This window comes from Caballeronia sp. LjRoot31 (genome assembly GCF_964253885.1).
Classification (GTDB): Bacteria; Pseudomonadota; Gammaproteobacteria; order Burkholderiales; family Burkholderiaceae; genus Caballeronia.
In genome coordinates this window covers 802,576-1,033,261 of record NZ_CAXURX020000003.1, presented here as the reverse complement: position 1 = coordinate 1,033,261, position 230,686 = coordinate 802,576, and the positions used below count along the sequence as shown (strand labels likewise).

Annotated in this window: 190 protein-coding genes, 8 pseudogenes and 2 riboswitches (1 of these 200 cut by a window edge); of the genes and pseudogenes, 88 read left to right on the top strand and 110 right to left on the bottom strand. The window is 59.3% G+C overall.

Annotated elements, in window-relative coordinates; genetic code table 11:
• Window positions 1-235, top strand: partial view of a 2Fe-2S iron-sulfur cluster-binding protein gene (locus ACSQ8V_RS33360; protein ID WP_436208664.1) — the final stretch only. The gene continues 1,865 nt to the left of window position 1, outside the view; 235 of the gene's 2,100 nt are visible here — the last part of the coding sequence; its start codon lies beyond the left edge, outside the window; it ends in the stop codon at window positions 233-235.
• A gap of 24 nt (window positions 236-259) precedes the next feature.
• Here ACSQ8V_RS33360 and ACSQ8V_RS33355 read toward each other — a convergent pair whose 3' ends face one another.
• Together ACSQ8V_RS33355 and ACSQ8V_RS33350 are read right to left on the bottom strand one after the other, a co-directional pair.
• Window positions 260-451, bottom strand: coding sequence for a hypothetical protein (locus ACSQ8V_RS33355; RefSeq protein WP_436208663.1), 192 nt, complete (start codon window positions 449-451; stop codon window positions 260-262).
• Window positions 452-1,345: an NAD(P)H-binding protein gene (locus ACSQ8V_RS33350; protein ID WP_436208662.1), complete on the bottom strand. Its 894-nt coding sequence runs from the start codon at window positions 1,343-1,345 to the stop codon at window positions 452-454.
• Between the two features lie 213 nt (window positions 1,346-1,558).
• Between ACSQ8V_RS33350 and ACSQ8V_RS33345 the strand changes: the two genes are divergently transcribed.
• A complete protein-coding gene (locus tag ACSQ8V_RS33345; RefSeq protein ID WP_436208661.1) occupies window positions 1,559-2,506 on the top strand; it encodes a helix-turn-helix domain-containing protein in 948 nt (315 codons plus the stop codon).
• Between the two features lie 160 nt (window positions 2,507-2,666).
• Here ACSQ8V_RS33345 and ACSQ8V_RS33340 read toward each other — a convergent pair whose 3' ends face one another.
• Complete coding sequence (locus tag ACSQ8V_RS33340) at window positions 2,667-3,872, bottom strand: MFS transporter (RefSeq protein ID WP_436208660.1); 1,206 nt, start codon at window positions 3,870-3,872, stop codon at window positions 2,667-2,669.
• A 129-nt stretch (window positions 3,873-4,001) separates the two neighbouring features.
• On the opposite strand from ACSQ8V_RS33340, the gene ACSQ8V_RS33335 reads away from it, so the two are divergent.
• Complete coding sequence (locus ACSQ8V_RS33335) at window positions 4,002-4,574, top strand: TetR/AcrR family transcriptional regulator C-terminal ligand-binding domain-containing protein (protein WP_436208659.1); 573 nt, start codon at window positions 4,002-4,004, stop codon at window positions 4,572-4,574.
• Between the two features lie 227 nt (window positions 4,575-4,801).
• Entirely contained in the window at window positions 4,802-6,112 is a 1,311-nt protein-coding gene (locus ACSQ8V_RS33330; RefSeq protein WP_436208658.1) for a UDP-N-acetylglucosamine 1-carboxyvinyltransferase, read from the top strand.
• A 248-nt stretch (window positions 6,113-6,360) separates the two neighbouring features.
• Here ACSQ8V_RS33330 and ACSQ8V_RS33325 read toward each other — a convergent pair whose 3' ends face one another.
• Window positions 6,361-7,083: a GNAT family N-acetyltransferase gene (locus tag ACSQ8V_RS33325; RefSeq protein ID WP_436208657.1), complete on the bottom strand. Its 723-nt coding sequence runs from the start codon at window positions 7,081-7,083 to the stop codon at window positions 6,361-6,363.
• Window positions 7,084-7,255: 172 nt separating this feature from the next.
• On the opposite strand from ACSQ8V_RS33325, the gene ACSQ8V_RS33320 reads away from it, so the two are divergent.
• Window positions 7,256-8,731, top strand: a complete 1,476-nt coding sequence (locus ACSQ8V_RS33320; protein WP_436209234.1) for a PLP-dependent aminotransferase family protein — start codon at window positions 7,256-7,258, stop codon at window positions 8,729-8,731.
• Window positions 8,732-9,838: 1,107 nt separating this feature from the next.
• Here ACSQ8V_RS33320 and ACSQ8V_RS33315 read toward each other — a convergent pair.
• The 9 genes from ACSQ8V_RS33315 to ACSQ8V_RS33275 form a co-directional block, all read right to left on the bottom strand.
• Window positions 9,839-10,894, bottom strand: coding sequence for an ABC transporter substrate-binding protein (locus ACSQ8V_RS33315; RefSeq protein WP_436186017.1), 1,056 nt, complete (start codon window positions 10,892-10,894; stop codon window positions 9,839-9,841).
• Between the two features lie 74 nt (window positions 10,895-10,968).
• Window positions 10,969-11,838, bottom strand: coding sequence for an ABC transporter ATP-binding protein (locus tag ACSQ8V_RS33310; RefSeq protein ID WP_436208656.1), 870 nt, complete (start codon window positions 11,836-11,838; stop codon window positions 10,969-10,971).
• Entirely contained in the window at window positions 11,832-12,923 is a 1,092-nt protein-coding gene (locus ACSQ8V_RS33305) for an ABC transporter permease (protein ID WP_436208655.1), read from the bottom strand. The genes ACSQ8V_RS33310 and ACSQ8V_RS33305 overlap by 7 nt, the downstream gene beginning before the upstream one ends.
• A 173-nt stretch (window positions 12,924-13,096) precedes the next feature.
• Window positions 13,097-14,542, bottom strand: coding sequence for an NAD(P)-binding domain-containing protein (locus ACSQ8V_RS33300; protein WP_436208654.1), 1,446 nt, complete (start codon window positions 14,540-14,542; stop codon window positions 13,097-13,099).
• Between the two features lie 209 nt (window positions 14,543-14,751).
• Window positions 14,752-15,573, bottom strand: a complete 822-nt coding sequence (locus tag ACSQ8V_RS33295) for a transporter substrate-binding domain-containing protein (RefSeq protein ID WP_436208653.1) — start codon at window positions 15,571-15,573, stop codon at window positions 14,752-14,754.
• The gene (locus tag ACSQ8V_RS33290; RefSeq protein WP_436208652.1) at window positions 15,570-17,192 is read right to left on the bottom strand and encodes a rhodanese-like domain-containing protein; all 1,623 of its coding nucleotides are present in this window, start codon (window positions 17,190-17,192) and stop codon (window positions 15,570-15,572) included. The genes ACSQ8V_RS33295 and ACSQ8V_RS33290 overlap by 4 nt, the downstream gene beginning before the upstream one ends.
• A gap of 33 nt (window positions 17,193-17,225) precedes the next feature.
• Window positions 17,226-18,413 (bottom strand): trans-sulfuration enzyme family protein, encoded by a 1,188-nt coding sequence (locus ACSQ8V_RS33285; protein ID WP_436208651.1) that lies wholly within the window; start codon window positions 18,411-18,413, stop codon window positions 17,226-17,228.
• Window positions 18,413-19,039, bottom strand: a complete 627-nt coding sequence (locus tag ACSQ8V_RS33280; protein ID WP_436186010.1) for a cysteine dioxygenase — start codon at window positions 19,037-19,039, stop codon at window positions 18,413-18,415. The genes ACSQ8V_RS33285 and ACSQ8V_RS33280 overlap by 1 nt, the downstream gene beginning before the upstream one ends.
• 32 nt (window positions 19,040-19,071) lie before the next feature.
• Window positions 19,072-19,965, bottom strand: a complete 894-nt coding sequence (locus ACSQ8V_RS33275; RefSeq protein ID WP_436186009.1) for an amino acid ABC transporter ATP-binding protein — start codon at window positions 19,963-19,965, stop codon at window positions 19,072-19,074.
• A gap of 384 nt (window positions 19,966-20,349) precedes the next feature.
• Here ACSQ8V_RS33275 and ACSQ8V_RS33270 point away from each other — a divergent pair, with 384 nt between their 5' ends.
• From ACSQ8V_RS33270 to ACSQ8V_RS33215, 12 genes are all read left to right on the top strand, one after another.
• Window positions 20,350-21,132, top strand: coding sequence for a transporter substrate-binding domain-containing protein (locus tag ACSQ8V_RS33270; RefSeq protein WP_436186008.1), 783 nt, complete (start codon window positions 20,350-20,352; stop codon window positions 21,130-21,132).
• Window position 21,133: 1 nt separating this feature from the next.
• Window positions 21,134-21,877, top strand: a complete 744-nt coding sequence (locus ACSQ8V_RS33265; protein ID WP_436186007.1) for an ABC transporter permease subunit — start codon at window positions 21,134-21,136, stop codon at window positions 21,875-21,877.
• Complete coding sequence (locus ACSQ8V_RS33260; protein WP_436208650.1) at window positions 21,867-22,673, top strand: amino acid ABC transporter permease; 807 nt, start codon at window positions 21,867-21,869, stop codon at window positions 22,671-22,673. Before ACSQ8V_RS33265 ends, ACSQ8V_RS33260 begins: the two co-directional genes overlap by 11 nt.
• A 145-nt stretch (window positions 22,674-22,818) precedes the next feature.
• Window positions 22,819-23,838, top strand: coding sequence for a taurine ABC transporter substrate-binding protein (gene tauA, locus ACSQ8V_RS33255; protein ID WP_436208649.1), 1,020 nt, complete (start codon window positions 22,819-22,821; stop codon window positions 23,836-23,838).
• Window positions 23,835-24,626, top strand: a complete 792-nt coding sequence (locus tag ACSQ8V_RS33250; RefSeq protein ID WP_213765916.1) for a taurine ABC transporter ATP-binding protein — start codon at window positions 23,835-23,837, stop codon at window positions 24,624-24,626. Before tauA ends, ACSQ8V_RS33250 begins: the two co-directional genes overlap by 4 nt.
• A gap of 35 nt (window positions 24,627-24,661) precedes the next feature.
• Complete coding sequence (locus ACSQ8V_RS33245) at window positions 24,662-25,477, top strand: ABC transporter permease subunit (protein WP_436209233.1); 816 nt, start codon at window positions 24,662-24,664, stop codon at window positions 25,475-25,477.
• Window positions 25,478-26,639: 1,162 nt separating this feature from the next.
• A riboswitch (FMN riboswitch) is annotated at window positions 26,640-26,813 on the top strand.
• Between the two features lie 84 nt (window positions 26,814-26,897).
• Window positions 26,898-27,404 carry a 6,7-dimethyl-8-ribityllumazine synthase gene (locus ACSQ8V_RS33240; protein WP_436186003.1) on the top strand — a complete coding sequence of 169 codons (507 nt, stop codon included), beginning with the start codon at window positions 26,898-26,900 and terminating at the stop codon, window positions 27,402-27,404.
• Between the two features lie 186 nt (window positions 27,405-27,590).
• Window positions 27,591-27,869, top strand: a complete 279-nt coding sequence (locus ACSQ8V_RS33235; RefSeq protein ID WP_213765913.1) for a YlcI/YnfO family protein — start codon at window positions 27,591-27,593, stop codon at window positions 27,867-27,869.
• Window positions 27,866-28,174, top strand: coding sequence for a type II toxin-antitoxin system RelE/ParE family toxin (locus ACSQ8V_RS33230; RefSeq protein ID WP_436208648.1), 309 nt, complete (start codon window positions 27,866-27,868; stop codon window positions 28,172-28,174). Before ACSQ8V_RS33235 ends, ACSQ8V_RS33230 begins: the two co-directional genes overlap by 4 nt.
• A 111-nt stretch (window positions 28,175-28,285) precedes the next feature.
• Window positions 28,286-29,527 (top strand): MFS transporter, encoded by a 1,242-nt coding sequence (locus ACSQ8V_RS33225; RefSeq protein ID WP_436208647.1) that lies wholly within the window; start codon window positions 28,286-28,288, stop codon window positions 29,525-29,527.
• A 263-nt stretch (window positions 29,528-29,790) separates the two neighbouring features.
• Window positions 29,791-30,288 carry a low affinity iron permease family protein gene (locus tag ACSQ8V_RS33220; RefSeq protein ID WP_436208646.1) on the top strand — a complete coding sequence of 166 codons (498 nt, stop codon included), beginning with the start codon at window positions 29,791-29,793 and terminating at the stop codon, window positions 30,286-30,288.
• A 95-nt stretch (window positions 30,289-30,383) separates the two neighbouring features.
• Window positions 30,384-31,007 (top strand): hypothetical protein, encoded by a 624-nt coding sequence (locus ACSQ8V_RS33215; protein WP_436208645.1) that lies wholly within the window; start codon window positions 30,384-30,386, stop codon window positions 31,005-31,007.
• Window positions 31,008-31,179: 172 nt separating this feature from the next.
• Here the strand turns inward: ACSQ8V_RS33215 and ACSQ8V_RS33210 are convergent, their stop codons facing one another.
• Window positions 31,180-31,350: a hypothetical protein gene (locus ACSQ8V_RS33210; protein WP_436208644.1), complete on the bottom strand. Its 171-nt coding sequence runs from the start codon at window positions 31,348-31,350 to the stop codon at window positions 31,180-31,182.
• Between the two features lie 388 nt (window positions 31,351-31,738).
• Between ACSQ8V_RS33210 and ACSQ8V_RS33205 the strand changes: the two genes are divergently transcribed.
• Entirely contained in the window at window positions 31,739-32,026 is a 288-nt protein-coding gene (locus ACSQ8V_RS33205; RefSeq protein WP_436185998.1) for a DUF6723 family protein, read from the top strand.
• Between the two features lie 55 nt (window positions 32,027-32,081).
• Here the strand turns inward: ACSQ8V_RS33205 and ACSQ8V_RS33200 are convergent, their stop codons facing one another.
• The gene (locus tag ACSQ8V_RS33200) at window positions 32,082-32,855 is read right to left on the bottom strand and encodes a YkgJ family cysteine cluster protein (protein WP_436208643.1); all 774 of its coding nucleotides are present in this window, start codon (window positions 32,853-32,855) and stop codon (window positions 32,082-32,084) included.
• 668 nt (window positions 32,856-33,523) lie between these two features.
• On the opposite strand from ACSQ8V_RS33200, the gene ACSQ8V_RS33195 reads away from it, so the two are divergent.
• Window positions 33,524-34,639, top strand: coding sequence for a porin (locus ACSQ8V_RS33195; protein WP_436208642.1), 1,116 nt, complete (start codon window positions 33,524-33,526; stop codon window positions 34,637-34,639).
• A 216-nt stretch (window positions 34,640-34,855) separates the two neighbouring features.
• The gene (locus ACSQ8V_RS33190; protein WP_436208641.1) at window positions 34,856-35,656 is read left to right on the top strand and encodes a hypothetical protein; all 801 of its coding nucleotides are present in this window, start codon (window positions 34,856-34,858) and stop codon (window positions 35,654-35,656) included.
• A 33-nt stretch (window positions 35,657-35,689) separates the two neighbouring features.
• On the opposite strand, the gene ACSQ8V_RS33185 is transcribed toward ACSQ8V_RS33190, so the two are convergent.
• The gene (locus ACSQ8V_RS33185; RefSeq protein ID WP_436208640.1) at window positions 35,690-36,439 is read right to left on the bottom strand and encodes an SDR family NAD(P)-dependent oxidoreductase; all 750 of its coding nucleotides are present in this window, start codon (window positions 36,437-36,439) and stop codon (window positions 35,690-35,692) included.
• A 115-nt stretch (window positions 36,440-36,554) separates the two neighbouring features.
• On the opposite strand from ACSQ8V_RS33185, the gene ACSQ8V_RS33180 reads away from it, so the two are divergent.
• Window positions 36,555-37,142 carry a TetR family transcriptional regulator gene (locus tag ACSQ8V_RS33180; protein WP_436208639.1) on the top strand — a complete coding sequence of 196 codons (588 nt, stop codon included), beginning with the start codon at window positions 36,555-36,557 and terminating at the stop codon, window positions 37,140-37,142.
• Window positions 37,143-37,335: 193 nt separating this feature from the next.
• On the opposite strand, the gene ACSQ8V_RS33175 is transcribed toward ACSQ8V_RS33180, so the two are convergent.
• The 4 genes from ACSQ8V_RS33175 to ACSQ8V_RS33160 form a co-directional block, all read right to left on the bottom strand.
• A complete protein-coding gene (locus tag ACSQ8V_RS33175; RefSeq protein ID WP_436208638.1) occupies window positions 37,336-39,597 on the bottom strand; it encodes a hypothetical protein in 2,262 nt (753 codons plus the stop codon).
• Between the two features lie 1,250 nt (window positions 39,598-40,847).
• Window positions 40,848-41,450 carry a GNAT family N-acetyltransferase gene (locus tag ACSQ8V_RS33170; RefSeq protein ID WP_436208637.1) on the bottom strand — a complete coding sequence of 201 codons (603 nt, stop codon included), beginning with the start codon at window positions 41,448-41,450 and terminating at the stop codon, window positions 40,848-40,850.
• 154 nt (window positions 41,451-41,604) lie between these two features.
• Window positions 41,605-42,477: an alpha/beta hydrolase gene (locus tag ACSQ8V_RS33165; protein ID WP_436208636.1), complete on the bottom strand. Its 873-nt coding sequence runs from the start codon at window positions 42,475-42,477 to the stop codon at window positions 41,605-41,607.
• A gap of 345 nt (window positions 42,478-42,822) precedes the next feature.
• Window positions 42,823-44,283, bottom strand: a complete 1,461-nt coding sequence (locus tag ACSQ8V_RS33160) for a CBM96 family carbohydrate-binding protein (protein WP_436208635.1) — start codon at window positions 44,281-44,283, stop codon at window positions 42,823-42,825.
• Between the two features lie 824 nt (window positions 44,284-45,107).
• On the opposite strand from ACSQ8V_RS33160, the pseudogene ACSQ8V_RS33155 reads away from it, so the two are divergent.
• A pseudogene (locus ACSQ8V_RS33155) lies at window positions 45,108-45,397 on the top strand (VOC family protein).
• Between the two features lie 49 nt (window positions 45,398-45,446).
• Here the strand turns inward: ACSQ8V_RS33155 and ACSQ8V_RS33150 are convergent.
• A complete protein-coding gene (locus ACSQ8V_RS33150; RefSeq protein ID WP_436208634.1) occupies window positions 45,447-45,887 on the bottom strand; it encodes a TIGR02594 family protein in 441 nt (146 codons plus the stop codon).
• Window positions 45,888-45,967: 80 nt separating this feature from the next.
• Window positions 45,968-47,422 (bottom strand): MFS transporter, encoded by a 1,455-nt coding sequence (locus ACSQ8V_RS33145; protein WP_436208633.1) that lies wholly within the window; start codon window positions 47,420-47,422, stop codon window positions 45,968-45,970.
• Window positions 47,423-47,810: 388 nt separating this feature from the next.
• Between ACSQ8V_RS33145 and ACSQ8V_RS33140 the strand changes: the two genes are divergently transcribed.
• The 5 genes from ACSQ8V_RS33140 (at window position 47,811) to ACSQ8V_RS33120 (ending at window position 51,808) form a co-directional block, all read left to right on the top strand.
• On the top strand, window positions 47,811-48,338 hold the full coding sequence (locus tag ACSQ8V_RS33140; protein ID WP_213766283.1) for a 2,4'-dihydroxyacetophenone dioxygenase family protein: 528 nt from the start codon (window positions 47,811-47,813) through the stop codon (window positions 48,336-48,338).
• 68 nt (window positions 48,339-48,406) lie between these two features.
• A complete protein-coding gene (locus ACSQ8V_RS33135; protein WP_436208632.1) occupies window positions 48,407-49,717 on the top strand; it encodes an MFS transporter in 1,311 nt (436 codons plus the stop codon).
• 6 nt (window positions 49,718-49,723) lie between these two features.
• On the top strand, window positions 49,724-50,452 hold the full coding sequence (locus ACSQ8V_RS33130) for an SDR family NAD(P)-dependent oxidoreductase (protein WP_436208631.1): 729 nt from the start codon (window positions 49,724-49,726) through the stop codon (window positions 50,450-50,452).
• 79 nt (window positions 50,453-50,531) lie between these two features.
• Entirely contained in the window at window positions 50,532-51,359 is an 828-nt protein-coding gene (locus ACSQ8V_RS33125; protein WP_213766280.1) for an IclR family transcriptional regulator, read from the top strand.
• 143 nt (window positions 51,360-51,502) lie between these two features.
• Complete coding sequence (locus ACSQ8V_RS33120) at window positions 51,503-51,808, top strand: NIPSNAP family protein (protein ID WP_213766279.1); 306 nt, start codon at window positions 51,503-51,505, stop codon at window positions 51,806-51,808.
• A 132-nt stretch (window positions 51,809-51,940) separates the two neighbouring features.
• Here ACSQ8V_RS33120 and ACSQ8V_RS33115 read toward each other — a convergent pair whose 3' ends face one another.
• Window positions 51,941-53,077, bottom strand: a complete 1,137-nt coding sequence (locus ACSQ8V_RS33115; protein WP_436185985.1) for a porin — start codon at window positions 53,075-53,077, stop codon at window positions 51,941-51,943.
• A 1,205-nt stretch (window positions 53,078-54,282) separates the two neighbouring features.
• Between ACSQ8V_RS33115 and ACSQ8V_RS33110 the strand changes: the two genes are divergently transcribed.
• From ACSQ8V_RS33110 to ACSQ8V_RS33100, 3 genes and pseudogenes are all read left to right on the top strand, one after another.
• On the top strand, window positions 54,283-54,741 hold the full coding sequence (locus ACSQ8V_RS33110; RefSeq protein ID WP_213766277.1) for a hypothetical protein: 459 nt from the start codon (window positions 54,283-54,285) through the stop codon (window positions 54,739-54,741).
• Between the two features lie 236 nt (window positions 54,742-54,977).
• Window positions 54,978-57,194: pseudogene (bamA, locus tag ACSQ8V_RS33105) on the top strand (outer membrane protein assembly factor BamA); the annotation flags it as partial.
• 75 nt (window positions 57,195-57,269) lie between these two features.
• Window positions 57,270-59,543 (top strand): LPS-assembly protein LptD, encoded by a 2,274-nt coding sequence (locus ACSQ8V_RS33100; protein ID WP_436208630.1) that lies wholly within the window; start codon window positions 57,270-57,272, stop codon window positions 59,541-59,543.
• 46 nt (window positions 59,544-59,589) lie between these two features.
• Here ACSQ8V_RS33100 and ACSQ8V_RS33095 read toward each other — a convergent pair whose 3' ends face one another.
• Entirely contained in the window at window positions 59,590-60,744 is a 1,155-nt protein-coding gene (locus ACSQ8V_RS33095) for a porin (RefSeq protein ID WP_436209232.1), read from the bottom strand.
• Between the two features lie 342 nt (window positions 60,745-61,086).
• Here ACSQ8V_RS33095 and ACSQ8V_RS33090 point away from each other — a divergent pair, with 342 nt between their 5' ends.
• From ACSQ8V_RS33090 to ACSQ8V_RS33070, 5 genes are all read left to right on the top strand, one after another.
• The gene (locus ACSQ8V_RS33090) at window positions 61,087-62,484 is read left to right on the top strand and encodes an ATP-binding protein (RefSeq protein ID WP_436208629.1); all 1,398 of its coding nucleotides are present in this window, start codon (window positions 61,087-61,089) and stop codon (window positions 62,482-62,484) included.
• A 199-nt stretch (window positions 62,485-62,683) separates the two neighbouring features.
• On the top strand, window positions 62,684-63,463 hold the full coding sequence (locus ACSQ8V_RS33085; protein WP_436209231.1) for a class I SAM-dependent methyltransferase: 780 nt from the start codon (window positions 62,684-62,686) through the stop codon (window positions 63,461-63,463).
• A gap of 110 nt (window positions 63,464-63,573) precedes the next feature.
• On the top strand, window positions 63,574-64,281 hold the full coding sequence (locus ACSQ8V_RS33080) for an ABC transporter ATP-binding protein (protein ID WP_436208628.1): 708 nt from the start codon (window positions 63,574-63,576) through the stop codon (window positions 64,279-64,281).
• Window positions 64,278-66,848: an FtsX-like permease family protein gene (locus tag ACSQ8V_RS33075; protein ID WP_436208627.1), complete on the top strand. Its 2,571-nt coding sequence runs from the start codon at window positions 64,278-64,280 to the stop codon at window positions 66,846-66,848. Before ACSQ8V_RS33080 ends, ACSQ8V_RS33075 begins: the two co-directional genes overlap by 4 nt.
• On the top strand, window positions 66,848-67,954 hold the full coding sequence (locus ACSQ8V_RS33070; RefSeq protein ID WP_436208626.1) for a lipocalin-like domain-containing protein: 1,107 nt from the start codon (window positions 66,848-66,850) through the stop codon (window positions 67,952-67,954). The genes ACSQ8V_RS33075 and ACSQ8V_RS33070 overlap by 1 nt, the downstream gene beginning before the upstream one ends.
• Before the next feature lie 160 nt (window positions 67,955-68,114).
• Here ACSQ8V_RS33070 and ACSQ8V_RS33065 read toward each other — a convergent pair whose 3' ends face one another.
• Complete coding sequence (locus ACSQ8V_RS33065; RefSeq protein WP_213766271.1) at window positions 68,115-68,516, bottom strand: DUF3597 domain-containing protein; 402 nt, start codon at window positions 68,514-68,516, stop codon at window positions 68,115-68,117.
• A 345-nt stretch (window positions 68,517-68,861) separates the two neighbouring features.
• Here ACSQ8V_RS33065 and ACSQ8V_RS33060 point away from each other — a divergent pair, with 345 nt between their 5' ends.
• The 3 genes and pseudogenes from ACSQ8V_RS33060 (at window position 68,862) to maiA (ending at window position 71,731) form a co-directional block, all read left to right on the top strand.
• Entirely contained in the window at window positions 68,862-70,331 is a 1,470-nt protein-coding gene (locus ACSQ8V_RS33060; protein ID WP_436208625.1) for an MATE family efflux transporter, read from the top strand.
• Window positions 70,332-70,613: 282 nt separating this feature from the next.
• A pseudogene (locus ACSQ8V_RS33055) lies at window positions 70,614-70,889 on the top strand (hypothetical protein).
• Between the two features lie 179 nt (window positions 70,890-71,068).
• Entirely contained in the window at window positions 71,069-71,731 is a 663-nt protein-coding gene (maiA, locus tag ACSQ8V_RS33050; RefSeq protein WP_436185975.1) for a maleylacetoacetate isomerase, read from the top strand.
• A gap of 57 nt (window positions 71,732-71,788) precedes the next feature.
• Here the strand turns inward: maiA and ACSQ8V_RS33045 are convergent, their stop codons facing one another.
• From ACSQ8V_RS33045 to ACSQ8V_RS33035, 3 genes are all read right to left on the bottom strand, one after another.
• Window positions 71,789-72,883, bottom strand: coding sequence for a threonine aldolase family protein (locus ACSQ8V_RS33045; protein ID WP_436208624.1), 1,095 nt, complete (start codon window positions 72,881-72,883; stop codon window positions 71,789-71,791).
• A gap of 81 nt (window positions 72,884-72,964) precedes the next feature.
• Window positions 72,965-73,831, bottom strand: coding sequence for an AraC family ligand binding domain-containing protein (locus ACSQ8V_RS33040; protein WP_436208623.1), 867 nt, complete (start codon window positions 73,829-73,831; stop codon window positions 72,965-72,967).
• Between the two features lie 219 nt (window positions 73,832-74,050).
• Window positions 74,051-74,968, bottom strand: a complete 918-nt coding sequence (locus ACSQ8V_RS33035; RefSeq protein WP_213766262.1) for a LysR substrate-binding domain-containing protein — start codon at window positions 74,966-74,968, stop codon at window positions 74,051-74,053.
• A gap of 137 nt (window positions 74,969-75,105) precedes the next feature.
• On the opposite strand from ACSQ8V_RS33035, the gene ACSQ8V_RS33030 reads away from it, so the two are divergent.
• The 7 genes from ACSQ8V_RS33030 to ACSQ8V_RS33000 all read left to right on the top strand — a co-directional run bounded on the left by ACSQ8V_RS33030 (window position 75,106) and on the right by ACSQ8V_RS33000 (window position 82,565).
• Complete coding sequence (locus tag ACSQ8V_RS33030) at window positions 75,106-76,428, top strand: NAD(P)/FAD-dependent oxidoreductase (protein ID WP_436208622.1); 1,323 nt, start codon at window positions 75,106-75,108, stop codon at window positions 76,426-76,428.
• Between the two features lie 68 nt (window positions 76,429-76,496).
• On the top strand, window positions 76,497-77,315 hold the full coding sequence (locus ACSQ8V_RS33025; RefSeq protein ID WP_213766260.1) for a substrate-binding periplasmic protein: 819 nt from the start codon (window positions 76,497-76,499) through the stop codon (window positions 77,313-77,315).
• Between the two features lie 30 nt (window positions 77,316-77,345).
• Window positions 77,346-78,137, top strand: a complete 792-nt coding sequence (locus tag ACSQ8V_RS33020) for an amino acid ABC transporter permease (RefSeq protein ID WP_213766259.1) — start codon at window positions 77,346-77,348, stop codon at window positions 78,135-78,137.
• Between the two features lie 21 nt (window positions 78,138-78,158).
• Window positions 78,159-79,499, top strand: coding sequence for an NAD(P)/FAD-dependent oxidoreductase (locus ACSQ8V_RS33015; RefSeq protein ID WP_436208621.1), 1,341 nt, complete (start codon window positions 78,159-78,161; stop codon window positions 79,497-79,499).
• Window positions 79,500-79,514: 15 nt separating this feature from the next.
• On the top strand, window positions 79,515-80,198 hold the full coding sequence (locus ACSQ8V_RS33010; protein WP_436208620.1) for an SDR family NAD(P)-dependent oxidoreductase: 684 nt from the start codon (window positions 79,515-79,517) through the stop codon (window positions 80,196-80,198).
• A 119-nt stretch (window positions 80,199-80,317) separates the two neighbouring features.
• On the top strand, window positions 80,318-81,121 hold the full coding sequence (locus ACSQ8V_RS33005; RefSeq protein ID WP_436208619.1) for a lipid II flippase Amj family protein: 804 nt from the start codon (window positions 80,318-80,320) through the stop codon (window positions 81,119-81,121).
• A gap of 13 nt (window positions 81,122-81,134) precedes the next feature.
• Complete coding sequence (locus ACSQ8V_RS33000; protein WP_436208618.1) at window positions 81,135-82,565, top strand: serine hydrolase domain-containing protein; 1,431 nt, start codon at window positions 81,135-81,137, stop codon at window positions 82,563-82,565.
• 327 nt (window positions 82,566-82,892) lie between these two features.
• Here the strand turns inward: ACSQ8V_RS33000 and ACSQ8V_RS32995 are convergent, their stop codons facing one another.
• Complete coding sequence (locus ACSQ8V_RS32995) at window positions 82,893-83,417, bottom strand: hypothetical protein (RefSeq protein WP_436208617.1); 525 nt, start codon at window positions 83,415-83,417, stop codon at window positions 82,893-82,895.
• Window positions 83,418-83,650: 233 nt separating this feature from the next.
• The gene (locus ACSQ8V_RS32990; RefSeq protein ID WP_436209230.1) at window positions 83,651-84,100 is read right to left on the bottom strand and encodes an ester cyclase; all 450 of its coding nucleotides are present in this window, start codon (window positions 84,098-84,100) and stop codon (window positions 83,651-83,653) included.
• A 366-nt stretch (window positions 84,101-84,466) separates the two neighbouring features.
• Here ACSQ8V_RS32990 and ACSQ8V_RS32985 point away from each other — a divergent pair, with 366 nt between their 5' ends.
• Together ACSQ8V_RS32985 and ACSQ8V_RS32980 are read left to right on the top strand one after the other, a co-directional pair.
• The gene (locus tag ACSQ8V_RS32985) at window positions 84,467-85,042 is read left to right on the top strand and encodes a hypothetical protein (protein ID WP_436208616.1); all 576 of its coding nucleotides are present in this window, start codon (window positions 84,467-84,469) and stop codon (window positions 85,040-85,042) included.
• Window positions 85,042-85,215 (top strand): annotated as a pseudogene (locus ACSQ8V_RS32980) (2OG-Fe(II) oxygenase); the annotation flags it as partial. The gene ACSQ8V_RS32985 and the pseudogene ACSQ8V_RS32980, both read left to right, overlap by 1 nt.
• Before the next feature lie 166 nt (window positions 85,216-85,381).
• Here the strand turns inward: ACSQ8V_RS32980 and ACSQ8V_RS32975 are convergent.
• The 4 genes from ACSQ8V_RS32975 to ACSQ8V_RS32960 form a co-directional block, all read right to left on the bottom strand.
• On the bottom strand, window positions 85,382-86,164 hold the full coding sequence (locus ACSQ8V_RS32975) for a TMEM175 family protein (protein WP_436208615.1): 783 nt from the start codon (window positions 86,162-86,164) through the stop codon (window positions 85,382-85,384).
• Between the two features lie 695 nt (window positions 86,165-86,859).
• A complete protein-coding gene (locus ACSQ8V_RS32970) occupies window positions 86,860-87,441 on the bottom strand; it encodes a histidine phosphatase family protein (RefSeq protein ID WP_436185963.1) in 582 nt (193 codons plus the stop codon).
• 193 nt (window positions 87,442-87,634) lie between these two features.
• On the bottom strand, window positions 87,635-88,885 hold the full coding sequence (locus tag ACSQ8V_RS32965; RefSeq protein WP_436208614.1) for an NAD(P)/FAD-dependent oxidoreductase: 1,251 nt from the start codon (window positions 88,883-88,885) through the stop codon (window positions 87,635-87,637).
• Window positions 88,886-89,207: 322 nt separating this feature from the next.
• Window positions 89,208-89,984, bottom strand: a complete 777-nt coding sequence (locus ACSQ8V_RS32960; RefSeq protein WP_436208613.1) for an SDR family NAD(P)-dependent oxidoreductase — start codon at window positions 89,982-89,984, stop codon at window positions 89,208-89,210.
• 140 nt (window positions 89,985-90,124) lie between these two features.
• Between ACSQ8V_RS32960 and ACSQ8V_RS32955 the strand changes: the two genes are divergently transcribed.
• Window positions 90,125-90,781 (top strand): TetR/AcrR family transcriptional regulator, encoded by a 657-nt coding sequence (locus ACSQ8V_RS32955; RefSeq protein WP_436208612.1) that lies wholly within the window; start codon window positions 90,125-90,127, stop codon window positions 90,779-90,781.
• A 35-nt stretch (window positions 90,782-90,816) separates the two neighbouring features.
• On the opposite strand, the gene ACSQ8V_RS32950 is transcribed toward ACSQ8V_RS32955, so the two are convergent.
• Complete coding sequence (locus ACSQ8V_RS32950) at window positions 90,817-91,038, bottom strand: hypothetical protein (RefSeq protein WP_213766245.1); 222 nt, start codon at window positions 91,036-91,038, stop codon at window positions 90,817-90,819.
• Between the two features lie 267 nt (window positions 91,039-91,305).
• The gene (locus tag ACSQ8V_RS32945) at window positions 91,306-92,643 is read right to left on the bottom strand and encodes an MFS transporter (protein WP_213766244.1); all 1,338 of its coding nucleotides are present in this window, start codon (window positions 92,641-92,643) and stop codon (window positions 91,306-91,308) included.
• A gap of 357 nt (window positions 92,644-93,000) precedes the next feature.
• Here ACSQ8V_RS32945 and ACSQ8V_RS32940 point away from each other — a divergent pair, with 357 nt between their 5' ends.
• Window positions 93,001-93,732, top strand: coding sequence for a class II aldolase/adducin family protein (locus ACSQ8V_RS32940; RefSeq protein WP_436186461.1), 732 nt, complete (start codon window positions 93,001-93,003; stop codon window positions 93,730-93,732).
• A 1,083-nt stretch (window positions 93,733-94,815) separates the two neighbouring features.
• A complete protein-coding gene (locus tag ACSQ8V_RS32935) occupies window positions 94,816-95,742 on the top strand; it encodes a 2-hydroxyacid dehydrogenase (RefSeq protein WP_255631537.1) in 927 nt (308 codons plus the stop codon).
• Between the two features lie 29 nt (window positions 95,743-95,771).
• Here the strand turns inward: ACSQ8V_RS32935 and ACSQ8V_RS32930 are convergent, their stop codons facing one another.
• Entirely contained in the window at window positions 95,772-96,734 is a 963-nt protein-coding gene (locus ACSQ8V_RS32930) for a LysR family transcriptional regulator (protein ID WP_436185957.1), read from the bottom strand.
• Window positions 96,735-96,940: 206 nt separating this feature from the next.
• Here ACSQ8V_RS32930 and ACSQ8V_RS32925 point away from each other — a divergent pair, with 206 nt between their 5' ends.
• The 4 genes from ACSQ8V_RS32925 to ACSQ8V_RS32910 all read left to right on the top strand — a co-directional run bounded on the left by ACSQ8V_RS32925 (window position 96,941) and on the right by ACSQ8V_RS32910 (window position 101,199).
• Window positions 96,941-97,750 (top strand): transporter substrate-binding domain-containing protein, encoded by an 810-nt coding sequence (locus ACSQ8V_RS32925; RefSeq protein ID WP_436208611.1) that lies wholly within the window; start codon window positions 96,941-96,943, stop codon window positions 97,748-97,750.
• Between the two features lie 54 nt (window positions 97,751-97,804).
• Window positions 97,805-98,689, top strand: coding sequence for an HpcH/HpaI aldolase/citrate lyase family protein (locus tag ACSQ8V_RS32920; RefSeq protein ID WP_436208610.1), 885 nt, complete (start codon window positions 97,805-97,807; stop codon window positions 98,687-98,689).
• 217 nt (window positions 98,690-98,906) lie between these two features.
• Window positions 98,907-100,493, top strand: coding sequence for a Na+/H+ antiporter (locus ACSQ8V_RS32915; RefSeq protein WP_436208609.1), 1,587 nt, complete (start codon window positions 98,907-98,909; stop codon window positions 100,491-100,493).
• 76 nt (window positions 100,494-100,569) lie between these two features.
• Entirely contained in the window at window positions 100,570-101,199 is a 630-nt protein-coding gene (locus ACSQ8V_RS32910; RefSeq protein WP_436208608.1) for a histidine phosphatase family protein, read from the top strand.
• Window positions 101,200-101,214: 15 nt separating this feature from the next.
• On the opposite strand, the gene ACSQ8V_RS32905 is transcribed toward ACSQ8V_RS32910, so the two are convergent.
• From ACSQ8V_RS32905 to ACSQ8V_RS32885, 5 genes are all read right to left on the bottom strand, one after another.
• The gene (locus ACSQ8V_RS32905) at window positions 101,215-102,036 is read right to left on the bottom strand and encodes a MipA/OmpV family protein (RefSeq protein WP_436208607.1); all 822 of its coding nucleotides are present in this window, start codon (window positions 102,034-102,036) and stop codon (window positions 101,215-101,217) included.
• A gap of 45 nt (window positions 102,037-102,081) precedes the next feature.
• The gene (locus ACSQ8V_RS32900; RefSeq protein ID WP_436208606.1) at window positions 102,082-103,182 is read right to left on the bottom strand and encodes a BamA/TamA family outer membrane protein; all 1,101 of its coding nucleotides are present in this window, start codon (window positions 103,180-103,182) and stop codon (window positions 102,082-102,084) included.
• A 449-nt stretch (window positions 103,183-103,631) separates the two neighbouring features.
• Window positions 103,632-107,801 (bottom strand): CheR family methyltransferase, encoded by a 4,170-nt coding sequence (locus ACSQ8V_RS32895; protein ID WP_436208605.1) that lies wholly within the window; start codon window positions 107,799-107,801, stop codon window positions 103,632-103,634.
• A 180-nt stretch (window positions 107,802-107,981) separates the two neighbouring features.
• Entirely contained in the window at window positions 107,982-108,854 is an 873-nt protein-coding gene (locus tag ACSQ8V_RS32890; RefSeq protein WP_213766235.1) for a DUF72 domain-containing protein, read from the bottom strand.
• A gap of 114 nt (window positions 108,855-108,968) precedes the next feature.
• Entirely contained in the window at window positions 108,969-109,982 is a 1,014-nt protein-coding gene (locus tag ACSQ8V_RS32885; protein ID WP_436208604.1) for an SDR family oxidoreductase, read from the bottom strand.
• A gap of 311 nt (window positions 109,983-110,293) precedes the next feature.
• Here ACSQ8V_RS32885 and ACSQ8V_RS32880 point away from each other — a divergent pair, with 311 nt between their 5' ends.
• The 4 genes from ACSQ8V_RS32880 to ACSQ8V_RS32865 all read left to right on the top strand — a co-directional run bounded on the left by ACSQ8V_RS32880 (window position 110,294) and on the right by ACSQ8V_RS32865 (window position 113,987).
• A complete protein-coding gene (locus ACSQ8V_RS32880; RefSeq protein ID WP_213766233.1) occupies window positions 110,294-110,539 on the top strand; it encodes a hypothetical protein in 246 nt (81 codons plus the stop codon).
• A gap of 392 nt (window positions 110,540-110,931) precedes the next feature.
• Window positions 110,932-112,728 carry a thiamine pyrophosphate-requiring protein gene (locus ACSQ8V_RS32875; protein WP_436208603.1) on the top strand — a complete coding sequence of 599 codons (1,797 nt, stop codon included), beginning with the start codon at window positions 110,932-110,934 and terminating at the stop codon, window positions 112,726-112,728.
• Between the two features lie 197 nt (window positions 112,729-112,925).
• Entirely contained in the window at window positions 112,926-113,633 is a 708-nt protein-coding gene (locus ACSQ8V_RS32870; RefSeq protein WP_436208602.1) for an MgtC/SapB family protein, read from the top strand.
• A 93-nt stretch (window positions 113,634-113,726) separates the two neighbouring features.
• Window positions 113,727-113,987 (top strand): hypothetical protein, encoded by a 261-nt coding sequence (locus ACSQ8V_RS32865; RefSeq protein ID WP_436208601.1) that lies wholly within the window; start codon window positions 113,727-113,729, stop codon window positions 113,985-113,987.
• A gap of 145 nt (window positions 113,988-114,132) precedes the next feature.
• On the opposite strand, the gene ACSQ8V_RS32860 is transcribed toward ACSQ8V_RS32865, so the two are convergent.
• A complete protein-coding gene (locus ACSQ8V_RS32860; RefSeq protein WP_436208600.1) occupies window positions 114,133-115,383 on the bottom strand; it encodes a phosphatidylserine decarboxylase family protein in 1,251 nt (416 codons plus the stop codon).
• Window positions 115,384-115,603: 220 nt separating this feature from the next.
• Here ACSQ8V_RS32860 and ACSQ8V_RS32855 point away from each other — a divergent pair, with 220 nt between their 5' ends.
• Window positions 115,604-116,554 carry a pirin family protein gene (locus tag ACSQ8V_RS32855; protein ID WP_436208599.1) on the top strand — a complete coding sequence of 317 codons (951 nt, stop codon included), beginning with the start codon at window positions 115,604-115,606 and terminating at the stop codon, window positions 116,552-116,554.
• Between the two features lie 104 nt (window positions 116,555-116,658).
• Here the strand turns inward: ACSQ8V_RS32855 and ACSQ8V_RS32850 are convergent, their stop codons facing one another.
• Genes ACSQ8V_RS32850 through ACSQ8V_RS32840 form a run of 3 tightly spaced genes read right to left on the bottom strand, consistent with a single transcriptional unit; the run spans window position 116,659 to window position 120,772 of the window.
• Window positions 116,659-118,158 (bottom strand): efflux transporter outer membrane subunit, encoded by a 1,500-nt coding sequence (locus ACSQ8V_RS32850; RefSeq protein WP_436208598.1) that lies wholly within the window; start codon window positions 118,156-118,158, stop codon window positions 116,659-116,661.
• A gap of 4 nt (window positions 118,159-118,162) precedes the next feature.
• A complete protein-coding gene (locus ACSQ8V_RS32845; RefSeq protein WP_436208597.1) occupies window positions 118,163-119,206 on the bottom strand; it encodes an HlyD family secretion protein in 1,044 nt (347 codons plus the stop codon).
• A gap of 9 nt (window positions 119,207-119,215) precedes the next feature.
• Window positions 119,216-120,772: an MFS transporter gene (locus ACSQ8V_RS32840; RefSeq protein ID WP_436208596.1), complete on the bottom strand. Its 1,557-nt coding sequence runs from the start codon at window positions 120,770-120,772 to the stop codon at window positions 119,216-119,218.
• Between the two features lie 199 nt (window positions 120,773-120,971).
• Between ACSQ8V_RS32840 and ACSQ8V_RS32835 the strand changes: the two genes are divergently transcribed.
• Window positions 120,972-121,757: an IclR family transcriptional regulator gene (locus tag ACSQ8V_RS32835; protein ID WP_436185943.1), complete on the top strand. Its 786-nt coding sequence runs from the start codon at window positions 120,972-120,974 to the stop codon at window positions 121,755-121,757.
• Between the two features lie 76 nt (window positions 121,758-121,833).
• On the opposite strand, the gene ACSQ8V_RS32830 is transcribed toward ACSQ8V_RS32835, so the two are convergent.
• From ACSQ8V_RS32830 to ACSQ8V_RS32815, 4 genes are all read right to left on the bottom strand, one after another.
• Window positions 121,834-122,730, bottom strand: coding sequence for a SphA family protein (locus ACSQ8V_RS32830; protein ID WP_213766223.1), 897 nt, complete (start codon window positions 122,728-122,730; stop codon window positions 121,834-121,836).
• A gap of 171 nt (window positions 122,731-122,901) precedes the next feature.
• Window positions 122,902-123,306, bottom strand: a complete 405-nt coding sequence (locus ACSQ8V_RS32825; protein WP_436208595.1) for a carboxymuconolactone decarboxylase family protein — start codon at window positions 123,304-123,306, stop codon at window positions 122,902-122,904.
• A 35-nt stretch (window positions 123,307-123,341) separates the two neighbouring features.
• On the bottom strand, window positions 123,342-123,821 hold the full coding sequence (locus ACSQ8V_RS32820) for a DMT family transporter (protein WP_436185940.1): 480 nt from the start codon (window positions 123,819-123,821) through the stop codon (window positions 123,342-123,344).
• Between the two features lie 22 nt (window positions 123,822-123,843).
• The gene (locus tag ACSQ8V_RS32815) at window positions 123,844-125,262 is read right to left on the bottom strand and encodes an amidohydrolase family protein (protein ID WP_436208594.1); all 1,419 of its coding nucleotides are present in this window, start codon (window positions 125,260-125,262) and stop codon (window positions 123,844-123,846) included.
• Between the two features lie 244 nt (window positions 125,263-125,506).
• Between ACSQ8V_RS32815 and ACSQ8V_RS32810 the strand changes: the two genes are divergently transcribed.
• Both ACSQ8V_RS32810 and ACSQ8V_RS32805 read left to right on the top strand, forming a co-directional pair.
• Entirely contained in the window at window positions 125,507-126,484 is a 978-nt protein-coding gene (locus tag ACSQ8V_RS32810; protein WP_436208593.1) for a LysR substrate-binding domain-containing protein, read from the top strand.
• Between the two features lie 132 nt (window positions 126,485-126,616).
• Window positions 126,617-128,302 carry an MOSC domain-containing protein gene (locus ACSQ8V_RS32805; RefSeq protein WP_436208592.1) on the top strand — a complete coding sequence of 562 codons (1,686 nt, stop codon included), beginning with the start codon at window positions 126,617-126,619 and terminating at the stop codon, window positions 128,300-128,302.
• Between the two features lie 22 nt (window positions 128,303-128,324).
• Here the strand turns inward: ACSQ8V_RS32805 and ACSQ8V_RS32800 are convergent, their stop codons facing one another.
• On the bottom strand, window positions 128,325-129,131 hold the full coding sequence (locus ACSQ8V_RS32800; RefSeq protein WP_436208591.1) for an AraC family transcriptional regulator: 807 nt from the start codon (window positions 129,129-129,131) through the stop codon (window positions 128,325-128,327).
• A gap of 356 nt (window positions 129,132-129,487) precedes the next feature.
• Here ACSQ8V_RS32800 and ACSQ8V_RS32795 point away from each other — a divergent pair, with 356 nt between their 5' ends.
• Window positions 129,488-130,837 (top strand): solute carrier family 23 protein, encoded by a 1,350-nt coding sequence (locus ACSQ8V_RS32795; protein ID WP_436208590.1) that lies wholly within the window; start codon window positions 129,488-129,490, stop codon window positions 130,835-130,837.
• A gap of 145 nt (window positions 130,838-130,982) precedes the next feature.
• Here the strand turns inward: ACSQ8V_RS32795 and glmS are convergent, their stop codons facing one another.
• Window positions 130,983-132,812, bottom strand: a complete 1,830-nt coding sequence (gene glmS / locus ACSQ8V_RS32790) for a glutamine--fructose-6-phosphate transaminase (isomerizing) (protein ID WP_436208589.1) — start codon at window positions 132,810-132,812, stop codon at window positions 130,983-130,985.
• Between the two features lie 186 nt (window positions 132,813-132,998).
• Between glmS and ACSQ8V_RS32785 the strand changes: the two genes are divergently transcribed.
• Window positions 132,999-133,490 carry an Lrp/AsnC family transcriptional regulator gene (locus ACSQ8V_RS32785; protein WP_436208588.1) on the top strand — a complete coding sequence of 164 codons (492 nt, stop codon included), beginning with the start codon at window positions 132,999-133,001 and terminating at the stop codon, window positions 133,488-133,490.
• Between the two features lie 108 nt (window positions 133,491-133,598).
• Here ACSQ8V_RS32785 and ACSQ8V_RS32780 read toward each other — a convergent pair whose 3' ends face one another.
• From ACSQ8V_RS32780 to ACSQ8V_RS32765, 4 genes are all read right to left on the bottom strand, one after another.
• Window positions 133,599-135,152 carry a methyl-accepting chemotaxis protein gene (locus ACSQ8V_RS32780; protein ID WP_436208587.1) on the bottom strand — a complete coding sequence of 518 codons (1,554 nt, stop codon included), beginning with the start codon at window positions 135,150-135,152 and terminating at the stop codon, window positions 133,599-133,601.
• Between the two features lie 191 nt (window positions 135,153-135,343).
• Window positions 135,344-135,859: a GNAT family N-acetyltransferase gene (locus ACSQ8V_RS32775; protein WP_436208586.1), complete on the bottom strand. Its 516-nt coding sequence runs from the start codon at window positions 135,857-135,859 to the stop codon at window positions 135,344-135,346.
• Complete coding sequence (locus tag ACSQ8V_RS32770) at window positions 135,856-137,046, bottom strand: amidohydrolase family protein (protein ID WP_436208585.1); 1,191 nt, start codon at window positions 137,044-137,046, stop codon at window positions 135,856-135,858. Before ACSQ8V_RS32770 ends, ACSQ8V_RS32775 begins: the two co-directional genes overlap by 4 nt.
• Window positions 137,047-137,073: 27 nt before the next feature.
• On the bottom strand, window positions 137,074-137,565 hold the full coding sequence (locus ACSQ8V_RS32765; protein WP_436208584.1) for a RidA family protein: 492 nt from the start codon (window positions 137,563-137,565) through the stop codon (window positions 137,074-137,076).
• A gap of 134 nt (window positions 137,566-137,699) precedes the next feature.
• Here ACSQ8V_RS32765 and ACSQ8V_RS32760 point away from each other — a divergent pair, with 134 nt between their 5' ends.
• Both ACSQ8V_RS32760 and ACSQ8V_RS32755 read left to right on the top strand, forming a co-directional pair.
• Window positions 137,700-139,409, top strand: a complete 1,710-nt coding sequence (locus ACSQ8V_RS32760; protein ID WP_436209229.1) for an MDR family MFS transporter — start codon at window positions 137,700-137,702, stop codon at window positions 139,407-139,409.
• A 266-nt stretch (window positions 139,410-139,675) separates the two neighbouring features.
• On the top strand, window positions 139,676-140,920 hold the full coding sequence (locus ACSQ8V_RS32755) for a PepSY-associated TM helix domain-containing protein (RefSeq protein WP_436208583.1): 1,245 nt from the start codon (window positions 139,676-139,678) through the stop codon (window positions 140,918-140,920).
• Between the two features lie 57 nt (window positions 140,921-140,977).
• Here the strand turns inward: ACSQ8V_RS32755 and ACSQ8V_RS32750 are convergent, their stop codons facing one another.
• From ACSQ8V_RS32750 to ACSQ8V_RS32735, 4 genes are all read right to left on the bottom strand, one after another.
• Window positions 140,978-141,295, bottom strand: coding sequence for an AzlD domain-containing protein (locus tag ACSQ8V_RS32750; RefSeq protein WP_213766208.1), 318 nt, complete (start codon window positions 141,293-141,295; stop codon window positions 140,978-140,980).
• Window positions 141,292-141,993, bottom strand: coding sequence for an AzlC family ABC transporter permease (locus ACSQ8V_RS32745; protein WP_436209228.1), 702 nt, complete (start codon window positions 141,991-141,993; stop codon window positions 141,292-141,294). The genes ACSQ8V_RS32750 and ACSQ8V_RS32745 overlap by 4 nt, the downstream gene beginning before the upstream one ends.
• Before the next feature lie 191 nt (window positions 141,994-142,184).
• On the bottom strand, window positions 142,185-143,006 hold the full coding sequence (locus ACSQ8V_RS32740; RefSeq protein WP_436208582.1) for an AraC family transcriptional regulator: 822 nt from the start codon (window positions 143,004-143,006) through the stop codon (window positions 142,185-142,187).
• A 104-nt stretch (window positions 143,007-143,110) separates the two neighbouring features.
• Window positions 143,111-144,184, bottom strand: a complete 1,074-nt coding sequence (locus tag ACSQ8V_RS32735) for an acyltransferase family protein (protein WP_436208581.1) — start codon at window positions 144,182-144,184, stop codon at window positions 143,111-143,113.
• A gap of 435 nt (window positions 144,185-144,619) precedes the next feature.
• On the opposite strand from ACSQ8V_RS32735, the gene ACSQ8V_RS32730 reads away from it, so the two are divergent.
• Window positions 144,620-145,432 carry a transporter substrate-binding domain-containing protein gene (locus ACSQ8V_RS32730; protein WP_436208580.1) on the top strand — a complete coding sequence of 271 codons (813 nt, stop codon included), beginning with the start codon at window positions 144,620-144,622 and terminating at the stop codon, window positions 145,430-145,432.
• Window positions 145,433-146,447: 1,015 nt separating this feature from the next.
• On the opposite strand, the gene ACSQ8V_RS32725 is transcribed toward ACSQ8V_RS32730, so the two are convergent.
• The 4 genes from ACSQ8V_RS32725 to ACSQ8V_RS32710 form a co-directional block, all read right to left on the bottom strand.
• Entirely contained in the window at window positions 146,448-148,049 is a 1,602-nt protein-coding gene (locus ACSQ8V_RS32725) for a peptide chain release factor 3 (RefSeq protein WP_089163638.1), read from the bottom strand.
• A gap of 217 nt (window positions 148,050-148,266) precedes the next feature.
• Complete coding sequence (locus ACSQ8V_RS32720) at window positions 148,267-148,476, bottom strand: hypothetical protein (protein ID WP_213766204.1); 210 nt, start codon at window positions 148,474-148,476, stop codon at window positions 148,267-148,269.
• 266 nt (window positions 148,477-148,742) lie between these two features.
• On the bottom strand, window positions 148,743-149,993 hold the full coding sequence (locus ACSQ8V_RS32715; protein WP_436208579.1) for a multidrug effflux MFS transporter: 1,251 nt from the start codon (window positions 149,991-149,993) through the stop codon (window positions 148,743-148,745).
• Between the two features lie 4 nt (window positions 149,994-149,997).
• The gene (locus tag ACSQ8V_RS32710) at window positions 149,998-150,963 is read right to left on the bottom strand and encodes a quinone oxidoreductase family protein (RefSeq protein ID WP_436208578.1); all 966 of its coding nucleotides are present in this window, start codon (window positions 150,961-150,963) and stop codon (window positions 149,998-150,000) included.
• Window positions 150,964-151,084: 121 nt separating this feature from the next.
• Between ACSQ8V_RS32710 and ACSQ8V_RS32705 the strand changes: the two genes are divergently transcribed.
• Complete coding sequence (locus ACSQ8V_RS32705) at window positions 151,085-151,987, top strand: LysR family transcriptional regulator (protein ID WP_436208577.1); 903 nt, start codon at window positions 151,085-151,087, stop codon at window positions 151,985-151,987.
• A 59-nt stretch (window positions 151,988-152,046) separates the two neighbouring features.
• Here the strand turns inward: ACSQ8V_RS32705 and ACSQ8V_RS32700 are convergent, their stop codons facing one another.
• Window positions 152,047-152,250 (bottom strand): hypothetical protein, encoded by a 204-nt coding sequence (locus ACSQ8V_RS32700; RefSeq protein ID WP_213766200.1) that lies wholly within the window; start codon window positions 152,248-152,250, stop codon window positions 152,047-152,049.
• Between the two features lie 230 nt (window positions 152,251-152,480).
• Here ACSQ8V_RS32700 and ACSQ8V_RS32695 point away from each other — a divergent pair, with 230 nt between their 5' ends.
• Window positions 152,481-153,071, top strand: a complete 591-nt coding sequence (locus ACSQ8V_RS32695; protein ID WP_436208576.1) for a GNAT family N-acetyltransferase — start codon at window positions 152,481-152,483, stop codon at window positions 153,069-153,071.
• A gap of 33 nt (window positions 153,072-153,104) precedes the next feature.
• Here ACSQ8V_RS32695 and ACSQ8V_RS32690 read toward each other — a convergent pair whose 3' ends face one another.
• The 11 genes from ACSQ8V_RS32690 to ACSQ8V_RS32640 all read right to left on the bottom strand — a co-directional run bounded on the left by ACSQ8V_RS32690 (window position 153,105) and on the right by ACSQ8V_RS32640 (window position 166,194).
• Window positions 153,105-153,506 carry a type II toxin-antitoxin system VapC family toxin gene (locus ACSQ8V_RS32690; RefSeq protein WP_436208575.1) on the bottom strand — a complete coding sequence of 134 codons (402 nt, stop codon included), beginning with the start codon at window positions 153,504-153,506 and terminating at the stop codon, window positions 153,105-153,107.
• Entirely contained in the window at window positions 153,506-153,742 is a 237-nt protein-coding gene (locus tag ACSQ8V_RS32685; protein WP_436208574.1) for an antitoxin, read from the bottom strand. Before ACSQ8V_RS32685 ends, ACSQ8V_RS32690 begins: the two co-directional genes overlap by 1 nt.
• Before the next feature lie 115 nt (window positions 153,743-153,857).
• Entirely contained in the window at window positions 153,858-154,901 is a 1,044-nt protein-coding gene (locus ACSQ8V_RS32680) for an NADP-dependent oxidoreductase (protein WP_436208573.1), read from the bottom strand.
• A 100-nt stretch (window positions 154,902-155,001) separates the two neighbouring features.
• On the bottom strand, window positions 155,002-155,949 hold the full coding sequence (locus tag ACSQ8V_RS32675; protein WP_436208572.1) for a PfkB family carbohydrate kinase: 948 nt from the start codon (window positions 155,947-155,949) through the stop codon (window positions 155,002-155,004).
• Window positions 155,946-157,385: a purine-cytosine permease family protein gene (locus ACSQ8V_RS32670; protein ID WP_436208571.1), complete on the bottom strand. Its 1,440-nt coding sequence runs from the start codon at window positions 157,383-157,385 to the stop codon at window positions 155,946-155,948. The genes ACSQ8V_RS32675 and ACSQ8V_RS32670 overlap by 4 nt, the downstream gene beginning before the upstream one ends.
• Window positions 157,386-157,457: 72 nt before the next feature.
• Window positions 157,458-158,495 carry an ADP-ribosylglycohydrolase family protein gene (locus tag ACSQ8V_RS32665; RefSeq protein WP_436185819.1) on the bottom strand — a complete coding sequence of 346 codons (1,038 nt, stop codon included), beginning with the start codon at window positions 158,493-158,495 and terminating at the stop codon, window positions 157,458-157,460.
• Entirely contained in the window at window positions 158,495-159,229 is a 735-nt protein-coding gene (locus ACSQ8V_RS32660) for a GntR family transcriptional regulator (protein WP_213766194.1), read from the bottom strand. The genes ACSQ8V_RS32665 and ACSQ8V_RS32660 overlap by 1 nt, the downstream gene beginning before the upstream one ends.
• A gap of 310 nt (window positions 159,230-159,539) precedes the next feature.
• Window positions 159,540-160,763 carry a threonine--tRNA ligase gene (gene thrS, locus ACSQ8V_RS32655; RefSeq protein ID WP_436208570.1) on the bottom strand — a complete coding sequence of 408 codons (1,224 nt, stop codon included), beginning with the start codon at window positions 160,761-160,763 and terminating at the stop codon, window positions 159,540-159,542.
• A 773-nt stretch (window positions 160,764-161,536) separates the two neighbouring features.
• Window positions 161,537-162,667 (bottom strand): IS110 family transposase, encoded by a 1,131-nt coding sequence (locus ACSQ8V_RS32650; RefSeq protein WP_436208569.1) that lies wholly within the window; start codon window positions 162,665-162,667, stop codon window positions 161,537-161,539.
• Window positions 162,668-163,689: 1,022 nt separating this feature from the next.
• Window positions 163,690-165,822 carry a phosphocholine-specific phospholipase C gene (locus ACSQ8V_RS32645; protein ID WP_436208568.1) on the bottom strand — a complete coding sequence of 711 codons (2,133 nt, stop codon included), beginning with the start codon at window positions 165,820-165,822 and terminating at the stop codon, window positions 163,690-163,692.
• Window positions 165,823-165,927: 105 nt separating this feature from the next.
• Complete coding sequence (locus ACSQ8V_RS32640) at window positions 165,928-166,194, bottom strand: hypothetical protein (protein WP_436208567.1); 267 nt, start codon at window positions 166,192-166,194, stop codon at window positions 165,928-165,930.
• 210 nt (window positions 166,195-166,404) lie between these two features.
• Between ACSQ8V_RS32640 and ACSQ8V_RS32635 the strand changes: the two genes are divergently transcribed.
• From ACSQ8V_RS32635 to ACSQ8V_RS32625, 3 genes and pseudogenes are all read left to right on the top strand, one after another.
• The gene (locus tag ACSQ8V_RS32635) at window positions 166,405-166,821 is read left to right on the top strand and encodes a MarR family winged helix-turn-helix transcriptional regulator (protein WP_436208566.1); all 417 of its coding nucleotides are present in this window, start codon (window positions 166,405-166,407) and stop codon (window positions 166,819-166,821) included.
• Window positions 166,822-166,867: 46 nt separating this feature from the next.
• A complete protein-coding gene (locus tag ACSQ8V_RS32630) occupies window positions 166,868-167,257 on the top strand; it encodes a tautomerase family protein (protein ID WP_436208565.1) in 390 nt (129 codons plus the stop codon).
• Window positions 167,230-167,427, top strand: a pseudogene (locus tag ACSQ8V_RS32625) (sensor histidine kinase); the annotation flags it as partial. The gene ACSQ8V_RS32630 and the pseudogene ACSQ8V_RS32625, both read left to right, overlap by 28 nt.
• Window positions 167,428-168,096: 669 nt before the next feature.
• Window positions 168,097-168,200, top strand: a riboswitch (glycine riboswitch).
• A 994-nt stretch (window positions 168,201-169,194) separates the two neighbouring features.
• Here ACSQ8V_RS32625 and ACSQ8V_RS32620 read toward each other — a convergent pair.
• Window positions 169,195-170,127 carry a LysR family transcriptional regulator gene (locus tag ACSQ8V_RS32620; protein WP_436208564.1) on the bottom strand — a complete coding sequence of 311 codons (933 nt, stop codon included), beginning with the start codon at window positions 170,125-170,127 and terminating at the stop codon, window positions 169,195-169,197.
• A 110-nt stretch (window positions 170,128-170,237) separates the two neighbouring features.
• Between ACSQ8V_RS32620 and ACSQ8V_RS32615 the strand changes: the two genes are divergently transcribed.
• Entirely contained in the window at window positions 170,238-171,524 is a 1,287-nt protein-coding gene (locus ACSQ8V_RS32615; protein WP_436208563.1) for an MFS transporter, read from the top strand.
• A gap of 146 nt (window positions 171,525-171,670) precedes the next feature.
• Here ACSQ8V_RS32615 and ACSQ8V_RS32610 read toward each other — a convergent pair whose 3' ends face one another.
• A complete protein-coding gene (locus tag ACSQ8V_RS32610) occupies window positions 171,671-172,888 on the bottom strand; it encodes an aminotransferase class I/II-fold pyridoxal phosphate-dependent enzyme (protein ID WP_436208562.1) in 1,218 nt (405 codons plus the stop codon).
• Window positions 172,889-173,004: 116 nt separating this feature from the next.
• On the opposite strand from ACSQ8V_RS32610, the gene ACSQ8V_RS32605 reads away from it, so the two are divergent.
• Window positions 173,005-173,871, top strand: coding sequence for a LysR substrate-binding domain-containing protein (locus ACSQ8V_RS32605; protein WP_436185810.1), 867 nt, complete (start codon window positions 173,005-173,007; stop codon window positions 173,869-173,871).
• Between the two features lie 21 nt (window positions 173,872-173,892).
• Here the strand turns inward: ACSQ8V_RS32605 and ACSQ8V_RS32600 are convergent, their stop codons facing one another.
• The 4 genes from ACSQ8V_RS32600 to metE (ACSQ8V_RS32585) all read right to left on the bottom strand — a co-directional run bounded on the left by ACSQ8V_RS32600 (window position 173,893) and on the right by metE (ACSQ8V_RS32585) (window position 181,570).
• Window positions 173,893-177,009: a bifunctional diguanylate cyclase/phosphodiesterase gene (locus ACSQ8V_RS32600; RefSeq protein WP_436208561.1), complete on the bottom strand. Its 3,117-nt coding sequence runs from the start codon at window positions 177,007-177,009 to the stop codon at window positions 173,893-173,895.
• On the bottom strand, window positions 177,006-177,800 hold the full coding sequence (locus ACSQ8V_RS32595; RefSeq protein WP_213766182.1) for a substrate-binding periplasmic protein: 795 nt from the start codon (window positions 177,798-177,800) through the stop codon (window positions 177,006-177,008). The genes ACSQ8V_RS32600 and ACSQ8V_RS32595 overlap by 4 nt, the downstream gene beginning before the upstream one ends.
• A 687-nt stretch (window positions 177,801-178,487) precedes the next feature.
• Complete coding sequence (locus tag ACSQ8V_RS32590; protein WP_213766181.1) at window positions 178,488-178,892, bottom strand: FKBP-type peptidyl-prolyl cis-trans isomerase; 405 nt, start codon at window positions 178,890-178,892, stop codon at window positions 178,488-178,490.
• Window positions 178,893-179,275: 383 nt separating this feature from the next.
• Window positions 179,276-181,570, bottom strand: a complete 2,295-nt coding sequence (gene metE / locus ACSQ8V_RS32585; RefSeq protein WP_436208560.1) for a 5-methyltetrahydropteroyltriglutamate--homocysteine S-methyltransferase — start codon at window positions 181,568-181,570, stop codon at window positions 179,276-179,278.
• An 89-nt stretch (window positions 181,571-181,659) separates the two neighbouring features.
• Between metE (ACSQ8V_RS32585) and ACSQ8V_RS32580 the strand changes: the two genes are divergently transcribed.
• The gene (locus tag ACSQ8V_RS32580) at window positions 181,660-181,833 is read left to right on the top strand and encodes a DUF3717 domain-containing protein (protein ID WP_436208559.1); all 174 of its coding nucleotides are present in this window, start codon (window positions 181,660-181,662) and stop codon (window positions 181,831-181,833) included.
• A gap of 66 nt (window positions 181,834-181,899) precedes the next feature.
• Here ACSQ8V_RS32580 and ACSQ8V_RS32575 read toward each other — a convergent pair whose 3' ends face one another.
• The 10 genes from ACSQ8V_RS32575 to metE (ACSQ8V_RS32530) form a co-directional block, all read right to left on the bottom strand.
• Window positions 181,900-182,955, bottom strand: a complete 1,056-nt coding sequence (locus ACSQ8V_RS32575; RefSeq protein ID WP_436185806.1) for a HoxN/HupN/NixA family nickel/cobalt transporter — start codon at window positions 182,953-182,955, stop codon at window positions 181,900-181,902.
• Between the two features lie 216 nt (window positions 182,956-183,171).
• Window positions 183,172-183,864, bottom strand: coding sequence for an urea ABC transporter ATP-binding subunit UrtE (gene urtE / locus ACSQ8V_RS32570; RefSeq protein ID WP_436208558.1), 693 nt, complete (start codon window positions 183,862-183,864; stop codon window positions 183,172-183,174).
• Window positions 183,865-183,875: 11 nt separating this feature from the next.
• Window positions 183,876-184,703, bottom strand: coding sequence for an urea ABC transporter ATP-binding protein UrtD (urtD, locus tag ACSQ8V_RS32565; protein WP_436206660.1), 828 nt, complete (start codon window positions 184,701-184,703; stop codon window positions 183,876-183,878).
• A 44-nt stretch (window positions 184,704-184,747) separates the two neighbouring features.
• On the bottom strand, window positions 184,748-185,938 hold the full coding sequence (gene urtC, locus ACSQ8V_RS32560) for an urea ABC transporter permease subunit UrtC (protein ID WP_436206070.1): 1,191 nt from the start codon (window positions 185,936-185,938) through the stop codon (window positions 184,748-184,750).
• Window position 185,939: 1 nt separating this feature from the next.
• Complete coding sequence (gene urtB / locus ACSQ8V_RS32555; protein WP_436185805.1) at window positions 185,940-187,559, bottom strand: urea ABC transporter permease subunit UrtB; 1,620 nt, start codon at window positions 187,557-187,559, stop codon at window positions 185,940-185,942.
• A 235-nt stretch (window positions 187,560-187,794) separates the two neighbouring features.
• The gene (gene urtA / locus ACSQ8V_RS32550; protein WP_436185804.1) at window positions 187,795-189,093 is read right to left on the bottom strand and encodes an urea ABC transporter substrate-binding protein; all 1,299 of its coding nucleotides are present in this window, start codon (window positions 189,091-189,093) and stop codon (window positions 187,795-187,797) included.
• Window positions 189,094-189,296: 203 nt separating this feature from the next.
• Window positions 189,297-190,013 carry a GntR family transcriptional regulator gene (locus ACSQ8V_RS32545; RefSeq protein ID WP_436208557.1) on the bottom strand — a complete coding sequence of 239 codons (717 nt, stop codon included), beginning with the start codon at window positions 190,011-190,013 and terminating at the stop codon, window positions 189,297-189,299.
• Between the two features lie 26 nt (window positions 190,014-190,039).
• Complete coding sequence (gene uca, locus ACSQ8V_RS32540; protein WP_436208556.1) at window positions 190,040-193,651, bottom strand: urea carboxylase; 3,612 nt, start codon at window positions 193,649-193,651, stop codon at window positions 190,040-190,042.
• Between the two features lie 12 nt (window positions 193,652-193,663).
• On the bottom strand, window positions 193,664-195,493 hold the full coding sequence (gene atzF, locus ACSQ8V_RS32535) for an allophanate hydrolase (RefSeq protein ID WP_436208555.1): 1,830 nt from the start codon (window positions 195,491-195,493) through the stop codon (window positions 193,664-193,666).
• 292 nt (window positions 195,494-195,785) lie between these two features.
• Entirely contained in the window at window positions 195,786-198,065 is a 2,280-nt protein-coding gene (gene metE, locus ACSQ8V_RS32530; protein WP_436208554.1) for a 5-methyltetrahydropteroyltriglutamate--homocysteine S-methyltransferase, read from the bottom strand.
• Window positions 198,066-198,169: 104 nt separating this feature from the next.
• Between metE (ACSQ8V_RS32530) and ACSQ8V_RS32525 the strand changes: the two genes are divergently transcribed.
• Complete coding sequence (locus ACSQ8V_RS32525) at window positions 198,170-199,084, top strand: LysR family transcriptional regulator (RefSeq protein WP_436208553.1); 915 nt, start codon at window positions 198,170-198,172, stop codon at window positions 199,082-199,084.
• 22 nt (window positions 199,085-199,106) lie between these two features.
• On the opposite strand, the gene ACSQ8V_RS32520 is transcribed toward ACSQ8V_RS32525, so the two are convergent.
• Window positions 199,107-200,033 (bottom strand): LysR family transcriptional regulator, encoded by a 927-nt coding sequence (locus ACSQ8V_RS32520; protein WP_255631814.1) that lies wholly within the window; start codon window positions 200,031-200,033, stop codon window positions 199,107-199,109.
• 75 nt (window positions 200,034-200,108) lie between these two features.
• Here ACSQ8V_RS32520 and ACSQ8V_RS32515 point away from each other — a divergent pair, with 75 nt between their 5' ends.
• Entirely contained in the window at window positions 200,109-200,849 is a 741-nt protein-coding gene (locus tag ACSQ8V_RS32515) for an SDR family NAD(P)-dependent oxidoreductase (protein ID WP_436208552.1), read from the top strand.
• 168 nt (window positions 200,850-201,017) lie between these two features.
• Here the strand turns inward: ACSQ8V_RS32515 and ACSQ8V_RS32510 are convergent.
• The 4 genes and pseudogenes from ACSQ8V_RS32510 to ACSQ8V_RS32495 all read right to left on the bottom strand — a co-directional run.
• Window positions 201,018-201,206, bottom strand: a pseudogene (locus ACSQ8V_RS32510) (ATP-binding protein); the annotation flags it as partial.
• Window positions 201,113-201,373, bottom strand: coding sequence for a hypothetical protein (locus ACSQ8V_RS32505; protein ID WP_436208551.1), 261 nt, complete (start codon window positions 201,371-201,373; stop codon window positions 201,113-201,115). The gene ACSQ8V_RS32505 and the pseudogene ACSQ8V_RS32510, both read right to left, overlap by 94 nt.
• A gap of 68 nt (window positions 201,374-201,441) precedes the next feature.
• The gene (locus ACSQ8V_RS32500) at window positions 201,442-201,792 is read right to left on the bottom strand and encodes a DUF4148 domain-containing protein (RefSeq protein WP_436208550.1); all 351 of its coding nucleotides are present in this window, start codon (window positions 201,790-201,792) and stop codon (window positions 201,442-201,444) included.
• Window positions 201,793-202,498: 706 nt separating this feature from the next.
• A complete protein-coding gene (locus ACSQ8V_RS32495; protein WP_436208549.1) occupies window positions 202,499-203,419 on the bottom strand; it encodes a DUF72 domain-containing protein in 921 nt (306 codons plus the stop codon).
• A gap of 140 nt (window positions 203,420-203,559) precedes the next feature.
• Between ACSQ8V_RS32495 and imuA the strand changes: the two genes are divergently transcribed.
• From imuA to ACSQ8V_RS32475, 4 genes are all read left to right on the top strand, one after another.
• Window positions 203,560-204,267, top strand: a complete 708-nt coding sequence (gene imuA, locus ACSQ8V_RS32490) for a translesion DNA synthesis-associated protein ImuA (RefSeq protein ID WP_213768820.1) — start codon at window positions 203,560-203,562, stop codon at window positions 204,265-204,267.
• Window positions 204,197-205,690 (top strand): DNA polymerase Y family protein, encoded by a 1,494-nt coding sequence (locus tag ACSQ8V_RS32485; RefSeq protein WP_436208548.1) that lies wholly within the window; start codon window positions 204,197-204,199, stop codon window positions 205,688-205,690. The genes imuA and ACSQ8V_RS32485 overlap by 71 nt, the downstream gene beginning before the upstream one ends.
• A gap of 6 nt (window positions 205,691-205,696) precedes the next feature.
• Window positions 205,697-208,867, top strand: coding sequence for an error-prone DNA polymerase (locus ACSQ8V_RS32480; protein WP_436208547.1), 3,171 nt, complete (start codon window positions 205,697-205,699; stop codon window positions 208,865-208,867).
• A 134-nt stretch (window positions 208,868-209,001) separates the two neighbouring features.
• Window positions 209,002-209,475, top strand: a complete 474-nt coding sequence (locus tag ACSQ8V_RS32475; RefSeq protein WP_213768818.1) for a DUF2501 domain-containing protein — start codon at window positions 209,002-209,004, stop codon at window positions 209,473-209,475.
• 253 nt (window positions 209,476-209,728) lie between these two features.
• Here the strand turns inward: ACSQ8V_RS32475 and ACSQ8V_RS32470 are convergent, their stop codons facing one another.
• From ACSQ8V_RS32470 to ACSQ8V_RS32425, 10 genes are all read right to left on the bottom strand, one after another.
• A complete protein-coding gene (locus ACSQ8V_RS32470; protein WP_436208546.1) occupies window positions 209,729-210,118 on the bottom strand; it encodes a hypothetical protein in 390 nt (129 codons plus the stop codon).
• A 109-nt stretch (window positions 210,119-210,227) separates the two neighbouring features.
• Window positions 210,228-210,629 (bottom strand): VOC family protein, encoded by a 402-nt coding sequence (locus ACSQ8V_RS32465; RefSeq protein WP_436208545.1) that lies wholly within the window; start codon window positions 210,627-210,629, stop codon window positions 210,228-210,230.
• Window positions 210,630-210,954: 325 nt separating this feature from the next.
• On the bottom strand, window positions 210,955-211,596 hold the full coding sequence (locus ACSQ8V_RS32460; protein WP_436208544.1) for a TetR/AcrR family transcriptional regulator: 642 nt from the start codon (window positions 211,594-211,596) through the stop codon (window positions 210,955-210,957).
• Between the two features lie 327 nt (window positions 211,597-211,923).
• Window positions 211,924-212,937: an SGNH/GDSL hydrolase family protein gene (locus tag ACSQ8V_RS32455; protein WP_436208543.1), complete on the bottom strand. Its 1,014-nt coding sequence runs from the start codon at window positions 212,935-212,937 to the stop codon at window positions 211,924-211,926.
• A 344-nt stretch (window positions 212,938-213,281) separates the two neighbouring features.
• On the bottom strand, window positions 213,282-214,076 hold the full coding sequence (locus ACSQ8V_RS32450) for a DUF899 domain-containing protein (protein WP_436208542.1): 795 nt from the start codon (window positions 214,074-214,076) through the stop codon (window positions 213,282-213,284).
• A gap of 398 nt (window positions 214,077-214,474) precedes the next feature.
• The gene (locus ACSQ8V_RS32445) at window positions 214,475-214,726 is read right to left on the bottom strand and encodes an alpha/beta fold hydrolase (RefSeq protein ID WP_436208541.1); all 252 of its coding nucleotides are present in this window, start codon (window positions 214,724-214,726) and stop codon (window positions 214,475-214,477) included.
• A 41-nt stretch (window positions 214,727-214,767) separates the two neighbouring features.
• Entirely contained in the window at window positions 214,768-215,154 is a 387-nt protein-coding gene (locus ACSQ8V_RS32440) for a hypothetical protein (RefSeq protein ID WP_436208540.1), read from the bottom strand.
• A 258-nt stretch (window positions 215,155-215,412) separates the two neighbouring features.
• Window positions 215,413-215,838: a hypothetical protein gene (locus ACSQ8V_RS32435; RefSeq protein WP_436208539.1), complete on the bottom strand. Its 426-nt coding sequence runs from the start codon at window positions 215,836-215,838 to the stop codon at window positions 215,413-215,415.
• Between the two features lie 250 nt (window positions 215,839-216,088).
• The gene (locus ACSQ8V_RS32430; protein ID WP_436208538.1) at window positions 216,089-216,604 is read right to left on the bottom strand and encodes a redoxin domain-containing protein; all 516 of its coding nucleotides are present in this window, start codon (window positions 216,602-216,604) and stop codon (window positions 216,089-216,091) included.
• A gap of 12 nt (window positions 216,605-216,616) precedes the next feature.
• Window positions 216,617-217,333, bottom strand: coding sequence for a DUF4410 domain-containing protein (locus ACSQ8V_RS32425; RefSeq protein ID WP_436208537.1), 717 nt, complete (start codon window positions 217,331-217,333; stop codon window positions 216,617-216,619).
• A gap of 86 nt (window positions 217,334-217,419) precedes the next feature.
• Between ACSQ8V_RS32425 and ACSQ8V_RS32420 the strand changes: the two are divergent.
• The 6 genes and pseudogenes from ACSQ8V_RS32420 to ACSQ8V_RS32395 form a co-directional block, all read left to right on the top strand.
• Window positions 217,420-217,671, top strand: a pseudogene (locus tag ACSQ8V_RS32420) (AraC family ligand binding domain-containing protein); the annotation flags it as partial.
• Window positions 217,672-217,812: 141 nt separating this feature from the next.
• Window positions 217,813-218,238: a helix-turn-helix domain-containing protein gene (locus tag ACSQ8V_RS32415; RefSeq protein ID WP_436207966.1), complete on the top strand. Its 426-nt coding sequence runs from the start codon at window positions 217,813-217,815 to the stop codon at window positions 218,236-218,238.
• Window positions 218,239-218,769: 531 nt separating this feature from the next.
• Window positions 218,770-220,281, top strand: coding sequence for a sugar ABC transporter ATP-binding protein (locus ACSQ8V_RS32410; RefSeq protein WP_436208536.1), 1,512 nt, complete (start codon window positions 218,770-218,772; stop codon window positions 220,279-220,281).
• Window positions 220,282-220,306: 25 nt separating this feature from the next.
• Window positions 220,307-221,332 carry an ABC transporter permease gene (locus ACSQ8V_RS32405; RefSeq protein ID WP_436208535.1) on the top strand — a complete coding sequence of 342 codons (1,026 nt, stop codon included), beginning with the start codon at window positions 220,307-220,309 and terminating at the stop codon, window positions 221,330-221,332.
• 97 nt (window positions 221,333-221,429) lie between these two features.
• On the top strand, window positions 221,430-222,371 hold the full coding sequence (locus ACSQ8V_RS32400) for an ABC transporter substrate-binding protein (RefSeq protein ID WP_436208534.1): 942 nt from the start codon (window positions 221,430-221,432) through the stop codon (window positions 222,369-222,371).
• Between the two features lie 95 nt (window positions 222,372-222,466).
• Window positions 222,467-223,765 carry an L-fuconate dehydratase gene (locus tag ACSQ8V_RS32395; protein WP_436208533.1) on the top strand — a complete coding sequence of 433 codons (1,299 nt, stop codon included), beginning with the start codon at window positions 222,467-222,469 and terminating at the stop codon, window positions 223,763-223,765.
• Window positions 223,766-224,145: 380 nt separating this feature from the next.
• On the opposite strand, the pseudogene ACSQ8V_RS32390 reads toward ACSQ8V_RS32395, so the two are convergent.
• The 3 genes and pseudogenes from ACSQ8V_RS32390 to ACSQ8V_RS32380 all read right to left on the bottom strand — a co-directional run bounded on the left by ACSQ8V_RS32390 (window position 224,146) and on the right by ACSQ8V_RS32380 (window position 228,620).
• Window positions 224,146-225,335: pseudogene (locus tag ACSQ8V_RS32390) on the bottom strand (porin).
• Window positions 225,336-226,628: 1,293 nt separating this feature from the next.
• Window positions 226,629-227,486 carry an oxidoreductase gene (locus ACSQ8V_RS32385; protein ID WP_213768807.1) on the bottom strand — a complete coding sequence of 286 codons (858 nt, stop codon included), beginning with the start codon at window positions 227,484-227,486 and terminating at the stop codon, window positions 226,629-226,631.
• 243 nt (window positions 227,487-227,729) lie between these two features.
• Window positions 227,730-228,620: a LysR family transcriptional regulator gene (locus tag ACSQ8V_RS32380; protein WP_213768806.1), complete on the bottom strand. Its 891-nt coding sequence runs from the start codon at window positions 228,618-228,620 to the stop codon at window positions 227,730-227,732.
• A gap of 155 nt (window positions 228,621-228,775) precedes the next feature.
• Here ACSQ8V_RS32380 and dld point away from each other — a divergent pair, with 155 nt between their 5' ends.
• A complete protein-coding gene (dld, locus tag ACSQ8V_RS32375; protein ID WP_436208532.1) occupies window positions 228,776-230,515 on the top strand; it encodes a D-lactate dehydrogenase in 1,740 nt (579 codons plus the stop codon).
• The last annotated feature ends 171 nt before the right edge of the window (window positions 230,516-230,686 follow it).

Here is a 230,686-nt window from a genome sequence, read left to right as displayed (position 1 = left end):
ATGGTCGCCGGAAGACGGAAGCCTGCTGGATTTTGCAGAGGCGAACGGAATAACGGTTGCGTCGAATTGCCGGTCCGGAGTATGTGGCACATGTGCGACGCGGGTGTTGTCGGGAGACGTGACATATCCCGTGCCGTGCGAGGGGGAGATCCCGGCGGGACATGCGTTGATTTGCAGCGCCATACCCGCGAGGATGGGTTCGGGTGAAGAGTCAGCCGTCGTACTGGACCTGTGAGGGTGGCGTACTGGCCCCGGACGATCAGAAGAAAATGAAGTCGTCGTTGCTGTCGGGTAGAGCGCTTAACATGCGTTGAAACTGATAGCCGCCAATCACGCCTGCAAGACCGATGATGATCGCAAGCCACGTACGCTTAATGCGGCGTGCACGAATGGCGGATACCGCCGGCGAATGCGCGGAGTGCGTCACTTTCTTCTGTGTCGGGCGGCGCATTCAGCTAGCCACCGCTGCGGCGTCAGGCAGCATCGAAGCCAGCACCTCGGTAAATTCGGTCGTCCCGAAACGCTGCTCGCCTATTCCCTCTTCCACATCGATGCGGCCCGCGTTGTGCGTTTCGTAGAGGTCGATAATGAGCTGCGCATGGTCCGTGCCAAGGCCGGCGCGCTGCAGCATGGCCGGCCATTCGTTGCGCGGCACTTCATATGCGCTGATTTCACGCCTGCTTGCATCGCTCAGTGCGCGGGCGACATCGAGCGCACAGACTCGCCGCGGACCTTCAATGCTGACCACACGCGACCCACTCCCGCGCGACTCGTCCAGCAGCAGTTCTGCCGCTAACAGGCCCACGTCCTGTGCCGCCACCATTGGAAAGCGCTTGCTCGACGGATGATGCAGGCTCGGCAACTTACTGGTCGCCAGCGCCACAGGTATCACGCGCGCCCAGTTCTGCATATGTTCCGCCGCGCGCAACGATGTCAGGTTTTGAACCGCTGTTTGCAACTGCTTTTCAAGGGCATGAAAGAGCAAGGTGATGCCCGTGCCGTGGTCCAGTTCCGCGCCATAGTCGGACAGCGCGAGTACATGCCGTGGCGGATTGGCGCGCAAGGCATCGGATGCCACGTCAATCACGCGACGCATCGTGCTGCCGGGATGTGCGTCACCCACTGGGACCGGACACAGGATCTGTACTGCGTCCGCGCCCTCTATTGCTCTTGCGACCGATGCCGGGTTCATCAAATCGGCAAGCACGATCTCGCAGCCCATCCGCGCAAGATGCTCGCCCTGAGATTCGTTTCGTACCACGGCCCTGACCGCATGACCCGCATTGCGAAGCGATGCAGCGCTCACGCGCCCTACTTTGCCTGATGCTCCGAATATCACGAACACATTCGACTCCTTGTTGGCCTGGATGTCGTCATCGTAGGGAGGTTGAACATTCCAGGCGCGCAGGGAAGGATCGACATGCGCAGATACGGATGATTGTTTTGTGGCACTGCTGCGAGGCGGCCGGGCTCGCGCCATAACGCTTGCGACGGCATCGAGCAAATTGGCGCAAAACCCAGCACAATAGTCGCTTGCCGACCTCTGCGAGGACCTGCCATGAATGCCGTGACACCATTGCCCATGACGCTTTCAGGCTCCCGCGTTAATTTGCGTTCCAGCAGCGGTCGGGGCTGGAACGGCTTCGGTGCGGCGCTGCTCGGAATTTCGGCGGGCATGCACAGGATTCCGGCCATGCCGCATCACCGGGTCGGGGTGCATGTCGGGCCGCCAGTAATGGCGCGTTGCATGTGCGAGCAACGTCGCTACGCACGCGTTCAGGCGCATGGTGACGCCGACGTGATCCCCGCAGGACTCGAAGGCCAATGGGCCGACGAGTCGGACTGTACGATCCTCAGCATCTGGATCAGCGAGTCGTTCACGCGCAAGACGCTTGAGCAGCTCGAACTGAAATCAGGCATTGCCGGGATTCGTCCGCAACTCCAGATGCGCGATCCGCGTTTTCAGCATCTGGCGTGGGCGCTGCAGGCCGAACTCGAAGCCGGTGACGTGTCCGATCCGCTCTTTGCAGAAAGCCTTTGCACAGCGATGGTAGTCCGGCTGGCCGACACCGGCGGCGGCATCGCCACACTCGAAGGCCGTAGGCGGACGTTGGCACCGCGAACGGCTACAAGCGTGATCGACTTCATCGAAAGCAATCTGGATCAACGCCTGACGCTTGACGAACTCGCCGCGTTGGCCCAGCTTAGCGTGCCGCATTTCAAGGTGCTGTTTCGCGAGACGCTCGGCATGCCGGTGCATCGATACGTCGTGCAGCGACGCGTCGAACGCGCGAAGGCATTACTGTTGCAAGGCAAGCTTAGTACCAGCCAGGTGGCGCTGGAAACGGGTTTTTCTCATCAGAGTCATATGGCGCACTGGATGAACCGGCTGCTTGGCCTTACGCCGCGCGAGATCGCAAAAGACGCTAGGCAGACGCTCCAACTCGCTGGTCCAACTCCGGCGAGTACAGCGAATGCAACGCATAAGGAACCGCTTTCACGTTGAATCGATGACCAGCATTTCAGGAACTTCGCTGGGCCTCCACGTCCGGGCGATCAACCGATTACGGTTTGTGGGCGCTGACGTTCAGCTATGTATGTACCAAGCCAGTTTTTCCGTAGCTATGTGGCATGGGGATCCTTAATCACGGTCCATGCCATGGTCCTCACCCGCCAACCATCCGCCGTCCCCTTCCCCACCCGCTGGCAACAACGGTCATCCCCGCCAGCGCCACTAGCGTCATGCCGTACACATCGGTGGTCAGACGCAACCCGACGACATGGGCCATCGTCCCTGCAACAATCGCCGGCACGCTGAACGCCAGATAACTCAGCACGTAGAACGCTGCCATCAGCCCCGCGCGTTCGTGCGGTTCAGCCAGCGGCAAGACCGAGCGCAATGCGCCTTGAAACGCCGAGCCAAAGCCCATTCCGGCCATGACAGTGCCGGCAAAAAAGATCCACGCATTGTCTGCATGCACTCCCGCCAGCGTCACCAGCAATCCGGCTGCAAGCACCACGGCGCCCGTCATCAGCAACCGGGGCGTGCTCAACGCGCGCAACAGCAGCACGGCGGCCAGACCGCCACCCGTTAATGCAAACACAACCCAACCGCCCGTCATGACGTCGTCGTTGCCTGTCACAGCGCGGGCAAGCGTTGGCCCTAGCGACAGATAGAACCCGCCCAACGCCCATAGCGCGACGTTGACCGGTGCGATGCGCAACATCGCCGCCCGCGCCGCACGGGGCACGCGCACGCGCGGCAGCAGCGAAGCCAGCGTACCCGGGCTGCGGCTCACCGTCTCCGGCAGCATCCACACACCCACCGCCTGAAGCACGAACGCCGCGATCAGCAAGAGGTAGACACTCTGCATGGGCGCGGGCGCATAGTCGATCAGCAAGCTCGTGCCAAGCGCGCCCACCCCCATGCCAAGCATCGGCGAAAGCGTGTTGACCAGCGAACCGCGCGTACGGCTGGCATCGAGAATCGCAGCGCCCAGCGCGCTCGTGGCCGTACCGGTTGCAAAGCCCTGAAGGACACGCGCCAGGATCAGCATCTGGACGTTGTGGGCGCCGGCGAAAATCAGCATTGCCACGACCTCAAGCACTACCCCGCCGATAATCGCCGGACGCCGGCCGATGTGATCGGATAGCGACCCGGTCGTCAGCAGCGCAACCAGCAGGCTGAATGCGTAGACGCCGAATACCAGTGTCAGCGTCGCCGAAGAGAACCCCCATGCCTCCTGATACAGGCGATAAAGCGGCGTCGGCGCACTCGACGCGGCAAAGAACATTGCCGCGGTGAACCCGTAAAGGGGCAGCGCGTAACGTGTCCTGTCGTGAGTAAAACGCGGGGCATTATCGATGGCCATTGCACACTCCGGAAAATAAACGCAAAATAATTGCTTTAGCGGATTGTGCGCGTTATTTTTCGCTAATGCAATTTTTTAGCTTTAACGGGTTTCATCGATACAAGCGAACACGGTGGAGAGGGACAAGCAATGGCAGCAAGAGAAGGGTTGCGACCCGGTGGACGTAGCGCGCGGGTGCAGGAGTCCGTGCACCACGCAGTCAAGACGTTGCTGGACGAAATACCGCGCGAGGAACTGACGGTGCCGCAGGTCGCGGCGCGCGCCGGGGTGACGCCGTCCACGATCTACCGTCGTTGGGGCGACCTGCCGACCCTGCTCGCCGATGTCGCCCTGCAGCGTTTTCATCCGGATAACGGCCCGGCCGACATGGGCTCGCTGCGCAGCGATCTGGAAACGTGGGCGCAGGGGTACCAGGAGGAGATGTCGTCGGCGCCCGGCCGCGCCATGACGCGCGATGTACTGGCAAGCAACGACGCCCGCAGCCCCGCCTGCCAGTGCGCGGCCATCACGCGCTCGCAGATCCGGATGATTCTGGACAGAGCAGTGGAACGAGGCGAAATACCGCCCGATATCAACAACGTAATGGATAACGTCGTCGCTCCGCTCATCTATCGTCTACTCTTCGACGATGCCCCGATCGACCCGGCATTCGCCCGAACCCGTATGGCAATGTTGCTGGCCCCGAAACGCAAAGCGCCTTGAATCACAAGCTATGAAGCAAGCCGGCATGTGCATTTTCAGGAGCCCTTTGCATTTCGATGCATGACGCGTCAGACCTGTGTTCGAAGCGGATGGCAAGTCGATGAGGGTCTCAGCAATCACGGTACAAGGCTGGTACCGGCGTTATGCAAATTAGCAACACCATCGCCCGTGGGCATCACACGGTGGCATCATTATTCCCTCGCTTCTTCCACGAGCCTCTTGCGAACATGTCGAATCTGATCGTCCATGGCGGCGTCCCCCTACGCGGGGAAATCACTCCGTCCGCCAATAAAAACGCTGTCCTTCCTATCCTTTGCGCCACGCTGCTGACCGATCAGCCGCTGCGTCTCATCGGCGTACCTGAAATCACCGACGTCAAGAAGATCCTCGATATTTTCCGTACGCTCGGCAGCAACGTATCGATGGACTTTTCCACCGGCATCCTCAACCTGCATCATCACGCAACGACCTTCGATCCCGTCGCGCATCATTTGCCCGAGGAGATGCGCTCGTCCATCATGCTGGTGCCGCCTTTGCTCGCGCGTTTCGGCGTGGCGCGACTGGAAAACGACGTCAAGGGCTGCACGCTTGGGGTTCGCGAAATCGATCCGCATGTCGAGGTATTCGAACGCTTTGGCGCACAGATCGAACGCACGACCGACTCGCTCATTGTGCGGACCGCTTCAACCGCCAAGCAGATGACCGCGAATCATCACTGGCTGGACTATGCCTCGGTCACGACCACCGAAAACTTCGCGCTCTGTGCGGCAGCGGCGGACGGTACGTCGACGCTGGTCAACGCGGCATCGGAACCGCACGTGCAGGAGTTTTGCCGTTTCCTCGCGCTGCTCGGTGTGCCAATCGATGGCATCGGCACGTCACGTTTGAGCGTCACGGGCGGCCGCAAGTTGAGCGGTGGCGAGTTCCGTTTCAGCGAGGACTTCCACGAAATAGCGACCTTCCTCGCGCTCGGTGCGATCACCGGCGGCGATATCGCGGTGAGGAATACGGCACCCGACCAGTTTCCGCTGATCGATCGGACCTTCGCGAAGTTCGGTGTGACCGTGGAGCATCGGGACGGCTGGTCGCGCGCGTTCCAGGACGGTCCATTGCGCGTGCGCCGGCCGTTCACGCAGAACATTCTCACGAAGGTGGAAGCCGCGCCCTGGCCGTATCTGCCGGTTGACCTGCTGCCCATCTTCATCGCGCTCGGCGTGAAAGCCGAAGGCAGCGCCATGTTCTGGAACAAGGTCTACGACGGCGCGATGGGATGGTCGGTTGAACTATCGAAGTTCGGCGCGCATGTGTTCCTGTCCGACCCGCATCGGCTGATCACGTTCGGCGGCCTGCCCTTGAGTCCTGCGAAAGTGGAGAGCCCGTACATCATTCGCGTGGCGATTGCGTTGCTGATGGTCGCGGCGAGCATCAAGGGGCGTTCGGAAATCATCAATGCATTGCCGATCCGCCGTGCGCATCCGCGCTTCGTGGAAAACCTGCGCTCGGTCGGCGCGGACGTGGAGTGGACCAGCAGCGAATGAAGTCAGAGGTGAATACGCGTCGCGGGTGGTAGCCGCGGCGCGAGAAAGCGCAAGAAAACCCGAACCGTGCCGGCAGCAATCAAACATCCGTCGGCACGGCTTTGCGTGCATCATGCGTGCTTCAATAACCGAGCAATAAAAGAGCGCGCTTGGGCAGTGCCCAGATCATCCGGGAGGCCAGCACCGCGCTCAATACCCACAAAGATTACAAACGGAAACTCGCAAAAGCCGCAGTAGAAAAACTTGGCTTAGGCTGCCTTGGATAGCTGAGCGCGCAGGTCCGCCAGCGACTTGCGCTGCTGCCCTTCTGCATCGAAGTTCTCCGGCGCGAGCCATTGTTCGAATGCGGCACGCACCGTGGGCCATTCGCTGTCGACGATTGAGAACCACGCAGTATCCCGTGTCCGTCCCTTGTAGAGCACGGCCTGCCGGAAGATGCCCTCGAACTGGAAACCCAGCCGCGCCGCCGCTTGCCGCGATGGCGCGTTCAACGCGTCGCACTTCCATTCGTAGCGGCGGTAGCCGAGTTCATCGAACGCATGTTTCATCAACAGGTACTGGGCTTCCGTCGAGATCGGCGTGCGTTTGAGCAGCGGCGAGAACGCCACGTTGCCGACTTCGATAACCCCATTGGCCCGGTCAATCCGCATCAGCGACAACGTACCGATCGCGGTTTCCCTCTTCAGGTCGATGACCGCATAGTGCTGGGGATCGGGACTGACCGCGGCCCGTTCGACATACTCGCGATAGCTCGCTGCATCGTCGAACGGGCCTACCGGCATGTAGGTCCAGTCACGGCCATCCGGGGCCTGGCTAAAGGCGGTGAAGAGGTCGGTCGCGTGGTGCGGTTCGAGCGGCTCAAGCCGGCAATACTGTCCCTCGATAGGATTGCGCGGTGGATGCACACGCGCGGTCCAGTGGGGCACGAACTCGCCAACGGGTTGCTGATACTGATTCAAGGTGCTGGGCATAACGGTTCCTTGCGGCTTGGGACGATCGTAGAGCAGGAGCTTACGCAAAACGTGGGTGAAGCATGTGCTAACGTACGCGCATCATGGAACCTTAGAAAGTGCCACATTCTGTATTTTTCATGGCTCCACGCTCATGGCTCCGCCTGCTGGCGTGCACTTCTCCATTGCGCTTATGACAACCGCTGCTTCGTCGCCTGTGCCGCAAACCCTGCTTGAGGCTCCGCTCGCCAAAGGTCCCGGCGCGGCGCCCATGCAGCGGCAGTTGCACCATCGATTCAAGGAAGCCATCCTCGGCGGCCACATTGCGCCGGGAAGCCGCCTGCCGGGCTCGCGCTCGCTGGCTGAGGCGCTGGCGATTTCCCGCAACACGGTGACCGCCGCGTACGACCTGCTGGCGGCAGAGGGGTATGTGCAGCCTGACCGGCAGGGCACGCGGGTAGCGGCGTTGTCGCGTCCGGCGCCGCCGCAAGGCAGGCGCAATGCACCGGCTGCGCCGGCCACCTCGCAGCGGCTGACGCGCATTCAGGCCACCGCGCCGCCGGCCGAGGGGAACGCTGCATTGCGTCCGGGTGTTCCCGCCTTGTCTCATTTCCCGCTGGCTGCGTGGCGCCGTGCAATCGACCGTGCCATTCGAAACGCGGGGTCATCGGCTCTTGGTTACGGGGACCCTCCGGGTGAACCGGCGTTGGGTGCGTCGATTGCGCGGCATCTGGGTATCGCCCGGGGGGTGCGATGCGAACCCGCTCAGGTCGTCATTACCGAGGGGGCGCAAGAAGCGCTTTCGCTATGCGTGCGCTTGCTGACCAATGCCGGCGATACCGCGTGGATTGAAGACCCGGGTTATCGGGGAGCTAAGGCGGCGATGCGCGCGGGCGACCTGCGCATGGTGCCGATGCGCGTTGACGCCGATGGTCTCATCGCCGATGAAAGCGACTGGAAGTCGCGGCCGCCACGGCTGATCTACACGACGCCTTCGCATCAATATCCCGCAGGCGCGGTGCTGACCGTCGCGCGCCGGCTTGAGCTGATTGCGCAGGCTCAGCGTCATGGTGCGTGGATCATCGAGGACGACTACGACAGTGAATTCCGACACGCGGGTGAGCCTATTGGTGCCATGCAGGGATTGGTGACGCAGGCGCCCGTGCTGTACGTGGGCACGTTCAGCAAGACGATGTTTCCGTCGTTGCGCCTGGGGTTTCTGGTCTTGCCCGAGACCCTGGTGGCGCAGATGCGTGCGCCGCTGGACGACATGCTGCGAGGCGGTCACCGTTATGAACAGCTTGCGTTGGCCGAGTTCATCGAAAGCGGTCAGTTCAGCCGGCATTTGGGCCGCATGCGGCGGTTGTATCGCGACCGGCAGCATGCGTTGAGAGAAGCGTTGACCCGGCACTTGCCTATGACGCATGTCATTGAGGGTGGGTATTGTGGCTTGCACTTAACGGTACGATTGCCGGCGTGCTATCCCGACCGCGAGATTGCCGATGCGGCACGGCGGCACGGCATGGCGCCCGGGCCGTTATCCGGTTTTGCGCTGCAGCCCATGCCCGAGGATAATGGGCTCGTGCTGGGGTATGGGAATACATCGGCGGAGTTGTTTGAGCCTTTGGTCAGGCTTCTGGCTAGGCTGGTTCTTGAGGTGAAGGTCTAGGGTTTTTCGCTCGCGCCGGTGGACGGTTTTTTTGGGGGGGCGGCGGTTGGGGTTGGTCCGGGTTCCATGGTTAGTGGTCGGGGTTGATGTTGGGGTGGTCGGTTCTGGCGTTAGTGGTCGGGGTCAATGCCGGGTTGCTGCTTTCGGCGGTAGTGGTCTGCGAGAGTCGGATTTTCTCTTTATCACTATTAGCCACTGTGCGTGGCGGCACGTCATTTCTTTGTCCAAAGCGACAAAGAAACGAAGCAAAGAAAACGCTTTCAACCACGCTACCCTAAGTGTCCACAGCGTGCAGTTTTCATTCATGGGTGCCCCAAAAGCACGGTGCTCGCCAGAGCCACGGATGTGTGAAACCCTCCGTCTCCGAACACCGATACCCACACGCTTCGCCACCAGTGATTGAACCTGCCCAAGGAGCACCCCGCGCTATCCGCGGACAACCTCCCTCCAAATATGTACGCGCCTCGAACCACGTTGCCAACCCTGCTGAAAACGAGGTCGCGAAGATGCGGGCGGCCGTAACCGACGAAAATAGCCGTACAGAACGCGCAGCCAATTCACAAAAACTGAAGCAGTAAACACAAAACGCATCAAGCTGTGGCCAATGAATACGGTCGCACAACCAGGTAGCTAACCTGTTAAAAAATCGCGGCCGTAAATATCCGTAAGGCCGTGCGGGTTCCTTAGCAAGCGTGCTTGCCCGAGAGCGTACGGGGCGAAGCGTGTTCGTGTCAGGATTCGCGAGAAGGAGGGGTTCACACATCCTTCGCTCTGGCGAGCACCGTGCTTTTGGGGCACCTATGAATCAAAACTGCACGCTGTGGACACTTAGGGTAGCGTGTTTGAAAGCGCTTTCTTTGCTTCGTTTCTTTGTCGCTTTGGACAAAGAAATGACGTGCCGCCACGCACAGTGGCTAACAGTGATAAAGAGAAAATCCGACTCTCGCAGACCACTAACGCCGAAAGCACCAACCCGGCATTGACCCCCGACCACTAACCCCAGAACCGACCACCCCAGCATAGACCCCGACCACTAACCCTGAAACCCGGACCAACCCCAACCGCCCCCCAAAAAACCGTCCACCGGCGCGAGCGAAAAACCACACTCTAAACCAACACATCCGAGAACACCCGATTAGCAAAGTGGCTCGAATCCGTGCTGCCATTCAACACACCCACGGTCTTCAAGTCGTCCGCGTACAGCGCAATCTCCTTCTTGAACGCATCCCCCGTCGGATGATGATGATCCGTGTGACTCTTGAGCATGGCGGTCAGCTGCGCCACGTCAGCTTGCGGCGCGTACTGCGCAAAGATAGTCGCCGCTTCCGCAGGATGGTTCGCCGTCCATTCAGTTGCGTCGAGCAAAGCCTGCGTCAATGCCTGCGCCGTCGCACGATCTTTCCTTACCAGCGTCCCACGCACGCCGAGCACGCAGCACACGCGCGTCTGATACTCACCGCACAGGTTGTTCGACACCTCGTAGAGATGGTCCGATTCCCGCAGCATCCAGATGGTCGGATCGCCGTCCGCTATCGCGTGGATCTCGCCCTTCTTCAATGCCTCGCCCAGCAAGTTGGCGGGATACTGACGCCACTGAACTTCGTTATCCGGATCAATGCCGATCTTCTTCAGCGTGATAGCAAAGAAGTTCTTGGCCGGACTCGCCATGTCGCTCACGCCCACTATCTTGCCGCGCAAGCCGGGCAGATCGACAATTCCCGAACTGCGCGTCGCGAGCAAGCGCATGCAGCCACCGTGAATGCCGGCAGTAAGCTTGACGTCGAAACCCTGTTCCAGCGGCTTGATCCAGCGCAACGCCATGCCAACGCCCGCATCCGACTTGCCGGTTGCAATGGCTTCGAGCAACTGGTCCGTGGACCCAGCGAAGTTGATCAGCTCAACGTCCAGGCCACGCTTGGCAAAGAAGCCCTGCTTGACCGCCACCGGTACCGGCGCCGTACAAATCGCACCGGCATTCCACGATAACTTCAACTGTTTCAACCGGCTGTCGTCGGCACGGGCAGGCAATCCTGCAAGACCAAACGATGCCCCGCCAAGTGCCGCCGCACCAGCAGTCCATGCGGTCTTGCGCAGCCACGCGCGGCGCGAAATATTCTCCGGCACGACGGCTTTTTCGCCATCATCGGCATCAGGACGATTCATCAAACATTCTCCACGGGTCGTTCGTTATTGATATTTTGTCTGGGTGATTTTGATCAGGAAACTCACTTGCCAACTCAAGCAACCAGACCAAGTAACGCAAGCACTTCACGCCGAAGTTCAACCAGCTTGGGATCGTCTCGATGCCGCGGATACGGCGCGTCATTGCGCACCTCCGCAGTCACCCGTGCAGGACGCTCACTGAAAACAATCACCCGGTTTGCAAGGAACAACGCCTCTTCCACATCGTGTGTCACAAGCAGCACGGAGAAGCGCGCGTCCAGCCACAACTTCACCAGCTCGCCTTGCATCCGCAGCCGGGTGAGAGAGTCCAGCTTGCCGAACGGCTCGTCGAGCACAAGCAACTCGGGATCGTTGACAAGCGCCCGCGCCAGCGCAACACGCTGCGCCATGCCGCCGGACAACTGATGCGGGTAGGCGGCCGCGAAGTCGGTCAGACCGACCAGTTGCAACGCGGCGTCTATACGCTGTTCCGCCGAACGCTCGCCATCGGGAAGAGCCTCGACCGAGCGAGCCCGGCTCCACGGAAACCGCCGCCGTCTGCGCTGCGCCTCGGGTCCAAGGCCAACATTGGCGCGTACCGTGCGCCACGGATACAAGGTCGGATCCTGGAACACCACGACCCGCGACGGGTCCGGACCGCGTATAGCCACCCCGTTCGACGACACCGTGCCAACCGCAGGGGCATCGAGTCCGGCCACGAGCCTGAGCAAGGTCGACTTGCCACAACCGCTGGGCCCGAGCAATGCGACGAACTCACCCGGTGCAACCGAGAAGCTGACATCGTCGAGAACCGGCAGCGCCGCGCCGTGCAGCGAGAACCGATGACTCACGTCGCTGACGTCGATACGCGCGCCGGTTGCCGTGGCCTTGAATGCCGGCTGCGCGGCTTGCGCCGATTGCGCAACACCTTGCGTGCTTACCATTTCAACAACCCCTTCTGCCAGGCAAGTAACCGGTCTCTAAAGCGGAACAGCAATGTGATCAGGCCTGAGCACATGAGCGCCATGACCAGCAACGCCGCGTACATGTTCGAGTAAGCCGCCCATCCCTGCGCCCATTGCAAATACCAGCCGAGCCCGGCTTTCACACCCATCATCTCCGCCACGATCAGCACGGAAAACGACGCCCCCAGTCCCATGAAAAGTCCGACGAATACGGACGGCAACGCGGCCGGTATCGCAACCTTCAGGATCAGAAAACCGGGCCGTGCGCCAAGCGTACGGGCGATGTCGTAGAACGCGCTGTTGACGCCGGCCACGCCCGACCATGTAAGCACCGCCACGGGAAAGCCGGTGGCGAGCGCAATCAGGAACACGCTGGCGCTAAAGCTCGACGGAAAGAAAAAGAACGCCAGCGGTAACCAGGCGGTAGCCGGCAACGGACCGATCAGCCGCAATACCGGATGCAGCCAGTACCCCACTGCTCGCGACCAGCCGATCCCGACTCCTGTCACAAAGCCCACTATCGCTCCGATCACATAACCATAAGCAAGCAATCCGAAAGAATGGGCGACGCTTGATCCGAGGCGGGGGAAGTCATCGAAATAAACGGCGATCAGTGCTTGAGGGGGAGCGAAAAACGGCCGAGGCAGCCATTCGAGTTTCGCGGTGAGTACTTCCCACGCCGTCACGGCCACCGCGAGCGCAACCAGCCAGGGCATGGCCGCAAGCCAGCGTTCAGCGCGTGATTGAGGCGCATCGGCCTGGCGCGCCAGGAGGCTTCTGCGCGCTGCCACACCTATCAGCAGCGCCGTCACCGCGAGCACCAGCTTGAGGACCAGCAGATGACCGGTGTAGGGCCACTCGTCCGCGTCAGGCCACCAGCGCGTCAAGCCGGCGCTGGCGAGCCATGCCAGTGCTGCCAGCCATGCGGGCAACAGGCTCCTGCCCGCCTCGCTCGAAGACGCCGCGCTCACGCGGGCCGGTTGCGTCCGGGTGCTCGCCGCATGCGGCTGGAACCCGACGCTGGGGTGTCCGGAGGCTGGATCGAAATGAGGAGTGCCGGACATGATGGGGAAGGCCCTCGTTACGTTGAAAAACCTGTGCACACGCACTGGAGCCGAATTTTCGAAAACGCGCTATCTCGCTACAAACGCTAAGACTAGCGACGCTTCGACCGCTTAACAATTATTCGTTTGCGATATGTTTATGAGGCCACGTGCTTTATCGATTGCATGATCGTTCAGACGATATCGGCCTTCTCTCCTTGCCACACACTATGCGCATAGAGCGTCTCGTTGAAGTCGGGAGGCACCTCGCCATTCAGGCGTTCCTCGTGGCGATCGAGATCGGCGAGAAACAGATCGCGGCTGATCCGGCTCACCACTGCCGGGATATCGCGCTTCATGCTCGGCACGTCGCCTACCGGCACACCGGAGCTGACGAGGCCCGCAGGGTTGTAGACGTGAAGGTTCGCGAGATAAGGCGCCGTTCCGGGGATTTTCTCCAGATACTCGAGCGCTGCACCAAGGTAGGGATGAGCGCCGAGGTAATCATCACGCTCGTTATCCGCGGGGACATATCGGTCGCGCCACAGCAGGATGTCTTTCGATAATGCTGAAAGCTCAGGACGCACAGCCGGGTCGACAAGATAGCCGGTACCCGCGATCGCAAAGTCGAACCGGAAGTGCTCGTTGCCTACCTGCGCCGCAATATGCCCGCCCTCCGCGCTTGCGTGATTCCAAGCCGCGCCAAGATGCAGATGAAAGTTCGGATGCTTCGTCACGCGTTCCACGGCGTCGAACGGAGGCGTTGAACCTGCCTGGCGGAAGCGCAATGCCTGACGCCAGCGCAAGGCGTCCGGTAACTGCGGGTAGTTGTCGTACGCACCGGGGTACGCTCGGGTACGCGTGATAGGCACGGCGGGAATCGCGGGGCGGCGCACAAAGAGATGCACCTGCCCGGCGCCCGCTTCGAGTGCCGTAGCAGCGGCGTCGAAAGCGGACGCCGCACCACCGATCACCGCCACCACTTTGCCGCGGAGCGCAGTGAAATCGATAGGCTCGGAGGTATGTGCGTAGAGCGAGCGCGGCAGGTTCTCGTACAGTACGGCCGGTATCTGTGCGGCGCCATTACCCGCTACGCCGTTGCACAGGATGACCTTGCGTGCCGTCTCAACATGCTCGTCACCCTCTGCGTTCAGCAGGCGCAACCGGAAGTGCGAGTCCACCGGTTCAATCCGCGTGAGACGCGTGGCATAACGAATCGGAATCTTCAGGAAGTGTCGATACCACCCAAGATATTCGGCCCAGCGCACGCGAGGAATCCGGTCGATATCCGCATAGGCCGCCGCGCCCCAACGCGCTTCGAACCATGCCTGGAAGCTCAATCCCGCCACGCTGAGTTCCGGCCCCGTCAGCGTCTTCGGCGTACGCAATTTGTTCATGCGCGCCCGGTCGAGCCAGACGCCCGCACTCGCTTCGTCGGCCGCCGCATCGATCACCGACACCTTGCCGATACCCGCGCGCCGCAGCGCGAACGCAAACGCGACGCCGGTCTGTCCGCCGCCAACGATCACGACGTTGTGGTCGATACCCGCGCGGTCCGGCACCCAGTTATCAGGGTCGGGGCCTAGCAGGCGCAGCGCGTCGAGCGCGTTTGCATCGGGATTGGCGGCTGTGGTTGTCATTGCGCGGATTGATCAGGAAATGGAGGGATGGTCGAGATATTGAAAAGGGACGCGCGCGCTGGCAACCAAGCAATTCAACTTTGCTTAGACGCTTTTTACGGAAGGGCCGGGAAGGTGTGCTTGCCGTTGAGCCCGGACTATGCGTTCTCCAAGCGGACCGGGTTATATCTGTCAGATGCATGCACGTTTGTGCCTGGTGCTGCTTTATTTCACTTGGACGAATATTCCCGATGCCACGCGAGCAATTGCTTTGAGGGAGGCATGTGCCACTTATTGCCTTCATCGATGAGAAAACCGCTTCGGTGCCACTCCTTCACGATCTTGTCCAGCGCCGCCACGGTGTCCGTCTCACCCTTGCGCACCCAGATCACCGACGGTGAAGGAATCAGTTGGTCAGGCATCGGTGACTCATAGTCCTGCCACTCGCCAGAGGTGCTGGCGAGCCGGGCCTGGATACCGGGCGTCACATGGACCGACGCCACGCAAGTCCCGCCGCGCAACGCCAGCAATGCTTCGGGCATGCCCTTGAAACCCTTGACCTGTGCCCCGTATTGTTCAATCAGCGGACGCGTGTAGTTGCTGCCTTGCGAAACACAGACAGGCTTCCCACGCAGATCGTTCCAGTCGTGAATACCCGACCCCTTGTGAACCATGGCCGAGCCACCGATCTCCTCGAACGGCGTAGGCACGTAACTCAGTATCTCGTCGCGCTCTTTCGTGTACTGCATGCTCGCGATCAGCGCATCGACCTTGCCCTGCTGAAGGAATTGCACGCGGTTCGGAGGCGTGACTTCCACCACTTCAAATTTCACGCCGAGTCGTCTGGCAAGGTCCTGCGCAAGTTCGACGTTGTAGCCGACAGGCTCGCGAGTCTGCGGGTCGAGTGAACCGTAGGTGCCGTCGAGCACGACTCCGACGGTGAGCGTGCCGCGTGACTTGATCCGGTCGAGGGTGGCATCGGCGTGAACGGCTTGCGAGAGTGCAAGCGCGGTCAAGGTAAAGCTTAAGAAGGCGGCGAAGCGAAATCTCATTGGCTGGGACTTTCCGTGGCGGGTGCATCGATACGAAAAACAGCGAGTTCATCAGGTGCGCATTGCGCGATCAGACCGGTCTCCCAGTCGAGATACTGGCGAGCAGCGTCGAGGTTGCCATCGTGACGATCGTGGACAAAGAACAGATAGTCGATACGCGTGGCATCGGCGGGAACATCGGGCGTCGATGCCAGCGGCAAGCCCGCTTTCTTCCAGGTATGGATTCCATTGGCGGCGAGATAAAGCGACGTGAAACCCAACTCGCGCAAGTCGGTTGCTGCAATGTCCGCTATCGCAGGTTCGTCCGCGAATAGCAGCAGCGTGTCGCCCGGTGCCGCCTTGAGCGCGGCGAGCGTTTTCGCGAGTTGCGGACGAATCGACCAGTGCGCACCAGCAGCATGTTCCCGCCGGTAGGCCGCGCTCGATCGCAAATCCAGCAACAACACATGGCCCGTTGCGACTTCGCGCAACGCGGCTGTGTCGAGCAGCGGCAAGGACGATTGCGCCGATGCAATCTGCCTGACGCGTTGCAGCGTATTTGCATTGGGGGCATCGATCAACGCGGCCTCGAAGCCCAACTGCACGAGCCATGTAGCAATCACAGGAGCGCGCACGCCGTCGTAATCAACCAGCAGCACGCGGGCACGCCGCACGCCAATGGTCTGGTCAGTTGCCTGTACTAATTGCCCTCCCGGCGCGTGGACGGCACTCGGCAGGCCGTCCTGCGCGAACTCTTCCGGCGTACGGACATCGATCAGGAAGGTCGTCCGGTGCGGATCGGCAAGCCATTCTTGTGCGGCCGAAGCATCAAGCCTTGCAACCTGGAAGCGCGCAGCAAGCTTGGACGCGCGCGTTTGCGCGTCAGCAACCGCCGCTTCGTTCAAACCCTCCGGATAGCGGCGCTCACTGCCATGTTCGAGCTTGAGTCCCGCGAGCGCCCAGCCTTGCGTGCCATTCTCCAGCGCGATCACCGGATTCGGCACGCCAAGGTTGCGCAAGGTCTGAGCACCGATAATGCTGCGCGTGCGCCCTGCACAATGAATCACGATCGGTGTGGCGGGGTCGGCTACAAGCGTTCCGATCCGATACGCCAACTCGCCGTTCGGCACGGGAATAGCGCCTGGGATCGTCATCTTTCGATGCTCATCGAGCGTCCGTCCGTCGAACAACGCATGAGCTCGTCCTTCTTCGATCAGAACCGCAAGCTCTTCAGGCGATAGATGCGGTGTGCCATACGCGTGTTCAACGAGTTCGCCAAAGGTCTTCGATGGCAGATTTACGCCTTTAAATAACGTATAACCCGCCGCCAGCCAGCCGCTGGCGCCGTCACGCAGTACGGAGACTTTCGTGTAACCGAGCGCTCCCAGGCGACGGGCAGCGAGTGCCGCGATACCTTCGCCGTCGTCGAGCAAGACGATTCGCGTGTCGGGTCTCGGCACCATCCGGGGCGCATCAATTTCCAGCCGGCTATAAGGCAACGGGATCGCGAAGAACGGATGCCCTTCACCGAACTGCCCGGCTTCGCGGACATCGAGCAAGGCGATTTCGGCTTTATCGTTGAGCCATGCGCGGACAATGGATGCATCGACGAAAGCCACATCGTTTCGGATTGAGGTCATTGGATAAGAGCCGGAAGAAGAGGTGGACAGCGTTCAGGACAGCACGCTGCGAAACGCTTGTGCAAGGTCGAGGATGAGATCGTCCGCATCCTCCAGCCCAATGTGCAACCGGATCACGGCTTCCTGCCCCTGCCAATAACTATGGAAACGCAAACGCCGTGGCGGTGCGATCAGCGCAAGGCTTTCATAGCCGCCCCATGACGCGCCAATGCTGAATAGGTGCAACTGGTCGACGAAAGCAGCCGCTTGGCTGGTATCAGCGTCACGCAAGGCGAACGAGACAAGCCCGTTCGCGCCGTGGAAATCACGCGACCACAATGCGTGTCCGGGATCGGTAGCCAGCGCCGGATGGAAGATGCGCGGGACCTGGCGTACGCGTTGCAGATACGACGCGACTGCAAACGCACCGCGTGCGTGTTGTGCAAGGCGTACGGGGAGCGTACGGATGCCGCGCAATGCGAGATAGGCGTCGTCGGCGCTGACGCTTAAGCCCAACGCGTCGTGGGCCTCTCTTAAGCGCTGCCCGATGCCTGCATCCGCGGTTGATACCGCGCCTTGCATCAAGTCCGAGTGTCCGCCGAGATACTTGGTGACAGCCTGGATGGAGACATCCGCGCCCAGCGCCAGCGGTTGATAGAGCAAGCCCGCGCCCCACGTGTTGTCCGCGGCGAGCAGGACCCCTTGCTCGTGAGCAAAATCCGCAAGCGCGGGGAGATCGATGATCTCGTATAGAAACGAACTCGGCGACTCTGCGTAAATCAGTCGCGTATTGGCTTGAAGCAACTTATGCGGCAAGCCGTCGGCTGCGCTGAAATAGCTGAATGCAACACCCAGCCGCGTAAGCAGCGGTTCGATTCGTTCGCGCAAGGGGCCATAGACACCGTCGTGAACCAGCACGTGATCCCCCGGCGACAACAAGCCGATGAACACCAGTGAGATTGCCGACAAACCTGAAGGGGCAAGCAGCACGTCACGCGCCCCTTCCAGTTCCCCGATAGCCGCTTCCAGCGCCCGGTGTGTCTGCGTGCCATGCCGTCCATACGTGCTGACGGCCTCACCGGCCTCGCGCCGCTTATGGAGCGCCGCGTGGCTCGACGTGTTCTCGAAACGAACCGTGCTCGTGCGTTCGACCGATACATTGACCGGTGCGGCGCCATCGATGAACGCAGGCGCACCGGCACGCATCAGGCGCGTCGCTTTACGCAGCAGGGGCGGACTCATCAGCCAACCGCCTGCGTGCCACTGTGCAGATGGGTCGTGTTGTAGCGCACTACACGCCCGGTATCGAGTTCATATCCGAGGCGGCCAGAGAGGGTTTCCAGCGGCCGCCCATAGAGATGAAAATGCAAGGTGGGTGTTGCACCCGTCACGTGGATGCTATGAATGTCTTCAGGCAGGAACGCGATCGAGGTACCCGGACGCACCACGACTTCCCGCTCGAGATCGAGCGTGGCGCGTTCGGGGTCCGTACCGTCGTCGGTACGCTTATAGACACGATTCAGTTCCTCGCCATCGAGCGCCGCGATGACTGCCCACGTATCGTGGTTATGCGGAATAGTAGTCTTGCCGGGCAGCAGCGAGTTGAGATAAAGCGCGAACCCGTCCTCGCCGGGATTCAGCCTGTATCGCGTCGACGTATCGCCGCTGCCTGCTTGCGGCGGCGGGAAATCCCCTGCAGTGAACAACTCGGCGTGATGCGCGGCGAGCGCCTGCAGGCGCTCGCTGATAGCATCGAGCGCAGCGCGGGTCACGCCCTGCTTCGCCACAATATGACGTACATGGTCCAGCAATGCGGCAACAGCGGCCTGGCGTTCGCCAATCTGATCGGGTGCGGAGGTTGCGGTCATGTCGGGATAGGGTCGTAAAAGTTTTGCAGGAGTCAGGTGCCGGCCAAAGCGAGAGCGGCACCGCTTCGCGAGCGTTTGCGCAATGCGCGCCGGTCCTCGCCGCGTGCGCGTTGAAGAAACAGGCGTGTGCGTTCGTTCTCCGGTGCGGCGAAGATTTGCGACGGTGCGCCGTGCTCGACAATCAAGCCACCCTCCGTGAAAAACACTTCATCGCTGACATCTTCGGCGAAACGCATTTCATGCGTGACCAGCACACAGGTCTGGCCGTCGTCGACGAGTTCGCCAATCACCGTGAGCACTTCGCCCACTGTTTCCGGATCCAGCGCAGACGTCACTTCATCGAAGAGGATCAGGTCGGGGCGCATGGCAAGTGTCCGAGCAATAGCGACACGCTGCTGCTGTCCTCCGGACAGCTCGCCCGGATATGCATTGGCCTTGTCAGCCAGGCGCACCTTCGCCAGCAGGGCGTGTGCGTCGTGCTCGGCTTCGGCGCGACTGCGTCCGAGCACGCTCATGGGCGCGATGGTCAGGTTGGCGAGCACGTTCAAGTGCGGGAACAGGTTGTATTGCTGGAACACAAACCCAATGCGCTTGCGCAGCGCTATTTTCTGCGCGTCGGTGCGCTGCGCGCGGACATCGATTCCGTCAACATGCACGTCGCCCTGCTGCGGCGAGATAAGGCCGTTGATCACACGCAAGAGCGTCGACTTACCTGAGCCGGACGGCCCGATGATGGAGACGGCCTCGCCTCGCCGCACGCGCAGATCGATACCTTTGAGCACCGGCACTGCGCCGTAAGAGAGGTGGACATCGCGCAATGAAACCAGCACTGGATCAGCGCTCCCGTCGACGCCCGATCGTGCCGGCGCAAGGCCAAGCGATGAAGCTTCCTGAAGCGGATCGAGCGCAAGCGCCAGCAGACTCATGCGACCTCCACAGAAGTTTTTACAAGGGCCCTGACGGCGCGTTTCGAAAGAATCAACTGTGTCATCGCGGGGTTCCTTCTCAAGCGCACGAAAGCATGCTGGAGCGAAGATTCTAAGAACCATGCCGCTTTTCGATAACCAAGCATTCGTCGAATCGATAGCAGCCTCCTTGCTAAAGATGCTAGAGATGCCCCCGAATGCAACTACTCCCTGCGTACTTTTCTAAGTCCTTAATCCACCGGTCTTATGATTTGCTTAGCAGTTTCGCTTCCTTGGCGACGCGCGGGCGCTTACCTATTCTATTGGGCTCTTCTGCCGCTATTCACCGCTATGATCCTGACGAACTTCCGCTGCCTGCTTAGATCCGTCGTGCTGGCATCGGCCATGGCCTTTTCCCTGACTGCACACGCGGACGCGACCCTGGACAAAATCAACTCCCGCCATGAACTCACCGTGGGTGTGTTGATCGGCGGCAGTCCGTTCGGTTCACTCGATCCCGCGACGCAACAGCCGCGTGGTTTTAATGTTGACCTGGCTAACGAACTCGGTAAAAGGTTGGGCGTGAAGGTGCAGTTGGTGTCCGTGTTGCCCTCCACACGGGTTCAGTTTCTTCAGCAGGGCAAGGTCGACATCCTGATCGCAAACATGGAGTACAACGCCCAGCGCGGCGAGATGCTGGACCATGTGCCCACGCCCTACTATCGCGTTGGCGGAACGGCAATCACGCTTAAAACAAGCGGTATTACGCGCTGGGAAGATCTGCGCGGCAAGCCGGTTTGCATTTCGCAGGGCAGCAGTTACATCCGCCCGATAGTGGAACGCTACGGCGCGATCCCGCGCGCCTTTCCGGGCGCCTCCCAGTCGCTGCTGGCGCTGCGCGGCGGTAGTTGCATCGCAGCCGTCCATGACGCTGCGCCACTGCTTTATCCGCTGCTGCAGAGTGACCCCGAGTGGCATGACTATCGCGTCCTGCAGCCTGAGCTGGAACCCGCACCGTCGGTGATCTGGGTGCGTCAGGGCGAACACGATACCGCCGCCAAACTCGATACATTCGTGCGCGACCTGCATCGCAACGGCTGGCTTATTGCAACCGAGGCGAAGAACGGGCTCAACCCGCCGTCGCCCGCACTGGCTGAATGGCATCGGCAATTGCCCGTGGAGAACTAGCATGGACACGCTGCTGCACGGCTTCGTCACGGCAACAGCGCGTCTTGGGCTCGACTACCGCTTCCTGCTCGACGACTACGAGCGCGTGCCGTTCGTGCAGGGTCTGGGCGTGAGCATCGAGATCATTGTTTCGACCATGACGGCCAGCGCCGTTGCAGGGCTCGTGTTGCTGCTCGCACTGCGCGGCCGCAACCGGCTGGTTTCCGGACTGGCGCGCGGTTTCATCGAAATCACCCGCAATACACCCACGCTCGTACAGCTCTACTGCGCGTTTCTCGTGCTGAACATGCTGATCACGCAATGGCTGCATGCACGCGGTATCGATAACCCGTTCAAGCCGTTCTTCTGGGTCGTACTTGTACTGTCGCTGCATAAAGCCGCATTTCACGCCGAAGCGTTGCGCGCCGGCTTCGACGCACTGCCCTCTCAAACGCTTGAAGGTGCGGCCTCGCTCGGTTTCAGCCGTGCCGCGCGTTTCTGGCGCATCGAGCTGCCGCTCGCGTTACGCGCGGCGCTGCCTGCGCTCGTCAACAACATGGTGGAACTGGTGAAAGCGTCGGCGGTGGCATCGGCTATCGCCGTGGGCGATGTCACCTACCAGTCCATCATGATCTGGACCCAGCGCGACAATGTGCTCGCTTTGATGCTGCTGATTCTCGCGTTCTTCGGCGTGCTCACCTGGCTGGTCACGCTGGCCGGCCGCTGGCTTGAACGTCGTTACAGGATTCCGGGTTATGGCTACTGATTCTGCGTCAGCCACGGGCAAGCTCGCTGGCACGCGCTTGCCGCCCGGCATCTATGCCGTGCTTGGCATTGTCGCGGTGGGCGCCACTTTGTGGTCACTCGCGCCCGAAGCAGGCTCGCGCGGCGAGACGCTGGCACGTCTCGTAGAATGGGCTCCGGCGCTGGCCCACGGCTTTGCGATGAACGTGCTTATCAGTATCGGCGCGATTTTTATAGGGACATTGATCGGCCTGCTTGCGGGTGCCCTGGCGATGTCTAAATCCTTCGCCGGGCGGTTGGCAAGACTGTGGATTGTCGCGTTTCGCAACGCCCCATGGCTCGTGCTGATCTACTTCACAACCTACGTGTTCCCCTTCGAGATCCGCGTTTTCGGCGCTACCGTACCGTTCCCGGACTGGCTAAAGGTGATGCTCGGACTTGCTCTGCCAGCCAGCGCGAACATAGCGGAAGTGTTTCGCGGCGCGGTTGCTTCCATTCCTTCAGCACAGTGGGAAGCGGCGGCCTCGCTTGCGTTTTCCCGTTCGCAAATCCTGCTGAAAATAGTCGTGCCGCAATGCGTTCGCCGCATGTTGCCACCATGGATGAACGTGTACGCCATCATCACCATGGGCACCGCGTTGTCGTCGCTGGTAGGCATTCATGACCTGCTCGACACCGCGCAGATCGCCAGCAGCACGGTCGCACGCAGCAGCTTTACGGTGCTGACCTACGTCGCGACGCTCGTGATCTTCTTCGCCTACTGCTATCCAATTTCGTGGCTCACGCGCACGTTCGAAAAACGGCTGAGGACCGCGTAAAGCGCGGGCCCGATACTTCCAGCACAACGTGCAAAGCAACGCTTGAACGACGTCATTTGCAACGCACGAATGCTTCTAACCGCTTGCGCGCGGATTGCTTATAGTCGAAAGCCTCTCATGAGACACACTTGAACCGGGGCTTCCGATGAAACGCTTTCTCTCCTCCCTGCGCGCGTGCGCCGGTGTTGCACTCTTCGCCGTGGCCGCGAGTGCCGCTCACGCGCAGTCGCGTGAAGTCGTGATTGGTTACCAGGACATGGTCGTACCGTGGCGTTACGCTCAAGTGAGCGGCGCAGTGGAAAAAGCGACCGGCTATAAGGTGACGTATCGCAAGCTTGGCAGCGGCGCCGATGTGATCCGCGCGTTAGCATCCGGTTCCATTCAACTGGGGGAAGCCGGTTCCAGCCCGATCGCGGCCGGCCTCTCGCAAGGGGTGGACATCTCTCTGTTCTGGATCCTCGACAACATCAACGACGCCGAAGCGCTCGTTGCCCGTGACGGCTCCGGCGTGACCAAGATAAGCGATCTCAAGGGCAAGAAAATCGGTCTGCCGTTCGTCTCCACCTCTCACTTCCACGCACTTGTCGCGTTGCAAAATGCCGGTGTCGATCCGTCTACGGTGAAGATCCTGAACCTGCGGCCACCCGAAGTGGCTGCGGCGTGGGAACGCGGTGACATTGACGCCACTTATATCTGGGACCCGGTGCTGGCGAAGGTCAAGAAGAACGGCAAGGTGCTGATTACATCGGGTGAAGTCGCGAAGGAAACCGGCAAGGCGACCTTCGACGGTTTCGCTGTCAGCCGCAAGTTTGCGCAGGATAACGATGCATTCGTGACGGGTCTGGTCAAGGTGCTCGCCGCCACCGACGCCCAGTATCGCGATCACAAATCTGCCTGGACAGCCGGGTCGAAGGAAGTCGAAGATGTGGCGAAGGAATCGGGCGCGACCGCTGCTGACGTGCCTGCCAGTCTTGCGCTTTACGCCTTCCCGACACTCACCGAACAGGCTTCACTGGCCTGGCTTGGCGGTGGTGCTCAGTCGGGTGCCGCGAAGTCGTTGGCAGCCACCGCGGCATTCCTGAAGGCGCAGGGCACGATCCAGAACCTGCTGCCTGACTATTCGGTCGGCGTTGACCCACGTTTCGTACAGCAAGCATCGCGATGAGCACGCTGGACATTCGCGGCCTCGGCGTGACCTATGAGGGCGCGGCGACGGCCGCTCTGGAGGGCGTCGATCTGCAGATCGACAGTGGCGAGTTCGTGGTTGCGCTTGGCGCCTCCGGATGCGGCAAGACAACGCTGCTGAATTGCCTCGCCGGTTTCATCGATCCGACTGCGGGCGAGGCGCGGCTGAACGGTGAACCGATCGTCGGGCCCGGTGCCGAACGCGGTGTCGTGTTTCAGAAATATGCGTTGATGCCGTGGCTCGATGTGATCGACAACGTCGCGCTCGGACTTCGTTTTCAGGGTGTGGGCCGCACGCGGCGTCGTGAGATAGCGCGTGAAACGCTGGCCCTCGTCGGTCTGGAAAAACATGCGGATGCGCGAGTCTATGCGCTCTCGGGCGGCATGCAGCAACGCGTGGGTATTGCGCGCGCGCTTGCCAGCGATCCGCAGGTGTTGCTGATGGATGAACCGATGGGCGCGCTTGACGCACTTACGCGCGAGACCATGCAGGAGCTCGTGCTCGATGTATGGGGCCGCACCCGCAAGACCATTTTCTTCATCACGCATAGCGTGGAAGAAGCGTTGTTCCTGGCGACGCGGCTGGTTCTGATGACACCGGGTCCTGGCCGGATCGCCGAGAGCCACGCGTTGCCGTTCGCGCGGCAGTTTCTCGAATCGCGCGATGCACGCGCAGTGAAGTCATCGCCTGCGTTCATCGAATGGCGCGAGCGGCTGGTTCGGCGACTGCATGGCGGGTCTCACGCCGCGCTGCAGGAGGTGATTTGATGAGTTCGATCGACTCGCTACCGTCTGCTGCCGCCATGTCGCAAGCCAAGCGCAGACGCAAGCCACGGCGTGGTCTTCCCGGCGAGGGCCCGACCGCGGTCCTGAGTGCGGTGTCGGTCGCCGCTATTGCCGTGCTGTGGTGGGCGGCCACGGCTTTTCATTGGGTGCCGCCGCTTTTCCTGCCCTCGCCGCAGGCGGTGTGGAGTGCGTTCATTGACGCGTGGAATGGCCGTATTCAAGGCGGCCTGCCACTGTCCGAGCATTTGCTGTGGAGCGCTATTCGTGTGTTCGGCGCGTTCGCGCTGGCGAGCGTGACGGCCGTGCCTGTCGGCATCCTCATGGGGGTGAGCCGCATCGCGCGGGGCCTGCTCGATCCGCCGCTGGAGTTTTATCGGCCGCTGCCGCCGCTCGCGTATTTACCGTTGGTCGTGATCTGGTTCGGTATCGATGAAACCGCGAAGCTGATCGTGATCTATCTTGCCTGCTTCGCGCCGATCGCGATGGCTGCACGGGCAGGTGCGCGGAGCGCTACCGCTGAGCAGGTGAACGCAGCGTATTCACTTGGCGGGAGCTTTGCACAGGTCGTGCGGTTTGTCGTGCTGCCGGCTGCGTTGCCCGAGATCCTGACGGGATTGCGGATCGCTATCGGGTTTGGCTGGACGACGCTGGTTGCGGCCGAGATGGTGGCGGCAACGGCTGGGCTTGGGCAGATGGTGCTCAACGCATCGAGCTTTCTCAGAACCGATGTGGTGGTGATGGGGATTGTGTTGATCGGATTGATTGCATGGACCTTTGATCTCGGCATGCGGGCGCTGGAGCGACGGTTAGTGCCCTGGAGGGGGAAGGCTTGACGAGGGGTGGTTTGCTCGCGCCGGTGACCGGGGTTTTGGCGGGTTTGGGGGCGGCGGTCGGGGTGGGGTCGGTGCTGGGTTTCAGGGTTAGTGGTCGGGGGTCTATGCCGGGGGGGTCGGTTCTGGGGTTAGTGGTCGGGGGTCTATGCCGGGGGGGTCGGTTCTGGGGTTAGCGGTCGGGGTTGGTGCCGGGTTGCTGCTTTCAGTGTTAGCGGTCTGCTTGAGTCGGATATTCTCTTTATCACTATTAGCCACTGTGCGTGGCGGCACGTCATTTCTTTGTCCAAAGCGACAAAGAAACGAAGCAAAGAAAGCGCTTTTAAAACACGCTACCCTAAGTGTCCACAGCGTGCAGTTCCCATTCATAGGTGCCCCAAAAGCACGGTGCTCGCCAGAGCGCCGGATGTGTGAACCCCTCCTTCTCGCGAATCCTGACACGAACACGCTTCGCCCCGTACGCTCTCGGGCAAGCACCATTGCCAAGGAACCCGCACGGCCTCACGCGTATCTGCTTCTGCAGTTCTTCGTATGTCGGCTGCTTATTCTGCGCCGTTCTCTTGGTGGGCTACACGACCGGGCGCATACTTGCGTCGTTTTTCGTAGGTTGATTGAGTGGCCTGCGCATTATTTTGTCGGTTATGGCCGCTCGCATTTTCGCGACCTGGTTTCTCGGTGGGTTAGCGACGTGGTTCGAGTTGCGCACATAGTTGGTGGTTGGCGTCCGCGGATAACGCGGGGTGCTCCTTGGGCAGGTTCAATCACTGGTGGCGAAGCGTGTGGGTATCGGTGTTCGGAGAAGGAGGGGTTCACACATCCGTGGCTCTGGCGAGCACCGTGCTTTTGGGGCACCCATGAATGAAAACTGCACGCTGTGGACACTTAGGGTAGCGTGGTTGAAAGCGTTTTCTTTGCTTCGTTTCTTTGTCGCTTTGGACAAAGAAATGACGTGCCGCCACGCACAGTGGCTAATAGTGATAAAGAGAAAATCCGACTCAAGCAGACCACTAACGCTGAAAGCACCAACCCGGCACCGACCCCGACCACTAACCCTAAAACCTAGCACCGCCCCACCCCACCCCCCGTCCACCGGCGCGAGCAAAACCCAATCGTGTATTCGGCACATTTTTAAAAATCATGATAATTTACGTTCCGTTCACTAAGAACAAGTTCTCGGGGCGGGGCGAAACTCCCCACCGGCGGTAATCGCGTACAGCGTGTGCGCGTAGCCCGCGAGCGCTTTGTGTGTTGCCCTGAAAAACACGGCAAAACACAAAGGTCAGCAGACCCGGTTTGATCCCGGGGCCGACGGTCATAGTCCGGATGAAAGAGAACGGGACGGCGTGCGTCCCTCTGCGCGAAAGCATGTGCGTTGAGGAACCATGCCGTCCTTCGCCCTGTTCACACAAACAGGCTTAAATTTATGACGCTCTCCACTACTCTCGAAAGTAATCCCGCCGTTAGCACGGCAGCAAAACCCCGTGCCCGCATCGCATTCATTCAAGCGTGCTGGCATCGCGATATTGTCGACCAATGCAAAGCGTCCTTCCTCGACGCCATCCAGGCACAAGGATTCAGCCGCGACGACATCGATCTCTATGAAGTCGCCGGTGCCTTCGAAATCCCCCTGCACGCGAAGCTGCTCGCTCAACGCGGCGACTACGCGGCTATCGTTGCAGCCGGGCTCGTGGTAGACGGCGGCATCTATCGGCATGAATTCGTGGCGCAGGCCGTCATCACCGGCTTGATGCAAGTGCAACTGGAAACCGGCACGCCGGTCTTGTCCGCTGTGTTGACACCACATCACTTCCACTCGGGCGAAGAACACACGAAGTTCTTTCGCGAGCACTTCGTCGTGAAGGGCGTTGAAGCGGCAACTGCTTGCGCCGATACGATCCGCAAGATCACAGCGCTAGCGAACGCTCGATAACGTCCGGCAATGCAAAAGGCAAAAGCGTCACGTGGTCATTTCAGCCCATGTGGCGCTTTTTGCAACGACAGCACACTCAGGATGTGAAAGCCGCTTGATCAAGCACGACCATTGACTGGATTCCCTTGCGTTTAATCCAAAAAAATGCGATATTGCATCGCAATTGCGATGCATGGAGCGTGAATCATGAAAACAGCGACATTCCCGTCGGTACGGGTCGAACCAGAATTGCGCGAGGCTGCCGAAAGCGTCCTGCAGGAAGGCGAAAGTCTCTCCGGTTTTGTCGAACAGGCGATTCGCGAGAATATCCTGCGTCGACAGCATCATAGCGAGTTCGTTGCTCGCGGACTTGCGTCTCGTGACGATGCGAAGCGTAGCGGCGACTATATTTCGGCCGAGGAAGTACTTTCTCGCTTGAGTCAGCGGCTAGATGCAGCGAAAACGCGGAGCAAGACGCGCCGATGACGTTCGAAATACGCTTTACCGGTAGTGCCGCAGAAGATCTCGAACGACTTTACGACTTCATCCTCACACGCGATGCGCTGGACGTATCGCTCGCCGAGCGTGCTCTTCTCGCAGTCTACGAGGGTGTCGCCACACTTCGTGCTTCACCCTTTACCTGCCGAAAGGCGCAGCCGAATGTTCCCTTTCTGCGGGAGCTGATTATCCCTTTCGGGCGATCCGGCTATGTAGCGTTATTCGAAATAGACGACAGCGATACAGTGACAATCCTGGCGGTACGACATCAGTTGGAAGACGACTACCACTAACTGTCCATGACGAAACCATTGGCGTAGCTGAACGTAAGCGCAAGATCCGGCGCGCATCGAACGCCTTCGCACACCATGATGATCGGGCCACCTCCCAAGGAGCCTCACGTCATGCACCCGTCGTCAAACCAGCGCACCACCCTGCCGTCCGCATTCCATCGTTTAGCATGGTCGAATCTGCTGGCACAGTCTGCCGAACAGATCAGTCTTGCCGCCGCGCCGCTCGTTGCAGTGTTCCTGCTGGGTGCAAGCGCCGCGCAAACGGGCCTGCTGCAAACCGCCCAGACGCTGCCCTTCCTGCTGCTCTCGTTGCCGATGGGTGTCTATGCCGACCGTCACTCGCGACGTGCACTGATGGCAAGTGCCGAAGCCGTTCGCGTACTCGCAATGCTCACGATCCTTGTGCTGATCGGAATCCATCTGCTCACACTGCCGCTGCTTGCTGTTTGCGGTTTTATCGGCGCGGCGGGTACGGTCGCTTACAGTGTCGCAGCACCATCGCTCGTTCCGTCTCTCGTGCCTCGCGCTGCGTTGCCGGCTGCAAACGGCCGTATCGAGTTAGCTAGAAGCGTTGCATATTCGGCGGGGCCGGCGATAGGCGGGATGATCGTGGGCTCCGTGGGTGCGGGTTGGGCCTACGCGCTAGCGAGCTTGCTATCGGCCTGCGCCGTTGCGCTGCTGCGCGCGTTACCCGTCTCAGCGCATCTGCCCAGGACCGGTAGGCATTTCCTCGCCGAGGTCCGCGAGGGCGCCGCTTTCGTATTCCGCGACTCGCTGCTTCGCCCCATTCTTCTTACCGCGGTTTTCTTCAACCTGGGCTATTTCGTGTTGCAGGCGGTCTACGTGGCTTATGCGGCCCACCATCTGCATATGTCCTCATGGGTGATCGGCGTGAGCCTGGCGGCCTATGGCGCGGGCATGGTGGCCGGTGCGCTGGCGGGACCCGAAGTGTCCAGGCGAATTTCGTTCGGCCGGACCCTTGTGATCGGCCCTGTGTGCGGCTTCCTGGCATCGGTGCTGATGAGCGCGACCTTGTTTTTTCCGCATGTATGGATGGCTTGCGTGAGCTTCTTTTTGCTGGGTGCCGGGCCAGTGCTGTGGACAATTGGATCAACAACATTGCGCCAGGCAATCACACCCCACGCTATGCTCGGCAGAGTGTCGGCCATCATGAGCACTGCAACCTATGGAGCGCGTCCCGTGGGCGCGTTACTCGGTGCAGCGCTCGCGACGCAGACCGGCGTGAGCGCATGCCTGCTGATGTCGACGGTGGCTTTCGCAATCCAGTTAGGGGTGATCGTTCTGTCTCGTGTCACGCAGCTGGCCGCACTTCCTGGAGGCGCGGCGTCTTGATCGGGAATCAGGCGAGGTCAATCGCTGAATGAAGCGTGAAGCAGCCGTTCAGGTTTGTTATCCATTGGCATCTGGTTTCCATTGTCCACTTCGTCCCTATAGCTTTCGGGAGCTTTCGAGACCGCCTCGCCTGCGCTAAAGCATGATGGTGCTAACGTGTCTTATACCAGCGCGATACCGTCAAACTTCTCTCAGCCGTCTATCCGGAATGATTTTTGCTCTTGGTCCGATGACACAAAGCCAAGCATAGCCAGGAGAAAGCGATGCGAAAGGAAACGCCGCACCCATTGCAGCCGCCGCACCCGTTGTCGTCAACGGACTCGTTGGACACAGTCCCTGACACCTTGAGTCCCGCTTACGCGACCCATCACCCTGTTACCCGCGCCTTCGATATCTTCGCGAGCGCCGTGACCCGATGGACCGGTTCCCCCGTAGCGTTCGGCCTTGCGGTAATCAGCATTGTGGTCTGGGCTGTGACCGGGCCGGTTTTCCACTACTCGGAAAACTGGCAACTGGTGATCAATACCGGAACGACCATTGTCACGTTCATCATGGTGTTCCTGATCCAGCAAAGTCAGAACAAGGACAGCGTGGCGCTTCACCTGAAACTCAATGAGTTACTAGCGTCTCACCGGTCTGCGGACAATCACCTGATCGGGATCGAGGATGCCTCTGAAGAGGAGCTACGACGACTGGCGGCCGCTTATCTCCGGAAGGCGGCCGGAGAAGAGGAGAAACCCGTCGCGCATGCCTCCTCTTAGTCGCCGTGCGTTATTTGGCAGCAGTCCGGCTGCCTTTCTCGAACAGCCATGAGTTGGCGGGATTATCGGTCGTATCCAACTGGCACGGGGGTCATGTGGACGAGAAAGTGCGGCAACTGATGGCGCAGATAAAGGTGCTGGAGGACGAGTTGAGGGCCGTTGTGCATCAGGCGGAAGTGCCCCTGTTCTATCGCGTGGACGGCAAGCGGATCAGATTCGACAAGTCGGTCAGGGAGACACACCGGCAATCGAAGACGGGACTGCTGCAATGGCTCTTCAAGAGTCGTCCGCCTACTGTCGTAGTCGCGCCCGTCATCTATGGGCTGATCGTGCCGCTGCTGTTCCTCGACCTCGGCTTGAGTTTGTATCAGGCCATCTGCTTTCCTGTGTACAGGATCAGCAAGGTCAGGCGTTCGGACTATATCGTGATGGACCGGTGGCACCTGAGCTATCTGAACTTCATGGAGAAGTTTAATTGCGCGTACTGCGCGTATGCGAACGGCTTGCTTGCTTATGGAACCGAGATCGCCGCGCGTACCGAACAGTACTGGTGCCCCATCAAGCACGCTCGAAAAATACTCGGCGCCCCGACAAGGACTCAAGCATTCCTTCCCTACGGCGATGGCGAAAATTACCAGCAGCGGCTGTCCACGTTCCGTGATGCGCTGGCAGCCGACTCCGGCAAGCCGGATGTCCCGAGCGACCCTCCTGCGTCTTGAGCCGTGTGAGCCAGTGCGCAACATGGCATTCCGGCAACACGTTCAATGGCTTGTCGGAATGCGTGGCTGTGGTCGTTGCATCTGTCGCAAGACCATGGTCATGCTCACGGTATCGGAGGGCTTTCCCCGATACCTTTGAAACAGGGTAGTCGCCCGGTTGCAAATATGGCAGTCAGGTCGTGGCGCAAAACACGTGCTCGTCGTCGAACGCAGAGCGCTGGTCGAACGAACGCCGACCGGAGAGTCGAATGCAGATCAATGCACCAACCGTGATCGCGCGAGCCGCCGTTTGTAGTGAATCGAGGTCTTTGCCCTCGTTGAGCACTGCGACGAGGGCGTTCATGTGCGTCCCTTTTTGTTAGCAGGCCTCTCGTGAATCGAAGCACGCCGGGGTTGGACACGCGTGCCGGCCCGTGTCCGCGGCTTGTGCTCACTGACCCATTGCCCCCATGCCATGGAAGCACGCCAGGCGCGTCCAGATAGCGCGGATTTTGAACATTCGAAACGCCGCTCGACCCGAGGCATTTCGCCGTTCACCGTCACCCTGCATATGCCTTGGCACCCGGGCAGGAAGCGTACTGCGAGCGCGGACTGTTAATTGCTCAACGTTAAGTGTTGTGAATTGCAGTGAACGTCGTGATGTCCCCCAAGCACGAAGAATCGACTGATTCCGCGCTCGGCTGGTCACACGCCACGCCTATCTACGGCACGCTTGAAACGCGTAAAAAGCCATGAAAAAGCCGAAAATTGTCCTATCTGTTACCCAGCTACAAAACCGGGCATCAGGCCAACGCATGTGCCCTGAGGATTTCGCGGTGTACGCGTCGTATCAGATCAACGCCGGCGGATTGTTTGTAGGAACACTAAAGGTTATTAGAAAAACCGACGGACGCCTGTTGTTCCCGTTCCAGGGAGCACCCGTGCTCGGACCGTACCCTTCTCGAGAAGAGGCGCGCGAGGCGGCAGTCATGCGCGGCGAGCAGATAGTCGCTAGTGATATTGCCAATCCGGAAGATTGAGAGAAGCGCGAACCCGGATCAATCCTGATCGACCGGTCCTGGCATTGATTGAGGATCACGCCGAGGCGGGAAAGAACCCGAGGTAATCGAACGCAGGCGCGTCCGTTTTTACGAAATGAACGCCTGTCGCGCCTATGGACATGAGCGTGTCCACGGTTTCGCGACGGTTCGACACGACCTTCCATAGCGGCACGTCCTCGCTCGCGTCACCGTTCTCGCGAGCACGTTTCAACGCGGCTATGACCAGGTCGCCAGGCGGCGAGTAGACCACCAGTCCCTCGTTAGCCAGCGCTGCCACATCAATGTCCAGATCGGCGCACGCGCGCGCTTTGGCCGGTGCGTCGCTCACGTCGGCCGCACGCGATTTGGCGATCAACGCGAACGTCTCGGGATCGACCACCTGTTGTACGCTCATCAGAAGCGGCTTGTCCGAGGCCCACGCTTCCGGCGGACATTCCTTCTGCTCAGGCTTCAACTCGATGAACGGATTGATCTCCGCGGGATAGATCCGGCAGACAGTCGGGCGTTGCTCATACACCGCGCAACTCATGTTTGCTTGCAAGTTCGGACACGGACCCTCGAACGATGCCGCCAGGACCACGACTACACGCACGGGCAGTTCGCCGCTGGAAGCGGCGAACGATCGGCGCCGTTTATGCTGCGCCTGCAGATTGTCGGCAGGCGGTTCCTCAGGCCAGGGAATGGCTTCACAGAGAAACTGGATATCGCCGCCGCGCTCAAGCCATGCGAGTGCTTCGTCAACGCTCAAAGGCAGCTTGAGGTCGTGGCAGCATTTGCCGCACATGGTGCATTCAAAGTTGATATCCATCTGGTGGCGCTTCTCCTCGAAAGGCATCTGTAATTGTCGTCAAGCGCTGTCGCGGTGTTGAATAATAGGGCGACCTGTATGCTAGTTCGACGACTTCAGGCAACGGGTTACATGCTCCGGTTTTCCTGCGCGAATCGCCTGCAACTACATGACGGATAATCGTTCGTGTGTCTTTATCAATTGTTGCGGGCTTCGTGCAACAAGCGAGGCCCCGCCCGGGCAGATTCTATTCTCTTTAGCGACACAAAAAATACTCAGGCAAGGCGAGCGGTGATTGCCCGTCGCCCTGCCGGCGCGAACGTTCGCAAGGTTGCCCTTGCGCCGCTGCTGCCAAAGACAAGCACATCAAGCCTGCGTTTCGTTTCTCCCTTTGCCGCCGGCCAATCCGGCATCCTGCCGCTCCAACATGCGGGATTATTCGTATAGCAACAAAAATCTATTCTCACTAACCGCATTTATCTAACGCTGATGTTTGAATAACTTAGTGAACATTTTCATCCGTGGGGGAAAATCCTCCCCTGCCTCCACGGCCAGCCCTGGATTTACCCAAGAGATCCGGGGCTTTTTACCCGTTGTTCGCTCAACAAACGCAAAAAACATGACGACCGCTGCGCAATAAAAACGTCGATTAAACCGGCGACGCAGCCAAATAGACCATTGGAGGAGACATGAACAAACTCACAGCCGTTGCGCTGGCATCGGTGCTGGCTACTTGCGCAACGGCCGCGCGTGCTCAAAGCAGCGTGACCTTGTATGGGCGGATAGACGCCGGCCTGGAGTACATGACTGGCGTACCCACTGGACAAAACCCTGCGACCGGCGCATCGACCGGAAGCAGTCATCGCTTCAGGGCGGAAAGCGGAGACTGGGGAACGAGTCTTTGGGGCATCAAGGGCGTGGAGGATATTGGCGGAGGCACCAAGGCCGTATTTCACCTTGAGGGCGCATTCAACACCATGACCGGTCAAGGCCCTTCAAACAACGGCTTGTTCGACCGGTATGCAACGGTGGGCATTGCCAACGACCGCTTTGGTACGGTGCTACTTGGCAAAGAGCTTTTCCTCTCGAACGGGGTCTGGGACTTCGACCCGTTTGGGCAAAGCAACTGGTCGTCAGCATCGCTCGCTCGCGGTCGCAACTGGAATCACACGAGCAACAACATCTCGTACCAGTCTCCTACCATTGCGGGCTTTGACGTCAGCGGGCAATACGCGCTGTCCAACGCGACCAACTGGAATGGCAACGGCACTACCGGACAAGGCCGTGCGGACGCTATCCAATTAACCTATACGCAGCCGGTTTTCCAGATCCGCGCAATCTACGACGAATGGCGCGACGCCGCTAACGGAACGCTGGACGATGTGTTCAATTTCTCGCGTGAATACTTCGGCGGCATCAACGTGTTCTTAGGGAAATTCAAGCTTCAGGCGGTTTATCAGCAATCGCATTCAAGTTCCGGTGCTTTGTCGGGCGGCATCACGGTCACCAGCCAGGAATGGGGCGGCGTGACATGGCAAGCTACGCCAGCGGCCGCGCTTATTGCAGCGGTGTATCACGTCAATGCAAACAACGGCGGTGGCAACGCGACCATCTACACGGTCGGCGGCACCTACAACCTGACGAAGCGTACCCTGCTCGATTTCCAGATTGCGACCGCCCGCAACAGCGCCAATGCGAACTTTGGCTTGAACGCTAATTCCTTCGGCGATACAACCAGCACCGACAACCCGCTCCCCGGTCATAGCCAGTCCGGCGCATACGCCGGGATCCAGCATCTTTTCTAGCGATCCACCAAGCGATGCGTGCACCGATACTTGGCGGCGGCACGCATCGATTGACACGGCGAGTCTTTGGCTGTGGTGTTTATCGGGGTGCCGAGCTTAGCAGATAGAGGCAGAAATTTGTTAGCGCGAAGCGCCGTTCAATAGACATTGCCTCGATGCCGGCTAAGCGCGTGACGAACTCGTGTACGATCCGGTTTTAAATCCGCCTGGCTTGCCATGCTCGCGCTAAAGCTGACGCTAGTCCCATTTTTTCTCCTGGTCGTTTCCATGTCGGGTAAGTGGTGGGGTCCGACTATCGCCGGCTGGCTTGCAGGATTGCCCTTTGTTGCCGGACCTATCCTGTTCCTTCTGGTCCTGGATCACGGACCGGTTTTCGGAGCGCATGCGGCTACCCTGTCTCTGTCCGCCATACTCGCCTCCGAGGCATTCAACTTCGCTTATGCGTGGACCTGCCGATCCCGCTCCTGGCCCATTGCCCTGACAACTGGACTGGGAAGCTGGCTCATAGCGGCGATTGCCCTGGCTTCAATGCCGGCATCCCCGGCGTGGGCAATTGCGGCCGCGCTCATTGCCGTCGCGTTTGGACAAACGTTTCTCCCTCGCAGCAATGCCATTGCCACCGTTGCGCCGCTTAGCCGTAACGACCTCACTGGACGCATGATTGCCGGCGCTGTGCTAACGGTCGCGGTCACTACACTGTCCTCTGCGCTTGGGGCCAAGTGGAGCGGACTTCTTGCGGTGTTCCCGCTATTGGGGATCGTGCTTTCTGTCTCGTCTCATCGGGCGCACGGTCCCGACTTCGTCGTGTCGCTTTTGCGCGGCATGGTACTCGGCCGGTTCTCATTCGCCGCGTTCTGCCTCTGCCTTATCTTCGCGCTTCCCAGACAAGCGGCTTCCCTCGCATTTGTCGAAGCCGCCATTCTGGCAATGGCTGTGCAATGGACCACGAAACGCCTTGCACATGCACAACATGCACGCACGGGCGAGGCGCTCACCGTGCCGGCGCCGCGAGAGTGAACGGTAGCTATGTTCTTGCTCGGGGCGGCAGGCTTAGATCTGTCCCAATCCGCCGTCGACTGCAATCTCGCCGCCCGTCAGGTACGACGCATCGCTTGATGCCAGAAACAACACGGCGCGCGCGACTTCGTTCGCTTCGCCCCAGCGTCCCATTGGCACCTGGGATTCGACCCACGCGCTAACGTCGGGGTTGTCGGTGGCAGCCGCTGTGAGTGGCGTACGGATCGCGCCCGGACTGACAACATTGATACGCACCTGTTGCGCCAGAACCCGCTCATCGGCCGCCAGCGTGCGGGCAAGGCTGCGAACCGCAGCCTTGCTTGCGCCGTAGAGCGCGTCGCCCGGCCGGCCGCGTTGTTGAATGACGGAACTCGTGAAGATGACCGAAGCGTTCTTCGCCAGCCAAGGGAAAGCATGCGTGAACGCATAGAAAACACCTTTGACGTTCACGCCCATCAGTCGATCGAAAAAGGCTTCATCGGTATCCAGTATGTCGGGACATTCGGACATGCCTGCATTGGCGAACAAGACGTCGATCCGGCCAAAGCATTCGCCAACGGTCTGCATTAGCTTATGAAGATCGTCCGGCTTCGCAACGTCGGCACATACGGCTAGCGTATTGGCGCCTATCGCGTCCCTGGCTGCTACGAGCGTCGACTCATTACGCCCGGCAATAACCACCTGTGCGCCTTGCTGTCTGAATACGTGCGCTGTCGCCAGTCCGATCCCGCTGCTGCCACCCGTGATCACTGCCACCTTGCCGTCAAGTTTGCCTTCAGTCATGCCGATTTCGCCCCTATGTCATCAATTGATGACACTAAGTATTGTTCGTTGAGCTTGTCGCTGTCAACACTCGATGACAAAATGCAAATCGACCCGCAATAACCAGGCTCTCCACGTGAAAGACACTCCGAAAGACGACGCGCTCCCCTCACGCAATGCCGCACACACACGCGAACGCATCCTGAGCGCGGCACGCGTGCGGTTTTCCCGGCAGAGCTATGAGAACGTAGGCACGCGCGATATCGCGGCCGACGCGGGAGTGGACGCGGCGCTAGTCAACCGGTACTTCGGCAGCAAGGAAAAGTTGTTTGCGCAAGCGATCGAGGGCGGCTTTCACATCGAGGAGCATCTGCCGGACAACATGAGCAATCTCGGCATACATCTGGTTGCACAGGTTCTGGACAACGCGGACGACAGTGAATCCTTCGACGCATTGCGCGTATTGCTTCGGGCAACCGGCAGCCCTGCCGTCGCCGCGATGGTATCCGAGCGGTTCCACGCGGAATTTGTCAGACCGCTAGCCAAGCTCCTTGGAGGGCGTGACAGTGAACTCCGCGCTGCACTGATCGCGTCATATGTACTCGGCCTTGCAACGATGCGTCATGGACTGGAATCCCCTTCGCTGGCGGGACCCGCGCGGCGAAAGGCGGCAACGATCGTGGCGGAGGCAATTCAATCCTGCGTTGGCAAGAAGGGCGAATGACCGGGGAGCAGTACAGCAATATGGCCGTTGCACGCGACCTTGGGTTTGCCTACGTGCCGGCCGAAAGCCTGCTTACCTGAGCCGGAATCGGAACCATAAAAGCCAATGCCTCGCGTTCAATCGCGAGGCATTGGCTTTTTCTGACGAGCTACCGCTGTCACCAGCGGCGCCCCAAGCATGGCTACATCAAGTGTTACTGACCCGTGTACCCGACCGGAACCGTAGCGTTGGCCTTGGCAACCGTCGCATTGCTCGAGACAATATATTGCGGGACTTCAGTCAGCGTCAGCGTCACTTTGCCGTTGGTATAGGGAACCGTGCTGACATTGCCGTAACCGTCGATCTCCGTCACGTTGCCCGATGCGCCGGCAGCGTCCACCTGAAGCGAGTAGCTGGTCGAGTAGGTCTGGCTATAGAGTCCGCCCGATGCCGGCCACTGCGCATTGCTGTGTGTCCACAAGGCCGTCACCACTTTGCCGTTACCGAGTTGCTGGAACGCATACGCGTATGTCCCGGCGGGCGTACCCGTTACTCGGCCAAGCGTATTGGTGCCGTCAAGCACGCGGGTCATCGCGGCGAATGCAAGTGCTTCGGGCTTGGGCGACAGATTCGATGCGCCGTACGCGCCCTGAGCATCGTTCAGGTCGAAGAACGTGCCGTAACCAGTCTCGCCAGGATAGTCCGCACCATAGAACAGCGTGGACAATTGTGCGCCGCCACCGAGGGTAATGATGTGCGAGCGCACGCCGACCGCAGCTTGAGCAAACAACTGGTTCTGCGACGGTTGCGTAGGTCCGTAGTTGACGCCCGGATCGTAGCTGGTGCCCGCTTCGGTAACGAACAGCTTCATGTTCGGCTTGCCGGCTTGCATGACGGCACGCAACTGAGTCATCAGGTTGTCGAGCGCGTTGGCCTGGTTAGCCGGGTTCGGATCCGAGTCCTGCAATTCAGGCGGATGGGACGGATAGGTGCCGGCGTTCCAGTAGCCATGTGTCGATACAGCGTCGATATAGTTCCACAAGCCGAGCGCGCCGAAGGTCTGCAGGTAGCCGGTCGTGCAAGTGTCGCAATTGGCCGGGAACGGGTTGGTGGGACCCATCACGACGGCGTTCGGATCGGTCGAGTGCAAGCCCAGATACGCGGCCTTGTACATCGCGACAAAGTTTGCCTGACTGTCTGCCCATCCGAGGCTTGGCTCCCAGGTCACCTGGTAGTAATTGTTCTGCTGGTTCGGATAATTGGCAGCACGGATCAGGCTCGTGTCGGTGCCTACGCGGCCCATGAAGCTCTGGAACTCGGTCATGTTCGACGGCGCATAGTAGCTGTCGTTGAACTGGCCCGTCTTCGAATCCCATGCCGGCAGTCCGTCAAGACGCACGATGCGCATCTGGTCAGGGTTAGCCTTGTAGAACGGGTCCAGGTCGCTGACGCTCGGCGTATAGGTGTTCGGGCCGTTCGGCTCCATGGCCGACACTTCGCGGTCGTCGATGGTCCAGGAAATTCCCAGATCGTGCAACGCGGCAATGTTGTCGTTGAAACCCTGCATGCCGAACCGATGCTGGTCCTGGTGTGCATACGTCACCGTGCCAAGGACAGAGGTGAGATTAGGCAACACGCCGAACGTGGCAATGCCCATTGGACGCGTGCCCATATTCGGCAACGTCCCACCGTTAGATTGCAACGTCGCAGTGATCGAGCCATAACCGGACCATGTCGACTTGCACGACATCGTGGCGGTCTGCACACCGGACTTCACGGCGAAGCTACCCTGTGTCTTGATCGCGCCGTTCGCGTCAGCGACCGACCAGATGACCGTGTCTGCCTTCGGCGAGTTGGTCGTGACCGCTATGTTGAATGCTGTGTTATTCGGGAAAATGCGCATGCCGTCGGTTGTCGGCGTGTCGGCGCTGATCAAGCCATTAGCGGTGCCGCCTGACGTTTGCGTAGGCGAGCCGCATGAGATGGCCGAAGTACCTGGAGTCGGCGTGGTGGCCGGTGGCGTGGTAGCCGGCGGCGTCGTGACGGGTGGCGTTGTCACCGGCGGAGTCGTAACCGGCGGAGTCGTAACCGGTGGCGTGGTGACGGGCGGCGTTGTCACTGGTGGCGTTGTCACTGGCGGAGTCGTAACCGGCGGTGTGGTGGCTGCGAGGCTGACCCAGCACGATTTTCCGTAACCGTAAGCGGGATCGGTCTGCGAGACAGCGCCGACATAACAGCCGACGCCGTTTGTGAAGGTACGTGGGCTAGTCAGCATGGTGGTCGGCGAGTTCGGCGGAACCGCGCCGAACACTACGGATCCCTTGCCGGAAAACGTACAGTTGTCGTTCTCACTGCCGCAGAACGTATATTTCACGCCGCTGACGGTGATGGTGCTGCTTTGCGCCTGGGCGTTACCGGCACCGAACATAGCCAGTGTCGCTGCGATAGAAATCGGAAGTAGTCTTAAATATTTCATCGTAATCCCTGTTGTACTGCTACAAGTATTCCCCGAGGATCGACAAGATCGACCGAAGTCGTCCCGCGTTCGCGTTTTTTGTGGAGCTGAGAGATTTATCCTGGGGGATGCGGCTGATCGCTGACGTGCTGCAGAAACGGCGCCCTTCGACATGTCGATGCCGAACGCGCGCTTGACTCCGCTGGTTCTCGGCTGACCCAAGGCTCTCGTGTATGGAGAACCGGTCAATTACATGAAATATTTCTTCATATAATATGTCATCCTAATTAATGGCGAATTTATCCCAGCCGTCTTGACAGGGTCACAAAGACGGGGAACCAGGCTTGCTTCGAGGGATCCAGCCGGGCTAAATCGTCCTGCTGTTACACGCCCGACTGCGGCTGAGCCGCACGCGCGATCATCCCCCGGAGGCTTCATCAACCTCTACGAAACGGACATCGGTCGCCGTACGCCGCGTTGTCAGCAACGCAGTGATTGTTGGTTTCGCTCAAGTCGTTTGCATACCTATTTATACAAAATGTAAAAACAATTCCGTGTCATCGAAAAAAACGCGCAGCCCTGACAGATAACGGCATACCTGATCGCCAACTCCTGCTTCGAGCCCCTCTCCCGGCCGCCCTGGCGCCGCACGCATGACTCTCACAGAGCGCTGGTTGCGCGCCCTGAGAAGACGTCATACCGTCGCAACGAGGGTTACCCGAGACAAGCTGCGTCAATGCTGCACCGCGATATCAGTCCATCAGGCAGGCGCAGGCTTCGCGCGTCGAAGGCAGCGATCAATTCCATATTGGGTAAATGCTTCTGATATGAAAGTCTTCTTGCAGCGATCTGGTATTAGTTACAGTCCACTTTGGATGGACGAATTATATTCGCAAAAAAACGTTTCATCTGTGTAACGTTCGCAAAGACTTGGAAATAAGTAATAGTTTCTCACGCATCATGTGCTGAACGGCCGCTATCCCAGAAGAGAGGAAAACTCGGAATTTCCTTCTCAATTCTCGGTACTCAAACGAATGAATGACTATTTATCCAATCTTAATTGTATGACGTTACCTTTTGTTAATATTATGGGTAAATATAACCGAACCGGTTTCCACATTAATCTTAAGAAAACGAATGTAGCGCGATATAATCATTACATTAATTAAAAATTACCGATTTCTTTCATATTTAATACGATTTTCAGAAGGCTAAAAATGCAGTAACACTGCGCTTTGCTGTACTGCAAAACTGTTGTTTGCGGTCGGGTGCTACTTCAAACGCATCTTCTGCTGCAGCAGTGCCTTTACCTCTGGCCACTCGAAATCAATGATGCTGAAGCGCACCGAGTTGCGCTTGCGGCCGTCGGGCATGATGCGCTCGTGCCGGACAATACCTTCCTGTTTTGCGCCAATGCGCAGGATCGCCGCACGGGATTTTTCGTTCAATTCATCCGTTGTAAATTGGACGCGCACAGCGTTCATGGTTTCGAACGCGTAGGTCAGAAGAAGGTACTTCGCTTCCGTATTGATACCCGACCGTTGCACCGAGGCACTCAGCCAGGAATGGCCGATTTCGAGCTTTCTATTGACGCGATCGATCTTCCAGAACCGGGTGCTGCCCACCATCTGCCCAGTCTCTCGCTTGACAATAACAAACGGCATCACAGTTCCGGCCTGCTGACCGGCTAGCGCAGTGGCAATGTATTGCCCTGCCGTCTCGGGACCGGGAACGACCGTCACCTTCATGGTCCACAATTCACCATCTGACGCGGCGTCCACCAGCGCCTCCTGATGCGATGACTGCAGAGGACGAAGTTCGATAGTGGGGCCGGTCAGTGTAGGTTGAATATCATGGGAAGCGTCAGGGATCATAGCCAGCAATTTTGCTTTTTAGGGCCTTAATCATAAGTCAAACCCGGACAACGGATTCCGATTGGAAGCAATCACAAAACCCTGGTCAAGGTCGGGCCGACTCCTCAACGACCCATTGTCCGTTCGCCCTGCTTGTTGCCAAAACCCGGTAACATCAAGGCCGGTTTTGCGTTTTCTGCATCCAGTCCACAATGCCATCCACCACCTTTTCTTCTATTCCATAGTACCCGTGCGGAGTCAGGGAACCGCAATCATCCCGGGTACTTTGCGTGCCACCGCTAACGGTCAGGACTGCTGTTGGAGCGTGGCGAATTGATTGCGCGATTGACTGCGCCATGGACGGTGGTGCGACCTTGCATCTGTCATCCAGGTTTGCGACAACAAGCGAAGGCACGCGGACATCGCCAGGATGTGCATCGAAAACTGTTTCATGAGAGCCGCCGAGAATGGACACGGACTCGGTCAGGATCAGGCCGGCAAGCTGCGTTCCTCCGGCATGCGATGCAGCGTTCATGGCGGCAATGGAACCTTGGCTGGTACCAAGCACCCATACAGGGACATTCGCCTGCCTATGTGCAAACTCGATGATCTGTTTCGTTACCTCTGCGTACGCGGCGCTACTGCGCTGCCCTCGCATGGACTGATGATCCAGCGCATCGACCAGCACAATGCCATAACCCCGGTCACGCCAAAGATCGTCCGAGCGCACGACGAAATTCTTCGCATTCCTGACCTTTCCACTCTTCTCGATGTCGATCTCGCCGGTACCGCCGGGAAACATCACGATGATGCCTTTTTTTCCGCGACTGGCAGCCGCCGTGTACAAAACACGCTGGAAACCTCCGCCTTGCAAAGGCAGGTCTTCCACTAGGCCCTCGCCGGCCGATGATACCTCCACGGCCTGAGCACTGTCCGGAGAGGAGTGGTGCGTCTCTATCTCACGTCCGAAGGCATGGGTGCCGAGGGCACAGCAAATGGCTGCAAGCGACATGCGCAATAGAAGGTGATGCGGCCAATGTTGAAACATTCAACGCTCCTGTCGGGCTAAGCAGCCCAAGTGAATTTTCCCGGCGTGTCAACTTGATCGACCAGAAAAGCGCACAGAGTACAAAGCGTTGATTGAAATGTAAAATATATTTTATCGGTTGCTGCCATACTAATTAAATATACCTTTGTGGATCGGGATTGACGTCTGTGCCGTGGCCGACCTGCTATTGCGCGTATTGAAATATTGGGTCGACATCGGTACTAAGGCGCGGTCCTCCAGGCAGCAACCGGTTTTATCTCTTCTTTAACGCTGCGGTGCTCGGCTTACGCGTGCACACCGCAGCGGATTTGCCAGGCTAACGAGCCCTAAACACCATGTTTTCAGTTACGGCAGCGGCGTTTGCATGACCGGCTCGAAAAGCAAAGTGGGCTTGTTCGCACCTTCCTTCGACTGGAAAAGATAAGACTGCGTCGTCACGCCACCGCGCACGCAGAATGCCACTTCCGTTTCGCCCGCTGCAATCGCATTCTTAATGAGCTGCGTAACATCGGAAGCTCGATATTGAACGGCATTGTCGAGGTATAACTGAGCCTTTGGCCCCGTCGATGGACAAGCCGGCGCGTTATCCCAGGTAACCGTGCTTTCGTCCCAAGTTGCGTCCATTGGATACAGATAAATCATGTTCGCGCCGCTGGAAGTGGCACCCCCGTAAAGATTGACCTTCACTGCGTTGAAGTTAAGCGTGGAGGCATTCGCGGGCAACGGGAAACGGAGCATGGAAATTTGCTGTTGTCCGGGAATGTTGGACACATATAAATTAGTCGAACTTCCGTAGTTTTGCGTATCGTTCGGCGTACTTGCGATATAAGCGTCGCTGTCCGGTTCACTATAGGCCATCGGAATGGAGTCGCCGCAGTCTACCCCCTTGTTGAAGCAATAGTCGGTCATGTATTGCATTGACTGCACCGGCCAGCCATTAAAGAAATCTCCGTGAGCAGTAAACAAATTGCCCCACTGAAGCGTGGTTGATCCATCCGGGTTAATGATTGGGTCAAGTGATAGTTGCACGTCACTCATGTCGGTATTGGTACCAAGAAAATAAGCCACGTTCATATTCACGGTAGGGATGCGGACCGGATAATCAGAAGGACAAACATTATTGGTACTGTAGACGGCATTTTTCACAGAAGTAGTGGGCGTCATCGTGTGGCCGTCCCAGCAATCTGGAAACTGAATGCCAATGTTGAATTGCACGCCGCTTACCGGGTCAGTGCTCCACGCGGGGCAGGTAGTTTGAGGCGTTGATGTGTACTTCGTTGCGGCGCCTTTACAAAAGTAAGTGATCGCGCTGCTCGGGCCGGTATTGAGAGGGCTACCTGCAATCAACTTTAAACCCTGAGGCATGGGTGTGACCGGATAATTCGACGCGTTGGGCACCTGATAATACGTTTTTTGATAGGCCGGCGGGATGATTACCCCGCTGCGCATCAGCGAGGGAACCCAGTACGAGGTACCGTCAGCTTGATTATCGCAAGTATTCGCGGGAGTGTTATACAAATCGGCTGTTACCGTATTTGCATTCGCGGCAATATTACCAAAGAAGTCATGAAGCATCGACATGCCAGGCATACCGGGCATCAGGATTGGGTCATCCGGAAGTGTGTGACTGTAGTTGCACTGGACGTTGGTTTGTCCGTTCAGAACGGGCAGTGATGCGGTATTGGCTATGTTTTTTAATACTGAATCAGCCACCGCACCGCTGCCCGAACTATCCCCGTTACACGCCGCTACTACTAGCGTACAGACGATCACTGCCAAACCCGCAAGCTTTAAACGAATTTTCATGATCCGAGTCTCTCGATTTTTTGGATTTAATCGCGGTACGAATGACCAGCAACAGCTAGCTTCGAATTAATCGACCCCGGCGCGCCGCGATATTGCACGCTGAACTTGATTAAACGCACAAAACATTAAATTAAAGTTGAGATGAATAATTTGTCGATCGGGCCAATTTTTCTCGTTATGTAACGATCGCTGCCTGCAGCAACGAATTCCGCATCGTTCGCCATGCAGGCTGGGTAATGTAGCCATTTGAGTACCTTATAGCGGCCGGGCATGTTTCGGCCATTCACAAGGTAGGGGCGCTATTTTTGGTCGACTCCTGCTTTCTATCGCATGTGTCAAATTATTTTAATACGCAAGCGTGTACTTTATTCGCGCCAATTTTGTAATTTTTTGTGCCAATATTGACGATAGCGGTTGCAGCGTCATCATTTATTTCGCGAAAATCAATTGGCGTGACCAGGATGCGAGATATTTGTTAATGTGCACGTCGGCGCGGGTCAATGTAGAAGATTCATCCACGCCACCTCCACGGGGGTTTCGTTCTCTTCAATATTTTTTTCTGTAAATAAACTGTAATGGTCAAGACGTTTTGACATTACCCGAGCCATATAAAAGCGGCGGCTATTCGACGAACAAATAAAAGCGTTCTGTCGACTTGCCACAGTGGACACAATGCGACGTGTTGCTTTATGCACGGGCAAGAATCGTTCGAGCAAGCGTAAGGAACGTCTGGATAGATCTGCTGCTGTGTAGTTATCGAAAACGAAGAGTGCTGCGGCGATACGAGAAAGCGGCGCATCCGTTTCGAGTCATCAAACGGCAATTTGGATTCGCCAAGGTTCGGCTCGGTCGCAGCCGACGCGCTGCGCCTGTGGTTCCTGATCGGAACGCCATTCGACGGAAACACTGCCAGCCCCGGCAACGGACAGATGACGGCCCTTCTTGCACACGACCGCAACACCGTCGATCGCTGCCACGCCATCGCACTAGCGAACGGAGGCGCGTGCGATGGGCCGCCGGCTTGCAGCCGAACTATCATGCGCATTATTACGGCGCGTACTTTCGTGACCTTGACGGAAACAAGCTCAGCGTGTGCTGCCATGACCCCGCCTGAGTGCGGCGTCGATCCGTGCAAGTTTTGCGAAGCGGACCTTGCAGAAATCTCAGATAGACTCAGGCCACCGGTAGCCCAGCACCGACGCTAACGGATAGTCGAGCTCGCGTACTTCTCCAAGCTGATTGCCGCCGAAGAGATAAATGGCTTCGGCGTCGTGGCGAAGATAAAAGCCGACGTGCCCTTTCCAGCTGGGCGGATCGTCACGGGACAAGATAACGATGCAACCATAGGCGGGGCCCTCTAGAGCCCGGCCCCACTCAAGCCAGGAACGCGCAAGCGCGGACCCCGTGCCACGCTGGCCAGTATTCGCAAGACACCAGTTCAGGAACGACGAGCACCACGAGATTTTGTCGTCGTAGCCCACCAGATTGGTGTGCGCGTTGTATTCGACAATACGCGGATTACTCTCTCCCGGGCCAAAGCGCCCGACCCCACGCTCAGAGAAAGCCAGGGACAACCATGCAGGCGTATCGATTTGATTAGCCATACCTACAATCATTCTCCGCTGTACGCCGGACTCAAGGGGCCACTGCAATGCTCTCTTTCCTCAACCGGCCCATTCGCGTTCTAACCGCCCCTTTGCGACACATTCTGCCGCATCGATCCTCCGCCCACGCTTTGCCCGGCATCGCGGGCGACCTTGAAGTATCCCCATACGGAGAGCAGCGTCAGCAAGCCGGCGAACAGAAACGCGAGCCGGAAGTCGTCGAGTGTGAAATGCATGCCATCCACACTAGCCGTCTCGCCGTTAAGCAGCGCGGCAGCCCGCAAGGCGACGGCGCCATAGGCAATGCCTAGCCCTATTGTCATCTGTGCAGCCGCGCTCCATAACGTGCTCGCGGCGCTCATTTGCGGGGCGCCCACGTCGGCATAAGCGAGAGTGGCCAGCAACGAAAACTGCATGGAACGCGCTACGCCATAGACGAATACCACGATCAAGACCCACGCCAACGGCGACAAGGGCGTAAGGAGGCCGCATATGATCGTAAATATGCCCGCTGTGGCCACAGCAACAATGGAGACATACCTGAAGCCGAAACGCCGCAGGATTCGCGTGGTCAGCGCTTTCATTCCGAGATTGCCAAGCGCACTGGCAAGCAACAACAAACCGGACTTGAAAGCAGAAAGACCAAAGCCGATCTGAAACAGCAACGGCATTAAATACGGCACGGCGCCAATGCCGATCCGCGTCAGCGAACCGGTCAGGACGGTTACCGAATAAGTCGGAATCTTCAGCGTCGAAAAATCGATCAGCGGATGCGGATGACCCGCCGCGTAGCGAACCGCTGCAAAGCCAATCACGAGGCCGGCCAGGACTAAGCCCCCTGCAATCCATGGATTGCTGTCGGGCTGGCTCGCAAGTTCGGCGCCGTAAAGAATGGCGGTCAGGGCTGCGCCGCTAAGCACAAGGCCCACTACATCCAGAGGCTTGCGCTCGGCGCCACGCAGGTTCGGAACCAGCATGGCGACGGCTACCAGCGCACAGATTCCGAACGGCACGTTCAACAGGAAAATCCAGCGCCATGACGCGTACGTCGTGATGAAACCGCCAACGGGTGGCCCAACCACCGGCGCGGCAATGGCAGGCCAGGTGATGGTGGAGATAGCCTGCATGAGGCGGCTTTTCTCCGTGCTGCGGACCACGATCAGCCGCCCTACCGGCACCATCATCGCGCCGCCTGCACCCTGCAGCAAACGCGCCGCCGTGAACTCCGTGACCGAGTTCGATAAGCCGCATAACACTGAAGCAATCACGAACACGACGATCGCGCTAAAGAACACCGTACGCGAACCAACGCGATCAGCTACCCAACCGCTAACCGGAATAAAGATCGCCAGTGCCAGCATGTAGGCGGTCATCCCGATGCTTAGCGCATTCGGGCCGACACCGAACGAATGGGCCATCTGCGGCAACGCGGTTGCGATGACCGTGGTATCCAGATACTCCATGAAGAACGTTCCCGCGACTATGTAAGGCAGCCAGCGAGCGGCAGAGGATGTTGGCAACGAACTGCTGCTCATCGAGAATCCCAGGTTGAGCGGCGACATCGCCTTGAGCGACGCGCGGTAGTTGATATTGGCGCTCTTTCAGCGCCGGTGGATCCTGCGAATGCGGGAAGTCTTGCACAAGATACGCGATTGGATACGCGTTAACCCGCCCGGCATTATCGCGTAACACTTAGCTCCATGTCATCGGTCCATGCGCCGTGATCGACTAGCCGGCATCAAGCCGAATTGACGCTTTCATTACCGAAAGCTTCACGGCCAAGGCGCTTTGCAGCGTCACGCGCAGCAGGAAAATTCATGACGCACCGCACGATCACCGCGTCTTGACAGAGAGGGTCCGCATGCAGAATAGTGTGTCCATAAAGTGATTAATATATCCATAATATGGACAAGGAGCTAGCTCATGGCAGGCGCTAAATCCGCGGCGGACGCAATGACGCCGTATCAGCTTCCATTTCCTAAAGAAGCGGCTAAGGAGATCGTGGTTGAATCGGCGATCCCCAAAGACGAACGCCTTTGGGTCCCTCAAGCCGAGAACGTCTGGTTCCGTCCGCTGTGCCTGAATGTTTCGACCGGGTACTGGATGAACCTGCTGCGCGTGCGCAAATCCGGCGTGCTAAGCCGGCACCGGCATCCGCAAGCGGTGCACGGCATGGTGCTCAAAGGCCGCTGGCGTTATCTGGAACACGACTGGGAAGCCACCGAGGGCAGCTATGTTTTCGAACCGCCGGGCGAAACGCACACGCTCTACGTACCGGAAGACGTGGAGGAAATGATCACCTACTTCCAGGTCAACGGCGTGATGTTCTATTGCGATCCCTACGGCAATTACACCGGCTACGAAGACGTTTTCACCAAGGTCGATATGTGCCGCAAGCATTTTTCGTCAGTAGGCCTGGGAGAAGATTTCGTCGACCAGTTCATCCGTTAAGCCGGAGCAAAACTTAACACCCGACGCACCTTCCACGCAGACTCTCAACGAGCACCGGAGGAGACACCATGTTGCAGAAATCACCGCGCCTCAAGCGCATTCAGGTGGTCGCGATCACGTTCCTGACACTGGCCGGGATCGTGAATTATCTCGACCGGAGCACGCTTTCCATAGCGAATCATTCGGTTAGCCAGGAACTGGGGCTGTCCGCATCGCAGATGGGCTTGCTGCTGTCCGCCTTCTCATTTGCCTATGCGTTTTCGCAGTTACCCATTGGCATACTGCTTGATCGTTTCGGTGCGCGCGTGATGCTCGGCTTAGGCATGTTCGTTTGGTCAGCCGCGCAATTGTGCGGTGGCCTTGTGACGAGCCTGTCGCAGTTCCTGGTCGCGCGGGTCGCGCTGGGTCTCGGCGAGGCGCCGAATTTTCCCGCCGGCGCAAAGGTGGTCAGTGAATGGTTCGGCGTGCATGAGCGCGGCCGGCCGACAGGTATCTTCATCACGTCATCGACCATTGGACCCGCTCTCGCGCCGCCCGTCCTTACTGTGCTCTTGCTGGCCTTCGGCTGGCGCACGATGTTCATCGTCATGGGTCTGCTTGGCATTGCAGTATCGATCGGCTGGTATCTCGTCTACCGTGATCGTCGCAACCTCGCCCTCGATTCTCAAGAGGTTGCGTTCCTGACTGAAGGAGAGCTGGAGCAGCGCGCCGATCGCCGCATGACCATGCGCGAATGGCGCGGGTTATTCGGCAAGTCGACCACATGGGGCATGATCTTCGGCAACATGGGCGTGATCTACATGGTGTGGCTTTATCTCACCTGGCTGCCCGCATACCTCGAGCATGAACGCCATCTGACAATCGCGCATACGGGCTGGCTCGTGTCGATTCCCTACCTCTTCGGCACGCTTGGGATGCTGTCCAGCGGATTCGTGGCCGATGGTCTGATGGCGCGTGGCATGGCGCCCATGAGAAGCCGTAAGTGGCCAATCTGCGTCGGCTTGCTGGGCGCAGCACTCTTCACGGTACCGGCGGCGTTTACCCCGAACCTGACGCTCGCGATGGTCTATCTCTCTGCCGCCATGTACTTCGTCAACATGGCGAGCGGTGCATGCTGGGCGCTGGCGACCGTCGCAGCGCCTCGTCACATGGTGGCCTCGCTGGGCAGCATTCAAAACTTCGGCGGATATTTCGGCGGCTCTTTTGCCCCATTCATCACTGGCATCGTCGTAGATAAAACCCACTCCTTCATCAACGCGTTCCTGATCAGCGCGGGCGTCGCATTCGCTGCGGCGCTGGTTTATATATTCGTAGTACGGAATAAAATAGAGGATAGCGAGCCCATCGTTTCAACCGTTCCCCTGTCCGATCTTTCCTGACCGACCATGACTTTCCAGACTGATCTTTTCAAAGGTAAAACCGCCGTTGTGACTGGCGGCACGCAGGGTATTGGCGCCGGCATCGCTCAGTGTTTCGCGGCTCTCGGCGCGCGTGTCCTCGCAGCAGGCATCGCGCCAACCGATGTTCAGCGCAAGGCGCTGGGCCCCGCCCTGGAAATCGTCGAACTCGACGTCAGCGACGATGCGAGCGTAGCGTCACTGGTGGCGCAAGCCGACTCCATCGATATGCTGGTCAATTGCGCAGGCATGATCCGGCGTGGTGACGAACTGGCTATCGACGTATTCGAGCGTGTGATCGCCGTCAATCTTAGCGGGACAATGCGTGTCTGCGCCGCGGCACGCGAGCGGTTGAAGGCAAGCGAAGGATCGATTGTCAACACGGCGTCCATGTTGAGCTTTTTCGGAGGAGGTCTTGTACCCGCTTACAGCGCAAGCAAGGGCGGCGTGGTGCAGTTGACCAAGTCGCTGGCCATTGCTTATGCAGCCGACAACATTCGCGTCAACGCGGTCGCGCCCGGCTGGATTGCTACGCCGCTTACGCAAGCTCTGCAGGATAGCGACGATCGTTCGCAAGCAATCCTTGATCGCACGCCAATGAAACGATGGGGCCAGCCCAGCGACGTCGCGCAAGTGGTGGCGTTTCTTTGCTCGCCAGCGGCGGCGTTCATGACGGGAGCGGTAGTCCCGGTTGATGGAGGTTATATGGTTGTGTAGCGGGGTTTATTATAATTTTCGGCGCCTCGATCACTGCTTTTCAATACCACCGGTACACCGTCAAGTTCCTTCGGACGCCATGCCAAAACCATTTAAGCCCGCTATCGGCCGCCCCAATTCGCAGCGCCCGCCAGACGATGCCAAGCCAAGCGGCACTGCTGCGTTCTCCAAGTTCATGGTGGTACTTCAGTGCATCGCCGACGCACCGGCGCCACCCGGCATCGCCCAACTTACCGCTGCGTCGAAGTATCCGAGGCCAACGGTATATCGCATTGTCGGAGCCTTGATCGCCGAGGGCCTGGTGGTCGAAACGCCGCGAGGCGGCAGCTATTCGCCAGGTCCTCGTTTGTTATCCCTGGCAAGCCGGAGCTGGGAGCGCTCCGACCTGCGCGTGGCTGCCAGCGAGGCGCTGCAGACCTTGCGTGACCTTACCCAGGAAACAGTTCACCTGGCGGTGCGCAGCGGCTCTGAAATGGTCTACATCGAGAAGCTCGAAAGTCCGCACGCCGTGCGCATGGCGTCGCGAATAGGCACACGTGTCACGCTGTATTCAAGTTCTGTCGGCAAAGCCTATTTGTCTTCGCTCAAGCGCCCGGATCGCGACGCGTTACTTGCCACCCTGAACTTCGAGCGCTTTACGCCGAATACCATCATCGAACGCACCGCACTCGATGCCGAACTCGACGCGACCCAAGCTCGCGGTTATGCGGAAGATCGCGAAGAAAACGAGGAGCAGATCTTTTGCTACGGCAGCGCAATCCTGGGAGCAAATGGCGATCCGATCGCATGCGTCAGCATCAGCATTCCCCTATATAGGAAAAGCGTGACGCCGCTGGAAACCTACATCGAGCCATTGAAGGACGCTTGCCGTGCGATCGCCGAAGGGGTCGGCCCGGGATCGCGCTAGGGCATAGATTCATGTCCGGGCTCGGCGATATAGCTTGCCTGAGGAGCCGGTGTCCCGCGCTTGGTGCGAGTCGCTCGAGAAAAGTTATTCATCGACGGACACGATATTATCCGATCGATCCTCTCCCCAAAAATAGACACACCATGATTACCTGCTACCTTCGCTACATTATCGTCCCTTCGAAACTCAATGAATTCGAGGCCTACGGAAAGATGTGGATTCCATTGGTCGAGAAATTCGGTGGCCAGCATCATGGCTATTTCCTGCCGTCGGAAGGCGCGAACAATGTCGCGCTGGCGCTGTTTTCGTTTCCGAGCCTGTCAACCTACGAGAGCTACCGTCAACAATCGCAGCTTGACCCGGAATGTCAGGCAGCGTTCAAATATGCGGAAGAAACGCAGTGCATTGTCAGCTACGAGCGCAGCTTCTTTCGCCCCGTTTTCAGTTAACCGTGGACTGAAAATGAAAAAGCCGGGAGGACTTCCCCGGCTTATCAAAGCTTCCTGCCAAACACACCGCGCTAAGCTGCGGCCTTCCCGCTCATCATGTCAAAGGCCGCAACCATTCGCTTAGCCATTCGCTTAGAAGCGGGCACGCAAACCAATGGTTGCAGCAACCTGGCTATTGGTCGACGAAGCGCTCAACCCGTTGATGGAAGCAGTCAAACCCGAATCACCCGTACCGCTCACGTGCTGATACACGCCTTGGAGATAAACGTCGGTGCGCTTGGACAGCGCGTACGCCGTCTGCAGGGTCACCTGGTTATATTTCGGGCTCACGCCGTCCAGGCTTGCATCGGTGAACGTATAGGCGCCCGATAGCGTCCATGCAGGCGTGAAGTTGTATCGGCCGTTCACTTCATAGTTGCTAAAGCGCGCGCTGCCACCCGCCAGGGTGATGCCGTTTGTCGTGCCCGAAGCCGACGCGCCAATGCCCGTCGCGTTGGACAACTGGGTCTGCGAAAACACGAAGCCGACATTTGCTGCGCCGAATGCATAGTTGACGCCCGCGCCGTAGGTGCGTTGACGGCCCGCTGCGAACGTAGCGTCGGCGGTCACCGCGCCGGACGAGTTCAGCGTAGAGCCCGCGCTATTGAGCTGCATGTAGCTGGCCGCTGCGCTCAAAGGACCGTAGTTATACGACGCGCCAAGGCTATATGCACGATTGTCCGAGAATCCGCCCGCGTCGTTCGAGAAGCCATACAGGCCGCCGAACTGGAAGCCGCCGTAGTTGACGCTCTGGTACTTGACCGAGTTATTGATGCGGAAGGAGTTGTCGAGGTTGTCGTTATCGAACGGGTGAGCCGCCTGCGTCCCACCGAACTGCGTGCCGGTCAGCGCCAACGGGGCGACGTAGTCGACCATTGAGTCGTACTGGCGGCCGAGAGTGACGGCGCCTGCCTGGTTACTCGACAAACCAACGAACGCCTGGCGGCCGAACTCCAGGCCGTTCTGGCCTAACTTGCCGTTGTCGATATTAAAACCATTTTCCAACGTGAAGATGGCCTTGAGACCACCGCCCAAATCTTCGGAGCCACGCAGGCCCCAACGGCTGCCGTTGACCTGGCCGCTGGTTGCCTGGATGTTCTTGCTGCCGCCCTGGTTGTTTGTGTAGGTAATGCCCGCGTCAATCAGGCCATAGAGGGTCACGCTGTTCTGAGCGTGTGCCGCTCCGGCGAAGGTGCCGATGACACCGAGAGCAAGAAGGGATTTTTTCATTTCAAATTCTCCGAGAATACGATTGAGCAACGCGGTCTGCCTGGCCCACTGCCAAGGGTTGCAAACACCGCGGTCTCGCCAGATAAACGTGCATCGCTGCGCGCACTGATCGACGTCGCCGTGCGTCGATCAGACGGGCACCATTAAACAGCAGCGTTTTGCGAGGGCTGTTGGAAGCGGACAACAAGCATCGTTACCAAGCGTTGCACCTGGTCAACACAGTAATGCAACGGTTTGCGTCCAACAGGGCGCCTGAGTGAATGCCGTGGACCGGCAAAGCGTTCTCTGGAAAGGCGTGCGCGGGTGCTCCTATGCAACGGCCGGCAAGACGCGGGCCGTGATCAATAGTTCGGCGCGTACCGTGCGGTCATGAACGGGAACATTCGGGAACAATTTGGTGACGCATGAAACGCGGCCAGACGGCGCTCGATGCAACGAGAAAAGACGTCATCGTTGCGTTGATGCGCGCTGACGTTCGTCGTGTGCAACAGCATAATCGTTCTATAGTTAAACCAATATGAAACGTACGCAGGGAATCGTCCTGAAGACCTTGACCCCATTGCCTCGATAGTTAATCAGGCCGCTCTAATTCCTCACCAAGCATTTCACTGTGTCTCCAAGCACGAACTCTGTATTCATCACGAGTGCCGCCTTGAACTCCTTTCTCTCGTGAGAAAGAGTGGTCCGAAAATGCGGCAAACCCGACCGGAAGCTTTGCCCGCAAGCCTGAACGACTAGCCAACGTAACGCGTCTTTCCCCGAAGCCCCGCCGATCAGCCGATGCACCCCCTATTTCCGGCGAGAAATGCGGTAACGAAGCCGTAACGCGCCGCGTCATATAGCGAGCTACTTTAGTGACTCGTCTAGCGACTTGCACCCGAGGGCAGCAACCATGATGAAGCACATTCTTTCCACACAAGTTCTTGCAGCGGTTCTGCGAGCCAGTTCAACACCGTTGTTTTCGGACATGCTCGTTGCCATGTCGGAGGGCCGGCAACGCACCGCGTTCTTCCGCGATACCGAAACGAATCCAGCCGCCTTGCGGCGAAGCAACGCCCGCTAACGTTGCTCGCCCGCAAGAAACAGGGATAGAAATGCCAGCTTGCTCCCAATCCGCCCCTGACAGAGCCGCAAGGTAGCTTGCCTGCCGTACGGCCGCTGCCCATCTTGTCAATACCTTACACAATAAATAAGGATTACATAATATGCCATTAGTTAAAGCAAGAATCGATTCCCAGCGCGGCCCGGTCCGGCCAGAAGGGATCGAAAGGAACGACCTGTCCGAGCCCGTGCGGGTGTCTTCCATCGAGCGCATCGAGCTGGAACCCGACGGCCAACATATGGTGGTGCACAGCGACCGGTCGACCCTGACGTTCCATTACTCGGTATTCCGAGAACTGCTGGCGGTGCTTCCCGCCGCGATCATGCAGTCGGAGCGAATGCTTCAGCGAACGCCGCACATCAACTTCGCGATGGGCTGCGAAGGATGGGAGCTCGGCGCGATCGATAACGGCAAAAGCCTGGTCCTTACGTTCCGGCTGCAAGGCGGTGCTGACGTTTCCTTTTGTCTTCCCCGGGAGCAGATCCCGCCCATGGTCGACGCGCTTATTTCGGCAGCGCGACTGGTTCAGATTCCGGCCCATGCGAGCGGCCCCTTGCAATAAGTGGCTAGCGCAACGCGGTTCCTGAGCGGCCAGAAGACACAAGGCCAGGCACGGCACGGATCACGTCCGATACGACGCGGAAAAGCAGGGCAACACATTCGGGCCGATATGCTCGTCAAGTACATCAAATGAAATTCAACTTCCGAACCTTCCGATCATTACGTACCGCTCACTCAGCCGTTGCCATCGCATTGCACGTGTTCCTTGCACCGGGCGTCTATGCGGCGACCAGCAGTTTTGTCATCAAGGACATACAGATCGAGGGCCTGAAGCGCATTGAGCCCAGCTCGGTCTTCGCTTATGTCCCGCTCAAGCGAGGCGACCTCTTCTCGGACGACAAAGCGTCGGAAACCATTCGTGCCCTCTATGCAACCGGCTTCTTCGACGATGTTCAGGTCGAGACGCAAGGTAATGTGGTCATTGTAAAAGTGCAGGAGCGCGCTGCCGTCTCGTCAATCGACTTTGCCGGCATCCACGAGTTCGACAAGGACAACCTCACCAAGGCATTGCATTCAGTCGGCCTGTCACCAGGCAGCACCTACGACAAAGCGCTTGTCAGCAACGCCGAACAGGAACTGAAACGCCAATACCTGACGCGAGGTTATTACGCCGCCGAGGTGACCACCACGGTCACACCGATTGACCGCAACCGGGTATCCATTCTGTTCTCGGTAACAGAAGGTCCCAGCGCGAAAATTCGTCAGATCAACTTCATGGGCAATCAGGTTGCAAGCTCGTCGACGCTGCTCGACGAAATGCAGTTATCGACCCCTAACTGGTTCTCCTGGTACACGAAGAACGACCTCTACGCGAAGGACAAGCTAACGGGGGATCTGGAAAAGGTGCGCTCGTATTACCTGGACCGTGGATATCTGGAGTTCAACATTGACTCCACGCAAGTGTCGATCTCGCCCGACAAGAAGGACATGTACCTGACCATCTACATTCACGAGGGAGAGCCGTACACCATATCGAGCATCCAGCTTGGCGGCAACCTGCTCGATCGCAACGCCGAACTGCAAAAGCTCGTGTCGATCCGCGGGGGCGAGCGTTTTTCGGCCGAAAAATTGCAAGCCGCGACCCAGGCTCTGGTGGATAAGCTGGGGGAGTATGGCTACGCATTCGCACAGGTCAATGCCCAGCCGGAGATTGACCAGGTCCATCATACGGTCGCGTTGACATTGCAGGTCGATCCGGGACGCCGGGTGTACGTGCGCCGGGTGAACATTGAAGGCAACACCCGGACGCGCGACGAGGTGATCCGTCGTGAAATGCGCCAGATTGAAAGCTCATGGTTCGACAGCAGCCGCCTGAAGCTCTCGAAGGAGCGCGTCGATCGTCTGGGATATTTTACGAACACGGAGATAACCACAGTCCCCGTTCCCGGCACCACCGACGAGGTCGACATAGACGTCAAGGTAGAAGAGAAACCAACGGGCGCGGTCACGTTGGGCGCCGGCTACGATTCGAGCGACAAGGTTGTGCTGTCGGCCGGGGTGTCGCAGGACAACGTGTTCGGCTCTGGAACAACGCTCGCGCTGAACGTGAATACGGCCGCGACGTACCGGACCTTGTCGGTGACGCAAACCGATCCCTACTTTACGATCGATGGCATCAAGCGCATTACCGACATGTATTACAGAACCACCTACCCGCTCTACAACTTCAGCGACACGAGTTTTCGAATTACATCGATCGGCGCGGATATGAAGTTCGGCATACCGTTCTCCGAATCGGACGTGGTTTATTTTGGTGCGGGTTTCGAGCAGGACCGGTTCAATACAGACTCGTCAACGCCACAAAGCTACCTGGACTATGTCGCCGAGTTCGGTCGCGTGGTGAACAACGTTCCAGTGACAGTCGGCTGGTCGCACGACGCACGCGACAGCGCGCTGATACCCAGCAAAGGCTATTTCCTTCAGGCCAACGGCGAGTTGGGAACACCGGCAGGAAATACCCAGTACTACAAATCAGATGTTCAGGCCCAGTACTATTACACCCCCGCCAGGGGTTTCATTCTCGGCCTGAATTTCCAGGCGGGCTATGGTCACGGCATAAACGGCGACGCCTATCCGATCTTCAAGAACTACTACGCCGGCGGTATTGGCTCGGTGCGGGGCTACGAGTCCGGTTCGCTCGGACCGCGTGACGCCACGACCAACGACCCGATCGGTGGATCGAAGATGATCGTCGGCAATATAGAAATGACCTTTCCGCTGCCGGGTACGGGGTACGACCGGACCCTGCGCGTGTTTACTTTTGTCGACGGCGGTAACGTCTGGGGCGACGAGGGTAACAGCGTGGGCGCAAACGGCCTGCGTTACAGCTATGGTGCGGGACTTGAGTGGATATCCCCGATCGGGCCGCTCAAACTGGACCTCGGTTTCCCGATCGTGCGGCACGCGGGAGACCAATACGAGAAGTTCCAGTTCCAGATCGGCACGTCGTTCTAACCCGTGCGGTCAGCAGAAACGCTCATCCGGTTCACGCCGCGCATGCGTCATATCGCGGTCGCAGCGGCGATCGTCATGTCCTTCACCCCTTCGCCCGCGCACGCGCAACTGAGCGGCACGGCGGCACAGGCAGAACCGATCGATCCACCCTGGGGTCTTCGATTCGCCCCTCAAGTGACGGAGCATCCGTTGCCGGCGAACACGTCGCCAGCCGTATTTGGGATCGGCGATGCAGCGGACGGCGACGAGGACCAGGACCTGTCGCTCAAGGGCAATGGAGAGCTTCGGCGCGACGCTACCATTGTCAGAGGAGACGCCGTGCACTACGACATCGATCGTAATGTGGTCGATGCGTACGGCCATGTGCGCGTAGTCGACAACTACGACGTCTTTGCCGGCCCCGAAGCGCATCTTCAGGTCGAGGCCAATGAGGGCACCATGACAACGCCGACCTATCACTTCAATCTGACGGGCGGCTCGGGGAGCGCCGACAGCATCGACCTGATCGACAACGAACGTTCAGTCGTGCATCACGGCACGTACACCGCGTGCCAGTGCGAAACTGACCCGGCGTGGTACCTCAAGGCGGCAAGTTTCGACATGGATCAGGGGTCGAACGAAGGCATTGCTCACAATGGCGTGCTGTTCTTCCAGGGCGTGCCCATCTTCGCGAGTCCGTGGTTGTCGTTTCCGTTGTCCAACGCTCGCCAGAGCGGCTTTCTTCCGCCGACTTTCTCGCTGAGTTCGACGAACGGATTCGACCTCACCGTCCCGTATTATTTCAATATCGCGCCGAATTACGACCTGACGCTGACACCGCGCTACATGTCAAAACGCGGCGCGATGCTGACAACGAATTTCCGCTATTTGTCGCCTACGTATTCGGGCTCGGTGACTATTGCCTATCTGCCCGACGATGCCCTGACCAAGACCAACCGTTATTCGATCAACATCCTGCACAACCAGAACTTCGGCGGCGGATTCGCTGCGTATGTTAACTATGCGCAGGTGTCGGACGTCAACGTCACGACGGATCTGAATTCGAATACCGCGTCGCTGGTCAATGGGCAGGACATCTTCCAGCAAGAGGCTGGAGTGACCTACAACAGCGGGCCATGGTCCGTGCTGGCGCGGGTGCAACGCTGGCAATCATTCAGTACGGCGCCGCCCTACAATCGGGCGCCGGAACTGGACGTTAAATACGATAAGTACAATGTGGGCGGATTTGATTTCGGCGCCGAGGCAGACGCCACGCGCTTTAGCATTTCCACAGCCGACTCCACGGAAGGCAGCCGCTTCACGTTCAATCCGTATGTCAGCTATCCGCTGTCTGGACCGGGATGGTTCATCACGCCGAAGGTTCAGTGGCACTACGTGGCCTACGACCTGTCCTCGATCGGAAGCACAGCGCCAACGGGACAGCCGAAGAGCTTTTCGTTCAATGTTCCCACCCTCAGCCTGGACTCGGGGCTCGTGTTCGAACGCAGCATCCGCCTGTTCGGAACGGACTATATCCAGACGCTGGAACCGCGCCTCTACTACGTCTATACACCCTACCGGAACCAGACCTTCGCACCGGTCTTCGACACAGGCGAGGAGGACTTTGGACTGGCCCAGATTTTCACCGACAACACCTTCGTTGGCGGCGACCGGGTTGCCGACCTGAACCGTGTCACGGCCGCCCTGACAACCCGGTTCATCAACCAGGCGACAGGAGACGAACGAGCCCGCTTCGTGGTGGCGCAACAATACTATTTCACCAATCCGGAAGTGACGCTGGACCCGGGCGCGTCCGTGACCGACATTCGCGGCAGCGACGTCATTGTCGGGGCGTCGCTCAAGATAGGCCCGGGCTTTACGACCGAGCAGGCGGTCCAGTACGACGAGCAGCGCAACCAGTTGGATCAGGGTACCTCTGGCTTCACCTGGAAACCGGGAGATCGAGAAGTAATCAGCATTGCTTACCGGTATACCCGCGCCGACGAAGATCTGAACAACGAGGCGGAAAACCAGATCGTGGCGTCCGGTCAATGGCCGCTGAGCCGCAAGCTTTACGCTGTCGGCCAGGCCAATTTCGACATGGTCGCTCATCGCCTGGTGGCGGGATTGCTCGGGGTTCAGTACGACGCCGATTGCTGGTCGCTCAGCTTCGCGGTGCAAAAATATACGAATGTGTCCACCACCACGACTGCCGCCAGTAGCGCTACGCGCGTCCTGTTGCAGCTTCAGCTCAAGGGACTGACGAAGATCGACAACGGGCTGTCCGAGCAATTTAAAGCAAGCATTCCAGGCTATACGCCATTGCCTCCGCCACCTGAGCCTGAGTCGCGGTTCTCGAACTACGAATGACGCATGACGGCTGGCCTCGCAGACCGTGGCGTTGTCACGCGTCTCATCAGAACCTATGACGCAATCCCACCGCGACGACAACCTGCTCATTCTTGCTGGACGGTGACTGTCCGCTGATGTCGGCGGTCAATCCCGAGCCATCGCTCGCAATGTGCTGGTAGCTCGCTTGGACGTACGCGTCGGTGCGCTTGGAAAGCAAGTAGTCCGTCTGCACCGATACCTCGTGCCACTTGGGATGATGCTCGCCGCTAGCCGTCGACAGCGCGGCATCCGTATACGTGTAGGCGCCATTCACCGCCACCGACGGCGTCAGCAGATAACTCGCGTTCACTTCGAAGTTGTCGAAGCTCGCACCCTGGCCGTTTTGCTTGAGACCCAGACTGTTCGCCCCGTTGATAACAGCAAGGCCGCCAAGCTGCGTGCGTGTCCAGACGAACCCGAGCTTCCCAGCCCCTATCGAATAATTCACGCCTGCTCCATAGGTCCGCTGTAACGCCGTCAGGAAGGTACGGTCGGTCAGCGTGATCGCGCCGTCGGTGTTGCTCACACCCGGATTGTTCGCCTGCAGATAGCCCGCAGCCAAACTCAGCGGGCCGGCATCATAGGACGCGCCGAAGCTGTATAGACGGTTGTCGTCGAAGCCGCCCGCTTCATTCGAGAAGCCGTAGAGCGTGCCGAACTTCAGGCCGGCGTAGGGCGCGCTGGCGAACTTCACGGCGTTATCGACGCGAAACGAGTTGTTCAGGTTGTCGTTGTCATATGGATGCACGGAGAGGTTATTGCCGCCCGGACGCCGGCCGGTGAAACTCAACGGCGCAAGGTAGTCGACGACCGAGTCGTACTGCCGCCCAAGCGTCACCGTGCCGAACCGGTTGTTGCTCAAGCCCACATATGACTGGTAGCCGAACTCACGGCCGCCCTGGCGCAAGCTGCCGTTCATGACGCTGAAGCCGTCTTCTATCTGGAAGATCGCCTGGGTGCCGGCGCCCAGGTCCTCGCGGCCCTGCAGTCCCCAATGGCTGCCCGTCACGGCGCCGCTGCTCGCCTGCAGACTGGCGTGATCCTGCGCGTTGTTCGTATAAAGCAAGCTTGCATCGATGACGCCATACAGCGTCACGCTCGACTGGGCATGGGCCGGCCCGGCGATGAAAGCGGTCGCGATCAGCGTCGTGGCGAACGCCTTTTCGAGGTATCGCCTTATACGACTGGAGCCACAGGGAAGTCCGGAAAGCCGCGATGCAGCGGGCCTGAACACGGGCGAACGACAGACGCGCGGCGAAGATCCTGAAATCGGCATGTTATAGTCTTTAAATGAGAATCAATGTCATTACGCGCCAACACTTTATCGGCGAAATGTATTGGCGATATGTTGAAAAGCCGCTGTTTTGTATTGGAATGTGTTGGCTCAATTGCGGGCTTTTCATTCGCCTTACGGCCGTGATTCATTGACTCCCCTCCCCCGATTCCCGCTTGATGCATCCGCGCAGATGGACCACCTACCGGTAGTCGATGAGAGCGCCTGCGCGTTGCACGAAGGTCGTGCATGAAGCTTCGCCTCTGGCCCGACACGCTGTTCGGACGCCTCGCGCTGATCCTTGTGGTCGGCATGTTCGGCGGCCAACTGCTGACCAGCACGATCTGGTTCGAGACCCACGACAACCGCACGCTGGAGATTCCTTCACGCCTGTTCGCAAGCCGTCTCGCGGACACCCTTCGTCTGCTGCAGACCGCACCGGACCAGGCAGCGCGGCAAACCCTCGTGCGCCAGCTTGCGGACCGTAACTATCAATTGCGCTGGATCGAAGCCCCGGCGCCGTCACCGTCGCACACGGTCGCGCAGCGTGCGACTGAAGACTTGCTTGCAAGCGTGCTCGCGCAGCGTCTGCATGAGCAGCACGTGCCGCTGCGTTTGATCGATGCCGAGCTGACCGACGACACCGGACGTCATCGCGGGATCTTCAGCCTCTTCGACTCGCGCATGCCATCGGGAGATTTTCATGTGCAGATAAAAGCACCCGGCGGCGCTTGGCTCGACGTCACCGCGCAAGAGGGACAGGCGGGCCGGCAGAGCGAGCCGCGAACGCTGGTGATCGAGTATCTGTTGCGCATCTATGCGATCAGGTTCATCGCCGCGCTGCTGTTCGCGCTGGTGGCCGTGCGCATTGCCGTTCAGCCGCTAAGGCGGCTCGCGGTCGCGGCCGACGCGCTTGGCAAGAATGTGTATCGAGCATCGCTGAAGTTATCCGGCCCGCGTGAGGTGCGAGTCGCCGCGCAGTCGTTCAACTCGATGCAGCAACAATTGATTCGGAGTATTGATGAACAAACGCGCTTGCTGGCTTCGATATCCCACGATTTGCGCTCGCCCTTGACGAAGCTTCGGCTACGCGCCGAGATGTTGCCGGATGCGGCGTCGCGCGAACGCTTTTGCACTGACCTCGATGAAATGGACGCGATGGTGCACAGCACGCTCGACTTCGTGCAGGGCGTAGAGATAACGGAGCCACGCCATCAGATCGATATCGACTCGCTGCTACGTGCACTCTGCGACGATCTCGTTGAAACGGGAGCACGCGTCGAACTCGACGGCCACGCCGCCGCGCCTTTGAGCGGATATCCGCGAAACCTGAAACGCTGCCTGCAGAATCTGCTCGACAACGCAATCCTGCATGGCGGCAGCGCGTCGGTGCACATCCATGATGATCGCGACGCGGTACGCATCACGATCAGCGATCAAGGCCCGGGCATTGCAGGAAAGGACATGCTTGAACGGGTATTCGAACCGTATTTCCGCGCACAGCCCGGGAACACCAACGGGACCGGGTTGGGGCTGACCATTGCGAAGAGCATCGCGATGGCACATGGTGGCACGCTGGTGTTGAGCAACAGAGCAGAGCGGGGACTCGATGCAGTGCTGACCTTGCCTCGTGAGCCACAGGGTTAGCGTGCGTGCGCAGATGGATGCTTCCCACCCTTTCAAGGTATTAAAATCGACGATGGCATGCATGGCAAATCATGCCGCGATTGCTTATCCTGTTTCCAGTTTCCGTACGGCGGCGCATGGGCGTCAATAAGACAGGATGCCGTACGGAGTGACAGAACGACATGAATCCAGCAAGCAGGAGCGCACGATGAACAAGGCAATACATGGCGTGCATCACGCCGCAGCAGACGGCTACGCGACAACGGCAACGGCCGACACCTATGTGCGCGGCCGGCCCGACTACCCGCCGGAGATTGCGGACTGGTTACGTAATCAGCTCGGGCTGCGCGCCGGGACGACCGTCGTGGATCTCGGCGCGGGCACCGGAAAATTTACACCGCGCTTGATCAGCACGGGCGCCAAGGTGATCGCAGTCGAACCCGTGGCCGCGATGCTCGGCAAGCTGTCCGCGGCGCACCCGCAAGTGCAAACGTACGCGGGTACTGCCGACTCGATCCCGCTTCCCGATGCATCGGTTGATGCCGTGGTGTGCGCGCAATCATTCCATTGGTTCTCGACCCACGCCGCGCTCGCGGAGATTCTTCGGGTCTTGAAACCGGGCGGCAAGCTCGGCCTGATCTGGAATTTGCGCGATGCCAACGTCCCGTGGGTCGCCCGGCTCGACGCAATCGTGAATCGGGTGGAAGGCGATACGCCGCGTTATTACACCGGCGCCTGGCGGTCCGCGTTTCCGTTCGACGGTTTCGGCCCGCTCAATGAACACCATTTCAGCATCGGTCATACCGGTTCGCCCGAAGACGTGATCCTGAACAGAGTGCGCTCCACCAGCTTTGTTGCAGCGCTGGACGCCGACAAGCGCGAGAAGATCGATGGCGAGGTCAAGGCGTTGATCGCGGCTGAACCGCTGCTCGCGGGAAAGGACGTGGTGACGGTTCCGTACGAGACGGCGGCGTTTTATGTCGAGAAGCTCGCGCGCTAGAAGGCGGTCAGGGTCGATACAAGGCGCAGTCGTGCCGTGCACACGCGCGGCACTTCTCTGTCACAGTGGAGGACTGCACCCCAGCCCCACTCACCAACGACCCGATCTCCATGACCCTTCGCAACAATGGCGTTCCTCCCGCACTCGAATGTCGCGGCTTGAGCAAGGCGTACGGCGCGGGCCGCGTGTTACTGGCAAGCCTTGACTTCTCACTCGATCCGGGGGAGTTCGTCGCGATCATGGGCGATTCGGGTGTTGGCAAGTCGACGCTTTTGAACCTGATCGCGGGCCTCGATCAAGCCGACAGCGGTGAAGTGCTGATCGACGGCACGTCAATTTCCAATCTCGACGATAACGCCGCCACTCGCCTCCGGCGGCAAAAACTCGGCTTCGTCTTCCAGGCATTTCACGTCCTGCCGCATCTCACGCTGGTTCAAAACGTCGCGCTTCCGCTATTGCTTAACGACACGTCACCGGCCCGCGCGCTCGACCTGCTGGAAGCCGTCGGCCTGGGTGGCCGTGGCGACGACTTTCCACGACAGCTATCGGGCGGAGAGCTGCAGCGTGTAGCAATCGCTCGCGCGCTGGTGCATCGGCCCACGTTGATCCTGGCTGACGAACCAACCGGCAACCTGGATCCCGAGACCGCGCACGAGGTGCTCTCGTTGTTCCGTGCGGAGATCAAGGCGAACGGCGCTGCGGCAATCATGGTCACGCATTCCATGGCGGCGGCAGCCAGCGCGGACCGGATACTTATCCTGAGCGAGCATGGCCTGCATGCGGGGCGATCGGAGCGGTCGGCTGGTGAATTTCAGTGAGCGAGCCCACGACAGAACCCTCGCGGCGAATTGCAGGCGGCCGGCTACTCGCACGCTGGCTGCTCGGCGCGGAGTGGCGCAGTCATCCGGCTCGAGCGATTGTGGCTATCGCAACTATTGCGTTGGGCGTGGCGCTCGGATATGCCGTGCAGCTCATCAACAGTGCCGCATTCAACGAGTTCTCCGCGGCCGCCAAGAGTCTTTCCGGCGAGGCCGACTTGCAGGTTCGCGGCGCGCAACCCACCTTCGATGAACAGTGGTACCCGCGTCTCGCAACCACACCAGGCGTAGCTTTAGCCAGCCCCGTTCTGGACCTGGACGTGACCGTGCCCGGCCAGACCGCTGCGTTGAAAGTACTTGGCATCGACGTTTTCAGGGCGAGCCGCATCACGCCGGAACTGATCGGCGTGCCGTCCGGGCAGCGTCCGCTCGATACCCTTTCCGACGACGCCATCTTCCTCTCGCCCGCTGCGCAACAGTGGCTTCACGTGGCGAGCGGCGACCATGTCGCGCTGCTTAGCGGTACATCGATTATTCGTTTTAGAGTGGCCGGCGGTCTGGTCAGGACGCGACCGGGACAACGCGTTGCGGTGATGGACATCGCCGCCGCCCAGTGGCGTTTTGGACTTGAAGGAAAACTCTCGCGCATCGACTTGCAACTGCAGCGCGGCGTCGATCGGGAACGCTTCAAACGCGAGTTGCAAGCGCGGCTTGGCAATCAACTGGTCGTAGCCGAAACACGCGACGATGAAAGCCGCACCGACCGTCTCTCGCGCGCGTATCGCATCAACATGAACGTGCTCGCGCTGGTGGCGCTCTTCACCGGCGCGTTCCTCGTGTTTTCAACGCAAGCGCTGGCGGTCGTCCGGCGCCGCGCGCAGTTCGCGATGCTGCGCGTATTGGGCTATACGCGCGGCCAGCTTCTACGCCAGATCCTGATGGAAGGAGCCCTTCTCGGCGTACTGGGTTCCCTGCTCGGCCTCGCACTGGGCTACGCGCTGTCGAGCATCGCGCTGCGCTTCTTCGGCAGCGACCTGGGCGGCGGCTACTTCCCGGGCGTGCAGCCTCACGTCAGTTTCGAGCCTGTTGCGAGCGCCATATTTCTTGCGTTGGGTATCGGCGTGTCCGTGCTTGGCAGTCTCGTCCCGGCGCTGGAAGCGGCCCGCGCACGACCGGCGGCGGCGCTCAAAGCGGGCAGCGAAGAAGGCGCGCTGGCGCGGCTGGCAACGCCCTGGCCCGCAGTGTCTTGCCTCGCGGTCGCGGGAATACTGGCGCTCCTGCCGCCGTTATTCGATGTCCCCATCCTCGGTTATCTCGCGGTCGCGCTGCTGCTGGTTGGCGGTATCGCGTTGATGCCGCGTTGCACGGCGATCGTGTTCACCGCGCTGAGCCGATGGCGTACCAACCGCCGTACGCGCGCCATCACGACGCTGGCGCTTGCCCGCCTCGCCAATGCACCCGGCCAGGCATCGATCGCCATGGGCGGGGTTTTGTCGAGCTTTGCGCTGATTGTCGCGATGGCCATCATGGTCGCGAGCTTCCGCGTATCTGTCGATGACTGGCTGACCCACCTCCTGTCGGCCGACCTGTACGTTCGAGTCGCGGCCAATGGCGACACAGCGAGCCTGAGCCCTGGCGAACAAACGGCAATCGCTGCGACGCCCGGCATCAGGCACGCCGCGTTCAGCCGCACGTCGCATCTCACGCTAGACCCTGCACGCCCCGCGGTGGCGCTGCTCGCGCGTGACATCGATGCAGCCGATCCGGGCGCCGCCATGCAGATGACCGGCCCCGTGCTGCCGCCGTCCGCCCTGCAGGATGGCGAGACGCCTATATGGGTCTCGGAAGCGATGGTCGACTTGTATCGATACAAGCTGGGGCAAAGGCTTAACTTGTCGATCGGCACACGCGGCGGGACATTCGTCGTAGCCGGCGTGTGGCGCGATTACGCGCGGCAAACCGGTGCTATCCAGTTACGGCTTGCCGACTACCGACGCTTGACGGGAGACACGGGCGCCACCGATGCCGCCATCGTCGTGGACCGAGGCGCGAGCGCGGAAGGTGTCATTGCGAACCTGCGCAAACTGCCCTTCGGCGCCGCGATGGAGTTCGCCGAACCCGGCGACATCCGCGCGCGGACGCTGACGATTTTCGACCGGAGCTTCGCGGTGACCTACCTGCTGGAAGCGGTAGCCATTGTGATTGGACTATTCGGTGTGGCGGCAACGTTCTCTGCGCAGACACTCGCTCGCGCGCGCGAGTTCGGCATGTTGCGGCACGTCGGCGTGACGCGCCATCAGGTGCTCGCGATCCTCGCGGCGGAAGCCGGCATGCTGACTGCGCTCGGCATTGCAGTGGGCTTTATCCTGGGCTGGGCGATCAGTCTCATCCTGGTGTTTGTCGTTAATCCGCAGTCGTTCCACTGGAGCATGTCGATGCATATTCCCTGGCATGTGGTGAGCACGGTGGCGCTGGTCATGCTGATTTCGTCGTGCGCTACAGCCGTGGTCGCAGGACGCAAAGCGGTTTCTCTCGATGCCGTACGCGCGGTGAAGGAGGACTGGTAATGCTGAATCGAGCCCGGCGATGGGCAATGATCGCGTGCGCTTGCGGCTTCATCAGCACACCTTCCATGGCGGTGGAATTCGCCGCAGTCACGCCCGATCATCCGCTGGTTTTTCCGCAGGACACTGGCGCGCATCCGGCCTTCCGCACCGAGTGGTGGTATGCAACAGGTTGGCTCAATCAGCCGGACGGCAAGCCGCTCGGTTTCCAGATCACGTTCTTTCGCTCGGCGACCGGACACGATCCCGCGGACCCGGGTGCGTTCGCGCCGACGCAGTTGATCATCGCTCATGCGGCGCTTAGCGATCCTTCACTGGGACGACTCGTGCATGATCAGAAGATTGCGCGTCAGGGTTTCGGTCTTGCTTATGCAAAAACAGATTACACCGACGTCAAGCTCGACGCCTGGCATCTCGTGCGTGCCGCCGATGGTCACTACACCGTCACCGTAACTGCCGCCGATTTCACGCTGGACCTGGCGCTCACGCCGACTCAGGCGCCGATGCTGCAGGGCGACAAGGGTTACTCGCGAAAGGGGCCGCTAGCCGCGCAAGCGAGCTACTACTACAGCGAACCGCAACTGCGCGTGAGCGGCAAGGTCACGCGCGCTTCGAGCGCGAAGGGCGAACCTGGACTTGACGCAGCAGTCACCGGCTCGGCGTGGCTGGATCACGAATGGTCAAGCACGGTGCTGAGCAGCGACGCCACGGGATGGGACTGGCTCGGCGCCAATTTGTCTGACGGATCGGCGCTGATGGCGTTCAAGGTGCGCGGACAAAACGGCGGGACCGTCTGGTCACACGCGGCGCGGCGCGATGCAAGCGGGCACGTGAGCGCATTCGATGGGGACCAGGTCAACTTCACGCCGCGCCGGACGTGGCGCTCACCACGCACCGGTACGTCGTATCCGGTATCGGAAACGGTCAGGACCGGCGCGCTCACGTGGCAACTCGATCCATTGATGGACGATCAGGAACTCGACTCCAGCCAGTCGACGGGCGCGGTGTATTGGGAGGGAGCGGTACGGGTGAGCCGTGACGGCGAGACCTTGGGTCACGGCTATCTTGAACTGACGGGATATGGGAAGGCGTTGAAGCTGGAGAGATAGCCGCGCTTGATTTCATAGCGCAGCGTCATGCAGAAACACTATGACAGGCGGATGACGCCGCTTGGGACTTAACAGTGGCGGGTCATGCTGGCACGCCGTCTTGCGATACTCATGCAAGCGCCTGCGCGTGCCAGCCGTCGCCTTGAGGGCGACGCCAAGCTTAACCCTTCAGGCTATCCGGCACCTTGCCACCATTGGCCGCAAGCTGCTCCATCACGGCTTTGTGAAGCCAGACGTTCATCGATGCGGAATCGTTGGTGTCGCCCGAATAGTGCAGCTCGCCGGCCAGCTCCTTACGTGCGCCAAGGCTGCTGTCGAGACCCAGCAATTTCATCAGGTCGACAATCGATGTCCGCCAGTTCAATTGCTCCGACGTATTCGCCTGCATGGCAGTCAGGACTGCTTCAACATCCACCGGTTCTGCGGCCGCAGCCGGTGCTGCAGCGGCGTCAGCCGCCACGGTTGGGTCCGCCGCAGGGGGCGCGGCCGGATCGGCGGGCGCTGTATTCGCGGGATGGCTTGAAGGGAAGATCTTGCTCAGGATCGTGCCGAAAATGCTCATGATGTTTGTCCTTGGTCGAGGTAGTCAACGACGTGGTGAAGCAGCGCGTTCGCCGCTGCGAGTGGAGGAGGAGCCGCCGTGCAAGACACGTTCCCGAAACCGTCAACGAATGTCATGTCTCGAGTCCGGCGCACAGCTGCAAGGACATTGTAGGTGATCAATCATCTTGAAAATGCCCTGACATAGAGAAGCCGCAACGCGCGCAGGATACTGTTACCGCGACATGCGTTTAACAGTGGAATCGTTTCGTTTCTGCTAGTGAGTACAGTGGACGATCATCCTTGCAGCCAGGGAAACAAAGATCATTCATGCGATGATTCGGCCACCACTACCCGATGCTCCGCCATGACAACAAAACGCCAGGTCGACTCCGCTCGCTTCGTACACGGCTCGACCTTGCGGCATGTCGTGGTCATGGCAGGAACCGGGGCAATTGGATTGATGGCCGTGTTCGCGGTCGACCTGGCTAATCTCTTCTACGTGTCGCTGCTTGGCGACACAGCGGTTGCCGCGGCGGTCGGATTCGCCGGCACCATCAACTTCTTCCACACCGCCATTTCCATTGGCATGACCATAGGCGTCAGCGCAACCGTCGCGCGGCTTCTCGGTGCGGGCCAGCGGACCAAGGCGCGGCAGGTGGCATCGGCGAGTCTGGTGCTGATGATCGTCATCACCGTCATATTGAGCGCCGCCACGCTGCTCTTCCTCGACCCGATCCTCAACGCGCTCGGGGCGGCCGGCGAGACGCGCGTACTGACCCGCGGCTTCCTGCTGATCACCGCACCCACGTACGTGTTCCTCGCTATCGGCATGTGTACGGCCGCGCTGATGCGTTCTGTCGGCGATGCCCGCCGTGCCATGACCGTCACGCTGACCGCAGCAGTGGTCACCGCGATCCTCGATCCAATCCTGATCTTCGGTTTTCATCTCGGGCTGACGGGTGCGGCCATATCGAACGATATAGCACGTATTGCGCTCGCGCTTGTCGGTCTCCATGGTGCAACCCGGGTCAACGATCTCATTGCCCGTGTCCGCTTTGCACGCTTGTGGTCCAACAGCCAGCCAGTCATGAAGGTCGCCCTGCCCGCCGTGCTGACCAACCTCGCCACGCCCGTTGCCAGCGCATACGTGACGCATGCAATGGCGCGTTTCGGCGCTGCCGCGGTGGCGGGGCAAGCCACCATCGACCGCATCACGCCCGTGGCGTTCGCAGTGATTTATGCACTGACCGGCGCCGTCGGTCCGATCATCGCGCAGAATCTCGGCGCGGGCCGCGCGGACCGGATTCGCGAAACGGTCCGCAACAGCCTCGTGTTCGTGCTGCTGACGGTCGCGGTTGCGTGGGCCGTGCTGGCGCTGGCTCAGGGCGGCCTGATCCGCGCGTTCTCGGCACGCGGCGACACCGCCGTCATCATCGCGGCGTTTTGTTCGTGGCTGGTGGCAAGTTATGCGTTCGTCGGCTGCCAGTTCGTGGCCAACGCGACCTTCAATAATCTTGATCGGCCGTTGTTATCGACCCTGTTCAACTGGGGGCGCGCGACCATCGGCACGGTGCCGTTCGTCGCGGCCGGGATGCGGCATGGTCCTGTGGGCGTGATGATCGGACAGGCCGCCGGCAATGCGATCTTCGGCACGATGGCGATGCTGGCCGCGTACGCCGTGGTCAAGCGCTTGCCAATGGGCGATTGCGCCGCGCTGGCCCGCAAGAGCAGCAACCGGCTTGAGCAATCATCCGTCAATGTCCCGGCCGCTGCCGCGGGAAATACCATGGCGCCGGACGTGGAGTTAAAGGAACTGCCTGTGCAAGGCGGTTAGGCTGTTAAGAGACTTAACCGCTTAGCGGTTTCTCTTTGCGTTCAAGCCTGATTCAGCTTTTCTCATTGGCGTTATCACGCCCCATTTTCTTAGCGAATTCGGCTAAGCCTGTTGCCTCCGATTATTCGTTTTGCGTGGAATCACTATTCCCCTCTATCGGTACAATATTTCGATAGTGCGCGCATATACTCCATTCCATCGACGCAGCGCATCAACCAGCAGGACCGCTGCGTAGCCCATGAAATGAAGTCACTGAGTCACTGATACGCATCGGAGCACATCATGAACAAGACCCTTATTGCATCGTTGTTAGTCGCCGTTGCCGCCGCCGTTGCAGCGCCCGCATTTGCCAGCAGCGGTTATGGTCCGGCACCGTCGTATAACCCGCAAGTTGGCGCACCCTCTTCGCAACGCGGCCAGAGCGCGTAAACCATCGCAGCGGAAAATGCAGCAAACAATGCTGACGCAAGCGCTTACGGCGGCGTGCGCAGCACCGCCACTCAATCCGGTAATCGCGTTCAAGCTGACGGCACGCGTTCGCTCTACTCGCATAACTGATCAAAGCCGAAGTTTGGCGCTTGGCAGCAAACCGATGCCCGGCGAACTCAGGTTCGCCGGGCATCGGCGTTTGTGGATATTTCAAGCTGCGGACACAGGCAAGAGCACTTTCATGCATAGTTAAGAGCCGTCGACTTAACCAACGTCGCCGCTACCGTCTACTACGAAGGAAGATCTCCATGTCAGAGCAAGCGCAATTCGAACTCTTCGCGTTCTGGCGCTCGTCCGCCGCATTTCGCGTACGTGTCGCCCTCAATTTGAAGGGCCTCAGCGCGCACGAACGAAATATCGATCTCGACGCAGGCGAACAACGCAGCGCCGAATTCCTGAAAATCAGTCCGCTAGGGTCCATTCCCGCATTGGTTGAACAAGGGCATGAACCGCTGACGCAATCGCTGGCGATCCTCGAATTCCTCGATGAACTCCAGCCTTCCCCACCCTTGTTGCCGAGCGATTTATACGGTCGCGCACGAGTGCGCTCGATTGCGTCCATGTGTGCAGCCGATACCCATCCGCTAGTCGTGCCGCGTGTGAAAAAGTATCTTCAGACAACGGGTGGATTCGACGATGCAGCGTGGCGCGCGTGGCAAATCCGCTGGTTCGGCACGGGTCTCACCGCAGTCGAAGAACGTCTGGCGGGCGCGCCGGAAACGGGCACGTTCTGTCATGGCGATGAACCCACCATGGCGGATATTTGCCTCGCGAGCATTGTCGCTGTGGCGCGTGTGTTCAAGATCGAGATCCCTGACATACCGACTATCGACCGGATCATGGCCACATGTGACCAGCATCCGGCATTCATGAAGGCCGATCCCAAGCGGCAAGCTGGAGCGCCGGGGTAAAGCGCGAGCGGCAAGGGGGTGCGGCTGCTAATGAATCCCGGCCGCCGCACCCTTGCTTTAATATCCCGCGCGACCCCTTGCCGCTTGTCCTGCCATTACACCGGCCTTCTCCGCATACGCTTCGGCCACTGACGCAATAATGCCGATAGCCTCCTGAACCTGCGCTTTCGTGATGTTCAGATACGGAATCGCGCGCACGCCGTCGGTGCCGGAAGGCAGCACATACAGACCCTTCTCGTACAAGCGCTCGACAAACTCGCCCGCAGGCAAGGACGTCACCACGAACCGGACAATATTCGTCTCGACCGTATTCACATCGATCTCGATACCCGGCAGTGATGCAATTCCTTGTGCGAGCAGACGGGCGTTTTCATGATCTTCGATCAGCCGCGCCCGGTTATTTTGCAGCGCATAGAGCGCACCGGCCGCAATGATCCCGGCCTGTCTGAAGCCGCCGCCAATCTGCTGCTTGAAGCGCCTGGCCCGCGCGATGAATTCACGCGATCCCGCCAGCGCCGATCCGACAGGCGCACCCAGTCCCTTGGAAAAGCAGACGCTGACCGTGTCGAAATGCCGGGCATATTCACTCTCCGCAATACCGGTCGCGGCCGTGGCATGCCAAAGCCGTGCGCCATCCAGATGCAGCTTCACGCCGCGCGCACGTCCTGCGTCGCATACGGCCTTGAGTTGCTCGAGCGGCCACACTTTGCCACCACCAATGTTGTGCGTATTCTCAAGACACAGCAGCCGGACGGGAGCGGGAATGGTGGCGGGAAAGAACCGGTGGGGCACACCGATAGCCGCTTCCACATCGCCTGCATTGAAGATGCCGCGCACGCCGGGTAACAAGCGCGGAAGCACGCCGGCATACGCTGCAGGCGCGCCGCCTTCGAGTATGTAGACATGGGCGTTCTGATCGAACAGAACGGCATCGCCCGGCTCGGTATGCGCCCGGATAGCCACCTGGTTCGTCATGGTGCCGGTCACCATGTAGACGGCGTCTTCCTTGCCGAGCAGATCCGCGACCTCGCGTTCGAGCCGTTTGACTGTGGGGTCGTCGCTATAGACGTCATCACCGACCGGTGCCGTCGCCATCGCGTGACGCATGGCTTCGGTGGGTTGGCTACAGGTGTCGCTGCGCAAGTCGATCATGGTTTTCTCCATTCAATGAATCGATGGAGTCCAGTCTGACGGACAGCCGAGCGTGTGCCTTGAAGAAAATTGCGGTTCTTTCTAACGAATCGCCGTGCTGGGCGGCACACCGTAAAAACGTCTGAATTCGCGGCTGAAATGCGCCTGGTCGCTGTAACCCACTTCAATTGCGACCAGCCTCGGTGCATGCCCTTTCAGTAACAAGCGGCGTGCTTTGTCCACACGACGTTGCACAAGATACGCATGAGGCGGCACACCGATCGCCTTCTTGAACTCGCGTAACAAATGAAAGGGACTCATGGCGGCCGCGCGGGCGATATCGTCAAGTGACGGATTCGCTGCCACGCTTGCATCGATAAACTCTCTTGCACGACGCACCGCGCCCGGCTCCGCGCGCGGCAGTTGAGCGCGCGGCATGCCCTGGCCATGCCGTGTCATGAGTTGGCGCAAGGCGTAGATCAGGCGCGATGCCTTTTCGAGTTGCGAAGCGTCCGAAGACTCGGAGCACAAGTGCGCGGCGTGCAGTGCCTGCAATGTTTCAGGGTCGTCTATGACCGATTCCGCGAAGAACGGCAAGTCGCGCGCGCTAACAGGTTCCGAGCCCGCCAGAACCATCGCCAGGCCCTCGGGCGGGATATAGATCATCCGATAGTCCCAGCCGACCTCGGTCGCGCCCCTGCCCTCGTGGAGCTGCCCAGGATTGATCACGCAGATCTTTCCCACCGGCATGATCAGCCGCTCCTTGCGGCCGCGCGTATAAGCCTGCGCGCCGCGTTCGATGAAACCAATCGCGTATTCGTCGTGTGCGTGAGGCGGGAATTGATGCGTCCGGTAAGCCGCCCGGAGCAATTCGGCATTTGCCAGCGCCGGCTCGCGCCAGATCCGCGCCCGGTTTGCAGGCGGGCTCCGGGTGTCGAGTGTGGATGGAACAGCGATAGGCGAAGTCATGATCGATCGAAGCGCCAGACGGGTCGCGCGTGCGGATTCTGAAACCTCAGATGCACGACGCTTGGCGAGAACGTTCAATCTAGCAGAAAAAGATCAGCGCCACAGGGGTGGGCTTTTGTACTGGCGTCACTGCTCCTGCGCATCTATTTCCTGCTTCACACGCACAAGTTCGCCCCCATGCGCCTCCTGCTGCCTCTCGATCCGCTCGGTCGGCACTGATCAGACAGCTTCGGCGAAACCTCGCAAACGGGCTGCTTCGATCGCCATCGTCTCCTTGGTGAGATCAAGGAACGCCTTCACCAGCGGGTTCGAATGCTGTAACTGAGGACAGACCGTGAAGCCGCGAAACATGACTTCCGGCGAGAACGGCCTGAACACGATGCGGGCCGGATTGGTATCGGAAGTGGCCAGCGGATTCACCACGCCCACACCCAGGCCACGCGCGACCATCGCGCAAATGGTGGCGCCGTAAGGCGTCTCGATCACCGGCACCTGGTTCACGCCGGCTTGCCGCAACGCGTGGTCGAGCGACGAGCGTGTGTCGTCGGCGTAGGACGGCAGGATGAGGCTCTGATCCCTCAAGTCACGCGCATGAATCCGCTTGCGCGCGGTGAGCGGATGTTTCGCGGGCAGCGCGCAGACCCCCGCCAGCCGATACAACTCCGCGCTGGTCACGCCGAACGCATCAGGCGTCGTGGTGGCAAAACCGACATCGCAATACGCCGACGATGCCCAGCGCTGGATCGTGCCCTCGCTGCGCATTTCCAGCGACACCGCAATACGCGGATAGGCCGCAAGGAAGCGCTCGATCACAAGGGGTACGAACGATAACGCCAGCACCGGCGGCGCCACCAGACGCAGCCGGCCACTGCCGAACTGGCGGATCTCGCGCGCTGAATGCCCAAGCTTTTCGAGTCCGACGAAACTGCGGTCGACCTCGCGATAGAACGCGGTCCCCGCATCGGTCGCCTGGATCCGGCCGCCGTTGCGCGTGAAAAGCGCCAGTCCCGTCGACGCCTCCAGCTCCGCGATCAGGCGGCTGACGCTAGGCTGCGAGGTGCCGAGTTCTTCGGCCGCGGCCGTCATCGATCCCCTCAGCATCACCAGCCTGAACGCTTCGATTTGCTTCTGGTTCATGTGCCCGCTCCCTTGATTTGCCCGGTCCGTAGGGAAGCTTGTCATATCAAAAATGAATAGCAGACGTTTTTGGCCGTATTTGACCGGATGACGGAAGCGCTCCTAGACTAATTGCAACTAGCCACTCCCAGCGAACCATGCGAGCCGACGCACTGCTTTTCCACGATGACTTTCGCATCGCACCCTATTGGTGGGATGCAGCGCCGCCAGAAACATCGCGCGTCGCGTTGCCGCCGAGCGTGGATCTGGTGATCGTGGGGAGCGGCTATTGCGGCTTGTCGGCGGCGGCGGAAGCGGCACGGCAAGGTGCAACGGTGGCTGTGCTCGATGCCGCCGAGATCGGCGCGGGCGGCAGCACGCGCAGCGGCGGCATGGTGTCGAGTGGGCAAAAACTGGCGCTGACCGACGCCATTCGCGGGGTATCGGCGGAACGGCTGAGCCGCTTGATGGCCGAATCCACGGCGAGTTTCGACTATCTCAAGCAACTGATAGCCAGTGAATCGCTCGACGCCGATCTGCAGATAACCGGTCGCTTTTTTGGTGCGTTCACCCCCGGGCATTTCGAGCGGCTGCGCCGGCAAGGTGAACTGCTGCGCGAGAAAACCGGCGTGACCGTACATGTAGTGACGCGTGCGGAGCAACGTGCCGTGGTGGGGTCCGACTACTACTACGGCGGCATTCTCGTGGATGAATACGGCGGCCTGCATACGGCGAAATATCATCGCGCCCTGCGCGAACTCGCGCGGCGGCGCGGCGCGAGCCTGCATTCGCATGCAGCGGTCGAACGAATTGAACGGACCGGCGCGCGCTTCGCTGTTCATACAGCGCGCGGCAAGATTGATGCAAAGCAGGTGCTGGTCGCGACCAACGGTTATACCGGACCCTTGCTGCCATTTTTATCGCGTCGCGTGCTGCCGGTGGCGAGTTACCAGATCGCCACGGAACCGCTGCCGCCCGGACTCATGGCTGTACTGAATCCAGGCCGCCGCATGATCAGCGACTCCAAGCGCAACCTGTTTTATACACGTCCTTCCCCTGACGGCACGCGCATGTTGTTCGGCTCGCGGCCATCGTTTCGCGAAGTCGGCGAACGCGAGGCGGCGCGAATCCTGCACACGAAGATGGTGCAGCTCTGGCCCGCTTTGCGCGATGTGCGTATCACGCATGCATGGAAGGGATACGTTGCGATGACCGGCGACAAGCTCGCGCACATAGGCGAACGCGACGGCGTGTTTTACGCGCTCGGCTGCAACGGCAACGGCGTCGCGTTGATGAGTTACCTCGGGCAGCGCATCGCAAGAACACTATCAGGCTTCGACGCCGCGCCCAGCGCATTCGGCGAAGGTCCGTTCCCGCTAAGTCCGGGCGGCATCGCGCGCAACTTGAGCGTGCCGGTGGGTGCCGTGCTGTATCAGCTTGACGATTGCTGGAACGGACGTGTGCGCGGCGCGTTGTCCTGACGTTTTTAGTAACGCTGTATCGACTCGTCGTATTTTCAATTCATCGCTGGCTTCCCTGGAGCAACATCATGCGGTTTCGACACTTTCTCAGCCTCGTTTCAATCGTCGCTTCCTTCTCATTGATGGCCGCCACCAGCGCGCGTGCCGACGACCTCGGCACGCTAGCGCCGGGCAAGCTGATGGCAGGCGTGGACGCCAACAACAAGCCCTATTCCTACATCGATAACGGCAAGATGACCGGCTTCGACGTGGAGTTGCTGCGCGCGGTTGGCGCAAAGTTGGGATTGAGCGTCGACTTCCGCGCGCAGGACTTCAGCGGCTTGCTGCCGAGCGTGTCGAACCAGCAGATTGATCTCGCCGCCGGATCGATCTCGATCACGACCGACCGTCTCAAGATGGTCGATTTCTCCGAGGGTTATCTCACTGGGCTGCTTAGCGTAGCGAGCCTTCCCGATAGCCCGATCACAAGCGACAAGGCGTCGGTCAAGGACAAGCGGATCGGCGTGGTGCAAGGTACGATTGAAGACACGTATTCGGACAGCTACTTGCCGGGCGCGCAGATCGTGCGTTTCCCTAACGTGAACGCAGGCTTTCTCTCGCTGCGTTCAAAATATATCGATGGTTTCTTCATCGATAAATCGCTGGTAGACGGTCTGCAAAGCAAGTACCCGCAGTTGAACATTACCGACCGCCTGGATATTTCCGCGATCAACCTGCCCGCCGGTTTTCCGATACGAAAGGGCAACGTCAAACTCGAAGCCGCGGTCAACAAGACGCTTAACGAGCTTGTAGCCGACGGCACCTGGATCAAGCTCTACACCCAGTTCCATCCCGGGTATCCAAAGCCCGCCAGCCTGCCGCCGTATGTGATGAAAACCGGTAGCTGAACTTGTCACCGACATGATCCGGAGAGCGCCATGAACGCATTCCTGCAGAACTTCCTCGACTGGCCGTTGCTCACCGGGTCGCTGCCTGCGCTGCTCGAAACCGGACTGGTCAACACGCTCGTGCTGTCGCTGTTTTCGACCTTGCTCGGGATCATCGCAGGTATGGTGCTGGCGTTGATGGCGGTGTCGCATATGCGCTGGCTCGAAGTGCCGGCGCGTGTGTTCGTCGAGGTCTTTCGCGGGCTTCCCGCCGCGCTCGTGATCCTGCTCGTGGGCCAAGGACTCGCGCCCGTCGGGCTAGCGGTGTTCGGCCCGAATCCGTATCCGCTTGCGATCGTGGCGCTCGGGCTGATTTCATCGGCGTATATAGCGGAGATTTTTCGCTCGGGCATTCAGAGCGTGGGCAAGGGGCAGCTCTCCGCGTGTCAGGCGCTCGGCATGACGTACTGGACCGCCATGCGCCATGTGATCGTGCCGCAAGGCATCCGGCGCATTCTGCCCGCGCTGGCGAACCAGTTCATTTCGATCGTGAAGGATTCAAGCCTCGTTTATTTTCTCGGCTTGCTGACCTCGCAACGGGACCTGTTCACCATTGGACAGAACACGTCGGTGAACGTGGCAAACCTTTCGCCGCTGGTCGCCGCCGGGTTCGTCTATCTGCTGATTACCGTGCCGCTCACGCACGCGATCAATCATATCGACCGCTGGACCAACCGGCATTCGAATCCGCGTTACGGCGGCGCAAGCATGGCTACCACGCGCAAGCAACTCAAACGCCAGGCAGCAGCCACGCGCGCGGGCATGACCGAACAACACAACTAAAAAGCAGGGAATACCAAGCTTATGGGACCACCAGTCGAGACCGTCACCGACGACACCACCTTGCCGGACGAAGTGGATGTCGTGGTGGTCGGCGGCGGAATTATTGGCGTGAGTACGGCACTGTATCTAAGCGACAAAGGCCTGCGCGTGGCGGTGTGCGAGAAGGGCTACATAGCGGGCGAACAATCCAGCCGCAACTGGGGATGGGTGCGCGTCACGCATCGCGACATGCGCGAGTTCGAACTGAGTATAGAAAGCCTGAAGCTTTGGCGAACGCTCGACCAGACACTTGGTATCGATACTGGTTTCAGGCAATGCGGCATCCTGTACATGGCCAACGACGACGCGAAAATGGAAGGGCATCGCGTATGGCTTGAGAAAGCGCGCGCCCTGGCCGGGAACGATGCATTCGATACCCGCGAAGTCGATCCCAGGACCGTCGCCGGTTTGCTCCCGGGCGCGACGAAAGCGTTCAAGGGCGGCCTGTACACCGCCGGCGACGGCCGCGCCGAACCGCAGAAAGCCGCGCCAGCTATTGCAAATGCACTGCGCAAACGCGGCGTGAAAATACTCACGCCCTGTGCGGTGCGCGGTGTGGAAACAAGCGCGGGACGCGTCAGCGCGGTGGTGACCGAACTGGGGACAATCCGTTGCAAGAGCGTGGTGGTTGCGGGCGGCGCGTGGTCGCGGCTCTTCTGCGGGAATCTGGATGTCAACGTGCCACAGTTGATGGTGAAAGCTTCCGTGTTGCGGACGGCGCCTATAGAAGGCGGTCCCGCGGTCAGCGCCAGCAACAAGGAATTCGCGTTCCGCAAGCGCGCGGATGGCGGTTATACGATCGCGTTCGGCTTTCGTACCTACACGGATATCACGCCCGACAGCTTCCGCCTGTTTCCGCAATATATCCCTGCGCTCAAGAGTCAGATGGGCGCGTTACGGATTGGATTGGGTGCGCGTTTCTTCGATGAACTGCGCCGGCCGAGTCACTGGGCGCTTGATCAGCGAACCGCTTTCGAGGACGTTCGCACGCTCGATCCCGAGCCTATTTCCGCTTATACCGATGCCGGCCTGCGTGAGTTCGTAAAGGTCTTTCCGCATATGAGCGGTGCACGCATCGCGCAGCGCTGGGCGGGTCTCATGGACGTGACGCCTGATGCCATTCCCGTGATATCGGGCGTTGAAAGCGTGCCGGGGCTTTTCATCGGCACCGGGTTTTCAGGACATGGATTTGGCATCGGTCCGGCAGCGGGAAAACTGATGGCGGATCTGGTCGCCAACGACACACCGATCGTCGATCCGCATATGTTCCGCCTAAGCCGTTTCAGTGACGGCACGAAGATCGTTATCGATGCAGGTTTTTAAGTAAGGATCTCGGCAATGAACAAGGTAGCGATGATTTCCGGCGCGAATCGCGGCATTGGCCTGGCGGTGGCCTCGGAATTGCACCGGCGGGGTTATCGGCTGTCGCTGGGCATGCGTGATCCTTCGTCGGCGCACCTTCCCTTCGATGCATTCACCTTTGCGTATGAAGCGCGCGATCCGCTAAGCGGGCAACGCTGGGTCGACGCGACCGTCGAGCATTTTGGCCGCATAGATGTCCTGATCAACAACGCGGGAATATGCACGCATATAACGCTCGACGACGGCACCGACGAGCAGTTGGAAGAAACGCTCGATATCAACGTGAAGGCGCCCTTCCGCTTGATCCAGGCCGCGTTGCCGCACCTGCGCAAACCCGGCGATGCGCGGGTCGTGCAGATTGCATCGTTATCCGGCAAGCGGGTGAAGAACCTGAACGCCGGTTACCAGATGTCGAAGCATGCGGTGATCGCGTTGAATCACGCGGTGCGCCGAGCCGGCTGGGACGACGGTATTCGCGCGACCGCTATCTGCCCCGGCTTCGTGAATACCGACATGGCGGCGGGCATAGCCGACCTTGAACCTCAGGCGATGACCCAGCCCGAGGATCTGGCCTTGCTGATCGCGAACACCATTGCGATGCCGAATACGGCGAGCGTCGCGGAGATCCTGGTGAATTGCCGGCACGAGGACTTGTTCTAGCCTCTGAAGACGGCAGCCAGCCGGTTGTGGTCACTCGATTGGCTAACATGGATCGTAGACCATCGGTCGATACTTGCCTCGGGTACACTCATGTCCCAGCCACACGCGCCGCAAAAAGCATGGATAGCCAGCTTCTGGTCATCTGCGGACTTACATTTGTAATCCACGTGATTGCAACATTGGCCTATGCCGTGCGAATCGCAGGTGTTCGCACGGGCCGCATTGCTGTGTCGTTTTCCCTTTTCGGGATTATTGCGCTGGTTTCCCGGACAGCGAATTCCTTTCAAGGACCGTTCATCGCGAAACGGGTCGAACTGGACATTGCGCATCATCTGGGCGCCGGATTGCTCAACGATTTTCGGTTGTTCCTGCTGACTGCCACAGTGGCAAGCATTGCAGGATCGTTCCTGATTCCCACGTTCCAGCGTTACTTCAGTCGCGCGGTCGATCACTTCCACGCAAACCGCTCGATTCCTCGCCTGCTGCTGCACGTCTTCAGTCGTGCCGGTCTTAACACCATTCGCACGGGCGCGCGGCTTCCTTCTCGACACAACGTTACGCAACTGGCCGCAAGCGCTGGCGTGTCCTGGACGGTTATCGGGCTGAACGTTGTCGCAATGGCGATCTGGACGGTTGGGGTGTTCGCATCGCTGTATGCGGGATACCTGAAGCCCGAGTTGCGGGTGACATGCGCGAATCTGTCGTCGGTCATCAATGGCTTTGCGACCGTCGTGCTCGCGGTCATTATCGACCCGCAAGTTTCCGTGATGACCGACGACGTCATCGAAGGCCGGATTTCGGAAAACAGCTTTCGGCGCGCGATCACGACGCTCGCGGGTGCACGCGTTCTCGGTACGCTGTGCGCGCAGGCAGTGCTCGTTCCGGCGGCAATCGTCATTGTCCACGTAGCTGAACTCATTTAGCACGGTGAGCGATATGCGCGACGCCGATTGGATCGAACTGGACCGTCTTGTCGAAGATGCAATGAAGTGCTGGGCCATTCCCGGCCTGGCCATCGCCGTGGTTCAACGCGACGACATCATTCTGCTCAAGGGCTATGGTGTACGTGAACTGGGCGCGAGCGCTCCGGTCACGCCCGACACGCAATTCATGATCTGCTCGCTGACCAAATCGATCAACGCCGCCGGTATTGCGCTACTGGTCGACGAAAAGCGGTTGAATTGGGACACGCGCGTTCGTGAAATACTGCCGGAATTCCAGCTTCGCGATCCGGCGACTACTGAAGCTATCACTGTCTCCGATCTGCTTGCGCATCGTAGTGGGCTCCCCCGTCATGACCGCATGTGGTCGCTGCCAGAAGCGCGGTCGCGGGAACAGATCCTATATGCCATGCGTTATCTGGAACCGAGCCGGCCTCTGCGCGAGGCGTACCAGTACTCGAACCTCGGCTACATCGTCGCGGGTATGGTCGCTGAGCGGCTCAGCGGGCAGAGTTGGGAACAGTTCACAACGCAGCGCCTTTTGTCGCCTTTGGGTTTCAGGAATTTCGGATTCTCGACTGACACATTGGTATCGGCGACCGATTTCGCGCATCCGCATGTTCGGGATGGGCGGCATGCCCGTCGAACGAGATTGTGGCCGATGCACGCGACGCCTGCCGGCGGCATCCACACCTGCGCGGCAGATATGGCCCGTTGGCTGCGGTTACTGTTGTCGCGAGGACGCGTTGACGGTGCGCAAATCCTTTCGGAAGCAGCAGTGACCGCGATGATGACGCCGCACATCGACGCGGACGATTCAGGATTCGCGGAGATCGGTAGGAACCGATACGGATACGGGCTGACGTGCCAGCTTTATCGTGGCGAGCGCACTGTGTCACACACCGGTTCGCTGCCCGGCTGGGGTTCGCTGTTCAGCATGATGCCGGATCGTGAGATTGGGGTTGTCGTGCTGACGAATCGCGATCCCTGTCCCGTTCGTGAATTGATCACGTACGCGGTGTTCGATCGATTGCGCTCGCTCTCGCCGATCGACTGGTTCGGGATCTTTCACGCGAGACGGCAAAGCACTTTAGAAAAAGAAGAAGCTGACGCACGGCGTTTTGGCGCCAACGGTATTGTGGTTTCGTATCCAGACGAGCTTCTCAAGCACTTCATCGGCGAATATAGCAATCCAGCTTATGGCACGATTTCGATCACCCACAATACATCCGGCATGCGTTGGAGTTGGCGGGGCCTGAAAGGCAGGCTGGTATATCGCGGTGAAAGCTCGTTGCAGTTGAAAGAGGATGACGAAGCTCGCTTGTCTGACCTGGTTTTCACGTTCGACCGACATGCGGACGGTGTTGTTACCAGACTGAGATCGCCGTTGGAGCCGGCGGTTTCGGATATCGTCTTCACGCGTTGATTGGCCGCGTGAATGACCGTTTTTACGTCACCCGCGATGACCGCGGCACGTCGTCGGGTACGGCCGATCGTCCGTAGGGCGGAGGTCAAGACGCGTCATTTGGCAAGATTGCCGCATGGACATTGGTGCGGCTGCTTCGCTCTGAAAGCGGCCGGTCGAGCGCCAGTGAAGTGCGTCGCATCATCGGCCTTTGCGGTCGTTCGGGATGCCTCGTGGTAGCGAGGGAGCTGAACTCACCTTTAACGATCCAACCACTGAATAATGTCGAGCCGCCAGAACGGCAGTGCATCTTGACGATGTCGCGTTCGGGCTTGACCATTCGAGAGCTCAAGCCGAACCGCCCGCTTCCACAGTGACGAGACCCGACAGATCGATGCCCGCCTTAAGAGAACCGTACAGGTTCATCGCGATATATGCGGGCAGCACCTCTGCGCGACTGAAGTGATCGCCAAAGGCGCAAGAAATACGGCATGTTTCACCGTGATCGGCAAATATAAATGACTTCACGGAAAAGCTTTTGTTCGCCTCCGAATAGTCTTCCTGTGTCAGATCCGGTCTTTCGTTGAGCATAGTGTGAACCGGATGCCGGGCTGGCAGTAAATCGGAAAGACTGGGATCGTCCGATATGCGCTGCAAATCGGAGCCGTAGTAATGAACGCCGCTGTAGTGTTCGAGGCACTTGTAGAGCGCGAGGATCTGCTTAGTTGACCAATGAGAGAGCCGAAAGGTCCCGTCATACATTGCGTATTTGACGCAGACACTTACCACTGCGCCGGAAACACTCATGACAGCGGTTTTGAAGCTGGCAGCCAGATTCGGCTCATCGCTGGCGCGACGATTCTCGATGCGCATATTGGATCCCCAATTGGCTAAGGATAACTGAAGAATCTGGAGTACGGGAGCGCCGAAGTGCTCCGTTCCTTGCGGTAATTTTTGAGGAGAGTGATGATTCGTGACTGATATGCCAGACCCGTCCTGCGTGGATGAAGAGTCGACCGACCGGACAACGCAGACCGGCATTCGCCGGTCTGCGCTCCCGATCACTCGACGCGCCGACGGGTCCACACCGATGATGACCGAAAGGCTCAGACCGTCTTGATCAGCCCCAATTGCGTGAGAGCCGACACACCGTCGTCAAGACCAAGCTCTTCGACGATTTTGCCCTCCTTCAAACGAAGTACGGTGGTGCCGGTGAAGTGCATCTTGCGGCCGGTTGCCGCCGGCAGAGACCCTGCAAGAAAGTCACCAAAAGCCGGGCCCGTGTGCGTACCACCACCTTCCCATTGGCCTACGACGTAATCGCCTTCAGCGATGAGGTCCGTGACACCCCAGAAATTGAGGTCCGGAAAGGCTTCGCGGAAAGCGGTCATGAACGCTTTGATGTCGTCACGACCACGACGGGGTTCATGCAGCGAGTATTTCAACAGCATGTCCGGCGCAGCGATCTCGTCGACAATGTTGAGGTCACATTTCTCGCCCCAGAAACTGGTGAACCAGCGACCTACGACCGCCTTGTTGTCCTCTTCCTTTGACATGTTCGACTCCTTACTGAGCTTGATTGGCAGCGAAGCGGGCTTGCTTCGCCTGGAACGAACAATATCCATCGCGCCTCCCCACTACTACCCGTTTCTTGCGGTGCGATTCAGACAATCCGTTTCACGCCGCTCATCCGGAACCGGGGAGCAAGAAACAGAGAAGGATTGCCTGCAACACGTATGGTTCGTTCTATGCGTCGGGTGCCTCAGTAAGCTATTACGCACCATGCCTTGGGCCGTCTCATCTGCATACGGTAGTTGAACTGGTGACTTCGAGAAACTGACGTCGAGTTGAATACCGCAAGAACCGGAGAGACGTACCCATCAAAAGATCCTACTTTCGACGCTTTCTGGAGAAAGGCTCTCATGTTGAAATACCTCTGCGCTACTACAGCCGAACGAACCTTCGCCAACGGCGCTGCGGCGATCAACGAGGCCCTGCATCGACAGGCCCATATATCCACGTCCTCCGACGACACGCGACTGGATCGCCTGGTACAGCGTCTGCTTGACCTCGACGAAGACGACGCGATGGAGCTGGAGGCACTGGGTGGCATGCCGATGGCGTTGGGCAGCCGAAGTCCCGCGAGCTTCAACAATGTCCTGCAGCAGGTCATTCGGCAACTTCAATTGACCAAGCTGTTCTGTCCCAGCCAGGAAGGCGAATTCCACCGAAGCATCTGTCCGGCTGCTTATAACGAACGAACGGGTGAACATCATCCGGAGGAGATGGCGCGATGGCGGGCGGAATTCCGGGGCATGGCTCCGGAACAGCAGATGATGACAAGCACGATCATCTGGTTATATCAGTCGGGTCCCGATTCGACGTGGCTGCGTCGCGTCCCCTGTACCTGGCGAGCAGGCGAAGCGATTCAGTACATGAGTGACGCCGGATGTCTCTCGCTGTGGCTCTGCCTCATTGCAAGATATCCGGGCTGGTAAGCGATATCGACGTCGTGCCGCTGCGGCAGGGTGATGCGGTGGTCTTCGCCGTCAACCATCGCCCCGTGCGCTCCATGCGTGGGTTCTATCGCGCGAACTTGCGCCATGGCGTCAGCAAGCTGGATCGCGGGCAGCGCCATACACTGGGCATCATCTTCCACAACGCTAAATAATTCCCGGCCGGAAACCCACCCCACAGAACGAAACGAAGTCGGGCGCCCCAGCACTCGGCCGCCATCGACGGATGGCGGCCGAGTATGACGAACCGGGACTCGCCTGCACGCACACCTGCGCGGTACCCACGGGTACGCATGGCGCGCCAATCCCCTCGCCGGGCATTCACCGGTTCGAATAGATGCCTTGGCTCGTCAAAGCGTAGTAGCCGACAACGAAGATGAAAATCCCAATTGCGATAAGCGGGTGAACAAACCAACCTAGCGCCGCCGCCATGATGTAAAGCAGGATGCCAAGCGCCGGTCGAAGCACCTGCGACGCAAAAGCAGCCGCCGGCAGATGCGGCTTCAAGAGTTCAGGATGACGATGCAAATGCCGAAAGGCAGGGAGCCATGACGCCGACATTAGTCCGGCTATCAAGGCATAAAGCACCACGGCTGCCTTCTGGTCCATGAGGTTCCCGTCGCGGAATGCACCCGCCAGCACGCCGGTCGGAAACGGAATCAAGGCTGCGGTGCCAACGATGCCGAGATTGATGCAGTTGAGTGTCACATCCACCTTAGAGAGACGCTCGAACATGTAGTGATGGTTGAGCCAGATGATTCCAACGTAGATGAACGCAATTGCATAGGCCAAGTAGGAAGACCATTCCGCCACAAGCTCTTCCCCCAATCTTCCTGGCGCAGCATTCGGGCGATGGATCTCCAGAACAAGCAGCGTAATGATGATGGCGAAAGCCCCATCACTGAAGCTTTCCACACGGCGTGGCTCGGGGAGGCCAAAGACGCTTTTTATCTCGGCAACCTGTGCCGCCTCCGCGTTGGGCCTCGCGAACGGAGACGACGGACCTGCTTTCCGGGCGAGTGCGTTGCACACATTGCGGGCCTTGCACCAGAGGGCTCTCGACCAACGTCCGATGAAAGGTTTATTTTCCTCTAGTGCTGGCATCGTGGATTCCTTTCGCGTAATCATTCTGAGGGGCAGTTCGGGGCATGCCCGTCTGGGGAGCAGCGCAGGGGCAAGGGACGGTCGTCGCCGATCTCAACGACCCCTTAAACCGCTGACGCGGCATCTTGAGTTCGATGACGGATATCGTCGCGGAAAATGTATCGCAACGGTCGATTCAAGACACTCCGTTCCTTGCTTTGGAATTCGATATCGAGGCAGTGCTTCAACGACCGCTTGAGGATCTTGACCGGTGCGTATTGAGATGCCGGTTTTGGCCGATAGCGCCAGTTCAACCAAGGCGCCTAAAGCCGACATTCGCGAAGACTGAGACGAGGTCGCCCACGACCGCAAAGGCCGAACTGCCGACGGCCGTTGTACCTTGGAAGCCACCATTGAAGTTGACTCGTGACGAACGACGGTAGTGACGGTAGTAGGTCAAGCCGAGCCGGTCGTCGTTGGACTGGGTCGGTAAAGATCGTAGACGCCTGTCCTAAACACCCGGCCTGCAAGCGCACGCGAAAGCCGGCGGGCAGGCGTCCGACAATCCTTAACAAACTGGGACTTTCAAAGCTGCGTCCAGATACAACAAAGCCGACTTGACGTCGGCTCTGTTGTAAAGCATAGGGTCGCACTTTTGCGTAAAGCCTATCCCTGCACTTGCTGCAAAAATATGCCTCCTGTTTCAGGGCCCTGCCCTACGATTGCGGATAACGCACATTCCATTGCTTAAGCGCCCTCGTTTCGCGATCGAAACCGAGCACGCTCACCGACGCGGTATCGAGCAGCAAATGCGCTCCAAGCGCCGCTGAATCGGCCATCCAGCAGGCACCGAGAACCCGCAGGAAATGCGCATGCGAAAACAGCGCGATGCGCCCGTTCGTGGCAAGCAGCCGCCGGATCAGAGACTCCGCCCGTGCCTGGATGTCTTCGACATTTTCGCCTTCCGGTATCGGCGAAGTCCATACGGCCCAGTCAGGATCCTCAGCGCGGATATCCTTCGTCGTACGGCCTTCATAGATACCGTAGTTCCATTCGCTCAGCCGCGGTTCTTCCTCTGCCTGGGCACCAAGACCTGCCTCGGCGCAGGTATCGCGAGCGCGAGACATCGGGCTGCACAGCACGAGGTCGAAGGGCTGCGCGGCAAGCACCGGCCGCAGCGAACGCGCCTGTTCGCGCCCGTGATCGGTCAGAGGAATATCGGTGCGGCCCGTGTGCTGGCCGGACAGGCTCCATTCGGTTTCACCATGACGGATCAGCCAGATCTCGGGCTGGTTCACGTGGTTTTCGGTCGCGGTAGCGTTCATTGGCGTTGGCAGGATGAGGTCAGGAATCAGCGTTCGGCTTAGTACCGAAACGAGCTGAGCGTGCTTGCGTCTGACCCGATTCTACGGGGCTATCGACAAATTTTCAGAGCAGGCCCCGCTTGCCAGATAATCGATCGCGTGCGGGTTCGGCCAGACGCGGTTACCTTCAGACCGATTCGAAGCGGTCAGCCCTGAACGGCGTGACATCGACGAACGGTTCTTCCCCCGTCATCATGGACGCGATCAGCCGCCCGGTCACCGCGCCGAGCGTCAACCCGTGATGCGCGTGTCCGAACGCAAACCACATGGTCTTGTGACGTGGCGCGGGGCCGATGATCGGCATCATGTCGGGTGTACAAGGACGCCGGCCCATCCACGGTTCGTCGTCTACCCGCTCGCCGAGCGGGAACAGCGTACGCGCCACGGGCTCGGCACGCATCAGTTGCACGGGTGTCTTGGGCGCATCGCGATCCGCCAGTTCAACACCCGTTGTCAGCCGAATACCGCGTGCCATTGGCGCGAGCAGGAAACCGTTATCCACGTCCAGCACGGGATGGTTCAGCACCGTCCCGGGTTGCGGCGCGTAATGCATGTGGTAACCGCGCTTGACCGCGAGCGGCAGCCGGTAGCCGAGCGCTGAGGTCACGTCCTTCGCCCACGGCCCCAACGCGATCACCGCCGACGACGCACTGACCGCACCGTCTTGCGTCATCACGCGCCAGCCGTCGCCATCGGCTTCGAGCGACGTTGCATCGCCGGTCAGGAACCGGCCTCCCAAGCGCTCGAAGTACGCTGCATAACCCGCGACCAACGCGCCCGGATCGGTGACCGACACCGCATCCGTGTAATGCAAACCACCTATTAGCGAACGGTCGAGATGCGGCTCCGCTAGTTGCAACGTCGCCGGATCGAGGAGCTTGTATTGCACGCCAAACTCGCGATGCCACCGCTCGGCGTCACGCAACTCGTCATCCTGAGCGGCGGCACTGTGGAACACCTTGATCCAGCCCGTTGGCCGCAACAACGACTCAACGCCGGCCTCGCGCGCAAGGACCTCATGCTCGGTCACGCAATGTTCGATCAGGGTAGCGTACTGACGCGCGATGGCGGCATGGCGCGCGGGTTCGGAATTGCGCCAGTAGGCCCAGAGGAATGGCGCCAGCGCGGGCAATGCGTCGCGATGGTAATGGACATCGATGGACGAATTGCGGGCGTAGTGCATCAGCGTGCCGATGTCGCGGGGAAGCGCGTAGGGGTAGACACCCTCGCGCTGCAACAGCCCCGCGTTGCCGAATGACGTTTCGAGACCCGGACGCTTGCGGTCCACGAGCGCGACCGAGCGGCCACGCTTTTGCAAATGAACGGCGACCGATACCCCCACGATGCCCGCGCCCAGCACGACTGTGTCGAACTTCATGCGTTGAACCTCTCCTCTACGTCCAGTTTGTTCGCGGCGGCGAATGGTGGGCGGATATCCGCCACTCATCGTTTACCGCCCCAGAAACTTCCAGACGTAGATCATACGCGCGCGCTCTCCAAGCTTTCGGAATAAAGCTTTCGTTTCATCTCGGCCAGCGTCTTCGTACCAAGATGTGCCTCGATTTGAGCAGGGCTTTAAGCGGTGGTCTATAAGGCGATGTTCGGCAGAGACACTGCGGGAATGGAGAGCGTGCCCGCAGTGCCTGCCGCACAACGCGGCCACGTCGTTGCGTGTACCGTGTCGGGGGCATAACGCGTGCTTAGCTTTTGCGAAGCGCTGGGGAGCCCCATGGCGCGCCGATCGTGCCGCCATCGACCACAATCTCGGCCGCCGTGATCCCGGACGCGCCGTCCGACGCAAGGAACAATACGGCCTCCGCGACCTCTTCAGCGGCGGCGAGGCGTCCCATTGGAATAGCCGGTGAGAGTGCGTCTTCCGTGCCGTCCAGTGTCGCGCCGACTCGTGCACCACGGGTCCAGATCGGCGTACGCGTGGCGCCGGGGATCACCGTGTTCACGCGAATGCCGCGTTGCACGAGCTCACCGGCAAACACTTTCGCCATGCCGGTGATACCAGCCTTGGACGCCGAATAAGCCGCCGTACCCGCCCGGCCAAGCTCACGCATGACCGAACCATTCAGCACGATCGATCCCCCCGCCGACATCAGCGGCAGCGCCGCCTGAACCGTAAGAAAAACCGCCGTCAGGTTAGTGCGCAGAATCGCCTCGAACGCCGCAGCGGTCGTGCCGCCCAGCGGCGTTGGCCCTGAAATCCCCGCGTTGGCAAACACGATATCAAGCGAACCGTAAGCGTCGCTGACCTGCTTGATCACCGAATCGATTGCGGTCGGATCGTCCAGATCCGCCTGGATGGCGAGCGCATTTGCACCCAGCTCCGATGCCGCCTCGTCGAGCTTCGCGCGGTCGCGCCCCGTGATCGCCACGCGAGCGCCTTCGGCTATCAACAACCTCGCTGTCGCAAAACCAATCCCGCTGTTTCCGCCCGTAATCAAGGCAGTTTTATCAGTGAAACGCATGGGTCCTTCTCCTGTTGGTCACCGCCTGGTTGCGGCAGAAAATGCATCGACTGTAACGACACACCATCAATCTAAATGTTGAACATAATCCACAAATTCAGTATTATCGTCATCATGCAGATTGTCAAGCGAGGATTGAGATGGGTTACTCACAGGCGCAGAAAGCGGAGAGCAGGCAACGCGTGCTGGACACGGCAGCGCGGCAGATCCGCGAGCACGGCCTGGAAGCGTTGGGGGTCGCCGATTGCATGCGCAGTGCGGGGCTTACCCACGGCGCGTTCTATGGACATTTTTCGTCGCGCGATGCGTTGATCATCGCCGCGCTGGAACAGGCAATGACACGGGGCCAGACACGCGTGATGTCGCGTGCGGCCGATGCGGCGAAACATTCAAAGACACCATTCGAAGCGATCGTCGATGCCTACCTGCACCCCGCTCACGCGGACAATCCCGGTACCGGATGCGCGCTGTGCGCACTTGCCGGCGATACGGTGCATGCAACAGCGGACGTAAAAGCGCTCTACACCACGCACTTGCGGCAGCTTGCAGATCAGTTGACGCAAGCCGCGGGAGGCGGAGACGGAAGCGGAGACGGAAGCGGAGACGGAAGCGCAAGCGGAGACGGAAGCGCAAGCGGAGACGAAACCGGGAGCGAAGCGCTGGGACTAGGAGTGGCGGCCACCATCGTGGGCGCGATCACGCTGGCGCGCGCAGTGGACGATCACGAACTGGCGCTGTCGATTCTCACCGCCGCACATGCGCTTGTCATGAAGCAGGACGGGGCTGCGCAGCAATGAACCCACGGTGAACGGTGGCGGGCATGAGTGCAGGTTCAGTGGTTCTCAGCAAACTCACGGGTGCAGAATCGATGCAACTGCTGCAATAACTCGGAGCCTTGTGAAGTCAGGCGCGGCGTAGCCCGACCGCTCGTGCTCGCATCAATGCTGACGAGGTGCTCGTGCTCGAGACTCGCCACATCGGAACATTGAGGTTCCACCTGCGATGGCGAGTGTTGGATCAGGAGCAGTGTCGACAACTCGTGAGGGCTGAGCATGGGAATCTCCTTGCATGAATGAATCGCAACGGTTTGCGTTCATGCATCCTAGAGAGCCAAATCGACATTCACGCTACAGCCATTTTTCACGGCATTACACGGTTACATTCTCGCAATGAACAAGCGCCCGTGCGGGCCGTAACCGGTGCCGGCAGAAACTTCCCGTTGCAATTGCCCGGTCAACCGAACGGGGCTCAAGTCTTTCAGCGGGTAAGGAAGCGCATGCCGGCCGTAAAATAAGGTGACTTGGCATGCGCTTCGCCAACCTCAATTCACCCCTTGCCGCTCAAGTGCCCCCACCGATTCCGCCTGTTTTGACTCGTTCGACTCACGTCCATTCTGAAGACGCGCCAGGCCGCGAATGCCAATCAGCGAGACCGCCGACAGCACTGTAAAAAAGAGCGCGAGCGGCACCCATTGCCCCTGGAATCGCTGCGCGATCATGGTCCCGATGATCGGTGTCGTACCGCCGGCAATCGTCGCACAGAGCTGGTACGCAATCGAGATGCCGGAATAGCGCAGATGCCGGGGAAACGCATAAGTCATGAAGCCCGCGATAACCGCATAGACCGCCGACAACACGACCACCGAGAACGCGATACCCGCAATGATCGCCACCGGGTTTCCGGTATTGACGAGCATGAACATGGGGTACGGCGTCAGCATCGAAAGCAGCGCAGCGGCCGTGAGGAAACGGGCATTGCCAAATCGTTCTGCCAGCATCGCCGAGATTGGTTGCGAGAGAAGCTGAATGACGGTGACGGCAAACAGGCAGTCGAGAATCAGCGACTTCGACATATGCAAATAGACCGTCACGTACGAGATCATGAACGTGTTGGTGAAGAAGAATCCGGCAGACCCTATAGTCGTTGCCGCCGCCGCAAAAAGGATCGGCACCCAATGCGATTTGAGCACTTCCTTGACGGGTGACTGCACCATTTCGTCCGACTTCTTCATTGCCTCGAACTCCGGCGATTCATTGACACCCGAACGAATCACCAGGCCGGCCGCGAGCAGGATGAAGCTTGCGAGAAACGGCAAGCGCCATCCCCAGGAGATGAAGTCGTCGTGATTGAGCGACGTCACCAGCCGGAAGGAAATGAGCGAAAGAATCAGGCCTGCGGGGCTTCCCATTTGCGGGAATGACGCGAAGAAGGTCTTGCGTCCTTCCGGCGCGTGTTCACTCGACATCAGCACGGCACCGCCCCACTCGCCGCCCACTGCAATGCCCTGCACTATGCGGAGCACGATCAGCATCGCCGGCGCCCAGATACCGGCTGTCGCGTAAGACGGCAACAAGCCGATGCCTGTCGTCGCCACGCCCATGAGGAACATGGTCAGCAGCAGCATTTTCTTGCGTCCCAGCTTGTCGCCCAAGTGCCCGAACACCGCACCGCTCAGAGGCCGTGCAATGAAGCCGACCGCGAATGTGCCGAATGAAGCGAGCGTGCTGATGAAGTGATTGCTGCTTGGAAAGAAGACGTCACCTAGCACGAGCGCGGCGGCTGTCGCGTAGGTATAGAAGTCGTAGAACTCGACGGTCGTGCCGATAAAAGCCGCAAACGCTGCGCGGACGGGTTGCCTGCCGGAGACCGCTGCCTTCATGATTTTCGTGTTCCTTGAAAGTGGCGCGCGTTGTTCAAAACGCGATGTACGAGAGGGGATACCGACTTATCAAGCGTCAAAAATCATTCGTACAATCGCGTTTTTGCATTGTCAGTATCAACGTGGCTAATACTTCCATACCCGCGTTGCGGCGCGGGCGCTGCGGCGTTTCAGCGGCAGGAGTCGGGTCAAGCATTAGCAGGATTGATGATGAGGATAAGGACAGGGAATTTGACGAATGCTTTCTGTTCAACGAACACTACGTCCTGTCACCGCGCACGAACTTGAGAGATCCATAGCATGCAAGCAACGCAAAATCTGCCTCCCGATACGCACAAGGCCGTGTTCGACGCCGACATGTTTGACTCTGATGAATGGCAGGTCCGTTCGGATCTGGCGGCGCTGTACCGGCTTACGGCCCATTTCCGCATGACGGACATGATCGATACGCATATTACTGCGCGCTTGCCCGGCGCGACGCCGGCATTCCTGATCAACCGGTATGGCGTTATGTTCCATGAGATGCGGGCTTCGGATCTGGTCAAGATCGATCATCTGGGCAATGTCATTGATGAACGCGCCGCTACCGAACCCGCGCGCTTTCGCGTGAATGCTGCTGGATTCACGATACATTCCGCGATTCACATGGCTCGCGAGGACCTTGGTTTTGTGGTTCACACGCATACGGCCGCCGGAACGGCGGTGTCTGCGCAAGAGCATGGGTTGTTGCCGATCAGTCAGCATGCGCTCAAGTTCTACGGCAAGCTCGGGTATCACGACTACGAGGGCATTGCGTTGAATCTTGGCGAGCGTGAACGTCTGGTGCGCGATCTTGGTCGCAACAAGGCGATGATCTTGCGGAATCATGGTTTGCTTGTAGCGGGGGCGACGGTTGCCGAGGCGTTCCATGAGATCTATTTTCTTGAGCGCGCTTGTCAGGCGCAGATTCAGGCGTTGGCGGGCGGGACCCCGTTGCGCATTCCGTCTGTGGAAGTTTGCGAATTGACCGCCAGCCAGTTCAACCGCGAGGAATCGGCGGAAATCATGGAGATGGCTTGGCGGGCGGCGTTGCGATTAATAACGGATTAGTTTTTTGCTCGCGCCGGTGGACGGGATTTTGGGGTAGTGGTCGGGGGGTGCTGGTGGGTTTGGGGTTGGCGGTCGGAGTTATTGCCGGGTTGCTGCTTTCGGCGTTAGCGGTCTGCGAGAGTCGGATTTTCTCTTTATCACTGTTAGCCACTGTGCGTGGCGGCACGTCATTTCTTTGTCCAAAGCGACAAAGAAACGAAGCAAAGAAAACGCTTTAACCGCTCTACCCTAAGTGTCCACAGCGTGCAGTTTTCATTCATAGGTGCCCCAAAAGCACGGTGCTCGCCAGAGCGGAGGATGTTTGAACCCCTCCTTCTCGCGAATCCTGACACGAACACGCTTCGCCCCGTACGCTCTCGGGCAAGCACCATTGCTAACGAATCCAAATGGCCTCACACGTATTTACGGTCGCAGTTTTTTTGGTCGGTTAGCTGCCTGGTCTGCGCGGTCATATTCGTGGATCGTAGCCTGATCCGTAGCAGCTTGACGCGAATTACCACTTCGAGCTTTAGTGAATTGGCTACGTTCTTCATACGATTATTTTCGTTGGCTACTGCCTTAAGCATCTTGGGGTTTGATACGTTGCGGGTTGGCGGCGTGGTTCGACGAGAGTACAAATTCGGAGGGAGGTTATCCGCGGATAGCGCGGGGTGCTCCTTGGGCAGGTTCAATCACTGGTGGCGAAGCGTGTGGGTATCCGTGTTCGGAGAAGGAGGGGTTCACACATCGGTGGCTCTGGCGAGCACCGTGCTTTTGGGGCACCTATGAATAGAAACTGCACGCTGTGGACACTTAGGGTAGCGTGGTTTAAAAGCGCTTTCTTTGCTTCGTTTCTTTGTCGCTTTGGACAAAGAAATGACGTGCCGCCACGCACAGTGGCTAATAGTGATAAAGAGAAAATCCGACTCTCGCAGACCACCACGGCCGAAAGCACCAACCCAGCATAGACCCCGACCACTAACCCCGGAACCTAACACCCTGGCACTGACCCCGACCGCGAACCCCAGAACCGACCACCCCGGCATAGACCCCAACCACTACCCCCAAAACCACCCCCCGTCCACCGGCGCGAGCGAAAAACTTATGACTAAAATTGTCCTCATCAGCCGCGACTTCGATATGTCGCACCTCGTCCCGTCCATTCTCCGCGCAGCGCCCGACCTCGAAGTCACGTTGCACGGTCACGAGAACGCCCAAAACGCCGAGGTCGCCGTGTGCTGGAATCCCCCCCATGGCGCTATCGCAGCGTTACCCCAGTTACGGCTCGTGCACAGCATTGCAGCCGGCGTCGACAACATCCTGACCGACCCCAGCCTGCCCCGCGTACCCGTGTGCCGAGTGGTCGATCCGCAGCACGCACGCGGCATGAGCGAATTCGTGACGTGGGGCGTACTGCATTTTTATCGACAACTTGATCGTGTGATATTGAACCAGCGCGAAGAACACTGGTTTCGCCCCACTCAGCAAGATCCATCAACCTGTTCAATAGGCGTGATGGGACTCGGTGAGATCGGCAGCCGCGTGGCAACAGACGTGCATCGGCTAGGATTCAGCGTACGCGGTTGGGCGCGTCGGGCAAGAGACCTGCAAGGCGTCGAAACATTCGAAGGTGCGCAAGGGCTGGAACCTTTCCTCCAAGGTACCGATATCCTTGTTTGCCTGTTACCCCTGACGGACGAAACGCGCGGCATCCTCAATGCACGCACGTTCAATGCATTGCGTCCCGGCGCAAAGCTGATCCATGTGGGAAGAGGGGAACATCTGGTACCGGAGGATTTGCTGCGCGCGCTGAACGAGGAGCGTATTGGCGGCGCCATTGTCGATGTTTTTCCAAACGAACCACTGCCGCGAGGACATGCATTCTGGCGGGCCAAGAACATGATCGTGACCCCGCACATGGCCTCGGTCGCCAGCGCGGATACGATCGGACTACAGGTAGCGGAGAACGTGCGGCGGCTCGTGAATGGGGAGGCTTTGCACAACGCGGTTGATGTGACGCGAGGCTATTAGCACACCAGGCTCTTCGCCCAAAGATGCCTCTACACCGCGACAGGAATCGCTTCACCGCCTTCCGTATCGATAAACCGGTGCAGCGCATCCAGGAAGGCCGTCTCGGCCGCGCTGAACTTCCGGTCATTCGACCAAAGCAGATGCACATCGAGATCGGCCACGCCCTCATCCGGTGGCAGGCGCTGAAAACGCCCCTGTGCTATGTCCTCCCGAACCACGTGTTCTGGAAGACAACCAATGCCGAAGCCGGCGAATATGAATCGCTTCACTTCCCACATGCTCGACGAAGATCCGATCACGCGCTCGGTGAAACCCATCTCATCGCGGAAGAACGTCAGCGGCGACATGTGATCACCTACCTTGTCACCCGTAAAGGACACAAACTTCTCGCTCACGAGATCGGACGTGCGCAAGTCCGTGCGCCCGAACAACGGATGGTGGCGCCCGCAAAAAAGTGCATAACGCTGCCTCAGGAACACGCGGCTCTCGACCCTCTTGGGCAAGGTGCGGCGCGGCGTAAGCCCAAGCGTTGCGGACTTCTGCTGCAAACTGCTGACTACGTCGGCGCTGCGCATCTCCTGACTCTCGAGTTCAATGCGCGGATAGTCGCGATGGAACTCGGCAAGGAATGTGTCGTAGGCAGGGAAATCAATGCCGCTTACCGTGCTCAGGCGCACCACGCCCGAGATATCGTGATCGCCGTCGACCTTGGCCAGCGAAAGCCGCGAGATCGTGCCGTACACATCTTCTGCGATCTGCTGCACTTCAATGCCGGCCTGTGTCACTTCTATGCGCGGCCCATGACGATCCACCAGCCGCATGCCAAGCTGATCCTCCAGACGCCGCAGAGCCTGACTCACGGCGGGTTGCGTCAAATGCAGCCGCGTAGCCGCGCGACTCACACTGCGCTCGCGCGCTATAGCGAGAAATGTCCGCAGCAGATTCCAGTCGAGCCGATCATTCAGGTAGGTATCGGATCGTTCGTTGCTCATTGCTAACCTCGGCTGTCATCATCCATGAAAATTATACTTAAAATAAATATTAGAAATTGGACTAATCATTTTGTATTCCCGATAAAGGAGTCATGCGCCACCGCGCGACACGAATTAGCGAGTGCAAAAAGCTAAGCGGGCAGCGGCAGCGATGGCTTAAGACCTGCATTTCCTACCCACGCTCCGACATCAACAAGGACTTCATCATGAAAGCGTTTGGCCCGCCTCCTCCGGTTGCACGTTGCATGGTATTGGCGCTGGTTTTATTGTCTGCCGTGTTAGGTTCCCTGCCCTGCGCGTACGCCGATTCGCTCGACAACATCAAGCAAAGCAAGGTGGTGAAGATCGGCGTATTCCAGGACTATCCGCCGTTCGGCTCGATCGGCGCGGACATGAAGCCGCGTGGAATCGACGTAGATCTTGCCGCGGTCCTGGCGAAAAAACTCGGTGTGCGCGCGGAGCTCGTACCCGTGACGGGCACGAACCGGCTGGCGTACCTCGCCGATCATAAAGTCGACCTGCTGATGTCGGTCGGGCAAACGCCGGCACGCGACAAGGTCCTGGACTTCACGCAAGCCTACGCGCCCTACTACATCGCCGTGTTCGGTCCGAAGGATATCGAGGTTAAGCAAGCCGCCGACCTGGGTGGCAAGTCGGTCGCGACCGCAGGCGGGACGAACGAAGACATCAGCCTGACGAAAGTGGCACCGGGTACCGCAACGATCAAGCGTTTCGACGATCAAAGCAGCGCGATTGCCGCGTATCTTGCGGGGCAGACTCAACTGATTTCGCTGGGAGGAGACGTGGCTGCACGCGTTCGCGCGATGCATCCGCAAACATCGATCGATGAAAAGATTCGTCTGCTCGACTCACCCATGCACATAGCGGTGAACAAGGGCGAAGGGCCGTTGAGAGACGAATTGAACACGGCCCTGGACAGTGCCCGCAAGGATGGCTCTATCGATCAGATCGAAAAGAAGTGGCTGGGCGTCTCGGTACCCGCATCCTCATTCTGATTTTTAATTTCGCCCGGAACGACAGTCGCGCACACAGGTCACGAGACAACAAACATGAAACCGGCATATCCCATTCGAGCGCCCGCGTTGCGGCGCGCATGGCTTTTCGTTCCCGGCGTCGATACCCCCAGCCATGCAGCCGCGCTCGCAAGCGGCGCGGACGCTATTGTTGCCGACCTCGAGGAAATGACCACGCCTGAGGATCGGCCAATGGCGCGAGAGCGGATCGTCGCGATGCTGCGTGAAGCCGCGCGCCTGGGATTGATCGGCGCCGCACGCATCAACAAGCTGGAGAATGATGGACATGCCGATCTTGAAGGCATCATGTCCGGAGCCCCGCATGCAGTCTTTTTGCCCCACACCGAAACCACGAATCAACTCATCGCGCTGGATGCGGCGCTCAGTGAATTCGAACGTGTCCACGATATCGTGCAAGGCACGACAGAGATTGTTCCGACTATCGAATCCGCAAAGGGTCTGGTCGCTCTCGGAACGTTATTGACCGTCAGCCCGCGTATTCGATGCTGCATGCTCGCAGTCGAGGATCTAGCCGCGAATCTGGGCGCGCGTCGCACGCCTGAAGGCCGGGAACTGCTCTATGCACGCAGCCGGTTTCTCATTGAATGTATTGCGGCGAATTGCGTGCCGATCGACCTGCCGTGTACCTACCGATCCCCCGCAACGCTGGCAGCGGATATGGAGATCTCGACTCAGCTTGGATTTACATCGAAGTGCGTGGTGTTCGCCGAACACGTTGATGCGGTCAATCGCGCGCTGACACCGTCAAGGAGCGCTGCGGAGGCCGCGCGGGCAATGCTGGCTGCTTGCGAAGCACAAGGGGCCTATGCCGCCGACGCAAACAATTGGATCGATGCACCCGAACGCAATAATGCCAAACGTCTGCTCGCTCGCTACGAGGCTTTTCACGGCGATAAGTAAGCTTGGTAAATAAGCTTGGCGTCAAGATTGCCGGGCTTGGTAAAGTCCCGGAATCAGTCGCGACGTACGGGCGCGGTAAGCATCGTATTCTGTCTAGAACTGCGTATGTAGCAGCGTTTCTTCAGAACGGATGCACGCGATAACCTGCACACGTGAATTCCGAAAAAATGCCGCCGTCGGGTAAGCTCCACTCACTTGACGCTCTGCAGGCAAATCCATGTCCTCCGTCTCCGCATTCAAGCTTGTCCTGCTCTCGCTAATCGTGATGATCGGCTTGCAGTTGCTAGCCAAGCGCCTTAGATTGCCACCCGCTGCCGCGCTGCTGATTGGCGGCATGGCCATGGCATTCGTGCCCGGTCTTCCGCCCGTTCGGCTTGACCCGGACCTGGTGATTGTCGTATTCCTGCCGCCGCTGCTCATGGATGGTGCCTACTTCTCTGTCTGGGAAGAGCTCAAGCGCAATCTCGGCGCGATCCTGCTTCTCGCTATCGGTGCCGTTGCGTTCACCACACTTGCGGTCGGTGTGGTCGCCCACCTGATTGTCCCCAGCCTGCCTTGGGCCGTCTGCTTTGCGCTCGGCGCTATTGTCTCGCCACCCGATGCCATCGCCGCCAAGGCCGTGCTCGAACGCCTCGCGCTGCCCCGCAAGCTGATGTCTATCCTCGAGGGAGAAAGCTTGCTCAACGACGCGGCCGGCCTCGTCCTGGTTCGCTTCGCCGTGGCGGCAGCGCTTACCGGAACGTTCAGCATTGAACATGCTGCCGCAAGCTTCGCCCTGCTCGGCCTGGGTGGCGTGGTGGTCGGCGCCGTCGTTGGCTACGTGATCGTGCAAATCATCCGCTGCCTCGCTGACGACTATCTCATCATCACCATCAGCGTATTGACGGCATGGATCAGCTACATTGTCGGCGAAATGCTCGGCGTCTCGGGCGTCATCGCGACTGTCACGGCAGGCCTGACCCTGGGCTGGTATCAACACGAAGTCTTGAGCGCAACTGTTCGCATGCGCGGCACCGCGTTCTGGCAAGTCATCATCTTCCTTCTCGAAGCGCTCGTATTCATCCTGATCGGGCTCTCTCTTCGAGGGGTCATCGCCCGGTCAGGCGGTGCCGACGATGCACTCCTTACGCTCGCGCCAGCCGTGGCGGCAGTGCTTGGTGCGGTGGTCCTGTCGCGCTTCGTGTGGGTCTTCGCTACCGAGTTTTTCAACGCGTCATGGCAGCGTCTAACCGGCCGCAAGAACGTGGCGCTGGATTGGCGAACCGCGACCATAACGAGTTGGGCGGGCATGCGCGGCGTGGTCACCCTCGCGGTTGCACTGTCGCTTCCAGAAACCTTGCCCGGACGGGATTTGATCCTTGTCGCGTCGTTTGCCGTCATCCTGGTGACCGTGTTGCTGCAAGGCGCCACCATTGGCGTTCTCATCGAATGGATCAATCCTGATCGCAGCCCGGATGCCGGCGCCCAACATCTCACCGAACCGCAAGCATGGGCAAGACTGGAGGCGGCGCAGCTCGCCGCTATCGAACCACTTGTACGCGACAGTGAGGGAAAGGTGATTCATCCTCGGCTGCTAGAGCAATATACCTACCGGGCAACACTCACCAAAGCGTATGGCGACCGGACTGATTTTCCGCATGAGGAACGTGTCACTCATTACGATGTTGTCCTGGCAGCTATCGCAGCCGGGCGCAAGGAGTTGCTCCGGATGCATCGATCCGGCGCCATTCACGACGAGATGTTGCACATCCTCGAGCATGACCTGGACTTGCAAGAGGTATCCGCGCGGCATGGACGTGGATGATATTGCCGAGTGCCGGCAGGCGGCTCCGGTTAGTCCGCTTCGCTTGTCACGCCGGGTACCAAACTGACGAGGAAGCTTGGGTTGGTACAATCGGGGCAAGCTCCCCGTCCTTCTTCACCACATGTCCGAAATAAACTGGCTGTCCGAACCCAGCACCGCGTCCAAACGCATCATCTTCGCGCGCCACGGCGAATATCCGTGCAACGTTCGCGGCGTTTGCAACAGTAATCCCCGCACCGGCTTTTACCTGACCGAGAAGGGAGAAGTGCAGGCCAGGGCCTTGGGCGAGCGCCTGAAGGACGAGAAAATCGAGCTTATCGTGACCTCGGAATTTCTGCGTGCGCGGCAAACAGCATGGCTGGCCAATAAGGTATTGAACGTTCCGCAAGTCGTTAATCGGCTAGCCAACGAAAACCGGGTGGGTGCGGAATTTGAAGGAAAGCCTGGCGATGATTTCCAGCGATTCATTGCCCACGCGCCGGCTACTACCGCCATGCCGGACGGCGAACCCTTCACGGGAATGCTCACGCGGGTTCAATCACTGATCGCTGACCTGAAGCTGAGTAGTCCGCAGACCGTGCTGGTCGTCACACACGGCTGGACGCTTCAGGCCGTGCGGGTCATCCTGAACGAAATCAGTATGGATGACGCCGCTCGATGCGTGGACATGCCGTCCAACTGCGAAATTGTTGAAGGAAGGTTTTAGCCTCCGTCCGGCATGTCACTTGAATGCGTAGGCGACTCCAACGCCGTAAGTGATTTGATTCCGGTTTCCGCGCTGTGTGACGATCGGACTGTCAGCCGCCGAGCCGGATAACCGCTGGTAGTAAATCATTGCTCCGCCGAACCAGTGTTTGTCGATCTGGTAGATCGCGGCAAGCCACCCGGTCATCTGCTCAAGTCCACCGGAAGGAGTGAAAGCAGGCAGGCCACTGCGCGTGGAGTCCTCTTCCGTTACGCCGTAGTACACCTGGTTAAAGCCCTGGCTGACCCAGCTCGCGCCCACCCCGGCACCTACGAAAATGCGCCGCTGCACGGGCAACCAGAGGCTGCCGTTCACTGACACCCGCGCTCCCGTATAAACAATGCCCGCGTTGGTCACCACCGTCACGGAACCCCTCAGGCGATATGGGAACGCGCCTTGATTATCGTATTCATAGCCCACAAAGCCGCCCGCTTCCACGGTCGTGTTCACGTCGTGGAGCTGGGAAACGACCGGATCGTCAACATGACTTCGCCCCAGGCGAAGCTCCACGGCCGGACCGTATTGCAGGCCTGTCAGCCCACCAAGATCGAACTGGGCATAGGGCCCGTATAGCTCGAACAGCTGCCCGCCATCAGTCACATAACGCACGCCCGGCACAGCGCCGATAAAACGGTCCTTGGCCCCTGCATAGTCCGTTGTAGACCCAAGGCCACCGCCGACCATGCTGGGGAGCGTGCCGGGAAGGTCGAAGGACGCTGCCCGGCTTTCCGGGGTGATCAGACAGCACGTTGCCAGTAAAACGACGTACAGGCATGCTTGGATCGAGTGGTTTTTCATTGGCCGGCCATTGGAACGGGGGTGGCTTGAATTCAGGTTCAAGTCTTAGCGCCAGGCACTGCCGACTTGAACGTAGAACGCGTTCTGGCCGGGGCCGCGTGCAATATCGATACCCATCGTCAAACCCAGCTTGCGGGCAATCAGGTAGCGAAAACCCGTGCCGAAACCATAGGCTGTCGGCGCATCTGAAAGGGAGTGAAGCTCGCCGTACGCTTTGCCGGCGCCGCCAAAACCGAGCACATACCAGCGCGGCGCGACATTCCACCTGAGCTCGACTTCACTCGTCAGTTGATTCCGGTCTTGATACTTCGCGTCAGACACGCCTCGTAGCGAGACGTAAGGCTGCGCAAAAAACGGGATATTGCCTTGCGAAAATCCGGTGTCGGCCCGCACACCGAGGACCCATGATGGAGCGAGGGGTATCCAGTGATAACCCTTTGCTGTCTCCATCTGGAAATTTGAAGAGCTGCCTAGCCCACCTCTGGCAATTTCCGCTTCAAGCTCGGCATAGGTTCCCTTGCCCGGGAAAAAGAAATTGTCGCGGGTGTCGTAGTCAATGACGACACCGCCCTTTGCGACGCGTTGCTCGTTCTTGAAATCGAGCAGTCCATTCGGCAGCATGGCGCCGAACCGCGTATTGGAATCCAGGAACGTATAGCGAGGGCCGACGTACCACGGACTATCGCCCAAGCGGAACAAGAGCTGCTGAACAACCGCCACGCCACTTAGCTGATACGCATGCGATCCGCCGTCCGAACCGTAGTAATTCAGATGCAGATTGATCTTTCCCACAATGCCGAGATAGCGAATCCGGTCGTCGTCCCAGGTGTGAAAATGCATCAGCCCTACACCCCAGCTATGCGTGCCTGTCGCGAAGCCGCCCAAGCCCGTGATATTGGGAGGCGCTGAGCTCTTGACCTCGCTCTGAGGGGCATCCGGATCATGCTTGGGCATGGTGAAGTAAAGCAGCCCAAGGCCGAGCCCATATCCAACCGCAGGTTCCGTGACAATAGTGGGTACCGGCAGGACTCCGCGATGTGACAACAACATATCGCTCAAGTCGAACATGCCGTCTTCAGCGTCCGTGAATTTGCCTTCGGCAGATGCAACGCCGGTGAGTGAAGCAGTGAGCACAAGGCAGCCCATTAACGGCCTTATCCTTTGTCGTAATTCAAGGACAGCGCTTAAATCCCGCTTGCATAATTTCATCAATACGAATTCCGTCATGCAAGATTGGGTTCATCGCTCGCCAAGCGAATGCACATTGATCGACTCGGTGACTTCAAAGCTTCGCTGCACGTTTAAGCCTTGAGAGACTGCATCGGTACTCGCCAATAATTTAGCAATTCGAACCGTTTTGGTCCTGCGATTCAAATATGGATTCTGTAAAAATGGAAGCCATGCTCGCGGCTCAACCCGCCTGACAAGGTCGACCGATATCAGAAACCCAAACAGAACGCAATCATGGTTCGAGGCGCGACTAATCCCCGCGCGAAAACCAGGCGAGCACGCGCGAAACCGTTATTTTGGACACTCCGGCGATACCCGCGACATGGACCATGCGGTGAGGTGCGGAAGTCGAAACTTTGCCGCAACTACCCAAGTTTCGGCCCTTTTATTCGATCGATGGCACTAAGCAAAACCGGTAGCGATACAGGCTTCGCGAGATGAGCATTAAAACCGGCACGCAGCGCTTTCGCAGCATCCTGAGCACGTCCAAAGCCGGTGAGTGCGATCGCGGGCACCGCGACCATCCGTGGCAGTTTTCGCAAGGCTTCAATTAATTCGTAGCCGTCCATCTCCGGCATTCCGATGTCCGACAGAATCAAATCGAAGTCGTTGCTGGTTGCCACCGCAAGGGCCTGCTTTGCGGTCGCCTCCGCCTGCACGTGTGCGCCCTCGAGTTCGAGAAGCGTGCGAAACGCTTCGAGCGCTTCCAGCGAGTCGTCGACCAACAGGACCTTCAGCCCCATGAGAGCACTCGAATCGAGTGGCTCACCCGGATGGTTCAACCCTCGCGAAACGGGGCTTTCCGGTAACCAGAGACGAAAACGAGCGCCCTTTCCCAAGCCCGCGGACTCGGCCTCGATGCGTCCACCATGCATCTCCGCTATTTGCTGGACCAGCGAGAGCCCGATTCCCAATCCTCCACGATCACGTCTTCCTGCCGCTTCAGCCTGGCTGAACATGTCAAATATTCTCGGCAGGAAATCCGGCGCAATGCCCTGCCCCGTGTCTGTAACTTCGATGCAGATGAAATCGTCGTCGCGCAAGAGCGTGATCCCAATACGTCCCCCGCGCGGCGTGAACTTCAGTGCATTACGCACGAGATTCCAAAGCATCTGCTCGAGCCGGACCGCGTCGGCCCGGATGACAACGGGGACGCTCACGCCAGACGTCGATAGGGCAATGCCGTTTATTGCCGCATCGGCCGCGCTCGCCTCGACCACCGATTGCACTGCGACCGAAACGTCGACCGGTCCCCGCTGCAACGCCAGCTTGCCGGTGCGCGCGCGCGACAGGTCGAGCAGATCGTCGATGATTTTCGCCTGGCCGACGACCGAGCGCTGGATAGCTTCGGCCGCCTCTTGAACGACTGCGATACCTCTTGCCTCGGGCGTGCGGGTGAGCAACTCCGCTTTCACATGAATCAGATTGAGCGGGTTCTTTAGTTCGTGCGACAACACGGCAAAGAACTCGTCCTTCAAACGGTTGGCGGCCTCCGCCTGAAGGCGCACTTCGCGCTCAAGCGTCAACTGTAACTGCTGCTGGCTTTCAATCCCTTTCTGATCCGTGACGTCGCGAACGATCTTCGCGTAACCCTTAAAGCCGGCTGCATCGATGAATGTCATAACGCCGCTGCAGTAGGCTTGCGAGCCATCACGCCGCAGGTACCACCGTTCGTCTTCAGCGCGCCCGACGCCGGCCGCTTGCGCTCGCTCAGCTTGAGCAATACCGTCCCCCCGATCTTCGGGCAAGAAAATCATATCGATGGAGTTGCCCTTCGCTTCCGCTTCCTTGTATCCGAATATGCGTTCCGCACCCTTGTTCCAGCTAACAATCACGCCGTCCATGTCCTGGACGATGATCCCGTAATCGTCGGTCGTCAGCGCCGCAAGCTTCAGCCGGTCGTCACTTGTGCGCGCCTCCAGTTGCGCTTGTCGTTGAGACGTGACATCGATCAGCGTAAGCACAGCGCCGTCGATGTGGTGGTCAGCAGTGCGATACGGCAGCAAACGAGCCAGAAACCAATGGCCATCGCCCGTTTCGACCTCTCGCTCAATCATTTGCAAGGTGCCAAAGACAGCGGCAGCATCGTTGGCCAGTTCGGGATATTTCACGCGATGCGTAAGATCGAGCAATGGGCGGCCGACGTCGGACTTGATCAGATTGAACAAGCCGACTGCGGGCGCGGTATAGCGTTTAATGCGCATCGCCCGGTCTACAAAAACAGTCGCGATATCCGTTGAGGCAATGAGGTTCTCCAGGTCGTCGTTCGCCTTGGCCGTCTCCTCCACCTTCGATTCCAGCTCGACATTGACCGTCACCAGTTCTTCATTGACCGAGTGAAGCTCTTCCTTGCTCGTTTCGAGCTCTTCGGTCGCTGACCGAAGTTCTTCAACGATGGCTTGCAGCTCTTCGTTGGATGCTTTCAACTCCTCGGTCGATACGTTCGACTGTTCAATGGACGACTGCAGGTTCTCTTTCGCGAGATGCAACTCTGCTTCGAGTTGCGCCGTAACCGGATCGTGCGCAGCGGAGCTGCTTTCGTCAGTTGCACTCCCTCCGTGCCGTGCGAGGTCTTCCAGTTCACTAAACGAAATTAGCAGGATGTCCACGCCGCTTGCCTGATCGTGGTACGGATGCACCTTCATCCTGATTCGCGTGGCCGTCTCACCGCTGGACAAACGCACCGGCCGCGTGTCGACGTCGATGCCTTTTTGTGTCGCCTGAAACAGCGCCGTGCGCAATTCGAGCCGCAAGTCAGGATGGATCAGCGTGAGAAGGTTGTGTGATGGCTCGCCACCTGGATAGTGAAAAAACTGCCCGACCTGACCAGACATATGCACGACATCTGCGTCGCGATCCACAATGACACTGGGAGGCGCACCGTGTTCAATCGCCCGGCGATGCAAGTCGGCGGTCTCCAGGCGTGGCCGTTCAGTAACGGGCCGCGCCGCGATGCTGAGGTATGCCGGCCCCGCCGCCAGCCGGGGGAACGACGCAGCAGACGCACGCGGGCGCGAAGTCAGGATCTTCGCTTGATAGATCCGGTTCTTTTTGTCGATCGCTATGAATAGATCGTCTGCAACTTCGGCCGATTCCGAGCTTCCCAAGAACAAAAAGCCACCCGGCTTCAGCGCAAAGTGGAAGGTCTGAAAAATTTCCCGCTGAATCGTGCGATCCAGATAAATCAGCAGATTGCGACACGACACGAAGTCCACCTGCGAGAACGGCGGATCGCGCAGGATATTGTGAGGGGCAAAAAGCACCTTTTCGCGTACCGACTTGTCGATCACGTAGCGACTGCCGGCATGATTGAAAAATCGGTTCAAGCGGGTGGGCGGCACGTCCGTCAGGATTGATTCAGGATAGTTACCTGCCCGGGCAATTTCGATAGCGTGCTGGTCAATGTCGGTCGCGAACAAGTGAATCGCCGGCAGCTCGTTCCCTTCCGGCTGGCGTTCACATAGCAACATCGCGAGCGAGTAGACCTCTTCTCCGGTGGAACAACCGGGCACCCACACGCGCACCGGATCGTCCAGCGAGTTCCGCTCGGTAACGATCTTCGGGATTACCTCACGCTCGACCGCTTCGAATGCTTCGCGATCACGGAAGAAGTTGGTAACGCCAATTAACATGTCCTTGAGTAGCGGTGACGTTTCCTCGGGATGCGAACTCAGGAATCGCTCGTACAACGGCAGGCTGGGCAGTGCATTGACTTGCAGCCGCCGTTCGATACGCCGCAGAACGGTCGCGCGCTTGTAGTGATGAAAATCGTGACCGGTGCGGGTATGCAGGGTCATTAATATCGAATGAAGCGCGCGCTCGGCAGGCGAAACGATGTGCTCTCCAACAACGGCGGGAGCAACGGGTTGTTCCTGACCAGATCGCGGCACCTCGATAGCGCGCATGTTGGCCCACAATTCGATCAATTTTTGCGGGATGTCAACGATCGGCAGCACGATGTCCACCATGCCGGTCGCAATCGCATTGCGAGGCATGTCCTCGTATTCGGCGTCCTCGGGGCTCTGCGCGATCGTGATTCCAGCCAGCTCCTTGATACGACCGATGCCAACCGACCCATCACTTCCGGACCCGGAGAGGACGATGCTGATGGCCCGTTCGCCGTGCGCCTCGGCCAGACTCCGAAAGAACAGGTCAATCGTGACGGGCCGACCGGGTAGGCGATCAACATGCGTGACACGCAAATGTCCGTCTTCCATGGACAAGTTGTTCGACGGCGAGATGAGGTAGACGCAGTTCTTTTCGATTCGCGTGGGCGTCGTCACCTGAATGACGCGCATCTTCGTTGCACGTTGCAGGACCTGATCCGCGACGCTCTCGTGTTTCGAGGACAAATGCAAGACGATAACGAACGCCATGCCGGCATCGCCAGGCGTGTTTTCAAACAGACGAAGCAAGGTCTGGATGCCACCGGCCGAGGCGCCGATGCCCACCACCGGAAAATCCAGCGAGCTTGTTGCCGAAAGCTGTTTGGATTCGGGAGCAGGCATCTCGTTTGGCGTTTTATCGTTTGTCATCGCGACTGTTCGCACCGCGGTCTCAATGTAGGCGTTGAGACGCAACGAGGCGCCGGTAAAAAATGTAGGTGGGCTATTGCTACGAATGCCCACATGAATTGGCAATTTCCATGCCTAAGCGATCTACGGACAACTATCGGCGTTCGAGCGACAAGCGGGATGAGTGCAGATCAAGACGCCTTACGCGTCCGATAAACGCGTCATCAATCGTTGGGCATCAAATGGCGCCCGAACCTTTTTGTCGTTGTCGAAGTAGCAGAACACATCATCAATTTTTCCTGGACGGGCGCGTGCCGGCGAGAAAAGCTTCGCATCCGGAGGTGCGCTTCCCGCGGACCAACTCCGGATCCGACTTGCCCAATGGTCGAGCCCTTCATCGGTATAGGCTCCGCCGTACAGCGTCTCGGTGCCATGAAGGCGCATATACACAAAGTCAGCCGTCAGATCTTCGGCATAAGGCCACCCTGCCACCGAGTCTGAAATCACAAGCGCAACGCGATGTTCGCGCAGCGTTTTTATAAAGTCCGGGCTTGCGAAACTCGGGTGCCTGATCTCGATCGCGTGTCTGAGACGGTGCTGGCGCCTGATGTCAAACCACGGCTGCTTTACCCGGGTGTCATGCTGGCTCGCCAGAGCGGCAGCTTCGCGAGTGTCATGCGGCAGCAGCGCCAGAAACCGGTCCAGGCGCACCGGCTCAAAAGAATAGTTGGGCGGGAACTGCCAGAGAAAAGGTCCAAGCTTCTCTTTAAGCGCGAGAACGCCAGAGGCGAAAAAATTCGCGATGGCCGGCCGCACTGAGTCGTCCCGGAATCGGAGCATATGGGTCAGATAACGCGGACCCTTTACGCTGAACACAAAATGAGCCGGCGTTGCCGCATACCACGACTCGTAACTGCCGATCGTTTGGAGGGAATAATGCGAACCGTTGATTTCTATCGTATCTACCGCACGAGAAGCGAATTCCAGTTCGCGAGCCTGTTGAAGGCCCTTGGGGTAGAACACGCCGCGCCATCCCTCGTAGCGCCAACCCGATATTCCGATCCTGTTAGCCATCGTTTCTCGCGCGCTCGTTGTTAGGACGTCAAGCCTTGGGCACATTCCCCGTGTCGGTCAAAGTTTCGCGTTGATACCGGCATTGCGCGAGGCACCGGAAAGAAAGCCGCGAATTCACGGCTGGCCCGAGCCGCCTGATGCGCCGTAGACCTGCCCGGTTACATAGCTCGCCTGCGCAGACGCAAGCTGCACGTAGACGGGTGCGATCTCCGCCGGCTGCCCTGGGCGCCCCATCGGTACCTGCTCACCAAACTTTTCGACGTTCTCGGTTGTCTGGCCGCCGCTGACCTGTAGCGCTGTCCAAAAAGGACCAGGGGCAACCGCATTGACGCGGATGCCCCGCTTGATCATTTGCTTGGAAAGCCCTTTGGAGAAGTTGGCGATAGCCGCTTTGGTCATTGCGTAATCGAGCAGGTTGAATGAGGGATCGTAAGCGTTCACCGAACTCGTATAAATGATCGCCGAGCCCGGTGGCATGTGAGGAATCGCCGCCTTCGTAATCCAGAACATCGCATACAGATTGGTACGGAGTGTCCAGTCAAACTGCTCAGTGGTGATGTCGAGGATCGAGTCGTGGCTTTGCTGTCGTCCAGCGTTGCTCACCAGAATGTCCAGGCCGCCCAGTCCTGACACCGCCTGTTCTACCAGCGCCTGACAGAAAGCCTCATCGCGAATGTCGCCGGGTAATGCGATTGCCTTGCGACCCGCGGCACGAATGATTTGTATGACCTCACGGGCATCGGGTTCTTCCGCCGGAAGATAGACGATCGCGACGTCGGCTCCTTCACGTGCATACGCGATAGCTGCGGCGCGACCAATGCCCGAGTCACCGCCAGTAATCAGCGCTCTTCGTCCGTTGAGACGGCCAGAGCCTCGATAGCTGGTTTCGCCGTGATCGGGGCGGGGCGTCATGCGCCCCGCAAGGCCTGGCCACGGTTGCTCCTGGGCAGGGAATGGCGGATGCGGATAGAGCGTGCGTGGGTCCTGCGGCGGGCTCGCCATGGCGGTTCCTGCCGAATTGGAAACATCGGTCTGTGCGACAGCCCGTGTTGCCACTGCGGTGACAAATCCCGCTGTGGCGCCTTGCATTAAAGTGCGACGCGAAGTGGATATTTTTTCGGACGGCATGGCGCACTCCAATGTCTACGGATTCATACGAGGCGTTCGGTAGTGGACATACCAGCAAGCGCGATTCCTGCCTTCCATGCGCAGGCGGTAGGCAGTAGAAGAAAATCTTTAATGACGCGCTGTCAGGGTAGCGACATGCAGTTGAGCGGGACGAACGATGCTCGTTCTCCTCTACAAAATGTTCACCAGCCGCGTGCGGCACGAAAGAATCATGTCGGGGCTGTCCGAAATCCGCCATTTTTCGACAGAAATACTGGATGGCAGACGTCGCTCTCATTCTTTATTTTATAAAGAATGCCCGGAGGTGCGACATGGACGCAAAAATCATTGGGGTTATAGAGTCGAAAGGGATTTTCGCAACGCACTGGGAATTTGATTTCACGATAGGCAACAGCGAAGGCAAAGCGGTAGCGGGAACCGTATCCCTCGACGAAGCCATCGCGTTCGCAAATCGTCGTGATCTCGGCCCGGTCGCCGACATGTGCCGCGCAATCAAGACCACACCTCCGCCGGAGTTTTCCTGGCTCGTTGGAAGGATTTTTAGAGACCCCCGGTGAACCGCTTTTCCGCAGCACAATGTGCTGTCAAGCATGTGCGGCAACCTCGTGGCCTGATCGCTGCAAACACACAGTACGGGCGCTAACCAGCCGCTCGTTACTCGACTTTTCCGGTTATCCATGGACTACGGACCGTAGTCCTACCTGTTGCGCTAAAGCCCAGCGTTCCAATCTTCGTGTAATTCGACCAGACCGGCGTCGTCGCTGCGAGCTTGCTGCACGGAACGTACCGATGCGGGCAACTCATTTAGCGCTCGTTACCCTAAACAGACGCCACCACCCCCTATCGCGCCCCGTGCACTGCGTTAATTGCGTCCCTGGGCAAAGCAGCGCCAAGCGGGGAATACACATTGCTATTCGATAGTCTCCGCCACCCACCTTTGGAGCATCCCATGGCCGCAACAGTTGGCGACTTTCTCGTCGATCGTCTCTATTCGTGGGGCGTTCGCCGCATCTTCGGCTATCCCGGCGACGGCATCAACGGCGTGTTCGGCGCGCTTAACCGGGCCAAAGGAAAAATAGAATTCGTCCAGGTCCGGCATGAGGAAATGGCGGCATTCATGGCGGCGGCACATGCAAAATTTACAGGCGAACTCGGCGTCTGTATCGCGACGTCAGGGCCGGGGGCCTCTCATCTGGTCACCGGCCTTTACGACGCCAGAATGGATCACATGCCGGTCCTCGCGATCGTGGGACAGCAAGCTCGCGCGTCGCTCGGCGGGCATTATCAGCAAGAACTGGATCTCGTTTCCTTGTTCAAGGACGTTGCCGGCGCCTTCGTGCAGCAAGCAAGCGTTCCTTCCCAAATTCGCCATCTCGTCGACCGGGCTGTGCGGGTCGCGTTAGCCGAGCGCACCGTCACCGCACTGATCCTTCCAAACGACTTGCAAGATATTGAGTACGAGCCGCCCGGTCGAAAGCATGGAACAGTGCATTCAGGCGCGGGCTATCGTGCCCCAAAGACAGTCCCCTATGCCAACGACCTCCGGCAAGCCGCGGATGTGCTGAATGCGGGCAAGAAGGTGGCAATTCTCGTCGGCGCAGGCGCATTGAAAGCGACCGACGAATTGATCGCCGTGGCGGACAAACTCGGCGCTGGCGCTGCAAAGGCGCTTCTGGGCAAAGCCGCGTTACCGGACAACCTGCGCTGGGTCACGGGTTCGATCGGACTGCTAGGCACCAAGCCGAGCTACGATTTGATGACCCAATGTGACACGCTGCTCATGATCGGCTCCGGCTTTCCCTACTCGGAGTTCTTGCCGAAGGAAGGCGCGGCGCGTGGCGTTCAGATCGATCTCAAAGCCGATATGCTGAGCCTGCGCTATCCGATGGAAGTGAACCTTGTTGGCGACAGCGCCGAGACCCTGCGTGCCCTGTTACCGCTCCTCGAAGAAAAGCAGGACCGCGGTTGGCGCAAGACGATTGAAGGATGGACCGAGGACTGGTGGCAAACGCTCGACCGGCGTGCACACGAATCCGCCCAAGGCGGCGTCAATCCGCAGCGCACGGTCTGGGAGCTCTCGTCGCGCATACCATCCAATGCGATTGTCACAAGCGATTCCGGCTCTTGCGCCAATTGGTATGCACGCGACCTGAAGGTCCAGCGCGGGATGATGTGTTCGTTGTCGGGAGGGCTCGCGTCGATGGGGGCCGCGGTCCCTTACGCCATCGCTGCGAAATTTGCACATCCGCAGCGGCCCGTGATCGCCATTGTCGGCGACGGCGCAATGCAGATGAACAATATGGCTGAACTCATCACCGTGGCGAAATACTGGAAGCAATGGGCTACTCCGCACTGGATTTGCATGGTGCTGAACAACGAGGATTTGAACCAGGTGACGTGGGAGCAGCGCGTCATGGAGGGCGACCCGAAGTTCGAGGCATCTCAGGACATTCCCTCTGTCGCGTATCACAAGTTTGCTGAGCTGATTGGTCTGAAGGGAATCTATGTCGACGATGCCGACAAGATGGGGGCTGCGTGGGACGAGGCGCTCGCCTCGGATCGCCCTGTCGTACTGGAGGTAAAGACCGATCCGAACGTGGCGCCCCTGCCGCCGCATATCACGCTCGCGCAGGCCAAGGCGTTCGCATCGACACTGATGAAGGGCGACCCGGATCAGGGCAATGTACTTATCGATACCGCCAGGCAGGTACTGGGCGCGGTGCTGCCCGGCCATAAAAACAAATAGCACGCTGTGCCGGAGCAGGAGGCCCAAAAGGATTACCGCGATCAGAGCGAGCGCATTTACGATTCCAACTGACTCAGCGGAGGCTGACGGTTTCGCGTCGGATATCCCGGCGCCATGCGTAAGTCCGCGACTTGAATCACGCCGTCGGCCGTGATCCAACCTCAGCTAAGTCTGTTGCTTTTAATCGGGAAGCGAATATGGACCTGATGCCGACAACACTTCATTGGTTCGACATCGTGATCCGTCTCGCGCTGTCGGTGCTCGCCGGAACATTGGTAGGATTTAATCGCGGCGAGTCAGGCAAAGTAGCCGGGCTGCGGACAACGTTGCTCGTCTGCCTGGCCGCCTGTCTCGCGATGCTTCAGGTCAACGCACTGCTTGCGCAAGCCGGCAAGCAACCCGGGTCGTTCGCTGTACTCGACTTGATGCGTTTGCCGCTGGGGATTCTTTCAGGCGTCGGCTTTATCGGTGCGGGGACCATCCTGCGTCAAGACGGTCTGGTGATCGGCGTGACGACTGCCGCGACGCTATGGTTCGTCACGGTCATCGGGTTATGCATTGGTGGTGGTCAATTGCTCCTCGGTTTAGCCGGACTCACGTTGGGCATGATCGTCCTATGGGGTTTCGAGTACGTTGAGCGTCGCATGTCGCGTGAAAAAACTGCCTTGCTGACTGTCGAATATGACCGGGCGAGTGCATGCAGGGAACGGCTGACCGAACTGCTTCGACTAGAAGGCTATCGTCTCGCAACCAGGGGCTTTCAGCTAAAGGCAGGAACGGCCACCGTCGAGGAACGTTTCGACGTCCGATGGCGCGGATCGTTCGACGCGTTATCTTCGCCACCGTTTACCGAATCGGCAATGGAAGCCGGTGCGCTGTCCGTTTGCTGGACTCTTGTCAGATGAATTGGCCGCCGCCTGGCCGGTTCGCCGTCCGCCGTGAGCGGGTCCACCGCTTGCTGCGATCGATTGAACACCCTATTTCTGTGGGAGAACATCATGAAGCACACGTTAGAAGCTTCTCGCATACCGGAAGAGCATCGCGACGCGAAAGCGGAGGAAGCAAAGCGAGCGGAGCAAGCGAACATGGCTGGAAAGCAAGGCAAAAGAGCAGGAACGGATTCGCGCGCAGATCCATCGCCCGACTCAAAGCAAACCGCGCGAGACGTGGAGGAAAAGAACAAACACCCAGCCTCAGAAAATGCGCTGGATTCTTCTCAGGACAAGAATCCCATCCCCCCCGGTTCGACCGCTAACTGAGGGTGCCGCGGGGTCTATCGACTGACCGCTCTCGCTGACCGCTCTCGCTGACGGCCTCCGATGCGCGCCTGACAAGACGACCCAAGCTTCGGCGAATCACGGGCTGCCAAACGCCCGGCGCTCGTCCACTAAGTACCCCAAATTCTCATCGTGCCTTGGCGACGCACGCATTGACGTGAAGAGGCGGTTTCGCGTCGTCAAACGGCGGATGCGGCATAAAGCTTTGCACCACGGCCGGCTGGAAAACCAGGCAATATGTTGAGCCGCCGTATTGAAAGTAGCCGAGTTCATCGCCTTTGGCGACCCGCTGTCCGGGAAGCGCCTCGATGACACACGAGGACACATCGGCCATACCGACGAAGATGCAACCTACAAGGCCGATCCGGGGATCATCGCAATCGATCACGATGACCGCGCGCGCAGCAATTGCCGTCGTATAACCCTGCGAATCGTTCAACCCGCCGGGGTCGACGCCCTCCGATTCCGCATTGGAGTAATAGCTGCCGTCGACGTGATACGCCTTGACGATCTTGCCACCGACCGGCGCGTGCCAGCGGTGATAGTTGAACGCGCTAAGAAAAGCCTGATACACACTGCCACCAACGAATTGTTTCGCCAACGCGAGCTGGTTCGTCGTGAACATCTCTTGCAGTGAGTACGGTTGGGATTTCATCCAGAACTGATCATGCAGTTTGACGTCATGCTGTATGTTGTAGGGAGACGCTTCGCATGCACTGACAATGACCTTGTTGTCATCCGGTTCGGCGACCGGGCGCTCGCCCGGCCGGAATTGCCTCGTGAAGAAATTGTTCCACGATGCGAATCCCCAGTACGGCGCGTCCGGATCGCATATGAACTGCGACATGCCCAGTTGCTTCTGCGCTTCTGGCGAAAACCATCCGTCTGGCGACGAGGTATTCAGATGTGTTCGCGAATGGGGTCCACTAAGGAAACCGCACCAGACGTCAAGTACGCGCTTCAACTGGGCATTGAGCGCGGGGTCGCGAAAAAGCGCGTAGCCCGACGGCATGCACATCGGCCAATCGAGAACCGCGTTCAGCGGGCAATGAATAAGGCTCGCTTCGCTAAAACGCGGCGCGTACGTCATCAGGTAGTCGACAATATCGATCAACTCGTCGATGGTTGAATAACCAAGTTCGTAGCCGGCGGCAATCGCGTCATTGATGGCGCGTGTCAGGTCCATCCGAAGCACCGGATCGTTGCCAATCAGCGTTGCCAGCTCCTCGGCTACGCTTACGCGCGGAGCCTGCCCAGCCCGCCGCCGCGCTTTTGCCGCGAGGTCCTTTCTAAACGCCGCTAGCTCCGGTTCTTTCCGCGGCAGCCAGCCGCCCAGACGACGCCGCTCTGTGAAGGAAACGCTTGAATGACTGGACATGGGGACGGCTCCTGTTGGTTCTTACAGCGGTCAACCTCGCGACACCACGCTTCGGATTCGACGCAATGCATATGCCAGATAACTACGCGAGTGAATGGATGCGCTAGCCATAGCTCGGTCCGGGCAGGCTGACACGCGGCAGCCATACATTTATCGTTCCAGAAATAGAACACTGCTCATCGATATTGCCCGCTACCCGAACCCGTCACGCACGGGTAGCATGCGTTCGACGATCAACGTTTTCGTCCAACGTGTCCATAACCTGAATCTTTTGCGTAGGCTCGCTACCGACGCTGCAAGGAGCCATCGAATGCCCAACCGTACGCTTAAAGCGATCCATCGCGCGCATCGCGACGATATAGCCGACCTCACCACACGGCGCCCTCTGCCGGGGCCGGCGCTACCGCATCTGAATCCGTTCCTCTTTCTGAATCACCACGGCCCACAGGTGTACGCACCGCACAATGGCGGATTGCCATTTGGGCCGCACCCGCATCGCGGATTCGAGACGGTGACTTTCGTCCTCGACGGTAGCCTGGCGCACTCGGACACCGGTGGACACGAGAGCGTCATCGACGCCGGCGGGGTCCAGTGGATGACGGCAGGCAGTGGTCTTATTCATGCGGAGCTCTCGCCGCATCCGTTCATGGAGCACGGCGGACCGCTGGAAATCCTGCAGCTATGGCTGAACCTGCCGGCGCGCCTGAAGATGACGTCCCCTCGCTATGTCGGCCTGCAGGAAAATGATATTCCCGTGGTGAGCACGCCCGACCGTGCGGCGCATGTTCAATTGATTTCGGGCGAATGGCAAGGCGTGCAAGGTCCCATTGAATCGCTGACGAGCACCTTCATGTCCGTCATCCACATGTCTGCTGGTAGCCGGGTCAGATTCGAGAATGTTGGGGATCGCCAGATCTTCCTCTACGTTGTCCGTGGCAAGGTCGCGATCGAAGGGCAAGAGGTTTCGCAGTTCAACCTGGCTGAACTGCATGACGACGGTGATGCGCTCGAACTGACCGCAGCGGACGCGTCTGTCCTGCTCTTCGGTCATGCGGAGGCGATCGACGAGCCGATCGCAGCCCGCGGTCCGTTCGTCATGAACACGCAGGAAGAACTGAATCAGGCTGTAGTTGATTTCCACGCGGGTAAGTTCAACGTCCCCGCCGCATAGCGCATAGCGCATGGCTCAGGCGGCGCGCAGGCGCAGCTTTACGACACATTCATGCCGGGCTCGCCAGACCAGCGGCCCGGTTCCCACGTAAGAAATCTTGTGATTCAAGCGAGCGGCGAATCCTCCCAGCCGCCCCCAAGCGCTTTGTAGAGCCGCACCACCGTCAACGACACCTCAGCATTGCTATGCACGAGTGCCGTCTGCGCGTCGAGCAGCGAGCGCTGCACCACGAGCACGTCCAGGAATGTACTTGCGCCGGCTTTATAGCGCGATACCGCCGCCCGGTACGCGGTCTGGCTATGCTCGACTGCCGCAGTGAGACTGGCGCGTCTGCGCTGCTGCGCGTCGTACGCAATCAACGCGTCGTCAATTTCCCGCCACGCGTTCAGGACCGTCTTCTGATAGGCCAGTGCCGCCTCCTGCTGCTGCGCCTCGCGCAACTTCAGTGTGCCCTTGAGGCGGCCGCCTTCGAAGATGGGCAGGCTCATCGTGGGGCCGACTGCAAACTGTCGCGCCGCCCACGTGCCGAGCGACGCGAAAGACAGCGATTGCATCCCGATGTTGCCCGAGAGCGTTACATGGGGGTAGAAGTCAGCCTGAGCGACGCCGATGTTCGCAGTGCTGGAATGCAAACGTGCTTCGGCCTGACGGATGTCCGGCCGCCGCCGCGCGAGCTCTGACGGCAACCCGACCGGCACCTGCGCCGGCACCGGCGGCACAGGCCTTGCGCCAGCCAGTTCCGCTGTCAATGTTCCCGGCGGTTGCGCGACGAGCAGGCTGAGCGCATTGACCAGATGCCCCTGCTGCTCTTCAAGCGCGGGCAATTCCGACTCAATAGATGCGACGAGTGCCGACGCCTCCGATACTTCGAGGGTGGTGGCAACACCTTCGGTGCGACGTCGTTTCGTGAGCTCAAGGCTCTGCTTCGCCAATGTGAGCGACTCGGTTACCGTCGCCGTCGTCGCCTGAACCGCACGAAGCTGGATGTAGCTGGTGGCGGTTTCCGTCAATACGGACACAATTACGCCATGTCGCATTTCATCGGTCGCGACAATCATCGCATCTGCGGATTCGTTCGCGCGGCGGTTGCGCCCCCACAGGTCCAGCTCCCAGGCTGCGTCGAAGCCGTATTGGTAGAGATTGAACGGTGCGCCTGCTTCGGCGCCCATGGCGCCTGCGTTTCCACCGTCCGCCGGTCCGGAGGACTCGCCCTCCTGCCCCAGTACGCCCACGCCGCTCACGCCCGTACGCTGGTAGGCCGCGTTAGCGCCCACGGACGGCAGCCCCGCCGCACCCACAATGCGGCGCTCCCAGCGGCTTTGCAGCAGTCGCGTCGCCGCAACCTGGATGTCGAGGTTGCTTGATACCGCGCGCTGTATGAGCGCGTCGAGCTGAGCGTCGCCAAACTGACTCCACCACTTCGGATCGATCGACGCGTCTACCGGATGGCTCTGCGTCGTCGCACTGGTATGAGGAGTCCATTTTTCGGGCACCTGCGCCTGCGGAGCGACGAAGTTGGGACCGACCGTACATGCCGTTAGCAGCGCGAAGGAGAGCGTAGTTAGCCCGGCGCGAACCAGGTGACGTGGTTGTCTCGTGGTCATGTGGCTACTCCGATTTCGCCGGACTTCCGGTATTGATGTGCGTGACGACCGACATGCCGACGAGAAGCAGGTTTTCCTGCGGCTGGTCGTGGTCCAGGGCTATCTTTACGGGCACGCGCTGAACGACCTTGGTGAAGTTGCCCGTTGCGTTGTCGCGGGCGACTGGCGAGAACGTGAGTCCCGTTGCCGGCGCGATGCTCTCGACACTGCCCTGCAATAGAAGGTCGGGATACGCATCCACCGTAATCCGGACGCGTTCTCCGACGCGCACACGCGTCAATTGCGTTTCGCGGTAGTTGCCGACCACGTAGGCCTTGTGCAGGGGCACGACAGCCATGAGCGTAGTCCCCGCATTCACATAGGTGCCCACGCGGACCGAGCGCTGCCCGACGATGCCATCGACGGGCGCCGTGATCGTTGTGTATGACAGGTTCAGTTGCGCCTGTTCCACGGCGGCCTCAGCGCGCTTCACCGTGGCTGCGGTTTCTGCCCGCTGGCTCTTCAGCACGCCCAGTTCCTTTAGCGCCGCGTCGGATGCTGCTGCGTCCCGCGCCCGGATCGCGGACTGCTGCCGCAAAGTAAATTCGGCCTGTTGCTGCTGCTCGATAGTACCGGCGCCGTCCTTCGACAGCCGCTGATAGCGCCCGGCGTTCTGCTGCGCGAAGGTGATAGCCGCATCGTCCGCCGCAATCGAAGCCTTCGCCTGCGCGATGACTGCATCTTGCTTCGCAAGCTGCGCGTCGATGTTGGCCAGCCGTGCGTTGATGGCAACCAGTTCGGCCCGTGCCGTCTGAAGACCGGTCTGAAAGTCGCGGTCGTCAATGCGCGCAAGGGTGGCGCCCGCCATAACGCGCTGGTTATCCTCGACCAGCACCTTGGCAATCTGGCCCGAGACCTTGGGGGCGACCAGCGTGTAGTCGGCAGAGACGTAGGCGTCGTCGGTCGACTGTTCGCCCGACTGGCCGCGGCCGGTCATCGCGAATACGGCACCCGCGACGGCGAGTACTGCCACCGCAACGCCGGCAGCACGGAGAAATTTCTTGTTCATCGAAACACCTTACTTCGAGGGCTGTATGAAAACGGATTGAGGAGGCAAAGCGCGAACGGGTAGAACCATCAACAGAATGACCAGCGCGAGTGCGATGCCCATAATCAGCAGGTAGGCGTCGGCGAGACTCAGCACGACGACCTGCTCGTGCACCTGGGAGCCAAGTCGAGTGCCTACCGCGGTCTGCGGCAAACGCCCGGCGAGATTGCCCGCACGATCGAGCAGCATGGTCCAGTGGAAGCGCTCACGATGAGCGATGAATACCTCGATGACGGTCGCGCCGACCGCGGTGCTAAGACCACGCACCGTGTTGAACATCGCCGAGGCAAACGGTCCTTCCATCGGCTGCACGACGCCGGTGGCGCCCATCAGGATAGGAAGGACGGCAAGCGGTTGGCCCAGCGCCTGCATCGCCTGCAACAGGTAAAAGTTATCGCGTCCCCAGTCGGACGTTAGAAACGAGCCCGCGAAACACGACGCCACCAGTAACGCGAGACCGGTTGCCATGACGAACCGGCTATCCAGCCAGCGGAGATTGCACAGCGCGGCAGCGGCCGGCGCCGCGAGCAACTGCGGAATCGCAATGCTTAGCGCGAGCGGTCCAATCTCCAGTGGCTTGAAGTCCTGCACCTGCCCGAGGTAGAGCGAAGGCAGCATCGAACCCGACATGAAGACTGTCAGCAAGCCTCCGAGCGCCAGCAGGCCATGCGAGAAATTGCGGCGCGCGAGGATTTGCAGTTTGAATAAGGGCAACGGGTGATGCCACTCGTTAATGCAGAAGACCACGAGCGAAACGGCCGCTGAGCCGAGCAGCACGCAAATGAGCGGCGAGTTGAACCAGTCCAGCCGCTCACCCTGCTCCAGACCTATAACCAGCGCCGCCATGCCACCGCATCCGGTCAGCACGCCCACCCAGTCGAATTGCCGGAAGCGCTCGAGGCGCAGCGGGTCCTGCGGAAGACCGTAGGCAATCATCGCCGCCGCAATCAGGCAAGGCGGGATGATTTGCCAGTACACGAATTGCCAGCCCACAGGCCCCGTCCAGAGTGCGACGAGCGGTACCGCGAGGTTGGGGCCGAACGTCGCGGTCAATGCGTACGCGCTCAGCCCGTAAAGCTTGATTGGCGGTGGCAGGAACCGAAGCGCCACCGTCATCAGGAGCGGCGGCAGCGCGCCGCCGAGCAACCCTTGGGCGATTCGCAGCGCGATGATGGCGCTAAAGCCCTGCACGAAAGGAAACACCGCGCCAAGCAGTGCGAAGAGCAGCACCACGGCCACCGCGAAGCGGCGCAGTGAGAACGTCACGGCGCACCACGCGGACACCATCATTGCAGCCACTTCCGCTGCGGCATAGGCCGCGCGCACCCACGTGCCTTCGTCAAACCCCATGCCGAGTACACCCCGAACGTCATTCAGCGCGATATCCGTCACGCGGTTATTCAGGCCCGAGGCCAGCGCGGCAATCAGCACGCCCAGAAGGCCGACAATGAGCCGCCCGTTAAAAGGTGTGGGTACCGATGGTGCGGGCGGCGGTCCGCCTACGGCTATGGATTGTGTCGAGGTCATCTCGTGCTCCAACTGAAAGAACGCTCACCGCTGGACGCATGCTAATGCTCACCATACGGTACTTCAACTCGTATTACGGTACATATTCAAAATAAGCGCGAAGTCTACCATACGATCCGTTGTATCGCATTGTGGATATTTTGTGACGCACGATCGTACAGACGCGTTAAACTCCAGACTCACCGAAAAGCGACCGACCATGAACGAAAAGCAACAACAGAACGGCGACGACGAACGCGGAAACGGCATTCAGGTCATTGGCCGCGCCGCGAGAATCCTGGATGCCCTTGGCGCTTCCCCGGGCGGCATGAGCCTGGGCGAGATAGCCAAAGTAGTCGAACTGCCCCGTTCGACGGTGCAGCGCATCGTCAACGCGCTCGGGACCGAAGGCCTTGTGCGATCCGATCGCGCGGACGGCGTGCGCCTCGGCCCTTCCTTGCTGCGCCTTGTGGGGAAGCTGCATACCGACGTCGTTGCGGTCGTTACTCCGCATATGCAGGCGCTGTGCGACGAGGTCGCCGAGACGGTGGCGCTCACGCGCATGAGCGGGCGCGAGCTTGCGTTCGTGCATGTCGTCGTCTCCGAGCAAGAGCTACGCGTTGTGCCGCGCGTGGGCGCAAGCCTGCCGCTTCACAGCACATGCGGTGGAAAGGCTCTGCTTGCGCTGAACCCCGATGAAGAAGTGCTTGAGCTCATGGGAGACACCTACGAGCGCGTAACGCCCCGCACGTTGCACTCAGCCACCGCGTTGACAAAAGAACTTCGAAAGGTGCGCAGTGCGGGCTATGCGTACCAGGAAGACGAGACCGAACCTGGCATCTCGTCGATAGCAGTCGCGATCGACACCATTCTTGGCCGCTACGCCGTCTCGGTGGTCGTGCCAAGCGCGCGGTTCGGCCTTAAGCGCGAAATGCTCGCCGCTCAGTTGCTCAAATGCCAGGAGGCGCTGCTCAGCGAGATTGGAAAGGCTTCGGCCGATGCGTGAATCATCTGTCCGTGTCGTTCCCGAGAGCTTCCGACCGCGGCTTACGAGCCAGCCCTTGAACGCTGGACATTGGGCTTCAAAATGGCACAACGACCTTTGCCCAGACGCTCGTGCCCTCCGTACGATTGCGCGCGGCAAATTCCTTCAGCACCTTCAGGTCGAGGCCAACCTTGCCGAACTGATAATGCGCAGCCGGTCCGATGGCAGCCACGCGGCCGCGAAACCCGTCTCCGTCGACAGGCATGCCGTGCTGATAGTCGTCCGTGGTTTGGTTCACGTAGTACCCGTTCACGCCAAGACGCAGGTCTTTCGCGACCGGATAGCTCACTGAATAGTCGAAGTGGAAAATCTGCCCCGACCGGTAATCAGTAGCCGCATTGCGTACGTTGAACGTGTACGTGATCTTCGCCGACACTTCCAGACCGTTTGTTGGCAGATAAGTGAAAGCGACGATCGGGCGGAACGAGTAGTAGTTGCCGCCGGTGTTCAGGCCGCGTGCCATGTCATAGCCGCCGACGGGCAGCACGATGTCGACCGCGACCAGCGGGTGAAACGCGCCGACGTCCCAGCCGACAGTCGAGCCCACCGTGACGTCGCCCACGCCGTTGCGATGGTCCTTGCCAGATGCCGAACTGCTTTGCAGCGACGCAACATTGCCAATGGCAAAAGCCCCTACCCGGCCACCCGCAATCTTCAGGTTCGACATGTAGAAGAGACGCGCGGCAAGAACTTCGGCCGAGAAGTTAAAGCCCGGGATCGAAGATTTACCATGGCTGTCATTGAACCGGCTTGCGTGATAGTAGTTGGTGTACAGCACGCCATACCAGCCCGGCTCAGGCAACATGCCCGCAAAGAATCCCTCCGAGCCCTGCCCAATGTTGTCGCCGCCGCCTTCGGTCGCGATGGCGGACTGTGAGAGTGCCGCCGCAAGCGCGACCAGACCGACGAGGATACGTTTCTTGAGCGTAGTCATGCGTGTTACTGCCAAACAGCAGTCTTAAAAAATGGTTTGTAACGTTAGTTAGGATGACGAATTCACAGGAATGTCCGTACAGCAGGCGAGATCCATCGGTCCTCGCCCGCGCGCTATTGGTTCATTGCATTTTTAAGTGAAGTGGAGAACGCGGAAGACCACCCGCGATCGTCACGCGGCGTCAGCGGCCGAAAATTGTTCCTGAGCTGCGTGAATCGCGGCGAGTGCAATCGGGAAGCCGGCGGTGATGCCGAGCTGGATAAAAATGTCGATGATGGCTTCCCGTGTCACGCCCGCTTTGAGCGCCGAAGCGATGCGAAGCTTCAACACCGCTGCACCCGTCGCACCGAGCGTCGCCAACGAGGTGATCGCCACTATTTCTCGCGTACGGGCGTCGAGCGACGACTCCCCCACCATGTCCGCAAACTCCCACTCCATCACGTAGCGTGTGAAACGCGGTGCCACATCGGCGAGACTCCTGGCGAAAGCGTCCGCCGGAATGCCAAGTGCTTCTTCGAAAATCGCGCTGCCGCGCGCATACCGGCTGCCGGGTTCTGGATGCTGATTGTCTTTCATCGGATACCTCTAGATCGATTGAATTGGATACGCACTTAGCTGTGTTTCGTCAGCGCCTGAACCAGCGAGTTGCCGAAGAGCGTCAGACAGACCCCTGTCAGCATCACCAGCGCGCCGGCAAGCTTGATACCTGACACCTGACGGGTCATCACGCCGACCAGGCCGAAGTGATCGATCGCAAGCGACGACAGCAGTTGCCCGGCAATCACCAGCGCCAGCATGTTGGCCAGACCAATGCGTGGCGCGAGCAGTACGGTGCAGAAGATGGCGGCCGCGCCGAGCAGACCACCGCCGAAGCGCCAGACTGGTTGCGACGGCAGGCTCACGATCGCAGCCGACAGACCGCCTTTGCCAAGCGCAATTGCCGCGAGCGCCACCGTGCCAATTGAGAACGACACGAGGGCCGCGGCCACAACGTTGCCGCCAAGACCACCCGCGAGTTGGCTGTTGACTGCAGCCTGAATCGAAATGGCCGAGCCGGCGCAGAATGCGATGAGCAGAAATATCAGGTTCATGTCACACCCATTTTGGTTAGTCTCAGGCCTGCGCGACTTTCGGTGACGCGTCCGCGAACGGGTCGGGAATGTAACCGACGCCAGCAAACAGATGCGCACGAGAAGCTTCCGTTGCCTGCTTGAGTGCCGGGAAATCGAGGCCGAGCAGCTTGCCGCCCGACTTCCGAACGCGGCCGCCCACAATCACCGTATCCACGTTGCTGCGTTCCGCGGCGTGAACGATGGTGCCGATCGCATTGTTCGACGGGTACAGGTTCAGGTCGTCGGCGCGGATAAGCACGATGTCAGCCTTCTTGCCCGGGGTCAGAGAACCCGTTTTTTCATCGAGGCCAGCCACGCGTGCGCCGTTGATGGTTGCCGTCTCGAGGATGCTACGTACCGACACTGCCGCCGGCGCCGTTTCATCGCCCCGATAACGACGATTCTGTGCGTGCGCACGCTGCATGAAGTAGGCGGCGCGCATCTCGGCAAACATGTCTCCGCCGTACGAGGCTTCAACGTCGATACTGATGGCCGGCGCAATGCCGTGGTCGATCGCGCGCTGGTACACACACAGCCCTTCTTCCAGACCGTATTGCGCATCCGAGCGCGGGCAGACGTCGACGTTCACACCGGCCTCACGCAGGATTTCCCACTGCTCATCGGAAAGGCCCGTGCAGTGATTGAAAATATTGTCCGGCCCGAGAAGCCCTTCTTCCTGGAGACCCGGCAGCAGCTTGCCCATGTCTTCGCCAAGGAACTCAGTGATGATGCGCAGCCCCACCGCGCGCGCCGCCGCCCACGTTTCGCGATCCCACTGCGACATCATGGCCATCGTGACGAGCCGGTCGTCTGAATCGAAGCGTTCCTGCTTCAGCCGCCCGAGGTCTTGCGGCCAGTGGTGCGCCCATTCCCCCGCGAGCGGCTTGCCCGGTGCGTAGACCGCGCGGATGCCGGCGTCTTCGAGCGCATCGACTGAGGCATCCGAGTGCGCCGGGCTTCGGGCATTGTGGGAGTTGTCGACCATGGTGGTGATGCCGGAGTCGATTGCACCTAGCGCCGTGATGAGGTTGCCGACGTACATGTCTTCCGGACGGTAGTGCGTCGCGAAGGAGAAGTGCGTCGACCTCAGGTAGTCCATCAGGGTCGGCGAGTTCGGGTCGATACGGCGCAACTGCCCTTCCCACGCGTGACGATGCGAATCGACGAAACCGGGCATGACGATCATGTCGGTGGCGTCGATGATTTCAGCGCCATCGGCGTCGATCGATGGTGCGATTGCGGCAATGCGGTCGCCCTCAATCAGGATGTCGCCAAGCGCGAGGTCGCCCACTTCCTTGTCCATGCTGACGATTGCACCGCCCTTGATCAGGACGCGTTGTTTATCGTCGACCGGTTCGAGCGGCTTGACGATCGAGCGAAGGTGTTCCCATGCGGTCGGCGGGTAATTATCGAGTGACATTGTTCGGTTCCAGCGAATGATCGGGAATGGTTGGAAAGCTGCCCGTCGTCGGACGGGCGAGGAGATTCAGGAAAGGTCCTGCTTCAGGCGTTGGCGCCGCCATCGATTTGCAACACCGTACCGGTGGTAAAGCCGTTGCCGATCACGAAGAGCGCTGCATCGGCGAGTTCGTCAAATGTAGTTGCGCGCGCCGCCCCTAACAATCACCTATAATTTTCATACTCTGTGAAGCTGGGGATACATAATGCGAGGAAGCGATTTCGCCGATGTACGGGCCTTCGTATCGGTCGCCGAACAGGGTTCGTTCGCCCGCGCTGCGGGACAGATGGCGGTGTCACCTTCTGCACTGAGTCAGACTATTCGTGGTTTTGAGGAGCGGCTTGGCGTGCGCCTTTTTAATCGCACGACACGTAGCACCAGCCTCACTGAAGCCGGAGCCCAACTGCTTGCGCGCATGCAGCCCCTTCTCGCCGAATTCGATGCCGCACTTGAAGATGCGGCCGAGAAAAAAGGGAAACCGTCGGGGACGCTTCGCGTATGCGCGCCGCAAATGGCGATCATTCACCTGCTGCAGCCAATGCTCGGTGTGTTTCAGGAGGAGTATCCCGACGTCGTGCTCGACCTGACGAGTGACGAGAGCCTGGGGGATATCGTTGCGCGCGGTTTTGACGCGGGTATCCGGCTCGGCGAGCACGTCGACCAGGACATGGTGGCGGTGCGCGTGGGTCCCGATCTGCGCCAGATTGCAGTTGCCTCCCCTGAGTATCTGGAAAAGCATGGCGTGCCGCAAACGCCTCACGACCTGCACAACCATCGGTGCATTAACTGGCGCCGAGCAGGGCAGACCAGCGTCTACAACTGGGAATTTGCAAAGGACGGGCAGTGGTTTGACGTGTCAGTCAAAGGCACGTTGATCGTCAACGACTGTGCGGTCGCGCTTCAGGCCGCCATTGATGGACTCGGCATCACGGTGTGGACCGAAGACTGGATGGGGGCGCAACTGACGTCGGGACGTCTTGTCCCTTTGCTGCAAGAATGGTCTCCGTTCTTCCCGGGGTTTTACCTCTATCACCCGAGCCGTACCCGCATGCCCGCAGCGCTGCGCGCGTTCATTGACGTTGTCAAAAGCGTGTCGATGGGAACAGGCGCGACGCCCTCGCCACTCCCGGAAATGCTCGCACCCGGACTACCGTCCGGCGGACAAGCAATCGAAGCGGCTTGAGTGGCTGCATTCGCGCGGCTTGCCAGAATGTCCGAAACTCAACATCCGCAAACCGCCCAGAGGGTTTTCCATCGGATAGATTGAAAGGATGGAGCAAGCGCCGCCGCGCTGCCTCTCACATCCCCTGGAAAGATGATGAATCTGGACGCAATCGACACCGTTATCCAAGAGACCACGCTCGAAGAAATTCGCATCGGCAAGGTCAAGCGCCTTGCGCAAACCACCATCATGACCGGCATCGAGAAATCGGTCTGTCAAGGACCGGTCCGTGTCTCCGATGTCCGGATTGAGGGCGACGAACAGGGCGAAGCGGTCATTCACGGCGGCCCGCATAAGGCGGTGCTGCAGTACGCGCGGCACCACTACGATGCATGGAGAAAAGAGCTGCCCGGCAGTGCGCACCTATTCAACCCTGGCGGATTCGGCGAGAACCTCGTGGCTGACGGCTTCGACGAAATGAACATGTGCATCGGCGACGTCGTGGAGGTCGGGTCCGTCGTTCTGCAGGTCGCGCAGCCTCGCCAACCATGCTTCAAACTCAATCATCGTTTTCAACAGACGAGCATGTCGCGCCGCACCCAGGAGTCGCACCGAACAGGCTGGTATTACCGGGTTCTTCGGACAGGTGAGGTGTGCGCGGGTGATCAGATGCGCGTCGTAGAGCGCCCGCACCCACAGTGGACTGTCTCCCGTGTGCAGGACATTCTGTACTCCGATACACAGAACTTGCCCGCTATCGCCGAGCTCGTTGAAGTCGAAGAATTGGCGCCGGACATGCGCGCATTGTTGAGAAAGCGGCTTGAATCGATGGAAGTCGAAGAGTGGAATTCGCGCCTGATCGACGAAGAGACGAGCGCCATCGAATCTCTTTCAACCGACGAACGCTGGACAACGGTGACGGTAAAGAGCGTCACGCTCGAAAGCGCTACGGTGCGTTCCTTCGAACTCGTGGCCGAGTCCGGAAAACGGCTTCTTCCCTCCACGCCGGGCGCTCACGTCAAGGTGAAGTTACCCAACGGGCTTGAGCGCGCGTACTCGCTCTGCGAGAACTCAGACGGCAGGGCCTACCGGATAGGAGTGGGACTCTCGCCATCGAGCCGCGGCGCATCGAAGTGGCTACACACAAATCTGAAGGCGGGTGACACATTGAAGGTGTCCGAGCCCATCAACACCTTTCCCATAGAGGAAGGCGCAGGGTTCCATCTTATGATCGGCGGGGGTATCGGCATTACCCCGTTCCTGTCGATGATCCAGCACTTCCGTGCGACGGGCGCGAGGTTCCTCCTGCATTACTGCGCGCGCTCGGAGAAAGAAGCCGCCTTCGTTGAGCAGCTCGGCGAGCTGAAGGCACGCGAGGTACGCTTTCATTTCGATGGTGGCGCGCCTCAACGAGGCATCGATCTCGACGCCGTTCTGGAAGGGCTCGATTCGGACACGCATGTCTACTGCTGCGGACCAGAGGGATTGATGAAGGCGCTGCAGTCGAAGCCCACCCGCTTGCCGCTCAAGAACTTCCACTACGAAGCGTTTTCCGCGTCGGGCGTGGATGACGGCGCCAGAGCCTTCTCGGTCAGAATCGCATCGTCCGGGCAGATCCTCGAGGTGGCCGCCGGCCGCACCGTTCTGGAAGTGCTAAGGCAACACGCAGTCGACGTCCCTTCCTCGTGCGAATCAGGGTCATGCGGGACCTGTGTGGTGGGCTACCGCGATGGGGTCATCGCTCACAACGACTATTGCCTCTCTCCCGGTGAGCGCCGGACGAAGATGGCCGTGTGCGTGTCCCGCGCGAACTCAGGGTGCGTCACGCTCGACATCTGAGAACGAGTTCGAGTGTCGAACGTTACCAAATGCTGCTGTTCAGATACTTCAGCGGCGATTCGCCCGTTACCGCCCGGAATGCCGCGATGAATGCCGACGGGCTGCTGTAGCCCGCGGAACACGAAGCCGTTTTCACCGACCGCCCGGACAGAAGAAGTGCGATGGTTTCCGCCAGTTGCACGCGAGTGCGCCACTGCCGGAAGCTCATGCCGACTTCATCATGGAAAATTCGCGACAGCGTGCGCTCGCTCGCGCCAAACTGCTCACCCCACTCCTTGAGCGTACGCTGGTCGTGTAACGCATTGATGAGACGGAACGCGATGGGTCTGGCGCGTCGATCACCCGGAATCGGAACGCCGGACAAATAGCCCAGCAACGCGTCCTCCGGCGAGTGGACCTCATCCCGCCCCGGCGCCTCGAACGATGAAAGTACCCGGGCCGCCAGATCACCCTCGGCCATCAATGCGTCCCGACCCAGCCGGCAAATTTTCGGGTGGACGGCATGTGCCGGCTCGCCCGGCGTGCTCTCGGGTTGCCTTACGCAAATGGTGCTGAGGGTAGTGGTCGTGTTAGCCACCACCGTATGCACGACCCCGGCCGGCACAAGTGCCGCAAAACCTTCCGGCACTACGCTTAGCCAGTCGCGAACGAGCAGCGCTACGACACCTTTGGATGAGCATAACACCTGGGCGAAGTCGTGAGAGTGCCAGCCGACCACAAGGCCGTTATCAAGCGTCTCCGCCAGCGATAGCTGTGGAAATTCCGGTGTCAGACTGACGTCCCGCGACGCCGACTCCACGAGCCTCGGCTTTTGCCACTGTCCATTCATTGGCCGCTCCAACGTACTTTTGCGCTGTGAACGAGCCATCATATTCGAGAAATCCCTGGTGCGTTTCGCTCGTGTACTCCCCGACGCGATGCGCCGCCTCCTCCATGCACCGCGTCGAATGATTTGATGGGACGCACGCCCTTTGCCGGTGCGCGCCCGCTCTCGCATAGGGCGCAATCTCACGATTCATATGAAGATTAAATGGGCGAAGTGAATTGTGGCGGGAAGTCGATATCCCACGCGGTTGTACGCAGATATTTGACTTCTTAGAGTGGACTCACTGACTGCCAACCCCAGGCTGCCGAGCATTCGAAAAGCGATTCGGCCAGTGCCCCCTTCCGATACCGGAGTACGTGATGCTAAGAGACTATTTCCCGCACTGGGATGTTCCTGTCAACCGTCATCCGGACCAACCGATCGCGCCCGATGAACGATTGCCCTGGGGACAAACCATTGCGATGGGTATGCAGCACGTCGTGGCCATGTTCGGCGCGACAGTGATTGCGCCGCTCATCATGGGATTTGACCCGAACGTGGCGATCCTCATGTCCGGCGTCGGCACGTTGCTGTTCTTCGTGATCGTGGGCGGCCGCGTGCCGAGCTATCTGGGTTCCAGCTTCGCATTCATCGGGTCGGTAGTCGCCGTAACCGGATACGCCGGTCACGGCATCAACCCTTCTCTACCTGTCGCCCTCGGCGGCATTATTGTCTGCGGCATTCTCTATTCGCTCATCGGCCTGCTTGTCATGGCCGTCGGAACCCGCTGGATCGAGCGGGTCATGCCACCGGTCGTCACCGGCGCGGTAGTGTCCGTGCTGGGGCTGAATCTCGCGGGCGTCGCGGTTAAAGGAATAAGTACGAACCTCTTTGACGGTCTGTTCGCGCTTGTGACCATTGTGCTCATCACTGCCGTGGCGGTGCGCGCGAAAGGCCTGTCACAACGTCTGATGCTGCTGCTCGGCGTGTTTGCCGCCTACGTGCTGTACGCGATCGTGACCAATGGACTCGGCTTTGGCAGGCAAATCGACTTCTCGGTTGTCGCCAACGCAGCCTGGATCGGCTTGCCAAAATTCTCGTCACCGACATTCTCGTCGCACGCAGCATTGATGATGGCGCCGATCGCGATCATTCTTGTTGCGGAGAACCTTGGCCACGTAAAGGCGGTCGGCGCCATTACGGGGCGCAACCTCGATAGCTACGCGGGACGCGCTTTTCTCGGCGATGGGTTGGCAACGATGCTCTCTGGCGCCGTAGGCGGTACAGGTGTGACCACCTACGCGGAGAACATCGGCGTCATGGCGGTGACCAAGATCTACTCGTCGCTCACTTTTGTCGTCGCGGCACTGGTTGCCATCCTGCTGGGCTTTTCACCGAAGTTCGGGGCGCTCATCCTGACCATTCCTGCAGCTATCATGGGCGGTGTATCGGTTGTGGTCTTCGGCCTGATCGCGGTCGCCGGCGTGCGCATCTGGATTAACCATCACGTCGACCTGTCGTCCAGTCGCAACCTCATCGTAGGCGCAACGATTTTCATCCTCGGCACGGGCGATTTCACGCTCAAGTTCTTTGGCTTCTCGTTAGGCGGTATTGGCACCGCGACTTTCGGCGGCATAGCGTTGCACGCGATTGCCTGTGCGCTCACCCGCGAAAAGACTGAGCCGGTCGCGGAGGTTCACCCCGATGAGCATGTCATTCACAGCCTTTGAGCGCTCGTTCGACCTCGTCAAGTTCAGCGACCACTTCAACCTGCGGCGGCGCACAGAACTCATCGTGATGCTGGCGGACAAGGGTATTGTGCTCGGGGCGCTTTCTGTCACGGTCCTTCGCGAGAGCCCACCAACCCATGCCCCCTCACTCAACCGTCACCGACTTGGCCAGATTCCGCGGCTTATCGATATCCGTTCCCCGTGCGAGCGCCGCGTGGAACGCCAGCAGTTGCATTGGAATAGTGTGCAAGATAGGCGATAGCAAACCGAAGTATTCAGTAAGCCGAATCACTTCAATACCGGGACTCGGAGAGATGCCACAGTCGGCATCGGCGAATACAAATAGCTTGCCGCTACGCGCACTCACCTCATGCATATTCGACTTGAGCTTTTCGAGCAGCCGGTCATTAGGCGCGACGGCCACAACTGGCATCTCGTCGCTAACCAGCGCAAGGGGACCATGTTTCAACTCGCCGGCTGGGTACGCTTCGGCATGAATGTACGAGATCTCTTTCATCTTGAGGGCGCCCTCCAGCGCGACCGGATAATGCATGCCGCGCCCAAGAAACAGGATGTTCTGCCTTCGCGTAAGTTGCTCCGCCCAATCCATGATCTGCGGCTCCAGCGCAAGCACTTTGGTCATCGCGTCCGGAAGATGGCGAAGCGCACGAAGATGGGTCTGCTCATCCTGTTCGGATAACCGCTGACGCGCCTGAGCCAGCGTCAACGCCAGCAGGAACAACGCGACTAGTTGCGTGGTGAAGGCCTTCGTCGATGCCACGCCAATCTCTATCCCCGCTCGCGTGAAAAAAGTCAGTGCGCATTCACGCGCCAATGCGCTGGTCGGCACATTGCAGATTGCGAGCGTATTCAGCATGCCCTGCTGCCTCGCGACTTGCACAGCACCCAGGACATCCGCCGTCTCTCCACTTTGCGACACCGCGACAACCAGTGTCTTCGGATTCGGCACGCTTTCGCGATACCGGTATTCACTTGCGATCTCTACGCTCACCGGCAACTGTGCCAGGCTTTCTATCCAGTACTTGGCGGTCAGCGCCGCGTGATAACTTCCGCCACACGCGAGAAGCAACACGGAATCAACGGAATTCAGCACGCGCCAGGCGTTGTCGCCGAATAACTCCGGCATGATCGATGTGACATCCTGAAGCGTGTCGGCAACCGCTTGCGGCTGCTCGAAAATTTCCTTCTGCATGTAATAGCGATAAAGCCCCAGGTCAGCCGCCCCGCTATGCGCCGCGACGGTATGCACACGGCGCTCGACACGGCGGCCACCGGCGTTTTCTACCCGATGCCGGTGAAGCTGGATATCGACTACATCGCCGTTCTCCAGGTAGGCAATCTGATCGGTGACGTTCGACAACGCGATAGCGTCCGACGCCAGAAAGTTCTCGCCGTCACCGATGCCAACCACCAACGGCATGCCATCGCGCGCGCCGACGACCCGATGCGGCTCGTCGCGGCACAGCACGGCAATGGCATAGCTCCCACGCAGTTGAGTAACCGCTTCCTTGACGGCCTCGAACAGGTCACCGTTATACAAATGATCGATCAGATGCGCGATAACCTCGCTGTCGGTCTGACTGGCGAAGACGTAGCCACTTTCTTCAAGCTCCGCGCGCAACTCGTCGTGATTTTCAATGATCCCGTTGTGTGAAAGCGCTATTCGCGGCGCTTCTGCGTTCGGTGAAAAATGCGGATGCGCATTCGCGGTAACCGGCTTGCCGTGCGTCGCCCAACGCGTATGAGCAATCCCCGTATAACCGGACAAAGCCTCGCTGGAGATCACGTCTTGCAAATGCGCAACGCGATCGACGCTACGGGCCCGCACCAATTTCCCCGCCTGATATAACGCGACACCGCACGAATCGTAGCCGCGATATTCGAGGCGCTTAAGTCCATCGACCAGGTTAGGCAGGATGTTGCGTTGCGCGACCGCACCGACAATTCCACACATGACGTTGTTCCTTAGGCGGCTCCCCTTTGGAACCGATGCAGGAATATTAAGGTTGACTCCATGCAATTTAATTTCATATTAGTAGAATGTTTGAAGTTTTTAATCAACCAGAATACTTGATGAAATTTTATTTCACGCTAAGCTAAGCGCGAGTGACCACCCTTAGCGCTCAAAGCGGAGCCCAAAGTGCCTGGAATTTATCTGGATGAACTCGACCTTCGAATCCTCGCCATCCTGCAAAGAGACTCGTCTGTCTCCAACGTCGAGCTCGCCGCCCGCGCGCATGCATCACCGCCTACGTGCTTGCGTCGGGTGAGCAAACTCAAGGAAGCCGGGGTCATCCAGCGCGAAGTGGCCATTCTCGATTACGCCAAAATCGGGCCAACATTAACCGCGATTATTGAGGTGAGTCTCGACCGGCAAGCAGCCGAGGATCTGGACGCTTTCGAAACGTATATCTGCGAGGAAGCGGTGGTGACCCAGTGTTATCGCGTGTCGCCCGGGCCGGACTTTCTGGTCGTGGCCGAAGTCGTCGACATGCCGGAATATGACGAACTCGCGCGCCGCCTGTTCAAGACCTCTTCGAACATCCGCAATGTACGCACATTCTTTTCGACGCATCGCGCCAAGTTCGAAGCCAATGCTCCGGTAAGGATCGTGGGTGATCGAGCCAGATAACGCGTGACCGACATTGACCTCAGTCCGCTGAGCTTGAGCCTAAGCCAAGCGGGCGAACGTCTGATAATCGCAGCGCCAAGGATCCGCTTCCAAGGCACGCGCCGCCTCTCACACGCTCGCCAACCGGAACACGTTGACGGTGTCGCGCAGCATCTGGGCCTGCTCCTGCATCGACTGAGCCGCGGCCGTCGCTTGTTCGACCATCGCGGCATTTTGCTGGGTCGTTTCGTCCATTTGAGCAATGGCGATATTCACCTGCTCGATACCGCGGCTCTGCTCCTCGGACGCCACTGAAATTTCGCCGATGATATCCGTCACGCGCTGCACGGCTTGAACCAGCGAGTGCATGGTCGTGCCGGCGCGCTCGACCAGCGCCTTGCCGTCATCGACCTTGCCCGTGGACTCTTCTATCAGGCTCTTGATCTCCTTGGCCGCGTCCGCGCTGCGACGTGCGAGATTGCGCACTTCGCCCGCCACTACCGCAAAACCGCGCCCTTCCTCGCCCGCGCGCGCCGCCTCGACGGCCGCGTTAAGCGCAAGAATATTGGTCTGGAAAGCGATGCCTTCGATCACGGAGATGATGTCGACCACGCGCGTGGAACTGGCCGCAATGCTTTGCATCGTCAATACGACCTGCTGCACCGCCGTCCCGCCTTCGCTTGCGATCAGCGATGCATTCGCGGCCATCTTGTTCGCCTGATGCGCATTCTCCGCGTTCTGCTTCACGGTCGCGGTAAGCTGCTCCATGCTCGCCGCGGTTTCGCTGATCGACGACGCCTGCTGCTCGGTGCGTGCAGAGAGATCGTGGTTGCCCGCCGCGATCTGCTGGGCGGCAACGGTAATGGTTTCAGTCCCGCCCCGAATGCGCCGGACGGTATCGGCGAGCCGTTGCTGCATGCGTTGCATGGCGGACAACATGCTCCCAGCGTCCGTTGCGCTCAGCGCGACTTCGTGCGACAGGTCGCCGTTCGCAATGCCCTCTGCAACGGTGGCGGCATACGCCGGTTCGCCACCCAGGCTGTGCTTCACGTTACGGATGATCAACACCAGCGCCGCCGAGCTAACGCCTCCAATCAACAGGATCACGATCAGGTATTGCAGCAGGTTGGCCTTGAACGCGTCGTTGATATCGTTCACGTAGACGCCCGAGATCAGGTACCAGTCCCACGGCGCGAACCGTTTGACAAAACTGATCTTCGGCACCTGTTCCGATTTGCCCGGGAAGCGTGCCATGTACGGCACGAAACCCTGTCCGTTTGCCTGAGCGACCTTGACCATTTCCACGAACAAACGCTTGCCGTTCGTATCCTTGTAGTCGGTCACGTCCTTCATGCGCAGATCGGCCAGCACCGGATGCATGATGACCACCGGGCGCGCGGTCGTAATGATCATGTAGCCGTTTCCGGAGAAACGCATGGCGGCGAGCTTCGCCTTGGCCTGCTCCTGAGCCTGCTCCAGCGTCAGTTGATGGCTGTCTACCTGGCTGGCGTAGTCAGCAACAATCCCGTACGCTGACTCGACCACGTTTTCGACGCCAGTCTTGCGCTCCGCGGTCATGGTTTCGCGCGACTGCCACGCGGCCCATCCGCCGAGGAACAAGAGTCCGAGCCAGGTAATAAGCAGCGCCAGCCATAATTTGGTGTTCAAACTGAGACGGTCCAATCTACTCTCCGATGCGAAGCACAGTTCATGACCCAGCGCATCAGGATGTACGCGCCGTTGTGTGCATATCGGCCGTCTGGAGGAATTCTGAAGTATGGAACACACCGAACGGTGTCAACGCGAAAGGGGATATCGCCGGGCGCAGCGGCAAGCGGTTCACATTGCCTTAGCGGTCTGCCACATAACATTCATTAGACTTTCATCGAAAATACCAGCGTGTCGCGCCACTCGCCTCTGATCAGCACGTTCTTGCGATAAAAATCCACCTGCTGCATCCCGAGTTTCTCAAGCACATGAATGGACGCGACATTCTCCGGCCGGCTGGTCGCAAAGATTTCTCGCACGTTCCGCTCGCTCACCAGGTAGTCGACCAACCGCTTCGCCGCTTCGGTAGCGTAGCCCTTGTGCCAATAGCGGGGACTAAGTGAATAGCCGATCTCCGCCTCGGCACCGTCTTCCGACAAACTTGCCCGGTAGCTGCCTATCAGGCTGCCATCGTTGAGCACCGCTGCCAGTTCCACGGTTCTTCTGTCGGGCAACGAATTCCCCAGCACACAGGCTGCTATATATTCTCCCGTCTGCTCGATCGTGTTGGGCCCCCATTCCTGATGCAACACGACATCGATCGAGCCGGCATATTCGTGCACTGCGTCGACATCGGACGGTTCCAGATCTCTGAGATAAAGACGCTCGGCAATCAGTTTCATAAGGATGCAATCCCATCACGCGCGACGATCCTGCCGCGGGCAACCACGAGCTTGCGAACCGGTCGAGAAACAACCGCTTGAGCGACTGTTTCAGCGTCTACCAAAACAAGATCGGCCCGCGCGCCTTCGTGCAATCCATAGTCCTCGAACCCGCAGGCCCACGCACCCAGCGTACTGACGCAGTCAAACGCAAGCGCGAGATCTTCATCGCGTCGAAGGTCGTAGCGCATGCCAACGAACATGGCCCGCTCGAGCATGTCGGGCTTGCCGAAAGGCGTCCATGTATCGCGTATTCCGTCGTTTCCCGCAAACAACGTTACGCCTGCCTCGATGCAAGCGCGCATGGAAGGGACGGGCACGGATGGCGGCGCCGTCGTCAACAGCGCGACGTCGAGATCCGCGATCCTCGCCAACAATGCATCGCGCTCTCGATCCGGCAACTGCCCCAGGCAAAACGCGTGACTGACGACAACGCACCCCTGCATGCCTAACGCCTTGACGCGGTCGAGCAGCAGATTGAAGGTGAACGCGCCTATCTCGCCGGGTTCGTGAAGATGGATATCGACAGGCTTCTGAAGGCGGTTCGCAATCTCGAACGTGGTGTCGAGCGAGGTGACCGGGTCCTGGTCGATAAGCGCAGGGTCCAATGCACCGAGCACGTCGGCTCCCGCCTTTAATGCATCGTTTAGCAGCGCGTCGGTCCCTGGACGGCGCAGCATGCCCGACTGGGGAAACGCCACGACCTGTATCTCCATGACATCGGCCAGCGTTTCACGCGTCGCCAGCACGCCACGCAAATGCCTGAGCCCGGCGTCCGTGTCTATATCCACATGCGTTCTAAGCCGCGTCGTTCCCGCTGCGAGAAAAGCCCGCGCAAGTGCGAGCGATTGCGCACCCGCGTCGTGCCCCGTGCTCGCGCGCCACGCTCGTTCGTTCTCGATCCTGTCGATGAGCCTCGGGCCCACATCGTTGCGATACCACGGCATGCCCCAGTTCGTTTTGTCGAGATGCGTATGGCCTTCGACAAACCCCGGCAGGACCAGCGCGCCCCGGCCGTTTTCGCGCATCACGTCAGCGCCGCGCTGCAGGTTCGGGCCAATTTCTTCTATCCGTCCACCTCTGACAGCAATATCCACGAGGGCGCTGTCCGGCAGACGGACGTTGGTGACCAACAAGCTATCGAGCACTGGAACTCCCGGAAACAGAAAAGACAATCAGCGGACTTCAAAGATCGCGTCTACTTCCACCGACGCTCCCGCTGGAAGCGTGGCAACACCCACCGCAGTCCGGGCGTGCCGGCCTCGTTCGCCGAACACCGCGAACATGAGATCGGAGGCACCGTTGATGACTTTTGGCGCGTCAGGATAACCCGGCGTGCAATACACGAAGCCGCCCATCCGATGACAACTGACCACGCGGTCAAGGTCGCCATCGAGTGCGAGGTGAAGCGCTGCAAGCAGGTTGAGCCCGCAAATTTGCGCTGCCCGTTGCCCCGTTTCAAGGTCGTGCTGTGCACCGACAGGACCGACGTATCGCACCTCGCCTTCCCATTCGCAAATCTGTCCCGCGAGGAAGATCAGCGAGCCCGAACGCGAGAACGGCTTGAACGCGCCGCGAGGCACAGGCACTTTCGGCGGCACGAGTCCAAGCGCCGCAAGGCGCATGGCGGGTGAATCCGGGTTGGCTGGAACGGGCGTGGATGTCATTGGCGGTCCTCGATTAAAAAAATATTGCCTTAAGCGAATGAATGAACGAAATGAAATGAAAGCATTCGCTTAGAACGTCCAAGTGTGTCACAACATCCCTGGCGAACAAAAGCGCATGATTAACGAGGCATTACATAGTCATTCAACAATTCCGCGTCGCTAACGAAGACGTCTTAGGGGCTGCCCGCACAGCCGCTCAGGCAGATTTAAGCGCGGCCGGGGTTCAGCGAACATTTCCATCAAGGTGCATACTCTTCGATGGTCGCGTCGCTGCGACCGACTCACGCGTCGCAGCGCCAAGACCCTGCGACTTTGTCCGCGCCCCTCATTACCTCATTACTCCAATCTCCATGTCCCGCAGCCCGCAATCGTCGCGTCGTCTTGTCATTGCAGCGGTCATGGCTTCAATGGCAATGGTCGCCATCGAAGCCACCATCGTTTCCACCGCCATGCCGCAGATCGTCTCGCAGCTTGGCGACCTGCATCTCTATAGCTGGGTCTTCTCGTCGTTCCTACTGACGCAGACCGCCATGACGGTCATCTTCGGCAAGCTCGCGGACCTGTATGGCCGCAAGCCCGTCGTTCTTGCCGGTATCGCGATCTTTCTGATCGGCTCCATCCTCGCCGGTTTCGCCTGGTCGATGCCCGCCATGATCGTGTTCCGTCTGATCCAGGGAGTGGGCGCGGGCGCGATCCAGCCGGTCACGCTGACGATTGTCGCCGACCTCTACCCCGCGCGCGAACGCGGCAAGGTGCAAGGTTATCTGGCGAGTGTATGGGCCATATCGGCGGTGGTCGGACCAATGGTCGGCGGGCTCATCATCCACGATTTCTCGTGGGCCTGGATCTTCTGGATGAACGTGCCGATCGGCCTCGCGTCGGCGGCCGGGTTCATCGCGTTCCTGAAGGAATCCGAGCGGCATGCACGACCGTCCATCGACTTCGCGGGGGCGGCGCTTTTCATGGTGTCGATCGCCGCGCTGATGATGTCGCTGACGTATGCCGGCAATGACGACGTCACGAAGGCATTGATCGCGGGCGGGTTCTTTATCGTGTGCCTGCTGTTCTTCCTGATGCAGGAGAAACGGGCAACCGAACCCATGATCTCGTTCGCACTGTGGAGCCGCCGGCCGATCGCAGCGTGCAATGGATCGACCGTCTTGTCCGGCATGATTTTGATGGGCGCAACCACGTTCCTGCCGATGTACGTGCAGGGCGTCCTGCATCGCTCGCCGGTGATCGCGGGTCTTGCATTGACCATGATGATGGTCGGATGGCCCGTTGGCGCGACGCTGGCCGCGAAGTCGTTTCATCGGATCGGGCTGCGGCGCATCCTGATTGGCGGCAGTGCGTTTATTCCGGCCGGTGCGGTGTTCCTGATCGTGCTGTCGCCGGAAAGCTCGCCGCTCATCGCGGCATTTGGTTCGCTCATCATGGGCTTCGGCATGGGAACGTCGAGCGTCAGTTCGCTCGTGCTGATCCAGGAGATAGTGGATGTTGCGCAGCGCGGCAGCGCGACTGCATCGAATCTGTTCTCGCGTAATCTCGGCAGCACGATCGGCGCGACCTTGTTCGGCGCCGTGCTCAACTTCGGTCTCAGTCATTCGAACGGCGCTGCGGCGGTTACGTCAGATCAGTTGAGGGCCCTGCTTCAGAATCAGGTGACGAACCTCGGCAGCAGCGATGCAATCCGCCAAGTGCTGCATCAGTCGCTTCATCTGACATTCCTGTCGATTTTCGTGATCGCGATTTTCGTCGTCGGGTTTCTCCTCTTCCTCCCTACGATCACATTGGGGCACGAGAAGAAGATGCCGCTTGAGGCGTTATCGCCGATCGAAGACTAAGTGCATTAAAGGCCGGGCTGATTCAAGAGTCAGCCCGGTTCTGCGCAGCACCTGCTCCTGCCTTCATGCAGCGCAAAGCCCCAACGCTCAATCCAATCGGCCCTTCGCGGCCGCTATCCCGCCCGACATTCTTTCGGAATACTTGCAACGATCCCGCCTAGCCACTAAAATGCGAATGATTCCCATTTATGGCAGATGACTTCGATGAAGCAGGCAGCAGTAATTTTTCGCACATCCCGTAGCGCGCCCATTACCGCACGTCGAGCATGAGATCGTGGCTGGTGCGGTTGCACCGTTGGTTCGGCCTTGGGATTGCGCTGTTCCTGTTCATGTCGGGTTTGACGGGTGCGATCATCGCGTGGGATCACGAACTGGATGCCGCGTTGAACCCGGAGTTCTTCGTGGCGAAGTCGTCTGCGTCTGCGTTGCCTACGCTGCCTGCATGGTCTCCGCTGGAACTGGCGAACCGGATTGAAGCCGCCGATCCGCGCGTGCAGGTCACGTACCTGCCGCTCGTGGCCGAGCCGGGCCATACGCTGCAGATGGGCGTGACGCCTCGCACCAATCCGGCAACGGGCCTGCCCTACGAAATCAACTTCAACCAGCTTGCCGTCGATCCCGCCACCGGCGAGATCCAGGCGCGTCGCGAATGGGGCGCTGTCTCAGTCTCACGGCTTGAGTTGATCCCGTTCATCTACAAGCTGCACTACTCGTTGCATCTGCCAATACTGTCGATACGCGGCGGTATTGACCTCGGCATGTGGCTGATGGGCATTGTCGGGATCGTATGGTTGTTCGACAGCCTGATTGCGATCGTGCTCTCGTTTCCGAGTATCAAAAGCTGGCGCAAGTCGCTCGCGTTCCGCGTGAAGCGCGGTGGTTATGCGCTCACCTTCGACCTGCATCGCTCGGGCGGCGTGTGGGTGTGGGGCCTGCTGATGATGATCGCGCTCACCTCGATCTCCATGAACCTGACGAACCCTGTCATGCGTCCGATTGTCTCGATGTTCTCGACGCTGGGCTCAACACCTTTCTCGGCCCCCGGGCTGGCGTTGCCGGCCAGTCCGACTGAGCAGCCCTTGAGCCGGGAACAGGTCGTTGAAATGGCGCGGGTCGCGGCACACCACGACCGCATTAATGCGCCGCCGGGCGGCCTGCTGTATTCGCCTTTGGTGAACGCTTATGGTGTGGGTTATTTCGAGGCCGGCAACGATCACGGCGATGCGGGTCTGGGCAACGCGTGGCTCTTCTGGAACGCACAGACCGGCAAGTCCATCGGTACTCAGATTCCGGGCCGGGGATCGGCCGGCGACATCTTCATGCAGGCTCAGTTTCCGCTGCATTCGGGCCGCATCATCGGCTTGACGGGAAGGATCCTGGTCAGCGTCCTGGGTGTCGTAGTGGCCATGCTCAGCGCTACCGGGTTCCTGATCTGGATGAAGAAGGCGCGAGCGCGTCGTCGGTCAGCGAGCGGATCGAAAGTGAGCGTGGGGCGCGGCACGATTGCGTGAAGGCTGTCCGCTCACGTCTGCCACGGGGACATCCGCCTCCGTGGCAGACGTGCAAATCTAAACGATCATTTGCCAGCCAAAGAACACCGCCAGCGAGACCGCAATGGTCAGCAAGGGCTTGCGCGTAAGCGCACATACGACAACGGCCACCACCGCCGCGATCAATTGCGAATTGCGCCAGGTAAGCTCGGCAGCACCGCCGTGCGGCGCAAACGTCATTGGCACAATGATCGCCGTCAACACCGTTACCGGCACGAAATCAAGCGCCATGCGCACGATGGGCGGAAAACTCAGGCGCTCACCGAACACGAAAACCGCAGAGCGGATGCCATAGGTAATCACCGCCATGCCCAGGATCAGAAGAGCGTATTTCATTTGGCACGCTCCATTTTCGCGGGACGTTGTGCCGGGCTTCGCGTGGAGCCGGTGGAGTCTTTTGCACGCATCGACAGCAGCATGCCCACCGCCACCGCCACCACGACTGCCGCTAGCAAACCGAGCTTGTATGGCCAGTCATTCCACGCAAATGACAACACGCCAGCCGCCAGCGCCGCTGCCACAAAACGCAACGCAACAAGCTGCGGCACGATGATCGCAATGAACGTGGCGACCATCGCGAAGTCGAGCCCCTTCGACTGGAGACCCGGAAACGCCGAACCGAACAGCAGTCCGGCGACGGTCCATATCTGCCAGTTCACATACATGGAAACGCCCGAGCCGAGGAAGTAATACGGCCCGGTTTCGCCCGGTGCCCGACGCTGATAATGCGCGTACGAGACGGCAAATACCTCATCGGTCATGAACGCGCCGAGCGTCCAGCGCCAGCGCGCAGGCAAGTGCGCGACGTAGGGCGCAAGCGTTGCGGAGTACAGGACGTGACGCAGGTTGACGATGAACGTGGTTGCCCAGATCACCGCAAAACTCGCATGGCCGGCGATCAGCCCAAGCGCGATGAACTGCGCCGAGCCGGCAAATACCGCAAGCGACATGAACTGCACCGACCACGCATGCAGCGGACCGGTGGCGGCGAGCGTGCCGAAGATCACGCCAAATGGCGCGGCGCCGATCATCATGGGAATGGTATCGCGTGCGCCTGCGCCGAATTCGGCGAGGTTACGCGGCTGATGGGCCCGATGGCCTTGATGGCCTTGATGCGTTGAGTTCAAAGTCTCCTCCGTTGATAGCGAGGATAGGACGTGCCGCGTTCAAGCGCTTGTACGTTCTTGCGGTCGGGTTACATCGACAAGATGCGCTGCGCTAACACTCAACGCCAGCGTCCTGGCGACACGCCGAAGGTCTTTTTGAAGTGCCGGGTGAAATGGCTCTGGTCGGTGAAACCACTGGCCGCCGCGACGTCCGTCACCGGGACGCCCGCACGCAAGGCATCGAGCGCGCGATTGACACGCATCTGGTTACGCCACGCGTGAGGGGCAAGTCCGGTCTCGCGCGTGAACAGGCGCGCGGCATGGAAGGTCGAGAGTCCCACGGTCTGCGCGAGTTCGGCAAGTGATAACGGCTCAGTCAGGTCATCGGTCATGCGGGCTTTCATCGCATTCACACGCACCGAGTCCTGACGCATGCGCTGTACCGGCGGGCGTTGTCCGGCATGACGTGCAAGCAGCGTGGATACCGCGTCGAGCAACGCATGTTCCGCCCCGAGCGGATCCAGGTCGGCTTCCATTGCCTGATGCGCAATCTGCACGCGTTGGGCGAGATCGGCGTCGCGGATGACATCGGCGGAGAACCATGGCATGGGCTGGGCGCGGCCTGCGATTTCATTGGCGACCGACTGCACGAAATCGACCGGCAGATAAAACACGCGATACCGCCAGCCGAAATCCACCGCCCGCGCGCCGGTATGCAGTTCGCCCGGATTGATGACCGGCACCGAACCCGCCTCAGCCACGAAGTTCGATCCGCGATAGTCGTATTGCTCCGCGCCCGCTTCAATGACGGGAACGGTGTACGCATCGTGCCAGTGGGGCGTGAAGGAATGATCGTAATACTCGGCCGTGAGCATCTCCGCGCCGGGCACGAGCGACGAGCGCCAATAGCGCGCGGAATTGCTGAAACGGGAGACGGTCATGGCTTTGCGATGCCGCGGGCGGAAACCGCAAGTTTAGCCCGGGTCGCGTTTTCAGCGGATTTTGAATAACCCTGCCGTTTTTCCTGTGCCTGAAAGAGCCTCGATCAGACGGCCGCGGGAGACGTCTTGGTCTTGATGAAGCTCGTCAGCTTCCTTCTGAGTTCCTGGTCCGCTCGCGCGAGCAGCAAGGCCAGCACGATCGAAATGCCAGCCACGACCAGTGTCTGGACGATCGGGTTGAGCACCCGGATCTCGAACGACTCGAACACCAGCCGATAGACCGGGAAATGGATCACGTAGAGCGGATACGAGAGTTCGCCCAGCACCTTGCAGATACCCTTGCCAATACCTTCTATGGACACCGAGCACAGCAACGCGACCGACAACGGAACGAGCGTCAGCGAGTTGACGAATGCCACCTTGGGACTGCCAATGGCGAAGCACGCCAGCGCCGCGATCGTGACCATTGCCGTGAATGCCGGATGCGCCCTCTTATACTGAAGCCCCATCGAAAAGATGAAAACCCCGGCGAAGAATTCAGCAATAACGCGCGGGAATCCGAGCAGAAAACTCTCTGCCCGCCAGCCTGGATTGATTTGCCGAAAGACGATTGTGCAGGCAATAAATGCGATGAACGCGAGTATCGAATATTTGGCGCTCGGCAGTTTGCGAAACTTGTAAAGATAAGCGGCAAATACAACGTTGACGAATAACTCGAAGAATAGCGACCAGGATGGATCGTTCAACGGAAAGGTCGCGCCTACGATGGTGTCCGTGCCAAAAGGCCAGCCGATAGTATTAAAGTACGGCAGCCACGCCGCGCCCAGCACGGTGGCTGTCGCGAGCTGCGTGCCCGATATTTGCGGCGTGCCGGTTTTTGCCATCGACAGCAACACGGCGCACACGCCGAGGGCCAGCCCCAGGAGGTACAGCGGCGCGAGCCGGACGAGCCGGACGAAGGCGAATTCACGAAACGACATTCCGTTCAGGATCTTCTTGCCATAACTGTGCGCGATCACGAAGCCGGACAGCACGAAGAACAGGTCGACCGCGACCCACGCCCCGCCGAACCAGTCCCAGCCGGTGTGCTGTGTGTAGTGGTGAAGCATGACGGCGATTGCGGCAAGACCTCTCAAGCCGTCAAGCAAATCAAACCGGGTGGACTTTATGGCGTTCATAGTGGCGGACCGTCATTATCGAGCGCTCAGTGTAGAGTGGAAAAAATGCGATCCGCGCGCGTAAAAATATCCCTTCAGGTCGCCAAGTCGAGAAAATATTAGAAAATAATTCGATAAGGGGTTTCGGCGGCGGGGGCGGATCGTAGCCGATCACACGCATATCGCAGAACAGTTGGCGTGGATTCACCTCGCCGACAACCTCGATACCTATTCGGGGTCAAGGCCATCCTGAGCGCTTGAGATATCCTGCGTAACGCGCAGTCGTTTGTCGCCCCATCGGAAAAGCCGGTTCCGCCGCCTGCTCCTTCATTTCGCCGAGCGCGTGAATTTTGAATCGTTTAGAAAACAAAAGACTTGCTAATAGACTTTGCGATGGCGCGAGCCAGGTAACCAGACGATCGACGTAGACAGACCACAACACGTTTCAGGGGAAACATGAAAACTTCGAAGTTGTTGATGACGCTTGGCGTAGTCGCGCTTAGCGTGTTCGCACGTTTGACGCCGGTCCACGCGGAAGCGCTGGATGACATCCAAAAACGCGGCGTGCTGCGCGTGGCAGTGCCGCAAGATTTTGCGCCTTTCGGATCGGTCGGTCCGAGCATGCAACTGGAAGGGCTTGATATCGACGTGTCCGGGCTGCTCGCGAAAAAACTCGGCACCAAGCTGGAACTGGTGCCGGTCACGAGCGCAAACCGCATTCCGTACCTGCAGACGAACAAGGTCGACCTGGTCATTTCGACGCTTGGCCGCGATGCGGAGCGCGACAAGGTCATCGACTTCTCGCAGTCGTATTCGCCTTATAACAATAGCGTGTACGGTCCCGCGAATATGAAAATTGACGGCCCTGCGGACATGGCGGGGAAGACGGTGGGTGTCGCTCGCGGTACCTTCGAAGACCTGATGCTGACGAAAAGCGTGCCGCCCTCCACCACGATCAAGCGTTTCGAGGACAACAGCGGCATGATCTCCGCGTACCTTGCGGGTCAGGTGCCGCTGGTGGGCACGGGCGACTTCGTGGCTAACAAGATTGCCGCGACCTTGCCGGCGTCGGCGCCGAACAAACCTGCGCTCAAGTATGTGATTCATGAGTCGGCGTGTCATGTCGGGTTGAACAAGAACGAGCCGAAACTGATGGCGAAGGTCGATGCGATCCTCACCGAGGCGAAGAAAGACGGCGAGTTGAACGGTATTGTCGAGAAGTGGCTGCATGTGCCATTGCCGCAGAAGATGGCACAGAGTACGGATTGAGTTTGTTGCGGGGCTGGGTTTGTACCGTCAGGTTGCTAAACGCCGGTTATCCGAGATAGTTTTTTCGTTCGCACTTGGGTTGGGGTGGTCGTTTCGGGGGTGGTGGTCGGGGTTGATGCTGGGGTGCTGCTTTCAGTGTTAGTGGTCTGCGAGAGTCGGATTTTCTCTTTATCACTATTAGCCACTGTGCGTGGCGGCACGTCATTTCTTTGTCCAAAGCGACAAAGAAACGAAGCAAAGAAAACGCTTTCAAACCACGCTACCCTAAGTGTCCACAGCGTGCAGTTTTCATTCATGGGTGCCCCAAAAGCACGGTGCTCGCCAGAGCCACGGATGTGTGAACCCCTCCTTCTCGCGAATCCTGACACGAACACGCTTCGCCCCGTACGCTCTCGGGCAAGCACGAGGCGCCCACGAACCAGCACGGCCTAACGCGTATTTGCTTCTGCGGTTTTGACGGGTTAGCTACCTGGTCCGTGCGACCGTATTCATAGGCCACAGCTTGATGCGTGTTTGTGTTTACTGCTTCAGTTTTTGTGAATTGGCTGCGCGTTCTGTACAGCTATTTTCGTCGGTTACGGCCGCCCGCATCTTCGCGACCTTGTTTTCAGCAGGGTTGGCGACGTGGTTCGAGGCGCATACTGATTTGGAGGGAGGTTGTCCGCGGATAGCGCGGGATGCCCCTTGGGCAGGTTCAATCACTGGTGGCGAAGCGTGTGGGTATCCGTGTTCGGAGAAGGAGGGGTTCACACATCCTCCGCTCTGGCGAGCACCGTGCTTTTGGGGCACCTATGAATCAAAACTGCACGCTGTGGACACTTAGGGTAGCGTGGTTGAAAGCGCTTTCTTTGCTTCGTTTCTTTGTCGCTTTGGACAAAGAAATGACGTGCCGCCACGCACAGTGGCTAATAGTGATAAAGAGAAAATCCGACTCTCGCAGACCGCTAAGGCCGAAAGCACCAACCCAGCATCAACCCCGACCGCCACCCCAAAACCACCCCCGCCCAACTCTTCATCAAATCGACTTCTGAAACGGCGCTCCGGAATGCTCGCGCAGCTCATTAAAAACGATCTTCGGCCACGCCTTCTTCGCCACATCAATTTCGGAAACATGCGAAGCGAGATACGTCGGCGCATTCGACGCATCCAGCGCAATACGAGCCGAATACGCATCAGTAAACCGACGCAATTCGGCGGCGTCATCGCACGTAACCCACCGCGACATCCGATACCGCGCCGGCATGATCCGCACATCCACCTTATATTCCGCCGACAACCGATGCGACACCACCTCAAACTGAAGCTGCCCGACAGCGCCCAGAATAGTCGACCCGCCAAGCACCGGACGGAAGACCTGAATCGCACCTTCATCGCCTAATTGCCGCAGCGCTTCACCAAGCTGCTTCGCCCGGATCGGATCAACCACTTCCACCGTCTGGAAAATTTCCGGCGCAAAGAACGGCAACCCGACGAACTGCAACAGTTCGCCCTCAGTCAATGTATCGCCGAGGCTCAGCGTGCCATGATTCGGAATGCCAATGATATCGCCAGGGAACGCTTCACTCACGGTCTCGCGGCGTTGCGACAGGAACGTCACCACGTTATTCGCGCGGAAAGTCTTGTTGGTGCGCGTCACCTTCAGCGCCATGCCGCGCTCGAAATGTCCCGAGCACACGCGAATAAACGCAACGCGGTCGCGGTGCGCCAGATCCATGTTCGCCTGCACCTTGAACACCACGCCAGTAAAGCGCGGCTCTTCCGGCAACACCGGACGTTGCACGGACATGCGCATGGACGGCGGCGGCGCAAGCTCGACAAGCGCGTCGAGAATTTCCTTCACGCCGAAGTTGTTGATCGCCGATCCAAACAACACCGGCGACTGTTCGCCTGCCAGAAACGCAGCGCGATCGAACGCGGGCGTCGCGCCCGTGATCAAATCGATTTCTTCTTTCGCACGCGCCCAGCTCGGGCCAAAGCGACGCTCACCGTCGGCATCGTCGAGCGCACGCACGGTTTCGACCGCGCCGCCGGCGGTATCCTGACCAGCGCGGAACACTCGCACCTGATCGTGTGCAATGTCGTAGACGCCCTGGAATTCCTTGCCCATGCCAATAGGCCAGGTGAACGGCACAGCGGCCACACCCAGGTGCTGCTCAATTTCATCGAGCAGGTCGAGCGGTTGACGCACTTCGCGGTCGAGCTTGTTGATGAACGTAAGGATCGGCGTGCGGCGGCTGCGGCAGACTTCAAGCAGCTTGAGCGTCTGGGCTTCAACGCCGTTGGCGCCGTCAATCACCATCACGGCGGCATCCACCGCCGTCAACACGCGATACGTATCTTCGGAGAAGTCTTCGTGTCCCGGCGTATCGAGCAGGTTAATGACGCAATCGCCGTATTCGAACTGCATGACCGAGCTCGCGACCGAAATGCCACGCTGCTTTTCGATTTCCATCCAGTCCGATGTCGCATAGCGGCTGCTCTTGCGCCCCTTCACGGTACCTGCAATCTGGATCGCGCCCGAAAACAGCAGCAGCTTTTCGGTCAGCGTAGTCTTGCCCGCATCAGGGTGGGAAATGACCGCGAAGGTGCGGCGCCGTTTGAGTTCGGAGAGTGACATCGGTACTGGAGAGAGCTGTGGGGTTGAGCATTCGGGCGGGAGGTGGTCCGAAAAATGGCCCGAAAAATGGCCCGAAAAAGCCGCGTGGTGTGGATGATACACGAGGGGGGGTCTGCTCGTGCCGGGGCCTGCCTGCCGGCACAAACGAGAAGGGCCCCGACTGGATCGGGGCCCTTCTCGAAAACGCTAAAACTTGAAGCTTAAAACTTGATACAGCTTAGGGCTTCGGTGCCGACGACGGGATCGTCGTCGCTGCTGCATGCTTGTGCTTCTTGTGATGATGCTTCTTGGTCTTGTGCGTGGCGCTAGCCGGTGCTGCATCGGCAGCCGTCGCAGCGGCAGGAGCCGGAGCCGGTGCCGAAGCTTGTGCGAATGCGCCAGCGGAGAACAAAGCGACAAGCGTCGCGGCAACGAGTTGCTTTTTCATGGCAGTGAGATCCTTGAGGTTGATGTCGACTACGCGGCGACGACGTCGCGTGTACCCGTTTAACGTCTCACCCCGAAGTGTGTTGACACGATCCCAAAGAAAAAATGACGGCAGCCACACAATTTTTCTGTGTGCAGGATTCCTTCGATTAGTACACAAAGCCGGACCCTGTACCTCGTTTATTCCACTGCATGAAATTCAGCGCCAGTACATAACGTTGTTTGACAATCGATGCAGCTACCAATCCGCCGCATGTTTCACGACGTTCAAACCGGCGAGGTCGAATTTGCATCGACATCGGCTGAGGGTGATTCGATTCCATCTCGCTTCCCGAGCCAGATCCAGACCATTCCAGCGAGCAACGCGCAGGCAGCCATCACGCCGCTCATCGCGAAGATGCCGAGTATAGGAAACAGCAGCGCCACGAATGAACTCGACGCCGCGCCGCACAGCATCTGTATAGATGTCAGCAAGCCGCCCGCCACGCCCGCCAACTCTGGAATGGGATCGAGCGCGCCGCGTGCGGCACTGGGCGCAGCAAGCCCGAAGCAAAAAGTACTCACCACGAGCAAGGGCATGACAGTCGGCAACGAGGCTTGATGCAACACGCTCAGTGCAATCAAACCGAAAGTTGCGGCCAGCGTCGTGCAAATGGCAGTGGCAAGAATGCGCCGCGATTCGACACCGCGCGCCGCGATGAAACCGTTCACCGTTGCACCCGCGACAATGCCCGCGCCGGTCATCGCGAACATCGCGGCGTAGATGATCGGCCGGACATGCAGGATATGCAGCAGCACAAGCGGCGAACCCGCCACATACGCGAACATCCAGCCGAACCCAAAGCCGTTGATGAGAATATGCCCAATCACCGCGCGATGCGTCAGCGCGCGTCGATATCCATCGCGAAGTCCGGACAGGGCGAAGCCCCCGCTCTGCTGCGGCGCCGATTCCGTCAGGCCTGCCCACGTGGCAAGCTCGGCCAGCAATCCGCAGGCGGCCATGACGCCATATATTCCTCGCCATTCAATCGCCGCCAGCAACCCGACGCCAATTGAAGGCGCCACAATCGGCGCTACGTTCGCGACCACGGTAATGGCCGCGAGCCGGTGCTGCATCGCGTTGCCTTCGAACAGATCGCGGACGATCGCGAGCGCAACCGTCATCCCCGCGCCCGCCCCAATGCCCTGCACCAGCCGGGCGCCGAGCAACACGCCAATGCCCGGCGCCAGCGCCGAAACAATCCCGCCCACGGTGAACAACGCAAGGCCGAGCAGCAGCGTAGGCTTGCGGCCACGCGCATCGGAAAGAGGGCCGTATGCGATCGGCCCGACCGCGAAACCCGCCATGAAGAGACTCAGCGTGAGTCCGGCCTGACTCGCACTCGCGTCCAATGAGCTCGCTATATTGCCAAGCGCGGGCAACGCCATATCGATGGAAATGGGCGGCAACGCGGCCAGCGCGCCCAGAAAAACAGCGAACAGGATGGATTGCGGCGCCAGCCGCCAGCGTTGTGTCACGTCGTCAGATCCGCTTCGTGTGCGGTGTCAGCACCACGCGGCCTTTCGTCCCCTCCGCCACCGCCCGGAAGGCGGCTTGCGCATCTTCCAGCGCGAAGGTATGCGCAATGGCCGGCGCTTTGTAGCTGCCGTCTTCGAAGCCCGGACGCAGCACCTCCAGCATCTGCGCAGACGCTACCAGATCGCGCTTCAACGTATCGACGCCAATCAGGCGACTCTCGTTGTGATAAAAATCCGCGAGGTTGAAGGTGACTTCGCGACGATCCGACGCCGATATCTCCACCAGCCGTCCGCCCACTTTCAGCATGTGCAAGGCCGTTTCGAACATCGATCCGCCGACCGTATCGAATACGACAGCCGCGCCGCCGTTCGTTGCTTCACGAATGCGTGCGACGGCATCGGGGGCTTGCGAGTCCACCATTGCATCGACGTAGGGACTCGTCGTAGCCGCGCCGCGCCCCACGCCCACCACCTTCGCGCCAATGCGTTTCGCGATCTGCGAGGCCGCCCCGCCCACGCCGCCCAGCCCGATGATCGCGATGCTCTCGCCGGCCTGCAATTGCGCGGCTTCCACCACGGCGCACCACGCGGTGATGAAATTCACGCCGATCGCCGATGCCTCCTCGAACGTCAGATTGACCGGTTTGCGACGCAGGCTTGCAACCGGCACCACGACCTGTTCAGCATGCGTGCCGTCGCGCGTGAAACCCACGTCGCCGCCCGAGCCCCAGACCTCCGCGCCCAGCCACTCGGCAGGACCTGCGACGACCACGCCGGAATAGTCACGGCCGGGCGTACGCGGCAGCGTCGTCTGGCTCATGCGCCCTTGCACGTTCTTTACGTCGCTTGGATTGATCGATGCCGCGAAGACCTGTACGACGGCTTCATCCCCGGAAGGCGCAGGCGCGGGCAAATCGCTGGTAATCAGGACCGATGGATCGCCGTGCTGGTTGAAACGCAGTGCTTTCATGATGTTCCTCCGTTGTCATGCCCGCATTATTGCCCCCGGCGCGCGTGGCGAAAAGGCGTCCATCCGCATAGAATCGTTGCGTCAAGTGGAAAGATGGACGGAATCAAGATGGACCCAATCGATGCCCGATGAAATCAACGACCTGCGCCTGTTCGCGCAGATGGTGGACGCCGGCAGCCTCTCGGCGGCGGCGCGCCGGACCGACGGCTCGACCGCCGCCATGAGCCGGCGGCTGGCCGCGCTCGAAAAGCGCCTGGGCGTGCGTCTCGTCACGCGGACGTCGCGGCGCTTCGACCTGACGGTGGAAGGCGCGCTGTTTCATGAACGCGCAGTGGCCATCCTGCATGCCGTCGACGCCGCCGAGGCCGAGATCAGCGCTCAGGCGCGCGTGCCGCAGGGTTTGTTGTGCATCGGGGCGCCGTCGGAAATTGGGCGCAAGCAGATCGCGCCGCTGATCGAAGCATTCTCGGACCGGTATCCGGAGGTCGAGGTGCGGCTCGTGTTGTCCGATATCGGGCTGGATGTGATCGACGACAATCTCGACGTGGCATTGCGCATCGACTTGCCCGCGGATACCGGCGTGATTGCGAAGAAACTGTTGTCGAGCCGGCGCATTGTGTGCGCGGCGCCAGAGTATCTGGCGCGGCACGGAATGCCGGTAACGCTGACCGATCTCGCCGCGCACGATTGCCTGCGGCTCGTGCGCGGGCAGCGCGTTTTCGACAGATGGTTATTCGTGGAAGACGGCCGGCACCGCGAGATTCAGGTCCGCGGCACACTCTCGACCGCGAGCGGCGAAGTACTTCACGACTGGGCGCTCAAAGGCCGCGGCCTTGCGCTGAAGGCGCTTTGGGACATAGAAGACGATTTGCGCGCGGGCAGGCTGATTGAGTGCCTTGCGCCCTATCACTGCGATGAAATCGAGTTATATGCGGTGTTTGCGAACCGGCGGCATTTGTCGCCGCGAGTGCGGGTCTTTCTCGATTTCGTACAAGAGGCGCTTGGCGTAAAAAGCTCCGCGTGAAGCGGTCCGCTGCAAGATACGCGCGATTTACACTTCAGCTTGAGCGCTTTCTCACCACGTTAGTTGGAAGCCAGCGGCATCCACGGGTCGTTGCCGGTCGCGGGATACATGAGCGAAACCTCTTTGCTCACACGAACGATTTCATGGATGTTATCCCTGAAGTTCGGGCTCTTTTCGTAGCTGATAAAGCCAGCATCTGCAACGGCGGACAAGGTCAGTAACGCGAAAGCGATGCGCTCGACGATCATAAAACGGTGGGGCATTTCCAAAGTTCCTTGAATCTTTCACTTTGGGGATTATAAGGGTTTTCACCTATCTTTTGCCAGTCCAAATTGGATGCTGGTGACGGAAAACGACACCGTCCAACGCACTGCTTAGGGAATTATTGCCTCTTTTCATCATACGAAAAGCTGGCGTTAATTCGTCGCTGTATTGTCGTTGTCTCGTCGTTGCATTGCCGTTGAACACGATCAGGAAGGGGTAGTTAACGCCTATGGCAATCGAAGCCGAGCACCGCACCACGGCGCAATTCCCGCCGGAGGGCTTGAAAAGGGAGCGTGTCGTGCTGCGTCCGGCCAGCAGCCAGTACACCGGCGCGCTGCTGATCTACCGGCTCGGCAATCGCGCGCACCTCGACCGCTGGGAGCCGTTGCGAGAAGACTCCTTCTTCACAATGCAAGCCGCGAATGAACGCATGGCGTTAATGGAAAACGCGATGGCCGCCGGCACTGCGCTGCATCTGTTGATTTTCGCGAGCGAACGCCGCAACGTGCTGATTGGCGACTGCCACTTCACGAATATCGTGCGCGGGCCGTTTCAGGCGTGTCATCTCGGCTATTCGATCGACGAGCATTACGAGGGGCGCGGGCTGATGCGCGAGGCGCTCGCTGCGGCGCTGGGTTTTATCTTCGATGCGTACCGGCTGCATCGTGTCATGGCGAGTTATCGGCCGGAGAATGATCGCAGCGGGCGTCTGCTGGCCAGCCTCGGATTCGAACATGAAGGGCTGGCCAAGGCGTATCTCAAGATCGACGGGCAATGGGCGGATCACGTTCTGACCTCGCTGGTGAACCCGAAAGATTGAGTGGGGAAGTGCGATGGAGCGGCGACTGCCAGATTACGCGTTTAGCCAGTTTTCAACTTTAATGCCAGGATAGTGTGCGAAATCGCGCTCGTTGTTGGTAACCAGAATTACGTCTAACGTGCAGGCATGCGCGGCGATCAGCTTGTCGAGATGATCCTTTTTCCGTTCGCGTGTGGCTTCCCGAATAGGGCCGTAAGTAGTCGCTGCCGCAGCGTCGAACGGCATCACCCGAATGTCCTGTGTCAGCGCCGCAAGATTGCGCTTTTCACGCTTTGGATTAGCTGAAACCGCCACACCGTATTCCAGTTCGGCAAACGTGATAGCAGACATGACCACGTCGCCGAAATAGCATTTCTCAAACCGTCGAGCGACTTGCTCGGGCTGGTTTTTCATCAGGTAAATGCAAATATTGGTGTCGAGCATATAAAGCGGCATTACAAATCCTCGCGGTCCGCCTGTTCGTGTTCGTCGCGACCGTCCACAGTGAAATCGGGTCCGAATTTCGCAAAGGTTTTCAGCACGCCCGCCAGAGACCGACGTACCGGTCGAATCCTCAATTCGTCGCCCACGCGTTCGATATTCACTTCCATATCCATGCGGTCATAAGCCAGTTCGGCGGGGATGCGCACGGCCTGCGAATTTCCATTTCGGAAAACTTTCGTAGTGGGCATAGCGAACATCCTTGTGTGTACATTGGATGTACTATAGACGCAAACATCCTCAATGTAAATACACGTGTGTACAACATCCCTCTAGAACGACAACGGGATACACAAACATCGTTCATCAGGTTTTCGTTTCCTCAGCCACCCGCACCAGCACCTTGCCGAAATTACGACCGTCGATCATATCGAGGAACGCTTGCGGTGCGTTCTCCAATCCCACGGTGACATCCTCCAGATGCTTCACCTGACCCGCACGCAAAAAGCCGCCGACATCGAGCAGGAAAGCATCCCGATACCCAGGCAGGAACTCGTAGTTGATATAACCGCGCACCGTCAGGCTACGCGTAAGAATCGCGCGCATGGTCGCGGCAAGGCCATCGTCGGCGTCAGCGTTGTTGCCCGACGTCTGCGCCATCAATCCGCAGACGGGCACACGGCCGTATTGATTGAGCAAAGGCAGCACAGCCTTCCACACCGCGCCGCCAATGTTCTCGAAATATACGTCGATACCCTTGGGACATGCATTCGCCAACTGGTTGGCGAAGTCGGGCGCGCGATGGTCAATGGCGGCATCGAAGCCAAGTTCGTCCACCACATAGCTGCACTTCTTCGCGCCGCCGGTAATGCCCACGACGCGGGCGCCAGCGATCTTGCCAAGCTGACCCACGAGCGAGCCCACAGGGCCGCTTGCCGCACCGACCACGACCGTCTCGCCAGGCTTAGGTTTGCCGATCGCCGCCATGCCGGCATATGCCGTGAAACCCGGCATGCCGAGCACGCCCAGATAAGCGCGCGTTGCAATACCGTCTGCGGATAATGGACTCAGGTTGCGGGCATCGGCCACCGCGTGGCTGACCCAGCCCGCGTTCACGAGTACCTGGGCGCCGACCGGGAGCGTTGTATTATTTGATTCGATTACCGTCGCCACGCTCTCGCCGGGCATGGCCTCGCCGATCTGTGCGGGTTTCGCGTAAGAACGTGCTTCGTTCATGCGGCCGCGCATGTACGGATCAAGCGATAGATAGTCGATGCGCAGCAACACCTGCCCTTCACCGGGCACGGGCACGGGCATGGGCACTTCTTCGAGGCGAAAATCAGAGAGTGCGGCACGGCCGCCCGTGGGACGCGAGGCCAACACGATTTGTCGAGCGGTAGCTGAGGTCATGCGGTTTCTCCAGGATGCATCGCGGGGAAACCGAGCATATACGCGCGGGCGCAATCGCGCTTTGTCGAGCGCTCAGACGCGGGTGATTCGCTTGATTCGCCTAAGCAACCGATGCCATGAACGCATCGATTTCCGCCGCATCCGGTGACGTTGCCGGTCCGTAACGCGTCACCGCAATCGCCGCCGCAGCGTTCGCGCGACGAGCCGCCGCTCGTGCGTCGGCACCAGTGGCAAGTACGGCCAGGAACACGCCCGCGTGAGCGTCGCCGGCACCATTGGTGTCGACCGCTTTTACTGCGAAACCCGGCACATGGTCGCGTGTTTCACCCACGCGCAGATGACAGCCGGAGGCGCTATCGCGCACGATTGCGAGCGCGCCGGTTCTTAACCGCGCGATGATCGAGTCGAACGCCGCATCGAAATTGTCGGTACTGGCGAAACGCAACGCCTCAACCCGGTTGCTCGTCCAGATTGATACGACGGCCAGCATGCGCGCAAGCAACGTTGCATCAATAGCATCGACAAGCGGTCCCGGATCAAAAGCCACGCGCGTTTCAGAAGGCAAATGCTCAAGCCAGTCGACAAGCACAGCGCCCTTGTCCGCAAGCATCAGGCTATAACCGCTGACATAAACAATATCGCGCGCGTTCACCGAGAGCGCATCAAGCACGTGTCGATCGAGCACGCTTTCCGCCCCCATGTGCGAGACGAACGTGCGCTCGGCGGATGCATCGACAATGGCAACGCACAAGCCCGTGTCCTGGTCCGCGACTTCGGGCCCCGCAATCTCCACACCTTCCTGCGCTAACGCCTGACGCGCCATGTCGCCGAAACGGCCATGTCCATGACCGCCCGGATACACCACGCGCATGCCGCTGCGCCGCGCTGCCGCCATTACGTTGAAACCGCCGCCTACTTCGAAGCTTGCGTTGTGCGCAAGCACGTCGCCACCGGGCGCGGGCAGCGTATCGATCTGCATGACCAGGTCGACAATCACCTGCCCCGTATGAATCAATCTCGATGCCTGCTGTGAGTCTCTTTGCGTCATGCTGTCTTCCAACGTTTGGCCGTACCGCGCGCGCCGCCCAGAAGCGCATACATGCCTGCGGCCACCACGAACGTCACGATCCATCCGAGGCCATTACGTCCGAACCAGGAGTCCGCGAATATGCCGTGGATCGCACCTGTGGAGATGAAACAAAAACCAAGCACGATCGCCAGTGCCCAGGTACCGAACGCACGCCATTCAATGCCGCCTTTGTACCAGTACGCGCTACGCGGAGAGACATCGAGCAAGTCGGCCGGAGAGTATTCCTGACGATGAATCAGATCCACCACGAAGATACCGACCCACGCCGTGATAGGCACCGCCAGCAGTGAAATGAAACCGATGAACGGACCATAGAAGCTCCCGGCAATCAGCATGAAGTAGATCGAACCCGTGAAGATCACCACGACGTCGACCACCACCGCCTGCACGCGCTTCACCTTCAGGCCAAGCGTGAGTGTAGTCAAACCGGCCGAATACACGGACAGGTAATTGGACAGCAGCAAGCCGCCGAACGCTGTGATCAGGTATGGAATAGCCATCCATGGTGGCAACATTTCGCGGATCGCGGCGATCGGGTCCGTAGCCGACGCGAGATGATCGTTGCCAACCGACAGCAGCGCGCCGAGCGTGACGAGAAGGATCAGCGGAATGCCCGCGCCGAACGCAGCGGACGCCACCAGCGCCGGTCCTTTGACCGTGGGCGCCTGATAGCGCGACATATCGGCGCCCGCATTGGCCCAGCCAATCCCCGTACCTGCTGCAATCGTGCCAATGCCAATGATGACTGCGCTCAACGGCGCGGGCGTCGCGTTGAACACAGCATGCCAGTCGATCGCCGTCACGAGAAAGCCGGCCACCAGCAAGTTGAGCACGCCGAAGACATAGGTGGACCATTTCTGGATCACGAGCAGCGTAGCGTGACCAAGCCCTGACACGATCAACGTCAGCACCACGAACACGGCGATGAACACGAGCGTCAGTACCGGTGCGTTCCTGGCTTCAGCGGGCGTGCCGAACACGATGGTTGCAAGCGACAGCAGCACGTACGCCGCGGTGGTCGTGTTGACGGTCTCCCAGCCGAGCCGTGACAACAGCGAGACGATGGTCGGCCCAATGTTGCCGCGCACGCCGAAGATCGCACGCGACAGCGTGAGACTCGGCGCATGCCCGCGCCGCCCCGCAATCGAGATCACGCCGACGATCGCAAACGATCCCGCCGCGCCGATTACCGCGACAAGCGCCGCCTGCCAGATCGCGAGATGCTGGAAAGCAACCAGCGTCGCGCCGAGCGGCAGTCCAAGGATGCTGATGTTGGCGGCGAACCAGACCCAGAAAAGCTGCAGCGGATGCCCATGACATTCGCCTTCCGGTACAGGTTCGATACCACGCGTCTCGACTCGGCGAGCGCTGTTTGACGTGCGTGACGAAGCCATCTGAGTCCGATCTCCAGATTAAAGGGTACAGCGGGGTGCTGCGAAAAATGCGTTAAAGCACGTTAAAGCGCGTCAGGCAGCCGCGGCGCGCAGTCCAAGCAAACGGTCGACCAGCGGCTCGAGATCGAGCGAATTCACGCGGCGAATAGTTTCGATGGGACCGGCCGGCAGCGCGTCATAACCCGCGCACGCGCCGAGGATCGCGCCAAGCATGGCGGCGATCGTGTCGGTGTCTCCGCCCAGGCTCGCTGCAGCCCCCAGGGCGGCTTCGATCGTGCTGTCACGTGTATCCAGATCAAAGGCCAGCGCGAAGGTCGCCACGACTGATTCCTGCGATGCCACCGACGTGCCGATCACATCGTAGATCGTGTCCGCCACCTCGTGCCCGGCGCAGTTGCGCATCAGCTCACGGGCATGGCGAATGCGCGGCGCAATGCGCCCGCCCGCCACCCAGAAGCCACGGCTGTCGGCGGCCTCGGCCATCGAAATGCCCGCTTCCAGCGCTTCAACCAGGCTCGCGCCGTTCAGTCCGGCCGATACCGCTGCCGCCACCGCCGCTGCGCTCGAAATGCCAAGCGTGGTGTTATGCGTCACGACACACGACTGCACGACGGCATCGATAAACTGGTCATGGCGCCTGAGGTCAAACGCAATCCCGACCGGCGTCACGCGCATGGCCGCGCCGTTGGTCGTACCAAAACGGCCCGTGCGCAGAGGGTCTTCACCGGCGGCAATGCGCACGATGGCCTGTTTCGTCGATGGTCCGAGCAGATCGAGCGAACCGCGCGCCTTCATGGACGCTTCCCATTCGATCAACGCATGCGCAAACGCCATCGGTTCGATCTTGCCGTGACCGTCGGCCAGCAAATGCGCAACGAGGACCGCTTGTTCCGTGTCGTCAGTGATGGAGCCAGCCCGAAGACCCGGCGCAATCGGTTGATCCGGAAACGCGTTTTCCAGCTTGTCGATCCGTCCAAACTGCTCGACGATACGCTCGCGGCTGAGTGCCTGGGTCGGCATGCCGAACGCGTCGCCGAGTGCAAGACCGTAGAAGGCGCCGCGTGCGCGATCCGCCAATGTGGGGTGATTCAAAAGCAAAGACGAAGACATCAGAATTCCAGGTGTAGTGCAAAAAAAGCCGGGTCCAGCAAGCTCACGACATACTCGATAATCCGTTCATCCCGATCCCGCGTGAGCCGTCGCGAACGCAGGAACGAGGTGCCGGCGCGACGCTTGAGCAAACGCGCATCGGCCGCTTCCAGGCCGACCACTTCGGCCCACTGTTCGCCGTGATGCGGCACCATGCCGTGCTCGATCAACGTCCGGTTCAGCGAGCCGCCCACCAGCCCTTCCAGCGGCAACGCCGCGAGGTCGTCGTTGAACGGCAAGCGGCTGCGTTCGAGCGAAATGCACTGCGCCTCAGCGTCGGCGCCGATCACGCGCATCCGGTCGATCGCCACGAAGGCTGTGCGCTCAAGCTTCAACTCCTGCGCAAGCGTCTCGTCTTCGATCAGCGCAATCTGCAGCAAACGGGTCTGCGCGCCGCCGCCCACTTTTTCTATCGCCGTGGTCCAGCCGAGCGTCCCGTCAATCGCCTGACCATTGAACGTCACGAACGAGCCGATACCCCCCTTGCGCGTAATCAAACCGCCGCTGGTCAGAAGATCCAACCCCTTGCGAACAGTGTTACGGCTGACCGCAAAACGCTCGACCAGCTCATTCTCGCTTTCGAGTTGCTGCCCGAACGGCAGACGCCCGGTGAGGATGTCCTGCTCGATCGTGGCGGCAACCATATGTGCCTTCGAGCGCCCGACCTCTGCGGTTTTTACTGCTCGTTTAACCATGGTGTGACTCCTGTGCCGATGAGATTGGAAAGTCCATTCCCTGAAAAAGCACAAGTATGCACATGTTTTGCTAAAAAACGGCACACGAAGCGTGATTGAAAGATTCAATCATCGACGCTGCCTTAGTCCTAGCTGCTTGTTCTTTTTATGAACCTTTAAAAAGAACATGTAGGAACATGTACATAATTTAAGACGTCATATTGTGATGGTCAAGTGGGAATTAATGAGGGAAAACCCTTGGAGTCACGCTAGATGGTGAACGGCGAGGTGCGCGCAGGGGAAGTGCCGGTTCGCGGCTCCTTCCCTATTTTTACGATCGTGCTTTAGCGGGCGTTTGACTCATCTCACGCAAACGTTCGATACCTTCGCGAATGAGGATGGTGGTTTGCGTTCCGTCCCGAAGTCGCAGCGACACTGTCTCATCACGTTGGTCGCGTGCGCCCAACGTGATGAAAACGGGGATCCGCTGCTCGCGTGCATCGACGATCTTCCGTTCAAGCCGCTCAGGCCTGTCGTCGAACACCGCCCTTAGTCCCGCTTCATCGAGCAAGTCCATCACGCGTTTTCCGTAACCCGCACTGGCATCTGACACCGTTGCCACCGTCACCTGGTCGGGTGCAAGCCACAGGGGCAGCCAACCTTCATGATGTTCAAGAAGCATCGCGATAAACCGCTCCATGCTGCCCAGGACCGCGTGGTGAATCATCACCGGACGAAGGTGCTCGTTCTCGAACGAGACGAAGCTTGCATCGAGACGATCCGGCAACACGAAGTCGAGCTGGATCGTGCCGCACTGCCAGCTGCGGTCGCGGCTATCCGTAAGATGGAATTCGAGTTTCGGGCCATAGAACGCCCCTTCGCCCGGACGCACATCGAAGGTCAGGCCGGCGGACGTCGCCGCCTTCGCAAGCGCCTCTTCCGCACGATCCCAGACCGCGTCATCGCCTGCCCGCTGATCCGGACGCGTAGCCAGTTGCACGCGGAACGTCGAGAAGCCAAGGTCGGCATAGACCACGCGAAGCAAGTCGCAAAACCGCCCTACCTCGGCTTCCACCTGATCTTCCGTGCAGAAGACATGGGCATCGTCTTGCGTGAAAGCGCGCGTGCGTTTCAATCCCTCGAGCGATCCTGAAGGCTCGTCGCGATGGCATGCGCCAAATTCGCTGTATCGGATCGGCAGGTCGCGATAAGAACGAATACGTTGATTGAAAATCTGTACATGACATGGACAGCTCATGGGTTTCAGGCAATTGGGGTGGCTTTCATGGGCTTCGTCCTGACTACCGTTCACCGAATACATGCCGGCCTGGAATTTATCCCAATGCCCGCTGCGCTCCCAAAGCGAACGCGCCAGCAGTTGCGGCGTACGCACTTCGCGAAACCCGACGCCTCGCATTCGACGCCGGATGTAATCCTCCACCACGCGATAAAGCTCCCACCCGCGCGGATGCCAGAACACCATTCCGGGTCCTTCGTCCTGCTGATGGAACAGGTCCAGCTTGTTACCTAACTGCCGATGATCGATATCGTCCACAATGCTCTCCGTTAGATTCAAGGGCCGCAACGGACATGGAGGGCTGTAAACGCAGAAGGCCCCGTCCGTTTCCGGCGGGGCCTTCTGAAAAACGCACCTCGATACTTTATCGCGCACGGCCTCCAGACGACCCGCCTGAGAAGGTGGTCATGGTAGTCGCGGTCGTGAGGGTGAAGAAATGCGAGTTCATGTGGCACACAATAAGGGGCTTTGGGTCCCCAAGTCAATAGTGTTTTCGCTCGCGCCGGTGGACGGGGTTGGGGTTCTGGTGGGTTTTGGGTTAGTGGGCGGGGTTAGTGCCGGGGTGGTCGGTTCTGGGGTTAGCGGTCGGGGTCAATGCCGGGTTGGTGCTTTCGGCCTTAGTGGTCTGCGAGAGTCGGATTTTCTCTTTATCACTGTTAGCCACTGTGCGTGGCGGCACGTCATTTCTGATATGACTTTCCGTGTCAACAGGTGTTTTTAGCTGTGGTCATCTTTTCTGATATGACTTTCCGTGTCAACAGGTGTTTTTAGCTGTGGTCATCTTTTCTCTTCCTACAATTTCCTGAGGGCGGCGTAGCAGTAACACTCGACGGTGAATCAATCTGATATTCGCGGGTTGGTTACCGCATTACAGTGATCCGTCTCGTGAGCCTGCCGCTAACTTTGTGCGCAAGTCGGCGTGAACCGTTGATAAGCCGTTGCAAAGAAATGCCGCGGGTAACTCTGATGCCGGGCTACGCCGCCTTCAGGAAACTGCCTTTTCGATGATTGCAAAACTGTTTTTTGCTGGTTTAGACAGCCGCTCTGGAGTTGTTGATCGCCTGCTCCATGCCCAGACGGGCGATGTCCCAGATAAACCCGGCGAGTTCGCGAGCGATCGCGACGACCGCCACGTTTTTGAGTTTGCCCTTCGCCACCATTCTTCTAAAGCGCCCACACAGACGCAACTGCGCGTCCCAGGCGCGATCGATAATCACCTTGGGCACGCCCTCATGACGCTGCTCAATCTCGGGACTCACGCGGGCCGTATGCCGATAACTCCAGGCGGCCTCGATCAGCAACTTTCGCGCAAGCGAATTGCCCGTCTTGGTGATGCTGCCCTGGCGCCGGCTGCCCCCCGACGAGTATTCTGAAGGCGTTATGCCCAGCCACGCCATCAACTGCCGAGGATGGGCAAAGCGCGTCACATCGACGATCTCCGAGAGCAAGCCAACGGCGGTGGTGAACTTGATGCCGCGCATGGTTTGCAGGGCGAGCACGGCGGGATAAAAGCGCCACTGCGGCACCGCTTCGCGCAAGGCCGACTCAAGCCGCTCGCACTGCGCAAACCGGTCTTCGATCGCGCGGCGCAACTCGGTGAAGGCGAGGTCCTGCCATGCGTTGCCGAACGAGAACTTGCTGATCCAGCGTCGATGCGCCGGCCCCCAGTTCGCCGTGCCCGCGTATCGCACGGCGTGGGCGAGCAGAAACGATTTTAACGCTTGGCGGGCGCGTTTGAGGGCATCGCGCGTACTGGCCCAGACACGCGCAAGATCGCGAAACGCTTCGTCTTCGACGGTGGGCACATGCACTGCGCTGAGGTCGCCCGCGCGCAGTGAGCGCACGAGCTTGAGCGCATCGCGGCGGTCGGTCTTCACGCGATCGCCGGCTTTGCGCGGGATCAGCGAGGGGGCGCACACCATGCACTCGAAGCCTTTGGCAGCGAGGCGGCGCTGCAGGTCATAGCCCAGAGGACCGGCTTCATAAACGATTTTTACGTGGCGAGCCTTGGATTGAAGCTTTTTGCATAACTGATCAATATCGCGAGAGCGCGTGCCGATCTTGCCGAGCACTTCGACTTCGCCGCTGCCCAGCGCGTAGGCAACTGTAATCGAGTCTTTGTGAACATCCAGTCCGACAAATAACGTGATATCGTTTTGCATGCTGGCCTCCGTGTTGGAAACAAAACCTATGAGTGACGGGTTCGCCCTCACTGTTACGGCTCTGGCGCTATGCTAACCCGCGTGTTTTAGCTCTGTCACGGGGGCCAGCCCTTACTGCTCACGGAAGTCATACTAACTTTGTCCAAAGCGACAAAGAAACGAAGCAAAGAAAGCGCTTTCCAACCGCGCTACCCTAAGTGTCCACAGCGTGCAGTTTCTATTCATAGGTGCCCCAAAAGCACGGTGCTCGCCAGAGCGGAGGATGTTTGAACCCCTCCTTCTCCGAACACGGATACCCACACGCTTCGCCACCAGTGATTGAACCTGCCCAAGGAGCACCCCGCGCTATCCGCGGACGACCATCCACCAAATATGTGCGCGCCTCGAACCACGTCGCCAACCCGCCAAGAAACGAAGCCGCGAAGATGCGGGCGGCCGTAACCGACGAAGATAGCTGTACAGAACGCGCAGCCAATTCACAAAAAACTGAAGCAGCAAACACAAACACGCATGAAGCTGTGGCCTATGAATACGGTCGCACAGACCAGGTAGCTAACCTGTCAATAAACCGCAGCCGTAAATACCTGTGAGGCCGTGCGGGTTCATTGGCAATGGTGCTTGCCCGAGAGCGTACGGGGCGAAGCGTGTTCGTGTCAGGATTCGCGAGAAGGAGGGGTTCACACATCCGTGGCTCTGGCGAGCACCGTGCTTTTGGGGCACCTATGAATGAAAACTGCACGCTGTGGACACTTAGGGTAGCGTGGTTGAAAGCGTTTTCTTTGCTTCGTTTCTTTGTCGCTTTGGACAAAGAAATGACGTGCCGCCACGCACAGTGGCTAATAGTGATAAAGAGAATATCCGACTCTCGCAGACCACTAACACTGAAAGCACCAACCCGGCATCGACCCCAACCACTAACCCCAGACCCGACCTCCCCAGCACTCACCCCGCCCGCTAACCCCAAACCCACCAGAACCCCAACCCCGTCCACCGGCGCGAGCGAAAAATAACCGCCTGCGTCCTTAATCCAGCACAGTCACCGGCGCAACCGCAGCCGGATCGCTAATACTGGGCCGCCCGTTTTCAACGTGACCCGCAAGACGACGCAAGAACGTCGGATCGTCGTTGCTGGTGACGCTCAGGTCATACCAATGATGACTCGCGGCAAGAATCCACAACTCTTCGATGGACCCCAACGACGGCACCAACACCGGACGCGGCCGAGCACCGTAGGCATTATCGACCACCGATAAGCGCGCAATACCACGGCCCCGGTTCGTGAACTGCAGGGACACATTGCCGTTCGCGACATCATATTGCGCCGCCAGTTCAGGGTCAGCCGGCGGATTGGACACACTGCCGCTACCCGGTGGCGTCAACGTACCGGCAAACTCGCGCACGAATCCGTTCGGACCATAGACCGTGAACGCATAGATGCCCGCCGTTCTGTTGATGTCGAAGCTGTCGCGCAAGGTCTTGCCCGCTTCAACCGTATAGCGCCACGGACCGTCAGTACGGTTCGATGAATAGACATAGAAGTGCGCGCCCTGCGAGCCAGTATTGGCGAAATGAAGCGTAAATTGCCTGTTGCCCGCATCGAGACTGCTTTGTACATACAACTCGTAGGGCAGCGCGCGAGCGAAGCGGGTACCGGGCTCCTGCGGATCAATCACGCCAGGTACGGCCGGCACCGTCGGAGCCGGCTGCGTGGCGCATTGATTGTCCGCGATCGTCTTGTAGTTGCTGGTGTCGGGCAGCACCGGCATCTGCGCGTCGGGCGTGCGGAAATCAAAGGCTGTAGTCAGGTCGCCGCATACCGCGCGACGCCACGGCGTAATGTTCGGCTCCACCACCCCAAAGCGTGTTTCGATAAAACGAATCACCGACGTGTGATCGAACACCTGCGAGCAAACGAAACCACCCTTGGTCCAGGGTGAAACAACCGTCATGGGCACGCGCGGGCCGAGGCCGTACGGCAGGCCGTCGGCGGTGTAACTGCCACCCCGCCCCGGATTGACGACCGTATGGAGTTCGCCTTCGGTTGTCACCGTCGACAAACCTTGCGAGCGCGACATGGGTGGCTGCGGCGGCACAAGGTGGTCGAAGAAACCGTCGTTCTCGTCGTACATGACGAACAGGACGGTCTTGCTCCAGACCTCGGGGTTAGCCGTCAGCGCATCCAGTATCTGCGACGTGTATTCCGCCCCGTAAGCCGGCGTGTATTTCGGATGCTCCGAGTACGCTGCGGGCGGACACAACCACGATACTTGCGGCAATTGGTTCGCCAGCACGTCAGCTTTCAGGTCATCGATCGTACGCACGGCGTTCGCGCGCAACTGTAGTGAAGAGCCTTGTGGCGCATTGATGATGTTCACAAAATTCTGCAGGATGTTGGTGCCGTAATTGCCGTTCAGCGGGTCGGCGCCGGTCAGGCCCTGCTGGTAGATCTGCCACGAAATACCGGCCGCTTCCAGACGTTCCGGATAGGTCGTCCACGAGAGCAACTGATACTGCGGCGGACCGTCGCCATCCACATAGTCGTTGTTGTCGAGCAGCGGACCGCCTTGCGTGCCGGTTGGATCGACCATGCCCGTCATGAGGTACGCGCGGTTCGGATGCGTCGGGCCGGCCAGCGAGCAGAAGTAGGCATCGCAAACGGTGAAGGCATCGGCAAGCGCGTAGTGAAACGGAAGGTCGCTGCGCAGGTGATAACCCATCGTCATGTCCGTCTTGTACGCAGGCCACTGATCGTAACGGCCGTTATTGATCGCGTAGTGAGTCGGATACCACGAGTGATCCAGATCGCCAATGCACTGCGCGCTTGTCGTCAGCGTATTCAAATGAAACGGCAGTACTGGCTTCGTTGGGTCTTCCTTCGACGGCTGGAACCATACCGGTTGACCGCTGGGCAACGCGATCGGGAAGCGGTCGTTGTATCCGCGTACGCCTCGCATATGGCCCATGTAGTGATCGAAGGAACGGTTCTCCTGCATGAACACAACAATGTGTTCAACGTCGTTGATCGATCCGGTGCGCCGTGACGCCGGAATGGCGAGCGCTTTGCGAATCGATTCGGGGAACACCGTCAACGCGGCGGCGGCGCCGGCTGAAGTAGCAACGGTCTGCAAGAAACGGCGGCGGCTATTCAACGTCATTTTGATTCACCTCGTGGCGTCATGATAGGTGCAGCAATGCCGTCCCGGTCGAAGGACTCGATCGGAATGGGGATTTTTATTCACTGGAGCGCGTCGCTTGCGGCGTCACTCGGAAGCGTCAGGCGCGGAATGAAGGACGGGTGTGACCTGCTGCGCATCCAACGCGAGGCTTGCCTGAGCGGCAGTAATCGGACTGCTCGCGGCCTGGCCATCGGTTGGTGCGGCCAGCATGAGCGGCTCGACAGCGCTGGCCGGCAATGACGAGTTGGCCGAGGCTTGCGTGGCGCTGACGCTTGCCTGATCGTCTGGTCCGCAGGCGGTGAGCGCCAGCGTTGCTGATGCCATTAGTGCCAATATCGCGGTTCGTTTCATGCTGTCTCCGCTTGTCCGGGGATACGCGCAAACGTTTTCGTTGCATCGCGGACGCCAGTCTGAAGATGCTTCAAGAAAGTTTTGTGAAATATCTGGTAAGGATTGGCAAGGTGCAACGCGGCACTAAATGCTGTCGATTAGCTTTCGCATTGCATACCGGGAAATCAAAAACTAGTTGCATAGCGAATCATTTTCTCCTAGAGTGTTTTCATGTTCGATCACTGCATCTACTTCAACACAACGGCACTTGCGCGAACCCTCGAGCGCGAGTGGGCGAACGCGTACAAGACGTTTGGTCTGACGCCGCCGCAGGGATTCATGCTGCGTGCGGTGCTGGCGAAGCCTGGCATCGTGCAGAGCGAGTTGGCGTCTGAACTCGCCATTTCGCGGTCCACTGCAACGCGGACCCTGGACGGTTTGCAGAAGTTGATGTTTATCGAGCGTCGGCTTACCGCGTCCGACGGACGTGAGACCGCGATTCATCCGACTGGCGAAGCATTGCGAATCAAGGACCAGTTGAATGCCGCGAGCGCCGCAGTCACCAAACGTTTGAAGGCTGAACTAGGTGAGAAACGTTTTGCGACTACAGTCGCAAGCGTGAAAGATGCACGGTCTAGCCTCGACTGAATTTTTTCCTTAATAGTTGTATAGCGAACTAATTGGAGATGAAAAAATGCCGATTTTGAACGTGAAGGTAAGCATTGAAAAATCACCCGAGGCTGTTGCGGCCATATCGGACATGTTGCTTGAACTGACATCCAGTATCCTGGGCAAGAAGCGCGAGGTAACGGCGATCACCATTCAATTCATCGACCCGAATAGCTGGGTAATCGGTGGCCGGCTGCTAAGCGAGCAGAAAAAATCTAGCTTCTATTTCGATATCAAGATCACCGACGAAACAAATACGAAGGACGAGAAGGCACGGTATATCTCAGCTGTTTTTGAAGGGTTCGGAAGGATATTGGGCGATCTGCATGAAGAGAGCTATATCCATGTTGAAGATGTCAGGGCGGCTTCGTATGGGTACGGCGGACGCACGCAGGAGTACCGGTACCATCACTGAATTTTTTGCTCGCGCGCAGCGTGACGCTCGACTGGTCGCCGGTAGCGCGGGCGCGCAATATCGATCTCGGTTTCGAGCATGAGACGGATGCCGAGGTCATGGGGAATCGGGAATTGCTGGCGGAGCTGTGCGGCAATCTCATCGATAACGCCGTTCGCTATGCCGGCGACGGCTCCACCAACCAGGGCCTGCCGCTGGAAGTGTTCCTGTTTGTGAACGAGACGAGCGGGGAATCGTACGAACAAATTCAGTCGGATATATTCGACTATGTCTACGGCATCTTGCCGCTATTCCACTTGCGCGTCTGGCAAATGCGCTAGCGGCGCCGGGTAGGAGCCCGGTCGCGCCCGCATTATCCAGCCAGCCCTTCGACAATACATACGACAACAGCAAAAGCGCCAATACAGGCGGCCAAAGTAGCTGCTGCCTTCGCAAAAGGGGTCATGCCGGGCTCCAATCTGTTAGGGGAAGGGCATTTTATATTGAAATGAAAGCAAAAAGAAATAATTGTATTAAATGAAAGATTAAAGAAATCAGGCGCTGTTGAAGGGTGGACCGCTGGGTCATTACTGACTCGGGCTCGCAAATAATAATTAAGTATCCTTAGTACCTTGCTATAAGAAAGGCCCGGCCCGCTCTGCGTCGAGACGTGCATCCGGCGTTTCCGATCGACGTCAGTGATGAGTCACGAGCGCCGCTGCCCAGTCGATCCCCTTGCTTATCGGACGGTATCTTGGCGGGGTTCTAATCGCTAGCGCGGGAGAGAGACTGTCACGGAACACGGTGACGGCGCCGATGGAGCAACCGCCCCGGAAACTCTCAGGCCCAAGGACCGCTTAGCAGGAACATCTGGAGAGCGGCGCTTTAATGCGCCCACCGACGGGGATGTCGTGCGTACAACGCCGCGACTGAAACTCTCAGGTAAACGGACAGATGGGGCATAGACGCCGGCAATCCCGGCGATGCCCAACTTTCATCTGGACCTTGTCATGTCGCGAATCGCCATCATTGGCGCCGGTGTTACCGGCGTCGCGAGTGCTGGGGCTAGCGGTCGGGGTTGATGCCGGGTTGGTGCTTTCGGCCTTAGCGGTCTGCGAGAGTCGGATTTTCTCTTTATCACTGTTAGCCACTGTGCGTGGCGGCACGTCATTTCTTTGTCCAAAGCGACAAAGAAACGAAGCAAAGAAAACGCTTTCAAACCACGCTACCCTAAGTGTCCACAGCGTGCAGTTTCTATTCATAGGTGCCCCAAAAGCACGGTGCTCGCCAGAGCGAAGGATGTTTGAACCCCTCCTTCTCGCGAATCCTGACACGAACACGCTTCGCCCCGTACGCTCTCGGGCAAGCACCATTGCCAAGGGACCAGCACGGCCTCACGCGTTCTGCCGGCCGTGTTTTTTGATGGGTTCGCGGCCTGGTTCGCGCGGCCATATTCGTGGATCACAGCTTGATGTCTAGCAACTCGATACGTGTTTAGTGCTTCAGTTTTTGGTAAGTTGGATGCGTGCTTACACGGTTATTTTCGTCGGTTGCGGCCTTACATATTGGGGGGCTTTATTACTTGGCTGGTTGGCGGCGTGGTCCGTCGTGCATACAAATTCGGTGGTTGGTCGTCCGCGGATAGCGCGGGGTGCCCCTTGGGCAGGTTCAATCACTGGTGGCGAAGCGTGTGGGTATCGGTGTTCGGAGAAGGAGGGGTTCACACATCCTCCGCTCTGGCGAGCACCGTGCTTTTGGGGCACCTATGAATGAAAACTGCACGCTGTGGACACTTAGGGTAGCGTGTTTTAAAAGCGTTTTCTTTGCTTCGTTTCTTTGTCGCTTTGGACAAAGAAATGACGTGCCGCCACGCACAGTGGCTAACAGTGATAAAGAGAAAATCCGACTCTCGCAGACCACCACGGCCAAAAGCACCAACCCGGCATCAACTCCGACCACTAACACCCCAGCACCGCCCTCCCCACGCCCCCAAACCCGTCCACCGGCACGAGCGAAACTTCTCGCAACGGACGCTCAACCGGTGCATCAAGCACAAGACGTCCAAACTCCTGCGCGGCCAGCGTCGGCTCACCCTTGCCCCACAACAGCCTGAATTCCGCTTCCGGCAGGAGTGGCAAACCATACTGCCCATCGACCACCACAATGCCCGGCTCCAGGTCATCGCGTGTCAGCGGCGTGATCGCAAGCCCCGCCATCACGGCGGCACGGATACCCGACTGACTCGACGATGTAAAAGCGACATGCCAATCCACCGGCAAGCCATCGAGCGCTTCGAGCGCCACTCGCCGATTCACACACGGCGCCGGAAACAACGCGAGCGGCAGCGACGCAGCCTCTCGCGCTTCGAACGACTCGGCCGCCGCCCAGACGAACCGCGTTCGCCGCAACACGATACCGTCAGCATCCCGATCTGCCTCCGAACCCACGCACAGCACCACGGCAAGATCCAGTTCGTGCGCGGCAACCATCGCCTGCGAATCAAGGCTCATGCCCACGCTCACGTCCAGCCGAACATTCGGAAATGCGCGCGAGAATTGCGTCAGCAGAACAGGTAACCGTTCTCCCATGAAAATATCCGGCGCTCCAAACCGGACAACACCAGAAGCCGGCGAAGATTGAAAACGCTGAGTAACCGCGTCCATTGCATTCAGGATTTGCATCGCGTAACGCAAGAAATCCTCGCCATCTTCAGTCAAGGTCAGACTGCGCGTGGTGCGATATAAAAGCGGCCGCCCCACTTCTTCTTCAAGCCGCCGTATCTGGTGACTGATCGCGGACTGCGTGAGGTTCAGCCGTCGCGCCGCCTTGGTAAAACCGCCAACTTCGGTGACAGCAACAAACGCGCGCAGGAGGGCAAGATCGAGGTTCATGGTCGCAATCAATGATGACGAAGCTTAATCAATGATAGTAAATTAAATCATTTCCATCATAAAGCAAGACCGCCGAGAATAAATCTAACGACTTCTTCCGGTAGCCTGCCATGGATGTTTCGCCTCGCTTAGCAAATCAACTGGCTGTCACGCTGCTGCTGACCACCGTGATCGCCGCGACCTACGGGTTCGGCGTTTACCTGTTTCCTGTCGTCCTGCCGCAGATGAAACAGGACATCGGTTTCGACTATGCACAGGCCGGGTACATCACGGCTGCGCGGCAACTTGCCAATGTCGCGATGGCGCTGTTATCGGGGCTCGCTGCCGCTCGTTTTGGGGCGGCCAGGGTCATGCTCACGGCGACCGTGCTCTCGGCCATCGACCTCGCTGGCCTCGCGTTCGTCGACAACACATGGATGATGGGCGCAGTTGTCGTCACGCTCAATGCCTGCGCCGCCGCGACCTGGGTCCCGATGATGGCGCTGGTCGCACCATTGATCGACGAACGGCATCAGGCAAAAGCAATCGGTGTCATTGGCAGCGGCACGAACTACGGCGTCTTGCTGAACGGGCTGATGGTGCCCGCGTTGCTGGCGTCGTGGGGCTGGCGCTCTGTCTGGCTCGTGAGCGCAGTGCTGACCGCCATATTGAGCGGCGTGATCGTCCTCGTGTTTGCACGGCTTGGCCGTGCGTCGGCCGCACAGCCAAGCGTCACGCCACCGCGCCAGGTCAAGCATCCGACCGAACGCCTCGGGCTGCGGCGCATGCTCGCCAGACAATTCCTGCTGGTGTACGCCATTGCATTGTTATGCGGGTTTGCCGGTGTGCCGTTCATCACCTATTTCTCAGCTTATTCGCACGATGACCTGCATCTGGGTCTCGATGTAACAGCGCACGCGTGGGCGCTTGTGGGGCTCGTCGGCGTGGTAAGTGGACTGGTGCTCGGTATGATCGGCGATATGCGTGGCAGTCCTGATCGAAATGGGCACACGCAACGCGACGGCATGCGCACCGCACTCGTCAGCGCCGGGGTCCTGCTTTTGTGCGCGTCGCTGATCGCCGCGTCGCGTCCGGGCAGTTATGCGCTGATGGTCGCGGCGGTCGCCCTGGGCTTTTCGTTCTTCCCGATTTTCGGCCTGCTGCACGCGTATGTCGGCAAGACAAGCGAACCGGCTCTCGCCGCGATGGTATGCGGAATCTGCGAAGCGGCGTTTGGTGTGGGCGGGGCGTTGGGAAACGTGCTGGGTGGCTTATGCAAGACCGTATTCGGTTCGTTTCAGCCGGTGTACGGGTTGGCATCGGCGGCCTCGGTCATCCTCGTCGGACTGGCGTTCCTCATGCCGAACACCCGACGGACTACGCCGGTTTGCAGAAGCGGACTCGCCGATTTTTGGTGAATTCCGCTACCGGTTTCACGCCTCCCTGACCTGCATTTGCGTCCGAATTACGGAAGCAAACCCGGACGCAAACCGTACACGCACATCCTCTAAAGGAACGACTGCACAAAGCAAGGTTAAAAACCACGCCTGCAGAAACTCAAAAATTATCCCCGCTCTTCGAATGCGCGACGCAAGGACAACGCGATACCTTGCGCGGCCCGCTTCACTTCATCGAGTGCTGGAAAGGTCGGCGCAACGCGCAGATGCCGATCGCGTGGATCAAGGCCATGAGGGAACGCAGCGCCTGCTGGCGTCATCGCAATACCGGCGCCAGCGGCCAGCGCGACCGTGCGTTTAGCCAGGCCATCGGGGCTATAGAGACTGATGAAATAGCCCCCGTGCGGGACGGTCCAGGACACGCCCGGCAGATCGGCAAGGATTTCGCTGAAGGCCGTTGTCATGGCGTCGAACTTGGGTCGTAACAGCGCCCGATGCCGCTCCATCAAACCCTCCAATGTCAGCCGGTCCCGCAAAAACCGTACGTGCCGGAGTTGATTGAGCTTATCCGGTCCAATGGTCCTGATAGCCGAGCAACGCTGCCACCAGTCGATATTTCGCCGCGACGATGCAACGAACGCTAACCCCGCCCCGGCAACAGTAATCTTGGACAGCGACGCGAACACCAGCGCCCGGTCCGGATGCCCCGCCGCCGCGCAAGCCTCGATCATGTTCAACGTGGTGTGCTTGTGCTCAGTCAGGTGATGGAACCGGTACGCGTCGTCCCAGAACAGGCGAAAGTCGGAGGCGGCGGTTTGCATCGAGGCGAGACGGTGAATTGTATCGACCGAGTAGATTTCGCCGGTCGGATTGCTATAGAGCGGCACGCACCACATGCCCTTGATGGCTGGATCGGCGGCGACCTGTGCTTCGACAAAATCCATGTCGGGACCATTGCCGGTCAGCGGTACCGGGATCATGCGCACGCCAAGCGCCGCGCAGATCGCGAAATGGCGGTCGTATCCCGGCACGGGACAAAGGAACGCGACGTCACCCGCGTTGCGCCACGGCTTGCCGCCGGCCATGCCATGCAGAATAGCGAATGCCATGGCGTCATGCATCAACTCGAGGCTGGAATTACCCGCAGCCACCACCTGCTCCACGGCAACCCCAAGCAGATCGGCGCCGAATTCACGTGCCTCGGGCAGACCCAGCGCATGGCCATAATTGCGGCAATCAATACCGTCCCGCGACGTGAATTCACCCGCTTTCAGAGCGTTGGCCAGTGCGTCCGAGGACAGGTCGAGCTGTTCCGGAGACGGCTTTCCGCGAGTCATATCGATTTTTATTCCGAGCTTCCTGAAGTCATCGTAAGTCATCGACATCGTTTCTTTTCCGGCGTTTACGCGTTGAGAGACGCCTAGTATGTGAGGCTCATCGGATTCAGGAAAGCGAGTTATATTGAAGACTTCGTTCAGATTTTCTGATACCGCCAATACCCATGAAAACCTTCGACCTGGATGCGCTCTCCATGTTTGTTGCCGTTGCCGACACCGGCAGCTTCCTGCGTGGCGCCGCGCTCGTGCATCGTTCGCAATCCGCCGTGAGCATGCAGATCAAGTCGCTGGAGGCGTCTTTAGGCAAACCCTTGTTTTCGCGCAAGCCGCGCAACATCACGCTGACACAGGACGGCCATGTGCTGCTCGCCTACGCGCGGCGTTTGCTTGCCCTTCGCGACGAAGCCTGGGCGTCGATTGTTCGCCCGGACGTCAGGGGGCGGGTGTCAATCGGGGTGCCGGACGACTATGCATCGTCTCTCCTGCCCTCCGTGCTGAGAAAATTTTCGGCCAGCTACCCCAAGGTCGAGATCCAGGTCATCGGCATGCCGAGTAACGCACTGGCGCCGCTCATCAAGGAAGGCAAGATCGATCTCGCCTGCATGGCGCGAATGAAGGGGTTGAGCTGCGAATTTATCCGGCTTGAACCCATGGTCTGGGCCGGTTGTGCCGTCGGCAACGAAGTCTGGAAGGAACGTCCGTTGCCCATTGCCGTCTTTGCACCGGGTAGCGTCGCGCGGTCCAAGGCGATCCAGGCGCTCGAACGGGCGAAGATCAGCTATCGCACATCTTATGAAAGTCCGAGCCTGCTGGGTCTTTTCAGCATGGTCGAAGCGGGGCTCGCGATTGCTCCGCTGTCCCGATGCAGCGTTCCGGAACGGTTCGTCCAGCTCGGCAGCGCGGAGGGACTGCCTGCCCTGCCGGACCTGGAAATCGTGCTCGCGCGCAGCGCGGGATCGAACCGGCCGCCCTGTGATTTTTTGGCGGAACAGATCCTGACCGACCTGCGAATCCGAGCCGCTGCGAAGTAATGCGGTCCGCCGGCCAAGCTGCTATGCACGGGCCGCTTTCGGCTTGATTTGCGCTCTGCCGGCAAACTCTTCGAACCCTTCAATAGGCAACGGCCTGCAAAAATAGAAACCCTGGTACGCATGGCAACCGACACCGGCCAGGAAATCGCGTTGTTCTTCAGTCTCCACGCCCTCGGCAATGACCCCTAATCCCAGGCTCTGCGCCAGCGCGACAATCGTCCTGGCAATCGCTGCGTCGTTTGGATCGACGAGCACGTCGCGCACGAATGACTGATCGATTTTCAACTGATCCAGAGGCAGGCGCTTCAAATACGAAAGCGACGAATAGCCGATACCGAAATCGTCCAGTGAAAAGACCACACCCCGGGCCTTGAGTGCATGCATCTTTTGAATGATGTCCTGCACGTTGTCCACCAGCACGCTTTCGGTCAGTTCCAGCTTGAGCCGGTTCGGGTTGGCGCCCGTTCGACGGATCACGCTCAACACCTTGTGCACGAAATCGGGCTCGCGGAACTGCTGCGCGCTGACATTGACTGCGATCGTCAGGTAGGACATGTCCGGCCGCATTGCCCATGACGCCAGTTGAGTACACGCGGTTTCGAGCACCCAGTTTCCCAACGCCAGGATCATCCCGGTCTCTTCAGCGAGGTGGATGAACTCCGCGGGCGGCACGAGACCGCGCTGGGGATGTTGCCAGCGCACGAGCGCTTCAGCGCCCATGACCCGGTCACCGTCGAGCACCTGTGCCTGGTAATACAGCAGGAACTGATTGCCCTCTATTGCCTGTCGCAAGCCGGCCTCGAGCGCAGCCCGTTCCACTACCACGGTCTGCATGGCCGGGTCGAAGAAACACAGCGCGTTGCGCCCCAGTTCCTTCGACTTGTACATGGCGAGGTCGGCCTGCTTCAGGAGTTCGTCGATGGATGTCTGATAGCCCCGGAACACAGTGGCGCCAATGCTGGCAGTGCTGCGGTAATCGATGTCATCGAGCTGATACGACTTGCCAAGCACGCCAAGGATTATCTCGCCCACGGCTTCGGTCTGGCCGGCCGCCTCTTGCCAGGTTTCGTCCAGGCTTCCGAGCACCACCACGAACTCGTCGCCGCCTACCCGCGCCACGGTATCGCCGTCACGTACGCTCGCAGCCAGTCGCTGCGCCACCTGCTGCAGCAGCAGATCACCCTTGTCGTGGCCCAGGGTGTCGTTCAGCGTCTTGAAGTGATCCAGGTCGATGAACAGCAGCGCACCACACGCACCACTTCGCGCGCTGACCGTAATGGCCTGCGTCAGACGATCCAGCAGCAGCGTGCGATTGGGCAGACGCGTCAGGGCATCGAAGAAGGCAAGCTCCTTGATGCGCTCTTCCGCGATCTTGCGTTCGGTGATGTCGTGATGCGTGCCCACATAGTGGCTGACGACGCCGCCTTCGCCTGTCACCGCCGAGATCGTCAGCCATTTCGGATAGACCTCGCCATTCTTGCGACGCCCCCAGATCTCGCCCTGCCAGCCGCCCATGCGGTGGATCGTTTCCCACATCTCGCTGAAAAAAGCGTCGTCGTGATGGTGCGAGCGCAGCAATCGCGGCGTCTGGCCCACGGCTTCTTCAGCGGTGTAGCCGGTGCACTCCGTGAACGCGGAGTTGACGCGCAGGATGGTGTTGCTGGCATCGGTGACCATCATGGCTTCGAGTGAATCGAACGCGACCGCCGCAATCCGCAGTTCGGCCTCGACTTGCTTGCGGTCGGTAATGTCGCGACCGCTGGTTCGAAAACCCGTGAAAACGCCTTTGGCGTCGGTGATCGGAACCCAGGAAACGGATAACCAGACCAGCGTTCCGTCCTTGCGAACGCAGCGGAATTCGAGGTCGTCGCCACGGAAGCCCTGAAGCCCCTTCAGGAACTCGGGGGCAACGCGGGCGCGGTCGTCGGGATGGATCAGCGTGCCGGCGAAGTCGGTCATGGCCATGCATTCGGCGACGGTATATCCGGTGTATTCCTCGACCGATGGATTGATCCAGCGTGGTTTGCCATCCGGTCCCCACCAGACTTCCCAGTTCACCGTGCAGTCCGCGATCGCGCGGAACTTCTCCTCGCTCTCGCGCAACTCGCGGGTCATCTTGGAAGCCAGCCGCATCGCGCGGCCGCGGCCAGTGACCATCAACCAGGCGAGCAGTGCCAGCAGCAGGCTCAGACCGGTACCGGTGACGGCAATCAGTGCTTCGGCGTTACGGCCGAAGCGGCCCTTGAAGTCGTCCAGGGTGCTCATCGAGAGCGTCCAGTTGTGCCCTGCGACAACCAGGTACTCATTGGCCGAAATGAGCGGGGGCCGATGCTGCTCGCCCATGACACGGGAGCGATACAGCAAGGCCACGGCGGACGGCTCCACGCCGTCGTAGATGGCGAACGCGAGTCCGGGCAGCGGGTCGCCGTAAAGGCTGGCGATGACATCGTGCATGCGAAACGACGCGTACACCCAGCCGGCAAGATGCGCCCGGCGCTCGACAACGCTGTCGTGCGGCTGGCCCCGGTTATAGATAGGCAAGTACATGATGAAAGCGGGTTTTGCATCCGGGCCGATGTCCACGCCCAGGCGGACTTTCCCGGAGACCGCCACCATGCCGGAATCGCGCGCCTTCTCCATGGCCTGCCGCCGAACAGGGTCGGCCCACGAATCCAGTCCGAGTGGAGCGAGGCTGCTGGTAGCGGGCGGTTCGCGCTGGATGATCGGCGCGTAGTTCTCACGCAAGCCCTGCGGCTGGATCGTGTAGCCGGCAAAACCCATCTGATGCATCGCGGCAATATGGACGTTCCTGCGCGCTGCCGGTACCCATTCGATGACCCCGATAGTCTGGATGCCGGAAAAATTGGCGTCGAGATTGAGTGCGCTGACGTAGTCGCGCAAGTGGTCACGGTCCATCTGGCCGGTGGCGGCGAACAAGCCCTGCACGCCGCGCAGCATCTGCTCGTAAGTCGACATGCGCTGTTCGACGCGGCTGACCACGTCGCCCAGTGAAAAATTGAACTGGGAGAGCAATTCGTTGCGGGAAGCTTGCCGTTCGTGATCCCAGACTATCCACGTGACGCCAAGCGCGGCGGACAAGATCAGCAAGGGCAGCAATACCAGGCGCGCCCAGGTCACGGGGGGGCCTGGAAATCGACCATGGATCTGGCCAGATCGGGTTTGAAGTACTTCTCGAAAATACGCAGCACGGTTCCGTCCGCGCGCATCTCGTTCACCAGCGCGCGCCACTTGTCCTGCTCGGCGGGCGGCAGCGCCTTCTTCGACATGATCACGCCATGAGGGATGGCGGGATCGTTGAACTCGATGATAGTGGTGACATCGCGGATATTCTTTTCATCCAGCGCGGGGTAGTCGAAGGGCTCCATGATCATGCCCTGGATACGCTGATGGATCAGCGCCTCGTACAGCGGCGCCAGGCCGCCGGCCTGACTGACGCGATTTTCAGCCGCGAGCGTGTCGACCAGCTTGTTGGCGGAGTCGCTGTACCGGAAGCTGCGAATCACGCCCAGTTGAAACTGGTCGCTACGCTCGAAATCGGCTAGCTGATGCATGCCCGCGTCCTTGCGCACCAGCAAATAGTATTTGTTGCTGAAGTACCAGGCGAACGAAGCGAAGCGGTTACGCTCGTCGTTGGCAATGCCGGACAAGCTGAAATCGAGCGCGCCGGATTCGATCAATTGCCAGATGCGTGCGCGCGACATGAGGCTGACATTAATCTTGCAGCCGCTGCGGCGGATCAGTTCGTCGGCGAAATCCTTGTCAATACCTGTGTCGGTATCGGCGGAATAAAGCAGGCCGTGGTCATGCAGTGCAAGCGTGAAGGGACGTGAGCAATCCGGGCCTGCCGCGACCGCACGGCCGAGGCATGAGATCACCAGTAGCAAGCCGCCCAGAGTGTGTCGGATCACAGCGTCGCCATGGTGGTGGAAGTGACTAGAATACAGCCCTCTTTTTATTAACACCGGTCGCGGGGGCGTGCTTGGTGATTCAGGCCCCTCGACAACGAGTTATGCAGGGAGTCTTTTTCAAGACGCCTTTGCATATCCGATCTGCCGCACGGAAAACGACAGAAAATTGCTTATTCTGGCAGTCCCGGCAGGTAATCGGTTTAGTAAAAATGATAACGCCCCGTGAATTAATACTACCGGACGCTTATTAAAACTGCAACTGACGGGAATCATTTGCCAACCCCCGGTGTAGCTACGGGTTCTACCGTACCGGCAACACGTGGCATTGGATTCCGCCGCTGTAGAGCCATGTTCCGACCTTTGGCTGTCAATGGTCTGCACGTCGGCGCATAGGCTAGCTAGTGCAAGTGACAGATTCGTGTGCCCTGTTCGCGTCGATAGTTTTATTTCGCACCCGTCAATCCCCTGATTAAAGATCGGGCTGTCTCAACGGCAAACTCATAGGGAAGGAGGGTTTTCCACTGGAATGAAATTAAACGTCCGCAACACTCACGAATCCATTTGATGGCGTTACACGATGGCGTTAGACAACAGTGCTATTGCGATAGCAAAGGATATCGATATCGCAATGGCACAGGACGCGCGATTCGCATGATTGCGTGCGAGCGAATGCGCGTTGTATAGGCTTTAGTTGCCGATTTTCAGCAACTCGACTTCAAACGTCAGCGTGCTGTTCGGCGGAATCGGGCCTACGCTACGATCGCCGTACGCAGTTGCCGGCGGGCACACGAGCTTGGCCTTGCCACCCACCTTCATCTTCTGAAGGCCTTGTGTCCAGCAAGGGACTACCTGGCCGAGCGGGAACGATGCCGGCTGCCCGCGCTTGTACGAGGAGTCGAATTCGGTGCCATTCGCGAGCGTGCCGCGATAGTTGACGGTCACCGTGTCGGCGGCGGTAGGCTGCGCCCCGGTGCCTTCCTTGATCTGCGTCACGATGACGCCGGAAGGAAGCGTTTCAGTCGCGCCCGTAGCAGCATAAGCCGATGACGAAGCGATAAAAGCAAGAGCGAGCAGCAGTGATACTTTTTTCATAAAGCGTCCAGAACGTCCCGAAAGTGGGTGGGGTGAGTAAAGTACAAAGTCAACTAAGCCAAGCCAAATACAGTAGCACGGACAGGCCACGGCATGGCAGAACCTCGTTTCGAGACGATTCTTTACGGTTCTTTACGGGTAAGCTCGGGTGGACTTCAGTGTGGGCCGCGTGCGTTCGCCAAACGGGCCTTCTGCACGCCTTCTGCACGTTTCGCCGTACAGGATTGAGAGTAACGCCGGGTCATGGTGACAAGCGTCGCAGGCAGCCCCTCAGGGGCCGCGGTGCCCACGAAACAATGTCCAGGAGCCACGGCAAGCCGGTTAAAAGTCGCCGGCGGCAATGGCATGGTGGCCCAAAGCCGCACTCGCGCGCTGACGAACGCTCAGACTTCCGCTATTTCCTTATTTCTTGCGGCAAGCGTCTCCCGCACGGCGCGGGCCGCCAGGATCATGTTTGTCAGTGCCGCTTCTGTCTCCGGCCAGGTGCGCGTTTTCAAACCGCAGTCAGGATTGACCCATAGATGCTCCGCAGGAATGACCTCGCATGCACGCTCAAGCAAGCGCTGCATTGTCTCCACGTTCGGCACTCGCGCCGAGTGCGAGTCGTAGACGCCGGGACCGATTCCGTTCGGGTAGGCAAACGCACCGAAGCCGTCCAGCAACTCCATTGAAGAGCGCGATGTCTCGATCGTAATTACGTCCGCATCCAGCGCCGCGATGGAGGGGAGAATGTCATTGAACTCCGAATAGCACATATGGGTGTGAATCTGCGTCGCATCGGAGACGCCGCTAGCGGAGATCTTGAAAGCCCGAGTCGCCCAGTCAAGATAACCGGGCCACTCGGCCCGGCGCAAGGGCAAGCCTTCGCGGAACGCCGGTTCATCGATCTGGATAATGCGAATGCCGGCCTTTTCAAGGTCTGTTACCTCGTCGCGAATGGCCAACGCAAGCTGCAGCGCCGTTGTTTCGCGGGGTTGATCGTCACGGACAAAAGACCATTGGAGCAGGGTCACCGGTCCCGTAAGAATGCCCTTCATCACGCGGTTGGTCAGGGATTGCGCATGGCACGTGTTGTCCACCGTCATGGGCTCAGGATGATAGATGTCGCCGTAAATGATGGGCGGCTTGACGCAGCGCGAACCGTAGTTCTGAACCCAGCCGTTCTCCGTCAGCGCATATCCCCACAGCTTCTCCGCGAAAAATTCAACCATGTCGTTGCGTTCGGCTTCGCCATGCACGAGGACGTCGAGTCCGAGTTCCTCCTGCTTGCGCACGGCTGTTGCGATCTCCGCGCGCATGCGTTCCAGGTAATCGAGTGCGCCCAGTTCCCCGCGCCGGTACGCCGCGCGAGCTTGCCGGATGGCTAGCGTCTGGGGGAACGAACCAATGGTCGTGGTCGGCAGAAGCGGCAACCTGAGCGTATGCCGCTGCACTCGCTGGCGCACGGCGAAAGGACTTTTGCGGCTCGCCATTGCTTGGGTGATGGCAGTGGTCCTTCGCTGCACGAGGGTATTGATGATCGTGTCCGAATTGCGTCGTGTATCGAGCGCTGCGTTCGACGCGGCAAGTACAGACCCGGCTTCCGCCGAATCGCTTAATGCGAGCGCGATGGCGGCAACCTCATCAAGCTTTTCAGTCGCGAACGCAAGCCATGACGTTAACCGGTTATCGAGCCTTTTCTCCGAAGCAAGCGTGACCGGCACGTGCAGCAGAGAACAGGACGGAGCAATCCATAAGTTATCCGAACGTTCTTCGCTCAGACTCCGGAGCGCGTCGACGATTTTGTTGAGGTCTGCCCGCCAGATATTCCGGCCGTCGATCACACCCACCGACAGCACTTTGTCCGCCGGCAGCACCGCGCGCCACGTGTCCAGTTGCTCGGGCGCCCTGATCAGGTCGATATGAACACCCTGCACAGGCAGTGTCGCGATGAGCGGTGCATGGTGAGCGGCGGTGTCGAAATAAGTACCCAGCATTACCTTGTTGCCTGACGCGCCAAGCACATCGTAAGCCGCGTAAAAGGCCTCGAGCCATTCGTCATCCAGATCAAGGCACAGTGCCGGTTCGTCCAGTTGAAGCCATTCAATCCCGCGTTGCTTCAACCGGTCGAGAATGCGCATATAGCGAATCAGGAGTTTCGGCAGAAGTGAAAGCCGGTCAAAGCCGGGAATGGGGCTCTTGGACAGCCACAGGTACGTAATCGGGCCGATGAGAACCGGCTTGACAGAATGATCCAGTGCGAGCGCTTCATCGATCTCGTCGAAGAACCAGTCGACGCCACCATTGAATGTCGTACCTGGCCCCAACTCCGGCACGAGATAGTGGTAATTCGTGTCGAACCACTTGGTCATCTCCATCGCGGGTTGTGCCTTGTTGCCCCGCGCCAGCTCGTAATATTGCGCGAGCGAGAGGGTCGACGGTTCGAATTCGAACCGCTCAGGCAACGCGCCCAACAGCGCGGTCAGGTTCAGCATCTGATCGTAATAGGCGAAGTCGCCGACCGCTACGAAATCCAGCTTCGCCGAGCGTTGCAACTCCCAATGGCGCGCACGCAATGCCGCGGCGACGCCATGCAAATAAGCATCGTCGCACTCCCCGCGCCAGAACGCCTCTTGCGCGAACTTGAGTTCGCGATGTGCGCCGATGCGCGGAAAACCATGTAGATGAGTGCGAGCCATAACGCGTCCTTAACCGAGTGGCCCACAGTCTGAATGCCGGCGTGTTATTCAACAAGCGACATGTTTTCATCTTCCTATTAGTTTCATTCATGTCGGCGCAACTCGCGCATCCTTGCGCACTCTGCCGGGAAGCGCGGGTGCTCGCCGATGCTTATGGGCAGATGATCTTTTCACGAGCCGACGCGATCGATGCGTCCTCACTTAGCAGCGAGCAGATTCAGGCACTGACGAGTGCCCTGGATCAACGCGGTCCGGTGCGTTAGCTGTTTGTGTCCGATTGGGAAAGTAAGGAGTGGAGCCGCCCGAACCCGTGCGGCCTCGCTCATGCCTTAGCGGCTAACTTCCAGCTCGTCAAAACGTTTTGCACGATAGATCAGGACCGACACGATCCAGCTAAAGGCGAAAATGCCAATAATCACAAAGCCGAGCGTACCGAAATTATCGTTCAAGGTCCCTATGGCATCCCACACCGGGCCTTGCAGTTTCAATTGATCGGCGAGCAGCCCAAGCGCCTCTATACCGCCAATCACGACGGCCACGATGACGGACACCAGCGTGATGGTCATGTTGTAATAGATTTTCCGGATCGGCTTCAGGTAAGCCCATCCGTAAGCACCGAGCATCAGGTGACCGTCCAGCGTGTCTATCAGGGACATGCCCGCACTGAACAGCACCGGGAACACCATGATCGCCCAGGGAGAGAGCCCTTGCGACGCCTGGGTTGCCGCTATGCCGAGCAAACCAATTTCAGTCGCCGTATCGAATCCCAGACCGAACAGGAAACCTAGCGGATACATTTGCCAGCTTCGCGTGATCATGCGAAACAGCGGGCGAAAGATGCGAGCCAGAAATCCGCGATCGGCCAGAAGCAGATCGAAATCGTCATCGACATAAGCACCACCGCTCCGGATGTTGCGCCACGCTTTATAGATCGACCTCAGGATAATCAGGTTCATCAGGGCAATCGCGAACAGGAACAGCGCCGACACCAACGTGCCGACCACTCCGCCAATTTCCTTATAGTGGTCGAATCGGCCTTGCATGGCCGACGTTGCAACCGCCACGCCGACAGAGGCGAGTACGACCACGCTCGAGTGCCCAAGGGAAAAGAAGAAGCCGACCGCAACGGGGCGTTTCTTCTCCTGCATGAGCTTGCGCGTGACATTGTCGATAGCAGCAATGTGGTCGGCATCCACCGCATGACGCAGCCCGAATCCGTAGGCCAGCAATGCGGTTCCCAGCAGTACCGGATGATGACGGAACGCCACCAGTGCCCAAACCCAGGCGACGACATTGATCGCAATCAATATCCCGTAGATGCCGAAAAGCTTGCCCCGCACTTTGGCGCCTGAGTCATTAAAAATCTGTACGAGTTGAGAAATCATCTGGGCAGCCCTCGGGAAGACGCGTCCCGCTTGAATTGGAAAACGATCGGGAGGAGAGGTCTGACTCTTGGTTCGGCAATCTAAAAGCTTACGAACCAAATACAGTGGCGCGACCGTGCCGGGTTCTCACCGGCTTCTCCCCTTGTGTGCTTTTACGCCGTGCCTGTCGCGATGTCTATGAATTCACGGGCAACATGTATCAGCCATCGATCATACCTAAACCGCGATCAACTCCCGCACGCCCTGCGCTTCCATATCCGCACCTGCGCCACCCGCTACGATCTCGCCGCGGCTCATGACCCAATACCGGTCGGCAAGCTCGCGCGCGAAGTCGTAGTACTGTTCGACCAGCAGCACCGTCATGCCCATTTCATCGACGAGTTGACGCAACGTGCGCCCGATATCCTGAATGATCGACGGTTGAATGCCTTCTGTCGGTTCATCGAGAATGAGCAACTGCGGCTCACTCATCAGCGCCCGGCCGATGGCCAACTGCTGTTGCTGGCCGCCCGACAGATCGCCACCGCGTCGACTTTTCATTTCCTTGAGCACCGGGAACAGCTCGTAGATCCGGTCCGGGACTTTCGATGGCGCTTTGCGGCTCGCCGCGCCCACCAGCAGGTTTTCCTCAACTGTCAGCCGCCCGAAGATGTCGCGTCCTTGCGGCACGTAAGCCAGGCCGCTCGAGACGCGCTTGTAAGTGGGCATCGACGAGATCTTCGCGCCGCGCCAGGAGATCGTGCCGCTTTTGGTGGGCACCACGCCCATCAGGCAGCGCAATAACGTCGTCTTGCCCACGCCGTTACGACCCAGCAGCACCGTGAGTTTTCCATCAGGCACGGTCATCTTCACATCGCGCAGGATGTGACTGCCGCCGTAGAACTGGTTGAGGGAATCAACTTCGAGCATGGGTATTTCCTCTATCGACCGAGGTACGACTCGATCACTTTCTCGTTGCGCTTCACTTCGTCAAGCGTGCCGTGCGCGAGCACGCTGCCTTCGGCCATCACCGTCACCCGCCCCGTGTCTCCCGAGAGCGCCGCGACGAACTCCATGTCGTGCTCGACCACCATCATCGAACAGGTGCCGCGCAGTTTGTTCAGCAATTCCGCGAGCTGCATGGTCTCATGGTCCGTCATGCCGGCAGCGGGTTCATCGAGTAGCAGAAGCGCCGGCTGCTGCATCAGCAACATGCCAATCTCCAGCCGCTGCTTTTGACCGTGCGACAGTTCACCTGCGAAACGCGTGGCATCGGCTTCAAGGTGAATCAATTCCAGCGTCTCTTCAATCCTTGCCTGTGCCTCGCGGTCGAGCTTCGACCTGAGCGAGGCTAACCACCCCTTGTCGGTTTTCATCGCGAGTTCGAGGTTCTCCCACACCGGATGGTTCTCGAACACGGTCGGCTTCTGGAACTTGCGGCCGATACCCGTGCGCGCAATCACCGGCTCCGACATGCGCGTGAGATCAAGCGTCTGGCCCAGAAACACCTTGCCCGAATCGGGCCGCGTCTTGCCGGTGATCACGTCCATCATCGTGGTCTTGCCCGCGCCGTTCGGTCCGATCACGCAGCGCAATTCACCCACATCAATGGACAGCGTCAGCTTGTTGAGCGCCCGGAAACCATCGAAGCTCACGGTCACGTCTTCCAGATACAGGATCGTGCCGTGCGAGACATCGATCTCACCCGGTTCGAGCACGTGACCCAGACCCGTGATGCCGTTCTGGTTGCGTTCGCTCTTTTCGTCCATCTCCGGCAGCGGTGGCAGATCGACAATCAATGCGTTGTAGGCGGTCAATGTGAATGTCCTCCCGCTTTCTTCCGGCGCAATGCCATATCAATGAGCCCCATGATGCCGTTCGGCAACAACAAGGGCACGAGCGTAAAGATCAGGCCCAGGAAGAACAGCCAGTATTCAGGGAAGTTCGCCGTAAAGAAGCTCTTCGCGCCATTCACCGCGAACGCCCCGATGATCGGCCCGATCAAGGTCCCGCGTCCGCCCACGGCTACCCAGATTGCCATTTCAATAGAGTTGCCCGGCGACATCTCGTTCGGGTTGATGATGCCCACCTGCGGCACGTACAACGCGCCCGCAATGCCGCATAAAATGGCCGACACGGTCCAGATAAATAGCTTGTAAGCGAGCGGGCTGTAACCTAAGAACATCAGCCGTGCTTCGCCATCGCGCACGCCCGTCACCACGCGCCCAAGCTTGGACGTCACAATCGCCCGTGCCGCGATAAACGCCAGAATCAGCACGCCCAATGTCATGAGGAACAACACCGTGCGCGTACTGGCCGACGTAATCGGAAAGCCCGCGATACGCTTGAAATCGGTAAAACCGTTATTGCCACCGAAACCGGTTTCGTTGCGATAGAAGAGGAGCATCGCGGCGAACGTCATCGCCTGCGTGATGATCGACAGGTACACGCCTTTGACACGCGAGCGGAACGTGAAGAAGCCGAATATCCACGCGAGAATCCCCGGCACGAGGATCACCAGCAACAGCGCGTACCAGAGGTGTTGCGTGCCCTGCCAGTACCACGGCAGCTTGTGCCAGTCGAGGAACACCATGAAGTCGGGCAGGTCGCTCTGGTAGTTGCCCTCGCGGCCAATCGAGCGCATCAGGTACATGCCCATCGCGTAGCCACCGAGCGCGAAGAACAGCGCGTGCCCAAGGCTCAGGATGCCGCAATACCCCCACACGAGATCGAGCGCCAGCGCGCCGATCGCGTAGCACATGAGCTTGCCGACGAGCGTCATCGAATACGCGGAGAGGTGGAACGTGCTCGACTCCGGCAGCACGAGCGCGGCGATAGGCACGCAGATGCCCATCGCGATCACGAACGCGATCAGCGCAATCCAGCCGCTGCGGGGTAAAAGCGCCGCACGCGGCGGCAGGCCCAATGCAAAGCCTTCGCGCCTGGCTTGCTCGTCGGGTTGCGGCGCAACATCGAGGTTGGCTGAGACGTTGGGTGTAGTCATCTCAAACCTCGGCGCTGCGGCCCTTCAGGGCGAACATGCCCTGAGGACGCTTCTGGATGAACAACACGATCAGCACCAGCACCGCGATCTTCGCGAGCACCGCGCCCCAGAACGGCTCGATCGTCTTGCTGACAAGCCCCAGTCCAAAGCCGCCGATCACCGTTCCCGCCAGTTGCCCGACACCGCCCAGCACGACTGTCATGAACGAATCGATGATGTAGCTCTGCCCCAGATCCGGCCCGATATTGCCGATCTGCGAGAGCGCGCAGCCGCCCAGTCCCGCGATGCCCGCGCCGAAGGCAAACGCATACGAATCCACGCGCGCGGTTTTTACGCCCACGCATGCGGCCATGCGGCGGTTCTGCGTCACGGCGCGTACGAACAGGCCGAGGCGCGTCTTGGTGAGCACGACCCAGGCGAGCAGCACGACAACCAGCGAGAAGCCGAGAATGGTCAGGCGGTTGTAAGGCAATATGAGATTCTGCATGATGGACACGCCGCCGCTCATCCACGAGGGGTTCGTCACCTGCACGTTCTGCGCGCCAAAGATGGTGCGAGTGGCCTGGATCAGAATCAGGCTGATGCCGAAGGTGGTCAGCAGCGTTTCGAGTGGCCGGCCGTAGAGATGTTTTATCACCAGCCGTTCCAGCACAATGCCGACTAAAGCGGCGGCGGCAAACGACACGGGCACCGCGAACAGCGGATACCAGTTGAACGCGCCCGGTGCGTAGTGCTGCACGAGGTTTTGCACGACGTACGTGGCGTACGCGCCAATCATGAGGAATTCGCCATGCGCCATGTTGATCACGCCGATCAGGCCGTAGGTGATCGCAAGACCGAGCGCTGCGAGCAAGAGCACGCTGCCTAGCGACAGACCCGCGAAGATCGTGCCGACAATCTCGCCGCGTCGTTGAATCGAGTTCAGCTCTTCAATGCCCGCCTGGGCTGCTGCGCGCACGCGGGCATCGGGTTCGGCGAAGGTGCCGTCCGCGTTCTTGACGACGATCGGACGCAAGAGTTCGTTCATATCGAGGTCGTGACGCGCGGCGACCAGTTGCACGGCTTCGAGGCGTTTGTTCGGATCGGTATCGTGTAAGGCGGTAGTGGCCCAAAGCGTATCGAGGCGCTTTTTAAGTGTCGGATCGGTTTCCTTGGTGCGGGCTTTATCGACTAAAGGTTTGATCGACGGATCGGCGTTCTTGAGCAATTCATCGATGGCCGCGCGTCGTGTAGCGATATCGGGCGATGCCAGTTGCAAACCCGACACCGCGCCGGATACTTTCGAGCGCAGCAGATTGTTCAAGGTGACCGGTTGCGCATCGGGTGCGTCGACGATCTTGTTGGTGAGCGGGTCCTTGTTGCCGTCGTCGGTCTGGATTAAGACCTTGCCGGCGTCGGTGGCGACCAGAGAACCATCGGAGAGTGCGTTGAGCACAGCGATTGAAGGGGCGTCGGCGTTGGCGATCAGCTTGTCGATGGCGGCGGATTTGGCGTCGAAGTCGTCAGCCGCGAGCGGCGCGAGATCGTTGGCGCTCAGGGCCGCAAAGGCGACCAACGGCATGCAGGCAATCAGGATTGCGCAGAGGCCACGGCGAGCGAAGCGAAGCATCGAATCAGTCATGAATGGCCTGTCAGGTAGAGCGGAGTGCGGTGCGGCTTGGTGCGATGTGTTGCATGTTCCATGCTGCCCGGACTCGTATGAACCGCCGCGGGGTTCTTATGCTTGATTGCGCGGCGGTTCGATGTTTCAACGTTGGTAGTTCGTACTTGCTAAGGCTTAAGCCCGAGGTTCAGGCCTTAGACCTAAGGCATAGCTTTAGGCCCAAGACTCTGGCCCAAGACTTAACCCCGAGCCTTTAAGCCACACGCCGCCGACGCAGGAAATCCGGAATCGAACTCACCACATCCGGCTTGCCTTCGTTGCCCGGAATGTATGGGCTCCACGGCTGCGCGCGCACCGTCGTCTTCGTGCGCCACACGACGTTGAACTGACCGTCGGCACGCACTTCACCAATCATGACCGGCTTGTGCAGGTGGTGGTTCCCATCCATCTCAAGCGTAAAGCCCGACGGGGCGGCGAACTTCTGGCCGATCATCGCCACGCGAATCTTGTCGACATCGACGCTCTTCGCTTTCTCGGCCGCCTGCTTCCACATGTGGATGCCGACAAAGGTCGCTTCCATCGGATCGTTGGTCACGCGCTTGTCGCCGCCCGGCAGGTTGTTCTTCTTGACCCAGTCGGCGAACATCGCCTTGAACTTCGTGTTCTCCGGGTTCTTCAGCGACATGAAGTAATTCCATGCCGCGAGATTACCCACCAGCGGTTTTGTATCGATGCCGCGCAGTTCCTCTTCGCCCACCGAGAACGCGACGACTGGTACATCCGTGGCTTTGAGCCCCTGATTGCCGAGTTCTTTATAGAACGGCACGTTCGAGTCTCCGTTCACCGTCGAGATCACGCAGGTCTTGCCGGCTTGCGAGAACGTCTTGATGTTCGCGACGATCGTCTGATAGTCCGCGTGACCGAATGGGGTGTAGACCTCTTGAATGTCGTCGTCCTTTACGCCCTTGGAGTGCAGGAACGAGCGCAGGATCTTGTTCGTCGTGCGCGGATAGACGTAGTCGGTGCCCAGCAGGAAGAAGCGTTTTGCTGCGCCGCCTTCTTTGCTCATCAGGTATTCAGTCGCGGGGATCGCTTGCTGGTTCGGCGCGGCGCCCGTGTAGAACACGTTCTTGGACATCTCTTCACCCTCGTACTGCACCGGGTAGAAGAGCAGGCCGTTGAGTTCCTCGAACACCGGCAGCACCGATTTACGCGACACCGACGTCCAGCAGCCAAAGGTCACCGCGACCTTGTCTTGCGAGATCAGTTGACGGGCTTTTTCGGCGAACAGCGGCCAGTTAGAGGCAGGGTCGACCACCACCGGTTCCAGTTGACGGCCCAGGACGCCGCCGCTTGCATTGATCTGCGCAATGGTCATCAGCGCCGTGTCTTTAAGCGACGTTTCCGAAATCGCCATCGTGCCGGACAGGGAATGCAGTACGCCCACTTTGATGGGGCCTTTGTCGCTTTGAGCGAAAGCCGAAGGGATCTTGCCAACTACGCCTGCAACCCCCGCTGCCGATGCGACCTTCAGGAACTCACGCTTTTTCATTGACCGTCCTTAACCAGAATGTAAGTTGGATTTAGTCTTGGATACAAGACGGAATACCATTCGCAAATTCTGGGCCAAGGACGTGAAAGCCTTTGTAGAAAAGGCTTCCCGGTGTTCGACAGTCAATCACAGGCCTGCTGATTGACTAGGCACGGTGCGTACGCGCTCAAAACTGGTGCGGTGTGCACGCTTTCGGAGGTACGCTACGAATCATCCTGACTGGCGTAACGCTCGCGTGCGGAATGGAGCATGTAAAGCGTGATGCGCTTCACTTCGGCCTGGCTCTCCGCGATGTGCGCACGGATCATCTCTTGCGCGCCGGAGACATTTTTTGCGAAGATCGCCGACAGGATTTCACCATGCTCCCGATAGGTGGCATCGATACGGGGCGCCTTCGTAAAATCCAGGCGACGGATGATCCGGATGCGCTCCGTTACGTCCTGATGAATGCGCGCCATCTCGTCGTTGCCCACCGCCGCGACAATGCGGGTGTGAAACGCCTCATCAAGCGCTGCCACGACTGTCGAGTCAGCGAGGTAGTGTTCGGTCGGCACACACCATGTCTCACGTAACGTATCAAGCCGGTCCATTGCATCGAGAGCAACGACCCGGGCAATGGCGGAGGTCTCCATCATGACCCTCACTTCGTACAGGTCCTCGAAGTATTTGAAATCGAAAGCGCGCACCTGCCAGCCGCTTTTGAAATGCACTTCGACGTATCCTTCACGCTGCAGCCAAAACAGCGCCTGACGAACCGGCGTCCGGCTCACCTGCATGCGCGTTGCAATATCGCCTTCGCTGAATTTATCGCCCGGCAGCAGCCGGAAATCGAAAATATCCGCCTTCAGTTGCGTATAGATTTGTGCCGCAAGATTGCTGGCATTTTTCGCCGGACCCGCGGGCGTCTTCGTATCCACCATGTGCTTTTCCAACCGATGTGAGCCGATTATTCGAGTGAGACCAAAGGATCCCCAGCGTTGATCATCATACCGGGCTTGCAGTGGAATGTTCCCACGATGCCATCGTGAGGCGCCGCGACATGAAACTCCATTTTCATTGCTTCAAGAATCAAAAGAGGGTCGCCGGCATTCACGCGCGAACCGGGGTCCGCCATGAGCTTCCACACATTGCCCGTAATGTCCGCCGAGACGACAAAGCCTGATAGCTCTGCAACTTCGATCAACTCCCCGGCCGTTTCGGTTACGGCCGATACATGGGTATCGGCCGCAGTATCGGCCGCCCAATGCACGACCTCCGCGTCAAAAGCGAGTTTCTGCCTGGCCCGGAAGACTACAAGTTCCGGCGCGATACTTTCAAGAAAAGCGTTGTATGCGCCTAGATCAAAGACCTCCTCTTCTATCCGAACACCACGCCTTCCTTCCCTGAATCCGTCTCTAAGCACTTCGAGCTCGCGTTCGCTCACCGGATAAAAACGCACCTGATCGAAGAACCTGAGCAGCCAGGGTTTGCCATCGACAAACATCTCGTTCTTGAGGAACTTGTTCCAGATCGGCAACGTGCGTCCAACCAGTTGATAGCCGCCGGGCGAATCCATTCCGTAGATGCACATATAGACGCCACCGATGCCCACCGTGCCCTCGGCGGTGTACGTACGCGCCGGGTTGTACTTCGATGTCACCAGGCGATGCCGTGGGTCAACGGGGACGGCACACGGAGCGCCCAGGTACACGTCGCCAAGCCCGAGAACCATGTAGCTGGTTTCGAAAATGGTATCGCGTACTGCATTGCCCGATTCCAGGCCATTGATGCGCCGGATGAACTCGGTGTTACTGGGCAACCACGGCGCCGTGTCACGCACCGATTGCCGATAACGAACTACTGCCTCGAGTGTCGCGGAGTCCTCGTAAGCCATTGGCAAGTACACAACACGGCTGGGCACCGTCATGGTGGAGATGCCGGCAAGCGTTGCGTCCGTGGCGGCAAGGGCATCAACGAGAGCGCGTTGATGGATTACGCGGCTGTCGAAACGTACCTGCAAGGAACGCACGCCGGGAGAGAGCTCACACACGCCATTCACCGGACTGTTCTTCAAAGCCTCCATCAACGCGTGAATGCGAAAGCGGTGATTGAGATCGAGAACGTTCTCGCCGTATTCGATCAGGATGTACTTGTCGCCCGCTTGGCGGAAGACCGTCTTGGGACGCTCGCCGGACGCAGGCCTCTCAAAGAGGATTGGTGAGCCACGCTCAGCGCTTGCATCTGGAAGTGCGAGGACCGAGGCATCCCATCCTGCGATAAAGGCGTCCTGCGCCTGTTCCAGCGCGAGTGCATCGTCGAACGTCATTTCACGAAAGCGGATCTTGTCACCCGGCTTGACCTGCCCCACCTTCCACAATTCAGCCTTCGCGATGGTCACAGCGCAAACGAATCCGCCGAGGCTCGGGCCATCGCGCGTCAGGATCACCGGCATGTCGCCGGTGAAATTGACACTGCCGATCGCGTACTCACAATCGTGCACGTTCGACGGATGCAGCCCCGCTTCGCCACCGTCGGAACGCGTCCATTGAGGCTTCGGACCATTCAGCCGGATACCAAGACGGTTCGAGTTGTAGTGGACGTCCCACTCGCTCGCAAAGAATGTCTCGATTGATTCCGCCGTGAAGAAGTCAGGGGCGCCGTGCGGACCGTATAACACCCCGATATCCCATGTACGCCCATACCTGGGTACGAGAGAATCAGGGAGCGCCGCCGGGGCGTGCAGGGGCGCCAGGTCAGCCGTCGCAGGCAGGCTCGGGTCAGCTATCGTCAAGACGTCTGCCGGGCGCAACGTGCGGCCCGCATGGCCGCCAAATTGTCCGAGCGCGAACGTGGCGCGACTACCGAGATACAGCGGAACGTCCAGGCCGTTGCGCACCGCGAGATAGGTCCGGCACCCGCTGGTCGCTTTTCCGATGCGCAGGATCTGCCCTGCTTTGATATAAATAGGTATCCGGAACAATACTGGTTTCCCATCCAGCGTCGCATCGGTCGGGGCACCGGTCAAGGCGATGATCGTGTCGCAATGAAACCGCAGCGTAGGTCCGAGCACCGTGGTTTCAATGCCCGCGGCGTGCGGCTGATTACCGACGATCCGGTTAGCCAGCCTGAACGCCCAGTCGTCCATTGGCCCCGACGGCGGCACGCCGATGCCCCAATACCCAACGCGGCCGGGATAGTCCTGGATAGAGGTATAAGTGCCCGCATCCATCACCTCGATCGCGCTCGGCCGATACACGAATGCATCGAGAAACCGCGTCGAGACATCGCCAGTGCGAAAAGCGTCGCTCGCCACCACTTGCCGCAAGTAATCCAGATTTGTCGCTATACCGGCCAGCCGTGTTTCGGCGAGTGCCCGTGTCATCGCCGCAATAGCCGCCGCACGATCAGCGCCATGTACGATGAGCTTCGCGATCATCGGGTCGTAGTGAGCGGACACCTCCGTCCCGGTTTCGACCCAGCCATCCACGCGGATATCGGGAGGGAAGCTGACTTCGGTCAGTGTGCCGGGACTCGGCGCGAAGTTACGCAGCGCATTTTCCGCGTACACCCGAACTTCAATTGCCGACCCTTGCGGGATGATCGGACGATCCAGCGCGGGCGGATGACCGGCAGCCGTCAAAATCATCCACTCCACCAGATCGATACCGGTCACGCTTTCGGTGATCGCGTGTTCAACCTGCAACCGCGTATTGACCTCGAGGAAGTAGAACGATTCCTGAGACGCGTCGTAGATAAACTCGACGGTACCGGCCGATCGATACGAAACCGAACGGCCCAGGTTCTCCGCAGCGGTCCACAACCGTTGTCGAACCGCATCCGATAAATTCGGCGCAGGTGTTTCCTCAACGACTTTCTGATTACGCCGCTGCAACGAGCAATCTCGTTCACCGAGCGCGACGACATTACCCCGGCCATCGCCGAAGATTTGCACTTCAACATGGCGAGCCCGGTCTACAAAACGTTCGACAAACACGCCAGCGTTCGCGAAAAACGACTGCCCCAATCGCTTGACTGATTCGAACGCGGCAATCAACCCGGCTTCGTCATTGCATCGCGTGAGACCAATGCCACCGCCCCCAGCCGTGCTCTTCAGCATGACGGGGTAGCCGAGCCTTGCAGCCTCTTGTCGTGCGTCCGACACGTCGGCAAGCAGGCCCGATCCGGGAGTTAGCGGCACACCGGCCAGTTCAGCAAGCTCGCGAGCGGCATGCTTCAACCCAAACTGCTCCATTTGCTGCGGAGTCGGTCCCACGAATGCAAAACCTTCGGCCTCGCAGCGCGCGGCGAATTCCGCGTTCTCCGACAAAAAACCGTAGCCCGGAATGATCGCCTGAGCACCGCTTCGCTTCGCCGCATCGATGATGAGATCCGCCCGCAGATAGCTTTCGGCCGCGGTGTTACCGCCAAGCGAAATTGCGGCGTCGGCTGAGGAGACATGAAGGCTGTTGCGGTCGGCGTCCGAATAGACCGCAACCGAGCGTATGTTCATGCGTCTCAGCGTGCGAGCAATGCGGCAGGCAATCTCGCCGCGATTAGCGATCAATACGGTGTGGAACATGGAAGTCCCCGATCAGGAGTGGGATGGTACGGTCGTCCTGCTTCTGTCGGCGAGATAGTTTGCCCAGCCGCCGAACCGGGTGATGTCGACAGCGTGGTCCAGTCCGGCGGACTCGCAGATAAAGCCTTTGACGTCGGTTCCATCGGCTAGGCTGACGGTACCTATTCCCAGGGGTGCAGCAACACCGGCCACAAAAGAACCGAACTCGGCAAGAGGCATGTCCCATAGTTCAAGCTGGATCGATGCACCGCTATCGGAACGCATCAAGCCGGGCTTAGGCGGTGTTGTATTGGCCAGTGCAAACAGCTGATAGTTAGACGCTGTAGTGGTGCTTGCAACGAAGCTTGCCCCGCGACTGACCAGCTCATGGTTGAGCGGCATTCCACGCAGATGCGCTCCTACGACCGCGACGCGGATTGTGTTCGCTGGTGCAGCGTCGCGCACCGACAACGTTGCATCCTGAAGATTCAGTGCCAGGCCGGTCGCACCGCGTGCGAGACCGGTGCTGTTATGCCAGTGCTCGGCAAACGCGGCGAGTCCACGCTCCTGCCACGCGTCGCCTATGAACGTAATACCGAAGGGCAAACCGTCTTCGCGAAGACTCGCAGGGACCGACACCGCGCTCCAGTCGAGCAAGTTGACGAAGTTGGTGTATTTCCCCATGTGGCTATTCAAACGCACGGGATCCGCCTGGACATCAGCGATTCGATAATGCGTGGGAGCCGTCGGCACAAGCATGGCGTCGAATCCCGCAAGCAATGCGTCGGCGCGGCGCTTGAGATCGGCAAGCTCGTACACGCCATCAAAAGCATCGGCGGCTGAAAATTCCCTGGCTTTGAAAATGATGTCACGCACGACCGGATGGATATCGGCTTCGTGATTAGTCGCGAATTCGCGAATGGCGGCGTAGCGTTCGGCCACCCAGGCGCCGTCGTAGAGCAACGCAGCGACTTCGTCGAACAGGGTGAAGTCGATCGGCACACAGGTCGCACCCTGCGCCTCAAGCTGGCCGATGGCAACCTGAAAAGCTTGTGCGGCGAAATCATCGCCAAAAAATTCCGGTTGAGCGGGAATGGCGATGCGCGGCGCAGCCGGCATACGCCAATCACGCGACGCTTCCGGTGCGGCACGTGAAAGGCCATCTTCAAGATCGATGACAGCCGCCACGTCATACACGGTCATCGCGTCACCCACAGTCATCGCGAACACGGACACGCAATCCAGCGTACGGCACGCGGGTACGACACCGGTATTGCTGAAGGCGCCACGCGTAGGCTTGATGCCAACGATGTTGTTCAAACCAGCAGGCACACGTCCAGAGCCTGCAGTGTCCGTCCCGAGCGCGAAGGGCACAAGGCCGCGAGCCACGACCGAAGCGGATCCTGAACTCGACCCTCCCGACACGAATTTCGCATTAAACGTATTAGTTGGTACTCCGTAAGGTGATCGAACACCAACGAGACCCGTTGCGAACTGATCGAGATTGGTCTTCCCAATGATGATCGCACCGGCATCGGCCAAACGCCGAACGATCGTTGCATCCTTGTCCGGTGAATAGGCGAACGTGGGACAAGCGGCCGTTGTCTCAAGGCCTTCAGCGTCGATATTGTCTTTCGCTGCGAACGGCACCCCATATAACGGAAGGCGGTCCATATCGCCGCCGACGGCATCGAGCTTTTGAGCGAGCTTGGTCAGGCGAGCGTCCAGCCCGGAAGCGGACACGATAGAAATCCAGGCTGGGTCGTCTGCAGAGAGCGACGCCCTGAGTTCGTGAAGCAGTTCCGCTGGTTTAGCACCGGTTCCGTATGCACGTTTCCAGTCAGGAATAGTCCATCCGAGCATCTGGTATTTCCTCTTGTGTACAAGTTTCGAACTTCATATACAAGAGTTGTGCCAATGGTGGGAAGGTCTTTGTTGATGGGCTTCGGAGAGGTTTTAAAGGAAAATTGGCAGCGTGTCCTGCGGCGGCGGAACGCCCTAAAGTGGCGCCGAACGAGCGGAAATTGGGCGAGTTCGCACCAGTAGCGAGCCCGGCCAGCCACCGGCGTAGCCGATGCCAGTGCGCCGCCCAAAGAACAGACGGCCGCCCGAAGGCGGCCGTCTGTTCGCATTCATGCTTGTCGCTAAATCAAACTCACACGCCCGCGCGCAACGTCTTTGCCGCAGCGACCATGTTCTTGAGCGCGGGGATCACCTCATCCCACTGACGCGTCTTCAAGCCGCAATCCGGATTGACCCACAAACGCTCCGCCGGAATACGCTCAGCCGCTTTGCGCATCAATTGCACAATGTGCTCCTGGCTCGGGATATTCGGCGAGTGGATGTCGTACACGCCCGGTCCGATCTCGTTCGGGTAGTTGAAGTTATCGAAGGCATCCAGCAGCTCCATGTCCGAACGCGACGTCTCGATCGTGATCACGTCGGCGTCCATATCGGCGATCGACGCAATGATGTCGTTAAACTCCGAATAGCACATATGCGTGTGGATCTGCGTTTCGTCCTGCACGCCATTCGCCGTGATACGGAACGATTCAACGGCCCACTGCAGGTATTCGTTCCACTGCGACTTGCGCAACGGCAAACCTTCACGCAGTGCCGCCTCGTCGATCTGAATCACACGCACGCCGGCTCTTTCCAGATCCAGCACTTCCTCGCGGATAGCCAGCGCCAACTGATGGCACGACACCGAACGCGGCTGGTCGTCACGGACGAACGACCAGTTCAGGATGGTGACCGGGCCGGTCAACATGCCCTTCATCGGCTTGGCGGTTTGCGATTGTGCGTACTTGATCCACTCTACGGTCATCGCCTTCGGACGGCTGATGTCGCCGAACAGGATAGGCGGTTTCACGCAGCGCGAACCGTAGGACTGTACCCAACCAAACTGGCTGAACGCGTAACCGTCGAGCTGTTCACCGAAGTACTCGACCATGTCGTTGCGCTCGGCTTCGCCGTGCACGAGTACGTCAAGACCTAGTGCTTCCTGTTCGCGCACGCTGCGCGTGATCTCGCGGTGCATGACGGCCTTGTAGCCGGCGTCGTTCAGTTCGCCGGTCTTGAACTGGCTGCGAGCCTGACGAATCTCAGCGGTCTGCGGGAACGAGCCGATAGTCGTTGTCGGATACGCCGGCAGCTTCAACAAGGCCGACTGCTTCGTGGCGCGTTGCGGGTAAGCGCTTGAGCGACGGCCAAGTGCTGCATCGATTTTCGCAACCGCTGCCTTGACCGCCGGGTTGTGCACGCGCGGCGACGAACGGCGGTTTTGAATTGCGGCGCCGTTCTCAGCGAGCGCCGCCTGCACCGACTGGCGGCCGTCGTTTAGCGCGTGAGCCAGCACCTTCAGTTCATCGAGCTTCTGCAATGCGAAAGCGAGCCAGGACTGAATTTCCTTATCGAGCTTTTGCTCGCTGGCCAGATCGACCGGCACATGCAACAGCGAGCACGACGGTGCAATCCACAAGCGGTTCTGCAATGTCTGATGAATAGGTTCCAGCCAGTCCAGCACGGCGCTCAGGTCGCTTTTCCAGATGTTCCGGCCATTGATGACACCAAGGGACAGCACCTTGTCCGCAGACAGCTGCGCGAGCACTTGCGCAACCTCGGCACGCGCGTTGATCGCATCGATATGCAGACCCTGAACCGGCAGCTTGCACGCGATTGATAAGTTATCCTGCAATTGTCCGAAGTAAGTGGTCAGCAGCAGCTTGGCCTTCGAACCCTTCAACGCGTCGTAGGCCGTGACGAATGCATGCTGCCACGTTGCATCGAGCTCAGTGACCAGGGCTGGCTCGTCGATCTGCATCCATTCAACGCCTTGCGCCGCCAGTTGTTCGAGCAACGCTGCATACACCGGCAACAGGCGCGGCAGCAACGCGAGCTTGTCCGAGTCGTCCTTGGCCTTGCCAAGCCAAAGATACGTCACCGGGCCAATGATGACCGGCTTGGCTTTCACACCGAGCTTGCGAGCCTGTGCCAACTGATCGAGCAGGCGCGACGCATCGAGTGCAAATTCAGTCGATGCGCTGAATTCCGGCACGATGTAGTGATAGTTCGTATCGAACCATTTGGTCATCTCGCCAGCCTGCACGCCGCAGCTGCAAGCCGAGTCATGCGCGGAGCGGCCACGCGCGACGCGGAAGTAATTGTCCAGCGGGTCGCCGTCAAAACCGCGAACCCGTTCCGGGATGTTGCCCAGCGTGAAGCTCGTGTCGAGCACCTGATCGTAGAACGAGAAATCGCCGACGGGCACATGGTCAAGGCCGGCCTGGTTTTCCCAGTGCCGCTGGCGCAGTTGTGCGCCCAAGCCGGTCAGTTCGTCGCGTGACGACTGCCCTTTCCAATAACCTTCCTGCGCGAATTTCAGTTCGCGTTTTGCGCCGATACGGGGGAAACCCAAATTGTGCGTCGTGACCATTGATGTGCCGCTCCTGAAATGAACGGCTCGATCATAGGTTGCGTGGTCTATGAAATATAATGGTCTTTTCTCATTGATCGATTAGTTCCTTTCATGGACGACACATGCTCGAACGAACTCATCTGGCCATTATTCGGGAAGTCGACCGTCACGGCTCGCTGACCGCGGCCGCGAACGTGCTGTGCCTGACGCAGTCCGCGCTTAGCCATACCGTCAAGAAGATGGAGCAGCAGCTTGGGACCGCCGTGTGGAGCCGCGACGGACGCAACCTGCGCCTGACCCAGGCGGGGCAGTATCTGCTGGCGCTCGCGAACCGCGTACTGCCGCAGATGGAACATGCGGAAGAACGCATGAGGCAATTCGCGCTGGGACAGCGTGGGACGCTGCGCATTGGCATGGAATGCCATCCTTGCTACCAGTGGCTGCTCAAGGTGGTGTCGCCCTACCTCGCACGCTGGCCCGACGTGGATGTCGACGTCAAACAGAAATTCCAGTTTGGCGGCATAGGCGCGTTGTTCGGCTATGACATCGACATATTGGTCACGCCGGATCCGTTGCGAAAACCCGGCTTGCGCTTCGAGCCCGTGTTCGACTATGAGCAGGTACTGGTGGTGGGGCGGCAGCATCGGCTGGCGCAAGCACCTTTCATCCTGCCCGATGAACTCGCCGAAGAGGTCCTGATCACGTATCCGGTCGAGATCGATCGGCTGGATATCTATAACCAGTTCCTCATGCCGGCGAACGTCATGCCGAAGCGGCACAAGGTCATAGAAACCACCGACATCATGTTGCAGATGGTCGCAAGCGGTCGGGGCGTGGCCGCGTTACCGCGGTGGCTCGTTGAAGAGTATGCGGACAAGGTCGCGGTGAATGCGGTTCGGCTGGGCAAAAAAGGCATCGCCAAGCAGATCTTTCTGGGCGTCCGTGAAACGGATACGACGATCGATTATCTGAGCGCCTTTGTTGAGCTTGCGCGCGGGTCCGATTGGAATGCAACGGTGGAAACGGAACACGCATAGGCATCCTAAGCTCTGCCAGCCCTTATCGATTCAATCGGTCCTGCATGAAATCCACGAACGCGCGCAGCTTGCGGGGAACGTGGACACGGCTGGGGTAGTAGAGATAAAACCCGGGGAACGTGGGCCACCACGGCTTCAGCAGCGCAATCAGGCGCCCGGCCTGAATGTCGTCGTGCACCTGGACTTCGAACGCGCAGCCAATGCCGGCGCCAGCACGGACAGCCGCGAGGATGATATCGCCGTCGTTGGTCACCAGCGGCCCCGGCACCTCAATGTCGAAGTCACGGCCCTTGTGCGTATATTCCCAGCGATAAATACTGCCCGCGAGACGAACATTGATACACCTGTGCGCGCGCAAGTCCTCGGGCTTGCGCGGCAGCGGGCGTCCTGCCAGATAGCGTGGCGCCGCGAGGGTCGCAATGCGATGCCGGCCGCCGAAAGGCACGGCTACCACGTCCTGCGCCAGGTTCTCGCCAAGGCGAATCCCGGCGTCGAAGCCCCCGCCGACGAGATCCACGAGCGCGTTGTCGCAATGCATTTCCACGGTGATGTCGGGATAGGCCTCCAGGAAGTCGACCAGATGAGGCATCACCAGAATGTCCGCCGCCGTGCGCGAGAGGTTGAGGCGCAGCAGGCCGGCAGGCTTGTCACGTAATTCGTTGACCCCGTCGACGGCGGTCGCGAGCGCGGCAAGCGCCGGTTGTGCATCCTGCAGGAAACGCTGTCCGATTTCAGTCAACCCGACCCGGCGCGTCGAACGGTCGAGCAAGCGCACGCCGAGGCGCCCTTCCAGCGTGCGCATGGTTTGCGACAAGGCTGACGGCGACACACCCAGCTCGGCCGCGGCGCGCGTAAAACTGGCATGGTGCGCCACGCGAGCAAAGGCGGCGATCCCCGGCAGCAGGTCAGGCAGCATCGCCATGTTATGAAGCAGCGCTTCATGCTGCATATTGATTACCCCCCTTAATCCATACCAATCGGCAGCCTATCATGGGCGCTCAATCCTCATGGGAGCACCCCATTCATGAGCAAGCTTTCCGGCAAAGTCGCTATTGTCACCGGTTCATCCAAAGGCATTGGAGCGGGTATCGCTGAACGCCTCGCCGCCGACGGCGCTCACGTGGTCGTGAACTACTCGCGCAGTGCGGAAGACGCAGATGTCGTCGTCAAGAGAATCGTTACGGCGGGAGGCAAGGCCATCGCGGTCAAAGCCGATATTTCCAAACCGGCTGAGATCCAGCCGCTCATCGATGCTGCCCTCGATGCGTTCGGCAAGCTCGATATCCTGATCAACAACGCGGGGGTCTACAAAATGGACTCCCTGGAAACGCTGACGGCCGAGAGTTTCGACGAGCACTTCCACCTCAACGTACGCGGCCTGCTTCTTACCACGCAGGCGGCATCCCGCGTGTTGCCGGCGGGCGGCGTGATCGTCAACATCAGTTCGGGTCTCGCGCACAGTCCCTATCCGATGGTTCACGTCTACTGCGCCACCAAGGGCGCGGTGGACACCCTGACGCGTACGCTGGGGATGGAGCTTGGCCCTCGTAAGATTCGCGTGGTCGGCATTGCGCCGGGTTTCGTCACCACCGAAGGGAATGCGGAATCTGCGAAAGGGATGGCTGAGTTCTTTATCGCCAAGACGCCGCTCGCGCGCGTCGGTCAGCCCAGCGACATTGCCGCAGCCGTCGCCTTCGCTGTTTCGGACGACGCCGGCTGGGTCACCGGATGCACGATCGATGTCGCGGGCGGAATGGTATTTTGATGCGTTTCCTGCTGCACAAGAGATGATTTGTACACGGCGTGTTGCAGATTGCGGCTGAGGGACGGCAACGGAAATGAAGCCCGTACAGTATCAAAGCTTCAGGGACGGCCATATTCCTTAAGCGTGGTGGGGTACTGCCAAGCGTCTATTCCGGCCAAAGCAGAGGATTCATTTGACCAACGGGAAAGTCAGGACGAACCGTGTTCCCTGCGGCTCACTTTTCGCATGTACCTTGCCGCCATGCAGCTCCATGATCGTCCGCACTATCGCCAGTCCCAGCCCGGTCGATCCGCTCGCCGACGCACCGCTCGTCCTCGATGGATCAGCACGATAAAACCGATCGAAAACGCGTACAAGTTATGTTCCAGCAAAACACGACCGGATGAATCGATCACTTCCGCCGACAACGCCTCGTTGCCCATCACCTGACTTTCCAGCCGCGCCCGATGCTGCGTCAGCTCACCCACGTTGGCCAGCTCCTGCGTCAGGCGGCGACGATGCTCCAGCCAGGCTTGATGGTCCACATGACAACTCAGGTCCTGTGCAGGGCAATGGAAATGACCGCGACAGCACAGGGCCTGAACCGCGCCACTTAGCCACCTGCGTAGATGTTGCAAAAGCTGACCGGACCAACGCAGGTCGAGCGCGTAGCCGTGTGCATCGGGGCGCTTGACGATGAAGTGCCGTTCTCGGCCACGCCGCCGTAGGCTTGCGTTGCCAGTTGCTGGCCGTTCTGAGCTGCGATCTTCGCTTCAGCAGCCTGGATGTCGGCCGGGTAGTCGACGTCTCCACCGCGCGCCGGGTTGTAGCCCGCCTGTTCAACACGCACCAGGTCTGCGCGGACTTCAGCGCGTGTCACGGGAGCATTCGATTGTGCAAAGCTGAGAACCGGAGCGGCCAAGGCACCAGCGGCGAGAGCGAGGCAGATAAGTGCTTTTTTCATGATGGATATTCCTTCAATGAGTGTGATTGATTAACGGGCAACCTTGCCCTGAAACGAATGACGCTGTAGTTGCCGGAGTGCGATGACAAGCCTTGAAATTGCTATTAAATGGCTAATCTTCGTTCCGGTTTCCTTTCTTGGTTAAATCTAAATTACCGCGTTCATGCAGTGGCAAACACATCGGCATTGCTGTTATTCCACGATCGATCAAATAATTTCTTCGAGTTGATGCTGACAGACCTTCGTAAGCCACGACTGGCCGCTTTGGCTCTTGCTTGCATACGACGTATGCATGGCCATCAACTTCTATCTGGCCGCAGTGCAATCTCGGTCACTTGCAATCAGTATCGGCTTTCAAGCTTTGCGCGAGACTGACATCAGCATTACCAAATTGTTATCTTTGGCAGGAGGCAGAAAGACTTGGGGAAAGGGGATGAGGGGCGATTCCGTGCCCGAGCCATCGCGAGGGGAGTGCGAGACGAGGCGGTCGTGCCTTATCGATCGCTCATCGAATCCTGCGCAATTGCTGCAAAAAATTAAATCAGATATGCGAAACGCTTTTTTAAGCACCTGATCAACCCTATGCCGTGACAGAGTGCGCTGTCAGGCTTGGCATGTCCGAGAAGATTTTTCATCGTGAGACGGGTATCGCCTTTGGCGTGCTGGCGCCAGGCGTTTTATCCTGACTCCCATCGTCATTACGATGTCAACCGTCGACTGAATGCGCGACACCCAAAGCCCCCGCCAACTTCAGCGCGTTCCTCTGTCCCTGGTCCTCGTAGTTGGTATTGAAAACCACATGCGTCAGTTCGACCGCTTTTGAAATTTCGATAACCTGGCTGGCGAGTGAATCGATTTCATCATCGTTGTACTCGTATTGAAATCTCGACGACGATGCAACCCCACCTTTGACATTCCACGTGTCCTGATTGCGTCCATGCATACGAATCAACGCCAGCCGCGGATGCGTTGTTTCCCAAATGGCGGGGATGCTGTTACTCGACCCCTGCGGTTCATCCACCACCACATTCACCAGTCCGCGCTCACGTTCCATGGCCAGCGTGGAATCGCGGCGCTTTTCGTCGAACCAGGTCTGGTTGCGAAACTCGACCGCCATGGTGTAGCCGTCCATTGCGCCCATGACGTCCGCGCAGTGCTCGACATGCCGGATGCCGTGGGGATTGCAGATCACCCACGGCGCGAACTGGAAATGCACTGCGCCAAGCTTGCCGGCGACACGAAGCGGCTCGATAGCTTCAAAGTACCGGCACCATAATTCCTGCTGCAACTCGCCCGGCAAATCCTTGTAATACAGGCTCGTCTTGCCGTTTTGTGGCAGGTGCGACTGTATGTCCGGCGGAAACATGTCGCGTGCGGTCTGATGCCCCGTGAACAAGCGGAACGCCTTGATGTTGAACACAAACCCGGGCGGTGTCCGCTCAGCCCACAACACTGAATTTGCAGCGTCAGGCATGGCGTAATAGCTGGAATCGACCTCCACCAAAGGGAACACGGACGCGTAATGACGCAACCGGGCCTCCGCGCTCGAACAGCCGGGCGGATAAAAACGCTTGCACTTGATCAGCGTGGGGTCCGTCCACGACGCTGTGCCGACCAGGATGGTCACCGCGCATTCTCCCTACCATTTCCACTACGTTCAGTCGACATAATTTCTCCCCCGTTTTTCCTCCCCATGTTTAAAAGGGGCAGTTCAGGCTCGATCAAATTCAAGGTAGAGTACTGTACATCCATACAGTTAAATTTACCATGTCAGCCCTGCTCAAGAACGTCGAAGACATCCACCCCGCCTTGTGGCGCGGGTCGCAGCTCGCGCGCGCTCAGGGGCAGACCGTCGACACGGGTTATGCCGTGCTGTCGGCCGAACTGCCGGGTGGCGGCTGGCCCTTGGGAACGCTGATCGAGTTGCTGGTGCAGCAGCCGGGCGTGGGCGAAGTCAGGCTGTTACGCCCGGCGCTCGCCGCCGTGAGCCGCCGCCCTATCGCTTTTGTGCAACCGCCTCATAGTCCAAATTCTCTCGCTTTTGCGTATCTGGGTGTGCCGCTCGACAAGCTGCTCCAGGTGCGCGCATCGAAACTGGCTGACGCATTGTGGTCAGCCGAGCAAATTCTCAAGACGGGCAGTTGTGGCGCGCTTGTCTTCTGGCAGCAATACGCGCGCACGGAATCGCTGCGGCGCCTGCACATGGCCGCGCAATCCTCTGAAACGCTGTTCCTGATGGTGCGCCCGCTCGCGAGCGCGGCGGACTCGTCACCGGCCACATTGAGGCTGTGCGTGCGGCCGGCCGGCGACGGTATTGCTGTCGACATCATCAAGCGCAAAGGCCCGATCCGCGCCGAAAGACTGTCCGTCACCCTGCAACCCTCTCCTGTCCTGCTGAGTCCCCATGCCCGTGTACGTCGGCATACATCTACCCCGGTTGTCGCTGGAAGTGTTCCGTCCACGCTGGTCGCGTAGGCCTGAACATGGCTGCGTCGTCCTCGACCGCGACACGGTTTTTATAGCAGACCCGGGTGCCCGCGAGGCCAGCGTATGCGTAGGCATGAAACGCGGCGGCGTCCTCACGCTCTCGCCCGACACCCTCATGTTCGAGCGCGAGTTGAGCCGAGAAAACGACTTGATGCGCGAGGTAGCTTTTTCGCTGATGAAATTCTCACCCATGGTCGCGCTCTGCGATGAGGAAACCATTGTTATCGACGTGACGGCGAGCTTGCGGCTCTTCGGCGGCATCGTGCGGCTGTGTCATCAGATGCGGAACATTGTCGATGCCATCGGCGTCACGGCGCGCCTGAGCACAGCGCCGACCGGCCAGGGCGCGTGGCTGCTGGCCAAAAGCGCCCGGAACGCTCACCTCGGCAAGCGGCGCGTGCTGAAAATGGATTCGCTCGAACGCAAGCTCGGGACGCTGCCGTTCCAGGCCGCGCCGGAAGTGCGGGCTTTCACGGACTGGTTCAACGGGCTGGGTTGCAAGACGCTGAACGACATTCGCCGCCTGCCGCGTGCGGGTCTGAAAAAACGCTGTGGCGTCGCGCTGCTGGACTCGCTCGATCGCGCGTATGGACTCGCGCCCGAGCTCCATGAATGGCTGGCCGTGCCGCCCGCTTTCAGCGCGCGCATCGAGTTGCCCGATCGTATCGAACATGCGGAAGCCATGTTGTTTTCAGCGCGCCGGCTGATCGTGCAACTGTGCGGCTGGCTGAGCGCGCAGCAACTGGCGCTCACGCACGCCACGCTCACGCTGGAACACGAGCGCGGCCGCGATGCCATCGACCCCACCGTTATCCAGATCGCTCTCGCCGAACCCACCTGGCACGAAGAACATCTGCTGCGCTTGTTCAAGGAGCGGCTTGGCCGCACGGAACTCGTGGCGCCGGTGATCGCCATGCGTCTGAGCGCCGCAAAAATACAGCCTGCGGAACCCCCTACCGAGACGCTTTTTCCCGAACCCGGCGGTTCGCCTGAAGACCATAACCGCTTATTGGAATTGCTGGTTGCGCGATTGGGCGCCGAGAACGTGCTGCGTGCGGCGCCTTCATCGGATTACCGGCCTGAACAGGCGAATCGATGGATCTCCGTCACCGACACCACCCATCCTCAAAAGCTTGAAGCCGTGCCGTCCGATCTGCCGCGCCCGACGTGGCTGCTTGAAAAGCCGCTGCAACTGATGATGAAAAGCCATCGGCCGTTCTATGGGTCGTCGCTGAAACTGGTGTCGCCGGCTGAGCGCATCGAGGCGGGATGGTTCGACGGCGGTTTGACAAGCCGTGATTATTTCGTCGCGCAAGCCAGCGATCAAAGTTGCTACTGGATTTATCGCGAGCGGCCCGGGAGTGCCGAGGCCGAAGATCCGCGCTGGTTTCTCCACGGTCTGTTTGGATGATGTGCCGTGGATACGACCTTCTCCATGCTGCCCGCGTATGCGGAGCTTTTCGCGTTTTCCAACTTCACGTTTCTTCACGGGGCATCGCGTGGAGAGGAGCTGGTCGCGCGGGCGGCGCAACTGAGTTATGCCGGTCTGGCAATCACCGATGAATGCTCGCTCGCGGGTGTCGTACGCGCGCATGTGGAGGCGAAGAAGCTGAATTTTCCGCTTGTGATCGGCTCGTATTTCAAGCTCGTCAATGCGGATCTTTCGCCAGCCTTCGGACTCATTTTGCTGGCGACGAACCGCAATGGATACGGCAATCTGTCGGAGCTCATCACCATTGCCCGCATGCGGTCGAAAAAAGGCGCGTACCTGCTCACGCCGAATGATCTGGCACGACCCGATAAAGAGTTCGCCCATCTGCGTGGCATGCCGGATTGCCTCGCGATCCTCGTGCCCGATTTCCCCGCTATCCCCGCAAAACAGGCTGCGCTCGATGCCCAGATCGAATGGCTCGACACCACGTTTCCTCAGCGCGCGTGGGTTGGGTTGACGCTGCACCAGCGCGCGCTCGATGACATACATCGGGGAACCGTCGAGCATGTGGCCGCGTTTCACAAAGTGCCCGTGGTGGCGACCGGCAACGTGGTGATGCACGTGCGTTCGCGAAAGCCGCTGCAGGACACCATGACGGCAATTCGTATCGGCAAGCCGGTGTCGGAATGTGGTTACGATCTCGCTCCGAACGCCGAGCAACATCTGCGCTCCAGGTTGCGGCTCGCGAATCTCTATCCGGAATACACGCTTGGCGAAACGCTCAATGTGCTCACGCGCTGCACGTTTTCACTCGATGAATTGCACTACGAGTATCCGGACGAAATCGTGCCGGAGGGATATACCCACGCTGCTTATTTGCGGCAGGAAACCTATGTTGGCGCGCATCGGCGTTTTCCACTCGGCATTGAGCACAAGGTGCAGGCTCAGATAGAACATGAACTCGAGTTGATCGAGCATATGAAATACGAGGCGTACTTTCTCACCGTCTATGACCTCGTTCGTTTTGCCCGCCGCGAAAATATCCTTTGCCAGGGACGCGGTTCCGCCGCCAACTCTGCCGTGTGTTATTGCCTCGGTGTTACTGAAGTAGACCCGGCGAGCAGCAACATGCTGTTTGAGCGATTTATCAGCAAGGAGCGCGGTGAACCGCCGGATATCGATGTCGACTTCGAACATCAGCGGCGCGAGGAAGTGATCCAGTACATCTATCGTAAATATGGTCGTGATCGCACGGCGATTGCGGCGGCGGTGTCGACGTATCGGCCGCGTGGTGCATTGCGTGAAACGGGCAAGGCGCTGGGGGTCGATCCGCAGATTGTGGATCGCGTCGCGAAGTCGCATCAGTGGTTCGATAACGGTCAGGACCTGCTGCAACGCTTCACCGAATCCGGGCTCGATCCGGAGAATGCGTTGATTCAGTCGTGGGCGTCGCTGGCCGCGCAATTGCTGAATTTTCCGAGGCACCTGTCGCAGCATTCGGGTGGTTTTGTGATCAGCCGGGAGAAACTCACGCGGCTGGTTCCTGTCGAAAATGCGGCTATGCCGGATCGCAGCGTGATCCAGTGGGACAAGGACGATCTGGAAGCGCTGGGGCTTTTAAAAGTCGATGTGCTCGCGCTCGGCATGCTCTCGGCCATTCGACGCACGCTCGATATGGTTTCGGAGAAGTACGGCGAGCGCTTCGAGATGCAGGACATTCCGCGTGACGATGAAGCCACCTACGAGATGATCTCGCAGGCGGACACGATCGGCGTGTTCCAGATTGAATCGCGTGCGCAGATGTCGATGTTGCCGCGACTGCGGCCGAAGAAGTTTTACGATCTGGTGATCGAAGTCGCGATCGTGCGGCCCGGTCCGATTCAGGGCGGCGCAGTGCATCCGTATTTGCGACGGCGTCAGGGTTTGGAGCCGGTGAGTTTTCCAAACGACGACCTGCGGGTCGCACTCGACAGAACCTTGGGCGTGCCGATCTTTCAGGAACAGGTCATGCAGATCGCAATGATCGCCGCCGATTTCACTGCCGGTGAAGCCGATGAATTGCGCCGCGCGATGGCCGCCTGGAAACGCAAAGGCGGACTGGAGAAATACTACGATCGCATTGTGAGTGGCATGACCAGGAACGGTTATAAAAAGGACTTTGCAGACGCCATATTCGAGCAGATCAAGGGCTTCGGTGAATATGGTTTTCCTGAAAGCCATGCGGCGAGTTTCGCGCTGCTTGTGTATATCAGCAGTTGGTTGAAACGGCATGAACCGGCGGCGTTTCTTGCGGCCATGCTGAATTCGCAACCGATGGGTTTCTACTCCCCGTCGCAACTCGTGCAGGACGCGAAGCGCCATGGCGTAGTCGTGTTTCCCGCTGACGTGACGGTGAGCGGCTGGGATTCGGTGCTTGAATACCCGGATGAACGTCGGGGCGATGACAGCAGGCCTGCGGTGCGGCTGGGGTTATCGCTGCTTCGCGGGATGCGGGATGGTGCGGCTGAGCGTATTGGAACTGCCCGTTGTGTGCGTCAGTTCGAGAGCGTGGGAGACCTCGCGCAACGGGCGCAACTTGACCGGCATGATCTGCAGGCGCTGGCTGCCGCCAATGCGTTGACTTCGCTCGCGGGTAATCGACGGGAAGCGTTATGGCAATCCGTGGCCGCAGTGCCCGACAAGGACCTGCTCAACGATGCACGCGTGGAAGATGTCACGCCGCTGCTCGGCGCGCCCTCTGAGGCCGACGATATTATCAGCGACTACAAGGCTACGGGGCTGTCTCTCGGACGTCATCCGCTTGAACTGCTGCGGCCGGCGTTGCTTGAGCATCGGTTGATGTCGGCGGCTACGTTGCGTAGTTACAGGAACGGGCGATTAGCGCGCGGGTGCGGACTCGTGACCGTGCGCCAACGGCCTGGAACGGCGAAGGGCGTGATGTTCGTTACGATCGAAGATGAGACGGGTAATGTTAACGTGATCGTATGGCCTAGTCTGCTGGAGAAACAGCGCCGCGAGGCGCTCGGTTCAACGTTGCTCGCCGTGTACGGTACGTGGCAATGCGAGGGCGAGGTTCGACATCTCGTCGCGCAACGACTGGTGGATATGTCGTATCTGCTGGGTGGGCTGACGAGCGTGAGCCGGGACTTTCATTGATTTTTTCTGATCTTCTTTTATCATCAGCACTCCATCTAAATTGTTTTATCTCAAGCCGGGGGCGTTCTTATTCAACGTCTTGCTTGAAACGCACTATATTAGAGGCTGGTTTTAGTCACCGAAGGAGTCTGAGTATGAAAGTCCGCATGTATCGCAGCACCGTTGCAGGCATTGCAATTGCAATGTTGTTACCTATTTCAGCCGCTCATGCACAGCTTGGCAATTTGTTGAAGGGAGGCGGATCCGATGCGTCATCGTCCAGCGGGCTCAGCAGCCTGGGGAGCATGAGCGGTATGACCAGCGGGTTGACCGGGTCATCGCTGACATCGGGTAGTACCAGCAATGTTGCGGGTGTGCTGCAGTTTTGTATCAAGAACAACTATCTGAGTGGGAATGGAGCGTCGTCGGTTAAAGACTCGCTGATGAGCAAGCTGGGCGGGACGTCGGCTGCGTCGTCGGATAGTGGGTATACCGCAGGGGCGGCGGGACTTTTGAAAAGTGGTGATGGGAAGTCGGTTGATCTGAGTGGGGGTGGGTTGAAGCAGCAGGTTACGAAGCAGGTTTGCGACAAGATTCTTTCGCAAGGGAAGTCGTTGGTGGGCGGGTGATAGTTGGTTTGTTTTTTAGTTTTTAGTTTTTAACCCCGGCGAGTCCTTCGTTCGCATTGGACATGTCGGGGTTAGCGCGATGCATCGCCCTCCTCTTTAGTTTTCGTTTCAGTTCCGATGAGCGATCCGCTACCCACGTTCGAGACCGATCGCCTGCTGATCCGCCCACGCACCATGGCGGACTACGAGGCATGTCTGGCGATGGATCGTGGCACGACGCTGAGGCGCATGAGCGATTCTTGGGGGAACGTATTCAGACATCGTTCGCCAATGAGGGAAATGGCCGTGCCGCTATCGGCGCGAGACCGAGCACGACCACGAGGAAGCCGATTTGCGCCAGATAAAATGGCTCAAGCCATTGATCATTCATCGCGGCATAGTACGTGTTATGTATAACGTCGCTCACGATGATCGCGACCGTCAACCAGATTCCCGCCCGTGGTTTGCCAAACAAGAGGATCGCGGCGAGTGGGTCAAGAATAGTCAGCACATCCCAATAGATCTTGCTCGTCAGGGCAATCTTGTTTCCGTAGCCATAATCCCAAAGCAAACCATGTTGGAGAACGGCACGCACATGATTGAAGGTTGCGGCAAGAAGGCATAGTGCGAACAAAATCCGGATCATGATCGATGCGCGTGGCATTCCGACCCTCGTAGAAAGGCGTGGCACTCAGCTTACCAGAGGAAATTGGTCGCAAAAATCGCTGTGACTCGCTGGAGCCGTATGTTTCCGATGCTATCCGCCTCTCCTTTTAAAACAGCTTTTGCCATTGCTCCTGCTTGTGCATATCTACGCGAGTGTTGACCTCGATCAGGACGCCACCAGGCGAGCGGCAAAAGAACCGAGATCCACGCGAGTTGTTGAAGACCTCCGTTTCCATGCGAACGCCACCGTCCAGGAATTCCTTATAGAGGGTATGGACGTCATCCAGGCTGTCGACCTCCAGGCCGAAGTGGAAGTTTTTAGGCCAAACCGGCACTTCCTCCGTTACGTGGTCCAGAACGATGTCGAAGCCATTCCGTTTGAGCAGACAGCTCTCTCCAGCGGCGACGATCTCGCAGCCGAGATATTTCTCGAAAAATGCAGCCGTCTCGGCTACGTTGGTGGTGGGAAAGCTCAGGTGGTTCAGCTTTGCTTCTTTATGAAGATTCATGATCGTTCTCGTAGAAAGGTTGAAATTTGCCGTGGAGCGAGTGGTCACTGACCCAATCCTATGCGGTTGCGCCGATCCGGCGATGCTCCACGATGTCCATTTTGCGAGTAATTACTCGATTTTTAAACTCGCATTGGACGGCGCAGTTTCCTCGGCGCGCAGCCCAGTAATGGCGGGCGTTTTTCGCGTCCGCCACAGCGACGATATGAATAATTACTCGCATTTCAGAAGTCACCTAGACAGCTCCCGTTATCTCGGAACCAGGATGCACGCTATGGTGATTAGATGACTCGCGAAGACGGCCTTTCGCGGCCCGGGAACTCGTCTATTTCCGGGTTCGTGACTTTTCGGGCTGGCGCTCGACGATCCCGAGGTATCCGAATAAGGCACGGCTGACACGGCTTTCCAGATCTCGTCGGTCCGATTCACCGCGCTCTCCCGCCGCATCTACGATAGCGCGAAGGATGGCAACAAGGTCGTCAGTTGCGGTCTCCATGTTTGGCTGCGGCGGAATATCCTTGCGGACCAGAATCTGCCGGATTACTTCATGAAAAGCGGCCTTCGACGCCGCCAGTTCATTGGCGATGACGGGGCGGTTTTCCTCGAAATCGAGCGCGCGTGCAAGCGCGGGACGACGCAGTTGCTGGCGGACCGAAACGGTAATCAGGTGCTTCAACGCCCCCTGCCCCGTGGGTTCGCTCAATGCGCCTGCCGCCTCTGCAAAGAACACGGCCCCTTCACGCTTGCTAAGAGCAACGATGAGCGCGTCCTTGTTGGGAAAGTATTGATACAGGGAACCCACGCCGACACCCGCGCGCTGCGCGACGAGATTGGTATTCATCCCGTCCATCCCCTTCGTTTCGAGCACACGGGCCGCTGCCTCCAGAATCGCGGCAACGGTTTGTTCGGCGCGGGATTGCTGCGGAATCTTTCGCGGCTTTAATGATTGACGCCTGTTTGTCGTCACGATGCAACCTGGTCAAAAGCGAGTATTAGCTCAGACTCTACAGCGTTCCAGCGAACTTATTAATGATCGAGTGAAGCGCTACACGAAGTCGCTGCGCGGTTGGATGTTGTTTCGCAGCACAAGACTGTTACGTCCCGCCGGATTCGAGGTTTAGTGAAAGGGGTTTGCCGTGATTTCGGCGAGAGCAAATTTTCGAGCTTCGTCATGCTCACGGCGCGCAGGAGTACCCATGATCGACGCAATAGCAAGACGCGGTCGGACCGGACATGCGGGTACCCGCCCATTCTGCTGGCGAGTCATCGAGTCATCGAGTCGTCGTTCCCAAGCTTAGTGACCAAGACCGGTCGCGGCGATCTGCTGCTCCACGAACTGGGCGAACAGTGCATGCAGATGCGTCGTCGGATGAATGTCGTCGGCGAACATGTACGTCTGATCGGCATTGGGCGTTACATAGGTCGCCGGCGAGCACAGCAATGCCGTGTCATCGGGCGTTTTCGCGGGGTCGCAGGCGGTGCTCGTGTTTGACACCGCGAAGCCGTTCGCCTGAAAGTTCGCAATGATCTGATCCGCCCAAGTATAAGAATCGATCTGGATCACCTTGCCTTGCAGGCCATTGGCCTGCAAGGCAGCGTTCAAGTCATCGTTGAATAGTTGCGATAACTGAGTCAGGTTTGCCCCGCCGTCGGACGAAGTAATGCCGTCCGGAGTCAATCCGATATTCGGGACATTGACCACTACGACATGAGTGGCGCCGCCCTGAACAATCTGTCCGATAACTTGAGCCAGGGTGGTCGCCGCCGTCTGTACGGTCGGCGCCGCGGCCGGCAGCGGCCCGGCGCGAAGCACGTCGTTCGCGCCCGCCCAGACCAGCACCAGTTGATTGGAGTTGAAACTGCCGTGAGTGGCCAAATAGCTCGAAACCTGCTGGTTGACGGGCATTTCTATGTTGCCGATCACGTTGGTCAGAAAGTCATACAGGTTTGCCGGCGTTGCCACCGTGGCGCCGCCCTCCGCATAGCCAAGGCCGCCTTGCGCACTCAACTCATGAGCGATGTCGATCGTAAACGCAGCGGTGAGCGTGTCCCCGTAGTATTGCGCGACATCCTGAGTCCACACTTGCCCCGGATTGGTCGTGAAACGCCCGCCGCCGGCCGCGCTGGCGATCGGTGCGTAGGTCCCGACGTCCGACAGACTGTCGCCGAACGAAACAACTTGCAGATCAATGCCGCCCGCCGGAGCGGCCGCGCCACTCGAACCACTTCCGCCTCCGCCGCATGAGGTAAGCAATGAAATCGCCACGGCAAGAATTGCAGCACGTACCTTGTCATTGCTTCCTTGCATAGCTCCTCCACCGCTGGTCGGCCGGGCAGTTGCCCTCATGCGGCGGGCTTATCGCCAGCCAGCCTGCATATCACTCTTGCGATATGTACCTTTGCCCCTTCGCTTAAGCAAAAAGCATGCGCTACCGTCCTGATTGGCGACGGCACCCCGAACCAGCCGCTAGAGGCGGCCGTACCAGCGGCAGGACGCCAGCGCGCAAACCGTGAGTTCGGGACCGACCATCTGTGTGCTCAGCTTGGTGTGATCGAGGTCGGTCTTGACTGACCGCTCTTCATGGAGGAGCTTCGCTCTACGGCCGATCGTGCCCCCTCAGACTGACCGCCGCCGCCCTTCGGATCCAACGGTCATGGCTTCGCGCTCGGCTGCGGGTCCCGGAACGCCGCCTCTCCGGCGTCCGACACCTCGACCCACTTCTTGTCGGGCGCTGCGTCTGCGACGTAGCTGTCGTGCCAGTTCCACCACTTGTAGGTCGGGGTTTGAGGATAACCCTCGGGCGAGTCCTCCCATATCTCCTGACGGCCAAGCGGCGTGATGTCGAGATAGTTCCAGGTGCTCCCCATCTGCTCGTCGCCGCGGCTGTTGATGAAGTAAGTCCGGAACACGCGGTCGCCATCGCGGTAAAACACATTCGTGCCGTGCCACTCGTCCACGCTGAAGTCGGCATCGAAGCTGTCCGTGAGGGTGAACCACGGCATCTCCCAGCCCATCCGCGCCTTCAGCCGCGCAATGTCCGCCTGAGGCGCACGCGAGACCAACACGAGGGTAGTGTCACGGGCGTTCAGGTGAGCGACGTGAGCAACCTGATCCGCCACCATGGAGCAGCCCCGGCAGGCGTGCTCGGGCCAGCCGAACACGCCCGGTTCGAAGAAGGCGCGGTAGACGATCAGCTGACGTCGACCGTCGAACAGGTCGAGCAGGCTGATCCTGCCAGCGGGCCCGTCGAACGCGTACGCCGTCTCCACGGCCATCCACGGCATGCGCCGGCGCTCTGCGGCCAGTGCGTCGCGGGCGCGGGTGTGGGCCTTTTCCTTTACGAGCAGTTGCTCGCGGGCCGCCTCCCACGCTTGCGACGACACGACCGGTGGTGTGTGCATGGCAGGCTGTCCGTCTTTCCGTTCGTTCTCGGATGATGGTGTCATGGCTTTTGCAATCTCCTGGTTTGGACAAATTCCCGCGCCTCGTCACTGAAGAGCGGCTCCGTTCGCTGCTCACTGCTCGTTGGCGGCTGTGAAATAGTCTGGCACCGGAAATCGAACGCTGGGAGTAACAAGCGTGACGGTATTCCTGTGGAGTCGCTGACTGCAGCCGGGGCGCGTGGGCTCGAAGTGGATGATCCCTCGGCGCCCTGAACCGCGTGGCGTCACGCGACGATGCTCCTGCCCTCACGCATCAGGGTATTGCGATAGTCCAGCAGGGCCGCTTTCCAAAAGGCGTTCAGATGAGCGCGAGGTCCGGATTGGGTCATGGACGTGAGTTCGGCTCAGGGTAAGCGAACTTCCGCTTGGCGCGGCTACGGAAGTTCGGCATCGAACCGGGATCAGCCAGAAGCCGCCAATGGTCGACAGGCAGGCCCGTCCATGAAGAGCCGTTTGATCACGCCCTTCGATTCCCGCCTTCGGCAAAGCAACACGACACGGGCGAACTCACCCACGCTGGCCGCGAGCCGCGTCCAGTCCGCAATCGACCCCGGATTGCCGTGTACGAAGACGACCGCATCGACAGCTTCGCTCGGCCCTGCCTCCAGCAGAGGCGAGCTGATTCCATCGACGCGGACCGATGTCTTTTTCATAAATCACCAGGGGCAAAATTGAGCTAGCGGGAAGCTGTCGCTCAGACCGGTGCATTGGGTTGCGCCGAGGGCGCAGCGGGCCGTCGAAGATCGACCCATGCGGCCCTCAACAGAGAACTCGGCGCGAAGAATTTGGCCGAACCGATCAAGCGCGACCCGAAGGTATGCAGATGTCTGGATGATGCAGTGTCTTTCGCTGCAGCCGAGAAGTTGAGCCGTTCGATAGCATTGAAGCCGTGCCGCCACGCATAGTCAAGTATGAAAAAACGACGCCCCTTCAGTTCTCGGGACACACGCTTCGTGTAGTTCTGCAGAGCAGGCGCGGTCGAGCGTTCCTGCTGGATGCATGGGGCCAACGTATCGACGAGCCACTTTGCGGTCTGAAATGCGAAGCCGCAACCGACGCCCCGAAGGGGATCAACACTCATCAACACATCGCCGACGAGCACAATGTCGTTATAGGAGATCTTTCCACTTGTTGGCCGGCACAAAGACACGGATGACCGCCAGGCACTCGAAAGCTGCCGCTTAGCGCGCGCGGGAACCAATGGCCGTGGCGGGCAAGCAGCGCCGATCGCGTCCTTCGGGATTAGACCCCGCAAATGCAGATACCCCCTGCGACGCGCCTGCGGTGGTTCGGGCAACAGGCTTATGAGCAGAGATAGCCCCCCCGCTCCCGGCGGGCCTCAGCCCTCTTTGATACGCTTGATCTCGCCCGCCAGATGCTCCAACTTCAGCACTGCGTAGAGATCTTTCTCACTGAGCTCCTTGCGCTTGTCCTGGTCAGGCAGGACAGTCATCAAGGCATCGATAACTGCTCCTAACTGGCTGCCGTAGCTTGCAACCTTAGTGAGGATATCAACCTCAGTCTGCGGATCGCCCCGCGTCCCGTTGATTACCTGAAAAAGTGAAATATTCCAAGGGTTGATGTTCTGGCTCAGACTCGCCGGTGCGAATTGAGATCCAATGGGGAAGAGGCTTGGCCAGCCCAGCATGGCCTGCCAGTGTCCAACCGCTTTTTGCTGCAATCTGGCCAGTTCCGCGACGTGTCTCCACAGTGCTACGTACTCCTCGGTCCGCTGGATGACCGATTGGATTTCGCTGGTGACCATGCGGGCACTCCTCAAAAGGGTTTGTGGCAGCAAAGGCATTCCATGAGTCTATCCGCTTCAAAATTTATTCGGGATACCGTCGGGCGGCCGCATTCGGCGACGATGGGTGTCTCTAACGGGTCGACTTGTACCGATAGCTGACAGGCAATAGCCGGCCATAAACCGTCTGTCGCCACTCCGAACTGAATGTCCGCTCACCAGGGCCGAACCGTCTTTCGACGGAATGAAGAGGCGTGGACACGGGCAGTTGCTAAGTGGTAACACCGATCTGATGCAGTACATGAGTCGCACAGTAGTGCGATGAGGGGGTGGGGTGAAACACCCGCGCCACGCGCCCGTCACGCACCTGAATGACTAAAGGTGTGACACGCGGAATCCGCATCCGCACCCCCTTGTTGATCATCGGGAGGTTGAGTCGACTACAAAATGCCCGATTCGAATCGCTAAGCAATGGAAACGGCAATGCCAGCGTTTCCGCCGTAATGCGTTGTACGAGGGGCGACTGGGTGCTGATTCCATATAGCGCGATACCGCGAGATGCAAACTCCGGATGGAGCCTGACGAAGCACAGGAGTTGTTCAAGTCCCCCAGTTACGGACCGGTCGGTCGGCACGATTTCGGGGGGCGATTCCTCGGGCGGCAATATAAACGGCAAAAAAATGAGGACGGCGTCTGAGGGCAAGGTGCTCAGATCGCACGTGTCTCCTGCCGTCGATCGAAGGCGAATGTCGGGCAGGCGCAGCCCTACCAAATCGGAGATGTTCACGGTGGTGTTCGGTTAGCGTTGTGTGGATGCGGCGCCTTGAAGGGACGTGGTCTGAGACGCGCTGACTGATCCAGCGTCACCGGCCGAGTAGGGCCACTGCTGAGATTTGAAGTATTGGCCAAGTTCATGGTCAATGTGCTCGATACTATCGTTCACTTCTTGCCCAAGGCCCTGTTTCATCGCCCCCGGTATGCTCAACGCTGCGCCGCCTGCCGAGAAAGCCTGCCCTGACGCGAGACCATATCCCGCACCTGGCATCTTGCCCGTCGTGCTATCGATCTCGAACGCAACAAGGGGCCGCATCGCGACGGTCGAGTCGAACACTGTAACTTTCGTACGCAGTTCCGCGCGACCAGCGCCGTAGCCGATCAGGACACGCAGCCATTCATTTCCGCCACGGACTTCAAGAACATTGCACCGAAGGGTCAAATCAGGATGAGCGTCGGGTGATACGACTACGAGGCCTCGCCCGCTGAGTACCTTGCTCAGCTGATCCGTGAGGGTCGCAACTACGAGTTTTGCATCCTCCAATTGCGAGGCACGGCGCGACGCATGAGGCGGTGCGGGGCTGTTGTTTTCTACGAGTACCGCTACAGTGTGAGGCGACGAAGTTCCAATGGTAGAGGAACTCGTTTCCATGTCCTTTACCCGCGTGCCAGCGCAGGCGGCTAGCATGAGCGTAGCGGCGGCAAGAATCAGCGGCGAAAAGTGCTTGCGGATGGGTTTCATGGAGATGATGTAGGTGCATGGATGCGGGTTTATCGAATTGTCCGTTTTTAAAGCGTTCTGCGCGACGCACGATCATCCAAAATTGAATGGTATCGGGCCAAATGAGCACCCAAGTTCTAATCGATTCGCTTTCGGCAACGGATGGACGAGGTAAGACAGCCGTCCTGCATGTCCTTACCGACGCGGACTACGACCTAACGCGATTCATGCATGCGCATCCACACGGTGAGCTCTTTCTGCTTCGTTCGGGGTTTGTGAAGTCTCATTCGGCGGCGGGGCAGTGGCTGATTCCTGCGGGACATTTGTGCTGGATTCCGCCAGGTGCAGCGCATGGCGCTGAGACCGATAGGATTCGTGGGGTGCGTATCCACCTTTCGGCGGAATTGTGCCGAGGACTACCTTCAGAACCCAGAGTATTGGCGAGCACGCCCATCATTCTCGCGATCATTGACCGCTTGGCGGCAGACGCGAGGCCGCGCATGTCACTTTCGCCTCCGGAGGCCAATCTTCTGAAAGTACTCCTCGACGAAATCTCAGGCGCTCAAGGCTTACCTATTGTGCTGCCGATGCCAAACCACGCCGCGTTGCGTAACGTTGCCCAGCGATGGTTACAGCAACCAGACGACGATGCGGGGCTCGACGAGCTGGCTGCGGCTGAAGGGTTGTCCCGACGCAGCCTCACACGTAATTTCAAGGCGGAAACGGGCTTGTCAGTGGGTCGCTGGCGCCAACTCGCAAGATTGCTTCATGGGGTAGAACTGCTGGCTGCGGGGAAGTCTGTCACGGAGACGGCGTTCCTTCTTGGCTACGACAGCGTGAGCAGTTTTGTGATGCTGTGCCATCGGCACACTGGACTGAGCCCCGCAGCACTCGCGCGTGCGGTTGGGAAAGCTCCGACAGTTTAACTACGCCATCGCGAAATGGTCATTGTTGATTCCCAGTTGTGAATGGCTGTTAAAAACTATACTGCCGTCGTTCGTCCTGCGGTCGATTGATGGCCGCTCCGGGTCGGCATCAGCCACGCGTCTGGCCGCAAGCATTGCGTCCAAATCTAAATGGGCAATCCTGTATTTTTCGAGAAGCTGTCGTCAAAGATGGCTCCCCGGCGCGGAACGATTGGCAGCACCGGCCTGTTTTGTTGTCTCACACGCAAAACGGAACTGATGAGACAACAAGATAATGGAAGAGAAGCGCTAGGTACATTCGCGCACGACACTAGGGAATGCCTACCATTGAGCCGCTGGCATCCGGCGTCGTAAAATCGTGGCACATCGATTTGGGGGCCCAGCAATGTGTCTGGCTTCTCGCTACGATTTCAACCGCGATTTCAGCCGCAATACCCAGCTGCGTCTAACGCAGCGGGACCCGGCGCTTTTTCGACCCGTTTCTCGAGATGAGGCCGGCGGCCGTCGCGGAACTGTCGGTCAATCCGCGCCATGATCCCGCTCATTTCCGTCAAGAGACTGAGCAAGAGCTTTCCCGGCGTAAGGGCGCTTCACGAAGTCCAGTTCGAGCTCATGGCGGGTGAAGTCCACACGCTGATGGGCGAGAACGGCGCCGGCAAGTCGACGCTGATGAAAATCCTCGCCGGCGTGTACACCCGGGATTCCGGCGAAATCCTCTACGACGGCCAGCCCGTCGACTTCTCAAGCCCGCGCGAGGCGCAGGCCATGGGCGTCTGCATCATTCATCAGGAACTCCAGTTGATGAATCATCTGAGCGTCGCCCAGAATATGTTCATCGGCCGAGAGCCACGCGGACGCCTCGGCCTGTTCCTCGACGAAGACAAGCTCAATGCGCAGGCGCGCGACATCCTTGCCCGCATGCATGTGAATCTGGACCCGCGTGCCGTTGTCGGCACCCTCACCGTCGCCAGCCAGCAGATGGTCGAGATCGCCAAGGCCTTGTCCTTCGATTCGCGCGTCCTGATCATGGACGAGCCCACCTCCGCGCTCAACGACGCCGAGATCGCCGAGCTTTTCCGCATCATCCGGGAACTAAAAAGCCGGGATGTGGGAATCATCTATATCTCCCACAAGATGGACGAACTGAAACAGATTTCCGACCGCGTCACCGTGTTGCGGGACGGGGAATATGTGGCCACGGTCACTGCAAAGGACACGACCGTCGAAGCGATCATCGGGATGATGGTCGGGCGAGCGTTGACCGACGCCGCGCCTTCTCACAGCGCCGCAGGCGAAGGCGAGGTCGCGCTCGAAGTAAGGAATCTGAACGCCGGCCCGCTGGTCAGGAACGTGAGCTTCGCGCTGCGCAAAGGCGAGATATTGGGCTTTGCGGGCCTGATGGGCGCCGGCCGCACCGAGGTCGCCCGAGCGGTGTTCGGCGCCGATCCGATCGAATCGGGCGAAATTCTGGTGAAAGGCGCGAAGGTGACGATCAGGACGCCGAGCGACGCGGTGGCGCGCGGTATCGGCTATCTCTCGGAAGACAGGAAACGCTTCGGCCTGGCGACCGGAATGGATGTTGAATCGAACATCGTGATGTCCAACCTGGGCAAATTCCTGTCGCTCAACGTTTTCTTGCGCCGCGCCCAGATACGCCGGACAGCTAGCCATTTCATCAATCTGCTCGCCATTCGTACGCCTTCCGCGACGCAGGAAGTACGGCTCCTGTCGGGCGGTAATCAGCAGAAAATTGTCATCGCTAAATGGCTTGAGCGCGACTGCGACGTGCTGTTCTTCGACGAGCCGACGCGCGGCATCGACGTCGGCGCCAAGAGCGAAATCTACAAGCTCCTGCGCTCGCTCGCGGACCAGGGCAAGGCGATCGTGATGATCTCGTCGGAACTATCGGAAATCTTGCGTATGAGCGACCGTATCGTCGTGATGTGCGAGGGCCGTATTACCGGCGAACTCTCAGCCACGGAGGCGACGCAGGAGCGCATCATGCAATTGGCGACGCAGCGTGAAACCTTAAAAGCGGCATGAGTCTCTTAGAAGAGAGGTCCGTTCCATGACACTGCCATCGGATACTTCGGCGCTAGGTAATCAGGGACGGGCGTCCGCCCTGAGAGCCCGCCTCTTCTCGCCGACCGCTCTGCAAAAGCTGCTCGCCTTCGGGAGCCTGGTCCTGCTGCTGGCGTTTTTCAGCTTCGCCTCACCCGCCTTCATGCAGATGGACAATATGCTCGGGATTCTGCAGGCGACGGCGGTCAACGGCGTTCTGGCGATCGCCTGCACGTTCGTCATCATCACCGGCGGCATCGATTTGTCCGTCGGCACGTTGATGACCTTCACGGCCGTCATTTGCGGCGTGTTCCTGACCTATTGGCATTTGCCGATGACGCTCGGCGTGATCGCTGCAATAGGCACAGGCGCACTCTGCGGGACCGTTTCGGGCACCCTCACGGCGAAGATGAAGATCCCGCCGTTCATTGCCACCCTGGGCATGATGCTGCTGCTGAAAGGGCTGTCGCTCGTCGTCTCGGCCGACAAGCCCATCTATTTCACCGACACCGAAAACTTCTACCGGATCTCTCAGGATTCGCTGATCGGCGATTTAATCCCTAGCCTGCCCGTTCCGAACGCGGTCCTGATCCTGTTCTTCCTGGCGGTGGTGAGTTCGATCACGCTGAATCGCACGGCGCTTGGCCGCTATACCTTTGCGCTCGGCAGCAACGAAGAAGCCGTGCGCCTTTCCGGCGTGAACGTCGATAGATGGAAGATCGCCATTTACGGCCTGAGCGGGTCAATTTGCGGCATCGCCGGACTGCTTATAGCCTCGCGCCTGAATTCGGCCCAGCCGGCGCTCGGCCAAGGTTACGAACTCGAAGCGATAGCGGCCGTGGTTATCGGCGGGACCTCGCTCAGTGGCGGCTCGGGCACGATCCTAGGGACGATCATCGGCGCCTTCATCATGAGCGTGCTGACCAACGGCCTGCGCATCCTGTCCGTCGCTCAGGAATGGCAGATCGTGGTGACAGGTCTCATCATCATTCTCGCGGTCTATGCCGATATTTTGCGGCGCAAGAAGAGCTGACGACAGCGGACACTGCACGGGACAAGATCAAGAAAAGGGAGCGCCAGGCTCCCCAAACGGCTGAAGGTTAATGGCCCACCTTAGGAGGAGAACCACCATGTTGAAAAGAAAAGTAATCGGTGTCGTGGTCGGCGTTGGCGCACTCATTGGCGGCACAAGTCTTGTGCGCGCGGACGAACCCTACATCCCGCTCATTTCGAAAGGCTTCCAGCACCAGTTCTGGCAGGCTGTCAAAGCCGGCGCGGAACAGTCGGCGAAGGCGCAAAACGTCAGGATCTCCTTCGAGGGTCCGGAAACCGAGGCCATGGTCGACAAGCAGATCGACATGCTCTCGGCCGCACTTGCCAAGAAACCCCAGGCACTCGGCATCGCCGCGCTCGACAGCAAAGCGGCCATTCCACTGTTGAAGCGAGCGCAGGCCGCCAAGATACCGGTCATCGCCTTCGACTCCGGCGTCGACAGCGACATTCCGCTCACGACCTGCGCGACGGACAACCTTGCCGCGGCGGCGCTCGCCGCCGACAAGATGGCCGAGGCGGTCGGCAATTCCGGTGAGGTCGGCCTGATCGTGCACGACCAGACTAGCCGCACCGGCGTTGATCGCCGCGACGGCTTCCTGAACGAGATGAAAGCGAAGCATCCGAACATCAAGATCGTCTCGGTCCAGTATGGCGGCGGCGACCATCTGAAGTCGGCGGAAATTGCCAAGACGATGATCCAGGCCAACCCCAATCTCAAGGGCATCTTCGGTTCGAATGAAGGCTCGGCGGAGGGTGCCGCGATCGGCGTCAAGGAATCGGGCAAAAAGCTCGTCCTGATCGGCTATGACTCCGGCAAGGAGCAGAAGGACGACATCAATTCGGGCCTGATGTATGGCGCGATTACGCAGAACCCGATCGGCATCGGCAAATGCGTGGTCGACTCTGCTGTGAAGGCGTTGAAGGGCGGGACGCTGCCCAAGAAAGTCGACACGGGCTTCTACTGGTACGACAAGAGCAATATCAACGATCCCAAGATCGCCGCCGTGCTCTACGATTAACCGTCGCCGTCAGAGGAAGGGTCGCGGCGTCTTTCGACGCCGCGGCTCTCGTTGTTCTTTGGAAGTCGATAGCTCTCGTCCAGGAGATTGTTCAGATGCCCACGATCACCAAGCTGTCCGTCCGGGACATCCGGTTTCCAACCTCGCGTTCGCTCGACGGCTCCGATGCGATGAACGCCGCGCCGGATTACTCCGCCACCTACGTGACGCTCGAAACCGATTCGCCGGAGGCGCTCACGGGCCATGGCCTCACCTTCACCATCGGGCGCGGCAACGAGATCTGCGTGGCTGCGGTGAAGGCGCTTGCTCCGCTGGTCGTCGGCAAAACGCTTGAGGACATAGCCGCGAACATGGGCGCTTTCTGGCGCGCGCTGACGTCGGACAGCCAGTTGCGCTGGATCGGCCCGGACAAGGGGGCAATCCATCTGGCGACGGCGGCGGTCGTGAACGCGGCCTGGGATCTGTGGGCCAAAGCGGAAGGCAAGCCGGTGTGGAAGCTGCTCGTCGACATGAGCCCCGAAGCGCTCGTGCGTTGCCTCGACTTCCGTTACGTGACCGATGCGATCACGCCGAACGAAGCCATCGCCATGTTGCATCGCCACGCAAAGACCCGGGGCGAGCGAGAAAAGGACATGCTGGCGCGCGGCTATCCGGCCTACACGACGTCGGCCGGCTGGCTCGGCTACGACGACGACAAGATTCGCCGGCTCGCCCGTGAAGGCGTCGCGCAGGGCTGGACGCACTTCAAGCAGAAGGTGGGCGGCAATCTTGAAGAAGATATGCGCCGGGCCCGCATCCTGCGCGAAGAAATCGGTGAAAACCGCAAGCTGATGATGGATGCGAACCAGGTGTGGGACGTCGATGAAGCCGTCGCGAACATGCGGCGCCTGGCGCAATTCGATCCGTGGTGGATCGAGGAACCCACGAGCCCCGACGACATTCTCGGCCACGCGGCTATCCGCCAGCGGATTCGGCCAATAGGGGTCGCCACGGGCGAGCACTGCCATAACCGGGTGATGTTCAAGCAGTTGCTGCAGGCGCAGGCTATCGACTTCTGTCAGGTCGATAGCTGCCGCCTCGGCGGGCTGAACGAGGTGATTGTCGTCCTGCTGATGGCGGCGAAATTCGGCGTGCCCGTGTGCCCGCATGCGGGCGGCGTCGGCTTGTGCGAGTACGTCCAGCACATTTCGTTGTTCGACTATATCTGCGTGTCGGCGTCGCTGGAAAACCGGGTGCTCGAGTACGTGGATCATCTGCATGAGCATTTCGTCGATCCTGTCGTGATCAAGAACGGCCGTTACATGCCACCGCAACGTCCCGGCTACAGCATCGAAATGCACGCGGCGTCGCTCGATCAATATGACTTTCCTGAGGGACCGGCCTGGCGGGTTTGAGACGGTACGCGCGGGGGTGTTGTATCGATTCGGAAGCCTGGCAAGAAGCCGCTTTTGGCAAAGACAATGCGCCGGGTGGTTACGGCTACTGGATTTCCACTGCGGGATATGTCTCGACGTATGATTCATCGTGACATCCGTAGTAGGCGACCGTGCGTGCAGTCAGGTCCACCTCATAACGGATGACTCCCGCCTGGCACTAACCGCGAACCCGGGCACATGGATATAGGATACAACGTCCACATCATCCGCAAGGCAAACTGGTTCGACGAAAACCGACCCAATGTCGCCGTTCGATTGCCAACACGACAGTGCACGAAGGCGATTGCGTTGCGACCGGCTGCGGGCTGCCGGTCGTGGCATGCGTGAAGCTTGCGTCCTCAGAACTTGTGGCGAATTCCAATGCGTCCAACGAACTGGTTGCCGTTCGACGAAATGGCGGTGGTATCGGTGATGGCCGCGACGGCCGGGCCGCCTGTAGAGTCGTCGCCGAGCGCGCGTTGGTAGAGCGCCATTACGTACACGTCGGTGCGCTTGGACAGCGAGTAGTCGAGCGACGCGTTGTATTGCAGGTACTTCCCGTTGTCGACTGACTGTCCGTTCTTCTCCGTGAGCGAATTGCGCTCGACGTAATCGGACGCCACGAGCAACCGCAGCGCGGGCGTGATCCGATACAGGAAATTGACCTGCACGTCATTGAAGGTCGCCGTGCTACCCGTCGCGTAGCCAGAGGCCGGACCCTTGGCGCCGGTCGGCATCGGATTGCTGCCCAAATTCATGAACTTGGCGTTCGTATACGTGACGCCGAGCGTCGCCGGACCAAACGTGTAGGATCCGCCGAAATCGATCACCTGAAACGTATTCGCGCTCATGAAGCCGGAGTAGATCGGCGTCATCAAGGTTTCGGGCAGGCTCGACGCGGCAGTGCTGAACATGCTGGTGCCTGGGTTGCGCGCGTTCAGGTAAGCAACGCCGAGGCCGAGCGGTCCCTGGTTATACGCCGCTCCGAGCGACCAGTCTGATTGGTGCCGATGCTGCCGGGCGTACCGCCGAGACTGTACGTACCGCCAAATTTGAAGCCCGAAAAGGTGGGGCTTGCGTATTTGATGGTGTTGTTATCGTGGTAATCGATGTTCGAGTTGTCGAGGTCGCCCGGGTGCGCACCATAGACGCCAGCGCCCAGTTGGCCGCCTGCGAACGGGGCTGTGTAGTCGAAAATAGAGTCGTACTGACGACCGAGCGTGACCGTGCCGTATTGAGTCGCGAGGCCGACCCAAGCCTGCCGGCCGAACATCAGGCCATTCTGGCTGAGCGCGCCGCTGTTAATGTTGAAACCGTTTTCGAGCATGAATACCGCCTTCATGCCACCGCCGAGGTCTTCGGAACCGGTCAGGCCCCACCGGTCGCCCTGCATCACGCTGCCGGCTGCCTGGTAAACATGGCCGCCCTTGTTGTTGGTGATCATGTCGACCCCTTCGTCGATAATACCGAACAGGGTGACACTGCTTTGTGCGTGTGCGGCGCCGGCTAGTGTGCCGAGTGCGACGAAGGCGATAATTGATTTTTTCATGTGGTAGGTGATTATTGTTTATATGTCTCGAAACGCCGATCAGAGTTCGTCGGGCTTTGCTCCTGTCTTGCCGTCAGCGCGCAACCACGCAATACACGCAATAACGCCTAAATTAAGCGAGGTACTGCAGTAAGCGGTATTCGGTTGACTCCCCTTCTTTACCCGACAGCACTCACCGTTTTACTGGGCTAACCCAAAATCCCCGCGTTTCCCGCGCGAACTCGCGCCATCTACGCTCATGCACCTTCAGCAACTCAACGCGGCAGAGCTCCCGTTTCTGCCCGGTTCAACGTCGCCACAATCTGCTCGACACTAAAGCGTCTGCGTCACGTTGCACGGCCCCTCTCTTTTCGATAACGAAAAGTTGTCCTAAACACCCTATATATTGATACTGGTTTACACGGAGCCGGTCACTCCAGTAACCGGGCGAAGCAGCACCAATCAATAGTTACGACCGCATGGAGGCGACTGATACGATATGAAGATTCGCGCTACGTGACAGGAGTCAATAATGTCAACTTGTCGCTGACGACGTAACGGATCGAATAATGCCATTACGCAGTATTCTCTTAAATCAGGGTAAATTCGAAGCACAATGTTCTATCGCGCAACGCAATAACTTTGCTATGCTTTGCGGCGAGGCGCCATGTGAAGCTGCGCATAGGCGACTATCCGATCCCCTGACATGTCTACGTCCAACACTGCGCCCATCACCTCGCCGTCCAACACCGCGGTTTCGGCGACGCTGATCGCGTGAATGTTCAGGTCCGGTCGAACGACAGGCTCACCCTGCACCACCGGTTTGCGAGGTCTTGTGGCCTTATTTCTGTTCGTACCACTCGCGGGGCCGCCCCCTTGAGTCTGTTCGCCGTTCCATTACACCCGGCTCCCGTCAACGACCTTGCCCCGACATCCAGGTAGCGACTTGTGTTTGTTTTTTTAACCCTCTTGCCAATGGTCAGACAATAAGGTTCCCAATAAATTCAGGCTATAAGAAATACGGATTACGTTGGTTTATCGAAAGGTATTTGTCGGATTAATTTTTTCGGATGGCATTGCATGTCACCCACTACATCCATTGAGTCACTGGACAAGTGTGGTAGAAACGCGACTGCTTGAGTGCGTCCATTTCCCCTATGGCATAAGGCGGAAAATAATTAGAAGCTTATAAAACTAATTTTTATGCCGTGGGATAAAGCGCACCTTATGAGCCGCACAACCGGATCGGCGCCGGCGACTCGATCCAGTGTGGTCCAATCAAACTGGAATCGAGCCGGCAACTGCGTGGATCTACTAGCCAGGGAAATCGGCGCTCAGGGTGGTGGCTTCCCATGCGGCAATCTCGGCGCGCAGAGCCTCCAACTTGATTTGGACACGCTCCAGCCCGTTGCTGCCCAGAATCAGATGACCGGGAGGCGTTGGCGACTGCACCGCGGCGATGATAGCCAGCGCCGCGCGTGCCGGGTCGCCTGGCTGCTTGCCACTAGCGGCCGAGATGGTAGCGCGGCGCTTGCCAGCGCTCGCCGCGTAAGCCTCAATCGGTTGTTTAGCTTGCTTCAGCGAACGTCCTGCCCAATCGGTACGGAACGGCCCGGGCTCGACCGCCGTAACCTTGATCCCCAAATCGGCCGTCTCCGCGGCCAACGCTTCGCTCAGGCCTTCCACCGCGAACTTGCTGGCGGCATAGTAGCCGCTTCCCGGATTGCCGATCAGGCCGCCTACGGACGTGATGTTGACGATGTGCCCGGCGCGCTGTTCCCGCATCGCGGGTAAGACGGCCTTGATGGTATCGGCAACACCAAAGAAGTTGACCTCGAACATCTCGCGCACGTCCTGATCGTCGCCTTCCTCGATGGCGCTCAGGTAGCCATAGCCGGCATTGTTGACCAACACGTCAATGCGACCGAATTGTTGCAGGGCCTTTTCAACGGCGTGTTTGATCTGGCTGGGCTGGGTTACATCGAGTTCGAGCACCAGTGCGCGGTCACCGTAGCGCTCGTCAAATTCTGCCAGCGAGCTGGGTTGACGAGCTGTCACGACAGCACGCCAGCCTTTATCAAGGACGGCAAGTGCGAGCTCTCGGCCGAATCCGGTGGAACAGCCGGTAATGAACCAAACGGGTGCTGGCGAGGGAGTATGCGTGGACGGCATGAGGTTCCTTTTTGACGAGAGCCGCGCGGCTGCTAAACCACACGGTAGGGATAGCGGGATAAAAAGTATCGCATGTTGGAGCGCGTCGCGTGGTCGGCTGCTCGCCTGCAGGTCATCGCTTCGATAAGCCTTTCAAGCGCCTTATATCCTCGCCGCCGGGGGGCGACAGCGCTGGTTGCGCGGGGGTATCGCCAGTTACGCGGCTTGGTCGCCGAGACACGGCGGTCTGTGCACAAGTTGAAGTCAGCGGGCCACTCGCTGCTGCCGCAAAATCCTGACGAAGTTCAGCACGGTCGGCGACTTTTCGCGCTGCCGATGGATCAATGCGATACCGGTCGAAAGCGGCTTGCCCTGCAGTTCGTGATACGACACGCCTTCAACCTGGATCTGCCCGATCGACGCGGGAACCACGGCAACACCAAATCCAGCCGCGACTAGGTTTGCCGCCGATGAAATCTGTGGCGACTCCATGCCGATCGAGGGCGCGAAGCCAGCTTCGCGGCACGCGCTGATGATCGAGTCGTATAGATCCGGCCCGATCGGCCGCGGAAAGAGGATGAACGGATCGTCCGCGAGGTTGGCCAGATCGACGCGCCGTCGCCGGCTCAGGCGATGGTTCGCCGGCAGCACCGCCAACATGTCTTCATCGACGAGCGGTTCGACGATCAGATCCCGGCAGTTCAGCGGCATGCGCACCAGCGCGGCGTCGAGCTGCCGCTCGGCGACCCGGTCGAGCAGCAGCGAGCTATTGCTTTCCTCACAACTAATGGCGACGTGCTCATACGCATGCCGATACTTCTGCATCGTTGTCGCGACCACGGGGTGAAATACCGTCGAGCCCGCGAAACCAAGCGATAGCCGTCCCGTCTCTCCGCGCCCCGCGTTCTGCACCTCAACGAACGCTTGCTGTGCGTCCTCGACGATACGCCGCGCGCTTTCGCGAAAGAGCCGTCCTGCTTCGGTCAATTCGACGCGGCGCGGATGCCGGATGAAGAGCTGGGTGCCGATTTCCCGCTCGAGCTTCAGGATCTGCTGGCTCAAGGGCGGCTGGGCGATTCCCAGATGCGCCGCGGCATCGGTGAAATGCAGATGCTCGGCGACGGCGAGGAAGTAGCGCAACTGGCGAAATTCCATATCTTTTTCGTCTCCAAATAGCGACTTCGAGATATTGGACTAATGACCGGCATGATTTTAACCTTTGCGTCAACCTGATGCGCTTAAAGGCCGCACTCGAAACGGCCGGATGAAATCGATGCGCGTCACGCTCAACATTTCCTCAGGAGAATTTCATGTCAACAGCGCGCGTACCAATGGCAACCCTCCCGGCCGACGCGGCCAACACGTTGATTGCCGACCTGCGCAACATCGTCGGCAAGGAGCACACCCTGACCGATGACGGCGCGACCCGCCGCTACCGCACGGGCTTTCGTTTTGGCGCAGGCAAGGCGCTCGCGGTAGTGCGCCCCGGCACGATCGTCGAACAATGGAACGTGCTGCAGGCTTGCATCGCGGCGAATGTGATTGTCATCACGCAGGCGTCGAACACCGGTCTCACGGGTGGCTCGACACCTGACGGCAACGACTATGATCGCGACATCGTGATCGTCAGTACGAGCCGCATGAAGAAGGTGTACGTGATCAACGATGGCAAGCAGGTCGTTTGCCTTCCGGGGGCGACACTCGACCAACTGGAAAGAATACTGAAGCCCCTTGGCCGCGAGCCGCATTCGGTGATTGGATCGAGCTGCATCGGCGCGTCGGTATTCGGCGGTGTCTGCAACAACTCGGGCGGTGCGCTGGTGCATCGCGGCCCGGCGTATACGGAGATGGCGGTATTTGCGCAGGTCGACGCGGCAGGCAAGCTGAACCTGGTGAACCATCTGGGAATCGAACTTGGCGAAACACCCGACGGCATCCTTGGCCGGCTTGAGCGCGGTGAGTTCTCGGATGCCGATGTCCGGCACGACGCGGGCGCCGGATCGGATCACGGCTACGCGACTCACGTCCGCGAGATCGATGCCGATACACCGGCGCGCTTCAACGCGGATCCACAGCGCCTCCATGAGGCGTCGGGCTCGGCCGGCAAGGTGATGGTGTTCGCGGTACGGCTCGACACGTTTCCGATCGAGCAGAACGCAAAGGTTTTTTATATTGGCACGAACCGGCCCGACGAGCTCACTGAGATCCGCCGTCACGCGCTGCACGACTTCAAACACTTGCCGATCTCGGGGGAATACCTTCATCGAGATGCATTCGATATTGCTGAGGAGTACGGCAAAGATACCTTCCTCGCAATCAACTATCTTGGCACGTCCCGGCTGCCTGCGCTGTTCGGACTAAAGAGCCGTTTCGATGCGCTGTTCGATCGCCTCGGGTTTTTCCCTTCGCATTTCACCGACCGCGTCATGCAGGCTGCGAGCCGGCTGTTTCCAAGCCATCTGCCGCCGCGTATGAAACAGTATCGAGACAAGTACGAGCATCACCTGATGCTGAAAGTGACGGCCGAAAGTGTGGAAGAAACGCGTGCCTTCCTATCAAGCTATTTTGAAAGCGCCACCGGCGGCTATTTCGAATGCACCGACGAAGAGGGCACGAAAGCGTTCCTGCACCGCTTCGCCGCTGCCGGCGCCGCGGTCCGCTATCGCGCCGTGCACACACGGGAAGTGGAGAACATCGTCGCGCTCGACGTTGCTTTGCGCCGCAATGATCGCGACTGGATCGAGACGCTGCCGGCGGACATCGAAGAGACGATCTCTATCAAGTTGTATTACGGCCACTTCCTGTGTCACGTGTTTCATCAGGATTACATCGTCAAGAAGGGCAATGACTGCCTTGAAGTCGAACACAAGATGTGGACGCTGCTGGACCGGCGCGGGGCCGAGTATCCGGCGGAACATAACGTTGGGCATCTGTATCGTGCGAAGCCTCAGCTCGCCGCGTTCTATCAGCAGATCGATCCTTGCAATTGCTTCAACCCGGGGATCGGGCAGACGTCGAAGTTCGCGAAGTACCGGGAAGTGGTGGGTTAGGTGTCGGGGTGGTCGGTTAGGTGTCGGGGTGGTCGGTTGTGGGTTAGTGGTCGGGGTCTATGCCGGGTTGGTGCTTTCGGCCGTGGTGGTCTGCGTGACTCGGATTTTTTCTTTATCACTATTAGCCACTGTGCGTGGCGGCACGTCATTTCTTTGTCCAAAGCGACAAAG

Bases quoted from the DNA above. Each gene is read 5' to 3' on its own strand.
- ACSQ8V_RS33355 (WP_436208663.1), bottom strand. From the start codon at position 451: ATGCGCCGCCCGACACAGAAGAAAGTGACGCACTCCGCGCATTCGCCG.
- ACSQ8V_RS33345 (WP_436208661.1), top strand. From the start codon at position 1,559: ATGAATGCCGTGACACCATTGCCCATGACGCTTTCAGGCTCCCGCGTT.
- ACSQ8V_RS33340 (WP_436208660.1), bottom strand. From the start codon at position 3,872: ATGGCCATCGATAATGCCCCGCGTTTTACTCACGACAGGACACGTTAC.
- ACSQ8V_RS33335 (WP_436208659.1), top strand. From the start codon at position 4,002: ATGGCAGCAAGAGAAGGGTTGCGACCCGGTGGACGTAGCGCGCGGGTG.
- ACSQ8V_RS33330 (WP_436208658.1), top strand. From the start codon at position 4,802: ATGTCGAATCTGATCGTCCATGGCGGCGTCCCCCTACGCGGGGAAATC.
- ACSQ8V_RS33325 (WP_436208657.1), bottom strand. From the start codon at position 7,083: ATGCCCAGCACCTTGAATCAGTATCAGCAACCCGTTGGCGAGTTCGTG.
- ACSQ8V_RS33320 (WP_436209234.1), top strand. From the start codon at position 7,256: ATGACAACCGCTGCTTCGTCGCCTGTGCCGCAAACCCTGCTTGAGGCT.
- ACSQ8V_RS33315 (WP_436186017.1), bottom strand. From the start codon at position 10,894: ATGAATCGTCCTGATGCCGATGATGGCGAAAAAGCCGTCGTGCCGGAG.
- ACSQ8V_RS33310 (WP_436208656.1), bottom strand. From the start codon at position 11,838: ATGGTAAGCACGCAAGGTGTTGCGCAATCGGCGCAAGCCGCGCAGCCG.
- ACSQ8V_RS33305 (WP_436208655.1), bottom strand. From the start codon at position 12,923: ATGTCCGGCACTCCTCATTTCGATCCAGCCTCCGGACACCCCAGCGTC.
- ACSQ8V_RS33300 (WP_436208654.1), bottom strand. From the start codon at position 14,542: ATGACAACCACAGCCGCCAATCCCGATGCAAACGCGCTCGACGCGCTG.
- ACSQ8V_RS33295 (WP_436208653.1), bottom strand. From the start codon at position 15,573: ATGAGATTTCGCTTCGCCGCCTTCTTAAGCTTTACCTTGACCGCGCTT.
- ACSQ8V_RS33290 (WP_436208652.1), bottom strand. From the start codon at position 17,192: ATGACCTCAATCCGAAACGATGTGGCTTTCGTCGATGCATCCATTGTC.
- ACSQ8V_RS33285 (WP_436208651.1), bottom strand. From the start codon at position 18,413: ATGAGTCCGCCCCTGCTGCGTAAAGCGACGCGCCTGATGCGTGCCGGT.
- ACSQ8V_RS33280 (WP_436186010.1), bottom strand. From the start codon at position 19,039: ATGACCGCAACCTCCGCACCCGATCAGATTGGCGAACGCCAGGCCGCT.
- ACSQ8V_RS33275 (WP_436186009.1), bottom strand. From the start codon at position 19,965: ATGAGTCTGCTGGCGCTTGCGCTCGATCCGCTTCAGGAAGCTTCATCG.
- ACSQ8V_RS33270 (WP_436186008.1), top strand. From the start codon at position 20,350: ATGGCCTTTTCCCTGACTGCACACGCGGACGCGACCCTGGACAAAATC.
- ACSQ8V_RS33265 (WP_436186007.1), top strand. From the start codon at position 21,134: ATGGACACGCTGCTGCACGGCTTCGTCACGGCAACAGCGCGTCTTGGG.
- ACSQ8V_RS33260 (WP_436208650.1), top strand. From the start codon at position 21,867: ATGGCTACTGATTCTGCGTCAGCCACGGGCAAGCTCGCTGGCACGCGC.
- tauA (WP_436208649.1), top strand. From the start codon at position 22,819: ATGAAACGCTTTCTCTCCTCCCTGCGCGCGTGCGCCGGTGTTGCACTC.
- ACSQ8V_RS33250 (WP_213765916.1), top strand. From the start codon at position 23,835: ATGAGCACGCTGGACATTCGCGGCCTCGGCGTGACCTATGAGGGCGCG.
- ACSQ8V_RS33245 (WP_436209233.1), top strand. From the start codon at position 24,662: ATGTCGCAAGCCAAGCGCAGACGCAAGCCACGGCGTGGTCTTCCCGGC.
- ACSQ8V_RS33240 (WP_436186003.1), top strand. From the start codon at position 26,898: ATGACGCTCTCCACTACTCTCGAAAGTAATCCCGCCGTTAGCACGGCA.
- ACSQ8V_RS33235 (WP_213765913.1), top strand. From the start codon at position 27,591: ATGAAAACAGCGACATTCCCGTCGGTACGGGTCGAACCAGAATTGCGC.
- ACSQ8V_RS33230 (WP_436208648.1), top strand. From the start codon at position 27,866: ATGACGTTCGAAATACGCTTTACCGGTAGTGCCGCAGAAGATCTCGAA.
- ACSQ8V_RS33225 (WP_436208647.1), top strand. From the start codon at position 28,286: ATGCACCCGTCGTCAAACCAGCGCACCACCCTGCCGTCCGCATTCCAT.
- ACSQ8V_RS33220 (WP_436208646.1), top strand. From the start codon at position 29,791: ATGCGAAAGGAAACGCCGCACCCATTGCAGCCGCCGCACCCGTTGTCG.
- ACSQ8V_RS33210 (WP_436208644.1), bottom strand. From the start codon at position 31,350: ATGAACGCCCTCGTCGCAGTGCTCAACGAGGGCAAAGACCTCGATTCA.
- ACSQ8V_RS33205 (WP_436185998.1), top strand. From the start codon at position 31,739: ATGAAAAAGCCGAAAATTGTCCTATCTGTTACCCAGCTACAAAACCGG.
- ACSQ8V_RS33200 (WP_436208643.1), bottom strand. From the start codon at position 32,855: ATGGATATCAACTTTGAATGCACCATGTGCGGCAAATGCTGCCACGAC.
- ACSQ8V_RS33195 (WP_436208642.1), top strand. From the start codon at position 33,524: ATGAACAAACTCACAGCCGTTGCGCTGGCATCGGTGCTGGCTACTTGC.
- ACSQ8V_RS33190 (WP_436208641.1), top strand. From the start codon at position 34,856: ATGCTCGCGCTAAAGCTGACGCTAGTCCCATTTTTTCTCCTGGTCGTT.
- ACSQ8V_RS33185 (WP_436208640.1), bottom strand. From the start codon at position 36,439: ATGACTGAAGGCAAACTTGACGGCAAGGTGGCAGTGATCACGGGTGGC.
- ACSQ8V_RS33175 (WP_436208638.1), bottom strand. From the start codon at position 39,597: ATGAAATATTTAAGACTACTTCCGATTTCTATCGCAGCGACACTGGCT.
- ACSQ8V_RS33170 (WP_436208637.1), bottom strand. From the start codon at position 41,450: ATGATCCCTGACGCTTCCCATGATATTCAACCTACACTGACCGGCCCC.
- ACSQ8V_RS33165 (WP_436208636.1), bottom strand. From the start codon at position 42,477: ATGTTTCAACATTGGCCGCATCACCTTCTATTGCGCATGTCGCTTGCA.
- ACSQ8V_RS33160 (WP_436208635.1), bottom strand. From the start codon at position 44,283: ATGAAAATTCGTTTAAAGCTTGCGGGTTTGGCAGTGATCGTCTGTACG.
- ACSQ8V_RS33150 (WP_436208634.1), bottom strand. From the start codon at position 45,887: ATGGCTAATCAAATCGATACGCCTGCATGGTTGTCCCTGGCTTTCTCT.
- ACSQ8V_RS33145 (WP_436208633.1), bottom strand. From the start codon at position 47,422: ATGAGCAGCAGTTCGTTGCCAACATCCTCTGCCGCTCGCTGGCTGCCT.
- ACSQ8V_RS33140 (WP_213766283.1), top strand. From the start codon at position 47,811: ATGGCAGGCGCTAAATCCGCGGCGGACGCAATGACGCCGTATCAGCTT.
- ACSQ8V_RS33135 (WP_436208632.1), top strand. From the start codon at position 48,407: ATGTTGCAGAAATCACCGCGCCTCAAGCGCATTCAGGTGGTCGCGATC.
- ACSQ8V_RS33130 (WP_436208631.1), top strand. From the start codon at position 49,724: ATGACTTTCCAGACTGATCTTTTCAAAGGTAAAACCGCCGTTGTGACT.
- ACSQ8V_RS33125 (WP_213766280.1), top strand. From the start codon at position 50,532: ATGCCAAAACCATTTAAGCCCGCTATCGGCCGCCCCAATTCGCAGCGC.
- ACSQ8V_RS33120 (WP_213766279.1), top strand. From the start codon at position 51,503: ATGATTACCTGCTACCTTCGCTACATTATCGTCCCTTCGAAACTCAAT.
- ACSQ8V_RS33115 (WP_436185985.1), bottom strand. From the start codon at position 53,077: ATGAAAAAATCCCTTCTTGCTCTCGGTGTCATCGGCACCTTCGCCGGA.
- ACSQ8V_RS33110 (WP_213766277.1), top strand. From the start codon at position 54,283: ATGCCATTAGTTAAAGCAAGAATCGATTCCCAGCGCGGCCCGGTCCGG.
- ACSQ8V_RS33100 (WP_436208630.1), top strand. From the start codon at position 57,270: ATGTCCTTCACCCCTTCGCCCGCGCACGCGCAACTGAGCGGCACGGCG.
- ACSQ8V_RS33090 (WP_436208629.1), top strand. From the start codon at position 61,087: ATGAAGCTTCGCCTCTGGCCCGACACGCTGTTCGGACGCCTCGCGCTG.
- ACSQ8V_RS33080 (WP_436208628.1), top strand. From the start codon at position 63,574: ATGACCCTTCGCAACAATGGCGTTCCTCCCGCACTCGAATGTCGCGGC.
- ACSQ8V_RS33070 (WP_436208626.1), top strand. From the start codon at position 66,848: ATGCTGAATCGAGCCCGGCGATGGGCAATGATCGCGTGCGCTTGCGGC.
- ACSQ8V_RS33065 (WP_213766271.1), bottom strand. From the start codon at position 68,516: ATGAGCATTTTCGGCACGATCCTGAGCAAGATCTTCCCTTCAAGCCAT.
- ACSQ8V_RS33060 (WP_436208625.1), top strand. From the start codon at position 68,862: ATGACAACAAAACGCCAGGTCGACTCCGCTCGCTTCGTACACGGCTCG.
- maiA (WP_436185975.1), top strand. From the start codon at position 71,069: ATGTCAGAGCAAGCGCAATTCGAACTCTTCGCGTTCTGGCGCTCGTCC.
- ACSQ8V_RS33045 (WP_436208624.1), bottom strand. From the start codon at position 72,883: ATGATCGACTTGCGCAGCGACACCTGTAGCCAACCCACCGAAGCCATG.
- ACSQ8V_RS33040 (WP_436208623.1), bottom strand. From the start codon at position 73,831: ATGACTTCGCCTATCGCTGTTCCATCCACACTCGACACCCGGAGCCCG.
- ACSQ8V_RS33035 (WP_213766262.1), bottom strand. From the start codon at position 74,968: ATGAACCAGAAGCAAATCGAAGCGTTCAGGCTGGTGATGCTGAGGGGA.
- ACSQ8V_RS33030 (WP_436208622.1), top strand. From the start codon at position 75,106: ATGCGAGCCGACGCACTGCTTTTCCACGATGACTTTCGCATCGCACCC.
- ACSQ8V_RS33025 (WP_213766260.1), top strand. From the start codon at position 76,497: ATGCGGTTTCGACACTTTCTCAGCCTCGTTTCAATCGTCGCTTCCTTC.
- ACSQ8V_RS33020 (WP_213766259.1), top strand. From the start codon at position 77,346: ATGAACGCATTCCTGCAGAACTTCCTCGACTGGCCGTTGCTCACCGGG.
- ACSQ8V_RS33015 (WP_436208621.1), top strand. From the start codon at position 78,159: ATGGGACCACCAGTCGAGACCGTCACCGACGACACCACCTTGCCGGAC.
- ACSQ8V_RS33010 (WP_436208620.1), top strand. From the start codon at position 79,515: ATGAACAAGGTAGCGATGATTTCCGGCGCGAATCGCGGCATTGGCCTG.
- ACSQ8V_RS33005 (WP_436208619.1), top strand. From the start codon at position 80,318: ATGGATAGCCAGCTTCTGGTCATCTGCGGACTTACATTTGTAATCCAC.
- ACSQ8V_RS33000 (WP_436208618.1), top strand. From the start codon at position 81,135: ATGCGCGACGCCGATTGGATCGAACTGGACCGTCTTGTCGAAGATGCA.
- ACSQ8V_RS32995 (WP_436208617.1), bottom strand. From the start codon at position 83,417: ATGCGCATCGAGAATCGTCGCGCCAGCGATGAGCCGAATCTGGCTGCC.
- ACSQ8V_RS32990 (WP_436209230.1), bottom strand. From the start codon at position 84,100: ATGTCAAAGGAAGAGGACAACAAGGCGGTCGTAGGTCGCTGGTTCACC.
- ACSQ8V_RS32985 (WP_436208616.1), top strand. From the start codon at position 84,467: ATGTTGAAATACCTCTGCGCTACTACAGCCGAACGAACCTTCGCCAAC.
- ACSQ8V_RS32975 (WP_436208615.1), bottom strand. From the start codon at position 86,164: ATGCCAGCACTAGAGGAAAATAAACCTTTCATCGGACGTTGGTCGAGA.
- ACSQ8V_RS32965 (WP_436208614.1), bottom strand. From the start codon at position 88,885: ATGAAGTTCGACACAGTCGTGCTGGGCGCGGGCATCGTGGGGGTATCG.
- ACSQ8V_RS32960 (WP_436208613.1), bottom strand. From the start codon at position 89,984: ATGCGTTTCACTGATAAAACTGCCTTGATTACGGGCGGAAACAGCGGG.
- ACSQ8V_RS32955 (WP_436208612.1), top strand. From the start codon at position 90,125: ATGGGTTACTCACAGGCGCAGAAAGCGGAGAGCAGGCAACGCGTGCTG.
- ACSQ8V_RS32950 (WP_213766245.1), bottom strand. From the start codon at position 91,038: ATGCTCAGCCCTCACGAGTTGTCGACACTGCTCCTGATCCAACACTCG.
- ACSQ8V_RS32945 (WP_213766244.1), bottom strand. From the start codon at position 92,643: ATGAAGGCAGCGGTCTCCGGCAGGCAACCCGTCCGCGCAGCGTTTGCG.
- ACSQ8V_RS32940 (WP_436186461.1), top strand. From the start codon at position 93,001: ATGTTTGACTCTGATGAATGGCAGGTCCGTTCGGATCTGGCGGCGCTG.
- ACSQ8V_RS32935 (WP_255631537.1), top strand. From the start codon at position 94,816: ATGACTAAAATTGTCCTCATCAGCCGCGACTTCGATATGTCGCACCTC.
- ACSQ8V_RS32930 (WP_436185957.1), bottom strand. From the start codon at position 96,734: ATGAGCAACGAACGATCCGATACCTACCTGAATGATCGGCTCGACTGG.
- ACSQ8V_RS32925 (WP_436208611.1), top strand. From the start codon at position 96,941: ATGAAAGCGTTTGGCCCGCCTCCTCCGGTTGCACGTTGCATGGTATTG.
- ACSQ8V_RS32920 (WP_436208610.1), top strand. From the start codon at position 97,805: ATGAAACCGGCATATCCCATTCGAGCGCCCGCGTTGCGGCGCGCATGG.
- ACSQ8V_RS32915 (WP_436208609.1), top strand. From the start codon at position 98,907: ATGTCCTCCGTCTCCGCATTCAAGCTTGTCCTGCTCTCGCTAATCGTG.
- ACSQ8V_RS32905 (WP_436208607.1), bottom strand. From the start codon at position 102,036: ATGAAAAACCACTCGATCCAAGCATGCCTGTACGTCGTTTTACTGGCA.
- ACSQ8V_RS32900 (WP_436208606.1), bottom strand. From the start codon at position 103,182: ATGGGCTGCCTTGTGCTCACTGCTTCACTCACCGGCGTTGCATCTGCC.
- ACSQ8V_RS32895 (WP_436208605.1), bottom strand. From the start codon at position 107,801: ATGACAAACGATAAAACGCCAAACGAGATGCCTGCTCCCGAATCCAAA.
- ACSQ8V_RS32890 (WP_213766235.1), bottom strand. From the start codon at position 108,854: ATGGCTAACAGGATCGGAATATCGGGTTGGCGCTACGAGGGATGGCGC.
- ACSQ8V_RS32885 (WP_436208604.1), bottom strand. From the start codon at position 109,982: ATGCCGTCCGAAAAAATATCCACTTCGCGTCGCACTTTAATGCAAGGC.
- ACSQ8V_RS32880 (WP_213766233.1), top strand. From the start codon at position 110,294: ATGGACGCAAAAATCATTGGGGTTATAGAGTCGAAAGGGATTTTCGCA.
- ACSQ8V_RS32875 (WP_436208603.1), top strand. From the start codon at position 110,932: ATGGCCGCAACAGTTGGCGACTTTCTCGTCGATCGTCTCTATTCGTGG.
- ACSQ8V_RS32870 (WP_436208602.1), top strand. From the start codon at position 112,926: ATGGACCTGATGCCGACAACACTTCATTGGTTCGACATCGTGATCCGT.
- ACSQ8V_RS32865 (WP_436208601.1), top strand. From the start codon at position 113,727: ATGAAGCACACGTTAGAAGCTTCTCGCATACCGGAAGAGCATCGCGAC.
- ACSQ8V_RS32860 (WP_436208600.1), bottom strand. From the start codon at position 115,383: ATGTCCAGTCATTCAAGCGTTTCCTTCACAGAGCGGCGTCGTCTGGGC.
- ACSQ8V_RS32855 (WP_436208599.1), top strand. From the start codon at position 115,604: ATGCGTTCGACGATCAACGTTTTCGTCCAACGTGTCCATAACCTGAAT.
- ACSQ8V_RS32850 (WP_436208598.1), bottom strand. From the start codon at position 118,158: ATGACCACGAGACAACCACGTCACCTGGTTCGCGCCGGGCTAACTACG.
- ACSQ8V_RS32845 (WP_436208597.1), bottom strand. From the start codon at position 119,206: ATGAACAAGAAATTTCTCCGTGCTGCCGGCGTTGCGGTGGCAGTACTC.
- ACSQ8V_RS32840 (WP_436208596.1), bottom strand. From the start codon at position 120,772: ATGACCTCGACACAATCCATAGCCGTAGGCGGACCGCCGCCCGCACCA.
- ACSQ8V_RS32835 (WP_436185943.1), top strand. From the start codon at position 120,972: ATGAACGAAAAGCAACAACAGAACGGCGACGACGAACGCGGAAACGGC.
- ACSQ8V_RS32830 (WP_213766223.1), bottom strand. From the start codon at position 122,730: ATGACTACGCTCAAGAAACGTATCCTCGTCGGTCTGGTCGCGCTTGCG.
- ACSQ8V_RS32825 (WP_436208595.1), bottom strand. From the start codon at position 123,306: ATGAAAGACAATCAGCATCCAGAACCCGGCAGCCGGTATGCGCGCGGC.
- ACSQ8V_RS32820 (WP_436185940.1), bottom strand. From the start codon at position 123,821: ATGAACCTGATATTTCTGCTCATCGCATTCTGCGCCGGCTCGGCCATT.
- ACSQ8V_RS32815 (WP_436208594.1), bottom strand. From the start codon at position 125,262: ATGTCACTCGATAATTACCCGCCGACCGCATGGGAACACCTTCGCTCG.
- ACSQ8V_RS32810 (WP_436208593.1), top strand. From the start codon at position 125,507: ATGCGAGGAAGCGATTTCGCCGATGTACGGGCCTTCGTATCGGTCGCC.
- ACSQ8V_RS32805 (WP_436208592.1), top strand. From the start codon at position 126,617: ATGATGAATCTGGACGCAATCGACACCGTTATCCAAGAGACCACGCTC.
- ACSQ8V_RS32800 (WP_436208591.1), bottom strand. From the start codon at position 129,131: ATGAATGGACAGTGGCAAAAGCCGAGGCTCGTGGAGTCGGCGTCGCGG.
- ACSQ8V_RS32795 (WP_436208590.1), top strand. From the start codon at position 129,488: ATGCTAAGAGACTATTTCCCGCACTGGGATGTTCCTGTCAACCGTCAT.
- glmS (WP_436208589.1), bottom strand. From the start codon at position 132,812: ATGTGTGGAATTGTCGGTGCGGTCGCGCAACGCAACATCCTGCCTAAC.
- ACSQ8V_RS32775 (WP_436208586.1), bottom strand. From the start codon at position 135,859: ATGAAACTGATTGCCGAGCGTCTTTATCTCAGAGATCTGGAACCGTCC.
- ACSQ8V_RS32765 (WP_436208584.1), bottom strand. From the start codon at position 137,565: ATGACATCCACGCCCGTTCCAGCCAACCCGGATTCACCCGCCATGCGC.
- ACSQ8V_RS32755 (WP_436208583.1), top strand. From the start codon at position 139,676: ATGAGATCGTGGCTGGTGCGGTTGCACCGTTGGTTCGGCCTTGGGATT.
- ACSQ8V_RS32750 (WP_213766208.1), bottom strand. From the start codon at position 141,295: ATGAAATACGCTCTTCTGATCCTGGGCATGGCGGTGATTACCTATGGC.
- ACSQ8V_RS32745 (WP_436209228.1), bottom strand. From the start codon at position 141,993: ATGATGATCGGCGCCGCGCCATTTGGCGTGATCTTCGGCACGCTCGCC.
- ACSQ8V_RS32740 (WP_436208582.1), bottom strand. From the start codon at position 143,006: ATGACCGTCTCCCGTTTCAGCAATTCCGCGCGCTATTGGCGCTCGTCG.
- ACSQ8V_RS32735 (WP_436208581.1), bottom strand. From the start codon at position 144,184: ATGAACGCCATAAAGTCCACCCGGTTTGATTTGCTTGACGGCTTGAGA.
- ACSQ8V_RS32730 (WP_436208580.1), top strand. From the start codon at position 144,620: ATGAAAACTTCGAAGTTGTTGATGACGCTTGGCGTAGTCGCGCTTAGC.
- ACSQ8V_RS32725 (WP_089163638.1), bottom strand. From the start codon at position 148,049: ATGTCACTCTCCGAACTCAAACGGCGCCGCACCTTCGCGGTCATTTCC.
- ACSQ8V_RS32720 (WP_213766204.1), bottom strand. From the start codon at position 148,476: ATGAAAAAGCAACTCGTTGCCGCGACGCTTGTCGCTTTGTTCTCCGCT.
- ACSQ8V_RS32710 (WP_436208578.1), bottom strand. From the start codon at position 150,963: ATGAAAGCACTGCGTTTCAACCAGCACGGCGATCCATCGGTCCTGATT.
- ACSQ8V_RS32705 (WP_436208577.1), top strand. From the start codon at position 151,085: ATGCCCGATGAAATCAACGACCTGCGCCTGTTCGCGCAGATGGTGGAC.
- ACSQ8V_RS32700 (WP_213766200.1), bottom strand. From the start codon at position 152,250: ATGCCCCACCGTTTTATGATCGTCGAGCGCATCGCTTTCGCGTTACTG.
- ACSQ8V_RS32695 (WP_436208576.1), top strand. From the start codon at position 152,481: ATGGCAATCGAAGCCGAGCACCGCACCACGGCGCAATTCCCGCCGGAG.
- ACSQ8V_RS32690 (WP_436208575.1), bottom strand. From the start codon at position 153,506: ATGCCGCTTTATATGCTCGACACCAATATTTGCATTTACCTGATGAAA.
- ACSQ8V_RS32685 (WP_436208574.1), bottom strand. From the start codon at position 153,742: ATGCCCACTACGAAAGTTTTCCGAAATGGAAATTCGCAGGCCGTGCGC.
- ACSQ8V_RS32680 (WP_436208573.1), bottom strand. From the start codon at position 154,901: ATGACCTCAGCTACCGCTCGACAAATCGTGTTGGCCTCGCGTCCCACG.
- ACSQ8V_RS32675 (WP_436208572.1), bottom strand. From the start codon at position 155,949: ATGACGCAAAGAGACTCACAGCAGGCATCGAGATTGATTCATACGGGG.
- ACSQ8V_RS32670 (WP_436208571.1), bottom strand. From the start codon at position 157,385: ATGGCTTCGTCACGCACGTCAAACAGCGCTCGCCGAGTCGAGACGCGT.
- ACSQ8V_RS32665 (WP_436185819.1), bottom strand. From the start codon at position 158,495: ATGTCTTCGTCTTTGCTTTTGAATCACCCCACATTGGCGGATCGCGCA.
- ACSQ8V_RS32660 (WP_213766194.1), bottom strand. From the start codon at position 159,229: ATGGTTAAACGAGCAGTAAAAACCGCAGAGGTCGGGCGCTCGAAGGCA.
- ACSQ8V_RS32650 (WP_436208569.1), bottom strand. From the start codon at position 162,667: ATGCAAAACGATATCACGTTATTTGTCGGACTGGATGTTCACAAAGAC.
- ACSQ8V_RS32645 (WP_436208568.1), bottom strand. From the start codon at position 165,822: ATGACGTTGAATAGCCGCCGCCGTTTCTTGCAGACCGTTGCTACTTCA.
- ACSQ8V_RS32640 (WP_436208567.1), bottom strand. From the start codon at position 166,194: ATGAAACGAACCGCGATATTGGCACTAATGGCATCAGCAACGCTGGCG.
- ACSQ8V_RS32635 (WP_436208566.1), top strand. From the start codon at position 166,405: ATGTTCGATCACTGCATCTACTTCAACACAACGGCACTTGCGCGAACC.
- ACSQ8V_RS32630 (WP_436208565.1), top strand. From the start codon at position 166,868: ATGCCGATTTTGAACGTGAAGGTAAGCATTGAAAAATCACCCGAGGCT.
- ACSQ8V_RS32620 (WP_436208564.1), bottom strand. From the start codon at position 170,127: ATGAACCTCGATCTTGCCCTCCTGCGCGCGTTTGTTGCTGTCACCGAA.
- ACSQ8V_RS32615 (WP_436208563.1), top strand. From the start codon at position 170,238: ATGGATGTTTCGCCTCGCTTAGCAAATCAACTGGCTGTCACGCTGCTG.
- ACSQ8V_RS32610 (WP_436208562.1), bottom strand. From the start codon at position 172,888: ATGTCGATGACTTACGATGACTTCAGGAAGCTCGGAATAAAAATCGAT.
- ACSQ8V_RS32605 (WP_436185810.1), top strand. From the start codon at position 173,005: ATGAAAACCTTCGACCTGGATGCGCTCTCCATGTTTGTTGCCGTTGCC.
- ACSQ8V_RS32590 (WP_213766181.1), bottom strand. From the start codon at position 178,892: ATGAAAAAAGTATCACTGCTGCTCGCTCTTGCTTTTATCGCTTCGTCA.
- metE (WP_436208560.1), bottom strand. From the start codon at position 181,570: ATGGCTCGCACTCATCTACATGGTTTTCCGCGCATCGGCGCACATCGC.
- ACSQ8V_RS32580 (WP_436208559.1), top strand. From the start codon at position 181,660: ATGTCGGCGCAACTCGCGCATCCTTGCGCACTCTGCCGGGAAGCGCGG.
- ACSQ8V_RS32575 (WP_436185806.1), bottom strand. From the start codon at position 182,955: ATGATTTCTCAACTCGTACAGATTTTTAATGACTCAGGCGCCAAAGTG.
- urtE (WP_436208558.1), bottom strand. From the start codon at position 183,864: ATGCTCGAAGTTGATTCCCTCAACCAGTTCTACGGCGGCAGTCACATC.
- urtD (WP_436206660.1), bottom strand. From the start codon at position 184,703: ATGGACGAAAAGAGCGAACGCAACCAGAACGGCATCACGGGTCTGGGT.
- urtC (WP_436206070.1), bottom strand. From the start codon at position 185,938: ATGACTACACCCAACGTCTCAGCCAACCTCGATGTTGCGCCGCAACCC.
- urtB (WP_436185805.1), bottom strand. From the start codon at position 187,559: ATGACTGATTCGATGCTTCGCTTCGCTCGCCGTGGCCTCTGCGCAATC.
- urtA (WP_436185804.1), bottom strand. From the start codon at position 189,093: ATGAAAAAGCGTGAGTTCCTGAAGGTCGCATCGGCAGCGGGGGTTGCA.
- ACSQ8V_RS32545 (WP_436208557.1), bottom strand. From the start codon at position 190,013: ATGGTGGATACGAAGACGCCCGCGGGTCCGGCGAAAAATGCCAGCAAT.
- uca (WP_436208556.1), bottom strand. From the start codon at position 193,651: ATGTTCCACACCGTATTGATCGCTAATCGCGGCGAGATTGCCTGCCGC.
- atzF (WP_436208555.1), bottom strand. From the start codon at position 195,493: ATGCTCGGATGGACTATTCCTGACTGGAAACGTGCATACGGAACCGGT.
- metE (WP_436208554.1), bottom strand. From the start codon at position 198,065: ATGGTCACGACGCACAATTTGGGTTTCCCCCGTATCGGCGCAAAACGC.
- ACSQ8V_RS32525 (WP_436208553.1), top strand. From the start codon at position 198,170: ATGCTCGAACGAACTCATCTGGCCATTATTCGGGAAGTCGACCGTCAC.
- ACSQ8V_RS32520 (WP_255631814.1), bottom strand. From the start codon at position 200,033: ATGCAGCATGAAGCGCTGCTTCATAACATGGCGATGCTGCCTGACCTG.
- ACSQ8V_RS32515 (WP_436208552.1), top strand. From the start codon at position 200,109: ATGAGCAAGCTTTCCGGCAAAGTCGCTATTGTCACCGGTTCATCCAAA.
- ACSQ8V_RS32500 (WP_436208550.1), bottom strand. From the start codon at position 201,792: ATGAAAAAAGCACTTATCTGCCTCGCTCTCGCCGCTGGTGCCTTGGCC.
- imuA (WP_213768820.1), top strand. From the start codon at position 203,560: ATGTCAGCCCTGCTCAAGAACGTCGAAGACATCCACCCCGCCTTGTGG.
- ACSQ8V_RS32485 (WP_436208548.1), top strand. From the start codon at position 204,197: ATGCCCGTGTACGTCGGCATACATCTACCCCGGTTGTCGCTGGAAGTG.
- ACSQ8V_RS32475 (WP_213768818.1), top strand. From the start codon at position 209,002: ATGAAAGTCCGCATGTATCGCAGCACCGTTGCAGGCATTGCAATTGCA.
- ACSQ8V_RS32470 (WP_436208546.1), bottom strand. From the start codon at position 210,118: ATGCCACGCGCATCGATCATGATCCGGATTTTGTTCGCACTATGCCTT.
- ACSQ8V_RS32465 (WP_436208545.1), bottom strand. From the start codon at position 210,629: ATGAATCTTCATAAAGAAGCAAAGCTGAACCACCTGAGCTTTCCCACC.
- ACSQ8V_RS32455 (WP_436208543.1), bottom strand. From the start codon at position 212,937: ATGCAAGGAAGCAATGACAAGGTACGTGCTGCAATTCTTGCCGTGGCG.
- ACSQ8V_RS32450 (WP_436208542.1), bottom strand. From the start codon at position 214,076: ATGACACCATCATCCGAGAACGAACGGAAAGACGGACAGCCTGCCATG.
- ACSQ8V_RS32445 (WP_436208541.1), bottom strand. From the start codon at position 214,726: ATGAAAAAGACATCGGTCCGCGTCGATGGAATCAGCTCGCCTCTGCTG.
- ACSQ8V_RS32440 (WP_436208540.1), bottom strand. From the start codon at position 215,154: ATGAGTGTTGATCCCCTTCGGGGCGTCGGTTGCGGCTTCGCATTTCAG.
- ACSQ8V_RS32435 (WP_436208539.1), bottom strand. From the start codon at position 215,838: ATGGTCACCAGCGAAATCCAATCGGTCATCCAGCGGACCGAGGAGTAC.
- ACSQ8V_RS32425 (WP_436208537.1), bottom strand. From the start codon at position 217,333: ATGAAACCCATCCGCAAGCACTTTTCGCCGCTGATTCTTGCCGCCGCT.
- ACSQ8V_RS32415 (WP_436207966.1), top strand. From the start codon at position 217,813: ATGTCACTTTCGCCTCCGGAGGCCAATCTTCTGAAAGTACTCCTCGAC.
- ACSQ8V_RS32410 (WP_436208536.1), top strand. From the start codon at position 218,770: ATGATCCCGCTCATTTCCGTCAAGAGACTGAGCAAGAGCTTTCCCGGC.
- ACSQ8V_RS32405 (WP_436208535.1), top strand. From the start codon at position 220,307: ATGACACTGCCATCGGATACTTCGGCGCTAGGTAATCAGGGACGGGCG.
- ACSQ8V_RS32400 (WP_436208534.1), top strand. From the start codon at position 221,430: ATGTTGAAAAGAAAAGTAATCGGTGTCGTGGTCGGCGTTGGCGCACTC.
- ACSQ8V_RS32395 (WP_436208533.1), top strand. From the start codon at position 222,467: ATGCCCACGATCACCAAGCTGTCCGTCCGGGACATCCGGTTTCCAACC.
- ACSQ8V_RS32385 (WP_213768807.1), bottom strand. From the start codon at position 227,486: ATGCCGTCCACGCATACTCCCTCGCCAGCACCCGTTTGGTTCATTACC.
- ACSQ8V_RS32380 (WP_213768806.1), bottom strand. From the start codon at position 228,620: ATGGAATTTCGCCAGTTGCGCTACTTCCTCGCCGTCGCCGAGCATCTG.
- dld (WP_436208532.1), top strand. From the start codon at position 228,776: ATGTCAACAGCGCGCGTACCAATGGCAACCCTCCCGGCCGACGCGGCC.